At 64.1% G+C, this 226,090-nt stretch carries 208 protein-coding genes, 1 tRNA gene and 1 other RNA gene (2 of these 210 cut by a window edge); 97 read left to right on the top strand and 113 right to left on the bottom strand.

What is annotated here, in order from left to right; genetic code table 11:
• Window positions 1–1,728 carry the 3' portion of a polysaccharide biosynthesis tyrosine autokinase gene (locus LB564_RS08185; protein WP_224536477.1) on the top strand. 663 nt of this gene lie to the left of the window's left edge, so only the last 1,728 of its 2,391 coding nucleotides appear in the window; its start codon lies off the left edge, out of view; it ends in the stop codon at window positions 1,726–1,728.
• Window positions 1,729–1,783: 55 nt separating this feature from the next.
• On the opposite strand, the gene LB564_RS08180 is transcribed toward LB564_RS08185, so the two are convergent.
• Window positions 1,784–2,866: an acyltransferase family protein gene (locus LB564_RS08180; protein WP_224536475.1), complete on the bottom strand. Its 1,083-nt coding sequence runs from the start codon at window positions 2,864–2,866 to the stop codon at window positions 1,784–1,786.
• Window positions 2,867–3,000: 134 nt separating this feature from the next.
• Window positions 3,001–4,908 carry a propionyl-CoA synthetase gene (locus LB564_RS08175; RefSeq protein WP_224536473.1) on the bottom strand — a complete coding sequence of 636 codons (1,908 nt, stop codon included), beginning with the start codon at window positions 4,906–4,908 and terminating at the stop codon, window positions 3,001–3,003.
• A gap of 828 nt (window positions 4,909–5,736) precedes the next feature.
• Here LB564_RS08175 and LB564_RS08170 point away from each other — a divergent pair.
• Genes LB564_RS08170 through LB564_RS08160 form a run of 3 tightly spaced genes read left to right on the top strand, consistent with a single transcriptional unit; the run spans window position 5,737 to window position 7,455 of the window.
• Window positions 5,737–6,027, top strand: coding sequence for a PqqD family protein (locus tag LB564_RS08170; protein ID WP_224536472.1), 291 nt, complete (start codon window positions 5,737–5,739; stop codon window positions 6,025–6,027).
• Between the two features lie 13 nt (window positions 6,028–6,040).
• Window positions 6,041–6,475 carry a lasso peptide biosynthesis B2 protein gene (locus LB564_RS08165; protein ID WP_224536470.1) on the top strand — a complete coding sequence of 145 codons (435 nt, stop codon included), beginning with the start codon at window positions 6,041–6,043 and terminating at the stop codon, window positions 6,473–6,475.
• Window positions 6,472–7,455, top strand: coding sequence for a serine kinase (locus LB564_RS08160; protein ID WP_224536468.1), 984 nt, complete (start codon window positions 6,472–6,474; stop codon window positions 7,453–7,455). Before LB564_RS08165 ends, LB564_RS08160 begins: the two co-directional genes overlap by 4 nt.
• A gap of 8 nt (window positions 7,456–7,463) precedes the next feature.
• Here LB564_RS08160 and LB564_RS08155 read toward each other — a convergent pair whose 3' ends face one another.
• The 15 genes from LB564_RS08155 to LB564_RS08085 all read right to left on the bottom strand — a co-directional run bounded on the left by LB564_RS08155 (window position 7,464) and on the right by LB564_RS08085 (window position 21,540).
• Window positions 7,464–8,486 (bottom strand): nucleotidyltransferase family protein, encoded by a 1,023-nt coding sequence (locus LB564_RS08155; RefSeq protein ID WP_224536715.1) that lies wholly within the window; start codon window positions 8,484–8,486, stop codon window positions 7,464–7,466.
• Between the two features lie 70 nt (window positions 8,487–8,556).
• A complete protein-coding gene (dhaK, locus tag LB564_RS08150) occupies window positions 8,557–9,543 on the bottom strand; it encodes a dihydroxyacetone kinase subunit DhaK (RefSeq protein ID WP_140709514.1) in 987 nt (328 codons plus the stop codon).
• 39 nt (window positions 9,544–9,582) lie between these two features.
• Complete coding sequence (locus LB564_RS08145; protein WP_224536467.1) at window positions 9,583–10,005, bottom strand: hypothetical protein; 423 nt, start codon at window positions 10,003–10,005, stop codon at window positions 9,583–9,585.
• A 9-nt stretch (window positions 10,006–10,014) separates the two neighbouring features.
• Entirely contained in the window at window positions 10,015–11,589 is a 1,575-nt protein-coding gene (gene ptsP, locus LB564_RS08140; RefSeq protein ID WP_224536464.1) for a phosphoenolpyruvate--protein phosphotransferase, read from the bottom strand.
• Between the two features lie 41 nt (window positions 11,590–11,630).
• Window positions 11,631–11,933, bottom strand: a complete 303-nt coding sequence (locus tag LB564_RS08135; protein ID WP_224536462.1) for an HPr family phosphocarrier protein — start codon at window positions 11,931–11,933, stop codon at window positions 11,631–11,633.
• 21 nt (window positions 11,934–11,954) lie between these two features.
• Complete coding sequence (dhaM, locus tag LB564_RS08130; protein WP_140709522.1) at window positions 11,955–12,344, bottom strand: dihydroxyacetone kinase phosphoryl donor subunit DhaM; 390 nt, start codon at window positions 12,342–12,344, stop codon at window positions 11,955–11,957.
• A complete protein-coding gene (gene dhaL, locus LB564_RS08125) occupies window positions 12,341–12,943 on the bottom strand; it encodes a dihydroxyacetone kinase subunit DhaL (protein ID WP_224536459.1) in 603 nt (200 codons plus the stop codon). The genes dhaM and dhaL overlap by 4 nt, the downstream gene beginning before the upstream one ends.
• Window positions 12,944–13,015: 72 nt before the next feature.
• A complete protein-coding gene (locus tag LB564_RS08120; protein ID WP_224536457.1) occupies window positions 13,016–14,659 on the bottom strand; it encodes a dihydroxyacetone kinase subunit DhaK in 1,644 nt (547 codons plus the stop codon).
• A gap of 72 nt (window positions 14,660–14,731) precedes the next feature.
• Complete coding sequence (locus LB564_RS08115) at window positions 14,732–15,745, bottom strand: ABC transporter ATP-binding protein (RefSeq protein WP_224536456.1); 1,014 nt, start codon at window positions 15,743–15,745, stop codon at window positions 14,732–14,734.
• Entirely contained in the window at window positions 15,738–16,850 is a 1,113-nt protein-coding gene (locus tag LB564_RS08110; RefSeq protein ID WP_224536454.1) for an ABC transporter ATP-binding protein, read from the bottom strand. Before LB564_RS08110 ends, LB564_RS08115 begins: the two co-directional genes overlap by 8 nt.
• A 2-nt stretch (window positions 16,851–16,852) precedes the next feature.
• The gene (locus LB564_RS08105) at window positions 16,853–17,056 is read right to left on the bottom strand and encodes a hypothetical protein (protein ID WP_140709532.1); all 204 of its coding nucleotides are present in this window, start codon (window positions 17,054–17,056) and stop codon (window positions 16,853–16,855) included.
• Window positions 17,057–17,246: 190 nt separating this feature from the next.
• Window positions 17,247–18,197, bottom strand: a complete 951-nt coding sequence (locus tag LB564_RS08100) for a carbohydrate ABC transporter permease (protein WP_140709533.1) — start codon at window positions 18,195–18,197, stop codon at window positions 17,247–17,249.
• Window positions 18,194–19,141, bottom strand: a complete 948-nt coding sequence (locus LB564_RS08095) for a carbohydrate ABC transporter permease (RefSeq protein ID WP_095771946.1) — start codon at window positions 19,139–19,141, stop codon at window positions 18,194–18,196. The genes LB564_RS08100 and LB564_RS08095 overlap by 4 nt, the downstream gene beginning before the upstream one ends.
• A 123-nt stretch (window positions 19,142–19,264) precedes the next feature.
• On the bottom strand, window positions 19,265–20,596 hold the full coding sequence (locus LB564_RS08090; protein WP_224536452.1) for an ABC transporter substrate-binding protein: 1,332 nt from the start codon (window positions 20,594–20,596) through the stop codon (window positions 19,265–19,267).
• A gap of 254 nt (window positions 20,597–20,850) precedes the next feature.
• Window positions 20,851–21,540, bottom strand: a complete 690-nt coding sequence (locus LB564_RS08085) for a PIG-L deacetylase family protein (protein ID WP_224536450.1) — start codon at window positions 21,538–21,540, stop codon at window positions 20,851–20,853.
• 26 nt (window positions 21,541–21,566) lie between these two features.
• On the opposite strand from LB564_RS08085, the gene LB564_RS08080 reads away from it, so the two are divergent.
• The 5 genes from LB564_RS08080 (at window position 21,567) to nhaA (ending at window position 28,411) form a co-directional block, all read left to right on the top strand.
• A complete protein-coding gene (locus LB564_RS08080; RefSeq protein WP_224536448.1) occupies window positions 21,567–22,457 on the top strand; it encodes a DMT family transporter in 891 nt (296 codons plus the stop codon).
• A gap of 47 nt (window positions 22,458–22,504) precedes the next feature.
• Complete coding sequence (hrpB, locus tag LB564_RS08075) at window positions 22,505–24,967, top strand: ATP-dependent helicase HrpB (protein ID WP_224536446.1); 2,463 nt, start codon at window positions 22,505–22,507, stop codon at window positions 24,965–24,967.
• A gap of 26 nt (window positions 24,968–24,993) precedes the next feature.
• Entirely contained in the window at window positions 24,994–26,325 is a 1,332-nt protein-coding gene (locus LB564_RS08070; protein ID WP_140706564.1) for an ActS/PrrB/RegB family redox-sensitive histidine kinase, read from the top strand.
• 65 nt (window positions 26,326–26,390) lie between these two features.
• Window positions 26,391–26,954 carry an ActR/PrrA/RegA family redox response regulator transcription factor gene (locus LB564_RS08065; RefSeq protein WP_140706562.1) on the top strand — a complete coding sequence of 188 codons (564 nt, stop codon included), beginning with the start codon at window positions 26,391–26,393 and terminating at the stop codon, window positions 26,952–26,954.
• Between the two features lie 263 nt (window positions 26,955–27,217).
• Complete coding sequence (gene nhaA, locus LB564_RS08060; RefSeq protein ID WP_224536444.1) at window positions 27,218–28,411, top strand: Na+/H+ antiporter NhaA; 1,194 nt, start codon at window positions 27,218–27,220, stop codon at window positions 28,409–28,411.
• 241 nt (window positions 28,412–28,652) lie between these two features.
• On the opposite strand, the gene LB564_RS08055 is transcribed toward nhaA, so the two are convergent.
• The 3 genes from LB564_RS08055 to cueR form a co-directional block, all read right to left on the bottom strand.
• The gene (locus LB564_RS08055; RefSeq protein WP_224536442.1) at window positions 28,653–29,153 is read right to left on the bottom strand and encodes an MmcB family DNA repair protein; all 501 of its coding nucleotides are present in this window, start codon (window positions 29,151–29,153) and stop codon (window positions 28,653–28,655) included.
• Window positions 29,154–29,243: 90 nt separating this feature from the next.
• Entirely contained in the window at window positions 29,244–29,813 is a 570-nt protein-coding gene (locus LB564_RS08050) for an OsmC family protein (protein WP_411910163.1), read from the bottom strand.
• Between the two features lie 25 nt (window positions 29,814–29,838).
• Entirely contained in the window at window positions 29,839–30,249 is a 411-nt protein-coding gene (gene cueR / locus LB564_RS08045; protein ID WP_140706556.1) for a Cu(I)-responsive transcriptional regulator, read from the bottom strand.
• Between the two features lie 227 nt (window positions 30,250–30,476).
• Between cueR and LB564_RS08040 the strand changes: the two genes are divergently transcribed.
• Window positions 30,477–31,094: a L,D-transpeptidase gene (locus tag LB564_RS08040; protein WP_140706554.1), complete on the top strand. Its 618-nt coding sequence runs from the start codon at window positions 30,477–30,479 to the stop codon at window positions 31,092–31,094.
• 173 nt (window positions 31,095–31,267) lie between these two features.
• On the opposite strand, the gene LB564_RS08035 is transcribed toward LB564_RS08040, so the two are convergent.
• From LB564_RS08035 to LB564_RS08010, 6 genes are all read right to left on the bottom strand, one after another.
• Entirely contained in the window at window positions 31,268–31,837 is a 570-nt protein-coding gene (locus LB564_RS08035) for a NifU family protein (protein WP_027142904.1), read from the bottom strand.
• Window positions 31,838–31,983: 146 nt separating this feature from the next.
• Window positions 31,984–32,475 (bottom strand): universal stress protein, encoded by a 492-nt coding sequence (locus LB564_RS08030; RefSeq protein WP_140706552.1) that lies wholly within the window; start codon window positions 32,473–32,475, stop codon window positions 31,984–31,986.
• 115 nt (window positions 32,476–32,590) lie between these two features.
• Window positions 32,591–33,658 carry a tryptophan--tRNA ligase gene (trpS, locus tag LB564_RS08025; RefSeq protein ID WP_224536440.1) on the bottom strand — a complete coding sequence of 356 codons (1,068 nt, stop codon included), beginning with the start codon at window positions 33,656–33,658 and terminating at the stop codon, window positions 32,591–32,593.
• A gap of 118 nt (window positions 33,659–33,776) precedes the next feature.
• A complete protein-coding gene (gene murJ / locus LB564_RS08020) occupies window positions 33,777–35,384 on the bottom strand; it encodes a murein biosynthesis integral membrane protein MurJ (protein ID WP_224536438.1) in 1,608 nt (535 codons plus the stop codon).
• Window positions 35,385–35,430: 46 nt separating this feature from the next.
• Window positions 35,431–38,232 (bottom strand): [protein-PII] uridylyltransferase, encoded by a 2,802-nt coding sequence (locus LB564_RS08015; protein ID WP_224536436.1) that lies wholly within the window; start codon window positions 38,230–38,232, stop codon window positions 35,431–35,433.
• Between the two features lie 89 nt (window positions 38,233–38,321).
• Window positions 38,322–39,125 carry a glycosyltransferase family 25 protein gene (locus LB564_RS08010; RefSeq protein WP_224536435.1) on the bottom strand — a complete coding sequence of 268 codons (804 nt, stop codon included), beginning with the start codon at window positions 39,123–39,125 and terminating at the stop codon, window positions 38,322–38,324.
• Window positions 39,126–39,328: 203 nt separating this feature from the next.
• Between LB564_RS08010 and LB564_RS08005 the strand changes: the two genes are divergently transcribed.
• The 3 genes from LB564_RS08005 to LB564_RS07995 all read left to right on the top strand — a co-directional run bounded on the left by LB564_RS08005 (window position 39,329) and on the right by LB564_RS07995 (window position 43,213).
• A complete protein-coding gene (locus tag LB564_RS08005) occupies window positions 39,329–41,836 on the top strand; it encodes a heavy metal translocating P-type ATPase (RefSeq protein WP_224536433.1) in 2,508 nt (835 codons plus the stop codon).
• A 42-nt stretch (window positions 41,837–41,878) separates the two neighbouring features.
• Window positions 41,879–42,271, top strand: a complete 393-nt coding sequence (locus tag LB564_RS08000) for a DUF305 domain-containing protein (RefSeq protein WP_127277847.1) — start codon at window positions 41,879–41,881, stop codon at window positions 42,269–42,271.
• A gap of 96 nt (window positions 42,272–42,367) precedes the next feature.
• Window positions 42,368–43,213, top strand: a complete 846-nt coding sequence (locus LB564_RS07995) for an aldo/keto reductase (RefSeq protein ID WP_224536431.1) — start codon at window positions 42,368–42,370, stop codon at window positions 43,211–43,213.
• Between the two features lies 1 nt (window position 43,214).
• Here LB564_RS07995 and LB564_RS07990 read toward each other — a convergent pair whose 3' ends face one another.
• From LB564_RS07990 to mutS, 3 genes are all read right to left on the bottom strand, one after another.
• Window positions 43,215–43,769: a TetR/AcrR family transcriptional regulator gene (locus tag LB564_RS07990; RefSeq protein WP_224536429.1), complete on the bottom strand. Its 555-nt coding sequence runs from the start codon at window positions 43,767–43,769 to the stop codon at window positions 43,215–43,217.
• Between the two features lie 64 nt (window positions 43,770–43,833).
• The gene (locus LB564_RS07985; protein ID WP_140706535.1) at window positions 43,834–44,298 is read right to left on the bottom strand and encodes a DUF1348 family protein; all 465 of its coding nucleotides are present in this window, start codon (window positions 44,296–44,298) and stop codon (window positions 43,834–43,836) included.
• 81 nt (window positions 44,299–44,379) lie between these two features.
• Complete coding sequence (mutS, locus tag LB564_RS07980; protein WP_224536427.1) at window positions 44,380–47,112, bottom strand: DNA mismatch repair protein MutS; 2,733 nt, start codon at window positions 47,110–47,112, stop codon at window positions 44,380–44,382.
• 162 nt (window positions 47,113–47,274) lie between these two features.
• On the opposite strand from mutS, the gene LB564_RS07975 reads away from it, so the two are divergent.
• Both LB564_RS07975 and LB564_RS07970 read left to right on the top strand, forming a co-directional pair.
• Window positions 47,275–48,456 (top strand): glycosyltransferase, encoded by a 1,182-nt coding sequence (locus LB564_RS07975; RefSeq protein ID WP_224536426.1) that lies wholly within the window; start codon window positions 47,275–47,277, stop codon window positions 48,454–48,456.
• A 133-nt stretch (window positions 48,457–48,589) separates the two neighbouring features.
• Window positions 48,590–50,869, top strand: coding sequence for an NADP-dependent malic enzyme (locus LB564_RS07970; RefSeq protein WP_224536424.1), 2,280 nt, complete (start codon window positions 48,590–48,592; stop codon window positions 50,867–50,869).
• A 21-nt stretch (window positions 50,870–50,890) separates the two neighbouring features.
• Here LB564_RS07970 and LB564_RS07965 read toward each other — a convergent pair whose 3' ends face one another.
• Window positions 50,891–51,919, bottom strand: a complete 1,029-nt coding sequence (locus LB564_RS07965; protein WP_224536421.1) for a LysR substrate-binding domain-containing protein — start codon at window positions 51,917–51,919, stop codon at window positions 50,891–50,893.
• Between LB564_RS07965 and LB564_RS07960 the strand changes: the two genes are divergently transcribed.
• Together LB564_RS07960 and speB are read left to right on the top strand one after the other, a co-directional pair.
• Window positions 51,918–53,021 (top strand): polyamine ABC transporter substrate-binding protein, encoded by a 1,104-nt coding sequence (locus tag LB564_RS07960; protein WP_224536417.1) that lies wholly within the window; start codon window positions 51,918–51,920, stop codon window positions 53,019–53,021. The genes LB564_RS07965 and LB564_RS07960 overlap by 2 nt on opposite strands.
• Window positions 53,022–53,069: 48 nt before the next feature.
• Complete coding sequence (gene speB / locus LB564_RS07955; protein WP_140706528.1) at window positions 53,070–54,029, top strand: agmatinase; 960 nt, start codon at window positions 53,070–53,072, stop codon at window positions 54,027–54,029.
• Window positions 54,030–54,042: 13 nt separating this feature from the next.
• Here speB and LB564_RS07950 read toward each other — a convergent pair whose 3' ends face one another.
• Complete coding sequence (locus LB564_RS07950) at window positions 54,043–54,741, bottom strand: antitoxin Xre/MbcA/ParS toxin-binding domain-containing protein (protein ID WP_224536414.1); 699 nt, start codon at window positions 54,739–54,741, stop codon at window positions 54,043–54,045.
• Between the two features lie 270 nt (window positions 54,742–55,011).
• On the bottom strand, window positions 55,012–56,004 hold the full coding sequence (locus LB564_RS07945; RefSeq protein WP_140706524.1) for an adenosine kinase: 993 nt from the start codon (window positions 56,002–56,004) through the stop codon (window positions 55,012–55,014).
• A gap of 256 nt (window positions 56,005–56,260) precedes the next feature.
• Here LB564_RS07945 and LB564_RS07940 point away from each other — a divergent pair, with 256 nt between their 5' ends.
• Together LB564_RS07940 and LB564_RS07935 are read left to right on the top strand one after the other, a co-directional pair.
• On the top strand, window positions 56,261–57,163 hold the full coding sequence (locus tag LB564_RS07940) for an EamA family transporter (RefSeq protein WP_140706615.1): 903 nt from the start codon (window positions 56,261–56,263) through the stop codon (window positions 57,161–57,163).
• Between the two features lie 149 nt (window positions 57,164–57,312).
• Complete coding sequence (locus LB564_RS07935; RefSeq protein ID WP_224536411.1) at window positions 57,313–58,023, top strand: sulfate transporter family protein; 711 nt, start codon at window positions 57,313–57,315, stop codon at window positions 58,021–58,023.
• 6 nt (window positions 58,024–58,029) lie between these two features.
• Here LB564_RS07935 and LB564_RS07930 read toward each other — a convergent pair whose 3' ends face one another.
• The 5 genes from LB564_RS07930 to LB564_RS07910 form a co-directional block, all read right to left on the bottom strand.
• On the bottom strand, window positions 58,030–59,028 hold the full coding sequence (locus LB564_RS07930; protein ID WP_224536407.1) for a proline racemase family protein: 999 nt from the start codon (window positions 59,026–59,028) through the stop codon (window positions 58,030–58,032).
• 15 nt (window positions 59,029–59,043) lie between these two features.
• Complete coding sequence (locus LB564_RS07925) at window positions 59,044–59,847, bottom strand: isocitrate lyase/phosphoenolpyruvate mutase family protein (RefSeq protein WP_224536405.1); 804 nt, start codon at window positions 59,845–59,847, stop codon at window positions 59,044–59,046.
• A 170-nt stretch (window positions 59,848–60,017) separates the two neighbouring features.
• A complete protein-coding gene (locus LB564_RS07920; RefSeq protein WP_224536401.1) occupies window positions 60,018–60,677 on the bottom strand; it encodes an HAD family hydrolase in 660 nt (219 codons plus the stop codon).
• Complete coding sequence (gene dut, locus LB564_RS07915) at window positions 60,677–61,162, bottom strand: dUTP diphosphatase (RefSeq protein ID WP_224536398.1); 486 nt, start codon at window positions 61,160–61,162, stop codon at window positions 60,677–60,679. Before dut ends, LB564_RS07920 begins: the two co-directional genes overlap by 1 nt.
• Before the next feature lie 96 nt (window positions 61,163–61,258).
• Entirely contained in the window at window positions 61,259–61,726 is a 468-nt protein-coding gene (locus tag LB564_RS07910; RefSeq protein WP_224536395.1) for an Lrp/AsnC family transcriptional regulator, read from the bottom strand.
• Window positions 61,727–61,843: 117 nt separating this feature from the next.
• Between LB564_RS07910 and LB564_RS07905 the strand changes: the two genes are divergently transcribed.
• A complete protein-coding gene (locus LB564_RS07905) occupies window positions 61,844–62,092 on the top strand; it encodes a DUF6356 family protein (RefSeq protein ID WP_224536392.1) in 249 nt (82 codons plus the stop codon).
• Between the two features lie 15 nt (window positions 62,093–62,107).
• A complete protein-coding gene (locus LB564_RS07900; RefSeq protein ID WP_224536389.1) occupies window positions 62,108–62,908 on the top strand; it encodes a class II glutamine amidotransferase in 801 nt (266 codons plus the stop codon).
• A gap of 80 nt (window positions 62,909–62,988) precedes the next feature.
• Here LB564_RS07900 and LB564_RS07895 read toward each other — a convergent pair whose 3' ends face one another.
• Window positions 62,989–64,062 (bottom strand): NAD(P)/FAD-dependent oxidoreductase, encoded by a 1,074-nt coding sequence (locus tag LB564_RS07895; RefSeq protein WP_224536386.1) that lies wholly within the window; start codon window positions 64,060–64,062, stop codon window positions 62,989–62,991.
• Window positions 64,063–64,203: 141 nt separating this feature from the next.
• Here LB564_RS07895 and LB564_RS07890 point away from each other — a divergent pair, with 141 nt between their 5' ends.
• Window positions 64,204–65,796: a peptide chain release factor 3 gene (locus LB564_RS07890; protein ID WP_224536384.1), complete on the top strand. Its 1,593-nt coding sequence runs from the start codon at window positions 64,204–64,206 to the stop codon at window positions 65,794–65,796.
• 79 nt (window positions 65,797–65,875) lie between these two features.
• On the opposite strand, the gene LB564_RS07885 is transcribed toward LB564_RS07890, so the two are convergent.
• The gene (locus tag LB564_RS07885; protein ID WP_140706502.1) at window positions 65,876–66,346 is read right to left on the bottom strand and encodes a VOC family protein; all 471 of its coding nucleotides are present in this window, start codon (window positions 66,344–66,346) and stop codon (window positions 65,876–65,878) included.
• Window positions 66,347–66,612: 266 nt separating this feature from the next.
• Between LB564_RS07885 and ilvD the strand changes: the two genes are divergently transcribed.
• Complete coding sequence (gene ilvD, locus LB564_RS07880; protein ID WP_224536381.1) at window positions 66,613–68,457, top strand: dihydroxy-acid dehydratase; 1,845 nt, start codon at window positions 66,613–66,615, stop codon at window positions 68,455–68,457.
• Between the two features lie 163 nt (window positions 68,458–68,620).
• Here ilvD and LB564_RS07875 read toward each other — a convergent pair whose 3' ends face one another.
• Window positions 68,621–70,375, bottom strand: coding sequence for an ABC transporter ATP-binding protein (locus LB564_RS07875; protein WP_224536379.1), 1,755 nt, complete (start codon window positions 70,373–70,375; stop codon window positions 68,621–68,623).
• 151 nt (window positions 70,376–70,526) lie between these two features.
• Here LB564_RS07875 and LB564_RS07870 point away from each other — a divergent pair, with 151 nt between their 5' ends.
• Together LB564_RS07870 and LB564_RS07865 are read left to right on the top strand one after the other, a co-directional pair.
• Window positions 70,527–71,807 carry an amidohydrolase family protein gene (locus LB564_RS07870; protein ID WP_224536378.1) on the top strand — a complete coding sequence of 427 codons (1,281 nt, stop codon included), beginning with the start codon at window positions 70,527–70,529 and terminating at the stop codon, window positions 71,805–71,807.
• Between the two features lie 108 nt (window positions 71,808–71,915).
• Window positions 71,916–72,839: a DMT family transporter gene (locus LB564_RS07865; RefSeq protein WP_224536376.1), complete on the top strand. Its 924-nt coding sequence runs from the start codon at window positions 71,916–71,918 to the stop codon at window positions 72,837–72,839.
• A gap of 101 nt (window positions 72,840–72,940) precedes the next feature.
• Here the strand turns inward: LB564_RS07865 and LB564_RS07860 are convergent, their stop codons facing one another.
• Entirely contained in the window at window positions 72,941–73,843 is a 903-nt protein-coding gene (locus LB564_RS07860) for a phosphotransferase family protein (RefSeq protein WP_224536374.1), read from the bottom strand.
• A gap of 96 nt (window positions 73,844–73,939) precedes the next feature.
• Between LB564_RS07860 and LB564_RS07855 the strand changes: the two genes are divergently transcribed.
• Window positions 73,940–74,572 (top strand): class I SAM-dependent DNA methyltransferase, encoded by a 633-nt coding sequence (locus LB564_RS07855; RefSeq protein WP_140706490.1) that lies wholly within the window; start codon window positions 73,940–73,942, stop codon window positions 74,570–74,572.
• Window positions 74,573–74,609: 37 nt separating this feature from the next.
• Here the strand turns inward: LB564_RS07855 and LB564_RS07850 are convergent, their stop codons facing one another.
• The 3 genes from LB564_RS07850 to LB564_RS07840 form a co-directional block, all read right to left on the bottom strand.
• Complete coding sequence (locus tag LB564_RS07850; protein WP_140706488.1) at window positions 74,610–75,179, bottom strand: hypothetical protein; 570 nt, start codon at window positions 75,177–75,179, stop codon at window positions 74,610–74,612.
• A 95-nt stretch (window positions 75,180–75,274) separates the two neighbouring features.
• A complete protein-coding gene (locus LB564_RS07845; RefSeq protein ID WP_224536372.1) occupies window positions 75,275–77,716 on the bottom strand; it encodes an FAD-dependent oxidoreductase in 2,442 nt (813 codons plus the stop codon).
• Window positions 77,713–78,600, bottom strand: coding sequence for a phosphotransferase (locus LB564_RS07840; protein ID WP_224536369.1), 888 nt, complete (start codon window positions 78,598–78,600; stop codon window positions 77,713–77,715). The genes LB564_RS07845 and LB564_RS07840 overlap by 4 nt, the downstream gene beginning before the upstream one ends.
• Window positions 78,601–79,018: 418 nt before the next feature.
• On the opposite strand from LB564_RS07840, the gene LB564_RS07835 reads away from it, so the two are divergent.
• Window positions 79,019–79,795 carry a DeoR/GlpR family DNA-binding transcription regulator gene (locus LB564_RS07835; protein ID WP_140706482.1) on the top strand — a complete coding sequence of 259 codons (777 nt, stop codon included), beginning with the start codon at window positions 79,019–79,021 and terminating at the stop codon, window positions 79,793–79,795.
• Between the two features lie 12 nt (window positions 79,796–79,807).
• On the opposite strand, the gene LB564_RS07830 is transcribed toward LB564_RS07835, so the two are convergent.
• The 4 genes from LB564_RS07830 to LB564_RS07815 all read right to left on the bottom strand — a co-directional run bounded on the left by LB564_RS07830 (window position 79,808) and on the right by LB564_RS07815 (window position 83,258).
• Window positions 79,808–80,707: an NAD(P)/FAD-dependent oxidoreductase gene (locus LB564_RS07830; RefSeq protein WP_224536367.1), complete on the bottom strand. Its 900-nt coding sequence runs from the start codon at window positions 80,705–80,707 to the stop codon at window positions 79,808–79,810.
• Entirely contained in the window at window positions 80,697–81,146 is a 450-nt protein-coding gene (locus LB564_RS07825; protein WP_140706478.1) for an RrF2 family transcriptional regulator, read from the bottom strand. The genes LB564_RS07830 and LB564_RS07825 overlap by 11 nt, the downstream gene beginning before the upstream one ends.
• Before the next feature lie 65 nt (window positions 81,147–81,211).
• The gene (locus LB564_RS07820; RefSeq protein ID WP_224536365.1) at window positions 81,212–82,573 is read right to left on the bottom strand and encodes a sensor histidine kinase; all 1,362 of its coding nucleotides are present in this window, start codon (window positions 82,571–82,573) and stop codon (window positions 81,212–81,214) included.
• 10 nt (window positions 82,574–82,583) lie between these two features.
• Window positions 82,584–83,258, bottom strand: coding sequence for a response regulator transcription factor (locus LB564_RS07815; RefSeq protein WP_224536364.1), 675 nt, complete (start codon window positions 83,256–83,258; stop codon window positions 82,584–82,586).
• Window positions 83,259–83,452: 194 nt separating this feature from the next.
• On the opposite strand from LB564_RS07815, the gene LB564_RS07810 reads away from it, so the two are divergent.
• The 8 genes from LB564_RS07810 to LB564_RS07775 all read left to right on the top strand — a co-directional run bounded on the left by LB564_RS07810 (window position 83,453) and on the right by LB564_RS07775 (window position 91,873).
• A complete protein-coding gene (locus LB564_RS07810; protein WP_224536362.1) occupies window positions 83,453–84,142 on the top strand; it encodes a class I SAM-dependent methyltransferase in 690 nt (229 codons plus the stop codon).
• A complete protein-coding gene (locus LB564_RS07805; RefSeq protein WP_224536360.1) occupies window positions 84,139–84,756 on the top strand; it encodes a DedA family protein in 618 nt (205 codons plus the stop codon). The genes LB564_RS07810 and LB564_RS07805 overlap by 4 nt, the downstream gene beginning before the upstream one ends.
• Before the next feature lie 80 nt (window positions 84,757–84,836).
• On the top strand, window positions 84,837–85,748 hold the full coding sequence (locus LB564_RS07800) for a LysR substrate-binding domain-containing protein (protein WP_224536358.1): 912 nt from the start codon (window positions 84,837–84,839) through the stop codon (window positions 85,746–85,748).
• Between the two features lie 206 nt (window positions 85,749–85,954).
• A complete protein-coding gene (locus LB564_RS07795) occupies window positions 85,955–87,109 on the top strand; it encodes an ABC transporter substrate-binding protein (protein ID WP_224536713.1) in 1,155 nt (384 codons plus the stop codon).
• 235 nt (window positions 87,110–87,344) lie between these two features.
• Window positions 87,345–88,343 (top strand): ABC transporter ATP-binding protein, encoded by a 999-nt coding sequence (locus LB564_RS07790; RefSeq protein ID WP_224536355.1) that lies wholly within the window; start codon window positions 87,345–87,347, stop codon window positions 88,341–88,343.
• 283 nt (window positions 88,344–88,626) lie between these two features.
• On the top strand, window positions 88,627–89,532 hold the full coding sequence (locus LB564_RS07785) for an ABC transporter permease (protein WP_224536710.1): 906 nt from the start codon (window positions 88,627–88,629) through the stop codon (window positions 89,530–89,532).
• Window positions 89,522–90,337, top strand: coding sequence for an ABC transporter permease (locus tag LB564_RS07780; protein WP_224536352.1), 816 nt, complete (start codon window positions 89,522–89,524; stop codon window positions 90,335–90,337). Before LB564_RS07785 ends, LB564_RS07780 begins: the two co-directional genes overlap by 11 nt.
• Window positions 90,338–90,445: 108 nt before the next feature.
• Complete coding sequence (locus LB564_RS07775) at window positions 90,446–91,873, top strand: gamma-aminobutyraldehyde dehydrogenase (protein WP_224536350.1); 1,428 nt, start codon at window positions 90,446–90,448, stop codon at window positions 91,871–91,873.
• Window positions 91,874–92,063: 190 nt separating this feature from the next.
• Here the strand turns inward: LB564_RS07775 and LB564_RS07770 are convergent, their stop codons facing one another.
• From LB564_RS07770 to LB564_RS07715, 12 genes are all read right to left on the bottom strand, one after another.
• Complete coding sequence (locus LB564_RS07770) at window positions 92,064–92,378, bottom strand: hypothetical protein (protein WP_224536346.1); 315 nt, start codon at window positions 92,376–92,378, stop codon at window positions 92,064–92,066.
• 39 nt (window positions 92,379–92,417) lie between these two features.
• Entirely contained in the window at window positions 92,418–92,780 is a 363-nt protein-coding gene (locus LB564_RS07765; protein WP_224536344.1) for a nuclear transport factor 2 family protein, read from the bottom strand.
• A 91-nt stretch (window positions 92,781–92,871) separates the two neighbouring features.
• Window positions 92,872–93,351 carry a carboxymuconolactone decarboxylase family protein gene (locus tag LB564_RS07760; RefSeq protein WP_263491302.1) on the bottom strand — a complete coding sequence of 160 codons (480 nt, stop codon included), beginning with the start codon at window positions 93,349–93,351 and terminating at the stop codon, window positions 92,872–92,874.
• A gap of 108 nt (window positions 93,352–93,459) precedes the next feature.
• On the bottom strand, window positions 93,460–95,013 hold the full coding sequence (locus tag LB564_RS07755) for an alpha/beta fold hydrolase (protein WP_224536340.1): 1,554 nt from the start codon (window positions 95,011–95,013) through the stop codon (window positions 93,460–93,462).
• Between the two features lie 112 nt (window positions 95,014–95,125).
• Window positions 95,126–95,437 (bottom strand): formate dehydrogenase subunit delta, encoded by a 312-nt coding sequence (locus LB564_RS07750; RefSeq protein WP_140706452.1) that lies wholly within the window; start codon window positions 95,435–95,437, stop codon window positions 95,126–95,128.
• Window positions 95,427–96,257: a formate dehydrogenase accessory sulfurtransferase FdhD gene (fdhD, locus tag LB564_RS07745; protein WP_224536338.1), complete on the bottom strand. Its 831-nt coding sequence runs from the start codon at window positions 96,255–96,257 to the stop codon at window positions 95,427–95,429. The genes LB564_RS07750 and fdhD overlap by 11 nt, the downstream gene beginning before the upstream one ends.
• A gap of 2 nt (window positions 96,258–96,259) precedes the next feature.
• Window positions 96,260–99,172, bottom strand: a complete 2,913-nt coding sequence (gene fdhF, locus LB564_RS07740) for a formate dehydrogenase subunit alpha (protein ID WP_224536336.1) — start codon at window positions 99,170–99,172, stop codon at window positions 96,260–96,262.
• Between the two features lie 10 nt (window positions 99,173–99,182).
• Window positions 99,183–99,434: a hypothetical protein gene (locus LB564_RS07735; protein ID WP_224536334.1), complete on the bottom strand. Its 252-nt coding sequence runs from the start codon at window positions 99,432–99,434 to the stop codon at window positions 99,183–99,185.
• 4 nt (window positions 99,435–99,438) lie between these two features.
• Complete coding sequence (locus LB564_RS07730) at window positions 99,439–100,995, bottom strand: formate dehydrogenase beta subunit (protein WP_224536332.1); 1,557 nt, start codon at window positions 100,993–100,995, stop codon at window positions 99,439–99,441.
• Window positions 100,992–101,471: a formate dehydrogenase subunit gamma gene (locus tag LB564_RS07725; protein WP_224536331.1), complete on the bottom strand. Its 480-nt coding sequence runs from the start codon at window positions 101,469–101,471 to the stop codon at window positions 100,992–100,994. The genes LB564_RS07730 and LB564_RS07725 overlap by 4 nt, the downstream gene beginning before the upstream one ends.
• A gap of 135 nt (window positions 101,472–101,606) precedes the next feature.
• Window positions 101,607–102,506, bottom strand: a complete 900-nt coding sequence (locus LB564_RS07720; protein WP_140706442.1) for a LysR family transcriptional regulator — start codon at window positions 102,504–102,506, stop codon at window positions 101,607–101,609.
• Window positions 102,507–102,595: 89 nt separating this feature from the next.
• Window positions 102,596–102,973 carry a VOC family protein gene (locus LB564_RS07715; RefSeq protein ID WP_224536707.1) on the bottom strand — a complete coding sequence of 126 codons (378 nt, stop codon included), beginning with the start codon at window positions 102,971–102,973 and terminating at the stop codon, window positions 102,596–102,598.
• 144 nt (window positions 102,974–103,117) lie between these two features.
• Between LB564_RS07715 and LB564_RS07710 the strand changes: the two genes are divergently transcribed.
• Window positions 103,118–104,287, top strand: a complete 1,170-nt coding sequence (locus LB564_RS07710; RefSeq protein ID WP_224536329.1) for an Mrp/NBP35 family ATP-binding protein — start codon at window positions 103,118–103,120, stop codon at window positions 104,285–104,287.
• Between the two features lie 15 nt (window positions 104,288–104,302).
• Here LB564_RS07710 and LB564_RS07705 read toward each other — a convergent pair whose 3' ends face one another.
• Window positions 104,303–104,752 (bottom strand): SRPBCC family protein, encoded by a 450-nt coding sequence (locus LB564_RS07705; RefSeq protein ID WP_224536327.1) that lies wholly within the window; start codon window positions 104,750–104,752, stop codon window positions 104,303–104,305.
• A gap of 151 nt (window positions 104,753–104,903) precedes the next feature.
• Here LB564_RS07705 and LB564_RS07700 point away from each other — a divergent pair, with 151 nt between their 5' ends.
• The 5 genes from LB564_RS07700 to LB564_RS31625 all read left to right on the top strand — a co-directional run bounded on the left by LB564_RS07700 (window position 104,904) and on the right by LB564_RS31625 (window position 109,615).
• On the top strand, window positions 104,904–106,709 hold the full coding sequence (locus LB564_RS07700) for an IlvD/Edd family dehydratase (protein ID WP_224536325.1): 1,806 nt from the start codon (window positions 104,904–104,906) through the stop codon (window positions 106,707–106,709).
• A 233-nt stretch (window positions 106,710–106,942) separates the two neighbouring features.
• On the top strand, window positions 106,943–107,761 hold the full coding sequence (locus tag LB564_RS07695) for a chromate resistance protein ChrB domain-containing protein (RefSeq protein ID WP_224536322.1): 819 nt from the start codon (window positions 106,943–106,945) through the stop codon (window positions 107,759–107,761).
• Window positions 107,758–109,149, top strand: coding sequence for a chromate efflux transporter (gene chrA, locus LB564_RS07690; RefSeq protein ID WP_224536319.1), 1,392 nt, complete (start codon window positions 107,758–107,760; stop codon window positions 109,147–109,149). Before LB564_RS07695 ends, chrA begins: the two co-directional genes overlap by 4 nt.
• A 68-nt stretch (window positions 109,150–109,217) precedes the next feature.
• Window positions 109,218–109,340, top strand: coding sequence for a hypothetical protein (locus LB564_RS31630; RefSeq protein WP_318012780.1), 123 nt, complete (start codon window positions 109,218–109,220; stop codon window positions 109,338–109,340).
• Between the two features lie 20 nt (window positions 109,341–109,360).
• Window positions 109,361–109,615 (top strand): hypothetical protein, encoded by a 255-nt coding sequence (locus tag LB564_RS31625; protein ID WP_318012779.1) that lies wholly within the window; start codon window positions 109,361–109,363, stop codon window positions 109,613–109,615.
• 64 nt (window positions 109,616–109,679) lie between these two features.
• Here the strand turns inward: LB564_RS31625 and LB564_RS07680 are convergent, their stop codons facing one another.
• Window positions 109,680–111,266 (bottom strand): trimethylamine methyltransferase family protein, encoded by a 1,587-nt coding sequence (locus LB564_RS07680; RefSeq protein WP_140706427.1) that lies wholly within the window; start codon window positions 111,264–111,266, stop codon window positions 109,680–109,682.
• A 194-nt stretch (window positions 111,267–111,460) separates the two neighbouring features.
• Window positions 111,461–112,954, bottom strand: coding sequence for a PLP-dependent aminotransferase family protein (locus LB564_RS07675; RefSeq protein ID WP_224536316.1), 1,494 nt, complete (start codon window positions 112,952–112,954; stop codon window positions 111,461–111,463).
• Window positions 112,955–113,276: 322 nt separating this feature from the next.
• Here LB564_RS07675 and pgi point away from each other — a divergent pair, with 322 nt between their 5' ends.
• Both pgi and LB564_RS07665 read left to right on the top strand, forming a co-directional pair.
• Entirely contained in the window at window positions 113,277–114,920 is a 1,644-nt protein-coding gene (gene pgi, locus LB564_RS07670; protein ID WP_224536314.1) for a glucose-6-phosphate isomerase, read from the top strand.
• A 5-nt stretch (window positions 114,921–114,925) separates the two neighbouring features.
• The gene (locus tag LB564_RS07665) at window positions 114,926–115,648 is read left to right on the top strand and encodes an HAD family hydrolase (protein WP_224536311.1); all 723 of its coding nucleotides are present in this window, start codon (window positions 114,926–114,928) and stop codon (window positions 115,646–115,648) included.
• Window positions 115,649–115,864: 216 nt separating this feature from the next.
• Here the strand turns inward: LB564_RS07665 and LB564_RS07660 are convergent, their stop codons facing one another.
• The 3 genes from LB564_RS07660 to LB564_RS07650 form a co-directional block, all read right to left on the bottom strand.
• Window positions 115,865–117,163, bottom strand: coding sequence for an SEL1-like repeat protein (locus LB564_RS07660; protein WP_224536308.1), 1,299 nt, complete (start codon window positions 117,161–117,163; stop codon window positions 115,865–115,867).
• 205 nt (window positions 117,164–117,368) lie between these two features.
• Entirely contained in the window at window positions 117,369–118,055 is a 687-nt protein-coding gene (locus LB564_RS07655) for a class I SAM-dependent methyltransferase (protein WP_224536704.1), read from the bottom strand.
• Window positions 118,056–118,090: 35 nt separating this feature from the next.
• Window positions 118,091–120,076: a long-chain fatty acid--CoA ligase gene (locus LB564_RS07650; RefSeq protein WP_224536305.1), complete on the bottom strand. Its 1,986-nt coding sequence runs from the start codon at window positions 120,074–120,076 to the stop codon at window positions 118,091–118,093.
• Window positions 120,077–120,544: 468 nt separating this feature from the next.
• Here LB564_RS07650 and LB564_RS07645 point away from each other — a divergent pair, with 468 nt between their 5' ends.
• The 5 genes from LB564_RS07645 (at window position 120,545) to LB564_RS07625 (ending at window position 125,807) form a co-directional block, all read left to right on the top strand.
• Window positions 120,545–122,137 carry an ABC transporter substrate-binding protein gene (locus LB564_RS07645; protein WP_224536302.1) on the top strand — a complete coding sequence of 531 codons (1,593 nt, stop codon included), beginning with the start codon at window positions 120,545–120,547 and terminating at the stop codon, window positions 122,135–122,137.
• Window positions 122,138–122,187: 50 nt separating this feature from the next.
• Window positions 122,188–123,195: an ABC transporter permease subunit gene (locus LB564_RS07640; RefSeq protein ID WP_015314101.1), complete on the top strand. Its 1,008-nt coding sequence runs from the start codon at window positions 122,188–122,190 to the stop codon at window positions 123,193–123,195.
• A gap of 70 nt (window positions 123,196–123,265) precedes the next feature.
• Window positions 123,266–124,120, top strand: coding sequence for an ABC transporter permease subunit (locus LB564_RS07635; RefSeq protein ID WP_181173705.1), 855 nt, complete (start codon window positions 123,266–123,268; stop codon window positions 124,118–124,120).
• A 2-nt stretch (window positions 124,121–124,122) separates the two neighbouring features.
• A complete protein-coding gene (locus LB564_RS07630) occupies window positions 124,123–124,980 on the top strand; it encodes an ABC transporter ATP-binding protein (protein ID WP_224536701.1) in 858 nt (285 codons plus the stop codon).
• Window positions 124,977–125,807 carry a dipeptide ABC transporter ATP-binding protein gene (locus LB564_RS07625; protein ID WP_140706413.1) on the top strand — a complete coding sequence of 277 codons (831 nt, stop codon included), beginning with the start codon at window positions 124,977–124,979 and terminating at the stop codon, window positions 125,805–125,807. The genes LB564_RS07630 and LB564_RS07625 overlap by 4 nt, the downstream gene beginning before the upstream one ends.
• 27 nt (window positions 125,808–125,834) lie before the next feature.
• On the opposite strand, the gene LB564_RS07620 is transcribed toward LB564_RS07625, so the two are convergent.
• From LB564_RS07620 to LB564_RS07605, 4 genes are all read right to left on the bottom strand, one after another.
• Window positions 125,835–127,109, bottom strand: a complete 1,275-nt coding sequence (locus tag LB564_RS07620; RefSeq protein WP_224536299.1) for a cysteine desulfurase-like protein — start codon at window positions 127,107–127,109, stop codon at window positions 125,835–125,837.
• Between the two features lie 48 nt (window positions 127,110–127,157).
• Entirely contained in the window at window positions 127,158–127,832 is a 675-nt protein-coding gene (locus tag LB564_RS07615; protein WP_224536297.1) for an amino acid ABC transporter permease, read from the bottom strand.
• Window positions 127,833–127,995: 163 nt separating this feature from the next.
• Window positions 127,996–128,793: an ABC transporter substrate-binding protein gene (locus LB564_RS07610; RefSeq protein ID WP_224536295.1), complete on the bottom strand. Its 798-nt coding sequence runs from the start codon at window positions 128,791–128,793 to the stop codon at window positions 127,996–127,998.
• A 420-nt stretch (window positions 128,794–129,213) separates the two neighbouring features.
• A complete protein-coding gene (locus LB564_RS07605) occupies window positions 129,214–129,990 on the bottom strand; it encodes an HpcH/HpaI aldolase family protein (protein WP_224536292.1) in 777 nt (258 codons plus the stop codon).
• 120 nt (window positions 129,991–130,110) lie between these two features.
• Between LB564_RS07605 and LB564_RS07600 the strand changes: the two genes are divergently transcribed.
• Window positions 130,111–131,202 carry an LLM class flavin-dependent oxidoreductase gene (locus tag LB564_RS07600; RefSeq protein ID WP_224536290.1) on the top strand — a complete coding sequence of 364 codons (1,092 nt, stop codon included), beginning with the start codon at window positions 130,111–130,113 and terminating at the stop codon, window positions 131,200–131,202.
• A gap of 24 nt (window positions 131,203–131,226) precedes the next feature.
• Here LB564_RS07600 and LB564_RS07595 read toward each other — a convergent pair whose 3' ends face one another.
• The 13 genes from LB564_RS07595 to LB564_RS07535 form a co-directional block, all read right to left on the bottom strand.
• On the bottom strand, window positions 131,227–131,622 hold the full coding sequence (locus tag LB564_RS07595) for a RidA family protein (RefSeq protein ID WP_224536289.1): 396 nt from the start codon (window positions 131,620–131,622) through the stop codon (window positions 131,227–131,229).
• A gap of 70 nt (window positions 131,623–131,692) precedes the next feature.
• Window positions 131,693–132,841 carry an acyl-CoA dehydrogenase family protein gene (locus LB564_RS07590; RefSeq protein ID WP_224536286.1) on the bottom strand — a complete coding sequence of 383 codons (1,149 nt, stop codon included), beginning with the start codon at window positions 132,839–132,841 and terminating at the stop codon, window positions 131,693–131,695.
• Window positions 132,842–133,071: 230 nt separating this feature from the next.
• On the bottom strand, window positions 133,072–133,884 hold the full coding sequence (locus LB564_RS07585; protein WP_224536284.1) for an enoyl-CoA hydratase family protein: 813 nt from the start codon (window positions 133,882–133,884) through the stop codon (window positions 133,072–133,074).
• The gene (locus LB564_RS07580; protein ID WP_224536282.1) at window positions 133,881–134,351 is read right to left on the bottom strand and encodes a MarR family winged helix-turn-helix transcriptional regulator; all 471 of its coding nucleotides are present in this window, start codon (window positions 134,349–134,351) and stop codon (window positions 133,881–133,883) included. Before LB564_RS07580 ends, LB564_RS07585 begins: the two co-directional genes overlap by 4 nt.
• Entirely contained in the window at window positions 134,345–135,118 is a 774-nt protein-coding gene (locus LB564_RS07575; protein WP_224536279.1) for an SDR family NAD(P)-dependent oxidoreductase, read from the bottom strand. Before LB564_RS07575 ends, LB564_RS07580 begins: the two co-directional genes overlap by 7 nt.
• A complete protein-coding gene (locus tag LB564_RS07570) occupies window positions 135,115–137,409 on the bottom strand; it encodes a bifunctional salicylyl-CoA 5-hydroxylase/oxidoreductase (RefSeq protein ID WP_224536278.1) in 2,295 nt (764 codons plus the stop codon). Before LB564_RS07570 ends, LB564_RS07575 begins: the two co-directional genes overlap by 4 nt.
• A 143-nt stretch (window positions 137,410–137,552) precedes the next feature.
• Window positions 137,553–138,152: a VOC family protein gene (locus LB564_RS07565; RefSeq protein ID WP_224536276.1), complete on the bottom strand. Its 600-nt coding sequence runs from the start codon at window positions 138,150–138,152 to the stop codon at window positions 137,553–137,555.
• A gap of 77 nt (window positions 138,153–138,229) precedes the next feature.
• Window positions 138,230–139,060 (bottom strand): ATP-binding cassette domain-containing protein, encoded by an 831-nt coding sequence (locus LB564_RS07560; RefSeq protein WP_224536274.1) that lies wholly within the window; start codon window positions 139,058–139,060, stop codon window positions 138,230–138,232.
• Window positions 139,053–139,931, bottom strand: a complete 879-nt coding sequence (locus tag LB564_RS07555) for an ABC transporter ATP-binding protein (RefSeq protein WP_224536272.1) — start codon at window positions 139,929–139,931, stop codon at window positions 139,053–139,055. Before LB564_RS07555 ends, LB564_RS07560 begins: the two co-directional genes overlap by 8 nt.
• Window positions 139,928–140,776, bottom strand: coding sequence for an ABC transporter permease (locus LB564_RS07550; protein ID WP_140706386.1), 849 nt, complete (start codon window positions 140,774–140,776; stop codon window positions 139,928–139,930). Before LB564_RS07550 ends, LB564_RS07555 begins: the two co-directional genes overlap by 4 nt.
• Window positions 140,769–141,776: an ABC transporter permease gene (locus tag LB564_RS07545; RefSeq protein ID WP_224536270.1), complete on the bottom strand. Its 1,008-nt coding sequence runs from the start codon at window positions 141,774–141,776 to the stop codon at window positions 140,769–140,771. Before LB564_RS07545 ends, LB564_RS07550 begins: the two co-directional genes overlap by 8 nt.
• An 88-nt stretch (window positions 141,777–141,864) precedes the next feature.
• Window positions 141,865–143,394, bottom strand: a complete 1,530-nt coding sequence (locus LB564_RS07540; RefSeq protein ID WP_224536268.1) for an ABC transporter substrate-binding protein — start codon at window positions 143,392–143,394, stop codon at window positions 141,865–141,867.
• A 109-nt stretch (window positions 143,395–143,503) separates the two neighbouring features.
• Window positions 143,504–145,078: a phytoene desaturase family protein gene (locus tag LB564_RS07535; protein WP_224536267.1), complete on the bottom strand. Its 1,575-nt coding sequence runs from the start codon at window positions 145,076–145,078 to the stop codon at window positions 143,504–143,506.
• Window positions 145,079–145,197: 119 nt separating this feature from the next.
• On the opposite strand from LB564_RS07535, the gene LB564_RS07530 reads away from it, so the two are divergent.
• The 5 genes from LB564_RS07530 to LB564_RS07510 all read left to right on the top strand — a co-directional run bounded on the left by LB564_RS07530 (window position 145,198) and on the right by LB564_RS07510 (window position 152,135).
• Window positions 145,198–145,989 carry a cyclase family protein gene (locus LB564_RS07530; RefSeq protein WP_224536264.1) on the top strand — a complete coding sequence of 264 codons (792 nt, stop codon included), beginning with the start codon at window positions 145,198–145,200 and terminating at the stop codon, window positions 145,987–145,989.
• A 302-nt stretch (window positions 145,990–146,291) separates the two neighbouring features.
• A complete protein-coding gene (locus tag LB564_RS07525) occupies window positions 146,292–147,863 on the top strand; it encodes a phytoene desaturase family protein (protein WP_224536263.1) in 1,572 nt (523 codons plus the stop codon).
• Window positions 147,863–148,345 (top strand): MarR family winged helix-turn-helix transcriptional regulator, encoded by a 483-nt coding sequence (locus tag LB564_RS07520; protein WP_224536261.1) that lies wholly within the window; start codon window positions 147,863–147,865, stop codon window positions 148,343–148,345. Before LB564_RS07525 ends, LB564_RS07520 begins: the two co-directional genes overlap by 1 nt.
• A 60-nt stretch (window positions 148,346–148,405) precedes the next feature.
• On the top strand, window positions 148,406–150,559 hold the full coding sequence (locus LB564_RS07515; protein ID WP_224536259.1) for an indolepyruvate ferredoxin oxidoreductase subunit alpha: 2,154 nt from the start codon (window positions 148,406–148,408) through the stop codon (window positions 150,557–150,559).
• Window positions 150,552–152,135, top strand: coding sequence for an indolepyruvate oxidoreductase subunit beta family protein (locus LB564_RS07510; RefSeq protein ID WP_224536257.1), 1,584 nt, complete (start codon window positions 150,552–150,554; stop codon window positions 152,133–152,135). The genes LB564_RS07515 and LB564_RS07510 overlap by 8 nt, the downstream gene beginning before the upstream one ends.
• On the opposite strand, the gene LB564_RS07505 is transcribed toward LB564_RS07510, so the two are convergent.
• Window positions 152,118–153,881: a sulfatase-like hydrolase/transferase gene (locus tag LB564_RS07505; RefSeq protein WP_224536256.1), complete on the bottom strand. Its 1,764-nt coding sequence runs from the start codon at window positions 153,879–153,881 to the stop codon at window positions 152,118–152,120. The genes LB564_RS07510 and LB564_RS07505 overlap by 18 nt on opposite strands.
• Before the next feature lie 493 nt (window positions 153,882–154,374).
• On the opposite strand from LB564_RS07505, the gene LB564_RS07500 reads away from it, so the two are divergent.
• Window positions 154,375–157,785, top strand: a complete 3,411-nt coding sequence (locus tag LB564_RS07500; RefSeq protein WP_224536254.1) for an acyl-[ACP]--phospholipid O-acyltransferase — start codon at window positions 154,375–154,377, stop codon at window positions 157,783–157,785.
• Window positions 157,786–157,837: 52 nt separating this feature from the next.
• On the opposite strand, the gene LB564_RS07495 is transcribed toward LB564_RS07500, so the two are convergent.
• The 10 genes from LB564_RS07495 to LB564_RS07450 form a co-directional block, all read right to left on the bottom strand.
• Window positions 157,838–159,073 carry a DUF1501 domain-containing protein gene (locus tag LB564_RS07495; RefSeq protein ID WP_224536251.1) on the bottom strand — a complete coding sequence of 412 codons (1,236 nt, stop codon included), beginning with the start codon at window positions 159,071–159,073 and terminating at the stop codon, window positions 157,838–157,840.
• A 47-nt stretch (window positions 159,074–159,120) separates the two neighbouring features.
• Window positions 159,121–160,653, bottom strand: coding sequence for a DUF1800 family protein (locus LB564_RS07490; RefSeq protein WP_224536249.1), 1,533 nt, complete (start codon window positions 160,651–160,653; stop codon window positions 159,121–159,123).
• A 122-nt stretch (window positions 160,654–160,775) separates the two neighbouring features.
• Entirely contained in the window at window positions 160,776–161,057 is a 282-nt protein-coding gene (locus tag LB564_RS07485; RefSeq protein ID WP_224536247.1) for a GCG_CRPN prefix-to-repeats domain-containing protein, read from the bottom strand.
• A gap of 108 nt (window positions 161,058–161,165) precedes the next feature.
• Window positions 161,166–161,621 carry a periplasmic heavy metal sensor gene (locus LB564_RS07480; protein WP_224536245.1) on the bottom strand — a complete coding sequence of 152 codons (456 nt, stop codon included), beginning with the start codon at window positions 161,619–161,621 and terminating at the stop codon, window positions 161,166–161,168.
• On the bottom strand, window positions 161,618–162,070 hold the full coding sequence (locus LB564_RS07475; protein WP_224536243.1) for a hypothetical protein: 453 nt from the start codon (window positions 162,068–162,070) through the stop codon (window positions 161,618–161,620). Before LB564_RS07475 ends, LB564_RS07480 begins: the two co-directional genes overlap by 4 nt.
• A gap of 103 nt (window positions 162,071–162,173) precedes the next feature.
• A complete protein-coding gene (locus tag LB564_RS07470; protein WP_224536242.1) occupies window positions 162,174–162,710 on the bottom strand; it encodes an RNA polymerase sigma factor in 537 nt (178 codons plus the stop codon).
• A 45-nt stretch (window positions 162,711–162,755) separates the two neighbouring features.
• Window positions 162,756–163,202, bottom strand: a complete 447-nt coding sequence (locus LB564_RS07465; RefSeq protein WP_224536240.1) for an EF-hand domain-containing protein — start codon at window positions 163,200–163,202, stop codon at window positions 162,756–162,758.
• A 215-nt stretch (window positions 163,203–163,417) separates the two neighbouring features.
• Window positions 163,418–163,606, bottom strand: a complete 189-nt coding sequence (locus LB564_RS07460; RefSeq protein WP_224536239.1) for a YodC family protein — start codon at window positions 163,604–163,606, stop codon at window positions 163,418–163,420.
• Between the two features lie 138 nt (window positions 163,607–163,744).
• Complete coding sequence (locus LB564_RS07455; RefSeq protein WP_140706352.1) at window positions 163,745–163,957, bottom strand: hypothetical protein; 213 nt, start codon at window positions 163,955–163,957, stop codon at window positions 163,745–163,747.
• A 176-nt stretch (window positions 163,958–164,133) separates the two neighbouring features.
• A tRNA-Thr gene (locus LB564_RS07450) sits at window positions 164,134–164,209 on the bottom strand.
• Between the two features lie 288 nt (window positions 164,210–164,497).
• On the opposite strand from LB564_RS07450, the gene LB564_RS07445 reads away from it, so the two are divergent.
• On the top strand, window positions 164,498–165,661 hold the full coding sequence (locus LB564_RS07445; RefSeq protein WP_224536236.1) for a hypothetical protein: 1,164 nt from the start codon (window positions 164,498–164,500) through the stop codon (window positions 165,659–165,661).
• Between the two features lie 31 nt (window positions 165,662–165,692).
• On the opposite strand, the gene LB564_RS07440 is transcribed toward LB564_RS07445, so the two are convergent.
• Together LB564_RS07440 and LB564_RS07435 are read right to left on the bottom strand one after the other, a co-directional pair.
• Window positions 165,693–167,294 (bottom strand): cisplatin damage response ATP-dependent DNA ligase, encoded by a 1,602-nt coding sequence (locus LB564_RS07440; protein WP_224536234.1) that lies wholly within the window; start codon window positions 167,292–167,294, stop codon window positions 165,693–165,695.
• Between the two features lie 238 nt (window positions 167,295–167,532).
• The gene (locus tag LB564_RS07435; RefSeq protein ID WP_224536232.1) at window positions 167,533–168,543 is read right to left on the bottom strand and encodes a ligase-associated DNA damage response exonuclease; all 1,011 of its coding nucleotides are present in this window, start codon (window positions 168,541–168,543) and stop codon (window positions 167,533–167,535) included.
• Window positions 168,544–168,693: 150 nt separating this feature from the next.
• Between LB564_RS07435 and LB564_RS07430 the strand changes: the two genes are divergently transcribed.
• The 3 genes from LB564_RS07430 to LB564_RS07420 all read left to right on the top strand — a co-directional run bounded on the left by LB564_RS07430 (window position 168,694) and on the right by LB564_RS07420 (window position 170,640).
• Window positions 168,694–169,611: a class I SAM-dependent DNA methyltransferase gene (locus LB564_RS07430; RefSeq protein WP_224536230.1), complete on the top strand. Its 918-nt coding sequence runs from the start codon at window positions 168,694–168,696 to the stop codon at window positions 169,609–169,611.
• A gap of 107 nt (window positions 169,612–169,718) precedes the next feature.
• The gene (locus LB564_RS07425; RefSeq protein ID WP_224536228.1) at window positions 169,719–170,078 is read left to right on the top strand and encodes a hypothetical protein; all 360 of its coding nucleotides are present in this window, start codon (window positions 169,719–169,721) and stop codon (window positions 170,076–170,078) included.
• A gap of 34 nt (window positions 170,079–170,112) precedes the next feature.
• Complete coding sequence (locus LB564_RS07420; RefSeq protein WP_224536226.1) at window positions 170,113–170,640, top strand: AAA family ATPase; 528 nt, start codon at window positions 170,113–170,115, stop codon at window positions 170,638–170,640.
• 139 nt (window positions 170,641–170,779) lie between these two features.
• On the opposite strand, the gene LB564_RS07415 is transcribed toward LB564_RS07420, so the two are convergent.
• The 7 genes from LB564_RS07415 to LB564_RS07385 all read right to left on the bottom strand — a co-directional run bounded on the left by LB564_RS07415 (window position 170,780) and on the right by LB564_RS07385 (window position 180,521).
• A complete protein-coding gene (locus tag LB564_RS07415) occupies window positions 170,780–171,721 on the bottom strand; it encodes a 2-hydroxyacid dehydrogenase (RefSeq protein WP_224536224.1) in 942 nt (313 codons plus the stop codon).
• Window positions 171,722–171,751: 30 nt separating this feature from the next.
• Window positions 171,752–173,383 carry an ABC transporter ATP-binding protein gene (locus tag LB564_RS07410; protein WP_224536222.1) on the bottom strand — a complete coding sequence of 544 codons (1,632 nt, stop codon included), beginning with the start codon at window positions 173,381–173,383 and terminating at the stop codon, window positions 171,752–171,754.
• Complete coding sequence (locus LB564_RS07405) at window positions 173,380–174,525, bottom strand: ABC transporter permease (RefSeq protein ID WP_224536220.1); 1,146 nt, start codon at window positions 174,523–174,525, stop codon at window positions 173,380–173,382. Before LB564_RS07405 ends, LB564_RS07410 begins: the two co-directional genes overlap by 4 nt.
• Entirely contained in the window at window positions 174,525–175,619 is a 1,095-nt protein-coding gene (locus tag LB564_RS07400) for a microcin C ABC transporter permease YejB (RefSeq protein WP_224536218.1), read from the bottom strand. The genes LB564_RS07405 and LB564_RS07400 overlap by 1 nt, the downstream gene beginning before the upstream one ends.
• 279 nt (window positions 175,620–175,898) lie before the next feature.
• Entirely contained in the window at window positions 175,899–177,767 is a 1,869-nt protein-coding gene (locus tag LB564_RS07395; RefSeq protein ID WP_224536216.1) for an extracellular solute-binding protein, read from the bottom strand.
• A gap of 14 nt (window positions 177,768–177,781) precedes the next feature.
• Window positions 177,782–179,659, bottom strand: coding sequence for an extracellular solute-binding protein (locus LB564_RS07390; RefSeq protein ID WP_224536214.1), 1,878 nt, complete (start codon window positions 179,657–179,659; stop codon window positions 177,782–177,784).
• 169 nt (window positions 179,660–179,828) lie between these two features.
• On the bottom strand, window positions 179,829–180,521 hold the full coding sequence (locus tag LB564_RS07385; protein WP_224536213.1) for a c-type cytochrome: 693 nt from the start codon (window positions 180,519–180,521) through the stop codon (window positions 179,829–179,831).
• A gap of 194 nt (window positions 180,522–180,715) precedes the next feature.
• On the opposite strand from LB564_RS07385, the gene LB564_RS07380 reads away from it, so the two are divergent.
• Complete coding sequence (locus LB564_RS07380; protein ID WP_224536211.1) at window positions 180,716–181,444, top strand: 3-deoxy-manno-octulosonate cytidylyltransferase; 729 nt, start codon at window positions 180,716–180,718, stop codon at window positions 181,442–181,444.
• Window positions 181,445–181,453: 9 nt separating this feature from the next.
• Window positions 181,454–182,317: a prephenate dehydratase gene (locus LB564_RS07375; RefSeq protein WP_140706325.1), complete on the top strand. Its 864-nt coding sequence runs from the start codon at window positions 181,454–181,456 to the stop codon at window positions 182,315–182,317.
• Between the two features lies 1 nt (window position 182,318).
• Here the strand turns inward: LB564_RS07375 and LB564_RS07370 are convergent, their stop codons facing one another.
• From LB564_RS07370 to LB564_RS07360, 3 genes are all read right to left on the bottom strand, one after another.
• Window positions 182,319–182,618, bottom strand: a complete 300-nt coding sequence (locus LB564_RS07370; RefSeq protein WP_224536209.1) for a Dabb family protein — start codon at window positions 182,616–182,618, stop codon at window positions 182,319–182,321.
• Window positions 182,619–182,649: 31 nt separating this feature from the next.
• Complete coding sequence (gene nudC, locus LB564_RS07365) at window positions 182,650–183,591, bottom strand: NAD(+) diphosphatase (RefSeq protein WP_224536208.1); 942 nt, start codon at window positions 183,589–183,591, stop codon at window positions 182,650–182,652.
• Between the two features lie 67 nt (window positions 183,592–183,658).
• Window positions 183,659–184,078: an HIT domain-containing protein gene (locus tag LB564_RS07360; protein WP_027052531.1), complete on the bottom strand. Its 420-nt coding sequence runs from the start codon at window positions 184,076–184,078 to the stop codon at window positions 183,659–183,661.
• A gap of 144 nt (window positions 184,079–184,222) precedes the next feature.
• Here LB564_RS07360 and ffs point away from each other — a divergent pair.
• The 13 genes from ffs to LB564_RS07295 all read left to right on the top strand — a co-directional run bounded on the left by ffs (window position 184,223) and on the right by LB564_RS07295 (window position 196,260).
• Window positions 184,223–184,319, top strand: an RNA gene (ffs, locus tag LB564_RS07355) — signal recognition particle sRNA small type.
• A gap of 104 nt (window positions 184,320–184,423) precedes the next feature.
• Entirely contained in the window at window positions 184,424–186,268 is a 1,845-nt protein-coding gene (locus LB564_RS07350) for a DNA polymerase III subunit gamma/tau (RefSeq protein WP_224536205.1), read from the top strand.
• 31 nt (window positions 186,269–186,299) lie between these two features.
• On the top strand, window positions 186,300–186,623 hold the full coding sequence (locus tag LB564_RS07345; protein WP_224536203.1) for a YbaB/EbfC family nucleoid-associated protein: 324 nt from the start codon (window positions 186,300–186,302) through the stop codon (window positions 186,621–186,623).
• Between the two features lie 14 nt (window positions 186,624–186,637).
• Window positions 186,638–187,045, top strand: coding sequence for a hypothetical protein (locus tag LB564_RS07340; protein WP_140706316.1), 408 nt, complete (start codon window positions 186,638–186,640; stop codon window positions 187,043–187,045).
• A gap of 231 nt (window positions 187,046–187,276) precedes the next feature.
• Window positions 187,277–188,284, top strand: a complete 1,008-nt coding sequence (locus LB564_RS07335) for a cell wall hydrolase (protein ID WP_224536201.1) — start codon at window positions 187,277–187,279, stop codon at window positions 188,282–188,284.
• An 89-nt stretch (window positions 188,285–188,373) separates the two neighbouring features.
• Complete coding sequence (gene recR / locus LB564_RS07330) at window positions 188,374–188,979, top strand: recombination mediator RecR (RefSeq protein ID WP_224536200.1); 606 nt, start codon at window positions 188,374–188,376, stop codon at window positions 188,977–188,979.
• A 35-nt stretch (window positions 188,980–189,014) separates the two neighbouring features.
• Entirely contained in the window at window positions 189,015–190,289 is a 1,275-nt protein-coding gene (locus LB564_RS07325; RefSeq protein ID WP_224536697.1) for a lytic murein transglycosylase, read from the top strand.
• A gap of 385 nt (window positions 190,290–190,674) precedes the next feature.
• Window positions 190,675–192,318 (top strand): ABC transporter substrate-binding protein, encoded by a 1,644-nt coding sequence (locus LB564_RS07320; protein ID WP_140706311.1) that lies wholly within the window; start codon window positions 190,675–190,677, stop codon window positions 192,316–192,318.
• A gap of 18 nt (window positions 192,319–192,336) precedes the next feature.
• Complete coding sequence (locus LB564_RS07315; RefSeq protein ID WP_140706309.1) at window positions 192,337–193,398, top strand: ABC transporter permease; 1,062 nt, start codon at window positions 192,337–192,339, stop codon at window positions 193,396–193,398.
• Window positions 193,395–194,315: a nickel transporter permease gene (nikC, locus tag LB564_RS07310; protein ID WP_140706308.1), complete on the top strand. Its 921-nt coding sequence runs from the start codon at window positions 193,395–193,397 to the stop codon at window positions 194,313–194,315. The genes LB564_RS07315 and nikC overlap by 4 nt, the downstream gene beginning before the upstream one ends.
• Window positions 194,312–195,157, top strand: coding sequence for an ABC transporter ATP-binding protein (locus LB564_RS07305; protein ID WP_140706306.1), 846 nt, complete (start codon window positions 194,312–194,314; stop codon window positions 195,155–195,157). The genes nikC and LB564_RS07305 overlap by 4 nt, the downstream gene beginning before the upstream one ends.
• Window positions 195,154–195,903 (top strand): ABC transporter ATP-binding protein, encoded by a 750-nt coding sequence (locus LB564_RS07300; RefSeq protein ID WP_140706304.1) that lies wholly within the window; start codon window positions 195,154–195,156, stop codon window positions 195,901–195,903. The genes LB564_RS07305 and LB564_RS07300 overlap by 4 nt, the downstream gene beginning before the upstream one ends.
• 42 nt (window positions 195,904–195,945) lie before the next feature.
• Window positions 195,946–196,260 carry a hypothetical protein gene (locus tag LB564_RS07295; protein ID WP_140706302.1) on the top strand — a complete coding sequence of 105 codons (315 nt, stop codon included), beginning with the start codon at window positions 195,946–195,948 and terminating at the stop codon, window positions 196,258–196,260.
• A gap of 11 nt (window positions 196,261–196,271) precedes the next feature.
• Here LB564_RS07295 and LB564_RS07290 read toward each other — a convergent pair whose 3' ends face one another.
• From LB564_RS07290 to LB564_RS07280, 3 genes are read right to left on the bottom strand one after another with little or no spacing between them, the layout of a single operon-like run.
• Window positions 196,272–199,370 carry an efflux RND transporter permease subunit gene (locus tag LB564_RS07290; RefSeq protein WP_140706300.1) on the bottom strand — a complete coding sequence of 1,033 codons (3,099 nt, stop codon included), beginning with the start codon at window positions 199,368–199,370 and terminating at the stop codon, window positions 196,272–196,274.
• The gene (locus LB564_RS07285; RefSeq protein WP_224536198.1) at window positions 199,367–200,446 is read right to left on the bottom strand and encodes an efflux RND transporter periplasmic adaptor subunit; all 1,080 of its coding nucleotides are present in this window, start codon (window positions 200,444–200,446) and stop codon (window positions 199,367–199,369) included. Before LB564_RS07285 ends, LB564_RS07290 begins: the two co-directional genes overlap by 4 nt.
• Window positions 200,443–201,582 carry an efflux RND transporter periplasmic adaptor subunit gene (locus LB564_RS07280; protein WP_140706296.1) on the bottom strand — a complete coding sequence of 380 codons (1,140 nt, stop codon included), beginning with the start codon at window positions 201,580–201,582 and terminating at the stop codon, window positions 200,443–200,445. Before LB564_RS07280 ends, LB564_RS07285 begins: the two co-directional genes overlap by 4 nt.
• 242 nt (window positions 201,583–201,824) lie before the next feature.
• Here LB564_RS07280 and LB564_RS07275 point away from each other — a divergent pair, with 242 nt between their 5' ends.
• On the top strand, window positions 201,825–203,102 hold the full coding sequence (locus LB564_RS07275; RefSeq protein ID WP_140706599.1) for a 4-aminobutyrate--2-oxoglutarate transaminase: 1,278 nt from the start codon (window positions 201,825–201,827) through the stop codon (window positions 203,100–203,102).
• Between the two features lie 23 nt (window positions 203,103–203,125).
• Here LB564_RS07275 and LB564_RS07270 read toward each other — a convergent pair whose 3' ends face one another.
• From LB564_RS07270 to LB564_RS07260, 3 genes are all read right to left on the bottom strand, one after another.
• Window positions 203,126–203,437, bottom strand: coding sequence for a type II toxin-antitoxin system RelE/ParE family toxin (locus tag LB564_RS07270; protein ID WP_140706294.1), 312 nt, complete (start codon window positions 203,435–203,437; stop codon window positions 203,126–203,128).
• Complete coding sequence (locus tag LB564_RS07265; RefSeq protein WP_140706292.1) at window positions 203,437–203,694, bottom strand: type II toxin-antitoxin system ParD family antitoxin; 258 nt, start codon at window positions 203,692–203,694, stop codon at window positions 203,437–203,439. The genes LB564_RS07270 and LB564_RS07265 overlap by 1 nt, the downstream gene beginning before the upstream one ends.
• Window positions 203,695–203,775: 81 nt before the next feature.
• Complete coding sequence (locus LB564_RS07260) at window positions 203,776–205,029, bottom strand: NAD(P)/FAD-dependent oxidoreductase (protein ID WP_224536197.1); 1,254 nt, start codon at window positions 205,027–205,029, stop codon at window positions 203,776–203,778.
• A gap of 434 nt (window positions 205,030–205,463) precedes the next feature.
• Between LB564_RS07260 and LB564_RS07255 the strand changes: the two genes are divergently transcribed.
• The 18 genes from LB564_RS07255 (at window position 205,464) to trmB (ending at window position 222,572) form a co-directional block, all read left to right on the top strand.
• Complete coding sequence (locus LB564_RS07255) at window positions 205,464–206,753, top strand: imelysin family protein (RefSeq protein WP_224536695.1); 1,290 nt, start codon at window positions 205,464–205,466, stop codon at window positions 206,751–206,753.
• 54 nt (window positions 206,754–206,807) lie between these two features.
• Complete coding sequence (locus LB564_RS07250) at window positions 206,808–207,119, top strand: (2Fe-2S)-binding protein (protein WP_224536195.1); 312 nt, start codon at window positions 206,808–206,810, stop codon at window positions 207,117–207,119.
• Window positions 207,085–207,570: a bacterioferritin gene (gene bfr, locus LB564_RS07245; protein ID WP_140706286.1), complete on the top strand. Its 486-nt coding sequence runs from the start codon at window positions 207,085–207,087 to the stop codon at window positions 207,568–207,570. Before LB564_RS07250 ends, bfr begins: the two co-directional genes overlap by 35 nt.
• Window positions 207,571–207,582: 12 nt before the next feature.
• On the top strand, window positions 207,583–209,184 hold the full coding sequence (locus tag LB564_RS07240) for a di-heme oxidoredictase family protein (RefSeq protein WP_224536193.1): 1,602 nt from the start codon (window positions 207,583–207,585) through the stop codon (window positions 209,182–209,184).
• Window positions 209,184–210,263: an imelysin family protein gene (locus LB564_RS07235; RefSeq protein WP_224536191.1), complete on the top strand. Its 1,080-nt coding sequence runs from the start codon at window positions 209,184–209,186 to the stop codon at window positions 210,261–210,263. Before LB564_RS07240 ends, LB564_RS07235 begins: the two co-directional genes overlap by 1 nt.
• A 2-nt stretch (window positions 210,264–210,265) precedes the next feature.
• A complete protein-coding gene (locus LB564_RS07230) occupies window positions 210,266–211,372 on the top strand; it encodes a DUF1513 domain-containing protein (protein ID WP_224536190.1) in 1,107 nt (368 codons plus the stop codon).
• Window positions 211,373–211,477: 105 nt separating this feature from the next.
• Window positions 211,478–212,155: a tRNA (adenosine(37)-N6)-threonylcarbamoyltransferase complex dimerization subunit type 1 TsaB gene (gene tsaB, locus LB564_RS07225; protein WP_224536187.1), complete on the top strand. Its 678-nt coding sequence runs from the start codon at window positions 211,478–211,480 to the stop codon at window positions 212,153–212,155.
• On the top strand, window positions 212,155–212,649 hold the full coding sequence (gene rimI, locus LB564_RS07220) for a ribosomal protein S18-alanine N-acetyltransferase (protein WP_140706277.1): 495 nt from the start codon (window positions 212,155–212,157) through the stop codon (window positions 212,647–212,649). The genes tsaB and rimI overlap by 1 nt, the downstream gene beginning before the upstream one ends.
• A 26-nt stretch (window positions 212,650–212,675) precedes the next feature.
• Complete coding sequence (locus LB564_RS07215) at window positions 212,676–213,476, top strand: lysophospholipid acyltransferase family protein (protein ID WP_224536185.1); 801 nt, start codon at window positions 212,676–212,678, stop codon at window positions 213,474–213,476.
• A 75-nt stretch (window positions 213,477–213,551) separates the two neighbouring features.
• Window positions 213,552–214,961, top strand: coding sequence for a tRNA (N6-isopentenyl adenosine(37)-C2)-methylthiotransferase MiaB (gene miaB, locus LB564_RS07210; protein WP_224536183.1), 1,410 nt, complete (start codon window positions 213,552–213,554; stop codon window positions 214,959–214,961).
• 83 nt (window positions 214,962–215,044) lie between these two features.
• Window positions 215,045–216,037, top strand: a complete 993-nt coding sequence (locus LB564_RS07205) for a PhoH family protein (RefSeq protein ID WP_224536181.1) — start codon at window positions 215,045–215,047, stop codon at window positions 216,035–216,037.
• A gap of 18 nt (window positions 216,038–216,055) precedes the next feature.
• Window positions 216,056–216,562 carry an rRNA maturation RNase YbeY gene (ybeY, locus tag LB564_RS07200; protein WP_224536179.1) on the top strand — a complete coding sequence of 169 codons (507 nt, stop codon included), beginning with the start codon at window positions 216,056–216,058 and terminating at the stop codon, window positions 216,560–216,562.
• 28 nt (window positions 216,563–216,590) lie between these two features.
• Window positions 216,591–217,685, top strand: a complete 1,095-nt coding sequence (locus LB564_RS07195) for a hemolysin family protein (RefSeq protein WP_224536177.1) — start codon at window positions 216,591–216,593, stop codon at window positions 217,683–217,685.
• Between the two features lie 14 nt (window positions 217,686–217,699).
• The gene (locus LB564_RS07190; protein ID WP_224536174.1) at window positions 217,700–218,170 is read left to right on the top strand and encodes a VOC family protein; all 471 of its coding nucleotides are present in this window, start codon (window positions 217,700–217,702) and stop codon (window positions 218,168–218,170) included.
• A 91-nt stretch (window positions 218,171–218,261) separates the two neighbouring features.
• On the top strand, window positions 218,262–219,854 hold the full coding sequence (gene lnt / locus LB564_RS07185; RefSeq protein ID WP_224536171.1) for an apolipoprotein N-acyltransferase: 1,593 nt from the start codon (window positions 218,262–218,264) through the stop codon (window positions 219,852–219,854).
• A 137-nt stretch (window positions 219,855–219,991) separates the two neighbouring features.
• Window positions 219,992–220,411: a helix-turn-helix domain-containing protein gene (locus tag LB564_RS07180; protein ID WP_140706264.1), complete on the top strand. Its 420-nt coding sequence runs from the start codon at window positions 219,992–219,994 to the stop codon at window positions 220,409–220,411.
• Between the two features lie 167 nt (window positions 220,412–220,578).
• Window positions 220,579–221,844, top strand: a complete 1,266-nt coding sequence (metK, locus tag LB564_RS07175) for a methionine adenosyltransferase (RefSeq protein WP_140706262.1) — start codon at window positions 220,579–220,581, stop codon at window positions 221,842–221,844.
• 26 nt (window positions 221,845–221,870) lie between these two features.
• Window positions 221,871–222,572, top strand: coding sequence for a tRNA (guanine(46)-N(7))-methyltransferase TrmB (trmB, locus tag LB564_RS07170; RefSeq protein ID WP_224536168.1), 702 nt, complete (start codon window positions 221,871–221,873; stop codon window positions 222,570–222,572).
• 15 nt (window positions 222,573–222,587) lie between these two features.
• Here the strand turns inward: trmB and LB564_RS07165 are convergent, their stop codons facing one another.
• Window positions 222,588–222,752: a hypothetical protein gene (locus LB564_RS07165; protein WP_224536166.1), complete on the bottom strand. Its 165-nt coding sequence runs from the start codon at window positions 222,750–222,752 to the stop codon at window positions 222,588–222,590.
• 348 nt (window positions 222,753–223,100) lie between these two features.
• On the opposite strand from LB564_RS07165, the gene rimP reads away from it, so the two are divergent.
• The 4 genes in view from rimP to infB are tightly spaced (at most 50 nt apart) and all read left to right on the top strand, a layout consistent with a single transcriptional unit that may run on beyond the window.
• Entirely contained in the window at window positions 223,101–223,748 is a 648-nt protein-coding gene (gene rimP / locus LB564_RS07160; RefSeq protein WP_140706256.1) for a ribosome maturation factor RimP, read from the top strand.
• Window positions 223,749–223,798: 50 nt separating this feature from the next.
• A complete protein-coding gene (gene nusA, locus LB564_RS07155) occupies window positions 223,799–225,394 on the top strand; it encodes a transcription termination factor NusA (protein WP_140706254.1) in 1,596 nt (531 codons plus the stop codon).
• Window positions 225,395–225,432: 38 nt separating this feature from the next.
• Complete coding sequence (locus tag LB564_RS07150) at window positions 225,433–226,083, top strand: RNA-binding protein (protein ID WP_013891268.1); 651 nt, start codon at window positions 225,433–225,435, stop codon at window positions 226,081–226,083.
• Window positions 226,080–226,090, top strand: the beginning of a protein-coding gene (gene infB / locus LB564_RS07145) for a translation initiation factor IF-2 (protein ID WP_224536164.1). Its footprint extends 2,566 nt past the window's final position; the window shows 11 of its 2,577 coding nt (coding positions 1–11); its start codon is at window positions 226,080–226,082; its stop codon lies beyond the right edge, outside the window. The genes LB564_RS07150 and infB overlap by 4 nt, the downstream gene beginning before the upstream one ends.

The raw sequence follows: 226,090 nt of genomic DNA, 5'->3' as shown, positions 1-226,090 counted from the left end.
CTCGCCGACCAGCTCGATGCCAGCTTCGACGCCACCGAGCGCGCGGCGGTCTGGCTCCAGGGCCGGTTGACGGAGTTGCGTGAGAGCTCGCAGCAGGCATCGCTGGCGGTCGAAAAATTCAGGGCCGAACATGGCCTGTCCGCCAACAGCGACGGACAACTGATGAGCGACAAGCAGCTCGCCGACCTGAATGCCCAGCTCATCGTGGCGCAGGCCGATACCGCGCGGGCCAGCGCCCGCTACCAGCAATACAAATCGATCGTCGACAGCGGCTCGGAAAACGCGTTCAAGGATGCCGCCATATCGAGCGACCAGCCAAGCAGCTCGGTCATTGCGGCGCTCAAGACCCGCTACCTTGCGGTTTCCAAACGGCAGCAGGATGTCGAGGCGAATTTCGGCCCCCAGCATCCGCAGGCAGTGGCGCTCGCCAAGGAGAAGGCCGACATATCGGCGCAGATCTTCGGCGAACTGAAGCAGCTGACCGAAAGCTACCGCAACGAGTATGAGGTGGCGCTGGCGCGCGAAACCGCGCTCAGGGCCAATGTCGCCGCCGCGCAGGGCAAGAGCTCTATCGACAACCAGTCACAGGTCCAGTTGCGTGATCTCGATCAGAAGGCGACGGCACTCTCCACGCTCTACCAGACGTTCCTCGGACGTTATGAGGAAGCCGCCCAGCAGCAGTCCTTCCCGGTCGGCAAGATCCGCATCATCTCGGATGCGTCGACGCCGCTCGCCGCCTCGAGCCCGCGCACCATCATCGTGCTCGGTCTTTCGCTGGTGCTCGGCGTGCTGATGGGCGTCGGCTTCGGCGGCCTCAACGAGTTCAACGAGCGGTTCTTCAGGACCGGCGAGGAAGTGCGCGATCGCGTCGGCCTCAAATTCCTCGGCTACCTGCCGACCATCGGCAGCAAACCGACCAAGGACGACAAGCCGTCCGAAGGGCCGGCGGATGCCAAGGTCGCCAAAACGCCCGCCGCCATCGAAAGGCGCGCGCGAATGCGCGTCAGCATCGACGCTCCGGCATCGATGTTCTCCGAAACGTTGCGCAGCGCCAAGATCGCCTTCGACGTCGTGATGGAAGGGCAAGGCAGCCGTGTCATCGGTGTGATCTCGGTTCTTCCTGGCGAGGGCAAGTCGACGGTCGCGGCCAATCTCGCCGGGCTGCTCGCCGCCAATGGCGCCAGGACCCTGCTCATCGACGGCGACATGCGCAATCCGGGCCTCAGCCGCAGCCTTGGCATGGAAGCCGAGCAAGGGTTGATGGAAGCGGTGGTGGGCGGCCAGACCTGGCAGTCCGTCGGCAAGATCGACAGGCAGACCAAGCTCGCCATCATTCCGGCCGTGTCGCGCGGACATTTCTCGCATACCAGCGAGCTTCTCTCCTCGGCCGGCATGCGCCGCTTCATCGAGAACGCCAAGGAGACATTCGAATATATCGTCGTCGACCTGCCGCCGCTCGGGCCGGTGGTCGACGCCAAGGCCTTCGCGCCGCTCGTCGACGGCTTCGTGCTGGTCACCGAATGGGGCCGCACGCCGCGCGCCATGGTGCGCTCGATGCTGGAATCCGAACCCTATGTCGCCAACAAGATCGTCGGCGCGGTGTTGAACAAGGTCGATCTGAAGAAGCTGGCCAAATACGGATCGTTCGGCGCATCGGAGAAATTCTTCGACAAGTACTCGAGCTACTATCTCGACAAGTCGGAAGTGCGGGCGAAGACAGGGGCCTGATATCGGACGCTATATCAGGCCAGCCGCGTTTGATCGCGGCTGGAAATTGCGCTGCCTACGCAGTCCTGAGCCGATAACGGAACACCGTATGGTCGAGCAGCCGCCGGATACGTGGCTCGGCCTCGGTCGCCACCAGCCAGCTGGCCGCGATCATGGTCGCGGCGACCATTGCCATCGACAGGAGATACGGCAGCCCGGCGCGCACCATGGCGCCGAGCATCGCCGCGCCGATGACGTCGTGGATCAGATAGAGCGGATAGGTCATCAGGCCGATCCGGCGCCAGCCGCTCCAGCTGAGATCGAGTTTGAGCGACCACGCCATCAGCGCGATGGCCACGAGGAAGATCAGGATAGGCGGCGCGTAGGGCATCACGGCTCCGACCTTGATGCCGTGGACGTCGACGGAGCTGGCGATCTGCAGCACGCCGCCGCCGAGAAACAGCAGGCAGAAGCAAAGGCGAGGAGCGGTCACCGCCTTGAACCGCATCAGCCACATGAGCACGCCGACGGCGAAGAATGCGCCGTGATGCACCAGGATGAGTTGCAGCCAGCGCGTCTCGGCGAAATCGGACCAGCCGAGCGGATAATAGAGGCACCAGAACAGCGTGCTGATCAAGCCGATGACGATGGCGACCGTCTCCATCAGATGGAAACGGCCGAGCCGCAGCAGAACCCAGACAATGGCGTAGAAGGCAATCTCGATGCCGAGTGTCCAGTAGACGCTGTCCACCCACGGACCGTAGGGCGCGAACAGCGCCGTTCGGGCGAGCCTGACCACCGCATCGGTCGGCCAGCTCAGGCCGATCAGCAGCAACAGCGCCGCGGTGATCGGCGCGCAGATCCAGACCGCCGGCGCCAGCCTTTTGACCCTTGCCTCGAAGAAGCGCAGCGGCGTCGAATTCTCGGCGCTGAAGGCAATGACGAAACCGCTGATGACGAAGAAGATCTCGACGCCGACCCAGCCGGACCCGACCCAGGCGCCGATGCCGGGCTGCGCCGGAACGCCGCCCGTGGCCTGCGCCGAGATGCCGTCGGGATAGGCCCACACCCAGAAGCCGTAGTGGTAGATCATGACCAGCACGGCGGCGAGAAACCGCAGGATGTCGATGCCACCGAACGTCGTCTTTTGCTGAGCCATGCGATCCTGTCGAATGGCCCCCCGCGCGAACTGTAAGGCGGAATGCTGCATTGCACAATCAACGATTGTGCCGCGCGGCCATCACAAAGTTCGCCGCGCCGCAACATCCGGGACGGCACGCGTCGCCAGTCGGATCAAATCCCGATCCCGCGCGCTTTCATGGCGGCGGTGATCTCGTCGATGATGGCCGGGTCGTCGATGGTCGCCGGCATCGTCCATTCTTCCTTGTCGGCGATCTTCTGCATGGTGCCGCGCAGGATCTTGCCGGACCGTGTCTTCGGAAGCCGTTTGATCGTCACAACGGTCTTGAAGGCGGCGACCGGACCGATACGTTCCCGCACCAGCGCGACGACCTCCTGCTCGATGGCGCCGCCATCGCGCGCGACACCGGCGTTCAGCACCACGAAGCCGAGCGGTATCTGGCCCTTCATCGCATCGGCGATGCCGACGACGGCGCATTCGGCGACATCGGGATGGGCGGCCAGCACCTCTTCCATGGCGCCGGTCGACAGCCGATGCCCGGCGACGTTGATGATGTCGTCGGTACGGGCCATGACGTAGAGATAGCCGTCCTCGTCGATCATGCCGGCATCGGCCGTCTTGTAGAAGCCGGGGAACTCGTCGAGGTAGGCTTGGCGGAAGCGATCGTCGGCATTCCACAGCGTTGGCAGGCAGCCGGCCGGCAGCGGCAGCTTGACCACGACATTGCCCAGCGTGCCGCGCGGCACCTCGTGGCCGGCATCGTCGAGCACGCGGATGTCGTAGCCCGGCATCGGCACCCCGGGCGAGCCGTATTTCACCGGCAGCAGGCCGAGTCCGGCGGGGTTGATCGTCATCGGCGAGCCGGTCTCGGTCTGCCACCAGTGATCAACCACCGGTACGTCGAGCTTCTGCTCCGCCCATTTGATGGTTTCGGGATCGGCGCGCTCGCCGGCGAGGAACAGCGTGCGGAATTTCGACAAATCGTATTTCGGTACGAATTCGCCCTTGGGGTCCTGCCCTTTGATGGCGCGGAAGGCGGTGGGCGCGGTGAACAACGCGACCACGCCATGCTCCGCGATCACCCGCCAGTAGGTTCCGGCGTCGGGCGTGCCGATCGGCTTGCCTTCGAAGAGCACGCTGGTGCAGCCATGCAGCAGCGGGCCGTAGACAATGTAGGAATGGCCGACCACCCAGCCGACATCGGATGCTGCCCAGAAGACTTCTCCCGGCTTGACGCCGAACTCGTTGTCCATCGTCCATTTCAGCGCGACCATGTGGCCGCCATTGTCGCGCACGATGCCCTTGGGCTGGCCGGTCGTGCCCGAGGTGTAGATGATGTAGAGCGGGTCGGTGGCCAGCACCGGCACGCAGTCGACATTGGCGCCGGCCGCCCGTTCGCGGGCGACGGCGTCGGCGTAGTCGATGTCGAAATGGTCCTTCAAATCGCAGCGCAGCTGGTCGCGCTGCAGGATGAGGCAGGCCTCCGGTTTATGGCGGGACATCTCGATCGCTCTGTCGAGCAACGGCTTGTAATCGACGATCCGCCCTGGTTCCAGGCCGCACGAGGCGGAGATGATCAGCTTGGGCCTGGCGTCGTCGATGCGGGTGGCAAGCTCATGCGAGGCAAAGCCGCCGAACACGACCGAATGCACGGCGCCGAGGCGGGCGCAGGCAAGCATGGCGATGGCCGCTTCCGCCACCATCGGCATGTAGATGATGACGCGGTCGCCCTTGGCGATGCCACGGTTCTTCAGCACCGAGGTCAGCGCCACCACTTCGCGTTTCAGCTCGGCATAGGTGAATTTTTTCACGGTGCCGGTAATGGCGCTGTCGTGGATCAGGGCGATCTGGTCGGCCCGCCCGCCGGCGACATGCCGGTCGACGGCGTTGTAGCAGGTGTTGCAGGTCGCGCCGGTGAACCAGCGGCCATAGACGCCGGCGGCGGCATCGAACACTTTGTCCCAGGGCGAATACCAGTCGATGGCGTCGGCAGCGTCGGCCCAGAACTTCTCCGGGTCGCGTTTCCAGCCGTCATAGACCTCATGATAGCGTGAAGCCATCCATATCCTCCCCAGGAACCACCTGCCGTCCTCGCCATAGCCTATGTTGTTTCCTCCTGACATGTCTCCCTGCATTTTCGTCTCAGTCGGCCGCGTCTTGTCGCGGAAATGGCTTTCGCCGACCCATGACGGGGCATCTCGACCATCTGTTTCGATCAGGTCCCGGTGGGCCGGAAGCCGATTGTTCGGCAAAGCTTCGAAGACACCGGCAAGGCGTCCAAGCGCTTCAAGGTGACCAAGCGCTTCAAGGCAGGGCAGTTAAGGCTCTTGGCTTCCACCTGATGCTGCAGGGACAGGACTGCAAGCCTGCCGGAAAGCCGGCGTGCTGGTGCGGCGCTTCAGCCAGGGCTTTGAAGGGGCGCGATCGCCGTGTCATCGCGGACAATCACGGTGAGCGACCTGCCGATAGCCGACTAACGAACGGGATTCATTGGCCAAAAATCGATCGCGCTAGATCGGCAAGGCAACAAGCATGAGGCCGACGCCGCCGAAGATCAAAATGGCCGTAGCCAGAGCCTTTCGGTGACGTTCGAAAGTCGTCGGTGCCCGCTCCCAATTGTAACGCATACGCTATCTCCCCAAGACCCGGGGAGTTCTTACCTCACCTTAGGGAAGAAAAGCAACGGTCCTGTCCGTCGACGCGCTTGTCTGGAGCGTCGTTCCGACGACTATCTCTGGGATGATTTCGGCGGTGGGTGGGTTTCGCGGAGTGACAGGAGTCTGTCGCGGACATGGCGTTGCACCAGCCATCCCCCGGCCGGCCGATAGACAGCGCCCCACCGCCGCGCTATCTCATTTCGGGGTTTGCATGGCTTTTTGGGGTTCGTGATGGAAATTGCCTCTGGAACGGTTCTGCGGCTGGCCGACGACGCCTCGGTCCAGCACGTCGGCGACGGCGCGGTCGTGCTTTTGGCGCGCAGCGGCCAGCTCTACACCTGCAACGGCACGACCGAAGCCTTTCTCGACAAGGTGGATGGCGCGCGCAGCCTCGGCCAGATCGTCGGCCTGCTTTGCGAGGAGTTCGAGGTCGACAAGGGCACGCTTGACGAGGACATGGCGGCGCTGGCGGCCGAACTGGTCTCGGAAGGCATCCTGGCCGCGCCAGGGCTTGATAACTGATGGTGCGTGCTTGATGGCGGATAGTCCTCTCCTGCGTGCCTTGTTCCGCTGCCATCTCTGGGCAAGCGCGCGGCTGATGCCGGTCCTCATTGCCAACCGCAGCTTCGAGGAGGTGCTGAAATGGGCTCCGCTCGCCTCGTCGACACCCTATCGCGGTGTGCCCGCCGCCTACATTGTCGCTCGCGTCAAGCGCACTGTCCGCCATCCCTGGCTGATGCGTCACCGCAGATGCCTGCGCGAAGGGCTGCTCGGCCACCGTTTCCTGCGCCTCGCCGGCTTCGACCCGGAGTTGCGCTTCGGCGTCGATCCGAAGTCGCTGCAGGCGTCGCGGCTGTCGGCGCATTGCTGGGTTTGCCTCGACGGCAGACCGGTGGTCAGCGACAGCCTTCCCGGCATGGTCGAGATTTATCGCCACCATGACCGTGACACCAAGGTACGCGCCGCTTGACCAGAGCTTGCGCGTTCTACGATCTCAATGGCCAGGTGCTCGGCATATCGGCCGAACGCGCCGAACTGTGGCTGGACTTCGACAGGATGCTCGCCAGCCTGCGCATCGAAGGTTCGCCCGAAGCGGATTTTCATCTCGAAATCGCCGAAACTCAAGCGCTGGACGAGATGCCAGACGGATCGCTGGTCTTCGAGGGTGAAATACCGGACGACGGCTACTGCCGGATGATCGCCGACGGCGCCAGCGTCCATCTCGTCTTGCCGGGACGCCAGACCGTCGAGATCAACGAGAAGGGGTGGGCGAGGCTTCGCATCGTACCCGACAGCAAGTCCGCCTGGACGCCGTCGATGCTGATGCTGGACGCCGCGCTCGACGCCGGCGGCCAGCACATGCTGCACACGGCGGGCCTGACCTTGCCGGGCCGCGACGCCGTCGTGCTGGTCCATGCCCCGAGCGGCACCGGCAAGACCACGACCTCGCTGGCCCTGGCAACGCAAGGTTTCGGCCTGTGCTCCGATGACGCCATGATCCTGGATGTCGCTGGCATCGCGCCCGTTGCCTGGGGTTTGCCGCGCCACGTCAAGATCCACGAGAAGACCGCGGGAATGATACCGCAGGTGGCGCCATGCCTCGGGCCATCCTGGGACCGCAATGGCGAACAGGCGGTTTCGCTGGAAAAGCTGGGCGGGATCGTGAAAATCGAAACGCCGACCGCCCGTCCGGTGGCCGCGCTCCTGCATCTCGTGCGATCCGCCGACGAAGAGACCCGGCTCGTGCCGATGGCCAGGACCGACGCGATGGTGGCGCTGGCGATGGACAATGTCCGAACCGGCGCGACCGGCCTGCTGCCGCTGCAGAAACGCCGGCTGGCGACGATCGGGAAGCTGGTCTCGTCGGTGCCGACCTTTACGCTGGAAGTAGGCGCGCGCCCGGCCGATGCGGCGGCCCTGATCAGTGCTGCGTTGACATCACAGGATTGACGGCCACTTCAAGCGGCGTATGGCCTGGCCTTGGCCAGCCGCTGGATCCAGCGAAAGGCATCGCGGCGCAGGCGCGAGCCGATCTTCTCCCTGGAATTGACCCTGAGCAGCGTGTTCTTCGTGATCAGCTTCTTGGCCAGCCGTATCGACAGGTCGGGCTTGATCCGTCCAGCGAGTTCGAGCGCGTGCGGTTCGTCGAACAGCCGGCCGGTCACGTTGAGCACGATAGCCAGTTCGAGTTCGATGCCGGTCATACGGGCAGCGTCGAGCAGGCGTTCCTCCGCTTTCGGCGACTGTAGCGCCCGCACGCCTTGCAACACGTCGACGCAAAGCTGCAACCGGTGGAATTTATGCCCCCCGGCCGCATGCACGATGGCGATCGTCAAAAGGGCCGCCGGCGTGTCCGTCGCCTCGCCGTCAATGATGCCCAGTTCGCGAAATCCCAGCGACAGGCGCCGCCGCATGCCGGTGTCGTGCACGAGGTCGCCATGCAGTTCGACCATCAGGCTGGAATTCTCCTTTTCCAGCCATTTGAACTCCTGCAGCTGGTAGGATTCGGCCTCGTTGCTGCCAAGCTCGAAGCCTGACGCCGCGATCACCTGGTTCGCCGGCGCGAGGTTGGCCGGCTCGACGAGGATGTCGATGTCGGTGAACGGCCGGTCCGAGACGTTGCGGTAGAGTTTTCGCGCGAAGACCGGGCCCTTGACGATCCGCGCCGGAATGCCTTCCGCCGCCATGCCCTTCATGATGCGGTCGCCATGATACTGCAGCAGCATCGATTGGCCGGTGGCGATCGTCGCCTTCTGGCGCAGGTCTTCGAGTTTGTCCTGCAAGCCGGCGTCCGGCGGCAGGTGCGCGTCGCCGCGCTCCCTGAGCTTGCGCAGCATGATCGGCAGGATGCCGTGGAATTCGGCATTGTCGAGCAGCGCCGACAGTGCCTTCGCAGACAAATTGTCCTCGACCGCCGCAGCCTCCGGATCGGCGTAGCGCAGCAGAAGTCTTTCTTCGGCGGAGGTGAGGGACGGCAGCATCAATCCGGGCAAATCCATCGCTAAGTGGATTGCCCAGAATGGTTGCAGAAAAGGGCGACAGAAGCCAGTCTTACATGCCCCAGCGCAGCGCCGCCGTGTGGACAGGCGCATCCCACCAGCCCGTCAATTCCTCGTCGAGCAGGGTCAGTGTGATCGAGCAGCCGGCCATGTCGAGCGAGGTGACATAGGGACCGACCAGCGAGCGGGCAATCGTCACGCCATGCTGCTCGAAAATCCGGCGGGCGCTGTTGTACATCAGATAGAGCTCCATCAGCGGCGTGCCGCCGAAACCGTTGACGAACAGCAGCGCGGGCCCTTTCGCCCTGTCGCCGAGATCGCCCAGGATGGCGGCGCAGATTTCCTGCGCGATCGCATCGGCGCTTTTCAGCCTGTCGCGGCGGCGGCCGGGCTCGCCATGGATGCCGACGCCGAATTCCATCTCGCCATCGCCGATGTCGAAGGTCGGCTTGCCGGCCGCCGGCACGGTGCCGCTGGTCAGCGCCACGCCCATCGAGCGGGTCGCGGCATTGACGCGGTCGCCCAGCGCCTTGAGCGGCTTCAGCGCCATGCCATGTTCAGCCGCCGCGCCGACGATCTTTTCCACCACCAGCGTGCCGGCGACGCCGCGCCGTCCGGTCGTATAGGACGAATTCTCGACGGCGACGTCGTCATTGGTCACCACTTGGAGGACGCCTTCCGACATTTCCGCCGCCATGTCGAAGTTCATCACGTCGCCCTCATAGTTCTTGACGATGAAAAGGCAGCCGGCGCCGGTGTCGACGGCTTGCGCGGCCGCCAGCATCTGGTCCGGCGTCGGCGAGGTGAACACCTGGCCGGGGCAGGCGGCGTCCAGCATGCCATGGCCGACAAAGCCGCCATGCAGCGGCTCGTGGCCGGAGCCGCCGCCGGAGATCAGCGCCACCTTGCCCGGCTTGAGGGCCTTGCGGCGGAGGAATTTGTGCTCCTCGCCAAGAACCAGGATGTCGGCATGGGCGGCCACGAAACCGTCGAGGCTCTCGGTCAGCACCGTGTCCACCGAGTTCATGAATTTCTTCACGGCCGTCTCCTCCCAAAATAGCCTGGCATCAAGGGTCGATCAGCCATTCTTGCCGGTGATGCTGGTGACCTTCTGGATGAATTCGTTGATCGCGCGGTCGAGCGCCGCATTCTGCTTGTCATCGCCGAAATCCGGCACGATCAGCGAAACGTGCCTTGTCTTGCGCGCGCCCGCAGCGACCGAGATCTTTCCGGGATGTGCCTGGTGATAGGCGGCGAGAAACTGGTCGCGCTCGGCTGGGCTGAAATGGCAGACGGAAAAGATGGCGGGCAGATGCTTTGACGGGATCGGGATTGAATAGGCGGGGCTCGAAATCTGAGTGACGAAGCTGCGGTGCTTGCCGAGCGCGTCGGCCAGGCGCTGGCGCATGCCCGACGGGCGCTGGTGGATGACCTGCGACAGGATCGTCTTGTAGGCGCGGATCGCCTCGTCGGAGCTGGGCTCGGGTTTGATGTCGACCATGCCAGCCGCCTAGACCGGAACGTCCGCGATGGCCGCCTTGGCCATGGCGAGTTGCGCCGGCGCCACCGAGAGGTCGCGCAGGCCGGCCTCGAGCAGCAACGGGATCGAGGCAGGATCGCCGCCGGCGTCGCCGCACAGGCTGACGGGAATCCCGTTCTCCCGTCCGAAGGCCGCGACCGAGCCGATCAACCGCAGGACGGCTGGATGGCGCACGGAGTTGAGATGCGCGACCGCTGCATTGTCGCGGGCCGCCGCCATTACATATTGCGTGAGGTCGTTGGAGCCGATCGACAGGAAGGCGACGCCGGCGAACGCCTCCGGCGCGATGGCCACCGAAGGCACCTCGACCATGATGCCAAGCGGCGGCATTTTGTGCGCGACGCCGCGCGCGGCGAGCGCCGTCCGCTCCTCGGCGAACAGGGCGGCGGCGCGGTCATACTCTTCTGATGTGGCGATCATCGGAAACATGACTTTGAGATTGCCGTGTGGCGCGGCGCGCAGCAATGCTCGGATTTGAATACGGAATATGTCCAGCCTGGCCAGCGACAGCCTGATGCCGCGCAGGCCGAGGAACGGATTGCCTTCCTCGACGGTGAAGCCCGGCACCGGCTTGTCGCCGCCGGCATCGACGGTGCGGATCGTCACCGGTTTCTCGCCGGCCCACTCCAGCACCTTGCGATAGGCGCGATACTGCGTCTCCTCATCCGGCAGCGTCTTGCCGAACAGGAATTCGGTGCGCATCAGCCCGACACCGTCGCAGGTCGCGATGTCGATGGCGTCGACATCATGGGGGTCGGCGATGTTGACCTGCACGCGCACCGCGGTGCCGCGCTTCGTCGCCGCCGGCCGTGCCAGAAAGGTCCGCGCCTTGCCCTGTCGAGCCGCGAAGGAAGACGACGCCTGCCGGAACGAGCCGATCTCCACAGGCGAGGGCGCCAGAACGATGGTGCCGTGCTCCGCGTCGAGCAGCGCCATGCCGGCACCAGCGGTGAGCGGCTCCCGCAGACCCACGACCATCGGCACCCCACGCGAGCGCGCCAGCATGGCGACATGGCTGGCAGTGCTGCCCGCCTTGAGCGCAATGCCGCCGCCTTGGCTCCAGTCGGTTTCGAGAAAGCGCGTCGGCGCGATGTCCACGCCGTGAAGGATGGCGCCGGCCGGTGGCGTGCTGCCACCGTCCTCGGTCAGGGCACGCAGCACCTGGTCCCTGATATCGCGCAGGTCAGTGGCGCGGGCGCGGAAATAATCCTGGTCCGAGGCCTCGTAGCCGGCGATCTCAGCATCGAGTGCCTGCCGCCAGGCCGCGTCGGCGGGTCTTCCGGAAGCGATCGATGCGAAGGCCGGCCCGCTCAGCGCGTCGTCTTCCAGCATGGCGATGTGGAATTCGAGTATGCCGGCGGCATCGCTGTCGGCGGTCTCGACCATGGCCACGAGCCGGTTCACCGCTTTGCCGATCGCGGCCTCCAGCGACGTCTTCTCCTCGGCGGAGCTTGCCTTGCTCGCGTAAATGCCCTCGGGCCGGCCGAGGTCGAACAGAGGCCCTTCGGCATAGCCGGCCGAGGCCGGAACACCTTCAATGCGCATGGCCCGCATTCCTCGCGGGCCGACCAAGGCTTGCGTCGGCCTCAAGCCGAGCGGACATGGCCGGCGTCCTCGTCGAAATCGCGCTGCACCAGTTCGATCAGCGCGCGCACGGCATCGCTGGCGCCATCGCCATTGGCCCTGATGTGCAGCACCGTGCCCTTCGGCGCCTTGGCCGCCATCACCTTGACGATGCTTTTTGCATCGAACCATGGGCCGTTGGCGACAAGCGCAATCTCCACGTCGGCGGCAAAGCTCTTGGCCAGCTTGGTGAACTTCACCGAAGGACGCGCGTGCAGGCCCACATCGTGGGTGATCAGGACGGTCGCTTCGGCGGCTGCGGACATGTCTTCAAAAATCCCGTTCACTCACGATGGCGACAATTCGTGCGCCGTCGCCACCACTTCTTTCAGCGAGGCGCCGCCGGACGCCTCGGTCGCCGCCATCACCGCGCCCTCGACGATCGGGGCGTTGCAGACGATGATCTTCTGCGCGCGCGGCTCGCCGATCATTTCGACCGCCATTTCCGAATTGGTCTCGGCGCCGCCGAGATCGACCAGAATGGCGACGCCGGCATCCGACCAGGCTCTGTCGATGGCGCCCATGATCGCCTCGACATTGGTGCCGAGCCCGCCATGGCCGTTTCCGCCGCACCATGCAAGCGGCACTTCGTCGCCCACCATCTGGCGTACCATGTCGGCCGTGCCTTCCGCGACCAGCGGCGAATGCGACACGATCACGATCCCGACATTGCTCATGCCTTGTCTCCGATGGTTTGCGCCAGCGTGCGCACCAGCAGCGCGGTCGAGCGCGCGCCGGCGTCCATATGGCCGATGGAGCGGTCGCCGAGGAACGAGGCACGCCCACGCAGCGCCTTCATCGGCGCGGTCGCTTCGGCGGCGGCATCGGCGATGTCGGCCATTTCCGCCAAGCTGCTGCCCTTGGCCAACGCATCATGCACCGGCTGCAGCACATCGAGCATGGTTTTTTGGCCGACATGGGATTTGCCGCGCGCGGCCACCGCTTCGATCGCCTTGCCGAAGGCAGAAGTCAGATTGGCCCGATCCGGGTCCGCCGAAATCTCCTTGCCGAGCGCCAGGAACAACGTGCCGAAGAGCGGGCCGGAGGCGCCGCCCACCGTCATCACCAGCTTGGTGCCGATCGCCTTCAAGGCGTCTGGCAGCGGCTTTGCCGCGAACACATCCGCCTCGGCGCGCACGGCCTCGAAGCCGCGTTTCATGTTCAATCCATGGTCGCCGTCGCCGATGGCCTGGTCGAGCGCCGTCAATTCCTCGGCGTGTGCGGCAATCGTATCCGCCGCGGCCGTGATCAGCCTCGAAAGGTCCAGCGCCGTCATGTCGCCCGAATTCCCGGTTTGCCCCTTGCCGGCAGTAGCGAAAGAACGCTCATTCGACAACTGGAGCATGCTTCAGGCCGTGGCATGCTGGGCGGCGGCCGCCGCGAATACCTCGGCCACGGCATGAGCGCCGGGGTCGACCACACCTTGCAATTTAGCCCCGACATAGGCGGACCGCCCGGCCTTGGCCTTCTCCATTGCGGCCGTGGCTTCGGCGCCGCGCCGGGCCGCTCTCGCGGCTTCCTCCAGGCCCTTGGCGTCGAGCGCCTTCAAAGCCGGCTCCAGTGCGTCGACCATGGTGCGGTCGCCGGGTTTTGCGCCGCCGTAGAAGGTCATCCGCTCAAGCCCGGCAAGCAGCGCCTTGGTGATGGTTGCGCCGCTGCCAAGCGCTTGTGCCGCCGCCGTGAAGAAGATCGACAGCAGCACGCCGCTCGAGCCGCCCATGGAGGCGCTCAGAAGATCGCCGATTGCGCCAAGGGTCGCCGCCGGATCGGCAAGTGGCAGCGTATCGAGCCGTTCGAGGATGCTGCGTGCGCCGGTCGCCACCGTCGAGCCGGTGTCGCCGTCGCCCGCCCTGGCGTCGAGCCCGTTCAAAGCCGCTTCCAGTGAAATCAGTTTTTCGCAGACAGTGACGATCAAGCGCCTTGTGCTCGCGTCTTGGCTGGCCTTGCGTGCCGCGCCTTCGTGGGCTGGTTTCGCCATCGGCACGACTGAGGGCGCAACAACCGGCTTGGCCGGCATCCAGGCGTGCGGGCCGACCGGCGCCAGCAGGGCCGCTTCGCGCGCCGCATGGAGCTTGATCAGCGACAGCGAGAAGCCGTTCATGTTGAGCGCCGTCATCAGTGGGCCGGGGCCGATCACCAGCTTGACGGTCCTGGCGAGCGGCGAGGCAAGCACCGCATTGGCGACCAGGGACATTTCGAGCGGCGGCACAGAGCCGAGATTGTTGATCAGCAAGGCATGGCTGGCCTTCGGGTCGAGCCGGGCAGCGAGGCGTTCGGCCATGATCGCCACCAGCCGGTCGGCGCTTTGCACCGCGATCCGCTCGACGCCGGGCTCGCCATGGATGCCGAGACCAAGCTCTCCATCATCGGCACCAAACCTGTCTTCGTGCGGCTGGCCGGGGATCGAGCAGGAGGACAGCGCCATGCCGAGCGAGACGATATCCTTCGCCGCCGCTCGTGCGGCGGCCGCGATCTCGGCCAGGTCGCGGCCGGCTTCAGACAGATGGCCCGCGATCTTGTGCACGAACAGCGTGCCGGCGACACCGCGCGGCTGGGCGATGTCGGGCAGCGCGATGTCGTCGGCGACGATCACCATCTCGACGGCAAAACCCTCGGCGCGCGCCTTCTCGGCGGCGAGGCCAAAATTGAGCCGGTCGCCGGTGTAGTTCTTGACGATCAGCAGGCAGCCGGCTGGTCCGGTGACCGCGCGGATGCCCGCCAGCACCGCCTCGACGCTGGGCGAGGCAAAGATCTCGCCCGAGACCGCGGCAGTCAGCATGCCCTTGCCGACAAAGCCGGCATGCGACGGCTCGTGCCCGGCGCCGCCGCCGGAGACGACGCCGACCTTCGCCTTGTCCCAATCGGCGCGCAGCACGACCTTGATCTCGGGATAGCCGTCGAGGCGCGCGAGATCGCCCGAGCCAATGGTGCGCAACAGGCCGTCCAGCGCCTCGGTGACGATCGTTTCCCTGCGGTTGAAAAAGTGCTTCATCGAATTCGTCCCGTATTCGCAATCGTCAGTCACAAGCCGGCGTCACCCTTAGCAGCGACGCCGAAAAACCGGTCACATCAGGCGTTGTCCGTCGGCGCCGAAATAGAGCGGCGAGCGGTAGCGGATCACCACTTTGTCGCCTTGCGCCAGATCGGTGTCGGGATCGGTCAGCGTCACCAGTTTCTTCGGCCCCACCGTCACATGCAGGTGGTTCTGGTCGCCGAGATGCTCGACCCAGTCGACGACGCCGTCGGCATGGCCGTTGCTTGCCTTCTCGATCGCCAGATGCTCGGTGCGCGCGCCGATCGTCTTGGTGCCGGCCGGCGCGCCGCCATCGGGCAGCAGGCCGGAGGGCAAGAGATTGATCGCCGGCTGGCCGAGCCGTGCCGCCACATGCAGGTTCGCCGGCTCGGAGTAGATGGTTCGCGGTGAGCCGATCTGCACCAGAACCCCGTCAGCCAGGATGCCGATGCGGTCCGCCATGGTCATCGCCTCGATTTGGTCGTGGGTGACGTAGAGCATGGTGGCGCCGAGTTCGGACTGGATGCGTTTCAGCTCGAGCCGCAGATCCGCGCGCAGCTTGGCGTCGAGCGACGACAGGGGTTCGTCCATCAGATAGATCGCCGGCTTCCGCACCAGCGCCCGGCCGATGGCGACGCGCTGCATCTCACCACCCGACAGCTTGGTCGAGCGGTTGGCGAGCTTGTGGTCGATGCGCACCATCTTCGCCACCTCCTCGACCCGGCGGCGGATCTGGTCTTCCGGTATCTTTCGCGCCGGCGAGCGCAGCGGAAAGGCGAGGTTGTCGAACACCGACAGATGCGGATAAAGCGAATATTGCTGGAAGACGAAAGCGGTGTCGCGCTCGGCTGGCGACAGGTTGGTGGCATTGTGGCCGCCGATCTCGATCGTACCGGCATCCGGCCGCTCCAGCCCGGCGATCAGCCGCAGTGTCGTCGTCTTGCCGGCGCCGGTCGGCCCGAGCAGCACGACGAATTCGCCATCCGATATATGCAGGTCGAGACCGTCGATGGCGACATGCTCGCCGAAACTCTTGGTCACGCCTTTGATGTGCACATCAGCCATGCTGCACTCTCCCTTGAGAGGCGGTGTCGTGGATCGCCGTCCTCACCGCGCGCCCGGAGCCTTTTTCGAACAGCGACAGCCGTGCGCTGTTCAGCGTCAGGCCGACATGGTCGCCGGCGTTGAGCCGGATTTCGGCCGGCACACGCGCCTTGATGATACCGTCCGCCGTCTCCACCGCGACGATCTGCGTGGTGCCGAGATATTCGGTGCCGTAGATCGCGCCGCGCAGTTTCGAGGCGTCGTCGAAGCGGATGTGCTCCGGCCGGATGCCGAGCGCCATGTCGGCGGGTGCCACATCCTCGCGCACCTCCGGTACGCCCACCGTCGCCCCCTGGACGACCACCTCTTTCGCGCCTTTTGCGACTCCGCCGCCAAATTTCAAAAAATTCATCGGCGGCGAACCGATGAAGTCGGCGACGAACATGGTCGCCGGGCGGTCGTAGATTTCGCGTGGCGTCCCGAACTGCTCGATGACGCCGTGGTTCATGACAGCGATCTTGTCGGCCATCGACATCGCTTCCATCTGGTCATGCGTGACATAGACCGTGGTGGCGTGGATGCGGTTGTGCAGTTCGCGCAGCTCATGCACCATGAGGTCGCGGAATTCGGTGTCGAGCGTGCCGAGCGGCTCATCCATCAGGAAGCATTTTGGCCGCCGCACGATGGCGCGGCCGAGCGCCACGCGCTGGCGGTCGCCGCCGGCGAGGCCGGAGACCGATTTGTTGAGCAGATGGTCGATGCGCAGAAGCTTCGCCGTCTCCTCGACGCGTGTGCGGATTTCGGCGGAGGGCATGCCTTGCGCCAGCAGCGGGAAGCCGATGTTCTTGCGCACATTCATATGCGGGTAGAGCGCGAACAGCTGGAACACGAAAGCGATGTCGCGCTCGCGCGCCCTGAGCATGGTGACGTCGTCGCCGCCGAGCAGGATCTGGCCGCCCGTCGGCAGTTCGAGCCCGGCGATCATGCGCAAGGTGGTGGTCTTGCCGCAGCCTGACGGTCCGAGCATGACGAAGAACTCGCCATCCTCGACGACGAAGTTGGAATCCTGCACGGCGACGAAATCGCCGAAGGCCTTTCTCAGATGCTGGACGCGGATTTCGGCCATGATTATTCCGGGAATTTCGAGACGATGATGAACATCACCGTGCCGGCGAGCATGGTGATGAAGGAATAGGTGTAGAGCGACAGCGCGAAGGGCTGGAACAGCATCAGGAAGCCGATGGCGATCAGTGCGGTCGCGATGTTTTCCATCACCCCGCGCCTTGCCCAGCGTGGCCATGAGGATTTCCTTGAGATGGCGGGGCGCGTCATGCGTAGCTCCTTTCCTTCTCCCCGTTCACGGGGAGAAGGTGGCCCGAAGGGTCGGATGAGGGGCGGCGCCAACGCCTCGGTTCAAGGCGGATGTCGGCGCTGCCCCTCATCTGCCTGCCGGCATCTTCTCCCCGTGAACGGGGAGAAGGGACGCTGCCGCAGCGCCGGTTCCACACTTGCTGACGATCAGTCATTTGCGCACCGCGCCGAAGGTGATGCCGCGCAGCAATTGCTTGCGGAGCAGGATGGTGAAGACCAAGATCGGCACCAGGAAGATCGTCGTGCCGGCCGCCACCGCGGGCCAGTCCTGGCCGCCTTCGCCGATGATGGTCGGGATGAAGGGCGGCGCGGTCTGTGCCGTGCCCGAGGTCAGCAGCGCGGCGAAGGCATATTCGTTCCAGGCGAAGATCAGGCAGAAGATGGCGGTCGCCGCAATGCCGGTGGTCGCTTGCGGCAGCACGGTGCGCCAGAAGGCCTGCAGCCTGGTGTAGCCGTCGATCATCGCCGCTTCCTCATATTCGCGCGGGATCTCGTCGATGAAGCCCTTGAGCAGCCATACCGCCAGCGACACGTTGACCGCCGTGTAGAGCAGGATCATGCCGAGCGCGGTGTCGGACAGGCCGAGCTCCCGGTACATCAGGTAGATGGGGATGGCGACCGCGATCGGCGGCATGAAGCGTGTCGACAGGATGAAGAACAGGAGATCGTCGGCGAGCGGCACCTTGAAGCGCGAGAAGCCATAGGCCGAGAGCGTGCCGAGAAACACCGCGCAGAAGGTCGAGCCGAAGGCGATGATCAGCGAATTGATGAAGCGCGGCAGGAAGTTGGACGGGCCGGCGATCACCATGTTGCGCTTGCGCACCGTCTCGTCGCAGAAGCCGGTCGCTGGTCCGAGCGAATTGATGTATTCCGGCGTCTGTCTGGTGCGCGTGGTGAACAGGTTGCAGTAGCCCTCGATGCTCGGCTGGAAGACGATCTTGGGCGGATAGGCGATCGAGTCCGGCGGCGTCTTGAAGCTGGTGGCGAAGATCCACAGCAACGGCACGATCGAGATCAGCGCGTAGGCGATGATGATGGCGCCGGCGATGCGCTTCGAACCTGCCGAAGGGGCGACGACCGAATGGGCTGTGGTCAGGCTCATCTCTGCTTCACCTTGTTGAGCGCCTTGACGTAGATGTTGGCGAGACCGAACACCGCGACGAACAGGATGATGGCGAAGGCCGAGGAATAGCCGGTGCGCCAGCTTTCGAAGGCCTGACGCTTCAGCGTGATCGAGGCAACCTCGGTGGTCGAGCCCGGCCCGCCGCCGGTCAAGAGATTGACCATGTCGAACATCTTGAAGTTCTCGATGCCGCGAAACAACACCGCCAGCATGATGAAGGGCAGCGCCATCGGCAGCGTGATCGACCAGAACTGCCGCCAGTTGGAGGCGCGGTCGACCTCGGCCGCTTCATAGATGTATTCGGGGATGGAGCGCAGGCCCGCGAGGCAGATCAGCATCACGTAGGGCGTCCACATCCAGGTGTCGACGATGATGATCGACCACGGCGCCAGCGAGACGTTGGACAGCATCTGGATGCTTGTCGGCGGAATGCCCGACACGAACGAGATGACATAGGAGAACAGGCCGATCTGCGGCTCGTAGAGGAAGCGCCAGAAATTGCCGACCACCGCCGGCGACAGCATCATCGGCACCAGGATCAGCGTCGTCCAGAAGGCGTGGCCGCGGAACTTGCGGTCGATCAGCCAGGCCAGCGTGAAGCCGATCAGCGTCTGCAACAGGATGGTCCAGAACACGAAATGCGCCGTCGTCTGCATGGCGATCCAGATGTCCTGGTCGCCGAGAATGCGCTGGTAGTTGGCGAAGCCGAGGTTCTTCACCACCTCGTTCGGGCGGTTGGCGCGAAAATTGGTGAAAGACAGGTAGATCGCCCAGAACAGCGGGAAGATGTTGATGGCGAGCAGCAACAGGATCGTCGGCGAGATGAACAGCCAGGCGAGGCCCTTGTCGCTGATGCCCCGGACCTTGCGCGCCAACGGTTCCGGGGTCGCCCGGGCAACGTTCTCCGCAGTCCGATTGAGCATGGTTAGTCCTGCTTCGGTCACTGGTCAGTCTCGATGATGGAATTTATCTGAACTGCGTCCCGTGCCAAGGGCGGCACGGGACGCGTCGGTCGGGCTCGGGAGGAGCCTTACCTCTTGCCGAGGTTACATCTTGCCATCGTCCTGGAAGACCTGAGTCCAGTCCTTGACCAGGCCGTCGAGAGCATCCTTGGCCGAACCCTGGCCGGCGACGACATAGTCATGGAAGCGCTTCTGCGAGGCCTGCAGCAACGGTGCGTAGCTCGGCTCGGCCCAGAAGTCCTTCACGATGGCCATCGAGTCGAGGAAGGTCTGCGCATAGGGCTGGCTGGCCGGGAATTTCGGATCCTTGACCACCGCGTTCAGGCAGGAATAGCCGCCGAGCGACCACCACTTGGCCTGCACGTCCTTGTTGGCGAACCACTTGATGTATTTCAGCGCCGATTCCTGCTTGTCGGAATAGGACACCACCGAAATGCCCTGGCCGCCGAGCTGCGCGAACTGGTCGCCGTCAGGACCCTTCGGGTTGACGAAATAGCCGATCTTGTCGCCGCCGACATTCTCGTCCTTCTGCAGGCCCGGCCATGTGAAGGCGAAGTTCATGTGCATCGCCACCTGTCCCGATTTGAAGGCATCGACGCCTTCACCCATGTAGCTGTTCGAGGCGCCGGGCGGCGTGCAGCAATCATACAGCGCCTTGTAGAACTCCAGCCCCTTCACCGATTTCTCGGAATTGACGAAGCCTTCCATCTCGTAGGGCTTCTTGGGGTTTTCGTACTGGAAACCGTAGCTGTAGAGCACGTCCATGGCGCCCATGGTGATGCCTTCGGAACCGCGCTCGGTGTAGATCGAGGCGCCGTAGACCGTCTTGCCGTCGATCTGCCGCTTCTGGAAGAATTCGGCGATCTGCTTCAACTGGTCGAAGGTGGCAGGCGGGCCGAGATCCCAGCCATACTTTTCCTTGAACTCCTTCTGCAGCTCCGGCTTGGAGAACCAGTCCTTGCGGTAGGTCCAGCCGACGACATCGCCCATCGCCGGCAGCGCCCAGTAGTTTGGCGTGTTCTTCGGCCATTCCGAATAGCCGACCACGGTCGCCGGCACGAAGTCGTCCATGCTGATCTTCTCCTTGTCGAAGAAGTCGTTCAGCTTGACGTAGTGGCCGTTCTCGGCCGCGCCGCCGATCCACTGGCTGTCGCCGATGATCAGGTCGCACAGCTTGCCGTGCGAGTTCAGCTCATTGAGGAAGCGGTCGGCATAATTGGTCCACGGCACGAACTCGAATTTCATGCCGATGCCGGTTTCCTTGGTGAAGTCCTTGGACAGTTCGACGAGCGCGTTGGCCGGGTCCCAGGCGGCCCAGCACAGCGTCAGGTCTTCAGCGTGCGCGGCGTTCGAGACGGCTGTCGACGCTGCGATGGCCGAGGTCAGTCCCAGGGCCAGTTTAAAACTCGATTTCATGCCTTCCTCCCATTTGTGAAACACGTCCGGATGACGGTCTCAAGAGCCCTCAACCTCTCTCCTCAGAGGCCCAAACATGGCGGCATCGCCGTGCCGCGGATGTTTAGTAATTTGTTTAGTGATGCAATTTTTACTAAACAAGGCAAGCGAATTCGTTGCTGCGCCGCAGCATGTTTGCGCGGGTGTCTGAAAAAATTGGGAAAAGCGTCGGGCGCCGGTCGGATGATCGCGGAGTGTGGACGTGGCCCCGAGGGTCAGTCGACCCGCCTGGTGCTCACCATCACCGTCCTGATCGGCGGCGCTGGCGGCAGCAGCGCGCGGATGTCGCCGAAGGGAAACATCGGTTCGAAGCGAAAGGCTTCGGCCTGCGCCCCCGCTGCGCCATTGCATTGGCCCGCGCGAAAAAGGGTCTGCGTCAGCGCGATATCGACGAACCGATCCGGGTCCTGAGACTGGTGCATGCGGATCGCCCTGGCCTTGATCTCGGCATGGGGGGAAATATCGACATAGTGCGTCGGCGAGAATCCGGTGCCGCCCATCGTGTCTGCATGCAGCACGGGTACGCCGAACGACGCCGCGATGCGCACGCCGTCCGACAGCGCGCGGTGGTCGGCGTGATAGTCGTTGGGTGCGTGGGTGATCACGAGATCGGGCTCGATATCGCGGATCAGCGTTTTCAGCGCATCGATCAGTGCGGCGTCCGCCACCAGCCCGCCATCGGGAAAGTCGAGAAAGCGGGGTGCTGCCCCGAGCAGCGCGGCCGCGGCCGTCGCTTCCGCGCGGCGGACACGAGCCAGGATGGCGGGATCGCTCTTGCCGCCCCTGGCACCATCGGTGGCCACGGCAAAAGTGAGTTCTGCGCCTTGCGCGGCATAGGCGGCCATCGTACCGAACATGAAGATCTCGATGTCGTCCGGATGCGCACCGAGCGCCAGTATTTTCAAGCTTCTCTCCCCGGAAATGGAAAAACGTGCCGAACGGAATCCTGCTCGCCCTGATCGCCTATGCAAGCTATTCGTGCAGCGATGCCGTTATCAAGAGCCTGGGCGGCCAATTCACGGTGTTCGAGATCGGCTTCTTCTCGACATTGTTCGCCGGCTGCTTCCTGTTCTTCAGCCGGCCGGCCAGCGAGCGCTGGCGTGATTTCTGGCGCACCAAACGGCCCTGGGCGGTGCAGGCGCGGGCCTGGGCCGGCATCGCGTCGGGCGTGCTCAGCGTCTATGCTTTCACCACCATTCCGCTGGCCGAGACTTATGCGCTCATCTTTCTGGCGCCGCTCTGTGTCACCATTCTGTCCACCGTGATCCTCAAGGAGAAGGTCGGTCCCTGGCGCTGGCTGGCGGTGGTCGCCGGCTTTGCCGGCGTCATGCTGGTTGTCAGGCCGGGCTTTCGCGAGTTGCACCTCGGCCACCTTGCCGCTTTCATCATCGCTTTCCTCGCCGCCGCCAATGTCATCCTGATGCGTTCGCTGGCGCAGCAGGAAAAACGCACGACCATCCTCGGCGTGCTGATTGGTTATGGGCTGCTGTTCAACGGCATCGGCGCCGCCGCGACCTCCTTCACCGTCCCGGATGGAAAACAGCTGGTCTGGCTGGTGATGGCGGGCGCCTTCACCGCCTGCGGACAATTGCTGCAATTGTTGGCCGCCAAATACGCCCCCGCCAACCGGATCGCGCCGACGCATTATTCGCAGATCGGCTGGGCGGTCATCCTCGGCGCATTGTTCTTCCAGGAATACCCGGACTGGCTGTCGCTTGTCGGCCTCGCGATCGTCGGCGGATCCGGCCTGCTGACCATGGTGCGCGAGGAAGTGCGGCTGGGCACGGTGCGCTGGAATCCGTTTTCGCGAGCCCGGCTTTAAGCCGGTGCCGGTTGCAGGGTGGCCGTGACCGCTGATATGCGGGCGCGATGACGACAAAACCCTTGCCGGAGCTCCCCGTATCAGCCGTGCTGCCCGCACTGAGCGAAGCGCTCGGCTCCGGCAACAGCGCCGTGCTGGTGGCGCCGCCCGGTGCCGGCAAGACGACGCTGGTGCCGTTGGCGCTGCTCGATGCGCCTTGGCTGGGCACGGGCAAGATCGTGTTGCTCGAACCGCGCCGGCTGGCCGCCCGCGCCGCCGCGCGCCGCATGGCCGAACTGCTCGGCGAGGAACCGGGCGCAACGGTGGGCTATGCCATGCGCATGGAAAACCGCACCTCGGCACGGACGAAAATCCTGGTCGTCACCGAGGGCGTTCTGGCGCGCATGATTCTCGACGACCCTGAACTGCCCGGCGTTTCGGCGGTCATTTTCGACGAATTCCACGAGCGCTCGCTCGACGGCGATTTCGGTCTCGCTCTCGCCCTCGACGTGCAAGGCGCGCTGCGGCCGGATTTGCGGCTGCTGGTAATGTCGGCAACGCTCGACGGCGCGCGGGTCGCGAAACTCCTGTCGGGCGCGCAGGTGATCGAGAGCCAGGGCCGCGCCTTTCCGGTCGATGTCCGCTACGACGAGCGGCCGGCCGGGGTGCCGATCGAGGATGCCATGGCCAAGGCGATCCGCTCCGCCCTTTCCGACGAGAACGGCATCGTGCTCGCCTTCCTGCCCGGCCAGCGCGAGATCGAGCGTACCGCCGAGCGGCTGGCCGGCAAGGTCGGCGCGGACACCGATATCGTCCCGCTCTACGGCCAGCTCGACGGCAAGGCGCAGGACGCGGCGATCAAGCCTGCACCGATGGGTCGCCGCAAGGTGGTGCTGGCGACCTCCATTGCCGAGACCTCGATCACCATCGACGGTGTGCGCGTCGCCATCGATTCCGGCCTGTCGCGGCTGCCGCGCTATGAGCCGGCCAGCGGCCTGACACGGCTGGAGACAGTTCGCGTCAGCAAGGCTTCCGCCGACCAGCGCGCCGGCCGCGCCGGGCGCACGCAGGCCGGCGTCGCCATCCGGCTGTGGCGGGCCGAGCAGACGGCGGCACTTCCCGCCTTCACGCCGCCGGAAATCCTCGAGGCGGACCTGTCCAGCCTGCTGCTCGACTGCGCCGCCTTCGGCGTCGCCGATCCCGCGACGCTCGCTTTCCTCGATCCTCCGCCGGCCCCGGCGCTCAACGAGGCAAGGGGGCTGTTGCGGTCGCTCGATGCCCTCGACGAGGCCGGGCGCCTGACCGAAGCGGGTGCTTCGATGCGCAAGCTCGCTCTGCCGGTACGGCTGGCGCATATGGTGGCCGAGGCGGCCAGCAGCGGCCATGCCGGCGAGGCAGCCATGCTTGCGGTGTTGCTCACCGAGCGTGGCCTTGGCGGCGACGGCGCCGATCTCGAACGGCGGCTGATGCGGTTTCGCGCGGAAAAATCGCCGCGTGCCACCGCCGCGCGGCAGCTCGCCGACCGATTGGCGCGGCAGGTCGGCGGGGTGAAAGACAGCGGAGCTGGTCCAGCCGGAACCCTGCTCATCCATGCATGGCCGGACCGCGTCGCCAAGGCGCGCGGCGAGCGCGGCCGTTTCGTGCTGGCCAATGGCTCCGGCGCCATGCTCGATGCCGCCGATCCGCTGGCGGGCGAACCCTTTCTGGTCGTCGCCGACCTGCAGGGCAAGGCGCAGAATGCCCGCATCACGGCGGCGGCGGCAATCAGCGAGGACGACATCCGGACGGCCCTTGGCGGCAAGATCGAAACGCGCCGGCAGACGAGTTTCGACCGCGAGCGCCGCGCCGTGCGGGTGCGTGAAGCGGTGCGCCTTGGCGCCATCACACTCACCGAACGCATGCTGCCGGCGCCGGCCGGCGCCGATGCTGACCGTGCCATCCTCGAGGCGCTGCGCGAGCACGGGCTTTCCCTTTTGACCTGGAGCAAGGAGGCCCAGACGCTGCGCCAGCGGCTGTCCTGGCTGCACAAAGGCTTGGGCGCGCCCTGGCCCGACATGTCGGATGCTGCACTCATCGAACATCTGAACGACTGGCTGCTGCCATTCCTGGCCGGTGCTGCTTCCTTCGCGGCCATCGATCCCGGCTCCATTTCGGCCGGGCTGGCCTCGCTCGTGCCGCATGACCTGCAGCGCAAGGTCGAGACGCTGGCACCGACCCATTTCGACGTCCCGTCGGGCAGTCACGTGCCGATCCGCTATGACGGTGAATGGCCGGTTCTGGCGGTCCGCGTCCAGGAACTGTTCGGCCTCGACCGCCATCCCTCCATCGCCAACGGCACGGTGCCGCTGACACTCGAACTGTTGTCGCCGGCGCATCGGCCGATCCAGACCACGCGCGACCTGCCCGGCTTCTGGCGCGGCTCCTGGGCCGATGTGCGCGCCGACATGCGCGGCCGCTATCCCAAGCATGTCTGGCCGGAAAATCCCCTGCTAGCCGCTGCTACCGCCCGCGCCAAGCCGCGTGGGACCTAGCGCTGCCCATCCCGCGGCTGTAATCCATGGCCATGATCAACATCCTGAACACGCCAGATTTCCAGCTGAGCCAGCGGCTGCGCCTCAACACGCTGATCCGGTTGCGCTGGCTGGCCATTGTCGGCCAGAGCGTTACGGTGCTCGTCGTCGCCTATGGCCTGAAGTTCCCGCTGCCGGTCAGCCTGTGCTTCGCGCTGATCGCCTGCTCGGCCTGGATGAACCTGTTCCTCGCCTTCCGGTTTCCGGCCGCGCACCGGCTCACGCCGTTCGCCGCCTTCGGCATCCTGATCTTCGACAGCCTGCAGCTTGCCGGCCTGCTCTACATGACCGGCGGCTTGACCAATCCGTTCTCGCTGCTGATGACCGTGCCCGTCGTCATTTCGGCGACGTCGCTTCCCCTTCGCCTCACCGCCATCCTCGGCGGGCTGGTCATGGCGGCGGCGACCTTGCTGGTTTTCGTCCACCTGCCATTGCCCTGGCATGAAGGCGCGCCGCTGGTGATGCCCTTCATCTACGTCGCCGGCATGTGGATGGCGGTGCTGTCGTCCATCGCCTTCACTGCCATGTATGCCTTCCGGGTGGCCGCCGAAGCGCGGCTTCTGGCCAATGCGCTCGCCGCCACCGAACTGGTGCTGCAGCGCGAGCAGCACCTTTCGGCGCTCGACGGGCTGGCCGCCGCCGCCGCGCACGAACTCGGCACGCCGCTCGCCACCATCACGCTTGTCGCCAAGGAGATGGAAAAGGCGCTCGGCAAGGACCCGAAATATGGCGAGGACGTCACGCTGCTGCGCTCGCAAAGCGAACGCTGTCGCGAAATCCTGAAGCGCCTGACAAGCCTGTCGTCCGAGGGCGAGGCGCATCTATCCCGCCTGCCGCTGACCTCGCTGGTCGAGGAAGTTACCGCACCGCATCGCGACTTCGGCATTTCGATCAAGCTTCGCCCCGGCGACCGGACCGGACCCGAGCCGGTCGGACGCCGCAACCCCGGCGTCATCTACGGTCTCGGCAATCTGGTCGAGAATGCCGTCGATTTCGCCCGCAAGAGCGTCACCCTGCGCTGGAGCTGGGACGAGGCCACCGTCACCTTCTCCATCATCGATGACGGGCCTGGTTTCCCCGCCGAGATCATCGACCGCATCGGCGAGCCCTATATGTCGACGCGCCAGGGAACCGAGGCCGGCGGCGGCCTGGGGCTCGGCCTGTTCATCGCCAAGACGCTGCTCGAACGCTCGGGCGCCACACTCGATTTCCGCAATTCGAGTGGTCTGGGGGAAGGGGCCGTGGTGCAGATATCATGGCCGCGAAGCGTCTTCCTGAACCCGGAATCGGCTTCGGCAACCATGTTTGACACTGCGTAAATTGGACAATGGCCCCGCAAAACTATATCTGCGTAAAAATAAGGCAGCAGGAATTTTTCAAGACGATGACAGGCGACGAAAATAGTGGCGCAATGGTTGAGGGCGAGGACACCTCGCTTCTGATCGTCGACGACGACAAGCCGTTCCTGACCCGTCTGGCCCGTGCCATGGAAACCAGGGGTTTCCTGGTCGACACGGCGGAGAGCGTCGAGGAGGCGGTGGGCAAGGCGCGCGCCAATCCGCCCGCCTACGCGGTGGTCGACATGCGGCTCGGCGACGGCAACGGACTCGACGTCGTCGCCGCCATCCGCGAAAAGCGCCAGGATTCTCGCACCATCATCCTGACCGGCTACGGCAACATCGCCACCGCGGTGACCGCGGTGAAGCTCGGCGCCGTCGACTATCTGTCGAAGCCGGCCGATGCCGACGACATCTTCGCCGCGCTCACCCGCACCTCGGGCGAGCGCGCGGCCCCGCCGGAAAACCCGATGTCGGCCGACCGCGTGCGCTGGGAACACATCCAGCGCGTCTATGAAATGTGCGAGCGCAACGTCTCCGAGACCGCGCGCCGGCTCAACATGCATCGCCGCACGCTGCAGCGGATACTGGCCAAGCGCGCGCCGCGCTGAGGTGCGCCAACCACGCGGGGCATCAGACCAATACCAGTTTACAACGCGCGGCGGAGACCGCCTACTAGATAGGTCAGTGCCGCCCCTCATTGCCCTGCCGCAACGCGGCGCCATCTTGCGACGTTGGCGGTTGGCGAAATCGGCGATAACAGCGCCCCTCTCCCCGTCACTATACGGGGGGAGAGGATGCCGGCAGGCAGGTGAGGGGCAGCGCCGACGCTTGGATGATGAATCCGCCAAGCAGGCGGCATGACGGAGGCGATATGCAGGATCAGAAGCAGCGGCTGGTTTCCGTCTTCCGCGAATTCCTCGACAGTGAGGCCGCCGGCGGTATCATCCTGATGGCGGCGGCGGCCCTTGCGCTGATCGTCGCCAATTCGCCGCTTGCCGGGACCTATTTCGCCGTTCTCCACGCCTATCTCGGTCCGCTCAGCGTCTCGCACTGGGTCAATGACGGGCTGATGGCGGTGTTCTTCCTGCTCGTCGGGCTGGAGATCAAGCGCGAAATGCTCGACGGCCAGCTTTCGACCTGGCCCAGGCGGGTGCTGCCCGGCATCGCCGCCGCCGGCGGCATGGTGGTGCCGGCGCTGGTCTATGTCGCCATCAACAGCAACAATCCGGCCGCACTCTCCGGCTGGGCGATCCCGACCGCCACCGACATCGCCTTCGCGCTCGGCGTGCTGTCGCTGCTCGGCAGCCGCGTGCCGGCCTCTCTGAAAGTCTTCCTGACCGCGCTTGCCATTATCGACGACCTGGGCGCCGTCATCATCATCGCCATCTTTTACACCAGCGGCTTGTCGCTGGCCTATCTCGGCGCCGCCTTCGCCGTCATTGCCGTGCTCGTCGTGCTCAACCGCATGCGGGTGATGAGCCTGGTGCCCTATCTCGTGCTCGGTGCCATCCTGTGGGTGCTGGTGCTGAAGTCGGGCGTTCATGCCACGCTGGCTGGCGTCGCGTTGGCGCTCACCATTCCGCTCGAACGCTCCGCAGGGATCGGCCACGACCTCGACCATTCGCCGCTGCACCGGCTGGAGCACGGCCTGCACAAGCTCGTGGCGTTCATCGTCATCCCGATCTTCGGCTTTGCCAATGCCGGTGTTTCGCTCGCCGGCCTGAGTTTTGGCGCCCTGATCGAGCCGTTGACGCTGGGTGTCGCGACCGGCCTCGTCGTCGGCAAGCTGGTCGGCGTGTTTGGCTCCTCCGCCCTCGCCATCCGCTTCGGCCTTGCCGACCTGCCGGCCCATGCCGGCTGGTCGCACATGATCGGCATTTCGCTGCTGTGCGGCATCGGCTTCACCATGAGCCTGTTCATCGGCCTGCTCGCCTTCGCCGGCGACGTGGCGCTGCAGGACGCGGTCAAGGTCGGCATTCTGGCGGGTTCGCTGGTCGCGGCGCTGCTTGGTGCCGCCGTGCTGCTCATGGCGCCGGCGACTGGTGGCGCGGAAGAGACGGAGTAATAGCGGTTTCAGGGCTGGAGCATCCACCGGCAACGCCGCGCCGCCCCTCATCTGCCTGCCGGCATCTTCTCCCCGTAAACGGGGCGAAGGGCGCTTTCATCGCGGATTTCGCCAATCGCCAACGCTGCGGAAAGCGTCACGGCCAGCTTCTTTCTCCCCGTTTACGGGGAGAAATGCCCGGCAGGGCAATGAGGGGCGGCGCAAGCGTTGGAAAATGATCAGTTTTTGATCATGCCGAAACCTACTCGCTCTCCCCCTCCTGCGCCGGCACCGCCACGCCCGCAAGCTCCGCCGCCAGCAGCCGCGAAGCACCCGCCCTTGCGATGCGCAGCATCAGCGCCTTGCGCGTTGCCGCCGCCATGCGGTGTTCGGGCGCGTCGCGCAGAACCTCGGCGCCATAGCCGTCGGAGAGGATGAAGCCGCATTCCTCGGGAAAGATCTCGGCCGGCACGGCGGGATGGGTGGCAAAGAAAAAACGGTCGGAATGCAGCCGGTAGTCCGGCCATTTGCGGTCGACGCGAAAATCCTCGATCGAGGATTTGATCTCGATGATCCAGATGTCGCCCTGGCGAGTGAGTGCCACGAGATCGGCGCGGCGGCCGGTGGCGAGCGACAGTTCCGGCAGCACATGGGCGCCCATCTGCGTCAGCAGCCGCTGCACGCCACGCCGTACCAGCATGGCGCGCTCGGACTGGCGACCGTCGATGAGCGGGTTGAGGAGAATCGGGGAAATGATCGGCATGGCAGGCACCATGCCAGATTTTGTTCACGGTTTGAACCCGTTTAATGCGGGGCGATTATCCGCTAGGCGCTACAGGGCGGTGGAATGGCTTCACGCCTTCGAGTATTTGCCCGTCTTTATCAGCGGCCAGGCTTTAGCGTAGGGCATGAGACCCTCGTGCTTTGATTTCCAATGGGCATCGATGCCGTCCCAGCTATTTCCTTGGAACACATGCCGACACTCGGGACAGATTTTCGGCTCCCGATCGGCCATCCCACCCTCCGTCTGAATCGTGACCGGCACACCTTGGCGCAGCGAGTTGGTGACCGCTGAAATCTGGCCGGCGCGATCGATGACTTCCTGCGGATCGAAACCATCGAGCGTTTCACATGACACCGTCATTGCAGCCGATGTTGCCAGCAGCGGTGTGCCTTCGAGGGTGACCACCACGCTGACGGAGATCTTGCCAAGCTTCGTTCCCAATGCTTCGGCGACATAGCGAAGGTCGTTGCAAAAGCAGCCGCCGATCGCCAACGCGAGCAACTGGCCGCCATTGAAGCCAAGGCCCAGGCCGCCAGCCTTGCCCTCGGGTCGGTCGACGACGATCGTATGCCCACCGGCCCAGCCCATCGCGGCTTCAGTGCCTTCTACATTGCGCAGTTCCACAGTCATCGAGACCATGAAGTCTCCCTCCATTCATACAAGCCTACGGATGCAAGGCTTCAGCATCCACCGCACCCGCCATGTCATCCAGGATCGGGCAATCCGGCCGCTCGTCGCCGTGGCAGGCGTGGACCAGCTTCTGCAGCGTCGAGCGCATCGACTGCAGCTCGCGCACCTTCTCCTCGATGGCGCTGACATGGGCGGCGGCGATCGCGCGCACGTCGTGGCTGGCGCGGCTGCGATCCCTGTAGAGCGCCATCAACTGGCGGCAATCGTCTATGGAAAAGCCGAGATTGCGCGCGCGGCGCAGGAAGGCCAGCCGGTGGATGTCGTCGCCGGAATAATCGCGGTAGCCGTTGGCGGCGCGCGCGGGCGCGATCAGGCCGATCTCCTCATAGTAGCGGATGGTCTTGGCCGGCAGGCCCGAACGCGTGGCGGCGTCTCCGACATTCATGGCGAATTCCTCGATCTTGCGAACCTGCGGTCCGAGCCTCTTTGATTTTCCTTCACAATCCGGTGAGGGCTGTTGCCGAAATGTCATAGTGATACGCTTACCAGCACGTAAGTCCTGGCATATAGGCATCGTGCGCTTGGCAAGCAAAGCAAATGCCAGCATGAATGATGGCGAGAAAGCGGCCGACTCGTGCCGCTGACGTTTTGGGCGGGGCACCGGATCACCACATGCGCATGAAGTCGCTTGCAATAATTGCCGCCTTGGCGCTGTCCACCGCTATTGCCGGTTGCAGCACCATCGGCGGACAGATCTTCTCCAACGACTATGGCGCGGTGACAGATGCCGGTTACCAACTGCCGCGCATCCCGATCGAGAAGGTGCCGAGGCAGTATCACCGGCAGGAAGTGAACTACGACACCAAGGAAAAGCCGGGCACCATCATCGTCGATACGCAGAACAAGTTCCTCTACTTCGTCGAGGGCGACGGCCGGGCCATCCGCTACGGTATCGGCGTTGGCCGCGAGGGCTTCGAGTGGCACGGCACCGCCCATATCGCGCTGAAGCGCGAATGGCCGACCTGGACGCCGCCGCGCGAAATGATCAGGCGCCAGCCGGAGCTGACGAAGTTCGCCAATGGCATGGAGCCGGGCCTGAAGAACCCGCTCGGCGCGCGCGCCATGTACCTGTTCAACAAGGGCGGCGACATGGGCTACCGGCTGCATGGCAGCCCGGAATGGAATTCCATCGGCAAGGCGATGTCGTCGGGCTGCATCCGCCTGATGAACCAGGACATTATCGATCTCTATGACCGCGCCTCGGTCGGCGCCAAGGTCATCGTGATGTAAAGGCCCGTGCCCCGTGAGGGGCATGGCCGAACCAAGTTTCGTACGCGGACCGTCTAGGCAACAACGGACGTCCCAAACAGAAAACCGGGCAATTCGGCCCGGTTTTTTGTTGTTCGCGGATAGGATGTTTCAGCGCTTGCGCAGAGCGACAGGCGGCCAGCGGCGCGGAACGATCAGCTGACCTGCTCGACCTGCTGCACTTCCGGCACGAAATGGCGAAGCAGGTTCTGGATGCCGTGCTTCAGCGTCGCCGTCGACGACGGGCAACCGGCGCAGGCGCCCTTCATGTGCAGGAACACGGTGCCGTTCTCGAAGCCGCGGAAGGTGATGTCGCCGCCGTCCTGGGCCACCGCCGGGCGCACGCGCGTGTCGAGCAGTTCCTTGATGGTGATGACGAGCTCCTCGTCGGCCTTGTCGTAGAACTCGCCCGTCTGGCTGGTCTCGGCGGCCGGGCCGGCCTTGGCCATGACAGGCGCGCCGGACATGAAATGCTCCATGATGGCGCCGAGGATCGCCGGCTTCAGATGCTGCCAGTCCGGGCCGTCCTTCGACACGGTGATGAAATCATAGCCGAAGAAGACGCCGGTGACGCCGGGGATTTCGAACAGCCGCCCAGCCAGCGGCGAGGCCGTCGCCGCACTGTCGGCATCACGGAAATCGGCGGTGCCTTCGAGCAGCACTTCCTTGCCAGGCAGGAACTTCAACGTCGCCGGATTGGGCGTCGACTCGGTCTGGATGAACATGGCCGTCTCCATGCCCGTTTTGGGCAACTAGTTTGGAATAGTTCTAAATAGGCTCTATCGGCTGGACATTCAAGCGAAACGCATCGCCCAGATGGCTGGCTGGCGGAATGTTTTTGCTGGCTGGGGAACTGAATTCCGGGCGGGCCTCAGGCGAGGCTGTCGATTTCCTCATCCGACAGATTCTGCGGCACAACGGTGACCGGAATGGGGAAGGCGGCACCCTTGCCGGCCACGGCGCCAACCAGTGGCCCCGGCCCTTCCTTGCCGGCGCCGGCCGCCAGCACCAGAATGGCAATATCCTGGTCTTCCTCGATCAGCCTGTGGATCTCTTCAGTCGGCTTGCCCTCGCGCACGACCATCTCCGGTTCGATGCCGAGCTTCTGGCGCACCTTGTTGGCGTAGCCGTCCAACGCTGCGCGCGCCGTGGCGTTTGCCTCCTCGCGCATGATCTTCTCGACGCCCAGCCAGTGCTGGAAATCGTCCGGTACGATGACATAGAGCAGCACCAGCGTGCCGCTGGTGCTCTGCGCCCGCTTCGAGGCGTAGGCGACGGCGCGTTCGCATTCCGGCGTGTCATCGATGATCGTCAGGAATTTCCTGCGATGACCGGCTTCGCGGCTGAGACGTTTAGAGACCATGTCTATCTACTCGGTATCTTTTCGGCCGCAATCTGCCACCGCGGCGGACCGGCGGCAAGCCGCCGGTCTTGGGCCAGTACGTCCTTGCCCTATATGGTCCGATGCACCGATGGGCTCAGCCCTGCAGCAGGCCGATAATGTCGCGCACAGTCTTCATCGTTGTTTCGGCAAGCACGCCGGCACGTTCGCCACCGTCCCGGAGCACGGCGTCGACATAGGCGCGATCGCCCTGGATCCGGCGCATCTCGCTGGCGATCGGGGCCAGCCTCTCCACCGCGAGATCGGCGAGCGCCGGCTTGAACACGGAGAATTGCTGGCCGCCGAACTGCTGCAGCACATCGGCCTTCGACATTTCGGCGAGGCCTGCATAGATGCCGACGAGGTTCTCCGCCTCGGGACGGCTTTCCAGCCCGTCGGCCTCGCTCGGCAAGGCCTCCGGGTCGGTCTTGGCCTTGCGGATCTTCTTCGAGATGGTGTCGGCATCGTCGGTCAGGTTGATGCGCGACAGGTCCGATGGATCCGACTTCGACATTTTCTTCGACCCGTCGCGCAGGCTCATGATGCGCGCCGCCGGCCCGCCAATGACCGGCTCGGTGATCGGGAAGAAACCGTTCACCGTCTCCTCACCGACCTGCATCTCGACGCCGACGCCAAGGGTGGCGATGCGGTTGGAAAAGTCATTGTTGAATTTCTGGGCGATGTCGCGGGTCAGCTCCAGATGCTGCTTCTGGTCCTCGCCCACCGGCACGTGCGTCGCGCGGTAAAGTAGGATGTCGGCGGCCATGAGCGAGGGATAGGCGAGCAGGCCCAGCGAGGCATTCTCGCGGTCCTTGCCGGCCTTGTCCTTGAACTGCGTCATCTTGTTCATCCAGCCGATGCGCGCGACGCAATTGAAGATCCAGGCAAGCTCGGCGTGCTGCATCACCCGCGACTGGTTGAAGACGATGTGCTTCTTCGGGTCGATGCCGGAGGCCAGGAACGCCGCGGTGATCGAGCGCGTCTGGTCGGCGAGGTCGTCATGGACGAGCTGGGCTGTCAGCGAATGCAGGTCGACGACGCAGTAGATGCAGTCGGACGTATCCTGCAGGGCAACGAATTTCTTGATGGCGCCGAGATAGTTGCCGAGATGCAGATTGCCGGTCGGCTGGACACCGGAGAAGACGAGTGGCTTGAAGGCGGTCATGGGTTCCTCATGGCTTGTGGAGGGCCGTTTCGCGCGCGGCGAAAGTCTTTCGACGGCGCGCTTATGGACCAACGCAATTGACGGATCAAGAGGCGGCGAGGCCGGCTGGCCTGGCGTTTCATTCATCGAGTTCCGATTTCGCCACGGATGGGTCGGCCTTCGCTTCCTTGCGCGCTACGTTGCGCCGGATCATGCCGAAATCGGCGCCGCCGGTGGCGAACGCCGTGACAAAATAGAGTGTCGCCCCGCCGGCCACCAGCGCCAGCACGGTCGTTGCCTTGATCACCAGTGGCGAGCCCGGTCCAAGCCTGGCGGCGAAGTAATGCTCGGCGAAATAGAGGGCGACACCCATCACCACCGCCGACAGCACCAGGCGCGGAATACGCTTCAGGAGCGGCACGTCGCGGCCCCAATGGCCGCGCCGGATCAACACGGCAAGCAGCATCAGCGCGTTGACCCAGCCGGCGACGGCGGACGCCACCGCGATGCCAGGCGCGCCCATCCTCGGGAACAGCGTCAGCGCGGTGGCGACGTTCACCGCCACGGAGATTGCCGCGAAGATCATCGGCGTGCGCGTGTCCTCGCGGGCGAAATAGCCCGGGGTGAAGGCCTTGATCAGCACGAAGGCCGGCAGGCCGAGACCGAAGATCGCCAGGATCGCCGCCACGACAGGGGTCGAATGGTTGGCGGCGAAGGCGCCACGCTCATAGACCAGCCGCACGATCGGCTCCGACATCACCCACAGCGCTACCGCCGCGGGCAAGGTCATGAACAGCGTGAACTCGACCGAGCGGTTCTGCAGATTGGCCGCCTCGATCAGATTGCCTGACTTCAGCGCCCGCGACAGCTCGGGTAACAGCACGATCGCCACCGCGACGCCGACGACGCCGAGCGGCAATTGGTAGACGCGGTCGGCATAGGCGAGCGAGGAGACGGCACTGTCCTGCGCCGAGGCGATGGCCGTTCCGATCAGTTGGTTGATCTGGGTGATGCCGCCGGTGATTGCCGCCGGCAGCGCCAGGATGAGCAGCCGCTTCACGTTCGGCGTCATCTTGGGCCGGCGGAAGCCGATCGCGATGCCGGCATTGCGCACCGCCACCCAGACGATGGCGAGCTGCACGACGCCGGCCGCAAGCACGCCCCAGGACAGGGCGAAGCCGACGGCATGCGCATCCAGCCCATGGTACCAGGCGTAGCCAAGCACACTGATCAGGATGATGTTGAGGAAAGCCGGCGCGATCGCCGCCGCGAAATAGCGGCGCAGCGAGTTCAGCATGCCCGCCATCATGGCGGCGAGCGACATGCAGATCAGATAAGGGAACATGATCGTCGCGAGCGTCACGGTCGTCTCGAACTTGCCCGGCGTGTCGGCAAAGCCAGGCGCCACCAGGTAACGCACGATCAGCGGCATCGCCAGTTCCATGGCGATGGTCAGCACCAGCAGCGCCGAGAACAGCACGCCGAACACTTCTTCGGAAAAACGCTTGGCGCCGTCGGTGCCATGCGTCTCGATCTCCTTGGCGAACAGCGGCACGAAGGCGGCGTTGAAGGCGCCTTCGGCGAACAGCCGGCGAAAGGTGTTGGGGAACTGGAAGGCGGCGTTGAAGGCGTCGGCGACCGGCCCGGTGCCCAGCGCGGCCGCCATCAGCATCTCGCGGCCGAAACCGAGCGCACGGCTCATCAATGTGCCGGACGCGACGGTGGCGAATTTCTTGACGAGACTCATGCGTTCGCAAACTGCCTGTGGGATTGGGACAAAGGGATGTTGGCCGTCACTCGGCGGCTGCCTTGGCCCTGCCGCCGCGTTCGGCCGCCGCGCCTTCGAGCGCCGCCATCAGCCGGTTGCGGATTGTGGCGATGCGGGCCGGGCTGTCGATCTTCTGGCCGGTGAGGTCGGTGACATAGAAGGTGTCGATGACCTTCTCGCCGAAGGTGGTGATGTGCGCCGATGCGATGTCGAGCGAGAGATCGGACAGCGTCCCGGTTATCTCCGACAGCAGGCCTGGGCGATCGAGCCCCTCGACCTCGATGACCGAAACCCGGTTCGACAGCGCGTTGCGGATTTCGGCGCGCGGCGGGATCTTGAACACTTTGGCGCCGCGCCTTGGCTTGGTGCGTTTCTCGATCATCTCCGGCAGCCAGCTCTTGCCCGACAGCACGTCCTCGATCAGCCTGCCGACGCGCTCGGCGCGCCGGCGCTCGTCCTCGTCGCGGTCGAATTCCCTCGATATCAGGATCGTGTCCAGCGCGCGGCCGTCCGACGTGGTGAAGATCTGCGCGTCGACGATGTTGCCGCCGGCGCCGGCGCATGCCCCGGCAATGACCGAGAGAAGACGGGGGTGGTCCTGCGCCAGCACGGTTATTTCGGTCACCGCCTCGAACTGGTGGGTCTTGACCATGGTGGCGAGCTTGTTGCCCGCCGCGTCCGCCTCGCGGATGAATTCGGCGTGGCGAAGCTGGTCCGGCAGGTCCACGGTCAGGAGGTAATTTTCATAATGCAGACCGACATAGCGCTTGCGCGCCTTGTCGGGCCAGTCGGCGAGCGCCTCGGCCAGGCTTTCGCGCGCCGCCGCCGTGCGTTGGGCACGCGAGACTTCCGAAAAGCCGCCGGTCAGCAGCAGCTCGGTCTCGTAGTAGAGCGTGCGCAGCAACTGGCCCTTCCAGCCGTTCCAGACACCCGGCCCGACGCCCCTGATGTCGCAGACGGTCAGGATCAACAGCATCTTCAGCCGCTCGACCGACTGCACGATCGAGGCGAAATCCTCGATCGTCTTGCGGTCGTTGAGGTCGCGGGTCTGCGCCGTCATCGACATCACGAGGTGGTTCTCGACCAGCCAGGCGACGGTTTCCGTATCGGCCGGCGAAAGCCCCATATGCGGGCAGATCCGTCGTGCGATCCTGGCGCCGGCCTCGGAATGGTCTTCCGGCCGGCCCTTGGCGATGTCGTGCAGCAGCACCGCGACATAGAGCGCCTCGCGGCTCTTCTTCAGACCCGGCATCAGCGAATGCGACAGCGGATGCACCTTCTCGCCGTCGCCGCGTTCGATTTCGGCCAGCACGCCTATGCAGCGGATCAGGTGCTCGTCCACCGTATAGTGGTGGTACATCGAGAACTGCATCATGGCGACGATCTTGCCGAAGTCCGGGATCAGCCGGCCGAGCAGCCCCGCCTCGTTCATGCGCCGCAAATTGAGCTCGGCATTGCGGTCCGAGGTCAATATGTCGAGGAACAGCCGGTTGGCCTCCTCGTCGCGCCTGAGCGACTTGTTGACCAGGCCGAGCGAACGGGTGAGCAGTTTCAGCGCATCGGGGTGGAATTCCAGCCCGTGCTTGTCGGCGAACCAGAACAGCCTGAGAAGATTGACGGGGTCGCGCTCGAACACCTGGTCGTCGGCGATGTTGATGCGGTGGTTGTCGACGATGAAGTCCGACGTCCCGGCGAGCTTGCGCTTGCGGCGCTGGAAGGTGAGGAAGATGCGGTTGAAGCCAGGCACATGCTTGGCCTGCTCCTCCTCCAGCGCGGCGCAGAAGATGCGGGTCAGGTCGCCGACATCCTTGGCGACGAGGAAATAATGCTTCATGAAGCGTTCGACCGCCGACAGGCCGGGATGTGTCGTATAGCCGAGCCGTTCGGCGATCTCGCGCTGGATGTCGAAATGCAGCCGTTCCTCGGCCTTCCCCGTGAGGAAATGCATGTGGCAGCGCACCGCCCACAGGAAATCCTCGGCCTTCTGGAATTCGCGGTACTCGGCCTGCGTGAAGACGCCCTTCTCGACCAGTTCCTCGCCGGTGCGCACGCGATAAAAATATTTGCCGATCCAGAACAGCGTCTGCAGGTCGCGCAGGCCGCCCTTGCCGTCCTTGACATTTGGCTCGACCAGATAGCGGCTCTCGCCGGCCTTGGCATGGCGCTCGTCGCGTTCGGCGAGCTTGGCCTGCACATATTCCGGGCCGGTGGTGCGCACCACCTCATGGTCGAAGCGCAGCATCAGCTCGTCATAGAGCTTGCGTTCGCCCCACAGGAACCGCGCTTCCAGGATCGAGGTGCGGATGGTGATGTCGGTGCGCGACAGCCTGAGGCACTCTTCGATGTTGCGGGTGGCATGGCCGACCTTCAGCCCCAGGTCCCACAGCATGTAGAGCATGTATTCGACCGTCTGTTCGCCCCACGGCGTCTGCTTGTAGGGCAGCAGGAAAAGAAGGTCGATGTCGGATCCCGGCGCCAGCGTGCCGCGGCCATAGCCGCCGACGGCAACGACCGCCATGCGTTCGGCCGAGGACCGGTTCTTCACCCGGTAGACATGAGTCGCGGCAAAATCGTAGAGCGCCCGGATCAGCTCGTCCATCAGGTGCGACAGCCGTTCGGCGCAGGCGTTGCCGCCGCCATCCTGCATCAGCATGGCCTCGGCTGTCTTGCGGCCCTCGGCGAGACGCCCCTTGAGAAGCTGAAGAACGGCGGCACGGATGGGCTGGCTGGAACCGTCGCCGGCGCTGGCCGCGGTCAGCGCAGTCATCTCGCGACGCAAAGCGTTGCCGTCGATCAGTTCGTCGAGCTTCAGGGAGATTTTCGCCATGGATACCGGTTGGCCTTGCCTTTTGGGCGGCGTCTATAGCGTGTTTTCACGGCGGTGGGTATGGGCCTGCCGTCAATCCCGCAAATGCCCTAGTCGTTTGCCTCGACTGGAGCGAGCGGAACGACAATCCGCCGCCGCAGCCTGCAGAAATCCGCGATCTGCCGCGTTGCCCGCCGGGCCTCCCTGCGGATCCGTGCGATAGCAGGTATCCTGTGCCCATTGGCGAGCCCGCTTGCCACCCACTCGGCCTCCCGTCCCTGGTCGAGCAGGCTCGGCAAGCTGTTGCCCACGAACTGCTCCTGCGCACAGAGGGCCGGGACAAGCTGGTAGATCGTTTTGCCCGCCGACGTCGCGAGTGCAGGGTCGAAGATGAGATTGTCCACCGCCACGTCGACGTCGCAGGTCGCCTCGAGAAGGGCGCGTGCCGCTTGCCTGGAGAGCAGATAGCCCCCGGTTCCGATATGGTTCTTGCGGAGCCTGAACACCGAAAAACCGTGGCCCACGGGTATTCTCTCGCGCTGGATCACGGTCGTGTGGAAGAATGTCTCGAGCTTGACGATATCGGTGTCGGCCGGAATCCAGTCCGTATCGGCGAGCAGTGCGCCGGCCCTTGCGGAAAACACCATGTCGTCCTCAAAGATAGCGCCAAAGGGGGCGTCGTCTTGCGCGATGATCCTCCAGCAGGCGCGATGGCTATGCAGGCAAGCGATCTCGCTGCCGGCGAGGCGCCGCACCGCATGCGGTGAATTCTGACGCTGCGGCACTAGGTCTGGATGATCCCTCGCATCGATTGCGGCAATCCGCTCAAATCCGAGGCCGATGCGCGCAAACTCCGCCGTCATATGGGCAAGCCGGTCCGGGGATCGATCGAGATTTATGACCAGGCGCTTCATTGTCGATCGGGATCTGGCGGGATGAACGTGACGCGGTGAGCAACATTAGAAAGCGCGTTTTTAGCACGGCCGGTGCCTTTGTGCAGGGGCATTCGACCGATTTCACGGGCCCGAAATGCGGAAAATCAAAACTGCCCTTGACCTTCCAGTTACTGGAAGCACTACCTCGGGCTCGAAGCAGTGACATCAAGGCATTTTTCAGAATGACGCATCCAGATCACGATCATCACACGCATGGCTCGCATGGCGGCTGTTGCACGCCGAAAGGCGCCGCCGCGAATGCGGTTTTGCGCGATCCGGTCTGCGGCATGACCGTGGATCCAGCCGCCGCCAAGCCGACATCCGGGCATGGCGGCCGCCTCTATCATTTCTGCAGCGAGCGCTGCCGTTCGAAGTTCCAGGCCGAGCCGGAAACCTACCTGACGGCCACCGACCCTGTCTGCGGCATGAGCGTCGACCGTTCGACGGCGAAACATTTCGCCCGTCATGAAGGCAAAGGCTTCTATTTCTGTTCCGCCGGTTGCAAGGCGAAGTTCGAGGCTGCGCCGCAAACCTATCTCGGCGACAGGCCGGCTCCGGCGCCGGTGCCCAAGGGCACGCAATATACCTGCCCGATGCATCCGCAGGTCATCCGCGACAAGCCCGGCTCCTGCCCAATCTGCGGCATGGCCCTCGAGCCGATGGGCGTGCCGACAGGCGATGAAGGGCCAAATCCCGAACTGGTCGATTTCACCAGGCGGCTCTGGGTGAGCGCGGTGCTGTCGGTCCCGCTGCTGATCGTCGCCATGGCGCCTATGGTCGGCCTGTCGCTCGAAGGCCTGGTCGAGGATCGCGCGAAGGTCTGGATCGAACTGGTGCTGGCGAGCCCCGTGGTGCTCTGGGCCGCCTTCCCATTCTTCCATCGCGGCTGGGAGTCGATCCTCAACCGCAGCCCCAATATGTGGACGCTGATCTCGCTTGGCGTCGGCGCCGCCTATCTCTACAGCGTCGTCGCCACGCTCTTCCCGGACATCTTTCCGCATCAGTTCCGCGGCCATGGCGGCGCGATGCCGGTCTATTTCGAGGCCGCCGCCGTCATCGTCGCGCTGGTCTTCCTCGGCCAGGTGCTGGAATTGCGCGCCCGCGAAAAGACCGGATCGGCGATCCGCGCCTTGCTTGACCTCGCGCCGAAGACCGCGCGGCGGATCGCCGAGGACGGCTCCGAGAAGGATGTAGCGCTGGACGAGGTCAAGACCGGCGATCGCCTGCGCATCCGTCCCGGCGACGCTGTCCCGGTCGACGGCATGGTGCTCGAAGGCCGCTCCTCCATCGACGAATCGATGATCACCGGCGAACCCCTGCCGGTCGAGAAGGCCGAGGGCGATGCCTTGACCGGCGGCACGCTCAACAAGAACGGCTCGCTGATCATGCGCGCCGAGCGGATCGGCGCCGACACCACGCTGTCGCGCATCGTCGAACTCGTCGCCAAGGCACAGCGCTCGCGCGCGCCAATCCAGGGCCTGGCCGACCGCGTCTCGTTCTATTTTGTCCCCGCCGTCGTCCTGGTCGCGATCGCCGCGTTCATCGCCTGGGCGGTCTTCGGCCCCGAGCCCAGCCTGATCTTCGCCATCGTCTCGGCGGTTTCGGTGCTGATCATCGCCTGTCCCTGTGCGCTGGGACTCGCCACGCCGATGTCGATCATGACCGCCACCGGGCGCGGCGCGCATGCCGGCGTGCTGATCAAGGAGGCCGCCGCGCTCGAACGCTTCGCCTCCGTCGACACGCTGATCGTCGACAAGACCGGCACGCTGACCGAGGGCCGGCCGAAATTGACCGATGTCGTTGCCACGACGGGCTTTTCCGAGGACGAATTGCTGGGGCTGGCGGCGAGCCTGGAGAAGGGGTCCGAACACCCGCTGGCCGAGGCCATCGTCGAAGGCGCGGGCCAGCGCGGCGTGAAGATTGCGGAGGCCGGCAGCTTCGAGGCGGTTACCGGCAAGGGCGTTTCCGGCACGGTGTCGGGCAACAAGGTCGCGCTCGGCAACGCCGCGATGATGCACGACCTCAGCATCGACATTTCCGCGGTCCTGCCCAGCGTGGAAACGTTGCAGGGCAATGGCAAGACGGCGATGTTCGTTGCTGTCGACGGCAGACTGGCCGGCATCGTCGCCGTCGCCGACCCCGTCAAGACGACCACGGCCGAGGCGATCAAGGCGCTGCATGACAGCGGGCTGAGGATCATCATGGCGACCGGCGACAATGAGCGCACGGCCAGGGCGATCGCTGGAAGCCTCGGCATCGATGAGGTTCGGGCAGGTCTCTTGCCGGAACAGAAGGCAGCGCTCGTCGAGGAACTGCGCGGCAAGGGCGCTGGAGTCGCCATGGCCGGCGACGGCGTCAACGATGCGCCCGCGCTCGCCGCCGCCGATGTCGGCATCGCCATGGGAACCGGCGCCGACGTCGCGGTCGAAAGCGCCGGCATCACCTTGGTCAAGGGCGACCTGAACGGCATCGTCCGCGCCCGCACCCTGGCCCGGGCGACCATCGGCAACATCCGGCAGAACCTGTTCTTCGCCTTCCTCTACAACGTGCTTGGCGTGCCGGTCGCGGCCGGCGTGCTCTATCCGCTCACCGGCACGCTTTTGTCGCCGATGCTGGCGGCGGCGGCGATGAGCCTGTCCTCGGTCTCGGTCATCGCCAACGCATTGCGGCTGAGAACGTTGAAACTCTGAGTTTAACCCCCAGATACGAAATCCAACCCACAGGAGATCTGAATGACCTTGGCTAAAAAACTCGTGCTGCTGCTGATGGCGGCCGGAATGCTGCTTGCCGTCTTCCTCGAAAGCGTGCCGGCGCAGAGCGAGGAGATGAAGCACGACATGGGCGCCATGGCCATGGGAGCGGAAAGCCCTTCGACAGCGGGCTACAAGGCGGCGATGGACAAAATGCACACCGACATGATGGCCTCGCAATATACCGGCAACGCCGATGTCGATTTCGTCCGTGGCATGATCCCGCACCATCAGGGCGCCATCGACATGGCCAAGGTGGAGCTTGCCAATGGCAAGGATCCCGAGATTCGCAAACTGGCCGAAGGCGTCATCGCCGCGCAGGAAGCCGAAATCAAGCAGATGCAGGATTGGCTTGCCGCCCATCCGGTGAAGTAGGCATCTACGGCCGCAACAGGAGAATCCGGGCTCCATTCTGGATTTCTCCGTACGCTCGTGATGCCATGCGCCTCGACTGCCTACCCAGGAGCCCTCATGCCCACAACGATAAGAACCACCAAGCTGCCATCGGGAGAAGCCGTCCAGGTGCTCGGACAGGGCACCTGGAAAATGGGCGAGGATGCCCGCCGTCGAGCCGGGGAGGTCAATGCCTTGAAGCTTGGGCTGGACCTTGGCATGACGCTGATCGACACCGCCGAAATGTATGCCAGCGGCGGTGCCGAGGAGGTGGTGGCCGAAGCCATTGCCGGGCGCCGCGACGAACTCTTCCTCGTCTCCAAGGTGCTGCCGTCCAATGCCTCGCGAACCGGCGTGCCGGCGGCTTGCGAGAAAAGCCTGAAGCGCCTGCGCACCGATCGCATCGATCTTTATCTGCTGCACTGGCCGGGCAGCGTGCCGTTGGCCGAGACGGTCGAGGCCTTCGAGGGGTTGAAGAAAGCCGGCAAGATCCGCCACTGGGGCGTCAGCAATTTCGACACCGACGAGATGGAGGAGCTGGCAGGCCTCGTCGCTGGCGGCAACGTCCAGACCAATCAAGTGCTCTACAATCTGTCGCGGCGCGGCCCCGAATTCGACCTTGCGCCATGGAGCCGGGAGCATGGCATTCCGCTGATGGCCTATTCGCCGGTCGAGCAGGGGAGGCTGGCGCGCAATGCGAGGCTGGAAGCCGTTGCCCTCCGCCATGATGCCACGGCCGCGCAGATCGCGCTTGCCTGGGTGATGGCGCAGCCTGGCGTCATCGCCATTCCGAAAGCCAGCAGCCAGGAGCATGTCCGCCAGAACGTCGCCGCGCTCGACATCAGACTGACGGCTGAAGACGTCGCCGAACTCGACCGCGCTTTTCCACCACCGACCCGCAAGCACGGGCTTGAGATGATCTAGTCTAGACGAGCGCAGCCCGCGCGCGCCGCAGCGCGCGGGAAAAAACCGCCGTATCGTCGAAGGCACGCGCCAGCACCAGCGCCCCCTGGATGGCGCCGACCGTTTCCTCGGCGAGGTCTTGCGCCTGGGCAGGGCCGCGGCCGCCGCGGGTCAAGGCTTCGGCAAGATGCGCCACCCAGCGGCCGAAATAGCTTTTGATCGCCTTGGCGAAAAGGTCGCGGGATTCATCCAGGGCGAAAGCGCCGATGAGACACACCCGGCGCCCCGAACGGAAATAGGCGTCGGTTGCTTCGAACATGCGGTCGATGCCCGCGCGGGGGTCTTGATTGTCGCGCAGCGGCACGAAGACATTTTCCTCGAACCAGCCATCTATATGGGCAATGACCGCCGCCGCCATCTCTTCCTTGCCGCCGGGAAAGAAGTGATAGAGGCTGCCCTTGCCAAGCCCCGTCGCCGCACCGATCAGCGTCAGGCTGGCCCCCTCGTAGCCATGCTCGCGGAAAATCTCGCCGATGCTGGCGAGCAGGTCGGCGCGATCGGGCGCGATCCTGCGCATGTTACTCTTTCCGCTTGAGCATGATCTTTGCCGAAAACCGCGACACACTTTTCGGGATCATGCTCTACAGGCCGAGTTCCGTCAGGCCAGGATGATCGTCGGGCCGACGGCCGAGCGGCCAGTGATATTTGCGTTCGCTCTCGATGATAGGCACGTCGTTGATGCTTGCGACGCGACGGCGCATCAGTCCGGCCCCGTCGAACTCCCAGTTCTCATTGCCGTAGGAGCGGAACCAATGACCGCTGTCGTCGTGCCATTCATAGGCGAAGCGCACGGCGATGCGATTTTCGTTCCAGGTCCAAACCTCCTTGATCAGCCGGTAGTCGAGCTCGCGTGCCCATTTGCGCTGGAGAAAGCCGACGATCTCGCTTCTGCCGGTGACGAATTCGGCGCGATTGCGCCAAACGCTGTCCTCGGTATAGGCGAGTGACACCCTTTCCGGATCGCGGCTGTTCCAGGCGTCCTCGGCCAGCCGCGCCTTTTGCGCGGCTGTCTCGGCGGTGAACGGCGGCAATGGCGGACGGCTCATCCGAATCTCCCTGTCGGTCACAATCGACAGACATTGTACCGAACGGTACAATTAGTCAACAGCGAGTGGAAGCTTCAAAGCCTATGGCTTGGTCGCCAAACCCTTCAGCCGGTAGAGCGCTTCGAGCGCTTCCTTCGGCGTCATATCGTCGGGATTGAGGTCGCCGAGCGCGGCGCCCACCGCATCGCTCTTCACCGGCTTCGGCGCCTCCCGCTTCACCGCCACCGAAAACAGCGGCAGGTCGTCGACCAGCCGGTTGGTCTTGCCGGAAACTTCGCCTTCCTCGAGCTGGTGCAGCACCGCCTTGGCCCGGTCGACCACCGCTTCCGGCAGGCCGGCGAGCCGCGCCACCTGGACGCCGTAGGAGCGGTCGGCCGCCCCCTTGCCGACCTCGTGCAGGAAGACGACATCGCCTTCCCATTCCTTGACCCGCATTGTGACGTTATGAAGCCGCGCCAATTTGCCGGCGAGTGACGTCATTTCGTGGAAATGGGTGGCGAAGATCGCCCGGCAGCGGTTCTTCTCGTGCAGATACTCGACCGCCGCCCAGGCGATCGACAGGCCGTCGAACGTAGCGGTGCCGCGACCGATCTCGTCGAGGATCACCAACGCCCGTTCGCCGGCCTGGTTCAAGATCGCCGCCGTCTCGACCATCTCGACCATGAAGGTCGAACGGCCGCGCGCCAGATCGTCCGAGGCGCCGACGCGGGAGAACAGCCGGTCGACGACGCCGATATGGGCGCTCCGCGCCGGCACGAAGGAGCCGGTCTGGGCCAGGATCGCGATCAGCGCGTTCTGCCGCAGGAACGTCGACTTACCACCCATGTTCGGCCCGGTCAGCAGCCAGATCGCGCCGTTCTTGGCACTGCCTTCCGGCGACAGGTCGCAATCATTGGCGACGAACGGGCCTTCGCCCGAACGGCGCAGCGCCTGTTCGACCACCGGATGCCGGCCCCCTGATATCTCGAAGGCAAGGCTGGCATCCACGACGGGCCGGCACCAGGCCTCGCTTTCCGACAAAAGCGCAAGTGCGGCCGACACGTCGAACACGGCGAGCGCGTCGGCGCCGGCGCGGATCGCCTCGGCCGCGCCGACCGCTTCCGCCGTCAGCGCGTCGAAGGCGGCAAGCTCGATGCTCAATGCCCGGTCGGCGGCATTGGCGATCTTGGTCTCGAGTTCGGCGAGTTCCGTCGTGGTGAAGCGCATGGCGTTGGCCATGGTCTGGCGGTGAATGAAACGCGCCTTGGCGCCATCGCTGCCGGTCATGATGGCATGATGGTTGGCGGTCACCTCGATGTAGTATCCCAGCACATTGTTGTGCCGGATCTTCAGCGAGCGAATGCCGGTCTCCTCGATCAGCGAGCGCTCCAGCCCGGCGATCACCTTTCGCGACTCGTCGCGCAGTGCCCGCATCTCGTCGAGTTCGGCATGGTAGCCGCCGCGAATGAAGCCGCCGTCGCGTTTGAGCAGCGGCAGTTCCTCGCCGAGCGCCTGGGTGAGATGCTGGGCAAGTGCCTTGGGCAGCGCCTGAATTGCGGCCATCGCATCAGCCAATTCTTGGGGCAGGGTGGTGGCGGCAAAGATTTCGGCGATGGCACCGGCGGCCTCGAAGCCGGCGCGCAGCGCGCCGAGGTCGCGCGGACCGCCGCGGTTGAGCGCCAGCCGGGACAGGGCGCGCGGCATGTCGGCGACGCTCTTCAGGCTCATCCGCACTGACTGGCAAAGCCGCACCTCTGAGCGGAAGAACGACACCGAATCCAGCCGCGCGACAATCGCCGCCGGATCGGTCAGCGGCGCCATCAGCCGGTCGGCGAGCAGCCTTGCGCCGCCACCCGTCACCGTGCGGTCTATGGCCTTGAACAGGGAACCTTCCCTGCTGCCGGACAATGTCCGCAGCAGCTCCAGATTGCCGCGTGTCGCCGGATCGATGAACAGGGTCGAGCCCTGCTCCTCGCGCTCGGGTCGCGACAGCGGCGGCCGCTCGGCCTTTTGCGTCTTCTCGACATAGGCGATGGCGCCCGATATCGCCGACAGTTCGGCACGCGAAAACGTGCCGAAACTGTCCGGTGTCGCGACATCGAAGAAGCGTGCGATACGCCCCGTGGCCGAGGCCGAATCGAACAGCGACGGCGGCTGCGGGTTGGCGACGCGGCCGAGCACGTCGAACACCGGTTTCAGTTCGGGATCGTGGAACACGGGCTCAGCGACGATCAGTTCGCGCGGATCGACGCGGAAGATGTCGGCGAGCAGCCGGTCGGCGGTTGTCTCGGCGACGCGGAAGGCGCCGGTCGAAATGTCGATCCAGGCAATCGCGAAGCTGTTCTCACTGCCCCCCTTCACCCGCCCCAGCGCCATCAGGAAGCTCGATTCCGACGGCGCCAGCAATTTGTCCTCGGTGATGGTGCCGGGCGTCACCAGCCGCACCACGTCGCGGCGCACCACTGATTTGGAGCCGCGCTTCTTGGCCTCGGCCGGATCCTCGATCTGCTCGCAGACGGCGACGCGGAATCCCTGGCCGATCAGCTTCTGCAGATAGTCGTCGGCCGCGTGCACCGGCACGCCGCACATCGGAATGTCGTGGCCCTGATGCTTGCCGCGTTTGGTCAGCACGATGCCCAGCGCCCGGCTCGCCTTCTCGGCATCCTCGAAAAACAGCTCGTAGAAATCGCCCATGCGGTAGAACAGCAGCGAATCCGGGTTGGCCGCCTTGATCTCGATGAACTGCTCCATCATCGGGGTGACGGCGGCAGCGCCGGGCTGCGGCGGTGTCATCACCTCGGGGGCGTCGGTCTCGGCGGGCGTGTGCATGTTCATGCCGGCACGCTAGCAGATGTGGCCGGACGGTTTAATGCCGGCGGTTCGGAAAACGGGGGACGACGGGCGGTTGCGAGGGTTTTGCACGATCACGCCAGGCGCGCTTGCGGCAAGCGGATGCCAGGCTTTATGGTTGTCTCGGGACGAATGGGCGGGATTGCGGTGGATCAGGACAGGCAGGAGACTTTCGACGAGATGGTCGGTCCTGTCGGATCGACGATCGAGCGCCTCTTGCTTTTGGCGACGCGGCGCGCCCATCGGACCGCCAACAAGCTGAGGGTTTCGGCGCGAAAGCGCTTTCCCTTTATCCTTCCCACCCGCGGCCCCCTGGCCGATCTCGACGGCGGCATCGAGATGTCGGCCCACATATTCAGTCGCGATCCGTTGGTGCTCTATATGCCGGTTGGCGGGCCTCGTCCCCTCCATGCGCTGGCGGCCATAGGCCGGCGCCTGGCGGCGTGTCGCGCCACCTTCCTGCTGATGCCGATGTGGACCATGGAGAGGCCGGCGATCGTCGCCCAGATGGGCCGGGATCTCGCCTGGTACGCCGAGCGTTTCCCCCGGCATGAGACGATATTCCTGTGCAATACCGAGGAGGAGCGCCGTCTGATTGCCGCGGTCGGCGGCAACGCCATATTTTCCAATCACAATCTGATGATATCGGAAGATGTCTTTCGTCCGCTGCCGGATGTGCCGGTCGAATTCGATGCCGTCTACAATGGCCGCATCTCGCCGATGAAGCGCCATTACCTTGCTTTCGAAATCGAGCGCCTGGTCCACATCACCTATTCGATCGGCGAATTGACGCCTGCCGGCGCCCGCGCCTTCACCAGGCGTCTCCAGACACAATCGCCCCTCCACCGTATCGCCAATCCGCTCGTGGACGGTCTCGCCGGAAGATTGACGTCGGCTGAAGTCAACCGCGTCTACAACCAGGCCGCCGTCGGACTCTGCCTGTCGGCCGTCGAGGGGGCGATGTATTCCTCGATGGAATATCTGATGGCCGGCTTGCCGATCGTCAGCACGCCGAGCCTCGGCGGCCGCGACGTGTATTTCGATCCCGATTATTGCATCATCGCCGAACCGGAGCCGGCGGCCATTCGACGTGCCGTCGAGACATTGCGCGACCGGGCCATACCGCGCGCGGAAATCCGCCGCCGGACGCTGGCGAAGGTTGACGCCCAGCGCCAGGAACTGATGGTCTTCCTGTCGGCGCTTCTGCGGCGCAAGGGCAGCAGCGCGCCGCCCATCGAGACATGGCCGTTCTCTGGTACCGAAGGCCTGATGCGGTGGGGAACGGTGCGGGAAATTGCCGCCTCGGTCCGCCAGCCGACATCGGACTGATCCCTGGATATTTCGCCCGCCTGCGTCAAGATCGCTTGTCGGTTTACAGCGGCGGCGTGTAGCCTTAATCCGGAACGTCAAAAACACGGCACCCGCCTCAAGGGCGCCACACCGGCGAGGAAATCAATACATCATGGCCAGGAAAACCGAGAACAACGGTCCGTCCGTCAGCGCGCAGGAGGCGCTGGAATTCCACGCCATGGGCCGGCCCGGCAAGCTGGAGATCGTCGCCACCAAGCCGATGACGACGCAGCGCGATCTCAGCCTTGCCTATTCGCCTGGAGTGGCCGTGCCGGTGCGCGCCATCGCCGAGGACCCATCCAGGGCCTTCGACTATACGACCCGCGGCAACATGGTCGCCGTCATCTCGAATGGCACCGCGATCCTGGGGCTGGGCAATCTCGGCGCGCTGGCCTCGAAGCCGGTGATGGAAGGCAAGGCGGTGCTGTTCAAGCGCTTCGCCGATGTCGATTCTATCGACCTCGAGGTCGACACCGAGGATGCCGACGAGTTCATCAACTGCGTGCGCTTCCTCGGTCCCTCCTTCGGCGGCATCAATCTGGAGGACATCAAGGCGCCGGAATGCTTCATCATCGAGCAGCGCCTGCGCGAACTGATGGACATACCGGTTTTCCACGACGACCAGCACGGCACCGCCATCATCTCGGCCGCCGGCCTGATCAACGCGCTGGAGATCACCGGCCGCGACATGAAGACCACGAAGATGGTCTGCAATGGCGCGGGTGCGGCCGGCATCGCCTGCATCGAGCTGATGAAGGCGATGGGTTTTTCGCCCGAAAACATCACCTTGTGCGACACCAAGGGCGTGGTTTTCCAGGGCCGCACCGAGGGTATGAACCAGTGGAAGTCGGCGCATGCGGTCAAGACCGAGGCGCGTTCCCTGGCCGAAGCGCTCGACGGCGCCGATGTCTTCCTCGGCCTCTCCGCCAAGGGCGCGCTGACCACCGCCATGGTGCAGTCGATGGCAAAGAACCCGATCATCTTCGCCATGGCCAATCCGGATCCAGAGATCACCCCGGAGGAAGTGGCCGAGATCCGCACCGACGCCATCATGGCCACCGGGCGTTCGGACTATGCCAATCAGGTCAACAACGTGCTCGGCTTCCCCTACATCTTCCGCGGCGCGCTGGATGTCAGGGCCACCACCATCAATGACGACATGAAGATCGCCGCCGCCCGCGCGCTCGCCGAACTGGCGCGCCAGGACGTGCCCGACGACGTCGCCGCCGCCTATCAGGGCAACCGCCCGAAATTCGGTCCCAACTACATCATTCCGGTGCCGTTCGACCCACGCCTGATCTCGGCCATCCCGATTGCCGTGGCCAAGGCGGCCATGGATTCGGGCGTCGCCCGCAAGCCGATCCTCGACCTCGACCGCTACGCGCAGGAGCTTTCCGCCCGCCGCGACCCGATCGCCTCGACGCTTCAGCGCATCTACGACCGCGTGCGCCGCCAGCCCAAGCGCATCGTCTTCGCCGAGGGCGAGGAGGAGCAGGTGATGCGCGCCGCCGTCTCTTATGTGAACCAGCGGCTCGGCACCGCGATTCTGCTCGGCCGCGACGACGTCATCAAGGAGAACGCCAGGCACGCCGGCATCGACTTGAACAAGCAAGGCATCGAGATCATCAATGCGCGCCTGTCGCGCCGCAATTCGATCTACACCGACTATCTCTACGAACGCATGCAGCGCAAAGGCTTCCTGTTCCGCGACTGCCAGCGGCTGATCAACAACGACCGCAACCACTTTGCCGCCTGCATGGTGGCGCTGGGCGACGCCGACGGCATCGTCACCGGCGTCACCCGCAACTACTCAACCGCGCTCGACGATATCAGGCGCGTCATCGACGCCAAGCCCGGCCACCGCGTCATCGGCGTCTCGATCGTGCTGGCGCGCGGCAAGACGGTGCTCGTCGCCGACACGGCCGTGCACGACATGCCCAACGCCGAGCAGATCGCCGACATCGCCGAGGAAGCGGCCGGCTTCGCCCGCCGCATGGGCTATGAGCCGAGGCTCGCCATGCTCGCCTACTCCACCTTCGGCCATCCGCAGGGCGAACGTTCCGAGCGCGTCCAGGAAGCGGTACGCATTCTCGACAAGCGCCGCGTCGATTTCGAATATGACGGAGAAATGGCCGCCGACGTCGCGCTCAACGCCCGCGCCATGGCGCAATATCCGTTCATAAGGCTGACCGGCCCGGCCAACGTGCTGATCATGCCGGCTTTCCACTCCGCCTCGATTTCGACCAAGATGCTGCAGGAACTCGGCGGTTCCACCGTCATCGGCCCGCTGCTGGTCGGGTTGAACAAGCCGGTCCAGATCGTCTCGCTGAACGCCAAGGACAGCGATATCGTGAATATGGCGGCGATCGCCGCTTATACGGCGGGGGCCTGAGGGTTCCCCGTGGCGGACGCCTCACTCCAGCCCCATCACCTGCTTGTGGCTGGCGATTTCCGACAAAAGCCAATCCCGGAACAGCCTGACGCTGGCTGAATTGCGGTTGCCCGGTTTCTGCCGCAGGCAGTAGCTCTGTGGAATTGCGTGGCGGATCGTGAAGGGCGCGACCAGCTGGCCGCTGGCCAACAGGTCCTCGACCATGATGTTGTCGGCTAGGGCCACGCCGCCGCCATTGACGGCCTCACGCACGGCGAGTGTCGGGTCGTGGAAGATCGGGCCGGGCTTCGCGTCCAGTCCGGCGAGCCCCTCCTTCTCGAACCATTCCTCCCACCACACCGTGGTGTTTTCGTGCAGCAGCCGGCAGCTTGCGAGATCGGCGGGTTTTCTCGGCGCATTCTTTTTATCGAGGAAGGCAGGCGAGCAGACCGGAAAGATGACCAGCGAGACAAGCGCAATGACCGAAGGGTCGCCGGTATCGACGGCAAACAGCACCCGCAGGTCAGCGCTCGGATTGCCGCCGCGGTTCTCGTCGTCGTGGATCGAGATGTCGAGTTCGCAGTCGGGATGTCGGTCGCGAAAGCGCGGCAAACGATCGGCGAGCCAGAGATTCATGAAGGTGGCGTTGATCGACAGCGAGGCGCGCCTGGCCTTGCGGCTTGTCGCCTGCTCGCCGGTTTCCTCGGTCGCATTCTCGATCTCACGAAAAGCCGCCGACAGCCGACGGGCGTAATGTGTCGCCTTCGGCGTCAGCGCTACTTGCCGGAAGCCACGTTCGAACAGGTCTATGCCCAGCGCCTGTTCCAGCAAGCGGATGTGGCGGCTCACCGCCGAAGGGGTGAGCCGGAGTTCGTCCGCCGCTTCCTTGAAGCTGCGCAGCCGGGCCGCCGCTTCGAAAGCCCTGATGGCATTTAGTGAGGGGAGCTTCATGGCTGGATGAGACAGCATCAGGTGAATTTTTGTCAACTGACTCGGGCCGAAAAGCCGTTTGTCCGGAAATGCCGCGTCCGTCAGCTTGTGGCCGTCGCCCTCTGCTGGAAAGCCGCCCATGCGCCTCCTTGCCCTGCTTGCCGCTTCGATGCTTTGCCTCTCCGCCTCCTCGCTTTGCGGCATGGCCGCCGCCGAGGACAAGACCGTCAACATCTTCTTCTGGTACGACTACGTACCGGCCGACACGATCGCGGAATTCGAAAAACAGACCGGCATCAAGGTGGTCTACGACACCTTCGATTCCGTCGACATGCTGACGACCAAGGCACTGACCGGAGGCTCGGGCTACGACATCATCATGCCGGGCGCATCGCTGGTCGGGCAATATGCCAAAGCCGGCGCCATCCAGAAACTCGACAAGGCCAAAATTCCGAATGCCGGGGGCCTCAATCCTGACATCATGGCATTCCTCGCCCGGCAGGATCCAGGCAATGTCTACGCGATGCCCTATGCCTATGGCACCACGGGGGTCATGTATAACCCGGCCAAGATCGCTGAACGCATGAAGGATGCGCCGGTCGACAGCCTCGACATGATCTTCAAGCCGGAGATCGCGGCCAGGTTCCAGGATTGCGGCATCGCCATGGTCGATTCGCCGGAAGGCGTGATGTCGGTCGCGCTGAACTATCTCGGTTTCGATCCGTTCTCCACCGACGAGGCCGAGCTACGCAAGGCGGGTGCATTGCTGGCCGCCATCAAGCCCTACATCAGGCATTTCAAGTCGGGCTCGATCATGAGCGAACTGGCAGCCGGCGACCTCTGCCTGGCGCTCGGCTGGAGCGGCGACGCAATCGGCGCCAATGCCAGGGCGGCGGAGACCAGGAACGGTGTCGAAGTGCGTTATTCCGTGCCCAGGGAAGGCACCGAGATATTCTTCGACGTGGTGACGATCCCGGTCGATGCGCCGCATCCCGAAAATGCGCATGCCCTGATGAATTTCCTGATGTCGCCGCAAGCCGGCGCCCGTTTCACCAACGCCACGCTCTATCCCAATGCCGTGCAGGCGGCGACGCCCCTGGTCGATGAAACCGTCCGCGACAATCCGAACATCTATTTCTCGAAAGATATTCTGAAGCGGCTGTTCGCCGCCCAGCCGCGCGACCCGAAATCGCTGCGTCTGGTCACCCGCCTCTGGACGAGTTTCGTCACCGGCACGAACTGAGCCGTACCGGCCAAACCTCCTCATTCCCTGAAAATGGACCTCGACAAAATGCTGCAGCCTCTTCCACGCGCCCGCGAAACCGACGACGCCGTCTTCGGCAAGCATATCCATGGCGGCTCGCACGAGCCGGTCTACAGCGGTGTGCTCTCCTTCATGCGCCGCCGGCTGAGCCGCGATCTCTCAGGCGTCGACGTCGCCATCTGGGGCATCCCGTTTGACGCCGCCGTCTCCAACCGCCCGGGCGCCCGTTTCGGGCCGCAAGGCGTGCGGCGTGCCTCGGCCATCCTCGAGGGCGATCCGCAATATCCCTTCCGGACCGATCCGTTCGAAAGGCTGGCGGTCATCGACTATGGCGATTGCGGGCTCGACTTCGGCAGGCATGACGACACGCCGCGGCAGATCGAGGCGCAAGCGAGCGAGGTCGTCGATGCCGGCGTCACGCTGCTTTCCATCGGCGGCGACCATTATGTGACGTGGCCGCTGCTTCGGGCGCACGCGAAAAAATACGGTCCCATGGCGCTGGTCCAGTTCGATGCCCATCAGGACACCTGGTTCGACGAGGACAGGCGCATCGACCATGGTTCGTTTGTCGCCAGGGCTGTTCGCGAAGGCATCGTCAGGCCGGACCGCTCCATCCAGGTCGGCATTCGCACGCACGCGCCCGAAACCTGCGGTCTGGAGATCCTTTACGGGGAAGATGTCGCCGAGCTTGGCGTTGCTGGCGTCGTCGAGCGGATCAAGGCTCGCGTTGGCGACGCCAGGACCTATCTGACCTTCGACATCGACTGCCTCGATCCGGCCCATGCTCCCGGCACGGGCACTCCGGTCGCGGGCGGCCTGTCTTCCCGCGAGGCGCTGATGATCCTGCGCCGGCTCGGTTCGCTCGACATTGTCGGTGCCGACGTCGTCGAGGTGGCGCCGGCCTATGACCACGCCGACGTCACGTCGATTGCCGGAGCGGCGGTGCTGCAGCACTATCTCGGCCTGCTCGCCGAACGAAAGGGCTGACCGCGCGCCGGCTTCAGCCCGGCGCAAACCCCCGCGCGGCCTCGACCACTTCCTCCGCCCGGTCCTGCCGCAGCAGGTCGATCGGAGTGCGGCCGTCGAGCTGCGCGGCGGGACGCGTCAGCCACAGCCATGCGAGCCTCGGATTGCCGATGAGCTCCAGCACGTCGCTTATCCCCGCCACCGGCCTGCCGTCGACGAACTGCGCCAGCGGGAAGACGTGCTTGCGGCCGCCCTTGCGCAGCGCGATGACGTCGCCGCGCCTTTGCCAGCGGTGCAGGGTCGAACGGGCGATGCGCAGGTTTTCTTCCAGATAGGTCGAGCCGGCGACGCGGCCGGCCCAGTCCTCGATCAGCATCGATTCGAGGTCGTCGGACTGGGGAAGCACGGGCAGTGGTTCGGCCTCCGCCGACAGCGTCGTCGTGCCGGTAGCGCCGGCTTCGCTGCGCCGCGCGGCTTCCGCCGCGAGCGCACGCACGAACTTGGAGGCAAGGCCGGGAAGGTCGGCATGAATGGCGTCGATGGCGCGCTGGTGCTTTGGCGACAGCAAGGTGACGGCGGACGCTATGCCGCCGGCAATCTTGCCGACCGAGACCATGGTGGGACCGTTGATGGCCTCGTCATAGTGGGCAAGCGCGCGCTCGACCTTTTCCGCCACCATGTCGGCGAAATCGTCCTGCGTGATGCCGGTCGTCTTGGTCTGAAATCTGGTCATGCATCTGTCTTTTGGGCCGCGCGCTCTCCTCCCCCAGCCGCGGCCGGTTGTTGAACGGCTACGGCTGAAAGTGGAAAGCGCGGCGACGACAGATGCAGCGACCCGACAGGTTGCTGTCCTGCATTGCTACACACCCCGATAAGCGAGCCGAAATGTCAGTCACGGCACGCTCTCATTTTCGTGTAGGAGCGCTATGTGACAACTGCGCGACGGTGAGAAGCGGTCCGCGCTTGCCTTCTCCCACAACAAGGGGAGATCGGCAGCCTTACCCTACAACAACCCAGCCTGCTCGGCCTCCTTGCGCAGATTCTGCCGTGGCCTTGGACCGATCTGCTGGATCACCAATCCGGCCGCCAGCGAGCCAAGATCGCCGCAGGTCTGGAGGTCGCGTCCCTGCGTATAGCCATGCAGGAAGCCGGCTGCGTAGAGGTCGCCGGCGCCCGTCGTGTCGACCAGTTCCTTGATGGCGGTCGCCTTTATGACCACGGTTTCGTCGCCGCGCACGATGACCGAGCCCTTTTCGGAGCGGGTCACCGCCGCGATCTTGCAATCCTTGCGGATTTTCGCGAGCGCCTCGTCGAACGACGACGTCTGGTAGAGCGACTTGATCTCGTGGCTGTTGGCAAAGACGATGTCGACCGTGCCCGTGCGCATCAGCTCGAGGAACTCGTCGCGGTAGCGGTCGACGCAGAAGGAATCCGACAGCGTCATCGACACTTCTCGGCCGGCCGCGTGCGCCAACCTGGCCGTCTGCCGGATGGCTTCCTTGGCGCGCGGCGGGTCCCACAGATAGCCTTCGAAATAGGTGACCTTGGCGCCCGACGCCTTGTCGGCCTCGACATCCTCCGGCCCGAGTTCGACACAGGCGCCGAGATAGGTGTTCATCGAGCGTTCGCCATCGGGGGTGACGAAGATCATCGAGCGCGCCGTCGGCGGCTCGCCCTCGAGCGGCCTGGTGTCGAAGGCGACGCCTTGCGCATGGATATCGTGCGCGTAGATTTCGCCCAGCGCATCGTTGGAGACCTTGCCGAAGAAGGCGGCGCGTCCGCCGAAGGAGGCGACACCGGCCGCCGTGTTGCCGGCACTGCCGCCGGAGGCCTCGATTGCCGGGCCCATGCGGCTGTAGAGCAGTTCGGCGCGCTGCGTGTCGATGAGGTTCATCGCGCCCTTGATGATGCCGTTGGTCTCGAGGAATTCCTCCTCGCACTGGGCGATGATGTCGACAATCGCATTGCCGATGCAAAGCACATCATAATCCGGCATCAATGTCTCCACCAAAAACCCCGAGCAATTCCAGGAAAAGTGCTAGCGGTTTTCCCATAGGAATTGCGAATAAAGAGAGAGCCGGCTTCTTGCCATGCCCGCGCGGGTCTACAGCATGAGCCTGAAAACTGGCAACCGATTTTCTGTCCTTGCCGCGCCAGCCAGGCGCTACGACAATTCGACCGTGGCCGAAACATTTCGCCGCCATGTCGCCTACATCTGCGTCTGTTCGATCACGGTCCGAAGGCGCGAGCCCATGCCTGCCAGAAACGACACGACCACCGACCTGGCATTGCTCGGCGTGCTGGCCGTGCTTTGGGGCGCCTCCTATACTTTCATCAAGATCGGCGTCGAGACCATCCCGCCCATCACCTTCATCGCCGCCCGTACCCTGATGGCCGGCGCCATCCTGCTCGCCATCATCCGCTGGCGCGGGCTTGCCATGCCGCGCGATGCGGCCACGTGGCGTCGCTTTGCCTTCCAGGCCTGCCTCAACAGCGTGATACCGTTCACGCTGGTCGCGGCGGCCGAACGCTCGGTCGACGCTGGCCTTGCCACCATCCTCAATGCCACCTCGCCGATCTTCACCTTCCTGCTCACCGCGCTGATCACCCGCCACGAGCCGGTGACGGCGCGCAAACTGGTTGGCGTCGGCGCCGGCATCGCCGGCATCTGCCTGATCATCGGCACGCAGGCGCTGGGTGGTCTCGGTCACCAACTCTGGGCGCAGATCGCGATCGTTGTCGCAACGATCTGCTATGCATGTGCCGCGATCTTCGGCCGTGGCTTCAAGGGCCTCGACCCGATGCTGCCTGCCGCGGGTTCGATGCTGTGCGGCGCCATCATGCTGGTGCCGCTGAGCCTCGCGGTCGACCAGCCGTGGACGCTGGCGCCTTCCATGGCGTCGATCCTGGCCCTGCTCGGCCTGTCGGTGTTTTCGACCGCGCTGGCCTTCGTCATTTATTTCCGCCTGATCCACACGCTAGGCTCGGTCGGCACCACGTCGCAAGCCTATCTGCGGGTGCCGATCGGCGTCGGGATCGGCGCCGTCTTCCTCGGCGAAAGCCTGGGGCCGACGGCATGGCTGGGCATGGGCTTTGTCGTCGCCGGCGTCGCGGCCATGACCATACCGGTCCGCAAGCCGGCCTTTGCCCGATAGGCAGGTTTCGGGAAGAGTGCAAAAGCGGTTTTCCTGCCGCGATCGGGTGAAGGCCGGGAGCGCCCGCGCTTGTGCTGGCGGCCTGCACTGCCTATCTCGGAAGCTGCCCGCCTTCCGGCGGCATTTGCTGACCTGGGGGTTGAAGCACCGTGATTTTCGACGCTGCCCGCACCGCGGCCCTGGAGCTGCTCTCGCCTCCGTTCCGGGCCGTGTTCCTCAAGACGCTCGGCCTGACCCTGCTGGCACTGGTCGCACTGTGGCTCGGCCTGACCAGCCTTGTCGAATGGCTGGCCCTGCCATGGCTGCAGACATTGCTGCCCGGCATACCGTCCTGGGCCGGCTGGCTGGGCGGCATCATCGCGGCCACTGCGCTGGCCTTCGGCCTGGCGCTGCTCGTCGCTCCGGTCACAGCCATCATCGCCGGCCTGTTCCTCGACGATGTCGCTGAAGTGGTCGAGCGCACCGATTATCCCGGCGACCCGGCCGGACGCCCCATGCCGGCATTGCGCTCGATGGTGCTGGCGATAAAATTCTTCGGCGTCGTCATATCAGGCAACATCGTGGCGCTGATGCTTCTGCTGGTGCCGGGCATCAACATCGCCGCCTTCTTCATCGTCAACGGCTATTTGCTCGGGCGCGAATTCTTCGAATTCGCCGCCATGCGCTTTCGCCCCGAGGAAGAAGCCAGGGCCTTGCGCAGGCACCATGCCGGCACGGTGTTTCTCGCCGGGCTGGTCATCGCGGCCTTCCTCGCCGTGCCGCTGCTCAACCTTTTGACGCCGCTCTTCGCCGCCGCCATGATGGTGCATCTGCACAAGGCGGTCTCGGCGCGGGAACTCGCACGCGCCCCGCGGCGCTAAATCTCTTCAGCGCAGGAGAAATCCGCGTCCCAGCTCGTCGTCCGGTTCGACAATGAATTCGGCTCGTCCGCAATAATAGGCGCGGCCGCCGACGCGGGCGACGATCGCTTCATGCGGGCCAGCCTTCGCCGTCCGCACCACCGCCCCGGAAAAGCGCGAGCCCGCGATGCTCTCGAAAATGCGCGTCTGCCCAATGGCGATCTCGCCCTTGGCATGCATGGCCGCCAGCCGGGCAGTGACACCGGAACCGGTCGGCGAACGGTCGACCTCCGCCTCGGCGAAAACGCAGACATTCCTGGTGACTTCCCCGGAAAAGGCGTCCTTTCCGTCGGTCAGGATGGTGCCGTAGAGGAAGGCGAGGTCGTCATGATCGGGATGCGACAGCGGGAATTCGGCCTTGAGCTTGTCCGTCAGCGCGGTGGCCGCATCGACGAAGTCGCGCACCCGGTCGCGGCCGAATTCCAGCCCGAATTGACGGCAGTCTGCCAGCGCGTAGAAGGCGCCGCCATAGGCGATATCAAACCCGATCCTGCCGTAGCCGGACAGTTCGATCTGTCGGTCGCGGGCGAACAGGAAGGCCGGCACGCTTTCGAACGATACCGCACCCGCTCTGCCGTCCCTGACCTCGACCGAGGCGACCACCAGGCCGCACGGCGCCTCGATGTTGACGGTGGTGAACGGCTCCTGCTTGGCCACCAGCCCTTCGTCGACGGCATAGCGACCGAGCGCGACGATTGCGTGGCCGCACATGGTGGAATAGCCCTCATTGTGCATGAACAGCACGGCAAGGTCGGCGCCGGGCAAATCGGGCTCGACCAGCAGCGCGCCATACATGTCGTAATGGCCGCGCGGCTCGAAGATCAGCAGCTTGCGAAAATGGTCGAGATTGTCCCGCACATAGGCGCGCTTCTCCAGGATGGTACCCTTGGGGATCGCGGGATAACCGCCAGTGACGATCCGCAGCGGTTCGCCACCCGTATGCATGTCGACGACTGTAAGGGTCATGCGGCCGGACCCATCCTAGCTCTGGGATTTGCCGTAGAGCGCCTGCAGCTTGCCGAACGGCATGGCCGCACGGGTGAAGCCGAACGTGCCGTCCTGCTGGATCTCGCGCGCCGCCGTCTCCAGCATGCCGTAGGCGAAATTGGTCAGCCATGGCCCCAGCGAAATGCGCTTCACGCCGGCCATGGAGAGATCGGCGATGGTGAAGCCGGGCCTCGCCATGACATTGACCGGCTTGGTCACCGCCGAGCAGAGCGTGCGCACCATCTCGACGTCGCCGATCCCAGGCGCATAGAGCACGTCGGCGCCGGCCTTTTCGAAAGCCTGCAGCCGCTTGATGGTGTCGTCGAGGTCGGACTTCCCCCACAGGAAATTCTCGGCCCGCGCCGTGAAGACGAAATCCCGCTTCAGCGCCCGCGCGGCTTCGGCCGCTGCCGCGACACGCTCGACCGCGTGCGAAAACTCATAGATGGGCTTCTCCGGATCGCCGGTGTGATCCTCTATCGAGCAGCCGGCAAGCCCGGCGGCTTCCGCCGCGAAAATGGTCTCGGCGGCCTGCTCTGCGCTGTCGCCCTTGCCCTTCTCGAGATCGGCCGAAACCGGCAGTTCGGTCGCTGCCGTCACGTCCCGGCAATGATGGATCATCTGGTCGAAGGTGACCGCACCATCCGGCAGGCCGCGCGAAAAGGCAAAGCCGGCGCTGGTCGTGGCCAGTGCCTTGAAGCCGAACGAGCCAAGCAGCTTCGTCGTGCCCGGATCCCAGGGATTGGGCATGACGAAGGTCGAGGCATGCAGGTCGCGAAAGATCTTGCCCTTGTCCATGAATGCTCCCCATGACGAGTGTCTGGCGGATGCTAGCGCGCTGTTTCCAGCCGGGCAAACGAATGCGGTTGGTTCAGAAGCGTTTCTCGTTCTCTGCTGACAATTCTCGAAAGCGTCGGAATCGGGCGCACGAAGGAAGCACAGCGCCTTGCTGCGTCCAGTGCGGCGGGTCAGTGGATCGGCACCAGCCCGGCGAGCTCGCGCATGTCATCGAACAGGATGCCGCCGGCCTGAATCAGGCCGTCACGGTCTGAATAGGGGTCGCCATGATAGGAAAACACCCGCATACCGGCGGCGATGCCGGCCTGCGTGCCGGCGACGCTGTCCTCGACGACGATGCATTCGGCGGGCGCGAAGCCCATGGTCCTGGCCGCATGCAGGAACAGGTCGGGGAACGGCTTGCCGCGCGACACCATGGTGGCGGAAAACATCGCATGCTCGAACAGCGGCAACAGCCCGGTCTGGCCAAGCGTGATGTGCATCTTCGAGATCCTGGCCGAAGTGGCCACGCAATAAGCGATGCCGGCCGCACGGACTACCTCGATGAACTCCAGGACATAAGGGATCGCCTCGACGCCGTGGGCGAAGAGATCCGGCAGGCCGGCATTCCAGCGATCGACGAAATCGACGCCGAGCCTGACCTCGGTCTTCTCTTCGATCTCCTTCTGCACCGAAACCATGCTGCGGCCGGAGAAATTCTTGCGGCAATATTCGAAGGTCGCTGGATACCCGGCGTCGGTCAGCCATTCGGCGAGGCGCCGGTTGGCCAGATTCTCAGTGTCGACGAGAATGCCGTCGCAGTCGAAGATGACCAGCTTTGGAATTTGCATCAGGCGGTGCCGGTCGATCCGAACCCGCCAGCGCCGCGCGCCGTGCCGCCGGCCAGCGACCGCTCTTCCACCGCCACCTGCGTCACGGCGGCGAAAACGATCTGGGCAATGCGCATGCCGCGCGTCACGGCAAAATCCTCGTCACCGAGATTGATCAGCAGCACTTTCACCTCGCCGCGATAGTCGCTGTCGACCGTACCGGGTGAATTGAGGACGGTAAGGCCATGTTTGAAGGCAAGACCCGAGCGTGGCCGCACCTGGCCTTCCATGCCTTCGGGGATTTCCAGGATCAGCCCCGTCGGCACCAGGGCGCGTTTGCCCGGCAGGATCAGAAGCGGCCGGTCGTCGGGCACCGCCGCGCGCAAATCCATGCCGGCGGCGCCGGCGCTCTCATAAGCGGGAAGCGGAAGATCCTCACCGTGCGGCAACCTGACGAAGCCGACGGTCGGACCGATGACGGAGGGAGTTTGGAGGGCTGCGCGCATAAAATCGATCCTATCGGCGCGATTGGCGATTCGGTCAATTCGCCCGCAAGGCTATCAACGGCTTTCTTTCGGGCATCACTATGGCCCGAGGACGGCTCAACGCACTTCCATCGGAACCACCGTCGTCTCCTTGATCTCCTCCATGACGAAGGAGGCGGAAACATCGGACAGCGCCACCTTGGCGATGAGGCGCTGATAGAGGCGGTCATAGGCCTTCACGTCGGCGACGCGCGCGCGCAAGACATAATCGAGATCGCCTGACATGCGGTAGACGCCGGTGATCTCGGGCAAGGCGGCAACAGCAGCGCGGAATTTCTGCAGCCAGTCCGGATCGTGGTTGGAGGTACGGATCAGGATGAACACCGAAAGGCCAAGCCCGAGCTTTTCGGCATCGACCAGCGCCACCCGTCCCGTGATGACGCCATCTTCCTCGAGCCGCTTGACCCGGCGCCAGCAGGCATTGCGGGACAACGAGACCCGTTCCGACAGCTGGTCGACGGACAATGTGCCGTCGCGTTGCAGCTCGGCCAGCAATCTTCGGTCGATTTCATCGATTTCGGCCATCTTGTGGGATATTTGTCCCAAAATTTAGCAGAATACAAGGACAGATTGAGACAAGTGAACCAACAGACCATGTCAGGATACTCATATCAGGAAGCTCCAGCGCTGAAGGGGACCAGCATGTCGCTCGCAAGCATCTTCACCTCGCATCCGGCCAAGGTCGGCGAGACCTATTTCGGCCATATGGCCTTCGCCGCCTGGTTCTCGTCGCGCCTATCGATGGCGGCGGGGGCGGCACTCGTTCACGCTTTCTTGCCATTTCTCTTCGAGACTACCGCCAGCCGAATCATCCGCGAGCTTTACGAGCGGACGCACAACAGAGGCACACACGCGACCAAGGAGCCCGCGGCTCTTCCGGATCGCGCCTAGGGGACGACGGAAGCGATGTGCCGGTGGGCAGCCTATCTCGGTGAAGCGGTCTTTCTCGAAGACATTCTCACGGCGCCCTGCCACTCGCTGATCGCCCAGAGTCACTGTGCCCAGGAAGCCAAGTCGCCGACCAATGGCGACGGTTTCGGCCTTGCCTGGTACGGCGAGAGGCTCGAGCCCGGCCTCTACCGCGACATCCTGCCGGCCTGGTCCGACCCTAATCTGAAGAGCCTGTGCCGGCAGATCAAATCCGGCCTATTCCTTGCCCATGTCAGGGCTTCGACCGGTGGCGCCACCAGCCGCATGAACTGCCATCCGTTCATTTCCGGCCGCTGGTCGTTCATGCACAACGGCCAGATCGGCGGTTTCGAGAAGATCCGCCGCACGCTCGAAAATTCGCTGTCCGACGCCGTCTTCGACCAGCGCGAGGGCACCACCGATTCCGAACTCTTTTTTCTCCTGATGATCGACGCGGGCCTTTCGTCCGACCCGCAAGGCGCCGTCTCGCGTGCCACCAGCCGCGTGCTGGCAGCCTCGCGTCGTGCAGGTATCGAGCCGGCGCTGAAACTGACCGCCGCTTTCTCGGACGGGCAGTCCCTTCATGCCGTGCGCTATGCCAGCGACGCGCAGGCGCCGACGCTCTACACCTCCCTATTCCGCAAGGGGGCTGGCCGCTGCATCGTCTCCGAGCCCTTCGACCGCGAGGGCGGCGACTGGCAGGCGATCCCGCCGTCGAGCTTCGTCACGATGACCAGGGAAGGGATCGCCATCCGGCCATTTGCGCCGACGGCTGAGAAGCTCGCATTGGCCGGCTAGCCCTTCGGTCGGAAAATTGCGGCTACGTCGCGGGACGGATGGGGGCGCCGTAGGGTGCCGCCCCTCCAAAGCAGCCCCCGCTATTGCGCAAGCCGACTCAGCCCGTAAGGCGCCAGCAGTGCATCGCGCTCACCACCAAGGATTTCCCGCGTGGCGAACAGGCCGACGGCCGGCGCCAGGGTGATGCCGGAATGCATCACCGCGACATAGACGCCGTCCATGCCTTCCGCGCGGCCGATGATCGGAAAGCCGTCGATCGGCGTCGGCCGGTAGCCGACCGTGTGGAAATCGAGTTCCAGCCCCTCGCAGTCGCGCAACATGGCTTTTGTGGCCGCGAACAGGTCGCGGGCCGTGGCTTCGGCGTTCATCCCCGGATCGGCGCCGCCGAAATCCGAGCCGGCGATGATGCGGCCCTGCGCCGTCTGGCGCATGTGCAGCCGCTCGGCCAGCACCAGCCCGTTGAGCAACTTCTTGTATGGCCGCGAATGGACGATCAGGCCGGGCGGCGTCTCGATCGGCAGGTTGATGCCGGCGGTCGCCGCGATCTCGGGCGAGCCGACGCCTGCCGCGATCACCACCTCGTCGGCGGCGATCAGCCCGTGCGATGTGTCCACGCCGGTTATTCTGCCGTCGGTTTGGGCGAGTGCCGTCACCGTGCTGGAGATGATGCGCGCCTCGTGCTGTTCGGCATCCGCCAACATGGCCTCGGCGGCCGCGACTGGCTCGGCAACACCCTCCTCGGCCACATACAAGGCGACATCCGGCAGCGCGGCGAGATTAGGCTCGATGCGCGCCGCGCCGGCACGGTCGACGCGCTCGATGCCATAACCCCAGGCAGAATGCTCCGCTGCATAGGTTTCCATATCGGCCGCCGGCAGATCCCAGCACAGGCCGCCGCACCAATTGAGCGGCAGGCTGGGCAGATCCCGCGCCAGGCGCGCCCACTCAGCCATGGCGCGAGTGCGCAGCCGGAAATACGGCTCCGGGTTACCCCAGCTGGCATTGATCCAGCCAAAGGAATTCGGCGTCGCGACGCCGCCGGGCTCGCTGTCGGCAATCACCGTCACCCGCGCCCCGGCTCTGGTCAGATGCCAGGCAATGGAGGCGCCGATAATGCCGGCGCCGATGACGATGACTTGCTTGGCGCTGCTCATGCGGGTCTCCATAAAAACAGGTCTTCTGATGCCATCGCGTCGATCCTATCTCAAGAGCCGGCGGGCCAATCCGGGCAAATCTGTTCGACAGGCAGGGAAAGCGCTGCTAGAAGCCCGCGCCACAGACAGGATTCCGAAAAATTGGCTGAAGACATCGAACAGGCGGTATCGCGCCGCCGCACCTTCGCGATCATTGCCCACCCGGACGCCGGCAAGACGACGCTGACCGAAAAGCTGCTTCTGTTCGGCGGCGCGATCCAGCTTGCCGGGGAGGTCAAGGCCAAGAAGGACCGTATCCAGACGCGGTCCGACTGGATGAAGATCGAGCGCGAGCGCGGCATTTCGGTCGTCACCTCGGTGATGACGTTCGAGTACGAGGACAATGTCTTCAACCTGCTCGATACGCCCGGCCACGAGGATTTCGCCGACGACACCTATCGCACGCTGTCGGCGGTCGACTCGGCCGTCATGGTCATCGACGCCGCCAAGGGCATCGAGCCGCGCACGCTGAAGCTGTTCGAGGTCTGCCGGCTGCGCGACATCCCGATCATCACCTTCGTCAACAAGATGGATCGCGAGAGCCGCGATCCGTTCGAGATTCTGGACGAGATCGAGCAGAAGCTGGCGCTCGACACCGCTCCCATCACCTGGCCGATCGGCCGTGGCAAGACCTTCTCCGGCACCTATCACCTGGCGCTGAACGCTGTGCGCAGGGGCGACGACGAAAAGGAACGCACGCCGGTCAACGGCCCCGATTCCAACCGCGTTGCCGGCCTTCTGCCGGAAAACGAGCGCGAGGCCTTCATCGAGGAACTCGAACTGGCGCGCGAAGCTTGCCGGCCGCTCGACATCGACGCTTTTCGCGAAGGCCATCTGACGCCGGTCTATTTCGGCTCGGCGCTGCGCAATTATGGCGTGCGCGACCTGATCGAGGCGCTTGGCGCCTTTGGCCCGCCGCCGCGCGCGCAGGAGGCCGACACCCGCACGATCGAGGCCACGGAGGAGAAGATGACCTCCTTCGTTTTCAAAATCCAGGCCAACATGGACCCCAACCACCGCGACCGCATCGCTTTCGTGCGCGTCTGCTCGGGCAAGCTCGAGCGCGGCATGAAGGCCAAGCTGGTGCGCACGGGAAAGCCGATGAGCCTGTCGGCGCCGCAGTTCTTCTTCGCCCGCACCCGCGTCACCGCCGACGAGGCCTTTGCCGGCGATGTCGTCGGCATCCCCAACCATGGCACGCTGCGCATCGGCGACACGCTGACCGAGGGCGAGGAGATCCTGTTCCGCGGCGTGCCGAATTTCGCCCCGGAAATCCTGCGCCGCGTCCGCCTTGGCGACGCCATGAAGGCCAAGAAGTTGAAGGAAGCGCTGCACCAGATGGCCGAGGAAGGCGTCGTGCAGCTGTTTTCGCCCGAAGATGGCTCACCGGCCATCGTCGGTGTCGTCGGCGCCCTGCAGCTCGATGTTTTGAAAGAGCGGCTGAATTTCGAATACACGCTTCCCGTCGAGTTCGAGATGTCGCGTTTTTCGGTCTGCCGCTGGATTTCGGCCGACGATAAGGCCGAAGTGCTGCGCTTCATCGAGGCGCATCGCGGCGATATCGCCCGCGACCTCGACAACGACCCGGTATTCCTCGCCCAGCATGCCTTCTCGCTGAATTACGAAGCCGAACGCTGGAAAGCGATCCGCTTCGCCACGATCAAGGACTATCAGGTGAGAGACAAAGCGGCGTGACCTCTTCCTTCTCCCCGTTCTGCGGGGAGAAGGTGCCCGGAGGGCGGATGACGGGCAGCGCGAAGGTTGAAAACTTCGCTCAGCCCTTCGCCGCTTCCTCGATCTTGGCGATGTCGATCTTGCTCATCTGCATCATCGCCGACATCACGCGGCCGGCCTTGGCCCTGTCCGGATCCTGAAGCAGTCGCGGCAACTGCTCCGGCACCACCTGCCAGGAGACGCCGAACTTGTCTTTCAGCCAGCTGCATTGCGACGGTTCGCCGCCACCTTCGATGAGCTTGTCCCAGAAATAGTCGACCTCTTCCTGCGTCTTGCAGTCGATCGACTGTGACATCGCCTCGTTGAACTTGAATTGCGGTCCGCCGTTGAGCGCTTGAAACTGCACGCCGTCGAGTTCGAACGTGGTCACCAGCGCTTTGCCCGCATTGGCGTGACCCTCAGGCCAGCGCATCACGCTCAGCACCTTCGAATTCTTGAAGATGGAGACGTAGAAATTCATCGCTTCTTCGGCCTGGTCGTCGAACCACAGGCAGGTGGTGATCTTTTGCATGTCGTGCTCCTCGGTGCCTTTTGCTGCTACAGTGGAACGGCTGATTGAGAAATGGTCCCATTCCTTGCCGTTGATCCAAGGACGGGCGTCCGGCCGGCGATCCGACAGGGGCCGCGATCTTTTTTTCGCAAACCCTGATTTTCCGGGAGAATCTGGCGCATTGCAAAAATGTGGCCAGACCATACTTGCCGGTCTATAAACCCTGCGATCAAAGTTCAGTGCCGCCGCGCCACTCGTCGGCTGCGACCAGCCACCAAGGAAAAAATATGCCTGCCTATCGCTCCCGCACCACCACCCATGGCCGCAATATGGCCGGCGCCCGCGGCCTGTGGCGTGCCACGGGCATGAAAGACAGTGATTTCGGCAAGCCGATCATCGCCGTGGTCAACTCCTTCACCCAGTTCGTGCCCGGCCATGTCCATCTGAAGGATCTCGGCCAGCTCGTCGCGCGCGAGATCGAGAAGGCCGGCGGCGTCGCCAAGGAATTCAACACCATCGCTGTCGATGACGGCATCGCCATGGGCCATGACGGCATGCTCTATTCGCTGCCGTCGCGCGAGCTGATCGCCGATTCCGTCGAATACATGGTCAATGCGCACTGCGCCGACGCCATGGTCTGCATCTCCAACTGCGACAAGATCACGCCCGGCATGCTGATGGCGTCGCTGCGTCTCAACATCCCGACAGTCTTCGTCTCCGGCGGGCCAATGGAGGCCGGCAAGGTGGTGCTGGCCGGCAAGACGCAGGCGCTCGACCTTGTCGACGCCATGGTCGCGGCCGCCGACGACAAGATCTCCGACGAGGACGTCAAGGTCATCGAGCGCTCGGCCTGCCCGACCTGCGGTTCGTGCTCCGGCATGTTCACCGCCAATTCAATGAATTGTTTGACCGAGGCGCTCGGCCTGTCGCTGCCGGGCAACGGCTCGACATTGGCAACCCATGCCGACCGCAAGCGGCTGTTCGTCGAGGCCGGCCATCTCGTCGTCGATCTCGCCCAGCGCTATTACGAACAGGATGACGAAAGCGCGTTGCCGCGCAGCATCGCCTCCAAGGGCGCCTTCGAGAACGCCATGACGCTCGACATCGCCATGGGCGGCTCGACCAATACGGTGCTGCACATCCTGGCCGCCGCGCATGAAGGCGAGGTCGACTTCACCATGGAGGACATCGACCGGCTGTCGCGGCGGGTGCCAGTGCTGTGCAAGGTGGCGCCAGCCAAGTCCGACGTGCACATGGAGGATGTCCACCGCGCCGGCGGCATCATGGCCATTCTCGGCCAGCTCGACAATGCTGGCCTGCTCAACCGCGATTTGCCGACGGTGCATACTGCCAGCCTCGGTGAAGCGCTCGACCATTGGGATATTTCGCGCACGACCAGCCAGAATGTGCGCGACTTCTTCCTCGCCGCTCCCGGCGGCGTGCCAACGCAGGTCGCCTTCAGCCAGGACCGCCGCTGGGAGGAGCTCGACGTGGATCGCGAAAAGGGCGTCATCCGCTCGGCGAAGACGCCGTTCTCGAAAGACGGCGGTCTCGCCGTGCTGAAGGGCAATCTGGCGCTCGACGGCTGCATCGTGAAGACGGCCGGTGTCGACGAGTCGATCCTGAAATTCACCGGCCCTGCCCGTGTCTTCGAGAGCCAGGACGCCTCGGTCAAGGCGATCCTGGCCAATGAGATCAAGGCCGGCGATGTCGTCGTCATCCGCTACGAAGGCCCGCGCGGCGGCCCCGGCATGCAGGAAATGCTCTATCCGACCAGCTATCTAAAGTCGAAGGGCCTCGGCAAGGCCTGCGCGCTGGTCACCGACGGCCGCTTCTCCGGCGGCACATCAGGCCTGTCGATCGGCCATGCGTCGCCGGAAGCGGCGGAAGGCGGCACGATCGGGCTGGTGCAGGAGGGCGACACGATCGAGATCGACATCCCGAATCGCACCATCCGCTTGGCCGTCAGCGACGCCGAACTCGACGCGCGCCGCGCGGCCATGGAAGCCAAGGGCGCTTTGGCCTGGAAGCCGCAGGAAAAGCGCAAGCGCAAGGTGACGACCGCATTGCGCGCCTACGCCGCCTTCGCCACCAGCGCCGATAAGGGCGCGGTGAGGCACGTGCCGGAGTGAGGTTCGCGCCAAGCCCCCTCATCCGGCCGCTTCGCGGCCACCTTCTCCCCGGTGGGGAGAAGAGAGGCTGGTGCCGGCGTTGATGATCTCTTCTCCCCTCGGGGAGAAGGTGGCCCGAAGGGCCGGATGAGGGGGCTTGGCTCCGACATCCGGAAAACACCGCTCACGGCATTAACTGATATTCATAAAGCTTCTGGTAAAGCCCGCCCTGCCTGAGCAGGGCCTTGTGCGGGCCGCTTTCCACCACCTTGCCGGCTTCCAGCACCACGATCGTGTCTGCCTGGTGGACGGTCGACAGCCGGTGCGCGATGACGATGGTGGTGCGCCCTTCCGTCAGCTGTTGCAGCGCGTCGCGGAACAGCGCCTCCGACTCGGCGTCGAGCGCGCTGGTCGCTTCGTCCAGCAGCAGGATTTCGGCATTGCGCAGCATGGCGCGCGCGATCGAGATGCGCTGGCGCTGGCCGCCCGACAAAAGGCCGCCATTCTCGCCGACATCGGTCTCGTAGCCTCCAGCCTGTGCCATGATGAAGTCATGCGCGTTGGCGGCCTTGGCGGCGGCGATCACCTCGTCGTCGGTCGCGCCCTCGCGCCCAAGCCGGATGTTGTGCATGATGGTGCCGGCAAACAGGAACGTGTCCTGGCTGACATAGGCGATCTTTTCCCTGAGCGACGCCAGCGTCGCATGGGAAATGTCCTGGCCGTCGAGCAGCACCTTGCCGCTCCTGGGGTCATACATGCGCATGATCAGGTTGAGGATCGTCGACTTGCCGCCGCCCGAAGGCCCGACCAGCGCCGTCATCTTGCCGGGCGCCAGGGTCAGGTCGAAGCCGTCCAGCACCGGCGGGCCGTTCTGATAGGCGAAGCTGACGGCATCGAACCTTATCTCGCCCGGCCCGGCTAGAAGCGGCCTTGCATCCGGTTTCTCGGCCAGCGTCAACGGCTCGTCGGCGAGCTGGAACATCATGCGCACGCCGACAATGCCGCTCTCCAGGGAGATACGGACGCGCGCGAGGCGCTTGGCCGGCTCATAGGCAAGCAGCAGCGCGGCGATGAAGGCCATGATGTTGCCAGGCATCTGGCCGCCCTGCAGGACCAGCAAGCCGCTGACCATGACGGCGCCGGCGATCGCCAGCCCGGCCAGCGTCTCCATCACCGGGCTGGTCACCGCCTCCAGCGCGGCGATGTTGTTGGCCCGGTCCTCGACGTCCGCCACCGCCCTGTACATGCGTTTGCGCATCAGGCCTTCGAGGTTGAAGGATTTGACCACGCGCACGCCGATCGCGGTTTCCTGCATCACCTGCACGATCTGCCCGACCGAGCGGAACTCCATGGCCGCGAATTTGCGCACGCGCTTCAGGATGCGGTTGACGCCGTAGATGGCTATGGGTCCGACGACAAAGCAGATCAGCGACAGCGCCGGCTGCTGCCAGACCATGATCCCGATCAGGGCAGCCAGGGTCACCAGATCGCGCACATAGGAGGTGACGACGAGGTCCAGCACGTTGCGTGCCGCCTGGGCATTGTTGGTCATGCGGGTGATCAGGTCGGACGACGACGTCGAATGGTAGAACTCGATGCCTTGCGCCAGGATGCGGTCATAGATCTTGCGCTGCCGTTCGGCAATGATGGCATTGCCTACCCGGCTCATGAAATAGGCTTGGACGAAGTTGGCGATGCCCTTGACGATGAAGATCCCGGCGACCGCCACGGCGATCATGTTGACGCGGTCGAGCCTTTTGTCGATCACGAATTCATTGGTGATTTCGCGCAGGATCCAGGCGCTGGCGGCCGTCATGCCGGCCACCACCAGCATCGACAGAATGGCGGCGCCGTAGCCAAACTTGTGCTGGTGAAAGGATTCCCTGAGCAGCCTTGCGACGAGGCGCTGGTTCTCCGTCGAGCGGAAGAAACGAAACAACGGCTGATCCTTGATGCCGGGATGACGAAGGCGGCTTATAGAGGGAGTTGCCGCCGGAGGGAACCTTTCCCCGCCATGGAAAGAAACCGCTGCGGCAAGCCGTCTTTTGAGACACGATGGAACAGTGATTCTTCAAGCGGGATGATGACAGATGGATTTCGACCTTATCGTGCGTAGCGGTACGCTGCCCGATGGCGGTATCGCCGACATCGGCATCAGCGGTGAGACGATCGCGGCGATCGAGCCGAAGCTCGAGGGATTCGCGCGGAGCGAGGTCGACGCCCGCGGCAACCTCGTGTCGCCGCCCTTCGTCGATCCGCATTTCCATATGGACGCCACGCTGTCCTACGGCATACCGCGCATCAACGCGTCGGGCACGCTGCTCGAAGGCATTGCGCTGTGGGGCGAATTGAAGCCGCTCTTGACGCACGAGGCGGTGCGCGACCGGGCGCTCGCCTATTGCGACTGGGCGGTGTCGATGGGGCTGCTCGCCATCCGCACCCATGTCGATGTCTGCGATGACCGGCTGCTGGCGGTTGCGGCGCTGCTCGAGGTCAAGAAGACCGTCGCTCCCTATATCGATCTTCAACTCGTGGCCTTCCCGCAGGACGGCTTCTATCGCTCGCCGACGGCGCGCCAGAACACCATCCGCGCGCTGGATATGGGAGTCGACATCGTCGGCGGCATTCCGCATTTCGAGCGCACCATGGCCGATGGCACGCGCTCGGTGACTGAACTGTGCGAAATCGCGGCAAAACGCGGCCTGATGGTCGACCTGCATTGCGACGAGACCGACGATCCCCTGTCGCGCCACATCGAGCAACTGGCTTATGAAACGCAGCGCCTCGGCCTGCAGGGCAGGGTGGCAGGTTCGCACCTCACTTCGATGCATTCGATGGACAATTACTATGTCTCGAAGCTTCTGCCGCTGATCACCGAGGCCGGCGTTTCCGCGATCCCCAATCCTCTGATCAACATCATGCTGCAGGGCCGCCATGACACCTTCCCGAAGCGCCGCGGTCTGACCCGGGTCAAGGAGATGCTGGCGCTCGGCATCCGCGTCGGCTGGGGCCAGGATTGTGTGCTCGATCCCTGGTATTCGCTCGGCACCGCCGACATGCTCGACGTCGCCTTCATGGGCCTGCATGTCGCCCAGATGTCGAGCCCGGCCGACATGGCGCGATGCTTCGACATGGTCACCAACGTCAACGCCGCGATCATGGGCCTCGATCATCTGGGTCTGGCGGTCGGCAAGCGCGCCAGCCTGGTGATCCTCGATGCCGGCAATCCGATCGAGGCCCTGCGCCTGCGCGCCGAGCGAATCTGCGTCATCGCCAGGGGCAAGGTGGTGGCGGAAAGGACAAGGCAGGATACCAGGCTGTCCGTTCCCGGCAGGCCGGGTCATGTGAACCGCAGACATATATCGACCTAGATACAGCCGATTCCCGACGCTGGTCTTACCCATTTCCTGATTTGTCCTCGTCAAAGCCACCGCTTCCGTCTACGACGCGGCCCAGGCGAGGGAGGAATCGGGGTCGGCATGACGCAACCCGTGGCGCACAATTCCCCAATCAGGAATGTTCTTCTGGCCGGCATCCTGCTGATGCTGGCCGGCGACTTCCTGTTTGCGCTGAACGACGCCATGGGCAAATGGCTGGTCGCCAGCTTTTCCGTCGGCCAGGTGGTGCTGATCCGCTCCATCGGCGCCTTTATCGTGCTCGGCCCGATGATCGCCAATCAGGGCGCTGGCAGACTGTTCCAGATGGAGCGGCCCGGGCTGCAGATCCTGCGCGTCGTGGCGACGACGCTGGACACCGCCTTGTTCTACGCCGCCGTCGTCTATCTGCCGCTTGCCGATGTGATGAGCTTCTACATGGCAGGGCCGATCTATGTAGCGGCGCTATCGCATTTCCTGCTCGGGGAAAAGGTCGGCTGGCGCCGCTGGGTGGCGATCCTGCTCGGCTTCTGCGGCGTGGTGATCATGCTGAAGCCGTCCTCCGCCGCGTTCTCGCTGTCGTCGAGTTTCGCCCTTGTCGGCAGCCTCGCCTTCGCCTTCGCCATCATCCTCAACCGGCGCCTGCGCGGCACCAGCGACACCAATCTGGTGACGTGGCAGACGATCGGCACGCTGGCGGTTGGCGGTGTGCTGACCATCGGCGCCTGGAAGACGCCGTCGGCGCTCGATCTCGGCGCCATGCTGCTGCTCGGCATCGTTTCCTGCGGCGCTCATCTGATGATCACGCGGGCGCTGAAGCTGGCGCCGGCCTCGACGCTGGCGCCGCTGCACTACACGCTGCTCCTGTGGGCCGTGGTGTTCGGGCTGGTGTTCTTCGGCGACGTCCCCAGCCCGCGCATCCTGATCGGCTCGGGCATCATCGTTCTCGCCGGCCTGTTCATTTTCCACCGCCAGAAGGTGGTAGACACCACGGTGCCCCCGGAGAACGTACCGAAGGGTGTGAATTAAAGGCCGGCGGATGGCAGCCTGGTTGCTTCACGTGGCATCGCGCTGATGGTGTTTGATCGCGTCGACCGCCGCCTGGATATCGCCGGCTAGAGTCCCGGGGCCTAGCCTTCTCTCACCGCAGCAAGGTGCCTGGAAAACTCCGGTGTCTCCATCAGCGCCTTGCAGCGCGCGAAGCGGCCGTCGGCATAGGCGCGGAAATCGTCGGCCGGATTGTCGTTGGCGAGCTGGATCAGTCCCCACAGCGTCCACAACAGGTCGCACATAGCCTTGTAGATGACGACGCGTCCCCGTTCCGCCGGCCTCGCCTCCCCGCCGAAATAGGCGCGCATCAACTCCTCGTCCTGGGCGGCGTCGAACTTGCCTTCCACGCTGAGATCGCCGAGGTCCCAGAGCGGGTCGTTCATCCCGGAATATTCCCAGTCGACGATCCACATCCGGTCGCCCGTATCGAGGAAGTTCTCGCACAGCGGATCGCAATGGCAGGCGACGAGAGGCAAGGGGCGGACGGCCAAGGCCGAGCGCACGCTTTCTGCCTCGCGCACCACGTCGTGATAGCCGGCGGGCAGGGTGACATCCCTGGTCGACAGCACCTTGAGATAGTCGTCGATCATCGAAAACAGCTCGAAGCGGAAGGGAAACACCGCGCCGGACGCGTGCAGCTTGCGGAAGGCCTTGGCCGCCCGCGCCGGACTGCCCTGCCGGTCCCTGAATTTCTCCGGCGACATCGTCTCGGCACCGGCGATATAGCGCGTCACCATCACCCCGGTGGCAGCGTCGGCATGCAGCACCTCCGGACTGACGCCGGCTCTTGCCGCCTCGCGCGCGGCAATCGCCTCGTTGGCGCGGTTGATGTATTCCTCGGTGCCTTTGCCTGGAATGCGCAGGCAGTAATCGCCGGCCCTGAAGACGAGGTTGGTCAGGCCGCCGAGCCGGTCCAGTGGCCCGGTGTAGCCGGCCAGCACCGGAATGGCGGCAAGTTTTGCCCGCGGCTCGTCTGTCTCCATGCCTGCGTCCCCACGCCGTTATTTCTTCGCTGCAACGGTTCCACAATTTTCGCCGTTTGGCTATCATCCCGGCAAGACGAAGGAGTTGGCGGGCACGTGGCGGACAGCAAGCATCATGGCGCACTCGGCGAGGTCTACGCGGCCAAGCGCCCGGAAGAAGTGGCGGCACTCTACGACCGCTGGTCGCAGACCTACGACGCCGACATGTCGGCCGCCGGTTACCGCCACCCGACGATCTGCCTTGCACTGCTCGCCCGCCATCTGCCGCGCGGCTCAAGCCCGCTACTCGACGCTGGAGCGGGTACGGGGCTGATCGGCGAATGGCTCGATATAACAGGCTATCCCGAGGTCGAGGCGCTGGATATCTCGCAAGGTATGCTGGATCAGGCCGCGCGCAAGGGCGTCTATTCGGCGCTGCATTGCCTGGCGCTCGGCGGCGCCCTGCCTTTTGCCAGCGACGCCTATGCCGGCATCGTCTCGGCCGGCGTCTTCACCTCGGGCCATGTCGGCGCCGACGGGCTGGACGAACTGATCCGCATCTGCCGGCCGGGCGGGGTGATCGTCCTGACGGTCAAGAACACGCTGTGGGATCAGGGCTTTGCCGCGCGCATCGCCGAACTCGAAGCGCAAGGTCTGGTCGTCCGCGTCGAGGAAACGCGCCCCTACGTCTCTATGCCTGGCGAGGCCGACACCGTGCCCAGCCGTGGTCTCGCCCTGCGCGTGTGCTGATTCTCAATGCAGTTCGGTAAGGAGTAACCCGCGGCGATCACCAAGGGCACATTGATCGGATTGCCTCCTTTGCTTTATCAAAGTTGGTCATCTTGTATTTCGATACCCGCACCCATTTCTTATCGGTATCTTCATATCGGATTGAAAGGTCTCCCACTTCGGAAAGTGAATCCAGGAAGATTCCAGCTTCTTTGGTATCCCAAATACCGGGAAGCAGCTTGCTGACCACCCACCGCTCTTTCTTTTCGGGCTCGTCGTTTCGTCGGATGAAAATGTCGTGGTGCTGCCCATCGACGCCAATGTCGGATATGAGGGCGACCGACAAGCTTCCTTCGGTGCAACTAGCCAAAAGCATGGCGGAGACTGGGTGCGTGACAGTGCTGGGATCGTCAACCCAAGGGTTTAACATCGCGGTTATTCTGGAGGCCCCAGACTCGTCCTTGCCTCGTGCAACCGTCCAGACGCTCAATTTGCTGGGGTCATCTTTGGCGATTGCTGTGGAGACGCTTAGGTCAAGGACTGCATAGATAAACAAGCACAACGCCTTAGCCGGTCGAATAGTCTCTGTGCGTAGCGTCATCGAGGGCAGTTTGAGAGATTTTGTCATGGCAGTTACCCGCTACGGACCTTGAAATGACTTCCCTGTAATCGCAGATGGGGGCTCAACCGGTCAATACGTCGCGCCTTCCTGCCTAGAATGCCTTAAGCCCTGACTTTCTCGCCATCCGGGTCATACATCGGCTCGAGGTGGAGTTTAGCCGGCGTCCGCTGCATCGCGACCACCAGTTCATAATTGCCCGAGGCGAGGAAATCATCGCTCACCCCCTCGGCGTCGCGCACATAGCCGTAGCCAATATTCTTGCGCACCGTGTAGCCGTAGCCGCCGCTGGCCAGATAGCCGACCGGCGCGCCATTGCGCAGGATGGTTTCGCGGCCGACGAGCACGATCTCCGGATCGTCGACCGTGAAACCGGCAAAGCGCTTCTTCAAAGCCGCCCCGCCAACTTTCTCGAGCGCGCGCCGTCCGACGAAGTCGGTGTTCTTCCTGAGCTTGACCGCCCAGCCGAGCCCAGCCTCCAGCGGTGTGTCGTTGGGGGTGATGTCGGAGCCCCAGGCGCGATAGCCCTTTTCCAGCCGCAGCGATTCGAGCGCGCGGTAGCCGACCGGCCGGATGTCATGCCTCTTGCCGGCCGCCATCAGCGCGTCGAAGACTTCCCCGGTGGCCGCGATCGGCACATGCAGCTCCCAGCCCAGTTCGCCGACATAGGTGACGCGCAGCGCCCGCACCGTGTGACCGGCGATGACGATCTCCCTGACATGGCCGAACGGGAAGCTGGCATTCGACACATCGCTCCCGGTCACATCAGAAAGCACGTCGCGGGCACGCGGTCCCATCAGCGACAGCGTGCCGAAATCCTCGGTGGCGTCGGTCAGCCTGGCATCGAGGCCCTCGCCAATATGGTCGCTGATCCACGAGGCGTCGTGAGTGCGGAAACCGGTGCCGGTGACGATGTAGAACTTCTCTTCGGCAAGCCGCGACACCGTCAGGTCGGCCTCGATGCCGCCGCGCGTGTTGAGGAGTTGCGTGTAGGTCAGCCGGCCGACCGGCTTGCTGACATCGTTGGCGCAGATCCAGTCGAGCGCCTTGGCCGCGTCAGGCCCGGTCAATTCGTATTTGGCGAACGACGACTGGTCGAAGATGCCGACATGCTCGCGTACATGCCGGTGCTCGTCGCCGACGGCGGCAAACCAGTTCTGCCGGCCCATCGAATAGATGTCGCGCGGCTCGACGCCCTCTGGCGCGAACCAGTTCGGCCGTTCCCAGCCGAGCTTGGATCCAAAGACGGCGCGATGGTTTTTCAGCCTGTCATAGAGCGGCGAGACGATGCGCGGCCGGCCGCTGGTGTATTCCTCATGCGGGAAGCCGATCGTATAATGCTTGCCATAGGCCTCCAGCGTGCGCTCGCACACCCATTGCCGGTCGCGGTGCAGGTTGGAAAAGCGCCTGATGTCGACCACCCACAGGTCGAGCGGCGCCTCGCCATCGACCACCCATTGCGCAAGCACCCAGCCGGCCCCGCCGCCGGAGGCGATGCCGAAGGCGTTGAAGCCGGCGCCGACAAACATGTTGGCGCATTCGGGCGCCACGCCGAGGATGAAATTGCCATCCGGCGTGAAGCTTTCCGGCCCGTTGATCATCTGCTTGACGCCAACGGTTTCCAGCGCCGGCACCCGCGCGATCGCCTGTGCCATGTGCTGCTCGAAATGATCGTAATCGTCGTCGAACAGCCGGAACTCCCAGTCATTGGGCACGTCCCCTGTTGTCCAGGCCTGCGGGTTCGGCTCGTAGCCGCCCATCACCAGGCCGCCGACCTCCTCCTTGAAATAGGTGCGCCGGTCGGGGTCGCGCAACGTCGGCGCGTCGGTCGCCAGCCCATCGATCTTTTCGGTGATGATGTACTGGTGCTTGACCGGCTGCAGCGGCACGTTGATGCCGGCCATGGCGCCGAGCTGCCGTGCCCATTGGCCGGCGCAATTCACCACCTTTTCGCAGGCAATGTCGCCTTGATTGGTCTTCACCGCCGTGATGCGGTCGCCCTTCATTTCGAAGCCGGTGACGCGCACGTCCTCATAGAGCCTGGCGCCATGCATGCGCGCGCCCTTGGCCAGCGACTGGGTGATGTCGGACGGGCTCGCCTGGCCGTCGGTCGGCAGCCAGGAGGCACCGACCAGATCGCCGGTTTCCATCAGCGGCCACATCGCCTTGACCTCCGCCGGAGACAGCAGATGCATGTCCATGCCGAAGCTCTTCGCCGTCGTCGCCAGCCTCTTGTACTCGGTCCAGCGGTCGGCATTGGTGGCGAGCCTGAGACACCCGGTCATCTTCCAGCCGGTGGCGAGCCCGGTCTCGGCCTCCAGCCCCTTGTAGAGGTCGACGGAATATTTCAGCACCCGCGTGATCGAGGCCGAAGAGCGCAATTGCCCGACAAGGCCGGCAGCGTGCCAGGTCGAGCCCGAAGTCAGCTTGCCCTGTTCGAGCAGCACCACGTCGGCTTTGTGGTCGCGCGCCAGATGATAGGCCGTCGAACAGCCGATAATGCCGCCGCCGATGACGACGACCGCAGCCTGGCTAGGCAAGGTCATGATTTCAGGATCCCGTATTTTGTCCGGTAATTGTCCAGCGCCGCGTCGAGACGCACCAGGTTTTCCTCGGTGTAGGCGACGTAGTCGATGCCGGGCGCGTCGAGATAGAGCTCCGATACCATGCTCCACATCGCCTCGCGCAGCAGCGAGGCGCATTGCATGGCGGCGTGCGAGCGGCGGATCGCCTCGTCCGGTTCCTTCATGAAATAAGCGGTCAGGAAGGCGAAGGATTCCTCGTCGCTCATGCCGGCGTTCGAAGCGACGCCGGCTAGGTCGAACATGGCTGTGTTGAAGCCGGCATATTCGAAATCGATCAGCCACAACCTGCTGCCGTCATCCAGAATATTGGCCGGCAAAAGATCATTGTGGCCAAAGACGATCGGCAACAATTTCTGCGCGCGCTCGAGTTCGTCGGCCAGTGCCAGGAAGTGCTGCAGGTCACCGCGCTTGCGGCTGCCGCCCTCGTCGAGCGTGCGCGCATAGTCGCGAATGACGTGGAACACCCAGAACATGAAGCCGGCGCCGGAAATATGGTTGGGCATCTCCCGGTGAAAGCCGCGCATCAGCGCGGCGACGCGGCCGAGATTGGCGCGCACGTCCTCGGCCAGATAGGTCTTGGCGCCGAGAAACGCCGTCACCAGGATTCCCGGTTCGGCATAGTGGACCGCCGGCGCGAAGCCGGCCGCGTGCGCCGCCCGCGCGGTCATCACCTCCCGTTCGCGGAAGACATGGTGGAACGGATAGTCCTGGCCGAAGCGCACGACATGTTTGCCGGCCGCGTCGGTCACAACATAATTGGCGTTGCTCAAGCCGCCGGGCAGCGGCGCGATCTCGATGGCCCCCGTCCAGCAGGGCAGGGCGCGGATGCGGTCTTCGGCAATCACGAAATCATCCCTGGCTTGCTGGTCTGGTTCGTGGGGCTTCGACAAGGCGCCACGGGCAACGCAACGACGGCGGAGGGAAGTGCAAACAATCTCGTCGGTGCGGGACGCCAGGATCGGTATCCCGCACCGCACCGACGAGCCCCTTGGCCAGGTTTTTGAACCCGGCATCCGCCCCCGCGGATCTGAAAATCTCTCGCGCCAGGCACGTTGCAGCCTGCCTGGTCAGTGAGTTGCGGCCTTGCCAATTACCCTCCCGCTGCAGCTCCGAACCCCTGTTGGGGTTGGATTTCACGTCAGGGTTGCCCTTCTGTCAATAAAAAGATGTGACTTTTTTTGGGTATTTTGCCCGAAAGCATGGGCAATTCCTTTAAAAGCGTTAGGAATGCCCTAGAATCGGGCAATTCCGGGACGCGTACAGATGATCCACTCGAAACGGCATGGCGAGATCCTGCGGCTGCTGCAGGAAGAGGGAACCGTCACCATCGCCAGCCTGGCCGACCGGTTGGGCGTGTCGCTCGAAACCGTGCGCCGTGACGTCAAGCCGCTCACCAGCGACGGCTCGATCCTGAAGATGCATGGCGCCATCGGCTTGCCGTCTATGATCGGCGAAGCGCCGTTCGAACGGCGCATGCGCGAGCATGCCGACGCCAAGCGCAGCATTGCCCGCACGGTCGCGGCCACCATCCGCGACGGCGAATCGATCATGCTCGACACCGGGACGACGACCTCGTTCCTGGCCCGCGAACTGCTCGGCCACCGGCGCCTGACGGTCGTCACCAATTCGTCCGACATCGCCCGCACGCTGGCCACCATCAACGGCAACAAGGTCTATATGGCCGGCGGCGAGTTGCGCAGCGATTCAGGCGCCGCGTTCGGGACATCGGCCATCGAGTTCGTCAGCCGCTTCTCGGTCAGCCACGCCGTCATTTCCACCGGCGCCGTCGATGCGGTGACGGGCGTCATGGACTACGATCTGGAAGAGGCGGAATTCGCCCGCATGGTGCTGTCGCGCGGCCAGCGTTCCCTCGTCATCACCGATCACACGAAGTTCGGCCGCCAGGGACTGGTTCAGGTCTGCGGCTTCGGTGGCTTTTCCGAACTCGCCACCGACCGCGCGCCGCCGCACGATATAGCCGCCGCATTGGCGCAGGCCGGCGCACGGCTCAGCATCGCCGGCGGGGGTTCCGGGATTTAGCAGAACACAATTTTAGCCGAACACCAGGGATTGATGAGCGCACACGCCCGCGAAGGTGCCGCCCGACACCGCGAAGGCGATGTTGTGCATCGCCCGTGCCGCATCGCCGGCGGCGTAGACACCGGGAACCGTCGTCTGCTGCCTGTCATCGACCGAGATCACCGGGCCGAGCAGGCCGTCCTTGAAGTCGCAACCGAGCTGTTCCGCCAGCGGGCTCGCCATCGTGTTGCGCGGCGCGGTGAAGATCGCCTTGACGCCGGCATTCCGGCCGCCATCGAGGTGGACAACCAATCCGCCGGAACCGTCTTCCTCGAGCGCTTGGACGGTCGCGGGCTCAAAGCGGATATTCTTGCCATCAAGGGCGGCGATCTCCTCGGCGTCGGGCTCGAGCAGGCCATTGCCGAACAACGTGACGTTGCCCCAGTCGGAAATCAGCTGCGCCTGATGCACGGACATCGGGCCGGTGGCGAGCACGCCAAGCGGCCCGCCGGAAACCTCGTAGCCATGGCAATAGGGGCAGTGCAGCACGGTCCTGCCCCATTGCCCGGCAAGCCCGGGAACCTCCGGCAGGATGTCGCGCACGCCAGTGGCCAGCACCAGACGTGCCGCGCCGAATGTCTCGCCGCCATCGGTTGCGATTTCGAAATCGCTGCCGCTGTTGGCAACCGCCCTGTCGGCGCGCGCGGTGACAAGCCTGGCTGTCGGATAGGCAAGCAATTGCCGCCTTGCATCGTCGAGGATCGCTCGGGGTGTACGGCCGTCCTGACCGAGAAAGCCGTGCGAATACGCGGCGAAGCGGTTGCGCGGCTGGCCGGCATCGATCACCAGCACCTTGCGCCGCGCCCGCGCCGCCTGGATTGCGGCGGACAGGCCGGCAAAGCTGCCGCCAAGGACGGCAAGATCATACTGCATGGCTGGAAACTCCAATGAGGTCATAACGGCGGCGGAAATCGGCTGTGAGGTCGGCCAGGGTGATGTGGCTGAGTTTCTCCTGCAGCAATCTTTCGGCCGCGATGCGAAAATCGTCGAGCACGGCGATCACAGCTTGCTCGACGAGGCAGCCGGGGCTTTCCGGCTCGGTGCTGAACGGCAACAGCGTCTCGCCAAGGGCGGCGCTGATTTCGGCCAGAGAGATGTCTTCGGGCGCGCGCCCGAGCAGCCAGCCGCCGCCATGGCCGCGTGAGGAGGTGACGATGCCGGCATCGCGCAGGCCCGCGATGGTCCGGCGCACCACCACCGGATTGGTGTGGATGAAGGTGGCAAGCTGCTCGGAGGTCAGCGCCTGCGCTGGCTTCTCGGCCATGTGGACGAGAATGTGCAAGGTAGAGGACAGTCGACTGTTGCGTTTCATGTAACTTAACTAGTTACGATAAATCGCGATGTCAAATACCGCGTGGTCGATTTGCAATGCCGGTGTTATGCCGGCAAGGTGCGAAAACTCATCCTGAAGCAGGCGCCGCTCGGTTTGCCGTCGAGAATCTCGATGCGGCCGCCATGGAGATGCATGATTTCCTGCACGAGGTTGAGGCCGAGGCCGGCGCCGTGATCCTGCGGACGCAGCCGGTAGAAGGGCTCGAAAATGCGCTCCCGCTCGCCCGGCGGCACGCCGTCGCCCTCGTCTCGGACCTCTATGGTGGCGGGCGCCGTGACGCTGACGGTGATCTTGCCGGCGCGGCCGCCATGCTCGATGGCGTTCTGCACGATGTTAGTCACCGCGCGTTCGATCGCGGTGCGGTCGCCGGTGGCGAGAACCGCGTCCCGCTCCGGCTCGAACGACATCTGGTAGCCGGCCGAGAACGCCATCGGTGCGAGGTCGACGATGACGCCGCGCGCGATCGCCACGAGGTCTACCCTTTCGAAGGCCGTTGTCTGCCGGTCGAGGCGCTGCAGGTCGAGCAACTGGTCGGTCAGCGTCGAAAGCCGCGCCGCATCCTGCAGCAGCCGTGCCCGCTCCGGTGTCGCCGGCAGCGAGGCAAGCCGCGTGTTGAGGATGGCGACCGGCGTCCTGAGTTCATGGGCGGCGTCGGTCAGGAAACGCTTGTGACGTTCATAGCCCTTGTCGAGCCGCGCAAGAGCTGCGTTCACCGCCTTGACCAGCGGCGCCACTTCCTTTGGCACATCCTTCAGCGGCAACTGCACGCCGCGCTGGTCGATGTCGATGCGCTCGGCCTCGGCCGCCGCATGGCCAAGGCCCGACAGCGCGCCGCGCACCACCCATGGCGTCGCGAACAGCGTGGCCAGCGCCATCAGCCCGGCGAGCGGCAATATGCCTTGCAGGAAGAATTGCGGCGCCTGGCCGAGCAGGCGCGGCAGCGAAAGCCCGCCCTTGGTGCCGGTGAAGATCTGGACGTTGCCGGCGGCCGTATCGGTCCAGCGGATCTTTCCCTCCGGTGGCGCGGCCTGTCCGATTGCGTGGTCGATACGGGCGTCGCTGATGGTGTCCAGCAGTCCGACAAAGGGCTGGAAAATGGCCGGCACCGTACCTTCCTGCAGTCGCTGCCCTTGCTTGTCGCGGATGATGAACCAGAGGTCCGGAACGTTCGAGCGCAGCTTTGCCATATCCGGCGTCTCGCTGATAACGAGCTTGCCGCCGGCATCGCGCGTCACCGCATCCGCCAGCACGTCCATTGTGCCGTCCTCATAGTCGTGCGGTATCAAGCCGGTGGCCAGCATGGCGCCGAGAATGCCGACGATGATGAGGGTCAGCATCGCGCATTGCAGCAAGGCGATGCGCAGCACCAGGCTCCATTTCAGCGAACGCGGGCGCTTGAGGCTCATCGCTCGGCGCTCATGTCGTTTCGCGCAGGAGATAGCCGACGCCGCGAATGCCGTTGATCGTCACCCCGGCATCGGCGTCGGCGAGCTTGCGGCGCAGGCGCGAGACATGAGTGTCGAGTGCGTTGGACTGGATCTCGTCGTCGAGGCCGAACACCGCCTCCATCAGCGCCTCGCGCTGCACCATGCGGCCGGTGCGCCGCATCAGCGCCTCCAGCACCAGGAGTTCGCGCCGTGGCAGGCTGAGCGGTTCGGCACGGATCGATGCTTCGCGATGCCCGACATCGAGCACCAGATCGCCGGCGCGGATGAACTGCGATTGCATCGGTGCCGGGCGCCTGAGCAGCGCGCGCAGGCGGGCAAGCAACTCCTCGAAGGCGAATGGTTTTGCCAGATAGTCGTCCGCGCCCATGTCCAGCCCGTCGACCTTGTCCGCTGTGTCGCCTTTCGCCGTCAGCACCAGAACGGGCGTGGTGTTCCTGGCCGAACGCAGTCTCGGCACCAGCGACAGCCCGTCGCCATCCGGCAACTGACGGTCGAGCAGGATGGCGTCATAGCTGTCGACGGCAACGAAGCCTTCGGCTTCGGTGAGCGAGCCGGCATGATCGACCACCATGTCGTACCGCTTCAGCGCGGCACGCAAGGCAGAGACCATTTCGGGCTCGTCCTCGACCAGTAATATACGCATCCTCGTTCCCTTTGGCGGCCATCTATCCGGCGGCGCTACACCGCCAACATTGCGCAAGCATGGCAAACCCGATGGCCTGAACAGCGAACCTTTCTTTCACGTCGCCACATTGCGCAATGTCTATGCAATCCAGTCGCGGCAAACAGCGCCGGCCGGCACACCCCCTGTGCCGGCATCAGGCGTCGGGCCCGATTATGCAACAGGGTCAGGCCCGGCGCCCACGTGAAATCAAATGGCCACGCAAACGGGCTGGCGTGATGTTGTCCGGGATTGAGGTTACAATGTCTGCAAATGATGCTCTGTCTTTTCTCATGGCGTGGACGGTGGCGCCGTTCAGGATCGGCTCCGTCACGCCGTCCAGTTCCAGCCTGGCGGCGTTGATGACGCGCGACATCGGTCCGGAGACAGGCCCTGTGCTGGAGCTTGGCCCGGGAACCGGCCCCTTCACCCGCGCGCTGTTGTCGCGCGGCGTGAGGGAGGAGGATTTGACACTGATTGAATCCGATCCGGATTTCGCCGCGTTGCTGAAGCGGCGATTTCCGTTGGCGCGGATATTCGAGATGGATGCGGTCGGCCTGCGCCATCTGTCGTCGCTGTTCCCCGGCCTGCTGGCTGGCGCGGCGGTCAGCGGTTTGCCCTTCCGGCTGATCTCGCCGCGCAAGACACTTGCCATTCTTGAAGGCGTTTTCGCGAACCTTCGCCCGGGTGGGGTGCTCTATCAGTTCACGCTCGGCCGGCGCTGCCCGTTCGACCAGTCGTTGCTCGATAGGCTCGACCTGGAGGTCACGCGGGTCGGCCATACCTTTCGCAATTTTCCGCCGGCGACGGTCTATCGCGTATCGAGGATCAAGACCGTCAGTACCTACGATTGGCGCTTCGCATGAGCGGTCCGCTGTCGGCCATTCTTGGCCTCGGCCTGCTTGGCGTCTTCTGCATCGCCTTCACCGAGAAGATTCTGCCGGTCCCGCCGTCGCATGTGTTCTTGTTGTTCCTTGGCATGACGGCTGCGCCGGATGGCGCGTCGCTGGCAATTCTGCTCGGCGTGACCACGCTGGCCTCCGCCAGCGGCTGCCTTGTCTGGTACACTGTCGGCCGCCGCATCGGAATTGATCGCGCCGACAGGCTGGTCGAGCGGTTCGGCCGATATGTCTTCCTGCGTCCGGCGACCTACCACAGGCTCGGCCAGGCCTATCGCCGTTATCATGTCAGGGTTTCCCTGCTGGCGCAGTTCATCCCGACGGTGCGCAATTACTTGCCTATCGCGGCCGGCGCGCTCTGCCTGCCAGCTTTGCCCTTTGTGGTCGCGACGCTGATTGGAGCCACGCTCTGGAATGCCGGTTTTCTGCTTACAGGCTATGCGCTGCATGGCAGCAGCCAGAGCCCGCTCACAGTAGGCTTCCGCATCATCGTCATCGTGCTGGCGCTGGAAATGGCATTCATGCTTGCCTTGCGCTATGGCCCGGCATGCTGGCGGCGCATCCGGCCGATGCTGGGCTGAGCCGCGGCCAGGCATCCAGCCATGGGATAAGCTTTGGCCATCGGCTTTCCTTCGCTTGCCTGCCGGTGTTTAGTCCGGCCATGGCCTTCACCATCCGCCAGTTGCAATTCTTCGTCGCGGTCGCCGAGCAAGGCACGGTGTCGCGCGCCGCGCAAAACCTCTCCATCTCGCAATCGTCGGTCACCGAAGCGATCAAGGAGCTTGAAAGCGATCTTGGCGTCGAACTGTTCGAGTGCCATTCGCGCGGCCTGAACATCACCCACAAGGGCCACCAGTTCCTGCGTCACGCGACAAAGATTCTCGCCGACGTGTCCGACGCCCGCCGCTCTTTTTCTGGTGAACAGGCGGTGGTGGGCGGCCGGCTGCAGCTCGGCGTCACCTCGCTTGTCGCCGGCTATGTGCTGTCGGATCTGCTTTCCCGCTACCGCCGCGCCTATCCCGGCGTCGATGTCTCGGCCATAGAGGACAATGGCGACTACCTCGAACACTTACTGATCGGCGGCAAGCTCGACATTGCCGTCATGGTCACCTCCAATCTGCGCGACCGCACTGCCCTGCAATCGGAAATCCTCGAAGTCTCGGCCTATCGGCTGTGGCTGCCGCTCGGCCACCCCTTGGCTGGCGCCGACATCATCGGCATCGGCGATATCGCCTCCGAACCGCTGATCATGCTGACCGTCGACGAGATCGAGGAGAACACCGGCAAGCTGCTGACGGCGATCGGCGCCAGGCCGCACGTCGCCTTCCGCACCCGTTCGGTGGAAGCCGTGCGCAGCCTCGTCGCCACCGGCGCCGGCGTGGCGCTGCTGCCGGATCTCGTCTACCGGCCCTGGTCGCTGGAAGGTGACCGCATCGAATCGCGCGACATTTCGGGCTCCTTGCCGGTGGTGCAGGTCGGCATGGTCTGGCGGCGTGGCTCCGGCCTGCCGCCGGCGGCGCGCGACTTCATCGGCCTCGCCCAGTCGCAGCGAACGGTTCGCCAGCGTTTGTGATAGAGATATCGGAAAAACCGATATCGGCCTTCTGATAAATGAATTTGCGAAACCGGAATTTTCAAAGCACCTTCCGGTACAGGGACCAAAGCTGCCATCAGAGTAGCGTCAAGTCCAACGGACGAGCTGACACGTTTTTCAGTCCGCGCGTGATCTGGCGAAACCGGAGCGGTTTCAGGATCCCGCGCCAAAATGGGAGATCGATGATGAATTCATTCCTGAGGTCATGCACTGCGCTGACGGTCGCGCTGACCTTCTCCGGTCAGGCCATCGCCCAGGTCAAGGAACTGGGCAAGGGCGAAGGCGAGGTCAACATCGTTGCCTGGCCGGGCTATATCGAGCGCGGCGAGACCGACAAGGGCTATGACTGGGTCACCGCCTTCGAGAAGGAGAGCGGCTGCAAGGTCAACGTCAAGACCGCCAACACGTCGGACGAGATGGTCTCGCTGATGAACGAGGGCGGCTTCGACCTCGTCACGGCTTCGGGCGATGCCTCGCTGCGCCTTGTCGCCGGCAAGCGTGTGCAGCCGATCAACACCGATCTCATCCCGAGCTGGAAGGCGGTGGACGATCGGCTGAAGGACGCGCCTTGGTTCACCGTCGACAAGGTGCACTATGGCGTTCCCTATCAGTGGGGCCCAAACATCCTGATGTACAACACCGAGGTGTTCAAGGAAGCGCCGAAGAGCTGGAACGTCGTCTTCGAGGAAATGAAGCTGCCGGACGGCAAGTCCAACAAGGGCCGCGTCCAGGCCTATGATGGACCGATCCACATCGCCGACGCCGCCAACTACCTGATGTTCCACAAGCCGGAACTCGGCATCAAGGATCCCTACGAACTGAACGAGGACCAGTACAAGGCCGCGCTCGAATTGCTGCGCGTCCAGCGCACGCTGGTCGGCCGCTACTGGCATGACGCCGCCATCCAGGTCGACGATTTCCAGAACGAAGGCGTCGTCGCCTCCGGTTCGTGGCCGTATCAGGTCAACACGCTGGTTGCCGCCAAGAAGCCGGTCGCCTCGACCGTGCCGGAAGAAGGCGTCACCGGCTGGGCCGATACAACCATGATGGAGGCCGACGCGGCGCACCCGAACTGCGCCTATATGTGGCTGGAGCATTCACTCTCGCCCAAGGTGCAGGGCGATGTCTCGGCCTGGTTCGGCTCGCTGCCGGTCGTGCCCGCCGCCTGCAAGGGCAACGAGTTGCTCGGCGAGGAAGGCTGCAAGACCAACGGCTACGACAATTTCGACAAGATCAAGTTCTGGAAGACGCCGGTCTCGAAATGCGCCACCCAGAACAACCAGTGCGTTCCCTACTATCGCTGGGTGTCGGATTATATCGGCGTCATCGGCGGACGATGATTTTCGCCACGCATTACTTGATAAGTTGACGCTGCCCCTCACCCTTACCCTCTCCCCGTGAAGAACGGGGAGAGGGGGTCGCCAGCGTTGGAGCGCTTCCCTTCTCCCCGTCACTATACGGGGAGAAGGCGCCGGTTCACCCTCCGTAGCTGCATCGCAGCGAAGGATGGGCAGGCGGATGAGGGGCAGCGCTGACGCCCGAGATTTTGAAGAGCCTGACAGATCAGGACACCCAATGACATCAGCCGTTTCCTTTCAAAAAGTATCGCGCCATTTCGGCAGCGTCCGCGCCGTCGACGCGGTCGATCTCGACATCGCGCCGGGCGAATTCTTCGCCATGCTCGGTCCTTCGGGTTCGGGCAAGACGACGTGCCTGCGGCTGATCGCCGGCTTCGAGCAGCCGACATCAGGGTCGATCTCGATCTTCGGCGAACGCGCCGAGGGCGTGCCGCCCTATCGCCGCAACGTCAACACCGTGTTCCAGGACTATGCGCTGTTCCCGCACCTCAACGTGCTCGACAATGTCGCCTACGGGCTGATGGTCAAGCGCGTCGGCAAGGCCGAGCGGCACAAGGCGGCGGAAGAAGCGCTGTCGCTGGTGCGGCTGCCCGGCTATGGCGCGCGCCGGCCGGGCCAGCTTTCCGGCGGCCAGCGCCAGCGTGTCGCGCTCGCCCGTGCGCTGGTCAACCAGCCCAAGGTGCTGTTGCTCGACGAACCGCTCGGCGCGCTCGACCTCAAGCTGCGCGAAAACATGCAGGAAGAACTGAAGTCGCTGCAGAAGGCGCTCGGCATAACCTTTGTCTTCGTCACCCATGACCAGGGCGAGGCGCTGTCGATGGCCGACCGTGTCGCCGTTTTCAATGACGGCAGGATCATGCAGATCGGCACGCCGGAGGACATCTACCAGCGGCCGCAGACGCGCTTCGTCGCCGATTTCGTCGGTTCCTCCAACGTGCTGCCGCCGGACTTCGTCCAGCGTTATTCCGGCCAACGCCGCTGGGGCAGCCTGCGGCCTGAATCCATTCGCGTCGGCCGCGCCGCAAGCGGCGAGGGTGTGGCCGCGCGTCTCGTCTCGACCAACTATCTCGGCGCCACGACAAGGCTGGCGCTCGACGCCGACGGGTTGAAGCTGCATGCCGTGGTGCCGGCGGGCACGGCCCTGCCGGCCGATGGCGAGGCGGTGGTGCTGACGTTTAATGCCGAGAGCTTGCATCTGATGGATGAGGCGGTTTGATGGAGGTTTGCGCGAAGCACCCCCCTCTGTCCTGCCGGACATCTCCCCCGCAAGGGGGGAGATTGGTTGCCCCCGCGGGCATCGCCAATCTCCAAAGTTGTATAGCTGGCGGGACAGACAAACAGCCAATCTCCCCCCTTGCGGGGGAGATGTCCGGCAGGACAGAGGGGGGTGTGAAGGATCTCTGCTTTGCCGCAATTGATCCAATCGCCACGGTCGCGCCATGACATCAGCCGCCCTCAACGCCAATCCTGCCCCCGCCATACTCCCCGGCAGCGGCGGCATGCGTGGTGCGCTGTCCGACCTCTTCTGGCGCTGGCCGCAACTGCTTCTGCTCCTCATGCTGCTGCCGCCGGTCCTGTGGCTCGGCATCGTCTATATCGGCTCGCTCTTCGCGCTCTTGGCGCAGAGCTTTTTCTCCATCGACGAGTTCTCCGGCCTCATCAACCGCCAGTTCACGCTGAAGACCTATGGCGACCTGTTGCAGGCCGCCAATCTCGACATCATCCTGCGCACGGTGACGATGGCGGCACTGGTCACGCTGGCTTCGGCCGTCGTCGCCTTCCCCATCGCCTACTACGCGGCGCGTTATGCCCGGGGGCGCTGGAAGGCGCTGTTCTATCTCGGCGTTATGCTGCCGCTATGGTCGAGCTACCTGGTCAAGATCTACGCCTGGAAGCTGATCCTGGCCAAGGAAGGCATTTTGACCTGGCTGCTCGCCAAGCTGCATTTGTTGTGGCTGCTCGACGCTTGGCTGTCGCTGCCGGTCGTCGGCGGCAACTCGCTGTCGGTGTCCTTTACCGGCACCTTCATCGTCTTCGTCTATGTCTGGCTGCCCTTCATGATTCTGCCGGTGCAGGCGGCGCTGGAGCGCGTGCCCGGAAATCTGGTCGAGGCCTCGTCCGATCTCGGCGCCTCGCCCGGTCAGACTTTCCGCAACGTGCTGTTTCCGCTGGCGCTGCCCGGCATCGTCGCCGGCTCGATCTTCACCTTCTCGCTGACGCTGGGCGACTACATCATCCCGCAGATCATCGGTACCTCGCGCCTGTTCATCGGCCAGGCCGTCTACTCGCAGCAAGGCACCGCCGGCAACATCCCGCTCGCCGCCGCCTTCACCGTGGTGCCGATCGTCATCATGGGCTTCTACCTCTGGGGCGCCAAGCGCATGGGGGCCTTCGATGCGCTCTGATCGTGGTCAATGCGCCCCGCTCGGCCTGAAGATCGCGGCCGCCTGCGGCCTGCTGTTCCTGCATCTGCCGATCCTGCTGATCTTCGTCTATGCCTTTACCACCGAGGAGAAGAGCTTCGTGTGGCCGCCGCCCGGGCTGACCACGCAATGGTTCGCCGTCACCTGGAACCGGCCCGACGTCTGGGAAGCGCTGTCGCTGTCGGTGCGCGTCGCCGCCATCTCGACGGCGATCGCGCTGGTGCTGGGAACGCTCTGCGCCGCCGCCGTGTCGCGGACCAAATTGTTCGGCCGCGAGGCGATCTCGCTGCTGGTCATCCTGCCGATCGCGCTGCCCGGGATCATCACCGGCATCGCGCTGCGTTCGGCCTTTTCGCTGGCCGACATTCCGTTCTCGTTCTGGACTATCGTGCTCGGCCACGCCACCTTCTGCGTGGTCGTCGTCTACAACAACGCTGTCGCCCGCTTCCGCCGCACCTCGGGTTCGATGATAGAGGCCTCGATGGACCTCGGCGCCGACGGTTTCCAGACCTTTAGGCATGTCGTGCTGCCCAATATTGCCACGGCTCTGCTTGCCGGCGGCATGCTTGCCTTCGCGCTGTCCTTCGACGAGGTCATCGTCACCACCTTCACCGCCGGCCAGCAGCAGACCGTGCCGATCTGGATGCTGGAGGAACTGATCCGTCCGCGCCAGCGCCCGGTGACCAATGTCGTGGCCATGGTCGTCGTGCTGGTGACGCTGCTGCCGATCCTGTTTGCCTATTACCTGACCCGCGACGGCGACCAGATCGCCGGTTCGGGCAAATGAGAACAGTGAGTAGTGAGTAGGGATTGGCGAATAGGGAAACCCACAGACGAAGCCTGATCATCACTTACTACCAACTACTCACTATTCACTCTGTTCAAGGAGGACCCAATGGACACCCAGATGCTGATCGGCTCGAAATTCGAGAAGGGCACGGAGACCGAGGAGCCGATCCTCAATCCCAAAACCGGGGCGACCATTCTCAACCTGCCCGAGGCCAGCCAGGCGCAAATCGAGGCGGCTGTCGTTGCCGCCGAAAAAGCCTTCGTCTCGTGGTCGCGCACCACGCCGGCGCAACGCTCGGGCTATCTGCTGAAGATCGCCGACCGCATCGAGGCGGAGGCCCGCGAGTTCGCGACGCTCGAGGCGCTGAACTGCGGCAAGCCGATTAATGCCGTGCTCAACGACGAAATCCCGGCCATCGTCGACTGCTATCGTTTCTTCGCCGGCGCGGTACGCTCCATGCCCGGCGTCGTCGCCGGCGAATACCTGCCCGGCCACACCTCGATGGTGCGGCGCGACGCGATCGGCATCGTCGCTTCGATCGCGCCTTGGAACTATCCGCTGATGATGATGGCCTGGAAGCTGGCGCCGGCGATTGCCGGCGGCAACACCGTCGTCTTCAAGCCGTCGGAGCAGACGCCGCTGACGGCGCTGAAGCTGGCGAAAATTCTTGCCGAAATCCTGCCGGAAGGCGTGGTCAATGTCGTGCTTGGCCGCGGCGACAGTGTCGGCAACACGCTGATCAACCATCCCAAGGTCAACATGATCTCGATCACCGGCGACGTCGCCACCGGCAAGAAAGTGCTGCAGGCCGCCGCCAAATCGGTCAAGCGCACGCATCTGGAACTCGGCGGCAAGGCGCCGGTTATCGTCTTCGACGACGCTGACCTCGGCGCCGTCGTCAACGGCCTGCGCGCCTTCGGCTATTACAATGCCGGCCAGGACTGCACCGCCGCCTGCCGCATCTATGCCGGCAAGAAGATTTACGACAAACTCGTCGCCGACCTTTCCTCCGCCGTCTCGATGATCAAATACAACCAGCCGGACGACACCGAGAACGAGATCGGGCCGCTGATCTCGCGCCGTCAGCGCGACCGTGTGTCGAGCTTCGTCGAGCGTGCTTCGGAACTGAAGCACATCGAGATCACCACCGGCGGCAAGCCGGGCGAGGGCACCGGCTTCTACTACCAGCCGACGGTCGTCGCCGGCGCGCTGCAGGAGGACGAGATCGTACGCCGCGAAGTCTTCGGCCCGGTCGTCTCGGTCACCCGCTTCACGGAAGTCGACGAGGCGGTCAACTGGGCCAATGACAGCGACTACGGCCTGGCGTCATCGGTATGGACCAAGGATGTTTCGCGCGCCATGGCCACCGCCGCCCGCCTGCAATATGGCTGCACCTGGATCAACACGCACTTCATGCTGACCAACGAGATGCCGCATGGCGGATTGAAGCAATCCGGCTATGGCAAGGACATGTCGCTCTACGCGCTGGAGGACTATACCGCCGTGCGCCATGTGATGGTGGCGCATGGATAGAAAATCCCTTCTCCCCGTTTACGGGGAGAAGGTGCCCGAAGGGCGGACGAGGGGCGGCGCAAACCTCGGACGTTCAGGGTGGGTTACCCGTGCGAAATCACGTCAGAACAAATAGATAGCAGAGGTCAGCGCCGCCCTCATCTGCCTGCCGGCATCTTCTCCCCGTAAACGGGGAGAAGAACGAAAGCCACTACTCCACAACCCTGAAAATCTGCCACAGGCTGGTGCCCGATACGACATAGGGTTCGATCTCCTTGCCCCATTTGGCATGCGCGTCGATCTTGCCGATCTTGGCGAAGAACTCTTCCAGCTGGGCCAGGCTCTCGACCTGGTGGTGGGTTTCGATCGTCGCTTCCCGCGCACCGATCGATCCGGTCATGATCTGGAAGTTGAGATCGGCGATACCGACCTGCGAGCCGATCTCGCGTTCCCATTTTCGCGTCAGTTCGAGCACGGTCTGCTTGTGCCCGAACTTGGCGTCGATCTGCCATCTGGCGCTGAACATAATGATTTCCTCCCTCTTTTGCCTGCTGCCGTTGTTGATCTATTCGTCCCAGGCCTGCACGACGGTCTGCCGTGCGATCCGCCCGTTCTTCAGTTCCAGCATCGCGGCGCAGAACACCTTGGTGCCGTCCGGGTAGGCGCAGGCTTGCGTGAAGGCGAGGTTGTCGCCGTCGGCGATGGTGGTGTCGACCTTGTGGGTCATCGCCCGGCTGCAGATATCGTCCCAGAAGGTGCCGATGGCCGCGCGGCCGCGGATTTCGCGCGGCTTGCTCGGCGGATTGTTGCGGTCGATCACCCGCACCAGCGCATCGTCGGCATAGAAGCTTGACAGCATCTTGCCGTCACGGCCCTCGATCGCCTTCTTGATCGCCGCGCCGTCCACATTTTGTGTCTTGGTCAGCATTTCATCCTCCATTGGCCCGTTCGATGCCGGGCGTTCGACTGATCATGCGCTGCCCGACACCAGCGTCGGACAGCGATTGGTCACCGTGCATTCACTGCGACTTGGCCTTGACGGCCGCGAACACGTCGTCGGTCTGCTTCTTGAAAGTGGCGAAATCGACCTGGCTGCCATTGAGGATCGTCGACCAGTGGCGCACGATTCCGGCCATCGCGATGGTCTCCTTGATTTCCTCGTCCGATGCGCCGTTGAGCCTGGCCGCCTCGGTGTGGAAATAGATGCAGTACTGGCAGGGGATCTGCGCGGCGACCGCAAGCCCCATCAACTCCTTGGTCTTGCCGTCGAGCGCGGTCTTGGGGTTGAGCTGCACCCCTTTGATTTCCGCCCAGGCGCCGGCGATGGCCACGTCAGGCAATGCCTTGAACATGTCCGGCACCGAGCCGAGCGTCGCCTCGATGTCCTTGTAGGCGGCGGTGGCCGAGGCATCCTCTGCCTTGGCCGGAACGATGGCGAACAGTGCGCCGATGCCTGCGGCTATCAGCAGTGACTTCAGGATCCGGTTCGACTTCTCCATCTCATCCTCCATTCGCAGTGCCGTCACGGCGATATCGCCTGGCCTGCATAGGAAGAATTGGTAGCGCTTCTGGCGCTGGGGCCGCTTCGCTCGAAAGCGCCATGGCTCTCATGGCCCGTCCGGGCCAGCATGTCTGGCCGAAAAGGCCGCCGCCGCCGCCCGCGACGGCAAATCGAGCTTGAGCAGTATGTTGGCGACGTGGCGCTTGACCGTATGCTCGCTGAGCCTGAGCTCCGCCGCGATCGCCGCATTGCTCTTGCCGTCCGCGATCAGGCTCACCACCTCGCTTTCCCGCGCCGTCAAGGACGCCGGCTCCGACGGCTTGGATTTGGGGCGGCAGGCAGGCTCCAAATGCTGTTCCGACGTTGCCTGGACCACCGGCAGCGGTTCCCCCAGTTCGTCGAGGCTGATGCGGCCGGCATCGACGAAGTGCAGGCCGGAGCCCGCCGCAAGGTCGGCGACCAGCCGCGAAGCAAGGATGTCGCCGCGCCCGGCATGGGTTGCGAGCTGCATCGTTACCCGCGCCGTCAGACCGACCGGGGCGCCGCGCAATTCGATCTCGCCGACATGCACGCCCTGCGCGCTCGCTATGCCGATCTGCTGCGCCGCGTCGCGCAGCGCCGCCGCGCAGCGGATCGCGCGCGCCGGCCCGTCGAAGCGCGAGATCATTAGCTCGCCATGCGTGCCGGCAATGCGGCCGCCATGGCGGCCCACCAGCAGCCGCCATGTCTCCTGGAAGCGCTGGCTGCGCTCGCTCCACATGCGGTCGCCGAGCTTGGCGGTGTCGGAAGTGCGCGTCACCAACAGCGCGGCAAGCACGCGCTCCGGATCGGCAACCGCTGGCTGGCCAGTCAGAAACTCTTCGATCAGGTCGGCAACCCTGTCTACGTCCCCGGTCCAGATCGGATGATCGCGCCCGGGGATCTCAACCAGCCGGGCGCCATGGATCTTCCTGGCAAGAAAGCGGCTGGCCTCGGGGTCGACGCGCACATCGTTGCGGCGGTGGACGAGCAGCGTCGGCGCGCTGATCGCCGGCAATATGCCGCGCACATCGATCCCGGCATTCATCCGGGCAAGGACAGCCGCGGCGGTCGGGCTGGCCGACAGCCGCTCGAACCGCCCCCACCACTGGGCAAAATGCGCGTCATCGACCCTGCCCGGCGCGAAACTGGGCAAGGTGGCACCGGTGCCCCAGGCTGTCTCGGCGGTTGTGATGAAGGCTTCCAGACGCTCCGGCGGCATCACCCATTTGTGGAAATGCGCGTAGCCGCCATAGAGCGCCAGGGCCCGCGTCCGCTCCGGATAGGTGGCGGCGAACAGCATCGCCAGCGGCGCCCCTTCCGAGGCGCCGAGAATCGCCGCGCGGCCGCTGCCGGCCGCATCCATCACCGCGCGCACATCGTCCATGCGGGTCTCCAGGCTGGGCAGGTGACGGACATCGACGCGGTCGGAAAGACCGGTGCCGCGCTTGTCGAACAGGATCAGCCGCGAGAAGGCGCAGAGCCGCCGCAAGAGCCTGGTATAGCCCTCGTCTTCCCAATGCAGGTCGAGATTGGAAATGAAGCCGGGCACGAAGACGAGGTCGAACGAGCCCTGGCCGACCACCTGATAGGCGATCCGCACCTCGCCGCTAAGGGCGTATCGGGTCTCGATCGGCCTCACGAGGGTGCCCGCCCGGACTGACGACTTCTGGTCGCCAACCATAGCAGAGCTGCCTTGGTTACGGCAGCTTAAACTTTAGCAAACTGAAATATAAGCCGGCGCGGCTGCTGGCCTATCCCTGCGACGCGGCGACGTCACCGGGCGAAGCCTCGAGGCCGAGCTTGCGATCGGCCTCTGCCGGCGTGATCGGACGCTTGATCCTTGCCGAAGCGACCACGACCAGTTCGTCGAAGCCCTCGCCGCCGCTGTCCAGCATCTCGAAGAACTGGCGCCGCATCCTTGGCTCCCAGAACTTGTTGATGTGCTCGGCGACGCCGGCAACGCCTTCCTCGCGTGGCCTGGAGTGGAAGAAGGCCGCGATCTGGTTGGCCATGCGCACCAGCTTTTCCTTGGTGCTCATGATGTGCTCTTCGTCATGCGACATGCTGGGCAACTCCGGATGCCACCCGGTCAGGGTGGGTGAAAATGTCGAAATCATCGCCGCGCACCAGCGCCACCAGCGTCATGCCGGCCTCTTGAGCGGTGCGGATGGCAAGCGCGGTGGGAGCGGAAACGGCGATGATGAAGGGGGAACCGATCGCCGCCGTCTTCTGCACCATCTCCACCGAAACACGGCTGGTCACCACGACCGCGCCCGATGCGCCATCGATATTGGCCTTGGCCAGCGCGCCCGCCAGCTTGTCGAGCGCGTTGTGGCGGCCGACATCCTCGCGCGCCATGACGACACCCTTGCCGGGCACGTAGAAACCGGCGGCGTGCACGGCCCCCGTCTCGGTATGCAGCGGCTGCACCTTCGACAACAGCTTGACCGAACGAGTGATGTCGTCGGCGTCAAGCGTAAGCTTTGACGCACTGACCGCATCGACCGAGCGCATCGCTTCCTCGATGGATTCGATGCCGCAGAGCCCGCAGCCGACCGGTCCGGCAAGCCGTCGCCGCCGCGCCTCGAAGCGCGTATTGGCCTGGTCCTTCAGCATGATCTGGATGTCGATGCCGGCACCATGATCTTCCACTTCGATGGCTTCGATCTCGTCAGGCTCGGCGATGATGCCCTCGGTCAGCGAAAAGCCGAGCGCGAAATCCTCGAAATCGGCCGGGCTCGCCATCATCACCGCATGCGTGGTGCCGGCAAAGGAGAACGCCACCGGCGTCTCCTCGGGCACCATGCGGTTGGCCGCGGCCGTGCCGCTGGCGCGATGCGCCAGCCGCGATATCTGCGTCGTCGCTTTGCGGCGCGCGGCCAAGACTACTCCGCCGCCTGCAGCGGAGAGATGCGGCGGCTCTGCTTGGCCTGTTCGTCATAGTCGCGCTGCCATTCCGACGGGCCGTTAGACGCGCCAACCTGCACCGCCGTCACCTTGTACTCCGGGCAGTTGGTCGCCCAGTCGGAGAAGTCGGTGGTGATGACGTTGGCCTGCGTGTCGGGATGGTGGAAGGTGGTGTAGACCACACCCGGCGACACCCGGTCGGTGATCAGCGCGCGCAGCGTCGTCTCGCCCGAACGGCTGGTCAGCCGCACCCAGTCGCCGTCGCGCAGGCCGCGATTCTCCGCGTCGTGCGGGTGGATTTCGAGCCGATCCTCGGAGTGCCACATGACGTTTTCGGTACGCCGTGTCTGCGCGCCGACATTGTACTGGCTGAGGATACGGCCGGTGGTCAGGAGCAGCGGGAAGCGCGGTCCGGTTCTTTCGTCCGTCGCCACATATTCGGTACGGATGAACTTGCCCTTGCCGCGCACGAAGCCGTCGACATGCATGATCGGCGTGCCGAGCGGGGCCTTGTCGTTGCAGGGCCATTGCACGGAACCGACGCGGTCGAGCAGGTCGAAGGAGACATTGGCGAAGCTTGGCGTCGTCTTGGCGATCTCGTCCATGATCTCGGACGGATGCGTATAGTTCCAGTCGAGGCCGATGGCGCGGGCGAGCTCCTGCGTCGCCTCCCAGTCGGCATAGCGCGCCTTCGGCGCCAGCACCTTGCGCACCATGTTGATGCGGCGCTCGGCATTGGTGAAGGTGCCGTCCTTCTCGAGGAAGGTCGAGCCGGGCAGGAAGACATGCGCGTAGTTCGCCGTCTCGTTGAGGAAGAGGTCGTGCACAACCACGCATTCCATCGCGGCAAGGCCGGCGGCGACATGCTTGGTGTCGGGATCGGACTGCAGGATGTCCTCGCCCTGGATGTAGATGCCCTTGAACGAGCCGTCGACGGCGGCATCCAGCATGTTGGGGATGCGCAGGCCGGGTTCGTCGTCCAGCTTCACGCCCCACAGGCTCTCATAGATGTCGCGCACCGCGTCGCCCGAAATGTGCCGATAGCCCGGCAGTTCATGCGGGAAAGAGCCCATGTCGCACGAGCCCTGCACATTGTTCTGGCCGCGCAGCGGGTTCACGCCGACGCCCGGCCGGCCGATATTGCCGGTGGCCATTGCGAGGTTGGCAATGGCCATCACCGTGGTCGAGCCCTGGCTGTGCTCGGTCACGCCGAGGCCGTAGTAGATCGCGCCATTGCCGCCCTTGGCGTACATGCGCGCGGCACCACGGATCAGTTCGGGATCGACGCCGGACAGCTTGCCGACGGTTTCGGGGCTGTTTTCAGGCAGGGCGACGAAGGACGCCCAGTCCTGGAACTCGGCCCAGTCGCAGCGCTCGCGGATGAAGGCTTCGTCGAACAGGCCCTCGGTGACGATGACATGGGCCAGCGACGTCAGCACGGCGACATTGGTGCCTGGCTTCAGCGGCAGGTGGTAGTCGGCCTCGACATGCGCCGACTTGACCATCTCGGTGCGACGCGGATCGAGCACGATCAGCTTGGCGCCCTGGCGCAGCCGCTTCTTCAGCCGCGAGGCGAACACCGGGTGCGCTGACGCCGGATTGGCGCCGATGATGACGGCGACGTCGGTGAATTCGACCGAGTCGAAATCCTGCGTGCCGGCCGAGGTGCCGTAGGTCTGGCCGAGGCCGTAACCGGTCGGCGAATGGCAGACGCGGGCGCAGGTGTCGACATTGTTGTTGCGGAAGCCCTGGCGCACCAGCTTCTGGACGAGATAGGTCTCCTCATTCGTGCAGCGCGAGGAGGTGATGCCGCCGATGGCGGTGCGGCCGTACTGGTACTGGATGCGGCGGAATTCCCTGGCCGTATGGGCGATCGCCTCTTCCCAGCTCACTTCGCGCCAGGGATCGCTGACCTTTTCGCGGATCATCGGCGACAGGATGCGGTCCTTGTGGGTGGCGTAGCCATAGGCGAAGCGGCCCTTCACGCAGGAATGGCCGTGGTTGGCCATGCCCTCCTTGTAGGGCATCATGCGGATGACCTCGTCGCCCTTCACTTCAGCCTTGAACGAGCAGCCGACGCCGCAATAGGCGCAGGTGGTGACGGCGGAGCGCTCCGGCAAGCCCTTTTCGAGCACGGTCTTCTCGCGCAGCGCGTCGGTCGGGCAGGCCTGCACGCAGGCGCCGCAGGACACGCATTCGGAAGCGATGAAGTCCTCGTGCATGCCGGCGACCATGCGCGATTCGAAGCCGCGGCCCTCGATGGTCAGCGCGAAAGTGCCTTGCACCTCTTCGCAGGCGCGCACGCAGCGCGAGCAGACGATGCATTGCGCCGGATCATAGGTGAAATAAGGATTGGATTCGTCGCGGGCGATGTAATCGACCGCCAGCGAGCCATGGCCCGGCGCGACGCCATTTTCTTCCTTGACGTGGTTGCGGCCCTCGACGCCGTAGCGGTTTTCGGTCAGGCCGACGGACTTCGCCACCACATCGAACTCGCTGGCGCCGGTTCCGGCCTTCTCATTCCAGCCGGTCGGATGGTCGGAGACGTAGAGTTCCATGACGCCGCGGCGGATGGCGTCGAGCCTGTCCGATTGCGTGCGCACCACCATGCCTTCGCCGACGGGCGTCGTGCAGGAAGCCGGCGTGCCGCCGCGGCCTTCGATCTCGACGAGGCAGATGCGGCAGGAACCGAAGGAATCCAGCATGTCGGTAGCGCAGAGTTTCGGGATTTCGACCCCGCCCTCCATCGCCGCGCGCATGATCGACGTGCCTTCCGGCACGCTGATCGAGCGGCCATCGACGGTCAGCGTGACCTGCTTCTCGGCCTTCGATTGCGGCGTTCCGTAATCGAGTTCTTCGATGAGCGTCGGGAAGTCGGCCTTGATGTTCATCTGCCAGTTCCTATTCTACTGTTTCGGCGACGGGCGTCAGTGACTCTCTCGCTGACAGGCCAAAATGCTCGATTAGTTCAAAAGGTAAATCTTTTTCGAAAGCCGTGAAAGTGATTGACCCGTCACTTTCAAAATATCGGATTTCGAGAACGATCCTTGGCTCTTGTTCGACAATTTCCGTCACCTCCAGATACATGCTGTCTGGCTCGTTATCGCTACACAGCATGACCTCAAATTGACGGGTCTGATATTCAAGGGCCATCGGCCTACTCCGCTGCCTCGGCAACTGGCGCGGGCTTGAAATCCTCGGGGAAATGCGTGATCGAGCTCATCACCGGGTAGGGCGTGAAGCCGCCCAGCGCGCAGAGCGAACCGAACTTCATCGTGTTGCAGAGGTCGGTGACCAGAGCGAGGTTCTTCTCCGGCTCGATGCCGGCGGCGAGCCTGTCGATGGTTTCCACGCCTCGCGTCGAGCCGATGCGGCAAGGCGTGCACTTGCCGCAGCTTTCGATGGCGCAGAACTCCATGGCGAAGCGTGCCTGTTTCAGCATGTCGGCAGTATCGTCGAAAACTGTGACGCCGGCGTGGCCAATCAGCCCATCACGCTTGGCGAATTCTTCGTAGTCGAACGGCGTGTCGAAGAGCGCGCGTGGGAAGTAGGCGCCGAGCGGTCCGCCGACCTGCACCGCCTTGACCGGACGTCCGGTGGACGTGCCGCCGCCGATATCGTCGACGATTTCGCCCAGCGTCAGGCCGAAGGCGGTTTCGAACAGGCCGCCTTGCTTGACGTTGCCGGCGATCTGGATCGGGATCGTGCCGCGCGAGCGGCCCATGCCGAAATCCTTGTAGAAGGCGGCGCCCTTGTCCATGATGATCGGCACCGAGGCCAGCGAGATGACGTTGTTGATCACCGTCGGCTTGCCGAACAGCCCTTGGATGGCCGGCAGCGGCGGCTTGGCGCGCACCACGCCGCGCTTGCCCTCCAGGCTGTTCAAGAGCGAGGTTTCCTCGCCGCAGACATAGGCGCCGGCGCCGACACGGATTTCCATGTCGAAGGCATTGGGCGAACCCAGCACATTGACGCCGAGCACGCCGTGCTTGCGGGCAATCTCGACGGCCTTGTTCATAACAGCCACTGCATGCGGATATTCCGAGCGGATGTAGACAAAACCCTTGGTGGCGCCGGTGGCGATGCCGGCGATCGCCATGCCCTCGATCAGCACGAAGGGGTCGCCTTCCATGATCATGCGGTCGGCGAAGGTGGCGCTGTCGCCCTCATCGGCGTTGCAGACGATGTATTTGCGTTCCGATGTCGTATCGAGCACCGTCTTCCATTTGATGCCGGTCGGGAAGCCGGCGCCGCCACGGCCGCGCAGACCGGACTCCGTCACCTGTTTGACGATGTCGGCGGGTGCCATGGCCACCGCGTTCTGCAGGCCATTCAATCCGCCGAGCGATTTGTAGGCATCGAGCGACAGCGGGTCGTTGATGCCGCAGCGCGCGAAGGTCAGCCTGGTCTGCTTGGCGAGGAACGGGATCTTGTCGGGGGCGCCGAGCCAGCGCTTGTGATGCCCGCCCTTGAGGAAGCCGCTGTCGAACAGGCTCTTCACGTCCGACGGCTTCACCGGCCCGTAGGCGACACGGCCGGTGGCTGTCGCTACTTCGACCATCGGTTCCAGGAAATAGGCGCCGCGCGAGCCGTTGCGCACGATCTTGGCTTCGATGCCGCGCTCGGCAAGCTCGTTTGCGATCGCCTTGGCGACCTTTTCCGCGCCCAGCGCCAGCGCGCCGGAATCGCCGGGAATGTAGATGCGGGGGGTCATGCGCGCACCTCGGCGACGATCTCGTCGATCTTCTCGTTATCGAGCCGTCCGATCACCTCGCCGTCCAGCATCGCCGACGGCGAACAGGCGCACAGCCCGAGGCAATAGACCGGCTCGAGCGTCACCGATCCGTCACGCGTGGTCTCGTGGAAATCGATACCGAGCAACTGCTTGATCCTGGCGGCGACGGCGTCCGAACCCATCGACTGGCAGGCTTCCGCCTGGCAGAGCTTCAGCACGTGCCGGCCGGCCGGCCGGGCACGGAAATCGTGATAGAAGGTGACGACGCCGTGCACTTCGGCCCTGGAGAGGTTCAGTCCATCGGCGATGACGGGAACTGCCGCCTGCGGCACATGGCCGAACTCCTCCTGGATGCCATGGAGGATCGGGAGCAGCGGACCTTCGAGGTCCTTCAGGTCTTGAACAATCGCCGCCGTGCGCGATGCGATCTCGGTACTTGCAGGCTGCATCGTCATGCAGCGCCCTCCCTGGTCGATAGCGTTCTAGCGCTAAGTCGTTACAAAAACAGAGGAAACCGGTGAAATCAATAAAGCTGATCCGTCGGTTGATAGAAATCTTCTATCAATCCCGCCCAGCCGCCATTATCTAGCCTAGCGGTGCGCGCGGAAATCGTCTGCCAGCGCCATCGCCTCGTCCAGCAGCGCCTGCACCAGCGGCGTGTGCGGTTCCCGTGGCGCGGCCACCAGGCCGACCGTGTGGCTGGCATCGGGCTCGACGATCGGGATGGCTCGGATCGGTTCGGAAAAACCGAATGTTTCCGCAAGGTTGAGCGGCATGATCGACGACCATTTGCCGGTCCGGATGTGCGAGAACAGCACGATCATCGAATTGGATTCGAGCGTCGGCCGCACCTGCACGCCGGCTTCCGCCAGATGCTGGTCGATGATGCGGCGGTTCTGCATGTCCGGCGTCAACAGGCAGAGCGGCAACTGGCTGATCTCCGCCCATGTCACTTTGTCGCGGTCGGAATAGGGGTTTCCGATGGCGGTGATCAATTGATAGCGCTCGTCATAGAGCGGCACGCTGGTCACCCGTCCGAGCGGCTCGTTGTCGAGATAGGTGATGCCGGCATCGACGTCGAAATTGCCGAGCAGCGACAGCACTTCGATCGAGGTGCGCGACAGGATCGAGAAGGTGACGCCCGGGTGCTTGTCGCGGAATGGCGTCGTCAGCCGCGCCACCATGGCGAGCGCGGTAGGAATGGCGGCAATGCGGATTCGGCCTGAAAGGCCGTGGCGGGCGGCGCGCATCTCCTCGCGCATGGTCCTGGAGTCGCCGACAATGCGGCGTGCCCAGACCAGCACCTGCTTGCCCTCCGGCGTCAGCCCCTGGAATCGTGACCCGCGATTGACCAGCATGACGCCAAGCTGGCCTTCGAGCTGCTTGATGCCGGCCGACAGCGTCGGCTGGGTGACGCCGCACACTTCCGCCGCCCGGCCGAAATGCTCTTCCCTGGCCAGCGCGATGAAGAATTCGAGTTTGTCGATCATTGGCCGAAGCTATCCGGCGCGCCGGCGCCGCGCCAGATGGTGCCGTGCTCGATCTTGCGGCACCAGACACGCTGCCCGATGGGCGAGATTTACCGGTCCACGAGATTGAGGATATTGCCGTCCGGGTCCCTGAACCATGCGACTTTCATGCCGCCGCCGACATGGAGGTCCCCCTCCATCGTCAGGCCGGGCATCTCGTAATGCTCGAAGGCGACGCCCTTCGACTTGAGGCCATTGACGACATCGGCGATTTTGTCGCCGACCATCCAGGTCACCGCAGTCGCCTTGTTGGTCCCGGCGAATTGGGAACGATAGACATTGATGGTGGTGTCGCCGCTTTTATACACGATCAGTTCGCCGCCCTCGTCGTGCACCTGTTCCAGGCCGAGTGTTCCCTCATAGAAGGCCTTGGCCTTCGCCAGGTCCTTCACGGCGAGGTTTGCTGTGGCATTGCTGTTGGCAAGCATGATCGTCCTTCCCTGGTTGTCATTCCTTCTGGTCATGGAAATAGGTCACCCAGGCCGCTTGACGACCGCCACCTTGCCTGGCGCTTGGAGCCGCCCGCGTTCTGCACTATGTGAGCTGCAGCCGAAAGCCAGGGAACAGCAACCATGTCCGTCACCAAGGAAATCGTCACCGAGCGTCTGAAGACGGTCAATGGACCTGACTTCACCGGCAACATCGTCGATCTCGGCATGGTCTCGGAGATTTTCATCGCCGATTCGAAAGTGTTCTTCTCGATCACCGTTCCCGCCGCGCGCGCCCAGGAGATGGAACCGCTGCGCGCCGCCGCCGAACGCGTCGTCAAGGCCATTCCCGGTGTCGCCGGCGCCGTGGTGGCGCTGACGGCCGAAAAGAAGGGCGGCGGCATGGAGGCGCCGGTTCCCGCACGTCCGGCACCGAGGCCCGTACCTCCGGCGCCGCCGCAGCGCCCCGCGCCGCAGGCTCCCGCCTCGCACGGTTCAGGCAAGCGCGGCGTGCCAGGCATCGAGGCGATCATCGCGGTTGCCTCCGGCAAGGGCGGCGTCGGCAAGTCGACCACCGCCGTCAACATCGCCCTCGGCCTGGCAGCCAATGGCCTGCGGGTCGGCGTGCTCGATGCCGACATCTACGGCCCGTCCATGCCGAGGCTCCTCAACATCCACGGCCGGCCGCAGACGGTCGACGGCAAGATTCTGAAGCCGATGGAGAATTACGGCCTCGAGGTGATGTCGATGGGCTTCCTCGTTGATGAGGAGACGCCGATGATCTGGCGCGGGCCGATGGTGATGTCGGCGCTGACGCAGATGCTTCGCGAGGTCGAATGGGGGCGGCTCGACGTGCTCGTCGTCGACATGCCGCCCGGCACCGGCGACGCCCAGCTCACCATGGCCCAGCAGGTGCCGCTGGCCGGCGCCGTCATCGTCTCGACGCCACAGGATTTGGCGCTGATCGATGCCCGCAAGGGCCTCAACATGTTCAAGAAAGTCGACGTACCGCTGCTCGGCATCGTCGAGAACATGAGCTATTTCCTCGCCCCCGATACCGGCAAGCGCTACGACATTTTCGGCCATGGCGGCGCGCGCCGGGAGGCCGAACGGCTGGGCGTCACCTTCCTCGGCGAGGTACCGCTCGAAATGGGCATTCGCGAAAGCTCGGACGCCGGCACGCCGGTCGTCGTCTCCAAGCCCGACGGCGCCGAGGCGAAAATCTATCGCGATATCGCTTCCAAGGTCTGGGACAGGGTCAATGAGGAACGCGGCGCGGCGGAAGCGGCGGTGCCGAACATCGTGTTTGAGTGACCCCTAAAGGAGGGATCAGCCGCCGACCTTCTCTCCGAATGCCGAAAAGAACTGTCCGGCCAGTTTCTTCGAGGTCGATTCGATCAGCCGGCTGCCGAGCTGCGCGATCTTGCCGCCGACTTCCGCCTTGGCCGCATATTTGAGGACCGTCGCGTCCGGCCCGTCGGCGGTCAGCGTGACGTCGGCCCCGCCCTTGGCGAAGCCGGCAATGCCGCCCTTGCCTTCGCCCTGGATGGTGTAGGCATGCGGCGGCTTGAGGTTCTTCAACGTCACTTCGCCGTTGAACGTCGCCTTGATCGGCCCGATCTTCAGCACCACCGTCGCCGCCATCTCGGTCGGCGATTTCATTTCCAGGCTCTGGCAGCCCGGAATGGCGTCCTTCAGGACGGCCGGGTCATTAAGCGCTTCCCACACTTTCTGCACGGGTGCGGCGATACGTTCCTCGCCTTCGATCACCAAAGCCATCAAAACCTCCCCGATCGCCGATGTCGGATTGGTCGTAGCGCGGGGCTCGAGAGCTGTCTATCGCACCAAAGTCCGGATTCAGATCACGCGTGCCCCTTGCCTGCATCGGCGCGTTGTCATATCGATTTGTCATACAAATACGGAGACCATGATGGCCGGCGCCCCCACGAAAAAGAAAAAATTCCGCTCGCAGGAGTGGTTCGACAATCCCGACAATCCGGGGATGACGGCGCTCTATCTCGAGCGCTACCTGAATTACGGGCTGACGCGCGCCGAGCTGATGTCGGGCAAGCCGCTGATCGGCATCGCCCAGACGGGCTCCGATCTTTCGCCTTGCAACCGGCACCACATCGAGCTCGCCAAGCGCGTGCGCGAAGGCATCGTCTCGATGGGCGGCATTCCTTTCGAATTCCCCTGTCACCCGATCCAGGAGACCGGCAAGCGCCCGACCGCCGCGCTCGACCGCAACCTCGCCTATCTCAGCCTGGTCGAAGTGCTCTACGGCTATCCCCTCGACGGCGTCGTGCTGACCATCGGCTGCGACAAGACCACGCCTGCCTTGCTGATGGCGGCGGCCACCGTCAACATCCCGGCCATCGCGCTGTCGGTCGGCCCGATGCTCAATGGCTGGCACAAGGGCAAGCGCACCGGCTCGGGCACCATCGTCTGGGAATCGCGCCAGCGCCTGTCGGCCGGCGAGATCGACTATGACGAGTTCATGGACATCGTCGCGTCCTCGGCGCCGTCCACGGGCTACTGCAACACGATGGGCACCGCCACCACGATGAATTCGCTGGCCGAGGCGCTCGGCATGCAGTTGCCCGGTTCTGCCGCCATCCCCGCGCCGTACCGCGAGCGCGGCCAGATCGCCTACGAGACCGGCAAACGCATCGTCGACATGGTGCATGAGGACCTCAAACCCTCCGACATCATGACCCGCGCGGCCTTCGAAAACGCCATCGTCGTCAATTCCGCGATCGGCGGCTCCACCAACGCGCCGATCCATCTCAACGCTATCGCCCGCCATCTCGGCGTGCCGCTCGACAATGACGACTGGCAGAAGGTCGGCCTCAAGGTGCCGCTCATCGTCAATTTGCAGCCGTCGGGTGAATATCTCGGCGAAGACTATCATCACGCCGGTGGCGTGCCGGCGGTGGTGGCCGAACTGATGAAGGCTGGAATGCTCCCGCATCCCGATGCCCTGACCGTCAACGGCAAGTCGATCGGCGCCAACTGCAAGGGGGTCGCCAACGAGAACACCGACGTCATCCGCACCGTGGCCGAGCCGCTGAAGGCCAATGCCGGCTTCATCAACTTCAAGGGCAATCTGTTCGATTCGGCGATCATGAAGATGAGCGGCATCTCGCCAGAATTCCGCGAGCGCTATCTGTCCAACCCGAACGACCCGGAAGCCTTCGAAGGCAACGCCATGGTCTTTGATGGGCCGGAGGATTACCACGCCCGCATCGACGACCCGGCGCAAGGCATCGACGAGCACACCATCCTGTTCATGCGGGGCGCCGGCCCGGTCGGCTATCCCGGCGGCGCCGAGGTCGTCAACATGCAACCGCCGGCCTACCTCATCAAGAAGGGCATCCATGCGCTGGCCTGCATCGGCGACGGCCGCCAGTCCGGCACGTCGGGCTCGCCGTCGATCCTGAATGCCTCGCCGGAAGCCGCGGTCGGCGGCGGACTGGCGTTGCTCAAATCCGGCGATCGCGTCCGCATCGACCTGAGGAAAGGCACCGCGAACATCCTCGTCAGCGATGACGAGATCGCGCGGCGACGCGCCGAGCTGCAGAAGGATGGCGGCTACCACTACCCCAAGCACCAGACGCCGTGGCAGGAAATCCAGCGCGGCATGGTCGACCAGTTCTCGGCCGGCATGGTGCTGAAGCCGGCGGTGAAATACCAGGATGTCGCCCACACCATGGGCGTGCCTCGCGACAATCACTGATTATTCCACGGAATAGTCATCGATTGTTCCTGGCTGGTCACGGATGATGGATGGACGAGGAGCGGCGGCCTGATCGATCAGGCCGCCATTCTGGCGGCGCAGCCGCGAATGCTCCGTCCTTGACAAGACCGCCCGACGAATCCACCATCATGGCAAGGGGTGCATCGCGACGACCCCGTGAGGCGTCAGCCCAATGTTCGCGTCCAGGCTTCTCTTTTCAGGAGGTGGACGCTATGCCGTCAACAACCGAAATTACCGTACAGCAGCTATCCCGTCTGGTCGGTCTGCCGGGCGCGCCTGTGATCGTCGATGTCCGCATCGATGAGGATTGCGACGCCGATCCGCGCCTGCTGCCGGCCTCGCATCGTCGCGACTTCAAAACCGTCTCGGCCTGGGCAAACGACTTCGCCGGCGGCCAGGTGGCCGTGGTCTGCCAGAAGGGGCAAAAGCTTTCGCAAGGCGTGGCCGCCTGGCTGCGGCACCAGGGCGTTGCCGCCGAATCCCTCGAAGGCGGTTTCGAGGCCTGGCGCGATGCCAAGGGCCTCCTGGTCCATGCCGCCAAGATCCCGTCCCGCGATGAAAAGGGCCGCACCGTCTGGGTGACGCGGGCTCGTCCCAAGGTCGATCGCATCGCTTGCCCCTGGCTGATCCGGCGCTTCGTCGATCCGCATGCGGTCTTCCTCTTTGTCGAGGCGGCCGAAGTGCTGGCTGTCGCCGACCGCTTCCAGGCCGTGCCCTTCGACATCGACAATGTGTTCTGGAGCCATTGCGGCGAACGCTGCACCTTCGACACGATGATCGAGGAGTTCGGGCTGGAATCCCAGGCACTCGATCGCCTTGCCACGATCGTGCGCGCCGCCGACACCGCCAGGCTCGATCTCGTTCCCCAAGCCGCCGGATTCCTTGCCGCCTCGCTTGGCCTGTCGCGCATGTTCCGCGACGATCTGGAGCAGCTGGACGCCGGCATGCTTCTCTATGACGCGTTCTTCCGCTGGTGCCGAGACGCCACCGACGAGACGCACAACTGGCCGGGCGGGGCGAAGCCATCATGAGCAGCCTCATTTCGGGGAAAAATGCCGACATCGTCGACGCGCCGGCGGTTCCGAGCTTCGGTGAAGCCACGAAACTCTGGGCGAAGATCGGCTTGCTGAGCTTCGGTGGGCCGGCTGGCCAGATCGCGCTCATGCACAAGGAACTGGTCGAGCACCGGCGCTGGATCGGCGAGCAGCGTTTCCTGTATGCCTTGAACTACTGCATGCTGCTGCCCGGTCCCGAGGCCCAGCAACTCGCCATCTATATCGGCTGGCTGCTGCACAGGACGATCGGCGGCCTTGTCGCCGGTATCCTGTTCGTGGTGCCCGGTGCGCTTGTCATGCTCACCTTGAGCATCCTCTATGCGCTCTACGGCGATGTGCCGCTGGTCGAGTCGCTGTTCTTCGGGGTGAAGGCCGCCGTGCTCGCGGTGGTGGTCGAGGCGGTGATCCGCATCGGCCGCCGCGCCTTGAAGAACCGAGCCATGGTGGCGATCGCGCTTTGCGCCTTTCTCGGCATCTATGTGCTCAGTGTCCCGTTCCCGCTCATCGTCCTGGTTGCGGGTCTGGTGGGATGGGTGGGAAACCGTGTCGCGCCGGCCCTGTTTTCCGGCGCGGCGCATGGCAAGAACGATGCTCCCGACATCACAGGCGCGGTCGACCTGATGTTCGAGCGTGGCGAACTGGCCCACACTAAGCCAACACGATGGCATGCACCGCGCACCATCGCGATCTGGCTGCCGATCTGGCTCGGGCCGGTCCTGCTGATCTCCGCACTCACCGGGACAAGCAGCGTATGGACGCAGATCGGCGGGTTCTTCAGCCTCATGGCGGTCGTCACCTTCGGTGGCGCCTACGCGGTTCTTGCCTATGTCGCACAGGCCGCCGTCGAGTCCTTCGGCTGGCTGGCGCCCGGCGAGATGGTCGATGGCCTCGGGCTTGCCGAAACCACGCCGGGGCCGCTCATTCTGGTGTTGCAGTTTGTCGGCTTCCTCGCCGCGTTTCGCCACGCCGGCTCGCTGGATTCGTTGCTCGGCGGATCACTTGGAGCGCTGCTGACCTTGTGGGTGACGTTCACCCCGTGCTTCTTCTGGATATTCCTCGGTGCGCCCTACATCGAGGCCCTGCGCGGCAACAAGGCGCTGTCGGCCGCGCTCGGCGCTATCACCGCCGCCGTCGTCGGCGTCATTCTGAACCTCGCTCTATGGTTTGCCCTGCACGTCGTCTTCCACGAAGTGCGCAGACTGGGCCTCGGCATGAATGTGCCGGTGCTCTCATCGATCGACTGGCGCGCCGCGCTGCTGTCCTGCGCCGCCATGATCGCCATCCTGAAGTTAAAGATCGGCATGCTGCCGACGCTTGCAGGGTGCGCCCTTGCCGGTGTGCTGCTGCTGGCGGTGGGTGGATAGAAGCCGGTCACCGCCTTTGTATTCCGCCGGCCAATCACCTAATTGGTTGTAAACGGATTGGATCATCAATGGCGGGACGACGCTCTTCCCTTGGCTTTCTCGGCATGTTCGGCCGCTCGGGTGATCTGCGGCAGCTCGATGCCGCCTTGCGAGGCGCCGACCTGCACCCGGCCCTGGTCCGGAGGGCGTAAAACTCACCATCGTCAATCTGATGAAGGACCACTGGCCGGATGAACCGCCGCCGCAGGCCTATCCTCGGGTGGCGACCCTGTTCGGCTACTGCATCGCCGGACCCGAAACCTTCGAGCGGGCGCAAGGTCCGCAACAGCGGCTGGACGCCGAGCGCCGGATCGAGGCGGCTCTCGAAACCGGGGACGGCCTCGATGCCCAAATCGTGCTGATGGCGCTGCACGCCAAGCTGATCAACGCCGAAGTCGTCGAACGCTATGGGCTGGCTGCGGAATAGAGCAATTCCAGGAAAAGTTTGAAGCTTCCGCCCGGAATTGCGTAAAAAATCTAGAAGCTGACGCTCAGCCGCCCATATTGGCGCGCGGCAGCTTGATCATCTCGCCAAAGCGGGCGCGTAATTTGTCGTCGAGCAGCTTTGGCACATGGCGCGGAAAGCGCTCGGCGAGGATGCGTTTCTTTTCGATGATCGCGCGCTGCAATATGTCGGGCCGGCCCTTCTCGTTCCATTCCTTCGGCGAAAAACGGTCGCCCACGGCCGGGTAGAAATATTCCGTCTGCATCAGCCGCAGCGTCTGCTCGTTGCCGAGATAGTGCCCCGGGCCGTTCAGGCAGACCTCGGCGATGGTGTCGATCGACAGGGCTTCATCGGTTACCTCTATGCCGCGCACGCAGCGCAGGCAGTGTCCCAACATGTCGTTGTCGATGATCAGGCTTTCCAGGCAGAAGCCGAGCAGCGAGGCGTGCATTCCGGCCGATTCATAGACGAGGTTGAGCCCGGCAAGGCCGGCCATCACGTCGGTGATGCCCTTTTCATAGCCGGACTGGATGTCGGGCAGTTTCGAATCCGTCATGCCTGCGGCCGAGCCGCCCGGCAAGTCGTAATATTGTGCCATCTGGGCGCAGGCCGCCGTAAGTACGGCTTGCTCGGCCGAGCCACCGGACATGGCGCCTGTGCGCAGGTCGGACACGAACGGCCATGTGCCGAAGATCGCCGGATGCCCCGGCTTGATGGCGTTGACATAGACGAGACCAGCCAGCACTTCGGCCACCGCTTGCACCACCGCGCCGGCGATCGCCGCGGGCGCCGTGGCGCCGGCCTGTCCGGCCGACAAGAGCAGGATCGGAATGCCGCCCTCGACGCAGGCTTCGAGCACGCCGCAGGCGTCCTCGGCGAATTTCATCGGCGGCACGACGAAGCAGTTCGAGTTCGACACGAATGGCCTGGCGCGGAAATTCTCCTCGCCGCCGGCAATCGCATAGAGCATTTCCAGCGCCGGCTGCACGTTCTCGCGCACCGTGAACGAGGTGCCGACATGCTTGGACGTGCCCATAACGCAGGCATAGAGCGTGTTGAAGTCCATTTCGAGGGGATCGGGAATGTCGCGCGGCACCATCGGCCGCTGGAAGAAATGAATGTTGTCGAGCCCTTCGACGATGCGGGCCGCGTCATAGATGTCCTGCAGGAGCGACTCACGGTATTCGCGCTTCTCGACATCGACCAAATGCACGGCGGCGCCGGCCGTGCCGTAATGCACGCGCTTGCCCTGGATCACCATGTCGTGCCTGGGATCCTGGCCATGCAAGGTGAAATTCCGTGCCGCTCGTCTGATCGTGTCGAGCACCAGCGCGCGCGGGAAACGGATGCGTCCGTCGTCGCCATAGGTGGCGCCGGCCTTGGTCAGCGCCTCGATGCAGGAGGGGATGGCATTGGCGAAGCCGACGGTCTCCAGCAGCGTCAGCACCGCCTCATGGATGCGCTCCTGATCATTGCCCTTGAGCGGTCCGTAGCTGCCGCCCTCGAGGCCGGCGCGCACCGGCTTGATATCGTCGGCGAGCGGCGCCGCCCGCATGGCGCGGCGCGCTTCGCGTCCGCCGGAGCGGCGTGAACGTTGGTCCGCCGCGTCCTGCTTTTCAAGAACCACTGACATGGAAAACACTCCACCTTTTCGAGAGGCAGAGCGCGGCGGTTGGTCCACCATCGGCCTGCTTCTTCCCCTTTGTGCCACGACTATGCCGCCGGCATTGGCACAGCCTATGAGCCAGCGGTTCTAGTCGAGTATGCCAGGGAAAGAGGAACGGGAGCCGCTTAAGGGCGACTCCCACCAGAAAATCGGAGAATGGATCAAGCGGCCGCGGGCCGGCGGCCGGCGGCCGTGGCGAGTTCGCGGATACCCGGTTCGATATGCTGCAGCGCGATCGAGGAAATGCCCAACCGCATGAAACGCGAAGGCTTTTCGGTGCGGTCGAAGAAGCGGTCGCCAGGCTCGATGATGACGCTGCGCGAGGCGGCAGCCTCGGCCAAACCGCGGGAATCGGTACCGCGTGGCCCTTCCAGCCAAAGCGATGTGCCGCCGGCCGAATCGGTCGAACGCCATTCGGGCAGGAAAGCCGAAATCGCATGGACCAGACGCTTGCGCCGCTCGTCGAAGGCGCTCGACAGCCGCCGCACCAGCGCTTCGTGATGGCCGAGTGACAGGAAGAGCGCCACGGCGCGCTGGTTGTTGGCCGGCGGATGGCGCAGCATGAAGCGGCGCAGTGCCCTGAGCTCGGCGATTAGTCCAGCTGAAGCCACGATGTAGCCAAGCCGCAGGCCGGGAGCCAGCGTCTTCGACATCGAGCCGACATAGACGACGCGGCCGGAGCGGTCGAGGCTCTTCAGCGCCTGCTGCGGCGCCTCGTCGAGAAGCTGGCTGTCATAGCCGTCCTCGATGATGATCTGGTTGTGCCGGTTGGCGCGCGCCAGGAGATCCTGCCGCCGCTCCGCGGACAGTGGCACCATGGTTGGGCAATGATGGCTGGGCGTGACGAATACGAAGCCGGAATCATTGGGAATTGAGGACGTTACGATGCCGGACTGGTCGACCGGCACCGGCTGGATGTCGGCGCCAGCGAGCCGGAAGATCGAACGTGCGTCTGGGTAGCCCGGATCCTCCATCGCCACTTTCGAGCCCTTGGTCATCAAGAGCGAGGCGAGCATATAGAGCGCGTTCTGGGCGCCCAGCGTGACGATGATTTCATCGGGATTGGCGAAAATACCGCGCCGGGGCAGCAGCCGCGCCTGGATCTGCTCGATCAGCAGCGGATCGTCGCGGTCGACCATGTCGGAAGCCCAGTTGCGGATCTCCAGCACGGCCAGCGCCATGCGGTTGCACTCGCGCCATTCGGCGGTCGGGAACAGGGCTGGGTCGAACTGGCCGTAGACGAAGGGGTAGGACGACTTGATCCAGTTGTCGTGCTTGGCCGGCGGCGGCATGTCGCTTGCGGCGATCTGCCGGCGCGCCTTCCAGTCGATCTCGTTGGCCTGGTCGGGCGCCTTCTGGTGCGGCTTGGCGGGTGTCGCCAGCACGTCGGGATTGACGAAATGACCGCGCCGCTCGCGCGCCACCAGGAACCCCTGGTCGACCAGCTGCTGGAAGGCCAGCACCACGGTTCCGCGCGCCACGCCGAGTTTTTCGGCCAGGATCCGGCAGGAGGGAAGCGGCATCGAAGCGGCGATCTGGCGGTCGAGAATGGCGGCCACGATGGCTTGGCGGATCTGCGCCTGCAGGGTCTGGCCGGATTCGGCCGAAATCCGGAACAGGCCGGACCATATCGCCGTGTCGTTTCTCTGTGGCATGGAAGATGTTCCTCGATGGCCAGCTTTTTTTGCTTGGCTGGACCAGCCGAACGTAACCGTGGCACAAGGGGTTGCGCCAATCAATTTTTCTGATCTTTGGGATTTATGCCAGTGATCCTTCAAGCTCGAAAGTGATTCTTCAAGCTCGAAACAAGGCGCGGCCACCTCGGCGCCCGACACATTGTGTCATCGCATCGTGATGCGCTGCGTCATCGCCGCGTATTGACCGGATGGAATTCGGCTCAATAGTTGTGGCGCGACGACACGCGCCGGAAACATCCGGTCTGATATGGTGCGTCCAAAACGCCAGGAGTCCCCGCCAGTGGATCAGTCAGCCTTCCAGAAACAGCTTGCCGCCCTGCGCGATCATCGCGCCGCGGCCCCTGGCGACATGCGCCAGGCCTTCGCCGCCGATCCACAGCGGTTCAAGACCTTTTCCGTCACCGACGACGACCTGCTGCTCGACTGGTCGAAATGCGCCGTCGATGCGGTGACCATGGATCTGCTGGAGAAGCTCGCCGCCGCCGCCGATCTCGAAGGCCGCCGCGCCGCCATGTTCGCCGGCAAGAAGATCAACATCACAGAGGACCGTGCCGTTCTGCACACGGCGCTGCGCAACCTCAGCGGCAAGGGTGTCACGATCGACGGCCAGGACGTCAAGGCGGATGTCATTGCCGTGCTCGACGCCATGGGCGCCTTCGCCGATGCCATCCGCTCGGGCAAGGCGACCGGCGCCACCGGCAAGAAGATCACCGACATCGTCAACATCGGCATTGGCGGTTCGGACCTTGGTCCGGCCATGGCGACGCTCGCGCTCGCTCCCTATCATGACGGTCCGCGCGCGCACTACGTCTCCAACATCGACGGCGCCCATATCCACGACACGCTGAAGGGGCTGTCGGCCGAGACCACGCTGTTCATCATCGCGTCCAAGACCTTCACCACGGTCGAGACGATGACCAATGCCCAGACGGCGCGCGACTGGGTGCAGAAGGCGCTCGGTGGGGAAGCCGTGGGCAAGCATTTCGCCGCCGTCTCGACCGCGCTCGACCTGGTGGCGAAATTCGGCATCGAGCAGGACCGCGTCTTCGGCTTCTGGGACTGGGTCGGCGGCCGCTATTCGCTGTGGGGCGCGATCGGCCTGCCCGTCATGATCGCCATCGGCCCGCGCGCCTTCCGCGCCTTCCTCGACGGCGCACACGAGATGGACGAGCATTTCCGCACCGCGCCGCTCCGCAAGAACCTGCCGGCGCTTCTGGGCCTGGTTGGCTGGTGGCACCGGGTGGTCCGCGGCTATCCGGCCCGGGCCGTCATCCCTTACGACCAGCGCCTGTCCAGGCTGCCGGCCTATCTGCAGCAGCTCGACATGGAATCGAACGGCAAGGGCGTCACCCTCGACGGCACGCCGGTGACGACGCCGACCGGGCCGCTGGTCTGGGGCGAGCCGGGCACCAACGGCCAGCACGCCTTCTTCCAGTTGCTGCATCAGGGCACCGATCTGATCCCGGTCGAGTTCCTTGTCGCCGCTGTCGGCCACGAGCCTGATCTCAAGCACCAGCATGACCTGCTGCTCGCCAACTGCCTGGCGCAGTCGGAAGCCTTGATGAAGGGCCGCACGCTGGACGAAGCGCGCGCGCAGATGCTGGCCAAGGGCATGAAGCCGGCCGATGTCGACCGCATCGCGCCGCATCGTGTCTTCTCCGGCAATCGCCCGTCGATAACGATCCTCTATCGCAAGCTCGACCCGCGCACCTTCGGCCGGCTGATCGCGCTTTACGAGCACCGCGTCTTCGTCGAGGGCACGCTGTTCAACATCAATTCCTTCGACCAATGGGGCGTCGAACTCGGCAAGGAACTGGCTACCGGCCTGCTGCCTGTCGTGGAAGGCAAGGAAAGTGCCGCCAAGCGGGATGCATCGACCGCTGGCCTGGTGGGATACATCCACCAATTGCGTGGTTCGGAGTGAAGCGCTTGGGAGACATCAAGGGAATATTGTTCGACAAGGACGGAACACTTGTCGACTTCAACGCGACCTGGCTCGGCGTCGCCGACTTCATGGCCATGGACGCGGCCGATGGCGACCGCTGGAAGGCCGACAGGTTGCTTGCGGCCGCTGGCTTCGATTTCGCCAACCGGCGCTTCAAGCCCGACTCCATCTTTGCCTCCGGCACCAATCTCGACGTCGTCGAACTGTGGTTCCCGCGCCTCTCCAACGAGGATCAGATGCTGGCCGTCGCCCGCTTCAACGAGATCACCTCGGTGCAGGGCTCGGCGATGGCGGTGGCGCTGCCCGATATCGTCGACACGCTGGCCCTGCTGCACAAGCGATCCTACCGGCTTGGCGTCGCCACCAACGATTCGACCAGCGGCGCGGAGAAGACCTTGGCCACGCTCGGCGTCGCGCAACTGTTCGACGCCGCTTACGGATATGACGCGGTCGCCAATCCCAAGCCGGCCCCTGACACCATCCAGGCCTTTTGCGACCTCACCGGCCTGAAGCCAAGCGAGATCGCCATGGTCGGCGACAACCGCCACGATCTCGAAATGGCACGCGCCGGCGGCTGCGGCCTGGCGGTGGGGGTGCTGTCGGGTACGGGCACCCGTGAATCGCTGGCCGAAATCGCGGATGTGGTGCTGGATTCGGTCGCTGATCTGCCGGATTTTTTGGCTGCGAGGGTCAAGGAGACGGCTTGATTTCGGAGAGGGTGGGAAGGTGGTTTGACGTCAATGGCGGAGATAGGGCCGGATGCAGATGTCTGCTTTCGGGACTGCTGAACTAGGAAGCGGACAAAGCGGTTCCGTCGGTCAGTCCGGCCGACCGCGTCCTCTCGTGTCTATCCCTGAGAAACAACGTCTACGAGGAGGTTATATTCTTCGTGCAGATACTGCCGAATATAAAATACAAATTCATCATAAAAGGCGTTTTAGAGCCTCTTTTGCTTTCATATTTCCGGATGTCGCGGCTTGCTTGTAGTACATAATGGCCGTTGATCGATCTATTTTTACGCCAATACCAAACTCAAATATGGTACCAAGCGCGCTTTGGGCGTCTGCGTCGCCATTTTTAGCGCTTTCTTCGAGCAATGTTATTGATTTTTCAGTATTCTTTTCAACGCCCACGCCATTGATATATATCATAGCCAGGTCATATTGCGCCCTGGAATTGTTTTGATCTGATGATTTTTCGAGCCAGTGACGCGCAAGGGCATAATCTTGCCCAACGCCTTTGCCGGTTAAATACGCCACACCGATATTATACTCCCCCTTAGCATCCCCGCTTTGAGCCGCGCTCGAAAACAATTCCGCAGCGCGTCGATAATCTTGCGGCACTCCTTTGCCTGCTGCGTAGAGGGCACCAAGGTTGGCACTGGCCGCGGAAAATCCCTGCGCCGCGGCCTTTGCGTACCAAATGGCCGCCTGTGCGGGGTCGGGTGCGACGCCTTTACCGCTGTCATAAAGTCCGCCTAGATTGTTCTCCCCGATAGGGCTGCCTACCGCGGCAGCAGCCCGATACCAGCGCATGGCTGCGGCGAAGTCCTGTGGGACACCCCGGGCATATTCATACAAATAGGCAATTGCCGCCAGCGCCGTGGGATCGTTCTGGGCTGCCGCTTTCTGATACCACATCATTGCTTGCGCATAATCTCGCCCAACGCCTTCGCCGCTTTCATAGGCTGCGCCGAGCTGAAATTGAGCAGGAGCAAGCCCTTGGCCCGCCGCCTGGCGGAGGAGTTCGGCGGCCCGGACCGGGTCCTTTGGTGCTCCTTGGCCGATTTGATACATTGTGGCCAGGCTCAATTCTGATTGAGCAAATCCCTTGGCTGCCGCCTCGGTATACCAGGCAAAGGCGAGCGCGCTGTTTTGAGCCACGCCGATACCGCCCTTATCATAGAGGTATCCCAGATTGTGGTCTGCTTGCGCGTCGCCCTTGTCGGCAGCCTGCTCAAAATACCCCTTTGCGCGCTGGGCGTCGGGCTTCACGCCGCAACCCAATACGTATAGAAAGCCGAGATTGTTTAGCGCCGCTGTCTTGCCTAAGGCAGCGTCATTTTCCCATTCCTGTCGCTCTGCATCCCCGAGCGTTCCGCATGTCAATTGCTGAGTGACAACAAGCTCACCTGCGATCGAGCGTGACGAGGAAATCAAAATCGATATTCCGGCGCAGGCCACAGTCAGTATTGTTGCTTTATAACCAGTCCGTTCGATCATTGTGACGATCTACGTGAGATTAAGATTTCTGAAGTCGCGGTAACGGTGCACTGGCCATCCCCATCTAGTAGCTACCGGTCAGGGATTAGCAGGCCGAATGGATCGTGCCCGGAAGTTAACAAAGGGCCCCGTTCAAGGCGATACTTACAACCAATGTGACGCACAAATATCCGTGAACGGACCGGACGACAGCTACCAACATGTTTCATACGGAGCTACCGCCGTTCCGCTTCAAAGAAAACACCCCACTCGGCTTGCCCGCAGCCCCCTTCGCCTCACCGAAATCTGGCACCTGATATTCGGCGAGCAACCGCAGTCGCGACAGCGGCAGGTCGCTGCGCCGGGGGTCGCCGACCAGCACTTCGAGGCCTGATGCCAAGCAGCGATCGAGGAACGGGATAACCCGCAGGGCGACTTCGCTGGAGTAGAACACGTCGCCCGCGAGCACGAGGTCGACGGGCGGTGGCGGGCCTGTGGTGATATCCTTTTCTACGACGGTGATCCCGACGCCATTGGCCGCGGCATTGAGGCGGATCGCGGCAACGCCGTTGCGGTCGATCTCAGCGGCGATCACTTCTGCGGCGCCGGCCTTGGCGGCGGCGATGCCGACAATGCCTGAACCCGCCCCGAGGTCCAGCACGCGCCGGCCCGCCACCGTCTTCGGACGGTCGAGGATGTAGCGTGCCAGCACGGTGCCGCCGGCCCACGCATAGGCCCAGTAGGGCGGCTGCGGTTCTGGGGTGTCGTCGACCGCGTCAGCATCGTCTTCAGGGTCGACGAGGCGCCTCAACCCGCTCCCCGGGTGCGCGGTGTAGAGCTGGATTTCGGGAAGCGCCGGCACCGGGACGAGGCGCATGTTGGCCTTGATGAATCCCACAGGGTCTGGACGCATGCGCCGGTCCGGCACATCGTCGTTGCCGAGATCCACTATTCCCGCAGCGCCCGCCGCAGGATCTTGCCGACCGGCGTCTTGGGCAATTCGGTCCTGAACTCTATGTATTTCGGCCGCTTGTAGCCAGTCAGGTTCTCCCGGCAAAAAGCGGTGATGGCCTCGGCGGTCAGGGCCGGGTCCTTCTTGACGATGAACAGTTTCGGCACTTCGCCCGAATGCTCGTCCGGCACGCCGATCGCCGCCACTTCGAGCACGCCTGGATGCGCCGCCACGACCTCCTCGAGTTCGGTCGGATAGACGTTGAAGCCGGAGACGAGGATCATGTCCTTCTTGCGGTCGACAATCTTGGTGTAGCCGCGATCGTCCATGAAGCCCATGTCGCCCGACTTGAAGAAGCCGTCCTTGGTCATCACCTTGGCGGTCTCGTCAGGCCGGTTCCAGTAGCCGGTCATCACCTGCGGTCCCCTGATGCAGATCTCGCCGACCTCGCCGAGTGGCACGTTGTTGCCGTCGTCGTCCCTGATGACGATCTCGGTCGAGGGCAACGGCAAGCCAATCGTGCCGGTGAACTCGCCGGAGCTGAACTTGTTGGCCGTCGCCACCGGCGAGGTCTCCGAAAGGCCATAGCCTTCGCTGACCGGGCAGCCGGTCAGCGCCTTCCAGCGCTCGGCGACGCCCTTTTGCACCGCCATGCCGCCGCCCAGCGTCAGGAGCAGCGGCTTGAAGTCGAGCTTGCGAAAATCCTCATTGTTGAGCAGCGCGTTGAACAGCGTGTTGAGGCCCGGGAAGATATGGATCGGATATTTGCCCATTTCCTTGACGAAGCCGGGAATGTCGCGCGGATTGGGGATCAGTATGTTCTGGCCGCCCATCTGCATGCCCATCAGCGCGTTCACCGTCAGCGCGAAGATATGGTAGAGCGGCAGGGCGCAGATCAGGTTGAGATGCGCCGGCTTCGGCTTGACGGTGTAGGCATCCTGCAGCCACAGCGAATTCTGCGCGACATTGGCCAGCACATTGCTGTGCAACAGCGTCGCGCCTTTCGAGATGCCCGTGGTGCCGCCGGTATATTGCAGGAAGGCAACATCGTTGGCTGTCACCGTGGCCGGCTTGAAAGTCATGCCGCGGCCGGCCTTCAGGGCGGCGTTGAACTTGACATGGCCGGGCAAAGACCAGGCCGGGACCATTTTCTTGACGCGCCGCACGACCAGATTGACGATCGTGCCCTTGAGGCCGCCGAGCATGTCGCCCATCGCCGCGATGACGACATGCTTGACCGAGGTCCTGGCGACCACGGCCTGCAAGGTGTTGGCGAAGTTTTCCAGGATGACGATGGCCTGCGCCCCCGAATCCTTGAGCTGATGCTCCAGTTCGCGCGGCGTGTAGAGCGGATTGATGTTGACCACGACGTAGCCGGCGCGCGCCACCGCCATCATCGCCACCGGGTACTGCAGCACATTCGGCATCATCAGGGCGACGCGCGCGCCTTTCTGCAATCCGGTGGACTGCAGGTAGGCACCGAAGTCAGCCGAAAGCTGTTCGAGTTCAGCGTAGGTGATGGATTTGCCCATGCAAGTGAAAGCCGGCTGGCCGGCGAACTGCTTGCAGGCGCCAACCAGGAAGTCGCCGATGGAACTGTAGGGAAGGGCGCCGATCTCGGCCGGCATGTTCTTGGGATAGCTGTTGAGCCATGGCTTTTGCGGCAGGCCGGCGGCGAGTTCGGTCAGTGCCTTCGGCAGCCGCCGATGGGCGGCCGGTGCCTTCGCTGGCGATACAGCCTTCGGCGCCCCGGCTTTTGCTGGGGAAGTCTTTGCCGCAGACGGCCTTGCCGGCGCGGCCTTCGCCGCCGGCTTAGCGATGGGCTTGGCTTTCGCCGGCGCTTTCGCCGCCGGCGCCTTCTTGGCGGCTTTTGCTTCCGTCCTGGCGGGCGTGGCTTTGGTGGCGGCTTTGCCCTGGCCTTCGGCCGGTTTCGAGACTGCCCTTGCCGACGCTTTCACCGGCACCTTCGATGCTTTTGCCACCCGTTCCTCCCTAGCAATTCTTGTTCGCCGTCTCTTGTCGGCCTGCGCCGCGCTCATCTCCGAATTGACAGAGACGTCCTCCGCTGCCGCCAGGATCCATCTATGTATTGCCTCTATCGGCGGCGGTGCAAGTCTTGCCCTAGCGGCAGGAGGCCGAAAGATTTGCCGCCGAAAATCTTTCCCGCCGGCGACAGCTGGAACCGGCATCTTTGCGCATCGATGGCCCGGGGAAGAGGAGGGGCGGCCCCCTTGCCGGCGGATGCAAGATCAATAAAAAAATGCGGTCGTTAATAATATTGTGAATAGAAAAAACTGCTAATTTTTTCTGCCATTTAGCAAAATCGCGGATTTTTTTCCTGCTTCCCGCCGGGTAAGCAAACGGGGTGTTCCAAACCCGGAAAAACGGTGCTTATATGCGCGCTTCGCGAGCCTGATAGAGGGGCTTGGAAGAACATCAGGGAGTGCTCAATGAAGAAGAAATTGACTTTTGCAGCCGCGTTCCTGGCTGCAAGCGTCCTGGGAGGCGTGGCAAACGCGAAAACTCTGGTCTATTGCGCGGAAGCGTCGCCTGAAGGTTTCGACCCGGCGCCATACACCGCGGGCCAGACATTCGACGCGTCCTCGCGTACCGTCTTCAACCGCCTTGTCGAATTCGATCACGGCAAGACGTCCGTCTCGCCCGGCCTGGCGGATAGCTGGACCATTTCCGACGACGGCAAGGAATATTTTTTCAAGCTGCGCAAGGGCGTCAAGTTCGCGCCCACCGACTACTTCACCCCGACGCGCGATCTGAACGCCGACGACGTGGTGTTCTCCTTCGAGCGCCAGGTCGACAAGAACGGCCCCTGGTTCCAGTACATACCGGGCATCGCCTACCAGTATTACAATGACCAGTTCGGCGACAACATCACCAAGGTCGAGAAGGTCGACGATCTGACCGTGAAGTTCACGCTGAAGGAGCCGGCGATCACCTTCATCCCGACGCTGGGCATGGATTTCGCCTCGATCGTCTCCAAGGAATATGCCGACAAGCTGCAGGCCGACAAGACGCCTGAACTGTTCAACCAGAAGCCGGTCGGCACCGGCCCGTTCATCTTCGTGGACTACCAGACCGACGCCGCCATCCGCTACAAGGCCAACCCGGACTATTGGGGCGGCAAGCAGAAGATCGACGATCTGGTCTTCGCCATCACCACCGATCCGGCGGTGCGCGCGCAGAAGCTGAAGGCTGGCGAATGCAATATCATGTCCTACCCGGCACCGGCCGACATCGCCGGCCTGCAGGCTGATGCGAACCTGACGGTCGCGGAGCAGGAAGGCCTCAACGTCGGCGCGCTGATGTACAACACCCAGCAGAAGCCGTTCGACGATGTGCGCGTGCGCAAGGCGCTCAACATGGCCATCAACAAGAAGGCCATCATCGACGCCGTGTTCCAGGGCGCCGGCCAGGTGGCGATCAATCCGATCCCGCCGACCATGTGGTCCTACAACAAGGAAGTGAAGGACGATCCGTACGATCCGGACGCGGCCAAGAAGATGCTTGAAGAGGCCGGCGTCAAGGACCTCAAGATGAACGTCTGGGCCATGCCCGTCTCGCGCCCGTACATGCCGAACGCGCGCCGCACCGCCGAGCTGATCCAGGCCGACTTCGCCAAGGTCGGCGTCACCGTCAACATCGTCAGCTATGATTGGGGTGAATATCTCAAGCGCGCTTCGGCGGTCGATCACGACGGCGCCGTCATCGTCGGCTGGACCGGCGACAATGGCGATCCGGACAACTTCCTCGGCGTGCTCCTGAGCTGCGCTTCCGTCGGTTCGAACAACCGCGCGGAATGGTGCAACAAGGACTTCGATGCGCTCATCAACAAGGCCAAGACGGTTTCCGACCAGGCCGAGCGCACCAAGCTCTACGAACAGGCACAGGTCATCTTCAAGGAGCAGGCACCGTGGGCGACGCTCGCCCATTCCAAGGTGTTCATGCCGATGCAGAAGACCGTCACCGGCTTTGCGATGGATCCGCTCGGGATTCACCGCTTTGACGGCGTCGATATCGCCGAATAAGGTTCGCGAAACGGGGCGGCGACACAAGGTGCCGCCCCACCTCGCCCGCCATGCTGCGTTATATCCTCGGCAAGCTCGCCCTCATCATCCCGACCTTTATCGGGATAACCATCCTCGCCTTTGGCTTCGTGCGCATCCTGCCCGGTGATCCGGTGCTGGTGCTTGCGGGTGAACGTGGCCTGTCGCCCGAACGTCACACGGCGCTGATGCATCAGTTCGGTTTCGACCTGCCGATCTGGCAACAGTATCTTACCTATCTGACCAACATCCTCGGTGGCGATTTCGGCACTTCGTTTTCCACCAAGACGCCGGTGCTCAAGGATTTCCTGGTGCGGTTCCCGGCAACGGTCGAACTCGCCATCTTCGCCATGATCTTCGCCGTCATCTTCGGTGTCGCCTTCGGCATCTTCGCCGCCATCCGCCGTGGCTCCTGGTTCGACCAGCTGACCATGGGCACCGCGCTCGCCGGCTATTCCATGCCCATCTTCTGGTGGGGGCTGCTGCTGATCATCGTCTTCTCCGGCACGCTGCACTGGACGCCGGTTTCCGGCCGCATCGACCTTCTCTATTTCTTCAAGCCGGTGACCGGCTTCATGACCATCGATTCCCTCATCTCGGGCCAGAAGGGCGCCTTCCGCTCGGCGGTGTCGCACCTCATTCTGCCCACCATCGTGCTCGGCACCATTCCGCTGGCGGTCATCGCCAGGCAGACGCGGTCGGCCATGCTCGAAGTGCTGGGCGAGGATTATGTGCGCACCGCGCGCGCCAAGGGCCTGGCGCCACGCCGCGTCATCGGCCTGCATGCCTTCCGCAACGCGCTGATCCCTGTCGTCACCACCATCGGCCTGCAGGTTGGCACGCTGCTCACCGGCGCCATCCTGACCGAGAGCATCTTCTCGTGGCCCGGCATCGGAAAATGGATGATCGACGCCATTTCCAAGCGCGACTATTTCACCGTGCAGGGCGGGTTGCTTTTGATCGCGCTGATCGTCATGTCGGTGAACCTGATCGTCGACGTGCTCTACGCCGTCATCAACCCGCGCATACGGGCGAATTGACATGACCAATGAAGGCCCAGCCACCATCGAAGCCGCAACCGTCGTCAAGCCGCAGGACGCGCGGCTGCAGATGTTCGCCGAGTTCTGGCATTATTTCTCGATCAACAAGGGCGCGGTGATCGGGCTCTTCGTCTTCGCCCTGCTGATCCTGGTCGCCATCTTCGCGCCGCTGCTCGCCCCGCATTCGCCTGACGATCAGTTCCGTGACTTCTTCCTGACGCCGCCGGCCTGGCAGGAAGGCGGTAACGCGCAATTCCTGCTCGGCACCGACGCCGTAGGCCGCGATATGCTGTCGCGCCTGATCTACGGCTCGCGCTTCTCGCTCGCCATCGGCTTCGTCGTCGTCACCACGGCGCTGATCTCGGGCGTCATCCTCGGCCTGCTCGCCGGCTACTGCCGCGGCTGGGTCGACACGCTGATCATGCGCATCATGGACATCATCCTGGCCTTCCCGTCGCTGCTCTTGGCGCTGGTGCTGGTCGCGGTGCTCGGCCCCGGCCTCGTCAACGCCATGATCGCCATCGCCTTCGTGCTGCAGCCGCATTTTGCCCGGCTCACCCGCGCCGCGGTGATGGCGGAGAAGACCCGCGAATATGTCGTCTCGGCCAAGGTCGCCGGCGCCAGTCATCTCCGGCTGATGCTTGTCACCATCCTGCCCAACTGCATCGCCCCGCTGATCGTGCAGGCGACGCTGTCCTTCTCCAACGCCATCCTCGAGGCCGCCGCCCTCGGCTTCCTCGGCATGGGCGCGCAGCCGCCGACGCCCGAATGGGGCACCATGCTTGCCGAAGCGCGCGAGTTCATCCTGCGCGCCTGGTGGGTGGTGACCTTCCCAGGCCTCGCCATCCTGATCACCGTCTTTGCCATCAACCTGATCGGCGACGGCCTGCGCGATGCGCTCGACCCCAAGCTGAAGAGGTCGTGAGCATGCCGCTGCTCGAGATCAAGAACCTCACCGTTTCCTTCGACACCGCCGCCGGCCCGTTCATGGCCGTGCAAGGCATCGACCTTTCGATCGAGCCGCGCGAGGTGCTGGCGATCGTCGGCGAATCCGGTTCCGGCAAGTCGGTGTCGATGCTGGCGGTGATGGGGCTGTTGCCCAACACCGCCACCGTCAAGGCCGACCGCATGGCCTTCGACGGCGTCGATCTGTTGAAGCTCAGCCCGTCCGAGCGCCGCAAGATCGTCGGCAAGGACATTTCGATGATCTTCCAGGAGCCGATCGCCAGCCTCAACCCGTGCTTCACCGTCGGCTTCCAGATCGAGGAGGTGCTGCGCTTCCATATGGGCATGGACCGTGCCCAGCGCCGCGCGCGCGCCATCGAACTGATGAAGCTGGTCGGCATCGCCGATCCCGAGGATCGGCTGAGCTCGTTTCCGCATCAGATGTCGGGCGGCCAGTGCCAGCGCGTCATGATCGCCATCGCCATTGCCTGCAATCCGAAGCTCTTGATCGCCGACGAGCCGACGACGGCGCTCGACGTCACCATCCAGAAGCAGATCCTCGATCTGCTCGTCTCGCTGCAGGCCAAATACGGCATGGGCCTGATCATGATCACCCACAATATGGGCGTGGTGGCCGAGACCGCCGACCGCGTCATCGTCCAGTACAAGGGCCGCAAGATGGAAGAGGCCGACGTGCTGTCGCTGTTTGAATCGCCGAAGAGCAATTACACGCGCGCGCTGCTCTCGGCCTTGCCGGAAAACGCCGTCGGCGACCGGCTGCCGACCGTTTCCGACATGCTGTTCGAGCCGGCCCCCTCGGCAGCGGGAGCCTCGGCATGAGCACCACGGTCCTCGAAGGCAAGAACATCGTTCGCGATTACCACATCGGCGGCGGCCTGTTCACCGGGCCGCGCACGGTGCATGCGGTCAAGGGCGTCTCCTTCACCGTGGACAAGGGCAAGACGCTCGCCATCGTCGGCGAAAGCGGTTGCGGCAAGTCCACGCTCGCCCGCATCATCACCTTGATCGATCCCGCGACGTCGGGCGAGCTGTTCATCGACGGCAACAAGGTCGACATCGCCAAAGGCGGATTGACCAGGGAGATGCGCCGCAAGGTGCAGATCGTCTTCCAGAACCCCTACGGCTCGCTCAATCCGCGCCAGAAGATCGGCGACGTGCTGGGCGAGCCGCTGCTCATCAACACCGACAAGCCGGCGGCCGAGCGGCGTGACCTCGCCATGAAGATGCTGAAGAAGGTCGGCCTCGGCCATGAGCACTACAACCGCTATCCGCACATGTTCTCGGGCGGCCAGCGCCAGCGCATCGCCATCGCCCGCGCGCTGATGCTGAACCCGAGCCTGCTGGTGCTCGACGAGCCGGTTTCCGCACTCGATCTGTCGGTGCAGGCGCAGGTGCTCAACCTGCTCGCCGACCTGCAGGACGAGTTCCAGCTGACCTATGTCTTCATCAGCCACGATTTGTCGGTCGTGCGCTACATTGCCGACGATGTGATGGTGATGTATTTCGGCGAGGCCGTCGAATACGGCTCGCGCGACGAGGTCTTCTCGGACCCCAAGCACAGCTACACCAGGACGCTGTTCGCCGCCACACCGCGCGCCGACGTCGCCTCGATCAAGGCGAGGCTGGCGAAGAAGAAGGCGGCCTGACCCGAAGGTCAGGCACGGCCCATCCGGTTACGACAGCTTGGCGATGATAGCGCGCAGCGCCTCGCCGAATTTGTGGATCTCCTTGACCGTGTTGTAATGCACCAGCGAGGCGCGGATGGCGCCGCTGTCCATGCTGAGGTTGAGGCGTTTCATCAGGCGGGGCGCATACATATGGCCGTCGCGGATGCCGATCTGCAGCTCGGCCATTTCCTCGACGATCCGCTGCGGCGACAGCTTGCCGATGTTGAAGCAGAAGGTCGGCACGCGCTCGGTGATGCGGGCCTCGTCGGCGACGCCGTAGATGGTCGCGCCGCAGCCCTTCAGCACGCCCATCATCTCGCGCGCCAGCAGCAACTCATATTCGCGGATGGCGCCCATGCCGGCGACGATGTTCTCGCGCCGCGAGCGGTTGTTGGAGGGTGCCAGATTGCGGCCGATCAGTTCCAGATACTGCACGGCGGCATCCATGCCCGATACGTTCTCGTAGATGAATGTGCCGGCCTCGACCTTGTAGGGCGGCTCGTCCGGAATGAAATCCTCCCGGAAGGTCGGCAGCCGCTTCAGCGTCTCGAAGCGGCCCCAGAGGAAGCCCATATGCGGCGAGAAGTTCTTGTAGCCGGAGCAGACGAGATAGTCGCAATCCCAAGCCTGCACGTCGATCAGCCCGTGCGGTCCGTAATGCACGCAGTCGAGAAAGACTTCGGCGCCTGCTGCATGCGCGATGTCAGCGACGGACGCGACATCGACGATCGAGCCGATCGAATGCGCCGTCACCGTGCAGGCGACGAGGCGGGTGCGGTCCGAAACCAGCGGCCTGAGATCGTCGACATGCAGATTGCCATCCTCGCGCATGCGCCACCACTTGAACTTGGCGCCGGCCGATTCCAGCGCCAGCCAGGTGGCGATGTTGGCGTCATGGTCCATGTCGGTGACGACGATCTCATCGCGTTCAGAGAGCATCTGGCCGATTCCGAGGCTGACCAGGCGGATGAAGGAGGTGGCGTTCATGCCGAAGCAGATTTCGGACGGGTTGTATGCGTTGATCAGCAAGGCGACGCTGGTCCGGGCGTCGGCGACCGACTGGTCGACGGTGACGCTGCGGCCATAGCGGCCGCCGCGCTGTACATTGTGCGAAACCAAATGGTTGGTCACCGCGTCGAGCACGCTCTGCGGGATCTGCGCCCCGGCGGCGTTGTCCATGAAGATGAAATCGCCCGCCCGCTGCAGAGCGGGAAACATGGCGCGAATGGTGCCGACGGGGAACGCTGAGGCGTTCGCTGTGTCGGTTTGATGCTTGTTCATGGGGTAGGCTCCTACAAAGGACTTGGCGGTTCGGATTGGTTTGCGAGGTCAGCGTGTCTTCTCGGTCTTGAAGCGGGCTTCAAGCAGGCTGACGAGGCGGACCATCGGCCAAAGGAAAATGAGATAGACCAGTGCGGCGCCGATCAGCGGCGAGGGGTTGGCGTAGAGCGACTGGGCGTTGGTCGCTTCCTTCAAGAGTTCCGGCAGCGCCACGGTGGAGGCCAGCGACGTGTCCTTGAACATCGAGACGCAGTTGCTGGTCATCGGCGGGATGACCACGCGCACCGCCTGCGGCAGCACCACCTTGCGCAAGGTCAAAAGGAACGGCAGGCCAAGCGCCTGCGCCGCTTCGAACTGGCCGCGCGGAATGCTCTCTATGCCGGAACGGAAGACTTCGGCGGAATAGGCCGACATGATGATGGCGAACGCGGTCACCGCCGACGCCCAGGACGACAGCCGTATGGCGAGGAAAGGCAGCGCGTAATAGATCAGGATCAGCACCACCAGCACCGGCAGCGCGCGAAAAATGTCGGTGTAGCCGACCACCAGCCAGCGCACCGGCTTCGGCGCGTAGAGCCGCAACAGGCTGATCCCCAGGCCGATGGGAATGCCAATGCCTATGCTGAGCAGGCCAAGCAGCAGCGTGTTCAGGAAGCCGCGCAGCAGTGCCGGCAGGCTCGACGCGATGACGTCGGCGTTAAAGAAAGTGTCGATCAGCGACATCAGGGCATTCCCGAATGGTGTTGCGTCATCCGACGCCAGAGCCCGACCCGGAATATCAAGATCGGCTTTGCCGAACGGATGCCGGTCCCGGGAAGGTTATGCGTGAAAAACGGGACGTGCCGACCCCTTGGGGCCGGCACGCCTTCCGTCCGTTGGCCGCCGCTCAGGCCTTGGGCAGTGGCATTTCCTTGACGGTCGAGGAATCTGCTGGGGCGTCACTGCCGAACCACTTTTTATGGATCGCGGCCAACGTGCCGTCCTTCTTCATCGCCGTCAGCGCGTCGTTGAGTTTGCCGAGCAGCGGATGATCCTTGGTCATCATCAGGCCGTACTGCTCGCCGGTCTTGATGCGCTGCTTGACCTTCAGGTCCTTCATCTTGGTGAAGGAATATTCCATGCCGGGAATGTCGCTGACAGCGGCATCGATACGGCCGGCGCTAAGGTCGAGCAAAAGGTTCTGCTGCGTGTCATAGCCCTTCACGTCGCTGAAGCCGTCGGCTTCCTGATGCGCCTTGACCCAGGTCTCGCCGGTCGAGCCGGAGAGCACGCCGACGATCTTGCCCTTGAGGTCGGCTTCGGCATTGATCGCGCTGTCGGACTTGGTGGCGATGCCCATGTCGGAATCATAATAGGGCTGGGTGAAGGATTGCGACTTCAACCGCTCCGGCGTGATGGTGATCGAGGAGATGGCGACGTCGATGCGCTTCGAGGTGGTCGCGGCGAACAGCGCCTGGAAGCCGAGATCGGCGATGTCGGTGGTCATGCCGATGCGCTTGGCCGCTTCGTTGACGATGTCGACCTCAAAACCCTCGAACGTGCCGCTCTCGTTCTTGTATTCGAAGGGTGGGTTGGTCGGGTAGGCGCCGACATTGAGCACATCGGCGGCAAAGGCGGTTGCCGGTCCGGCGGCGATGCCGATTGCCGCGGCGAAAAGGATGAGATTGCGACGGTTGAGCTTCATTGGTGGTCCCTCTGGGGTGTTCCCTCTGGTTGTTGATCGGGCGGGCTGCCCCGCACGGTTTGTTGCCGTCCCGCCTCCCAGCGGGGCGTCAATTCATAGTAGCGACCATGCGCACGGGCGCGGCCGCGATCTGGTCTTGGTCGCATGCGCATTCACGCTGAAATTGGCGATGATATCGATATGCAGGTCGCGGATCTGGGCGCATATGCCATCGAAAGCATAGCGCGCTGGACGATGACTGGGGCAGCACAAACGACAAAGGACTGAAACCCCTCCCACCCGGAGCACCGCGACGAACTGCCGGGAAACCCTCCAGCCCGACAGTCGGCATCGACTTTGAATGCTATCCAAAGCGCCGCGCTTTTCAAGGTAAAAGTTTTAAGCTTAAAAAAGTTTCTCGGCTGCCCGCTCGACCGGGCGCTAGCGGGGGCCTTCCTGCTCCAGTTCGGCGCGGGCGGCGCTATAATTGGCCGCGGCGCCCGCGCCGAGAAACATCGTGTCGCTGGCCAGGACGAAAAAGCTGGCGCCGATGGCTGCCCATTGGCCGACGGTCTGCGGGCTGGCGCAGAATATGCCGGAGGTCTTGCCGTGCGCGATCGTCACGCCAATGATCCTGCTGATCGCATCCGTGAGCTTGTCTGCGCCCTTCGGTCCGATCGCATCGATCGATACGGAGAGATCGCCGGGCCCGACGAAGATCACGTCGACGCCGTCGACATCGGCGATCGCCTCGATGTTGGCCAACCCCTCGGCGGTCTCGACCTGGACAGCGACGACGATCCTGTCATTGGCGCCGGCCAGATATTGCGGAATGCGATAGCCATAGCCGGCCGCGCGGCCGGGTCCGACGCCGCGCTCGCCCAACGGCGGATACCGCGAAGCCGTCACCGCCATCTCAGCTTGGGCCGCGGTCGAGACGCGTGGCACCAGCACGCCCTGCGCGCCGCTGTCCAGCGCCGCCTGGATGGCTTCCGGCGCATGGCCGGGAACGCGCACCATCGCCGGCACGCGGTGGACATCGGCGGCGCGCACCATACTCTCGATCATGTCGCGCGAGATCTGGGCATGCTCCCAGTCGATGCAGAGGAAGTCGAGACCGGACAGCGCCATCACCTCGACCGCGACGGGATGCGGGATGGCGGCGAAGGAGCCGACGAGGTTGGCCTTGCCGATACACTTCTGGCGAAACTCGCTCATGCCAATCCCTTTCTCATCCCGCCAAATTCATATCGGCAAACCAGCGCGAGGCGAAGCTGTTTCATGCTTGAAATATTTTCGCGGAGCCGTAGCGTGCGATCTTCGCCGGGAGGTCGCGACATGAACAAAGCACATCCGTTGCAAGGCACCAACAAACTCAAGCTTGGCGTCTTCTCGACCAACGCCGATGGCGGCCTTGCCATATCGGATGTGCCTGAACGCTGGACGGCGAGCTGGCAGGACAATCTGACGGCCGCCCAGATCGCCGACCGCGCCGGGCTGGAGTTCATGTTGCCGATCGCACGCTGGCGTGGCTTTGGCGGCCGCAACAAGGTCAGGGAAATGTCTTTCGAGACCTTCACCTGGGCGGCGGCGCTCAGCGTGGCCACCGACCGCATCGGCCTGTTCATGACAGTGCACGTGCCGCTTGTGCATCCGCTCTATGCCGCCAAGGCGCTGGCGACCGTCGACCACATCAGCCAGGGCCGTGCCGGGTTGAACATCGTCTGCGGCTGGAACCCGAAGGAATTCGGCATGTTCGGCACGCCGCTGGTCGAGAAGGGTTACGACCAGGCGGCCGAATGGCTCGAAATTCTGGAGAAGCTCTACGCGTCGGCGGAGCCGCTCGACTATCAAGGCACCTATTATCACCTCAAGGAAGCGGTCAGCCGGCCGGCCAGCCTGCAGCTTCCGCGCCCGGTCACCATGAACGCCGCTTTCGGCGGCCCGGGCCGCGATTTCGCCGCCGCCAGATGCGATTATCTGTTCACGACTTTTTCCGAGATGAGCGATGCCGGCAAGCATGTCGCCGATATCAGCGAGCGGGCCGACAAGGTTGGCCGGGAGGTCGGCGTCTACACCGTGGCGCATGTCGTCTGCCGCCCGACCATGGAAGAGGCGCAGGCCTATTATAAAAGATATGCCGTCGATCTTGCCGATCACGAGGCGGTCGATGCGCATATGGCGGGAAAAAAGGAATTCTCGCAGTCGCACGACCCGCATGCCTATGACGCCTACCGCCAGCGTTTCGCCGGCGGCGCCGGCACCTATCCGCTGATTGGGACGCCGCAAACGATTGCCGCCGACATGGCCGCCATATCAAAGCACGGCTATCAGGGCATCGCCCTGTCCTTCGTCAACTACACGCAGGAATTGCCCTATTTCTGCGACCACGTGCTGCCGCTGCTGAGGCAGGCCGGGCTTCGCGAATAAGATATTCCGGGGAAAGCGAATTCTTTATTCCGGAATAACGGCGGTCGCCTGGATCTCCACCTTGGCGCGGTCCTCGACCAACGCCACCACCTGCATGGCGGCCATCGCCGGGAAATGCCGGCCGATCACGTCGCGATAGGCCTCGCCGATGCCCTTCAGGTTGCCGAGATATTCGGCCTTGTCGGTAAAATACCAGGTCATCGAGGTGATGTGCCTTGGCTCCGCGCCGGCCTCGGCCAGCACCGCGACAATGTTCTGGAGCGTCTGCCGCACCTGGCCGGCGAAATCGTCGGTCTCGAACTGGCATTGCCCGTTCCAGCCGACCTGTCCGCCGACGAAGACGAGCCTGCCGCGCGCCGCTACGCCATTGGCGTAGCCGACCGGTTTTGCCCAGCCTTCCGGCTGCAGGATCTCGTGCATGTCGTCTCTCCGCCTGTCCAATATCGGGTCCGCAATATCCGTGTCGAAAAATTCCGTGGTCGCGACCTGTTCAGGCCGCGCCCATCACTTGCCGCGCGATCACCACCTTCTGCACGTCCGAAGCGCCCTCATAAATGCGCAGCGCGCGGATCTCGCGATACAGGCTCTCGATGATGTGGCCCTTGCGGACGCCGTCGCCGCCATGCAGTTGCACCGCTTTGTCGATCACCTCCTGCGCCTTGTCGGTGGCGAACAGCTTGGCCATCGCCGCTTCGCGCGTCACCCGCGCGGCGCCCATATCCTTGGTCCAGGCGGCGCGGTAGACGAGAAGGGCAGTGGCATCGACGTCGAGCGCCATGTCGGCGATATGGCCCTGCACCATCTGCAATTCCGCCATCGGCGCGCCGAACAGCTTGCGCCCGGCGACTCTGTTGATGCTTTCATCGAGCGCCCGGCGGGCAAAGCCGAGTGCCGCCGCGCCGACCGTCGAGCGGAACACGTCCAGCACCGACATGGCGATGCGAAAGCCGTCGCCCGGCCTGCCGATCAGCGCCGAGACCGGCAGCCGGACCTGGTCGAAGGAAAGCCGCGCCAGCGGGTGCGGCGCGATCACTTCCAGCCGCTCGGCGATGCCAAGTCCCTTGGCGTCGCCCGGCACGATGAATGCCGAAAGCCCTTTGGCGCCCGGCGCTTCGCCGGTGCGGGCAAAGACGACGTAGAGATCGGCGATGCCGCCATTGGAAATCCAGGTTTTTTCACCGGACAAAACATAGCTGTCGCCCTCGCGGGTCGCCGTCATCTCGGTGTTGGCAACGTCAGACCCGGAGCGCGGCTCCGACAGGGCAAAGGCGGAGATCGCCTTGCCGGCGCGGGTCTTTGCCAGCCATTGCTGCTGGTCAGCCGTTCCGAAAAGGCTGAGCGCACCGGTGCCGAGCCCCTGCATGGCAAAAGCGAAGTCGGCGAGCCCGTCATGGCGCGCCAGCGTCTCGCGGGTGATGCAGAGCGCGCGTACATCGAGTGGTCCCGGATTGCCGGTGTCGAGCGCCGTCGGCTTCAGCCAGCCGTCCCGGCCAAGCATGGCCACCAACTCGCGGCAGGCGGCATCGACGTCGTGATGATCGACGGGCAGGTTTTTCGCGCACCAGGCGTCGAGTTGTTCGGCCAATTGGCGATGGCGGTTTTCGAAGAACGGCCAGTTCAGGAAAGAGCGGTCAGGCATGGATACCTCCGCAATTCTGCGAGGTCTGCACTCTACGGCGCCCCCCTCTGTCCTGCCGGACATCTCCCCCTCTGGGGGGGAGATTGGCAGCTTGCGCGCCGGGTCCCATCCTGCGGTGCTGGCGATTGGCGAAAGCGGCGATGACAGCCGATCTCCCCCCTAGAGGGGGAGATGTCCGGCAGGACAGAGGGGGGCGCTGTCCCGCCAGCGTCTCCAAAGAAGCGCTCATCTCAATTCCCCTCGAACACCGGCTTTTCCTTGGCCACGAATGCCCGATACGCCCGTTCGAAATCCCGCGTCTGCATGCAGATCGCCTGCGCCTGTGCTTCCGCCTCGATAGCCTGGTCGAGGCCCATCGACCATTCCTGGTTGAGCTGCGTTTTGGTGATGCCGTGGGCGAAGGTCGGGCCCGAGACGATGCGGGCCGCCATCTCCAGTGCATCGGCCTCGAGCGCCGCCGCATCGACCAGCCTGTTGTAGAAGCCCCAGCGCTCGCCTTCCGTCGCCGTCATGGTTCGGCCGGTGTAGAGCAGTTCGGCGGCGCGGCCCTGGCCGATGATGCGCGGCAGGATCGCGCAGGCGCCCATGTCGCAGCCGGCAAGACCGACGCGGGTGAACAGGAAGGCGGTCTTGGCCTCCGGCGTGGCGATGCGGATGTCGGAACTCATGGCGATGATGGCGCCAGCGCCGACCGCCACCCCATCGACCGCGGCGATGATCGGCTTGCCGCAATTCAGCATCGCCTTGACGAAATCGCCGGTCATGCGGGTGAAGGCCAGGAGCTGCTTCATGTCCATCTTGACCAGCGGGCCGATGATGTCGTGGACGTCGCCGCCCGAGCAGAAATTGCCGCCATTGGACAGGAACACCACGGCGTCGACGTCGTCGGCATAGACGAGATCGCGAAACGTGTCGCGCAGCTCGGCATAGCTGTCGAAGGTCAGCGGGTTCTTGCGCTCCGGCCGGTCGAGCCGGACCTTGGCGATCCTGCCCTCGACCTCCCACAGGAAATGCTTCGGCTTGAGGCCGGCCATTGCGGTCATTCGCGTCCCTCCCAGTTGCTGCGGAACGAGGTCAGCATGCCGGTCAGCCGGCGCGCATCCTCCTCGCTGACCTTGCCCAGCAATTCACCGATCCAGCCCTCATGCGCGGCGGCGATGATGGCGAAGGACTTCGTGCCCTCCTCGGTCAACCGCACCATCGAGGTGCGGCGGTCGCCATTGCGGCGCGCACGCGCCACCAGCCCTTCGGAAACCAGCCGGTCGACGATGCCGGTGACATTGCCGTTGGAGACCAGCAGGAAGCGCGACAGGTCGCTCATCAGCATGCCTTCCGGCGCCCGGTAAAGTGCCGCCATCACGTCGAAGCGCGGCAGCGTCGTATCGAATTCTTTCTTCAGGCGCTCGCGCAGTTCGGCCTCGATTGTGCGTGAGGCGCGCAGCAGCCTGATCCAAAGACGCAGCCGGTCCTTGCCGGGTCCCGATGGCACGGGCAGGGGGCCGGCTACCATGTTTCACCTCCCGAGATCGAAATCGCTTGTCCGGTGATCGATTGCGCCGCGTCGCCACACAGCCAAAGCACGGCTTCGGCAATTTCCAGCGGCTGGATGAAACGGCCCTGCGGGTTGGTCGAGGCAAGGCTCGCTCTTGCCTGTTCTGCGGAGCGTCCGGTCTTTTCGACGATGCGCTGGATGGATTCCTCCAACATGTCGGTCTCGACGAAGCCCGGACACACCGCATTGACGGTGACCCCGGATTTCGCCGTCTCGGCGGCAAGCGCCCGCATCAACCCGATGACGCCATGCTTGGCCGCCACATAGGGCGCGACGTAGGCGTAGCCTTTCAGCCCGGCGGTCGAGGCTATGAAAACGATGCGGCCTGCCTTGCGCGCGGCCATGCCGGCCAGCGCCGGCTTCACCGTCAGGAAGGCTCCGGTCAAATTGACGTCGAGCGTCCGCTGCCAGTCGGCAAGCGTAGTCTTGTGCGCAGGCGTGCTGCCGGCCATGCCGGCATTGGCGACGACGATGTCGAACGGTCCGCGCGCGGCCTCCGCCTGGGTGTAGAGCCCGGCCATCGCCGCCTCATTGGTGACGTCGGCGGCAATGCCATGGATGCGAGCGTTCTCGCCAGCCACCTTGGCGAGTTCAGCTTCGCGACGCCCACATATGGTCACATCGACACCAGCCTCGGCCAGTGTCAGCGCGATGGCCCGGCCGACGCCGGATCCACCGCCGGTGACCAGCGCGTGCTTGCCGGGGATCGTCGCTGCCACCGTCATACTTTCAGCCCCGCCGCCGCATCGCGCTCGGCCAGCCGGTAGATTTGGTCGCGTCCGGGCAAATAGGGATCCGGCCATTTGACGCCTCGGTCGCCGAGCGTCACCGCCGCATGCAGCGTCCAGTAGGGATCGGCGAGATGCGGCCGCGCCAGCGCGACCAGATCGGCGCGGCCGGCCATCAGGATCGAATTGACATGGTCGGGCTCGTAGATGTTGCCGACAGCCATCGTCGCCATGCCGACCTCGTTGCGGATGCGGTCGGAAAACGGCGTCTGGAACATGCGGCCGTAGACCGGCTTGGCGGCAACCGACGTTTGGCCGGCCGAGACGTCGCAGATATCGACGCCGGCCTCATGCAGCAGCTTTGCGATCTCGACGGCATCGGCGGGCGTGACGCCTTCGATGCCGACCCAGTCATTTGCCGAAATGCGCACCGAGATCGGCTTTCCCTCCGGCCAGGCCGCTCGCACCGCGTGGAAGATTTCGAGGGGGTAGCGCATGCGGTTTTCCAGCGAACCGCCATATTCATCCGTGCGCCGGTTGGTGACCGGGGTGATGAAGGACGACAGGAGATAGCCATGCGCGGCATGGATCTCCAGCATGTCGAAGCCGCAGCGATCGGCCATTTCGGCCGAGGCCACGAACTGGTCGCGCACCAAATCCATGTCGGCGCGGTCCATCGCCTTCGGCACCTGATTCTGCGGCGACCACGCGACGGCCGATGCCGCCATGACAGGCCAGTTGCCCGAGGCGAGCGGCACGTCGGTGCCTTCCCAGCCGACACGGGTCGAACCCTTGGCGCCGGAATGGCCGATCTGGGCGCAGATCCTGGCGTCGGTTTCGGTATGGACGAAATCGACCAGCCGCTTCCACGCCACCTCATGTTCGGGCGCGTAGAAGCCGGGGCAGCCCGGCGTGATCCGCCCTTCCGGGCTGACGCAGGTCATCTCGATATAGACGAGGCCTGCGCCGCCCTTGGCGCGTTCGGCATAGTGGGTGAAATGCCAGTCGGTCGGGCAGCCGTCGACGGCCTTGTACTGCGCCATCGGCGAGACGACGACGCGGTTGTTGAGCCTGAGGTCGCGCAGCTTGAAAGGCGCGAACATCGGCGCCCGGCGCAGCCTGTTGCCGCCGGCACCGGCCTGGCGCTGAAACCACTCTTCCGCGCTTTCAAGCCATTCGGCATCGCGCAGCCGCAAATTCTCGTGGCTGATGCGTTGCGATCGGGTCAAGAGCGAATAGTTGAACTGCACCGGATCGAGGCCGAGATAGCGCTCGACCTCCTCGAACCATTCCAGCGAATTGCGTGCCGCCGATTGCAGCTTCAGCACCTCGGTGCGGCGCGCATCCTCATATTTGCGGAACGCGGCCTCGAGGTCCGGTTCGGTCTCGACATACTCGGCCAGCGCCACCGCGCTCTCCAGCGCGAGCTTGGTGCCGGAGCCGATCGAGAAATGCGCCGAGGCCGCCGCGTCGCCCATCAGCGCCAGATTCTTGTAGGACCAGCGCTCGCACAGCACGCGCGGGAAATTGATCCAGGCCGAGCCCCTGATGTGGTTGGCATTGGTCATCAGCGCATGGCCGCCAAGATGTTTGGCGAAGATACGCTCGCACACCGCGATGGACTCCTGCTGCGACATCGCGCCGAAGCCGAAGGCGGCCCAGGTCTGCTCGCTGCATTCGACGATGAAGGTCGCGGTCTCGCTGTCGAACTGGTAGGCGTGCGCCCACACCCAGCCATGCTCGGTCTTCTCGAATATGAAGGTGAAGGCGTCGTCGAATTTCTGGTTGGTGCCGAGCCAGACGAACTTGCATTTGCGCGTGTCGATGTCGGGCTTGAATATATCGACGAAGCTGTTGCGCGCCCTGGAGTTCAGCCCGTCGGCGGCGACGACGAGGTCATGCGTCTCCATATAGGGTTTTGGGGCGGCGATGTCGGTTTCGAACATTAGCTTGACGCCAAGTTCGCGCGCGCGCCGCTGCAAGAGGACCAGCAGCCGCTTGCGGCCGATGCCGCAGAAACCGTGGCCCGATGAGACCGTCCGCACGCCGTCATGGATGACGGCGATGTCGTCCCAATAGGCGAAATGCTTTTTGATCCAGACGGCGCTGACCGGATCATTCTCAGCGAGATTGTCGAGCGTCTCGGCCGACAGCACCACGCCCCAGCCGAACGTGTCGTCGGCGCGATTGCGCTCGAACACCGTCACGTCGTGCGCGGCGTCCCTCAGTTTCATCGAAATGGCAAAGTAGAGGCCGGCTGGTCCGCCGCCGAGAACCGCAACCTTCATCCGTGCGATCTCCTCTTCGCTTGCTATGCCTCAGTATCGCGCCGGAGGTAAGATATTTCAAGCTTAAAGTTTTATGTCGAAATGATTAGGCGGGGATTGCCTGGCGCGCTCGCGTGACGTCCCTGCAAGCGCGCCCCGGCAGATCATTTCTCCGGGTTCTTCGGGCTCCACAGCACGGTCTCGGCGCCCTTCTCGTAGGCCATGCCGTCGGGATAGCTGATCGCTTCCAGCTGCAATCCCCACGGCGCCTGGAAATAGAGGATGGTCTGGCCGGCGGCGGGCCCTTCCTTGACCGGCAGCGGCCCCAATCTCGTCTTGACGCCCTTGCCATCGAGATAGGCTTTGGCGGCGGCGACGTCATCGACGTAAAGGGCGATATGGAAGCCGCCAATGTCGCTGTTCTTCGGCGTCAGATCCTTCTGGTCGGGCGCGGTGTATTTGAACAGCTCGATGTTGGATCCATAGCCGCAGCGCACCATGGTGACCTCTTCGATGACAGCCTTCGGATCGACGCCGAGCAGGTCCTGCATGAAAGTGCCCTTGTCGTCGGCGAACGGGCCGAACGACATCGCCTTCTTGCAGCCGACCACTTCGGTGAAGAAATCGACCGCCTGCTTCATGTCGGGAACCGTGATGCCGGTATGGTCGTGGCCGCGCATGCCAGGGATCGAATCCGCCGAGGCCGCTCCCATCGAGCCGAACAGGATCGCGGCAAGCATCGTGCCGCGGGTTGCGTAGTTCATGTTACCCTCCGTTCGCGGGCTGATTTCGCCCCCATGCACGTCCGAGGCCCGCTCTTCGGCGTGCGGGATGAACAGTCTTATGCCGGCGCCTTCGCGGGCGGCCGCAGCCAGTCCGCATCGATCTCGGGAAGCGGAATGGCGGCAAGCAGGTCTCGCGTGTAAGTCTCCCTGGGATTGTCGAACAGCGCATCGGTAGCGCTCGCCTCGACGATGCTGCCCTCGCGCATGACGATCACCTGTTGGCAAAGCCGCCGGATGACCGACAGATCGTGGCTGATGAAGGCGATCGTCAGGCCCATCTCCGCCGCGAGCTTCTCCAGCAAGGTGAGGATCTGCGCCTGCGTCGAGACGTCGAGCCCGGAGACGATCTCGTCGGCCAGCACGAATTTCGGGGATAGCGCCAGGGCGCGTGCAATGCCGACGCGCTGGCGCTGGCCGCCCGACAGTTGGTGGCGGTAGCGGCTGGCGAAGCTCTGCGGCAGGCCGACGCGTTGCAGTGCCTCGGCGACGCGCGCTTTCAGATTGTCGCCAAGTCCATTCTGCTTCAGCGGCGCGGCGATGATGCTGGCGATGGTGCGGCGCGGGTTGAGCGACGACATCGGATCCTGAAAAATCATCTGCAGGTCGCGGCGCAGCGGCCGCAACCCGGCCTCCGGCAGGTGGGTGATGTCGCGGCCTTCGAAACGAATCTCGCCGGCGCTCGGCTCCAGCAGCCGCACCAGCGCACGGCCAAGCGTCGATTTGCCGGATCCGGATTCGCCGACGATTCCGGTCACCGAGCCCTTGGGCAGGTCGAAGTCCAGGCCTTTCAGGATTTCGGCCAGCGGCGCGCGCCCGATCAGCGGCTTGCGCGTCATGTCGGGCAGCGCGACCTTCAGCCCGCGCACGGAAAACAGCGGCTCAGCCATGCGGGCGCCTCCATGCCTGGTCGGCCGCCGCGATCTCGGCCGCAAGCCCGGCCAGCACCGTTTCGTCCACGGGTTTCAGCGACGCGAAGGGGGCGGTGTAGCGCGGCGTCGCGGCCATCAGCGAGCGCGTGTAGGGATGCCGAGGTGCGGCAAAGAGGTCAGCGGTCTCGGCCTCTTCCACCACCTTGCCGGCATAGAGCACCGACACTTTCTGGCTGATCTTGGCGACGACGCCGAGATCATGGGTGACGAACAGGATCGCGGTGCCGTGCTCGCGCTGCAACGCGGCGATCAGCCGAAGGATCTGCTTTTGCACGGTGACGTCGAGCGCCGTGGTTGGCTCGTCGGCAACGATCAGCCGTGGCTCGGCGGCGAAGGCTGCGGCAATCAGCACGCGCTGGCGCATGCCGCCGGACAGTTCGTGCGGATAGCTCTTCAGCACGCGGTCGGGATCGCGGATCTGCACTTCGTCCAGCAATTGCCGGACGCGCTTGTCCGCCTTGTCGCCACTCCAGCCCAGGATGCGCACCAGCCGGTCGGTCATCTGCGGGCCGATGCGGCGCGACGGGTTGAGCGCTGTCAGCGGGTCCTGCGGGATCAGCGCGGTGCGCGCGCCGATCAGCGTGCGCCGCGCTTTTGGCGGGAGTTTGCCGAGGTCTTCGCCCTCGAGCCTCATATCGCCTTCGACGATCCGTACGCTCGACGGCAAAACGCCAAGCACCGCCTTGCCGATCATCGTCTTGCCGGCGCCGCTCTCGCCGACCAGCGCGCGCACTTCGCCGGGTTGCACAGTGAGCGAGACAGAGCGCAGCACGCGCTGGCCGTTGGCCAGCACGGCGCTCAGATTGGCGATGTCGAGACAGGCGCTCATCGCAGCACCGGATCGAAACGCGTCTTCAGCGCCTCGCCGAACTGGCTGAACGACAGCACGGTCAGGATCAGCGTGATCAGCGGGAACACCAGCACCCACCAGGCCTGATGGATCGACAGCCGGCCCTCGGCGATGATGCCGCCCCAGGTCGGATCGTCGGTCGAGATCGACAGATTGACGAAGGATAGGATCGCCTCGACGATGACGGCGATGCCCATTTCCAGCGACAGCAGCGCCACGATCGACGGCACCACGTTGGGCAGCACTTCGCGCAGCATGATGCCGATGCGGCCGTAGCCGGCGATGCGCGCATTCTCGACATAGTCCATGCGTGACTGCCCCATCGCCTCGGCGCGGATCACGCGGCAGAAGCGCGTCCAGTCGATGATCGCGATGGCGAGGATGACCGAGCTCAGGCCCGTTCCGAGCACGGCGACCAGGAGGATGGCGAACAGCACCGGCGGAAACGCCATCCAGATGTCGACGATGCGCGAGATGATGCGATCGGCCCAGCCGCCGAAATAGCCCGCGATCAGTCCCAGTGTCGAACCGACGACGCACGCCGCGATGGCTGCTGCAAAGGCGACGATGAAGGCGATGCGGCCGCCGAAGATCAGCCGGGACAAGAGATCGCGGCCGAGACTGTCGGTGCCAAGCCAATAGCCCGGCTCGGCGCCATCGAGCCAGAACGGCGGCAGGCGCTCCAGCATCAGATCCTGCGCCAGCGGATCCTGCGGCGCGACCAGCGGCGCGAAGATCGCGGCCAGCAGTGCCAGCAGCAGCCAGCCGCCGGCCAGCCACAGTCTCGGGCTCAATCGGCGCCTGATGATGCGTGCCTCATCCATGGCGCAGCCTCGGATTGAGCAGCGCATACATCATGTCGACGACGAGGTTGATCAGCACGAACAGCAGCGCGAAGACCAGCACGATGCCCTGGATCAACGGCAGGTCGCGGTTGATGACGGCGTCGATCGCCATGTTGCCGAGCCCCTCATAGGAGAACAGCCGCTCGACGATGACGGTGCCGCCGATGAGGAAAGTGAACTGCACGCCGATCAGGGCCAGTGTCGGCAGCGCGGCGTTCTTCAGCGCCTCGCGCAGGATGACCTGCGTTTCCGAAAACCCCTTGACCCGCGCCAGCACGACATAGTCGAGGTCGAGCACTTCCTTCAGCGACTGTTTGAGAAGCTGCGCGATGATCGCCGCCAGCGGCAGCGCCAATGCGACGGCCGGCATGAGCATGTGTTTCAGGAGGTCCCAGGTCAGGTCGAAGCGCAGCCGCAGCAAGCTCTCGAAGAAATAGAACTGGGTGACGAAGGGCAGGTCGAGTTGCGGCGACACCCGGCCCGAAATGTCGAAGATCGGCACCAGCACGCCGAACAGCAGGATCAGCACCAGGCCCCAGAGGAAGTCGGGGATGGAAAGGGCGGCGCCGCTGGCGATATCGATGCCGGCTTCGACCGCCGTACCGCGCTCTCGGGCGCCAAGTATCGCCGTCGTGCCGCCGATCGCCACCGCCATGAGGAGCGCTACGATGGCGAGCTCCAGCGTTGCCGGCAGCCGGTTGAAGACCAGGCCAAGCACGTCTTGCCGCAGCGAAATCGAGGTGCCGAAATCGCCCCTGACGACGCCGGACAGCCATATGAAGAACTGCTCGACGATGGTCTTGTCGAGCCCGTAGAGCGCGCGCAGCCGGGCGATATCGGCATCCGTCGCGCCCGGCGGCAGCATCATGGCGATCGGATCGCCGGGCGCGATGCGGATCACGACAAAAACGACGACGGCCACGCCGAACAGCGTGATCAGCATCGTCAGCAGACGAATCAGGAATCGTTGCAGGAGCATGTAAATCTTTGCAGGAGCCCGTGGGCTCGTATGCCGATGGAAATGCGCGCCGTCATTGGCGACGGCGCGCGGCAATTCCAGGCCTATATCAGGCCGGCGTCATCAAGGCCGGCAGCAGTGCACCGGAAATATGCTGGACGACTTTAACGCCCTTGGCATGCACGATCGGCTGCGCGAACTGCACCACCGGCAGCACATAGGCCTGCTCGGCGATGTATTTGTCGACCGCCTTCCAGCCGGCGATGCGCTTGGCCTCGTCCTTTTCGCCCCACAGCGGACCGATCTTGGCATCGAGGTCGTCGGTCTTCCACGACGAGTGCGGCGACGGGCCGAACATGGCGAAACCGGTCGACGTCGTCGGGTCGCCGATGGCGTTGCCCCAGTTGTAGAAGGCCGCCGGCGCCAGCTTGTGCGCGGCGCGCAGCTCATAGTGTTTGGCGATCTCATAGACTTCGATGGTTGCCTCGATGCCGACCTTGCGCCACATGCCGACGATCGCCTGCACCATCTCATAGTCCTTGGGCTTGAAGCCCTTGGTCGTCTGGATGGTGATCTTGGCCGGTTTTTCAGGCGAATAACCGGAGGCCTTGAGCAATTCCTTGGCCTTTTCCGGATTGTGCTCGACCTTGATCGACGGGTCGTAGGCGGCATATTCCGGCGTTTCCAGCGTATCGATCGGCTGGCCGTAGCCGCGCAGCAGCCGCTTGACCAGCAGCTCCTTGTCGACGGACATCACGGCCGCCTGGCGGACATTCTTGTCCAGCATGGCGTCCTTGTTGTTGAAGAAGATCATGCCGATGTCGGACACGTTCTTGATCGAGCCGGCAAGTCCGTCCTTGGCGATCAGTCGATCGTATTCCTCATAGGGGATTTCGAGCGTCACCTGCGAGGAGCCGGATTCGATCTCGGCGACGCGGCTTGCGGCGTCGGTGACGAACTTGATCGTCACATTATCGAAGGCCGGCTTGCCGCCCCAATAGTCCGGGTTGGCCTTCAGCCGCAGGAAGGCGTTGCGCTCGAATTTCTCCACCATGTAGGGACCGGTGCCGATCGGCGCCTTCTCGAAGCCCTCCGCGCCGACCTTCTCGTAATAGGCCTTGGGCAGGATGTAGCCGGTCAGGAACGACATCCACTTGAAATAGACCGGGTCGAACTGCACCACGTCGCCAGTGATCTTGTTGCCGTCGATCTTGAAATTGTTGACGTTCTTCCAGACGAACTGGATCGGGTTGCCGGTCTTTTCGTCGCCCGCGCGCTGCAGCGACCAGACGACGTCTTCCGGTGTGAAGGGCGAGCCGTCATGCCACTTCACACCCTCGCGCACCGTCATCATCACCTTGGTGCGGTCGTCGTTCCAGCCCCATTCGGTGAGCAGGCCCGGCGCGAAGGACAGGTCCGGCTTCTGCGGTATGAACTGGTCGAACACCGACTGGTAGAGACCCTGGATGGTCGGGTTGACCGCCGAGGGTCCGGTGGTCGGATCCCAGGACGGCAGGTTGACGTTGTAGGCGATGGTCAGCTCGCCGGCTGCGGCGTTGGCGATCTTTGGCAGGCCGACGGCCGCCACGCCAAGTGCCGCGGCACTGTATCCCAGCAATTCGCGTCTGTTGATTGTCATGGTCGTTCCCCTTGTTGTTTGTTGTCTTTGCGCAGCAATGTCAGGTCATTGATTCAGGCTTCGTGGGCAGCAGCGCTTGCCTCTCGTCGCCTCTGTGAAGTCGTCGGGCCTACCTCCCGCCAAGCTGTTGCGCGAGCATGAAGCCGGAGGCCGCACCCGTGCCGGCGCCGGGCCATGTCGCGGCGCCCGTCAGATGCAGATTGCCGACCGGAGTGTTCCAGCCGGCATAGCCGCGCGCCGGGCGGAACAGGAAATTCTGTGCCAGATGATGGCTGCCGCAGACCTGGTCGCCGCCCACGAGGTTCGGGTTCTCGCGTTCGAGATCGATCGGCGAAAACACCGCCCGGCCGAGGATTTTCGCACGCAGGCCGGGTGCGTAGGTTTCGATGATGTCGAGCACGCGTTCGGCGTAGGCCTCCTTGACCTGGTCCCAGTGCGCCGGCGCGATCTTGCCCGCGGCGTCGCCCAGGATTTCGGCCGGCAGCATGCGCACCTGTATCCACAGTACATGCTTGCCCTCGGGCGCCCGCGACGGATCGACCGCGGTCGGCTGGCCGACGACCAGAACCGACTCGTCCGGCAGCAGGCCTGCCATCGCCTGCTGATAGGTGCGCGACATCTGGTCGAGCGATGGCGCTAGATGGACATAGGCGAACTGACGCAGCTCTGCCCCGGCGCGCCAGTCGGGCAAAGTGTCGAGCGCCAGATGGATCATCATCGTGCCCGGTGCATACCGGAATTTCCGCATCGCCGTGTCGAAGCCGGCGTCACCGGAACCGTTTGGCAGCAGCTTGCCGGTCAGCGCCTTGGGCGCGACGCCGGCGATGACCGCCCTGGTGGCGCTATGCGTTTCGCCGGATGCGAGCCGCACGCCCGTCGCCTTGCCGCTGGAGACCGTGATCTCGGCGACGTCGGCGCCGGTGACGATCTTGCCGCCGGCCGATGTCACCATGCCGGCCAGCGCCTTGATGATCGCGTCGGCGCCACCCTTGCCCAGCACCATGCCAAAGCTCTGATTGGCCATCGATTCCAGATAGGGGAACACCGCGCCGCCGGCGATGTCGGGCGCAAAGTCGAGATGCATGCCCCAGGTGGCGAGCGTTGCCCGAACATGCGGCGACTCGAAGTTCTCCTCAAGCCATGCGCGCGGCGACGACAAAAGCAGGCGCCCGGTATCGAGTGCGCCGGCGATGCCCTTCTTGCGCCACAAGTTCCAGGCTGTGCTTGCAAGCGCGCGGGCGCTCATCGGCGATCCCAGCAGTCGGAACAGGTGCTCGGCCTCCCCGGGAAAGGCGGCAACCAGCCTGCGCCATGTCGCGGCGTCGGCGGCTGAAAAGGCGGCCATGCGACCGGCGGTCTTTTCCAGATCGTTGCTGACGCCGAACCAGCGCCCATCCGGAAAGGCGCTGGCGAAACAATCGGCGACCGGTGCGAACTCCAGTCCCTGCGCTTTCAATTCATTTGCATATTTCCGGTGAAAGGCGGAGCCGGCAAACAGGCTCAGATTCATCGCGCCGAAGTCGTGACGGAAGCCGGGAAGGGTGAATTCGCGGGTTTGCACCGCGCCGCCAATTGTTGCGTTGCGCTCGAAAATGCCGGTTTTCCAGCCTTTGAGCGCCAAATGCGCGGCGCATGCCAGACTGTTGTGGCCCGCCCCGACAAAGATGGCGTCGAACTCGCTCACGCCCCGTTCCCATTTCCTTTATGCTTAAAGATAATTGCAGATGCATATGTTTTCGTCTAGTAGGTATATTAAGGGCCGAGACGAGCCTTGATCATGTCAGACAAGAGGGAACAGAGACCATGGACACGCAAAAACTCCTCGGCGAAGTCGCCGGCCAGCTGCTTTCTGGCGCCATCAAGGTGGTCGACCTGTCGGCGCCGCTCGGGCCCGATACGCCGCTGATCAAGCTGCCGCCGGAACTCGCCGTAGACACGCCGAAGGTCGAAATCCACAACATCTCCCGCTACGACAAGAACGGTCCATGGTGGGCCTGGAACTGGCTTAAGCTCGGCGAGCATTCGGGCACCCATTTCGATGCGCCGCAACATTGGATCAGCGGCAAGGATTATCCGGACGGCGCCACCGACACCATTCCGGCGCAGAATTTTGTCGGCCCGGTCAATGTCATCGACTGCTCCAAGGAAGCTGCCACCGATCACGATTTCCTACTCACCGTCGACCACATCAAGGCATGGGAAGCCAAGCATGGCGCGATCAACGCCGGCGAGTGGGTGGTGATGCGCACCGACTGGTACAAGCGCAATGGCTCGGAAGCCGAGTTCCTCAACGCCAACGAGACGGGCCCGCACACGCCCGGCCCGACGGCCGAAGCCATCCAGTTCCTGATCAGCAAGGACATCAAGGGCTGGGGCTCGGAGACGATCGGCACCGATGCCGGCAAGGCCGGCGGCATGGAGCCGCCGTTCCCGGCGCACACGCTGATGCACAAGGCCAACCGCTACGGCCTGGCCAGTCTCTGCAATCTCGACCAGTTGCCGCCGAAAGGCGCGATCCTGATCGCGGCGCCGCTCAAGATCGAACACGGCACCGGCAGCCCGATCCGCGCGCTGGCACTTGTGGCGGGGAAATAAGGGAGCGGTCTTCGGGAGAAGATCATGGTCGCAGTCGATGTCAGATTGATGGGTGGGGAGCGGCAGCCTTGCAGCGCCGGCGCTTACCCCCCTCTGTCCTGCCGGACATCTCCCCCTCAAGGGGGGAGATTGGCAGCTTCGTCACCCCGCTCAATCCTGCGTCGTGTACAAGTGGCGAAAGTCGCGATGACAGCTGATCTCCCCCCAAGAGGGGGAGATGTCCGGCAGGACAGAGGGGGGCGCCATAGAGCGCCAGCCCACGCAATCGAACGCCATCTCCCAGAGACGGCGAGCACCCGCCAATGACCGCCCCCGACCACATCATCGTCGGCAGCGGCATAAACGCGCTGGTTTGCGCCGCGATGCTTGGTGGCAAAGGCGCCAGGGTGCTCGTCCTCGAACGCAACGACCGCATCGGCGGCTGCATGCGCACCGAGGAGATCACCGCGCCGGGCTTCGTCCATGACGTGATGGCGACGACCTTCGTGCTGTTCATCACCTCGCCGGCCTTCGCGGCACTGGGCGCCGACCTCGCGCGCCACGGGCTGGAATTCTGCCACACCGGCACCCCGACCGGCGTGCTCATGCCTGACGGCAGCCACGCGGTGCTCACCACCGACCGCGCCGCCAACATCGCCGCGCTCAACGCGATCGCGGCCGGCGACGGTGACCGCCACGCGGAAGATGTCGGCGGCATCGAACGCGATGCCGGCCTGCTGTTCGGCCTGCTCGGCGGCAGTCTGTGGTCCTATCCCACCGCGAAGCTCCTGGCCGGCGACGCCTGGCGGCGTGGTCCGCGCGGGCTTGCCGCCTTTCTCGGCGACGCGCTGGTGCCGGCGCGGGGTTGGCTCGAAAGCAGCTACCGATCGGAGACCGTCCGCGCGCTCTGGGCGCCCTGGGTGCTGCATGCCGGGCTTGGCCCGGAAGACGCCTTTTCCGGCCAGATCGCCAAGGTGATCGCCTTCGCGCTGGAGGCGGCCGGCGCGCCGATCGTCAAGGGCGGCGCGAGGAACCTTCTTGCCGCCTTCGAGGCCCTGATCCGGGAACGCGGCGGCGACATCCAGACCAGCGCCGATGTCGCCGCGGTCGTCCAGAGCGGTGGCCGCGCCACCGGCGTGCGGCTGACGTCTGGCGAAACCATCACGGCGAACAAGAGCGTCATCTGCTCGGTCACGCCGACGCAGCTTTACGGTCGCCTGCTCGGCAAGGATGCTCCGAAGGACGATGTCGAGGCGACGCGGAAATACCGCTACGGCAAAGGCAATTTCCAGATCCATTACGCTCTCGACAAGCCGCCGTCCTGGCGCGGCGAAGGCCTGGACAAGGTGGCGCTGCTGCATCTGACGCCGGGGCTCGATGGCGTCTCGAAAGCCTGCAACGAGGCGGCGCGCGGCATGCTGCCGGAAGTGCCGACCATCTGTGTCGGGCAGCCGCATGCGCTCGACCCGTCGCGCTGCCCGGAAGGCAAGGCGATCCTGTGGCTGCAACTGCCCGAGGCGCCTCGCCACATCAAGGGCGACGCCGCCGGCAAGCTGCAGGCACCGGCTGATGGGCAATGGACCGACACGTTGCGCGAGGCCTATGCAGATCGCGCCGAAGCGATCCTCGCCAGCCATATCGACGGCTTCAAGGACAGCGTGATCGCGCGCCGCGCCTATTCGCCGGCCGATCTCGAGGCGATGAACATCAACCTGGTCGGCGGCGATCCCTATGGCGGCTCCTCGACCATCGACCAGGCCTTCCTGTGGCGGCCGTTCAAGACCAGCCGCAACCACCAGACCGGCATCAAGGGCCTCTATCATATCGGCGCCTCGACCCATCCGGGCGCCGGTCTCGGCGGCGGCTCCGGCTTTCTCTTGGCGGGGAAACTGTGATGGAACAGAAGGTCGCCGAAAAACGCCAGCGCATCTCGACCCTCGGTCAGATCGGCCTGCAGCAGTTCGCGCCCTATCTGATGAACCGCATCATGGGCCGCTACAACGCCACCTTGCGTGATGATTTCCGCAAGCAGGGCCTGACCATTTCGCAGGTCCGCACGCTGGCCGTGCTGTCGGTCACCGACGGCGTCACCGTCAACGACCTCTCGGTCTACACCGTGATCGAACAGTCGACCCTGAGCCGCACGCTGGACACGCTGGAGGGGCAAGGCTTCGTGCGGCGCGAGCAGGGCGTGAGCGACAGCCGCATCCGCCATGTGTTCCTGACCGACGAGGGCCGCGCAGAGTTCACCCGCGCCTGGCCGGCCATGCATGACGCCTTCGAGGCGATGTTCGACGATATCGACGATGCGGAATATGCGGCACTGATCGCCACACTTTTGAAGATGCTCAAGAACATTCGCAAGCACGACATCTAGATGTACGCGCCGCCAATCCCGGGCGAATAAGGGGCCGGGCGGCAACGGAAGGAGGCCAAAATGGCCGAACGGTCTTTTGCCAAGGAAGTCGAGAAGCTCAGGCTCGGCGCCGGCGAGGAATTTGCCGGCGAGGGCATCCTCGCCATCACCAAGGCGCTGCTGCAATGCGGCGTCGGCTATGTCGGCGGCTACCAGGGCGCGCCGATCAGCCATCTGATGGACGTGCTGGCCGACGCGCAGGACATTCTGGGTGAACTCGGCGTGCATTTCGAGGCGAGCGCCTCGGAAGCCACCGCCACCGCCATGCTGGCTGCCTCGGTGCACTATCCGATCCGCGGTGCCGCGACCTTCAAGTCCACCGTCGGCACCAATGTCGCCTCCGACGCGCTCGCCAACCTCGCGTCTGGTGGCGTCACCGGTGGTGCGCTGATCATCGTCGGCGAGGATTATGGCGAGGGCTCCTCGATCATGCAGGAGCGCAGCCATGCCTTCGCCATGAAGAGCCAGGTCTGGCTGCTCGACCCGCGCCCCAATCTGCCATCCATCGTCAAGGCGGTGGAGGATGGTTTCGAGCTGTCGGAAATCTCCAACACGCCGGTCATGCTGCAGGTGCGCATCCGCTGCTGCCACGTGCACGGCCATTTCATCGCCAAGGATAACAAGCGCCCACCAATGACGGTCGCCGATGCACTGGACGCACCACGTCGCGACACCGGCCGCATCGTGCTGCCGCCCGCCTCCTTCCTGCACGAGAAGGAGAAGGTGCAAAAACGCTGGCCGGCGGCGGTGGATTTCATCGCCAAGCACAAGATCAATGAGTTCTTCGGCTCGGATCACGGTTCGGTCGGCATCGTCATGCAGGGCGGCATGTACAATTCCGTTATCCGCGCGCTGCAGCGTCTTGGCCTTGCCGACACCTATGGCGAGACCGATGTGCCGCTCTACGTGCTCAACGCCGTTTATCCGCTGATCGATGACGAATTCCTCGCCTTCTGCGAGGGCAAGCAGTCCGTGCTGGTCGTCGAGGAGGGGCAGCCCAACTATATAGAGCAGGCTTTTGCCGCCATGCTGCACAAGGCCGGGCGCGGCACCCGTCTGGTCGGCAAGGAGCATCTGCCGATGGCCGGCGAATATACCGGCCAGGTCATGCTCGACGGCATCGGCGCCTTCCTGCGCGCGGAGGCACCGCATCTCTTGCCCGGTGAAGTGCGCGCGCCGAACAAGGTCGGCGACGGCGTCGACACGGCCGATCTGATCAATGTCGTTCCAGGACGACCGCCCGGTTTCTGCATCGGCTGTCCGGAGCGGCCGATCTTCGCCGCGACCAAGCTGGTCGAACAGGAACTCGGCAAGCACCACATCGCCTCCGACATCGGCTGCCATCTGTTCTCGATCATGCCGCCTTTCGAACTTGGCGCCACGACGATGGGCTACGGGCTCGGGCCGGCCTCGGCCTCGGCGTTCAATTCGCCCGACGCCAAGCGCCGCTCGATCTCCTTCGTCGGTGACGGCGGCTTCTGGCACAACGGCCTGACCTCCTCGATCGGCAACGCGGTGTTCAACAAGAATGACGGCGTCATCGTCATCGTCGATAATTTCTACTCGGCCGCCACGGGTGGGCAGGACATCCTGTCATCGCGCGCGGGCAACAAGACCAAGTCGACCAAGCACCCCATCACCGAAGCGGTGAAGGGCATGGGCGTCAAATGGCTGCGCCATGTCGACCGCACCTACGACGTCGGCAAGATGCAGGACACGTTGCGCGAGGCACTGACCACCGAAGAGAAGGGGCCGAAGGTCATCGTCGCTTCGTCGGAGTGCATGCTCAATCGCCAGCGCCGCGAAAAGCCGCTGGTCGACAAGGCGATCAAGGGCGGGACCCGTGTCGTCAAACCGAAGTTCGGCGTCGACGAGGACATCTGCACCGGCGACCATGCCTGCATGCGGCTCTCCGGCTGCCCGTCGCTGTCGGTGAAATCGCTCGACGATCCCTTGCGCGACGATCCGGTGGCGTCGATCGACCAGAACTGCGTCGGCTGCGGCAATTGCGGCGAGGTGGCGGACGCCGCGGTGCTTTGCCCCTCCTTCTACCGCGCCGATGTCGTGCACAATCCCGGCCGTTGGGATCGTTTCCTGCAAAGCGCGCGCCGCACTGTAATCAGCCTGATGCAGCGCCGCCGCGAGAGCCGCCGTCTGACGTTCGCCGATGCTTGACCAGAACTCGCCCCTGCGCCCGAAATCCGGTGCCGCTGACAATGAGTCGGTGATCAAGCTCGCCGTGCTGGCCGTCGGCGGCCAGGGCGGCGGCGTGTTGGCCGACTGGATCACCGATGTCGCCGAACGCAACGGCTATGTCGCGCAGTCGACCTCCGTCGCCGGCGTCGCCCAGCGCACCGGCGCCACCATTTATTATATCGAGATGGCCCGCGACACCGGCCGCCTGCCGATCTTCGCACTGTCACCCTCGCAGGGCGACGTTGATATCCTGATCGCGGCGGAACTGATGGAGGCCGGCCGCGCCATCATCCGTGGCTTTGTCACGCCCGATCGCACCACGCTGATCACCTCCTCGCACCGCATCGCCGCAGTGTCGGAAAAGATCGAACCGGGCGACGGCAGGGCGTCGTCATCGAACGTGCATGCGACGGCCGAGGCCGCCTCCAAGCGCTTCATTGCCTTCGACATGGAAAAGATCGCCGCCGACAATGGCTCGATGATCTCGGCCAGCCTGCTTGGCGCGCTGGCTGGATCGGACGCGCTGCCGTTCACACGCGAAAGCTACGAACAGGCGGTCAGTGCCGGCGGCCGTGGCGTGAAGGCCAGCCTTGCCGCCTTCGGCGCAGCCTTCGACCGCGCACGCGGCGCGGCGGCAGCACCTTCGCCAAAGCCGGCCGAGCCGGCGATTGTCGAATCCGCGTTGGGTGCCGGGCGTGTGAGCGGCCCGCAAAATCTGCTGCAGGGATGGCAGGCTCTCGCCGCCCGCATCGATCTGATGCCGATCGCGGTGCGCGACATGGCGCTTCGCGGCCTGAGAAAGGTCGTCGATTATCAGGACATCGCCTATGGGCGCGATTATCTCGACCGGCTGGACAAGGCCGTGGCCATGGACAGCGCCGGCCACGGCCACGCCCTGTCCATCGCCGCCGCCAAGCATCTGGCCAACGCCATGTGCTACGACGACATGATCCGCGTCGCCGATCTCAAGACGCGCTCGACGCGCGACAGGCGGGTGCGCAAGGAGGTTGGCGTCAAGGACGGCTCGGTCCTGCAGGTGACCGAGTACTTCCATCCGCGCATCGAGGAGTTCTGCGGCACGCTGCCGGCGGGGCTCGGCAGCTATATCGAGAACCGGCCCAAGCTCGCCGGCTTCCTCGACCGCCGCATCAACCGTGGCCGCCGCATCCGCACCGACAGTTTTGTCGGCTTTGCCGCTCTGTGGTTCATCGGCGGCCTGCGCCGCTGGCGCCGCCGCCTGCTGCGCCACGAGGTCGAAATGGCGCATATGGAACGCTGGTATTCCTTGGCGCTCAGCCACGTGCCGCAGGACTATGCGCTTGCCGTCGAGATCCTCAACTGCCGCCGGCTGATCAAGGGCTACAGCGACACGCATGCGCGCGCCCAGTCGAAATTCGACCGTGTGCTGTCGGCGCTGGATCTGCTCAAGGGCAGGCCCGACGCCGCCGACTGGATCCGGCGCCTGCGCGAGGCGGCGCTGAAGGACGAGAAGGGCGACATGCTCGACGGTGCGCTGAAGACCGTGGCGACGCTGGGATCATCTCCCGTCACCTGAGATTCCCGCCTTGGTTCTAGACAATTGGAGCCGTTGAAGCGGCGCCGCCTGCGGGAACAGGTGCAGCAATCCCGAATCGACGCGCTTGCGCAGATGCGCATCCACCGCGGCCCGGTCCCGGCAGCCATGGAATCGGCCGCTGCAATGATCGCGCAGCCGCACGAGATCAGCCATCATGGGCGACATCGGCAGGCCCGCCGCATCGAGCAGGCTCGCGCTGAGGAAAGCGACATCGAGCGGCGCCGTGTCGGGCATTGGATGGCGAAGCGGATGATTGAAGGTCGAGAGCGTGTAGAAGGTGCGGTAGGCAAGTGAATCCGGTCTTGCCAGCGCGTCCTCGCCCGCAATGGCATCGACGAGCGGCTTTGTCGCCGAAGACTGATGATCGCCAAATTCGAGCACCACGGCGCCGCGTTCGCCGGCTTCCGCTTCCCGGCGTTCCAGGAACGCTTGTAAATCTCCGCGTGCGATCGCCATGCGGCGCAGATATTCGCCGGCCTGGAAATCGTCGGAGAAGGGTTCACCTTCCACCTTCAACTCCGCTTCCATCCGCCCCTCATAGGGGGAATGCGGGAACATGGTCTCGATTTCGAGGAACAATGGCCGTGCGTCTTCCTGCCGGTGCTTTGCGATGAATGCCTCGGCCGCGTGATAGTAGAAGTCGTCGCGCAGATGGTAGAACGGCGCGGCGATATCCTTGATGTCCAGGATGGTCTCGAAGCCGATCGATCTCAGGAACGGCCCTTCATTGACGAAGGTAAAATCCATCGGCGTCATCACAGCGGTACGGTAGCCGCATCGCGCCAGAATCTCCGGCAACGCGCCGGCGACCTTGTCCTGTAGCGTGATTGTCAGATAAGGGCTTCGCCAGCCGAAATCCGTGGCCGAAAGGCCGGTCATCAGCGACAAATTGGTGATCCAGGTGCCGCCGCCAAAGGTTTCGACCTGCATCGGGTGCGCTTCGCCGGCTTTGGGGGCGAAGTGCTGTAGAAATCCCGCACCCCTGGCGATCTGGGGGAAGTTGGCGGGATCGGACTGGCTTTCGCTGAGCACGAAGAAGATGTCGGGAAGCGTGGCCCGGTCACCGCAGTCCACCGTATCGGCGAAGGGCGGCTGCGGCACGACGGCCTGCAGTCGCTGCTCGAAAGCCGGCTCGACGACCAGATTGCGCAGATCCATTAGCGAGACAAAGAAGGCCGACATGTGCCGGCCTTGCATATAGTAGAAATAACGGTCCTTCGACGCCTCGGCTGGAAAGGTCAGGGGCACCAGGGTGACCAGCACAGCCAGAACCACGGCGCGCACCGATACGGGCCAGCCAAGCTTCCGGTCGGCGCGAAAGATCAGGATCGCAGCGGCGATGCCAAGCGCCAGTGCCATGACAACCGGCAGGATGAGATGGAGATAGGAGCCGACGATGAAGCGATACACTTCCGGATCCCTGGAGACGAAGACGGTGTCGTAGAAGTGCAGCGAAAAGCCCTTCATGCGGAACTTGATCGCTGAAATCAGCGTCAGCACGCCGACGATCATCCAGGCGAGGTAGGCGGAAAAGGCGAGTCGCGATGTGGCCAGGAACAGGGTGCCCGCGACGACCGCCACCAGCGCCAGCGAGAACGGCACCGACAGCCATTCATGCTCGACCCTGCCGGCGGCGAGAATGCCGGCAAGGCTGACCACAACCAGCATCAACGGATGGCATAGCAGCCGCAAAAGCTTCTGAAGCTGAGCTAAAGGTTTTCTCATGGATAGGACTCAGCATAATTTTGGGAAACTCTTCGATTAATTGCACCGCCAGAACAAACACATAGTGAATTTAACGTTAATTCCGCGATACTGGGCCGCCCTTGGGCTTGCATCCGCAAGCTTGTCGAACGACGGAAGCGTCATCAGTCGGCCCCAATGGTGCTGCTTGGTCGGCGCGTCTTTCCAAACGGCCGCAAAGGGGTGGCAAGGGCGTATTCCCGGTTCGGAGGATCCCCTGAAAAAGTCATGAACATCGTTCATTTTTGCCTTGAACATTGTTCATGAAATGATATGCTGCAGAAATGAACACCGTTCATGGTGCGGTCATCCATGTCATGGGACGACTGGAGGATCCGCCGCCGCCATCATTGAAGACGACAAGACGCAGCAAGGAAGTTTAACCAGCTCACTGTTATCACCGGGATTGAAACAGTGCGCGCAACCGCGAGGCCAAAGGCATATTGCCGAATGGGTCTCGCCAATGGAAATCGCCATGACCACGCATCTGATGCTGTCGCGACGTTTTGCACCCCTTTTCTGGACGCAGTTCCTGTCTGCTTTCAACGACAATTTCCTCAAGAACACGCTGGTGTTCCTGATCCTTTTCACGCTCGCCGCCGGTCAGGCGGCCTCGCTGGTCACCTTGGCCGGAGCCGTGTTCATGGCTCCTTTCCTGTTGCTGTCGGCGCTCGGCGGTGAAATCGCCGATCGCTTCGACAAGGCGCTCATCGCCCGCCGGCTGAAATTCGCCGAGATCGGCGCCGCTGCCGTCGCGGTCGTCGGCATCGCGCTGTCCTCCATTCCCGTGCTGATGACCGCGCTGTTGATGTTCGGCGTCATCTCGGCACTGTTCGGGCCGATCAAATACGGCATCCTGCCCGATCATCTCGAGGGCAAGGAATTGCCCCGCGCCAACGCCTGGATCGAATCGGCGACCTTCGCCGCCATCCTTGGCGGCACGATCGTGGGCGGTGTCGTCTCCGCTGACGGCATTGGTGTCGCCGTCTTCGGCCCGATGATGATGATCCTGGCGGTCGGCTGCTGGTTCGTCAGCCGCTATATCCCCTCGACCGGTTCGGCCGCGCCGAACCTTGTCATCGACTGGAATATCTTCCGCTCGACATGGCGCCAGGTCAGTGAATTGCGCACCGACACGCGCATCTGGCGCGCCGGATTGATGACCTCGTGGTTCTGGCTGATCGGCGCCATCGTTCTTTCGATCCTGCCCACGCTCATCAAGGATCAGCTTGGCGGCAACGAGATCGCGGTCACCGCCTATCTCGCGGTGTTCGCCGTTTCCATCGCCATCGGCTCGGGGATCGCCGCCTGGATGTCCCAGGGCCGCATGGTGCTCCTTCCCGCGCCGGTCGGCACGGCACTGCTGGCGCTGTTCGGCCTGCACCTTGCATGGACGATCTGGAGCATGCAGCCCTCGCCCAAGGCCGAAACACTTGGCCTCTTCTTCGCCGGGCCAAACACGATCCGTGTTGCGATCGACCTTGCCGGCATGGCCATTTCCAGCGCCTTCCTGGTGGTGCCGACCTTCGCCGCCGTGCAGGCCTGGTCGCCCGAGGCGCGCCGCGCGCGCGTCGTCGCCGCGGTCAGCATCGTCAATGCCGGCTTCATGACGTTGGGCGGCATCCTTGTCGCAGCCATCCAGGCGGCGGGCGTCTCCATCGCCACCGTGCTGTTCGGGCTTGCCGCCTTCAATGCCGTGGCCGCCTGGCTGATGCTGAAATATCTGCCGACCAACGCCTTCCGCGACTTCGTCTCCATCCTCTTCCGCGCCTTCCATCGGCTGGAAGTGGAAGGCCTGGACAACCTCAAGGCGGCTGGTCCGGCGCCCATCCTGGCGCTCAACCATGTCAGCTTTCTCGACGGACCGCTGGCGTTGACGCTGACCGATGAGGAGCCGGTCTTCGCCATCGACTACACGATCGCCCAGGCGTGGTGGATGAAGCCGTTCCTGAAACTGACCCGCGCCCTGCCGCTCAATCCGGCCAAGCCGATGTCGACGCGCACGCTGATCAAGATCGTGCAGAACGGCGATCCGCTGGTCATCTTTCCCGAGGGCCGCATCACCGTCACCGGCGGGCTGATGAAGGTCTATGACGGCGCCGCCATGGTGGCCGACAAGACCGGCTCGATGGTGGTGCCGATCCGTATCGAGGGGCTGGAGAAAAGCCCCTTCTCGCGGCTGACGGCGCAGCACGTGCGCCGCCGCCTGTTCCCGAAGGTCAAGGTGACCATCCTGCCGCCCGTCAAGCTCAAGGTCGCCGAGGAACTGAAGGGCCGCAAGCGCAGGGCCGCCGCCGGTGCCGCGCTCTACCAGGTGATGTCCGATCTCGTCTTCCAGACCCAGCACATCGACAAGACCGTGCTCGAAAGGGTCATCGAGACGGCGAACGAGCGCGGCATGAAGCAGCTCGCCGTGCAGGATCCGGTCGCGGGTTCGCTGAGCTACGGCAAGCTGCTCACGGGTGCCGCGGTGCTTGGCGAGAAATTCGAGACGCTCTATGCCGGACAGGACACGCTCGGCATCATGCTGCCCAACGCCAATGGCGCCTGTGCCGCTCTGCTCGGCGTCATGTCCGCCGGTAAGGTCCCGGCGATGATCAATTTCACCGCCGGTGCCGCCAACATTCTGTCCGCCTGCAAGGCGGCGCGGGTAAGCACCATTTTGACCTCGCGAGCCTTTGTCGAGCAGGCCAAGCTCGGCGCAATCATCGAGGAGGTTGGCCGGTCGGTCAACATCGTCTGGCTCGACGATCTGCGCGCAACCATCGGCCTCAAGGACAAGCTGCTTGGCCTGTTGCGCAAGGCCACGCCCAGGGTTGCCCGCAAGGCCACGGACCCGGCGGTGATCCTGTTCACCTCGGGTTCCGAAGGCACGCCGAAGGGGGTCGTGCTCACCCACCGCAACATCCTGGCCAATGCGGCACAGGCCGCCTCGCGCATCGATTTCCATTCGGGCGACAAGGTGTTCAACGTGCTGCCGATCTTCCATTCGTTCGGCCTGACGGCGGGCACGGTGCTGCCGCTGGTTTCAGGCGTTCCCGTCTATTTCTACCCGTCGCCGTTGCATTACCGCATCGTGCCGGAACTGGTTTATGCCTCGAACGCGACCATCATCTTCGGCACCGACACCTTCCTCAGCGGCTACGCGCGCACCGCGCATCCCTATGATTTCCGCTCGGTGCGCTACTGCTTTTCCGGCGCCGAGCCGGTCAAGGCCTCGACCCGCGAAACCTATATGGAGAAGTTCGGCCTGCGCATTCTCGAAGGCTACGGCGTTACCGAGACGGCGCCGGTCATCTCCATCAACACGCCGATGTACAACAAGTCGGGCACGGTCGGAAAAATCATGCCCGGCATGGAATACCGCCTGGAACCGGTGATCGGCGTCGAGGGCGGCGGGCGGCTGTTCGTGCGCGGCCCCAACGTCATGGCCGGCTATCTCAGGGCCGAAAAGCCTGGTGTGCTCGAACCGCTGCGGGACGGTTGGCACGACACCGGCGACATCGTCAGCATCGACGATGCCGGCTTCGTCAGCATTCGCGGCCGCGCCAAGCGCTTTGCCAAGATCGGCGGCGAGATGATTTCGCTGGCTGCCGTGGAAGCGTTGGCGGGCGAATTGTGGAAAGGGTCGCTGTCGGCGGTCGCGACCGTGCCGGATCCGCGCAAGGGCGAAAAACTGGTGCTCATCACCGAGGCCGAAAAAGCGACGCGCGCCGAGTTTCTGGCCTTTGCCAAGGCAAACGGGGCGATGGACCTGATGGTGCCTGCCGAAGTGCGCGTCGTGGCGCATGTGCCGGTGCTCGGCTCGGGCAAGATCGACTTCGTCGGCGTGACCAGGCTGGTACGCGGCGAAGCCCTGGAAACCGCCAAGGTCGAGGCCGCCTGATCTCCGGGGAGAGCGAGACGACGGCGCGATTTTTCGCGGCGTCGTGCGTGGTTCAGGCTATCAGGTTCATCATCGGCTTCACCACTCCCGAGTCCGGAAACACCTTGTCGCCGAGCACCGCGGCCGAAAGTCCGAACTGGTCGGCGAGCAGGCCTTTCAGCACCGCCCTGACATCGCTGGTCGGCGCAAGGTCGCGCTGCTGGTAGAGTTGCGCCGGCTTCAATCCCGGCCAGTCGGCGATGACGCGGCCGCCCTTGATTGCACCGCCGGCGAGCAGCACGACCGTGCCGGTGCCGTGATCGGTGCCGACCGTGCCGTTGATCCGCGCCGTTCGGCCGAATTCGGTGATGGCGACGATCGCCGTATCCTTCCAGCGCTCGCCGAGACCTTTTTCGAATTCCTCGAACGCGCCGTCGAGGCCGCCGAGCAAGGTGGCGAGCCGGCCGGTCGCGCCGCCTTCGTTGACATGTGTGTCCCAGCCGTCGAAGGCCAGTGCCGCGACGCGTGGCCCGTCATCGGCGGCGATCAGCCTGGCCGCGCCCTGCGCGGCCTGCCGCATGCCAGCGGCGCTGTCGAGGCCGCCCCTCGGTTTCATTGCCTTGGCGCCCATCTCGTCGAGCGCCATCCTGTCGGCGTCGAGGCCCTTTTGCAGCGCCACCGCCAGCACGGGGTCGCGATGCTGGTAAAGATCGAGAACGCGCGCCGCGAGGTCGCCGGCCGGCGCCGGCAGCGATTGCGGCGCCCAGCCGAGCACAGGGGCCGCGCCACGGATCACCAGTGGCGTCGACGGGCCGACGGCGAGGCCGCCGAGCGTTGCCACGCGGTCGCCCGCCGGCAGGCTTTCGAGCGCCCGGTTGAGCCAGCCGGTGGCGACATGGCCGGGGCCGGCAAAGCCGCTTTCCAGAACATCCTGCCCGTCGAAATGCGAGCGCTCGCGATAGCCCGTCGCGGCAGCGTGCACGACCGCCGCCTGGTTGGCCTTGAACAGCCGGGCGAACACCGGCATCGCCGGATTGACGGCAAAGAAACCATCGAGCCGCAGCGCTGCGTGCGGGCCGGAGAGCGAGAGCGCAATGTCGCCATGCAGGCCGGCATAGTCTGGATCGCCGACCGGGCCGACCGCCGACAGGCCGTCGAGCGCGCCGCGCAGCACGATGACGATCAGGCGCGGGTCGCGATTGTCGGCGGCCCGGGCGAAGCGCGGCAGATAGGCCCAGGCAAACAGCGCGCCGCCGGTCATCAGCACGGCACGGCGGGAAGGGTGAGGGGTTTCACACAGCAAGGTCATGACTTCGTCTCCATGGGAGTTATGGGCGCCGGACCTGTCCGCTCGAACTATCGTCGCTGGAATTCGGGCGCCATCAGCAGCAGCGCCAGGCCTTGCTGCTTGGACTCGGCGCGGCCGACCGCCTGACGCGTCTCCGGCGAGGCGGAAGGCCCGATGACCGCGTCGAGCATGTCGTTGGGGTTGCCGATATCCTTCACTTGCCGGGCAGCCTGCCAGGCGATGTCGAGGCGGGTTTTCATGCCTTCCGCCGACGCCCAACTGTCCCCCTGGTCGGAAAAGCCGTTCGGTCCCGGCGGCTGCCAGAGCGGCTCGCCCAGCGCGTTCAGCCAGTTGAGCGACTGGCCGGGATCGTTCGGTCCCGGGCCGCCCGCCCGCTTGATGGCGGCGACATAATCGAAGGGCGAGCGCATCTTGGCCAGGGGCGTCGACCATGCCTCCGGCATGTCGATGAGCGCCGCCGCCAGCGCCCTCAGATTGCCGTCGTTCTTGAGGAACACCTTGGCGAGACGCGCGACCGCCGCCGCCGGCGGATCGTCCGAAATAAAATGGCGGGCGAGTTGCGTGGCGATGTGTTGCGCGGTCGCCGGATGAATGGCGATGTCGTTGAGCGCGGCCTCCGCCTGGCCCACGCCGCCGGCCGGATAGGTCTTGCCGAGCAGCACCGCGTCGCCCGGTTCATGGGCGTTGGCGTTGAAGACGGAACTGCCCGGTTCGCCCAGCCGTCCTTCCCGCCCGGCCATCGTCCAACCGGTCAGGATACGCGCGAAGCTGGTGACGTCGGCCTGGGTGTAGCCGCTGCCGACGCCGAGCGTATGCAGTTCTAGGATTTCGCGGGCGAGGTTCTCGTTGAGGCCGCGCTGCCGGTTCTTGCCGGCGCGGGAGTCCGGCCCGATCGATTGCTGGTTGTCGAGATAGAACAGCATGGCCGGATGCCGCTCCACCGCTATCAGCATGTCGGCGAAGCGCCCGAGCACGAAGGGCCGGATGGCTTCGCGTTCGAAGGCGCCGGCGCTGGCGCGCACGATGTTGTCCTTGGCCACGGAGACGCAGAAATGGTTCGACCAGAAATAGACGAGCCGCTCGACGAAGCCGACCTCCGCCCGCAAGGCCTTGTCGAAACGGGCCTGGGCTTCGGCCCGGTACAGGGTGGCTTCAACAGGTGGTGTCGCCGGGGTTGGCTTGGCGGGTACCGCCTGCGGCGAGCCGGCCGGCGCGCTCGCCTTCATGGCCGCGCTCGGCATGGCCGGAGCAGTCGATATGGGCGCGGCGGCACCCGTCGCTGCCGGGGCCTTCGCCTTCGCTGGCTGCGCGGCTGCCTTCGCCAGGCCTCTGTCGAGCTTGCGCTGGAAACCGGCCGCCATGCTGGCCTGGATCGCCGGCGTGCTGCCCAGGAGATCGGCATAGGCCGGATCGTCATAGGCGATCATGGCGATGTCGGGCTGCCGAAGTTCCGCCTTGAGATAGCCGCGCGGATCGCCGGCCATTCTGTCGCGGTCGCCCGGGCGGGCTCCAAGCCCGAAACGGTTGAAAATGACGAGGACGGGATCTGGCGGCACGGAGCCTTTAGCCGGGATGGCCATGTCGGCTCTCCATGGTTGGATCACACGCGCGATGCGCGACGCCCGATCGGGCTGTTTCCTGAACGCTCATACCGGCGACGGGAACCGGGCAGGCGGGGTGCCCGCCCGGCTGTTCCGCACGCTTACCAGTGGTGCCAGCGGTGCCAGTGACGGTGCGGATGCCCGACATAGAATGCCGGGCCATGCCAGTAGTGGTAGCGCGGATACACCAGGACACGGTTGGGAACGCAGCGTCCCCACGGGTTGGGGTGCCAGCCGGGTCCGCAACCCCAGGCCACATGCTCGATCAGCGCCGAGGCGGCCGGTTGCGCCACCATCGGCATGGCGGTGGAGGTCGCGATGGTTGCCGCGGTTCCGGTCAAGGCGAGGACGGCTGCTGCCGCATACTGTGTCAGACGGTTCATGACGATACTCCGAATGTTCTGCGAGAATGAAAACCTGTCCGTGCCGATTGGTCCGGCAGGCTGCCCTTCTCCTGGTTAAACGGCCCCACCGGCGTTTTCCGTCGCTCGTCACGGCGATTTTTTTGGCTCTGCCGCCGGCACAGGCCCGGCGCGCCTGGCCAGCCCGTCCGCCAGCACGGCGCGATCCCCTGCGGAACCCGCCGCCGCGTACTCGACGATGCGCTGCTCAAGCCGCGTGCGCAGGGTGATGTCGGCATTGCGGGCCCGCTCCAGGGCCGCCGCCAGCGCCGCCTTGTCGAGGACGGGTTGCCGCAACAGATCCGCCGCCTCGCGCCTGGCCTTCTGGCCGTCGAGAATAATGTCGCGCGACTCGCGGCGCACCTCGCGCAGCGCCTTGCGGAACAGCATGCGCTGCTTGTCGGGAAGACGGCCGCCGGCCGCTTCCAGCGAATAGCCCTGGGCCGGCTTGCCGCTTCTTATCCAGACGGCGCCGCCGGCAAGCGCGCCGGCCAGGAAGACATTCAGCACCACCGACGCGACGGTGAGGTTGCGGCCTGTACTCATAAGTCCTCCTCGATCGTCTCGCCATCGGGCCCGGCGTCGCCGAACGCCGTCGCGTTGGCATCGAGTACATAATGGTCGGACGGAACCTCTGGGGTAACGATGCTCACCATGGCCAATCCGGTCACCGCGCCGGCCAGGCCAATGCCGGCCAGCCCCAGACCCAGCCACCAGACGCGCCGGCGCCGGCGCTGGACGAGATGCCGGTCGGCGATCCGCAGGATGCTGCCGTGAAGCGCCGCGCCGGGCGCCGTGACCTCGTAGCTGTCGAGCAAGGCGTCGAGTTTCCCGGCGTGTCCCAATATGGCCGCGCCTGTCTCGCTCGCGGCGAACATCGCCCCGGCCGCGCGGTCGGCCTGCGGCCACCGCCACAAATCGCCGCCATAGGCCGCCGCCAGAGCCGCGAAGCGCTCGGCATCCATTGCCGGCTCGTTCCTGGACCCATCAGACATCACTTTGTCCTTTGCCGGTTGGCACGTATCCGGACGGATTTCCGGGACCTCGCCGGGCGCTCGCGAAATACGGTGAACGCTTCGCATTCATGGCCGCCCTTTCTCACTCATGGACACCCTCCCTGGCCAGGATCATCTGCAAGGCCCGCCGGCCGCGCGAAAGCAGGCTTTCCAGGGCATCGACACTGATCTCCATGGTCGCGGCCGCCTCTATGTTGGACATCTCCTGATAGTAGACCAGGATGATCGCCTCGCGCTGGCGCGGCGCGATTGCCTGCAAGGCCTGCTCGACCCGGTGCGGCTCTTCGCGGGCATCGGGAAGCGGGGCGGGATCGACAATGTCGGGAACCTCGTCGGTCACCCATTCGCGGCGCCGACGTAGCCGGTCGTAGCACAGATTGAGCGTGACGCGGTGGATCCAGCTGTCGAAGCGTGCATTGCCGCGCCGCCAGCCGGATGCATGACGCCAGATGCGCACAAAGGTTTCCTGGGCGACATCCTCGGCCTCCGCCGCGTCGCCCAGCATGCGCGCGGCCAGTGCCAGGATGCGCGGCAGCTTGCGCGCGACGAGCATCCGCACCGCCTCCGGCTCGCCGGCACCGACCCGGCGAACCAACTCCTCGTCCGGGTCGGCGCTCATCGGCTGGCGCACTCCCGATGTCCATCACACGTCATAGCCTCTCGGTCATTGCTCCGGCTTGGGAGCGGATTTGTGGCCCGGCATCTCGTCGGCCGTCAGAATGCCGTCGCCGTTCTTGTCCAGCCTGGCGAAGCGCTTGGCGAAGAACGCGTCGAGCTCGGCCCGGTCGATGAAGCCGTCATGATTGGAATCGATGCGCGCGAAGGATTTGGCGGGATCGCCCTTGATGTTGCGCTTGGCCTGGAAGGCCTCCCACTCCACGAGGCTGATCTTGCCGTCGCCGTCCGTGTCGGCGGCCATGATCGCCTTCTCGCGCCGCTTCTGGAACTTGGCCAGGCTGATGTCGGACTTGCCAGTCGGCGATTTGGCAGTAGGGGCGGCGGGCGACGTAGAGGCAGGTGGCGTCGCGGCCGGTGGCTGTGTCGCCGTCTGGGCGAGGGCCGCCGTGGTCAGCAGGCCCAAGGCAGCGGCAAGGATCGAACGGCGTATCATGCTTCACGTCTCCGGTTGGCGCGTCCCGGACCCAATGCCGAGGTCACGCTTCAACCGTTAAACGTCGCGACCCGAGAAATCCGTCGGTCGCCCTGCCGATCCCGCCGATTGCCCGGATGCCGCGCCTTGGCGCCCCCGGGAGAGGGCGGCACGGCATCTCATCCGGCGGGCCTGAAATTCACGCCGGCCGGCAAACCCCGTCGCGAAGGTAAGCCTTACGTCGATTGGTCGGCTTCCACCAACTGATCCGATTTGAAGCCCGCGTGCTGCGGGGTCCACACATCGCCCTCTTTGTTGAACCAGTGGCACAGATACATGCCGGAAGCGGCGCCGTCGCTGACCGTCATCCTCGGGCCTCCCGACTTCAGCTTGACGACGTCTCCGGTCTTGAAAGTGTGGGGCATTTTCGGACCTCCCATGCTGACGCCGGTATTTCATACCAAAACCGGGGTCCCGACAATGGCGGATGGGCCTTCCGGTCCATTGTCTTATGTGGCAATCCGAGGGCGTCGCAAACGAGGCGTCCGTAGCTGCTCCAGCGATTAATCCACCTCGATCACGCGCCGCGCCGGTCTGCCGGCCGGCTCTCGCCGTCGCGCCGGCTCGGGCTTGTCTTGTGCCAATGCCTCCTGCTGCAGTCTCTGCTCCCTCAGGCGGGTTGTCTTGGCAATTCTGGCGTGGCGCTCGGCATCCAGCACCAGCCTCGCCTCACGGTCCGCTCTTGCCAGTTTTTCCTTGTCGACACGCCTTTGCAATTCGAAACCTCCTGTCCGTGAAACCACGGCAGGAAATGTGCGACCCCAACTATCTGTTCCGAAAAAATTAAAACGCCATTTCCATCATTTGTTGTTGAGGTTCGAAAAATCCCGGACTGTCACGTGATTTGCGCGGCACGTTGCAAGCCGCACGATGACCTGACTTGTGGGAAAACTGGTGCCGCTTAGGTGACTCGAACACCTGACCCCATCATTACGAATGATGTGCTCTACCAACTGAGCTAAAGCGGCCCGGGAGGCCGAGGCCTCCAAGATGGGCTGGGTGATAGACTCAACCGGCGGCGAATTCAAGATGCGACTTAGCAATTCTGCAGGGGCGTTCGTCAGGACCTGAAGCAGGCTTCCTCGGTCCTTGCGCACGATAATCGCTCGCAAAGCCCCGATTTTCCTTGCCGGAACATCGCGAAGATGGACTTTGGACGGCCCGTGGAGGCAGAATGCGCTGCCCGCCCGTTGATTGATTGGTCGCCTGCGGCTAACCATCATGAAAGCTTGGGGCAATTTGCAGAGGGATCTCGCTTGGACGCGATCGAAAAAGCGATCCGGAACGCCTTGGAAAAGGGCAATGCCGAGGACCGGGCGTTCCGCGAGAGGGTCTATCGTTCGGCCTTCGCCGCGCTTGACCGTGCGCTCCAGGCCAATCCCGGCGTGACCGTGGAAGTCGCCATCAAGCGCCGCAAGGCCATTCAGGAAAAAATCACCGAAATCGAATCCGAGTTCCTGCCGGCCGTGCCTGGTGTCGCCCCTCGGATTGACGCGGTTGACGCCCCGGCGGTCGAGACCGCGGCTGGCGCGGCACCCGCGGTCGAGGCCGGCCCCAAGGCCCCGTCGGTGCCATCGCCTGCTGTCACCGTCGATGGTCCCGTGCAGGCCGCCTCCGACGCGCCGCGCTCGCGCGTGCTGCCGGTCGTTCCCGACATCATGCCGGACGCCACGCTTCCGGGCGCACCAGCCATCGACATGTCGGCTGCCGCCGCGCCGGGAGCCGCGACGGAAGTGGCGCCAGACCGCGATGAGCGCCGCATTCGCGGCCGGCGCCTTCCGCTGACCGCCATTTTCCTCACGGTCACGCTGCTCGCGGCGGTTGGCATCGGCCTGTTTTTTGCCGTGCAGACCGGTGTGTTCAAGTCGGCGGCCGAGCTTAATACCGCGCCGCCGGAAGCGCCGCCGACCGTCGAGGACGACGATTTCACCCCGGCAGACGGCGCCAACGCGCCCGCCAAGCCCGGCGCCGCGGACCAGTCGCGCGACTGGATCAACGTGTTCTCGCCGGCCGACCCGACCCATGTCGCCGCCCCGTCGGACGCCAAGGCCGAAGTGATGAAGGACGACGCCGGATCGTTCCTGCGCATCCAGTCCGGCGCCTCCGGCTCGGCGATCGCCTTTGACGTTGGCCAGGGCGTGCTGGAAAAGCTCGCCGGCAAGCACGCCGTGTTCGACATCATCGCGCGCGCCGAGGACGGCAAGGACACGCAGATATCCGTCGACTGCAATTTTGGTGAACTCGGCGACTGCGGCCGCAAGCGCTACGCGGTCGGCCAGCAGAAAAACGAATATCTGTTCGACGTGAAGTTTCCCGACAAGCGTCCGGGCTCGGCCGGCACCATCGCCATCAATTCCGACTTCGACAAGCAGGGCAAGGCGGTCAACGTCTACGAGATCCGCGTTTCGATCGAGCCGTGAGCAATTCCAGGAAAACCGTTACACGCTTGCTCTAACGATCGAGCAGCGCCTGCAGCGTCTCGATGCGGTCGGCCTCGTTGGCTGGTTTGTCCCAGCGCAGCCGTGAAATCCTGGGGAAACGCATGGCCACGCCCGATTTGTGCCGGGTCGAGCGGTTCAGCCCCTCGAAAGCGACTTCCAGCACCAGGCCATTGTCGCGATCGGCGCGCACCGAGCGCACCGGTCCGAAGCGCTCGACGGTGTTGTCCCTGACATATTTGTCGATCTGCTTCAGTTCCTCGTCGGTGAAGCCGAAATAGGCCTTGCCGACCGGCACCAGTTCCTCCGCGCCCTCCGGCCCGGACCAGACGCCGAACGTATAGTCGGAATAGAAGCTCGAACGCTTGCCATGGCCGCGCTGGGCGTACATCAGCACGGCGTCCACCGTGTGCGGATCGCGCTTCCATTTGAACCACGGACCCTTCGGCCGGCCGGCGACATAGGGCGAATCCCAGCGCTTCAGCATCACCCCTTCGATGATCGGATGCGGCGGCGCGCGGCGCAAATCCTCGAGCGCCTGCCAGTTGGCGAAGTCGACGAAGGGGGAGAGATCGAAGCGGCTGGGGTCAAGCGTTCCGATGAAGGTTTCGAGGCGGCCACGCCGCTCGCGAAAGGGCAACCCGCGCAGATCCTCTTCGCCGATCTGCAGCAGGTCGTAACAGCGCATGAAGGCGGGGTATTGCTGCTGCATCTTCGGCGTCACCGCCTTGCGGTTCAGCCGCTGCTGCAGGTCCGAAAAGGTTCCCGTCGCCTCGCGCGGATCGCCGACAAGCAATTCGCCGTCGAGTGCGGCGGAAAAGTGCATGGCGTCGGCGAGATCCGGAAAGGCGCCGGAGACATCGTCGCCGGTGCGCGAATAGAGCCTGCGAATGCCGCCTTCGGCCACCGCCTGGACGCGGATGCCGTCCCATTTCCATTCGGCGGCGTAATCCGCCGGATCGAGTTTTTCGAGGTCGCCGTCGCCAACCGGGTTCGACAGCATGACCGGACGAAACAGCGCCAGCGCCGTTTTGCGCGGTTTTTCGGCCTTGCCTTCCAGCCAGGCGAACAGGGCCGTGTAGGGCGGCGACAGCCCATGCCAGAGTTCTTCAATCTCGGCGACGTCGACCTTGCCGAAATCCGCCAGCGCCTGTTTGGCCAGCCGCGCCGAGACGCCGATGCGCAGGCCGCCGGTGACCAGCTTGATGATGGCAAAGCGCGCCGAGATGCCGGCGCTGTCGAGCAGCCCCGTCAGCACTTTCGGCCCGTCGGAGCGGCTTGCGGCCTGCAGCTTGGCCACCACCTCGCCGAGCGTCGGCTCGCGGTTGGCGATCCTGCCCGGCGTTTGCGGCCAGACCAGCGACACCGTCTCGGCGAGGTCGCCGACATAGTCGTAGGAATAGCCGAACAGCACCGGGTCCATGCGCTCGGTGACCAGCGTGCGCAGCATGGCCGGTTTGACGGCGGCGATTTTGAGATCGCCGGTGATCGCGGCCAGCGCCAGGCCTCGGTCCGGGTCTTCCACAGTGCGAAAATAGTCGACCAGCAGCGTCAGCTTGCCGTTGCGCGACGGCGTCAGCACCAGGCGGTCGAGAAGCTCGGCGAAGCGGTTCATGGCTGTATGCACCACGCCAGCAGCGAAAGCCGGCGCGCGGCGCCCCCCTCTGCCCTGCCGGGCATCTCCCCCACGAGGGGGGAGATTGGATGTCGCGTCGGCTTTCGCCAATCTCCGGCGTTGAAAGAGATTCGCCGACGCCTAAATTGCCAATCTCCCCCCAAGTGGGGGAGATGCCCGGTAGGGCAAAGGGGGACGCCGTAGAACTCGGCGGCGGCGATTGGCGGACCTCGATGCATCAATCGCCCTCGTCCTCATACCCGACAAGATGCAGTGGCCTGGCCGCTATCCCTTCCAGTTCGCACCAGCGCACCAGGGCTTCCTCGCGGCCGTGCGTGACCCAGATCTCCTCGGCGCCGGTCTCCTTGATGGTGGCGGTGAGTTCATCCCAGTCGGCATGGTCCGAGATGATCAGCGGCAGCTCGACGCCGCCTTGCTTGGCGCGCTGGCGGATGCGCATCCAGCCCGACGCGAAGCACGAGATCGGATCGGGAAAGCGCCGTGCCCAGCGGTCGGCGAAGGCCGATGGCGGACCGACCACTATGGCGCCGGCGAAATCCTGCTTGCCGCCGCTCTCCACCGTCGCCGGCTCGAGTTCGCCGAGATCGATGCCCTGGCTCTGGTAATATTCGCTGAGCTTGGCCAGCGCGCCATGGATGTAGAGCGGCTTGTCGTAGCCGGCGTCGCGCAACAGCCGCATCACCCGCTGCGCCTTGCCGAGCGCATAGGCGCCGACCAGATGCGAGCGCTCGGGAAATTGCACCGCCGATTTCAGCAGACGGGCGATCTCTTCCGTGTCGGGCGGATGGCGAAACACCGGCAGGCCGAACGTCGCCTCGGTGATGAAGACGTCGCAGCGGATCGGCTCAAACGGCAGGCAGGTCGCGTCCTTCTGCCGTTTGTAGTCGCCGGAGGCGACGATGCGCCTGCCTTGATGCTCGACCGCTATCTGCGCCGACCCCAGCACATGGCCGGCCGGGTGGAAGCTGACGCTGATGCCGTCGAGCGAAATCGTCTCGCCGAGCATGGCTGCCTGCGTCGTCCCGGCAAAATCCTCGCCATAGCGCAGTGCCATGATGTCGAGCGTCTGCCGTGTCGCAAGCACCGAGCCGTGGCCGGAACGCGCATGGTCGGAATGGCCGTGCGTGATCAGCGCCCGGTTCACCGGCCGCACAGGGTCGATGAAGAAATCGCCCGGCGGGCAGTAGAGCCCCTCGGGCCGGGGATGAAGCAGGTCGCTGGCGCGCATGCCCTCAAGATAGGATATAATTCCGTCGCGGGAAGCCTGCTGCTCTAGACTGCTGACTCCCCGGGCAAAGCCTGCTCAATTCGGTTCAGCTTCGGCATGCTTTGCTCTACAGAGATTGCGGCCGGCTACCCTGCCGGTGGAACCATCCTCATGAAACCGCTTCAGACCTCGTCGGGCGACCCGAACGCCGATCGCCGTGCGGACTATGCCGAAATGCTCTTCGCCTCCGGCGATCACACCGCCGCGGCCGAGTTGCTGCTCGGCGCGCTGGAACTGGCGCCGCAATGGGCAATGGGCTGGTTTCGGCTCGGCGAGATGCAGGAGGCATCGGGCAGGCTCGACCTGGCGGCGCAGGCCTGGACGACGTCGCTGAAACTCGATCCGGCCGATCGCCAAGGCGCGGCCCTCAAACTGCAGCTGATTGGCAAAGGTCCGGTCTCCACGGCGCCGCCCAGCGCCTTTGTCGAAATGCTGTTCGACCACTATGCCGAGACATTCGAGGAGATGCTGGTCGGCAAGCTCGACTATAGGCTGCCCGAGGTGCTCGACGCCGCTATCCGCAAGGCAAGGCCAGGCCGCTTCCGCCTGGCGCTCGACCTGGGTTGCGGCACTGGACTGATGGGCGAGAGGCTGAGGCCGATCGTCGACCGGCTGGAGGGTTTCGATATCTCGGCAAGGATGCTGAGGAAGGCGCGGGCGAAAGGCATCTACGACGTGCTGACAAAAGCGGATTTGCAGGATTTTTCCCATTCAGGCGAAAACCCCGATCTGGTCACCTCGGCCGACGTGCTGATCTATATTGGCAAGCTCGAAGGTTTGGCGGCAACGGTTGCCGGCCTGCTCGCCGAGGGCGGCCTGTTTGCCTTTTCCGTCGAGAGCCTGGCGGAGGGCGGCGACTTCGCGCTGCAGCCGTCGCGGCGCTATGCCCATTCGGATGGCTATGTCATACGGACCCTCGAGGCCAACGGTCTCTCGATCGTCGCGCTGGAACCGACGACCATCCGCTGGGATCGCCGCGAGCCTGTCAAAGGCCTGGCCGTCGTGGCGCGGAAAGCTCATGTCGTGTGAGTTGCGAGGGCGCTTCTTTGCCCTGCTGCGAAAAAGTCCGATTTGCGTGCGCGACTGATATTTGCGATCTGGTCGCATCAGGGCGGGATACCAGGAGGAGCAGTTCGATGCGCTGGAACATGATGATCTTGGCGTCTTGCCTGGCAACCGCCGGCTGCGTCGGCAATTCATCGTCCGAGCGCCAGGATGCCAACATCGAGTCCTCGCTGCAGTATGACAGCGTGCCATGCGACCAGTTGCTGGCGCAGCGCAACGGATTGGCGCAGCAATACAATCTCCCGACGACCGCCAAGCCGACCTTCTCCAATCCCGCCATGGGCTTCGGTCCGTTCACGCCTGACATGCGCTCCAAGGCCCAGCGCGACAGCGACAAGGCGTCAGGCGAAATCGATGCCATGAACCGGTCCATCGACCGCCGCGACTGCGGCAAGCCGGACAAGCAGAAGAAGTTCGCTCTGCCTGGCTGATGATCCAATCGTCCATTTAGCAAGGCTCCATCCGGTGAACCTCTCGGACCTCGGCGACCGCATCTGTATCCTGGGGCCGTCCAACAGCGGCAAGTCGACGCTCGCCGACGCGATCGCGCGCAAGCGTGGCCTGACGCCCATCCATCTCGACCTGCTCTTTCATCTGCCCAACACGGATTGGGTGCAGCGTCCGAGGAGCGAATTCATCGCCTTGCATGACGCCGCGATCGCCGGCGAGCGCTGGGTGATGGATGGAAACTACTCGGTTTGCATGCCGCAACGCTTCCAGCGCGCGACGGGACTGATCCTGCTCGACATCTCCACCTCCGCAAGTCTGCTGCGCTATTTCAGGCGGACCCTGATCGAGAGGGAAAGGCGTGGTGGCTTGGAAGGCGGGCGCGACAGCGTCAAATGGGATATGATCCACCACATCGCCGTGGCGACGCCGAAAAACCGCGAGAGATACCGGACAATGTTCGAGCGGATCGATCTGCCGAAAGTGCAACTGTCGTCGGTCCGGGCAATCAAGGAATGCTTCCGGGAATGGGAGTTGGCCAGATGAGCGTGATGCCCGGCTTGAGCAATTCCAGGAAAAGTGCGTAGCGGTTTTCCCGGCAGAAGCGCGTAGCGCTTCCCTTGGGAATTACGTAAAAACCAAAAAGTTAGAGCGGGTCAGAGATTCTATCAAACTCTGAACCGCTCTAGTACCCCGCCTTGCGGTCCACCAGATTGTCGAGTTTCTCACCGCGCTCGAAAGCGTCCATCTGGCGCAGCATGGTCGGCGCCAGATGCACCGGATCGGAGGTCGCCGCGGCATGCGGCGTCACGAATACTTTCGCATGCCCCCACAGCGGGCTGGTCTTCGGCAGCGGCTCGACCTCGAACACGTCGAGGCTCGCCTCCTTCAGTGTCCCGTCGTCCAATGCGCGCAAAATGTCGGCGTCCTTCTGGAGGCGCCCACGCCCGGCATTGATCAGCACCGAGCCGCCAAGGCCGTTGCGCTTGCGCAACTCCTTCAGCACGCCGTAGTTGATGATGCCTTGCGTGTCGGGTGTCAGCGGCAAGAGCACGACCAGAATGTCGGTGGCATTGAGAAACGGGATCAGGCCCGCTTCGCCCGAATAGGTCGCCACGCCCTTCATCGGCCGCTCGCCGCGCGACCAGCCATTGACGGCGAAGCCGAGCGACAGAAGCACGGAGGCCGCGGCCCGGCCGAGACTGCCGAGACCCATGATGCCGACGGAAATGTCGCCGGCTGGCCGCTGCAGCGGCTCGTGCCAGGTCTTCTTCAACTGCTGCGACCGGTAAAGCAGGCCCTGGCGATGATGGTCGAGCACCCGCCAGACGACATACTCCGTCATGTACTGGGTGAGGTTGTCGGCGACGACCTTGACGATCGGCACGTCGGGCAGGCCGGGGTCGGCGAAGATATGGTCGACGCCGGCGCCGATCGAGAAGATGGCGCGCAGATTGGGCAGCGACGACATCAAATTGGGCTTGTGCTTCCACACCACCGCGTAGGTGATCGAGGGATCCTTGGCGCCGTCCGGCTCCAGCACCACCTCGCGCTCGGCCGACAAGAGGTCGCGCCAGCGTTGCGGATGAAAGCCGGTGACGGCAAGCAGGATACGGCCTTTTTCCATCGCGGTTCGTTCAGTCCTTCCTTGTGCGGATCACTCGCTGACCACGCCTGTCGGTGCCGACTCGATCTTGAAGGCGGCCGAGATCAGGGCCCGAGTATAGTCGGTTTGCGGATTTTCAAAAATCTGCTGGGAAGGGCCGGCTTCGACGATCTGGCCGTTGCGCATGACGATGACGTCGTTGGCCAGCGCCCGGATGACCTTGAGGTCATGACTGATGAAGAGATAGGCGAGGTCGTGCTTGGCCTGCAAATTGCGCAGGAGATCGACGACCTGCGCCTGCACACTCATGTCGAGCGCCGATGTCGGCTCGTCCAGCATGACGAAGCGTGGGTTGAGCACCATGGCGCGTGCGATGGCGACACGCTGGCGCTGGCCGCCGGAAAACTCGTGCGGATAGCGGTTGCGGGTCGCCGGGTCGAGGCCGACTTCCTTCAGCACGGCGACGACCTTGTCGTCGCGCTCGTCCGGCGACAGCCTTGGCTCGTGAATCCTGAGGCCTTCCTCGATGATCTCGGCGATCGACATGCGCGGGCTGAGCGAACCGAACGGATCCTGGAAGACGATCTGCAATTCGCGTCTGAGCGGCCGCATGGCGTTGAAGGAAAGCTGGTTGATGTCGCGACCATTGAACTGGATGGCCCCGGTCGACGAGATCATGCGCGCCAACGCCAGGCCGAGCGTCGTCTTGCCGGAGCCGGATTCGCCGACCACGCCGAGCGTCTGGCCGGCGCGCACCGTGACATCGATGCCGTCGACCGCTTTCACATGATCGACCGTGCGCCGGAAGAAGCCCTGCTTGATCGGGAACCAGACCTTGATGTCGTTGCCGGTCATGACCGGCCTGGCATCGGCATTGGCGGCCGGCGGCTTGCCTTTCGGCTCGGCGGCGAGAAGATGGCGCGTATAGGGGTGCTGCGGGTTGGCGAAAATGTCCTTGGTCGGCCCGGTCTCGACGATCTTGCCCTTGGTCATGACGCAGACCCGGTCGGCGATCTTGCGCACGATGCCGAGGTCATGGGTGATGAACAGCATCGACATGCCCTTGCGGCTTTTCAGGCCCGCGAGCAGTTCGAGGATCTGCGCCTGGACGGTGACGTCGAGCGCCGTCGTCGGCTCGTCGGCGATCAGCAGCTCCGGCTCGTTGGCGAGCGCCATGGCGATCATGACACGCTGGCGCTGGCCGCCCGAGAGCTGATGCGGATAGGCGTCGAGCCGCTTTTGCGGATCGCGAATGCCGACTTCGTTGAGCAGAGCCAGCGTGCGCGCCTTGGCCGGACGGTCGCCCATACCCTGATGCAGCTTCAGGATTTCGACGATCTGATGCTCGATCGTGTGCAACGGATTGAGCGAGGTCATCGGCTCCTGGAAGATCATGGTGATCTTGTTGCCGCGCACCTGGCGCAATTGCTTCTCGCTCATGGCGAGCAGGTCGGCGCCCTGGAACAGGATCTTGCCCGACGGATGGCTGGCGCTGGGGTAGGGCAGCAGCTTCAGCACCGACAGCGCCGAGACCGATTTGCCGGAACCGGATTCACCGACCAGCGCCACCGTCTCGCCCTTGGCGATGTCGAACGAGATGTGGTCGACGGCAACGGACTGGCCGGCGCCCTGGTTGAAGGCGACGCTGAGGTCCTGCACGCTGAGCAAGGGGACTTCGCTCATTTGAACGTCTTGCGCGGATCGAAGGCGTCGCGCGTCGCCTCGCCGACGAAGACCAGCAGCGACAGCATCAGCGAGATGACGACGAAGCCCGATATGCCGAGCCATGGCGCGTTGAGGTTGCGCTGCGCCTGCTTGAGCAATTCGCCGAGCGAGGCCGAACCCGGCGGTAGGCCGAAGCCGAGATAATCGAGCGAGGTCAGGGTCGAGATCGAGCCCGAGAGCAGGAAGGGCAGGAAGGTCAATGTTGCCACCATGGCATTGGGCAACAGGTGCCGGAACATGATGGTGCGGTTGGGCACGCCGAGTGCGCGGGCCGCGTTGACATATTCGAAGTTGCGGGCGCGCAGGAACTCGGCCCGCACCACGCCGACCAGCGCCACCCAGGAAAACAACAGCATCAGGCCAAGCAGGATGAAAAAGCCAGGCGGCAGGATGGCGGCGACGATAAGCAGCAGATAGAGCACGGGAATGGCCGACCAGATCTCGATGAAACGCTGGAACAGCAGGTCTGTCCAACCGCCGAAATAGCCCTGCAAGGCACCAGCGGCGACGCCGATCAGCGCCGAGCCGATGGTCAGGATCAGGCCGAACAGCACCGAAATGCGGAAACCGTAGATGACGCGCGCCAGCACGTCGCGCGCCTGGTCGTCGGTGCCGAGCCAGTTCCAATTGCCGACATTGCAGGCCGGGTCATCGGCTCCCTGCGGATACTGGTTGCAGCGCGTCTTGGCGTCATATTCCCACGACGGCTTGGCCGGTGCCGCTTCGGGAATGGCATTGTTGACGGTCTGGTAGGAGTAGCGGATCGGCGGCCAGATCATCCAGCCATGGGCGTTGATCTCGTCCTGGATCACCGGGTCCCGGTAATCGGTGACGGCATAGAAGCCGCCGAATTTTTCCTCGGGGTAGGCGACCAGCACGGGGAAAAGGATCTCACCCTTGTAGGAAGCTATGATCGGCTTATCGTTGGCGATGAATTCGGCAAACAGCGACAGCACGAACAGGACGAGGAAAATCCACAGCGACCAGTAGCCGCGCCGGTTGGCCTTGAAGTTCTGCAGGCGGCGCTTGTTGAGCGGCGACAGGAACGGCCGCGGGATCCGCACCGGCACCGCCCCGGCGGTAACGCTTGCCTCCGACATCAGATGTCTCTCCGCTCGAAATCGATGCGCGGATCGACCCAGGTGTAGATGAGGTCGGACAACAGCCCGACGAACAGGCCGAGAAGCGAGAAGATGTAGAGGTTGGCGAACACCACCGGGTAATCGCGCTCGACCACCGACCGGAAGCCGAGCAGGCCGAGGCCATCGAGCGAAAAGATGTTCTCGATCAGCAGCGATCCGGTGAAGAAGGCCGAGATGAAGGCGCCCGGGAAGCCGGCGATGACGATCAGCATGGCATTGCGGAAGACATGGCCATAGAGCACCTGCCGTTCCGACAGGCCCTTGGCGCGCGCCGTCACCACATACTGCTTGCGGATTTCCTCCAGGAAGGAGTTCTTGGTCAAAAGCGTGGTCGTGGCGAAGGCCGACAGCACCAGCGCCGTCAGCGGCAACGTCATATGCCAGAAATAATCGGCGATCTTGGCCGGCCACGACAACTGGTCCCAATTGTCCGAGACGATGCCGCGCAACGGGAACCAATCCCAGAAAGAGCCGCCGGCGAACAGCACCATCAGCATGATGCCGAAGAGGAAGCCCGGAATGGCATAGCCGACGATGACGACGCCGCTGGTCCAGATGTCGAAGGGGGTCCCGTCCTTCACCGCCTTGCGGATGCCGAGCGGGATCGAGATCAGATAGGACAACAGCGTGATCCAGAGTCCGATCGAAATCGAAACGGGCATTTTCTCGAGGATCAGGTCGAGCACCGAGATGTCGCGGAAATAGCTGTTGCCGAAATCGAAGCGGGCATAGTTCCACAGCATCATGCCGAAGCGCTCGAGCGGCGGCTTGTCGAAACCGAACTGCTTCTCCAGCTTCTTGATGAATTCCGGATCGAGCCCCTGGGCGCCGCGATATTTAGAACCGACGTCGCCGGCGGCATCGAAATTGGAACCACCCGCATCGCCGCCGCCACCCCCGAGGCGGTCGCTGCCGCCCTGGTTGGTCAGCTTGGCGATGACCTGCTCGACCGGACCGCCGGGCGCGAACTGGATGACGGCGAAGGATATCGCCATGATGCCGAACAGGGTCGGGATCATCAAAAGGATACGGCGCAGTATATAGGCGCCCATCAGATGGTATCCTCCTTAGGGAGAGCCACCGTGTCTGGTGGCACCCCCAAGGCAGTCGCTTCAGGCCAATTGTCGACGCCGCCGCCGCCCCTCATTGTCCTGCCGGACATTTCTCCCCGTATAGGGACGGGGAGAAAGGGGCTGGCCATAGTCTCGGCGCTCTTATCCCGACGCTTGTAGTTGGCGAAATCACTGATTAGAGCACCCCTCTCCCCGTCCCTATACGGGGAGAGGATGCCGGCAGGCAGGTGAGGGGCAGCGCCAACGCCCGCAAGAAATTCAGCCTTTGCCAATTTTTGCCGCCTTGCCCTTATCGAACCACCATAGCGCCTCGACCGGAAAGCCGAAATCGGGCTTTTGCTCAGGAAAGCCGAACATGTCCCAATAGGCGCTTCGGTGATTCGCCAGGAACCAACTTGGAATCCAATCGCACCGCGCGCGCAAGACCCGGTCGAGTGCCCGCATGGCGACAGTCAGGTTTTCACGGTCCTTTGCCGCGCCCACGGCGTTGATCAGCGCGTCGATGGCGGGATCGGAGATACCCGGCAAGTTACGGGAACCGGAGACGCCGGCGGTGCTCGAATGGAAGAAGACTTCCAGGTCGTCGCGCGTCGGCGTCGCGCTGAACGAGAAAGCGGCCGACAGCAGATCGAAATCGAACGTCGCCTGTCTTGCCTGGTATTGCGCCGAATCGACCAGCCGGATCGTGGCGTCGAGACCGATAGCCTTCATGTTGGCGACCCATGGCGAATAGACCTGAACGAAGGTATCGTCGTCGACCATGAACTCGGCCGAAAGCCTGCCGCCCTTGTCATTGACAACGAAGTCACCCGACCGTTTCCAGCCTGCTGCGGCCAGAAGCTTTGCCGCCTGGCCAAGCAGCTTGCGGTCGCGGCCGGAGCCATCGGACGCGGGCAGAGTGACAGCCGTGCCGAAGACTTCAGCCGGGAGCTGAGCGCGCAGCGGCTCCAACAAAGCCAGTTCTTGCGGCGAAGGCAGCCCGTCTGCGCGAAAATCCGATTTCTCGAAGCAGGATTGCGAGCGCTCGTAGGAACCGTAGAAGAAGTTGCGTCGCGTCCATTCGAAATCGAAGCACAGCGCAATCGCCTGCCGCACCCTGGGATCGCGAAACTGCTCGCGCCGCTGGTTGACGGCCGTGGCCTGCATGGACGGCCGCTTCTCGGCGGGGAATTCGTGCTTGATCACCTTGCCGGCGGCCAAGGCCGGAAAGTCATAGGCTGTCGCCCAGACTCGTGAGGTAAATTCCTCGCGGTAGGTGATCTCGCCTTTCTTGAAAGCCTCGAAGGCGGCCGTACGGTTTTGGTAGAACTCGATGCGAATAATATCGAAATTGTTCTGGCCGCGATTGACCGGGAGGTCGCGGCCCCAATAGTCGGCGACGCGGTCGTACTCGATCGATGTCCCGGCCGAGAAGCGCCCAACCCTGTACGCGCCGGACCCGAGAGGCGGGTTCAATTGCGAACTGTCGAAGGGATTGGCTGTGTAGAAGGCCTTCGACAGGATCGGGAACTGGACGACATTCAGCACGGTGCGGTCGGATTGTTTGCCGGAGAAAATGAGCCGCAAGGTGTGCACGTCGACGACGACCGCGTCGACAAGGAACTTCAGTGCCACCGAGAGTTTCGGATGGCCCTGGTCCCTGAACAGCTTGAAGGTGAAGGCCGCATCCTCGGCCGTCAGCGGTGTGCTATCATGGAAGCGGGCTTCGGGCCGAAGTGCAAACTCGAAACTGTTGCGGTCGTCCGAAATGGTCACGCTTTCGGCAAGCTGGCCGTAGACGGCGTCCGGCTCATCCAGCGCCGCCACCATCAACGCGTCGAAACACATCTCCATGCGAGGTGGCGCATCGCCCTTCAAGGTGAAGGCATTCAGCGTGTTGAAGGTCTCCGTGCTCTGGTTGTAATCCCAATTCGGCGGAGCGAAGTTGAAGATGCCTCCGGTCGGTGCATTGACGTCGACGTAGTCGAAATGCATGAAGTCCGGCCTGTATTTGAGGTCGCCAAAGGCCGAGAGACCGTGCAGTTTGGTGCCGGCCGGGTTGGCGGCGAAAGCCCTGCCTGGCAGCAAGGCGGCGGCAGCGGCAGCTGCGCCAAGAGCGAGAAAGTCGCGGCGGGGCAGGGCCGTCATCGATTGCCGCCCCATCAATTACCGCCCTTGTACTTGGCCGCCAGGGCCTTTTCCTTGTCGAGATCGATCCACCAGGAATCGATGTCGGCGCCGACATAGGCAGGCTGCTTGTCGGGGAACTTGAACTTGTTCCAATAGGCCAACCAGACGGCCGAGCGGTAATATTGCGGCACGACGTAGAAGTTCCACAGCAGGATGCGGTCGAGTGCGTGTGTGGCCGCGACCAGATCATCGCGATCGGTGGCGAAAATGATGCGATCGACCAGTGCGTCGACGATTGGATCCTTGATGCCCATCAGGTTGCGCGAACCGGGCACGTCGGCGGCCTTCGAACTCCAGAAATCGCGCTGCTCATTGCCAGGCGACTCCGACTGGCCGAACAGACCCGTCACGACATCGAAATCGAAATTGTTGACGCGGTTGGTGTACTGCGTCTGATCGATGATGCGCAGGGTGGCGTCGACGCCGATCTTGCGCAGGTTGGCAACATAGGGACTGGCGATCACCTGGTCGGTCTCGTTCCAGCCGAGGATCTCGAACTTGAACGGCGCGCCTGTCTTGGCGTTGACCATCTTGCCGCCTTTGATGACCCATCCGGCCTTGGCGAACAGGTCGACGGCCTGCTTCAGATATTTTCGCTCCGCTTGCGGCGAGTCGTAGACGGGTAGCTTGAATTCCTGTGTGAACAGTTCCGGCGGCAGCTTGTCGCGGTATTTTTCTAGGATTTCCAGTTCCTTGCCTTGCGGCAATCCGCTGGACGCCAGTTCGGTACCCTGGAAATAGCTCGATGTGCGGGTGTTGAAGCCGAAGAACAGGGTGCGATTCATGCTTTCGAAATCGAACGGGATGGTCAGTGCCTGGCGGACCAGCCGGTCCTGGAACAGCGGCCGCCTCTGGTTGAGCACAAAGCCCTGCATCGGCTGTGGCGATTTGGTCTGGAAGTCCTTCTTGATGACGTCGCCGGCCTGGACGGCCGGGAAATTATAGGCTGTCGCCCATTTGCGAGAGCTGTATTCGCGGTTGACGTCTTCCAGTCCGCCCTTGGTGAAGGCAAGCCAAGCGGCATTGTCGTCGAGAATGTAGGTGTATCGGCGCGTGTCGAAATTCTCGCGACCGATCTTCACCGGCAGCTTGGCCGCCCAATAATCGGGCACGCGCTGCCATACGATTTCCGATCCCGGTTTGAAGCTGGCAATCTTGTAGGCGGCCGAGCCGAGCGGAATTTCCAGCGTCGGCCTGGTGACGTCGCGCTTCTTGCCGTTGGCGTCCGTGCCTTCCCACCAATGTTTCGGCAGCACGGCAAGATCGCCAAGGATCTTCGGCAGTTCCCGGTTGCCCTTCTGGTTGAAATGGAATTCGACCTCGCGGTCGGAGATCGCCACCGCATCGGTGACGTTCTCGAAATAGCGGCTGTATTGCGGGCTGTTCGCCTTCAGCACCTGGAACGACCAGATCACGTCGTCCACGGTGATCGGCTGGCCGTCATGCCATTTGGCGCGCGGGTCGAGCCGGTAAGTCGCCGAGGAATAATCGGCCGGGTATTTGTAGGCGTCGGCGATCAGAGGATGGCTGACGCTGCCCTCATCGGTCGCTTGCTCCATCAGCGTGTCGTAGAGCAGGCCGCCGCCGAAGCCGACCAGGCCCGCCGCTGGTGATCCCTGGACGACATAGGGATTGAAGCTGTCATAGGTGCCGAGCAGCACCGAATTGAAGGTGCCACCTTTGGGCGCATTCGGATTGACGTAGTCGTAATGTTGGAAATTGTCGCCGTATTTGGATTCGCCGATCAGCGATGAGGTGGTTCGCCATTCGTCGGCTTGGCTCGCCTGCAATCCCGCCGCCAGCAGGGCCGCCGCCAGCAACGATTTAAGAAGCGCTCGGCCAACCGTCATGCACTATCCTCTTCGCGATGCGCGCCAGAACATCCTGAAGGGCGATCCTAGATGATTTGGCGCTCATGAAAACCGCAATGCGCCGGCTTTGTCGCCGCATCAGGCATTTTCCCAACAAAAAAGCCGGACTGAACCCGGCTTTTTCAAGATCGTCGAGATAACAGTCTGGTTATTGGGCAGGGGCCGGTGCGGGAGCTGGCGCTGCCGGGGCGGCTGGCGCCGCGGGCTTGGCAGGTGCTGCGCCGTCGGCCGGTTTCGCGGGAGCCGCCCCATCCGCCGGCTTGGCGGGCGCGGAGGCATCCGCGGCGGCACCCGGTGCCGGCAGCGGCTTCGGATTGTCCGATAGCGTGCGCAGATAGGCGATGACGTTGGCGCGGTCCTCGTCCTTGGGCAGGCCGGCAAAGCCCATGGCCGTGCCCTTCACGAATTTCTTGGGCGAAGTGATGAAGTGGTTGATGTTGTCGTAGGTCCACTTCTCGGTGCCGCCCTTGGAGAATTCCTTCATGCCGGCCGAGTAGGCGAAGCCTTCATGTTCGGCGACGGGGCGATCGACGAGATCCCACAGATCCGGGCCGACCTTGTTGGGGCCGCCCTTTTCGCCGGAATGGCAGGCCTGGCACTTCTTGAAGACAGCAGCACCGGCCTCGACATTGGCGGTCGCCAAGAGCTCGGCGATCGGCTTGGCTGCGGCGGCCGGCGCGGCAGCGTCGCCTTCGGCGGGCTCCGCGGCCTCGATGGCGAAGCCGGGCTTTTCCGGCGCCGGCGAGGCAAACAGCGCGTCCGACACAATGCCGACCGAGAAGACGACGAAAACGGTTCCGAGCAATCCGGCGAGCAGTTTGTTGACTTCGTTGGAATCCATACGCCCCTTGCTCCCTTTTCCGGCGGACCGAACCGTCCACTCCGTCCGTCGGTATCGAGACCCGCCCTCCAGAGCCGGTCAAATCGGGCGGAAACTAGGTCTTTTGCTCCAGCGTTGCAACACCTATAAGGGCGCTTCCAGTGAGACCTTTTGCCACTTTTCCTTGTCCTCTTTTCGAACGCCTCGGCAGACCGATGTCCACCTTGATCCTGATACCGGCCCGCATGGCCTCGACCCGCCTGCCGGGCAAGCCGCTGGCCGATATCGCCGGCGCGCCGATGATCGTCCATGTGGCGCGCCGCGCCGCCGAAGCCGGGTTGGGCCGGGTGGTGGTGGCGACCGACACGCAAAGCGTTGCAGAAGCAGTGCGCGTGCACGGTTTCGACGCCATCATGACGCGTATCGACCATGAATCCGGTTCCGACCGCATCCACGAGGCGCTGTTGACACTCGACCCCCGGGGCGAGGTCGAAATGATCGTCAATGTGCAGGGCGACCTGCCGACCATCGATCCAGCCATCATCGCCGCCTCGCTCAGGCCGTTCGAGGACATCTCGGTGGATATCGCCACGCTCGGCGTCGAGATCGTGCGCGAGGCGGAAAAGACCAATCCTAACGTCGTCAAGATCGTCGGCTCGCCGCTGTCGGCCACGAGGCTGCGGGCACTGTATTTCAGCCGCGCCACCGCTCCTTGGGGCGAGGGGCCGCTCTACCATCATGTCGGCCTCTACGCCTATCGGCGCGCGGCGCTCGAGCGTTTCGTGGCGCTCAAGCCGTCGCCGCTGGAGCGCCGCGAACGGCTGGAGCAGTTGCGGGCGCTGGAAGCCGGCATGCGCATCGACGCCGAGATCGTCCAGTCGCTGCCGCTCGGCGTCGACACGCCTGAAGACCTGGACCGGGCCAGGCAAATCCTTTCAAACTGAGATATCAGCATGCCTGAAAAGACCAACAGAATATCCTTCCAGGGCGAGCCCGGCGCCAATTCCGACACAGCCAGCCGCAACGTTTACCCGTCGATGGAGCCGTTGCCGTGCCCGACCTTCGAAGACGCGTTCAATGCCGTCGAGACCGGCAAGGCCGATCTTGCCATGATCCCGATCGAGAACACCATCGCCGGGCGCGTCGCCGACATTCACCATCTCCTGCCCGAATCGAAACTGCACATCGTCGGCGAATATTTCCTGCCGATCCATTTCCAGCTGATGGTGCTGCCGGGCGTCAAGCGCGACGAGATCAAGACCGTGCACACCCACATCCACGCGCTTGGCCAGTGCCGCAAATACATCCGCAAGAACGGCTGGAAGGGAGTAGTCGCGGGGGACACGGCGGGCGCCGCCAAAATGGTCTCCGAGGTTAAGGACCGCACCATGGCGGCATTGTCGCCGGCGTTGGCAGCAGCGCTCTACGGGCTCGACATCATCGAGGAGAATGTCGAGGACACCGACAGCAACGTCACCCGCTTCGTCGTCCTGACCAAGAGCAAGCAATGGGCCGAGCGGCCGTCACCCGACGTCAAGATGATGACGACTTTCATCTTTCGCGTCCGCAACGTGCCGGCCGCGCTCTACAAGGCGATGGGCGGCTTCGCCACCAACGGCATCAACATGACCAAGCTCGAGAGCTACCAGCTCGGCGCCTTCACGGCGACGCTGTTTTACGCCGATATCGAGGGCCATCCCGACGATCCGCTGGTCAAGCTGGCGCTGGACGAACTGCGGTTCTTCTCGCGCGAGGTACGGATTCTCGGCGTCTATCCGGCCAGCGAGTCGCGCGAGCAGTGGAAGGTTGCGGACTGAGCTACCAGCCCAGCGGCACGTAATCGATCTCGAGAAATTTCGCGACCTCCGGCACCCAGCGGTCGCGCACGAAGGCGACATGATCGGGATGGTCGTTGTACCTGGTGTAGGCGGCCTGGTCGGCGAACTCCATCGAGAAGCCGAACTGATAGTCGTTCTTGGGGCTGATCTGCCGCAATTGCTCGAAATGCGTGACGCCCCGGATCGCGGTGAGAATCTTCCTGGCATCGACGAGGAACCGCTTTTCCTCAAGCGAGTGCGGCGGATGCTTCAGCGTGAAGACGACGGTGTGACGGATCATTTGCCTCTCCTGCAATATCTTTCGGTGTTCGCTATTCGCTGTCGACCCAGGCGCGGATGAGATGGTGCGCGATGGCGCCTTTCGGCGGCGTGACCAGGGTGTCGGGGTGCGTCCGGTCCAGCATCAGGCGCACCTCGTCGCGCAAGAACCAGCGGCAATCCTCCAATTCGGTGAGATCGGCCTGGATGTCCTCGTTGAGCGGTTCGCCGAAGCATCCGATCATCAGCGAATAGGGGAAGGGCCAGGGCTGGCTCGCATGGTAGACGACCCGGCCGAGCCGGATGCCGGCCTCTTCCAGCGTTTCGCGGCGCACCGCCGCCTCGATCGTCTCGCCCGGCTCGATGAAGCCGGCAAGTGCCGAATACATGCCGGGAGCGAAGTGCCGGCCACGCCCCAGCAGGCATTTCTCCCGCGTCGCCGTCAGCATGATCGCCACCGGGTCGGTGCGTGGAAAATGCTCGGTGCCGCAATTCGGGCAATGGCGTTTGTAGCCGCCGGCCCGCATCTGTGACTCGCTGCCGCATTTGCTGCAGAAGCGGTGGCTGGCGTGCCAGGCGAGCAGGGCCGCGCCCTGCGCCATCGCGCCGGCAGCGGCCTCGTCGATCAGCCCTTGCATGTAGACCGAGCGGTAGTCGATCGCCTTGACGGTTTCGGGCAGCCGTTCGGCATCGATGCCGGCCAGCACCGCCAGCACCGGCCTCTGTTCGGAAAAGCCGAGCAGCACGCCCTGGTCGAAGGAAGGCTCGAAAGGCTGGCTCTCGGCGACGCGGTACCAGGGGTCGAAACCGCCATCCGCGAGCTTCAGGTAGAGCCGCCCGCCATTCATCAAAAGCAGTCGCGTCGTCGGATCGGCCAGCGCCTTGTCGACCGAATCGTCGGCGCGGTTCTCGGATTGCCGGTCGATCGTGTTGCCGGCAAAGCCGACGAACTGGCTCGGCTCGCGCAGGGGCGCGTCAAACAGGCGGAAGCTCATATGGACTCTGGTGCTTTGGGATGGACATGCTTGGGATGGACGTGTTTTTGAATGAACACAGGGAGGCTTATAGCGCTGCCCTTATCGTTTCGGCAAACCGGCGCAGGTCGGAACGCTGATAGGGCTCGCGCAGGCCATGCCCCCATACCGGGCCGGGCCAGCCGGGATCGCCCTCGGACCGCGCGATGATATGGATATGCAGCTGGCGCACGATGTTGCCGAGCGCGCCGGTGTTGATCTTGGTGCAGCCGCTCACTTTCTTCAGCGCCTGCGCCACCATATTGGTCTCGAAGGTGAGCATCGCCTGGTCGAGCGGCGTCATGTCGTGAATTTCCTCCGCGCCCGGCCGCTGCGGCACCAGGAGCAGCCATGGCCAGCGGCGGTCGTTCATCACCCGCAATTCGCAGAGCCCCAGCCACATCAACTGCTCGCTGTCAGCCTCCAGCCGGGCATCCAGCGTGAATCCGGCCTTCAGGCCCGGCAGCATCGGCGTTTCCCCTGCTTTTCTTGGTTTCCTCAAACCATGGACGCTAGAGCGGCTGCACCGGGGCTGCAAGCGAATCTCTTGGGTTTCGCTGCCGATTTGCCTGCGCACTTGCATTTCGTCGCGCAATTGCCGATATGGACAGCGGGAGGTTGGTGGTGGACGATCCACTCGCCAACCGGGTCAGGTCCGGAAGGAAGCAGCCCTAACGAGCCCGGAACGGGTCATTGTTCCAGCCTCCCACCTCATCGGCCCTCCTCGCGACATTGACGACGCATTGCAGCGCGGGCGAGACTATGCGCAGGAATCGGCGCCTTTGGGCGCGGCCTTTTGGAGCTTAACGGGCGAATGAGCGAAGCCGGAAATTCGGGACCGAAAAGCCTGGAGCATGGCAAGGCCGGCGCCTATCGGGTGCTGGCGCGCAAATACCGTCCGTCGAATTTCTCCGAGTTGGTCGGCCAGGAGCCGATGGTGCGCACCCTCACCAACGCCTTCGCCACCGGCCGTATTGCCCAGGCCTGGATGCTGACCGGCGTGCGCGGTGTCGGCAAGACCACAACCGCGCGCATCCTGGCGCGGGCCCTGAACTACAAGACCGCCGATACCGATCAGCCATCGGTCGATCTCGCCGTGCTCGGCGAGCATTGCCAGGCGATCATGGAAGGCCGCCATGTCGACGTCATCGAGATGGACGCCGCCTCGCACACCGGCATCGACGACATAAGGGACATTATCGAGCGCGTTCGCTATGCGCCGGTCTCTGCCCGCTACAAGGTCTACATCATCGACGAAGTGCACATGCTGTCGACGCAGGCCTTCAACGGCCTGCTGAAGACGCTGGAAGAGCCGCCGCCGCACGTCAAGTTCATCTTCGCCACCACCGAAATCCGCAAGGTTCCGATCACCGTCCTGTCGCGCTGCCAGCGTTTCGACCTGAGGCGCATCGACGCCGGCGCGCTGGTCGCGCATCTCACCTCGATCGCCGGCAAGGAAGGTATTTCGGTCGACGACGACGCGCTGGCGATGATCGCGCGCGCGGCTGAAGGCTCCGCCCGCGATTCGCTCTCCATCCTCGACCAGGCGATCGCCCACGGCGCCGGCTCCGTCAGCGCCGAGGCCGTGCGCGCCATGCTGGGCCTTGCCGACCGCGCCCGCATCGTCGACCTGTTCGAATATGTCATGAAGGGCGATGTGGCGGCGGCACTCGCCGAATTCCGCGCCCAATACGACACCGGCGCCGATCCGGCCGCCGTGCTCACCGATCTGGCCGAGTTCAACCATCTCGTCACCCGGCTGCGTTTCGTGCCGACCGCCATGGACGATGCCTCGCTGTCGCAGGACGAGCGCCAGCGTGGCGCCGATTTCGCCAGCGCGCTGTCGGTCCGCGTGCTGTCGCGGACCTGGCAGATGCTGCTCAAGGGCATTCCCGAGGTACAGTCCTCCAACCGGCCGGTCAGTGCCGCCGAAATGGTGCTGATCCGGCTGGCCCACGCCGCCGACCTGCCGACATTGGACGAGGCGCTGAGATCGCTGGAGAGTGGGGCCGCGGCAACCGGCGCCACGCCGCGCCCGAATGGTGCGCCCGTGAATCCCGGCCCCGTGAGCCCCGGCAATGGCGGTGCTGGCGGCAATGGCGCCAGCGCCGTGGCGCAGGCGCGCATGCCTAGCGGCTCGGGCGGCGCGCAGACCATGCGGCTGGTCGAGGCCACGCCCGCGCCTGTCGCCTTCGTCGCGCCTCCGCAGCCGGCGCCGGAGACGCAAGCCGTACCGCTGAAATCGCTGGCCGACATCGTTGCCCTTGCCGACGCCAAGCGCGACATCGCCTTCAAGGTCCTGATCAAGAGCTGTATCCGTCTGGTGCGCATCGAGCCCGGCCGCATCGACGTCGGCCTGACCGATGACGCGCCCAAGATGCTGCTCAACGACCTGACGACCAAACTGCGCGCCTGGACCGGCCGCAGCTGGCTGGTGTCGCTGTCTAAGGAAGAGGGCGGCCAGACGCTGGCCGAAATGGAATCGACGAAGCGTGAAAACGCCTTTCTCGATGCCAGGAACGACCCGACGGTCGCCGCCATCCTGGCGCGCTTTCCCGGCGCCAAGATCATCGATGTGCGCATACCCGAGACACCGGATGCCGACACGACCGAGGCCGAAATGCCGGTCGAGCCGCCGTCCGATGACGACGAACCCTGATATCCAGCACTAATCCGCAAAGGATCGGACCATGAAAGATCTTCTCGGCCTGATGGGCAAGGCGAAGGAAATGCAGGCCAAGTTCCAGGCCATGCAGGACGAGATCGCCACGGTCGAAGCCTCAGGCCAGGCCGGCGGCGGTCTGGTCAATGTCACGCTGAGCGGAAAGTTCGACATGAAGTCGCTGAAGATCGACCCGTCCCTGTTCAAGGAAGACGAGGTCGAAATCCTCGAGGATTTGATCCTTGCCGCCCACAATGACGCCAAGGCCAAGGTCGAGCAGATCATGCAGGAAAAGACCAAGGCGCTGACATCGGGCCTGCCCATACCGCCGGGAATGAAACTGCCGTTCTAGCGTTCGGTGCGCTTATGGCCGACGAGCCCTCCGAAAGACTGATCGAGCAGCGCATACGCAACAGGATCTACGAGATTCTGGAGATCCTGGCCGATTGCGATGCGGGTGTCGATCTCGTCGGCATCAAGGGCTACTTCAACCTGTTCGAGGATTTCGTGCACCGCCCGTCGATCGAGGCCGGCACGTCGGCGCTTTCGAAGGACGAGCGCGCGATCGTGCTGGAAATCGCCGAATTCCTGGAGGCGGCCTCCGAAACCAATCCTGACTTCACCAAGGCCGAGTTCATCGACAGCGACTGGCCAGGCAAGATCGCGCCGATGGCAAGGGAGGCGCGCGCATTGTTCCTTAGACGTGGCCTGTTTTCGGAAAAGGTTGAAGAGCTCGACCCTGGTCAGCCGGCACCAATCGCGGCTGGGCGGTAGGCCTGTTCCAAAAAAGGCGTCGTGCGGATTTCCGTAGGGGAATTGCGGCGAAACAAAGAGAGAGCGGTCATCAACTGTGTGAAACGGCCGGCCGAACTATCTGGAAAGCCTCAATTTTGTGGCAATTTGGCAACAGTACGTGGTTAATAACGTTTTGGCCATCATTTTGCCCGAAAGTGTCTCATTCTTGCCGCAGCCTGGGGGCGGGCATCGAAGTGAGAGGGTTACCTGTTGATTGCCATGCGATGGAAGACGCCGCTGTTGCTCGGCGTCGTCACGTCTCCCCTTTTCTTGGCCGCTTGCAGCCAGACCACCTCGCACGGCATGTCCGTCGCCAGCCTGACCGACGCCATCACGCCGAGTTTCCTGAGTTCGCGCGCCTATAGCCACACGCCGAAGGACAGGGAATGTCTGGAACGGGCGATGTTCTTCGAATCCAACCGGTCGAGCCGCGACGGCATGATCGCCGTCGGCACGGTGGTGATGAACCGGCTGCGCTCCGGCAATCATGGCAGCACCATCTGCGAAGTCGTGGGTGAGCCCGGGCAGTTCGCGCCAGGCGTCATGACCAGATCGATGAATTCGCGCGCGATGCCCGATGTCGAGGAGGCCGCCGACGCGGTGCTCAAGGGCGAGCGCAAGGCCAAGCTCAAGAACACGATGTATTTCCACACCGCGGGCCTCCGCTTTCCCTACAAGAACATGCACTACACAATGGTTGCCGGCGGCAACGCCTTCTACGAGAAGCGCGGCCGCAACTGGCAGCCGCTTCCCGATGAGCCGATGGTTGCCTCGGCCGAGCAGCCGGCTGCGTTGCCGGGAGTATCCGCGACGCGTGTCGCTTCCGCCGAGCCCGTATCCGTAGCCAAGACTTCCGGTCGCACCGCTCCAGCCCAGCAGGTCTACATGACCGCCGCGGCGGAGCCGGTACGTCCCGGCAAGGCCGCCCGCACCGCTCCGGCCGAGCAGACCTATGTGACGGCAGCCGCGGCGCCGACGGCAAAGTCGGCGCGGGTTTCGGCGAAGCCGGTGGAAGTTGCCATGCAGGAGCCGATGGAAGAACCGGATGCCGCCCGTTTCGGCGGAACCCTGAACAGCGGAACCTCGAACAAAAGGGTCATCTCCTCGGTTGAGGGCGCGCCGCAGGAAGCGGCGATGGGCTTCCAGTCGACGCCCGAGAACACCGACGCCATCGGCGCGATGATCGTCAGCCAGGGTCGTCCGCTCGAAACCAATTGATCCGCACATCGATAGCGGCGTGTCAGTATGGCTTATCCGCACCGATGCGGGATGTTTCAAAGCGCTCTGAAAAATCCTAGATCAGAGCGATGTCCAAGCGAATCGCCGGTCCCGAGATCGAACGCCTGATCCAACTCCTGGCCAAGGTGCCGGGACTTGGCCCCCGTTCGGCGCGGCGCGCGGCACTGCATCTGATCAAGAAGAAGGAACAGTTGCTGTCGCCGCTGGCCGCCGCCATGGGCGAGGCCGCCGACAAGGTGCGCATCTGTTCCACCTGCGGCAATGTCGACACCTCAGACCCGTGCATGATCTGCACCGACCCACGTCGCGATCCCGCCACCCTGATCATCGTCGAGGACGTCTCGGATCTCTGGGCACTGGAGCGCGCGGCGGCAATGAATGTGCGCTACCACGTGCTTGGCGGCACGCTGTCGCCGCTCGATGGCATTGGCCCCGACCAGCTCAACATCCGCTCGCTGATCGACCGCATCGCCGGCGGTGAGGTGAAGGAGGTCATCCTTGCCGTCAACGCAACCGTCGAGGGCCAGACCACCGCGCACTACCTGACGGACCAGATCTCCGGCTTCGAGGTCAAGATAACGCGGCTGGCGCATGGCGTGCCGGTTGGCGGCGAACTCGACTATCTGGACGAAGGCACGCTGGCCGCGGCACTGCGCTCGCGGACGGCGTTTTGACACGATTGGTGGGGAGGATGCGCCCAATGATCGAAATGCATCCTTCGAAGCGGGTGGGGCACGCCACGCGCGGCTTTCGCAAGTTCAGCCTTGCATTCTTCCTTGCCGCGCTCTTTGCCCTGATCGCCTTGCCCGCCTCCGCCGCCAAGATCGACGACCAATTCCGCGCCTGGCTGCAAACCGACCTTTGGCCCGAAGCCAAGGCGAAGGGCATCTCCAAGGCGACCTTCGACGCCGCGTTCAACGGCGTGAAGCCGAACCTCAAACTCCCCGACCTTGTCATGCCCGGCGAGAAGCCGAAGACACCGCGGAAGCAGCACCAGGCCGAGTTCGGTTCGCCCGGCGCCTATTTCGCCGAGAAGACGGTTCGCGCGGTGACATCGGGCGGACGCACCCGCGAAGCCGCCAATGCCAAGACGCTTGCCGCGATCGAAAAGCGCTATGGCGTGCCGGGCGAGATCCTTCTGGCGATCTGGGGCCGCGAGACCGGCTTCGGCGCGGCGAAGATGCCCTACGATGCCTTCGAAGTGCTGGGCACCAAGGCTTTCATGTCGACGAAAAAGGATTTCTTCCGCACCGAACTCCTGGCGGCGCTGGAAATCGTGCAGCGCGGGCTGGCCCCGGTCGGTGCGATGAAGTCGTCCTGGGCCGGTGCGCTCGGCCAGCCGCAATTCATGCCGACCTCCTTCCTCAAGAATGCCGTCGATTTCGACGGCGACGGCCGCGCCGACATCTGGACCTCGACGCCTGACGTGCTCGCCTCGATCGCCAACTACCTCGTCCACTATGGTTGGGTCAGGGGACGCGGCTGGGGTTTCGAGGTAACTGTGCCCGAGAGTGTGACCTGTTCGCTGGAGGGTCCGGACCAGGGCAAAAAGATTTCGCAATGGGCCGCCATGGGCATCGAACGCGTCGGCGGCAAGCCGTTCCCGGCCAGCGAGCTGAAGGCGGAAGGGTTCCTGCTGATGCCTGCCGGGCGCAGTGGGCCGGCTTTCATCGCCACCCCCAATTTCTACGTGCTGAAGGAATACAACACCAGCGACCTCTATGCGCTGTTCATCGGCCATGGTGCCGACCGCATCGCCCATGGCGATCAGACTTTTTCCGGCGGTTGGGGGCCTGTCGGGGATCTCCACCGCTCCGACATCGCCGCCCTGCAGCGGGCCCTGGAGGCCAAGGGCTACGATGTCGGCAGCGCCGACGGCCTGCCCGGCTTCAAGACCCGCCGCTCGATCGGCAAATGGCAGGAAAAGAATGGTCAGGCTGCAACCTGCTTCCCCGACGCCGGCCTCGTTGCGGCGCTGAAATAACTCCGAAATTTAGAGAAATTCCAGGTAAAGTGTGTAACGGTTTTCCCGGGAGAAGCGCGTAGCGCTTCCCCTTGGGAATTGCGTGGAAACAAACATCTAGAGCGGGTCGGAGATTCCATCAAACGCTGAACCGCTCTAGCGGATTTTCTCGATCGATGCCCTCGATTGCCCGGCATATGCGTCGACACGCCGCCCGCCATTCTGGTCCAATGCACCGTCGCCTAAATGCTCGTTGCCCACCAACAGGCCGCCGGATATGCTGTTGACCAATTGGACAAAAACCACGACGGTAAGGGGTCGAGGGCTGCCATAGGCTCCGAAAAGAACACCGCAATCCTGAGCCGGGAACTCAGGTCAACAAACAACAAAACAGGGAACAATCATCATGATGATGGAAAAGCTCGCTCTACGATCCCGCATCTTGCTTGCTGGCGCCGCCATGTCGGCGCTGCTTCTGGCCGGCGCCCCGGCTGGCGCGGTCACCCCCGCCGACACGCTGGTCGAAGGTTTTGCCATCGACGACATCATCTCGATGGATCCGGGCGAGGCGTTCGAGCTGTCGACCGCCGAGGTCACCGGCAACACCTACGACCTTCTTGTCCGCCTCGACCTCAGCGACACCTCCAAGGTCAAGGGCGATCTCGCCGACAGCTGGACTGTCTCGGACGACGGCCTGACCTATACGTTCAAGCTCAAGCCGGGCCTGAAATTCGCTTCCGGCAATCCGATCACGGCGGCCGACGTCGCCTGGTCCTTCGAGCGCGCGGTCAAGCTGGACAAGAGCCCGGCCTTCATCATCAGCCAGTTCGGCATCAGCGGCGACAACGTCACCGAGAAGGCCAAGGCGGTTGACGACACCACCTTCCAGTTCATCGTCGACAAGGCCTATGCGCCGAGCTTCGTGCTGAACTGCCTGTCGGCGACTGTCGCCTCGGTGGTCGACGCCAAGCTGGTCAAGGAACATGTCGCGGCGGTCACGCCGAGCGCCGACTACAAATGGGACAACGACTTCGGCAACGCCTGGCTGAAAACGGGCTATGCCGGCTCGGGCGCCTACAAGCTGCGCGAATGGCGGGCCAACGAAGCCGTCGTCATGGAGCGCAACGACAATTACTACGGCGAGAAGGCCAAGCTCGCCCGCGTCATCTACCGCAACATGAAGGAAAGCTCGGCGCAGCGCCTGGCACTCGAAGCCGGCGACATCGACGTTGCCCGCAACCTCGAACCGAACGACCTCGACGCCATCGCCAAGAACGCCGACCTCACCACCACCAGCGCGCCGAAAGGCACCGTCTACTATATCAGCCTCAACCAGAAGAACCCGAACCTCGCCAAACCCGAGGTCCGTCAGGCCTTCAAATACCTAGTCGACTATGATGCCTTGAGCACGACCATCCTCAAGGGCATCGGCGAAATCCACCAGACCTTCCTGCCCAAAGGCGTGCTGGGTGAACTGGACGAAAACCCGTTCAAGCTCGACGTCGCCAAGGCCAAGGAATTGCTGGCCAAGGCCGGCCTGCCCGACGGCTTCAGCGTCACCATGGACGTGCGCACCGGCCAGCCGACCACCGGCATGGCGGAATCGATCCAGCAGACGCTCGGCCAGGCCGGCATCAAGCTGGAAATCATCCCTGGTGACGGCAAGCAGACGCTGACCAAATACCGCGCCCGCAACCACGACATCTATATCGGCCAGTGGGGCCAGGATTATTTCGATCCGAACTCCAATGCCCAGACCTTTGCCTCCAACCCGGACAATTCGGATGCGGGCAAGACCAAGACCTTGGCATGGCGCAATGCCTGGGACATTCCGGACCTGACCAAGCAGACGGAAGCGGCGCTGCTGGAGAAGGATTCGGGCAAGCGCGCGGATATGTACAAGGATCTCGAGAAGAAGATTCTCGACACCAGCCCCTTCGTCGTCATCCACCAGCAGCTGGAAGTCGCCGGCCTGCGCAAGAACCTCAAGGGTTTCGCGCTTGGCCCGAGCTTCGACACCAACTTCGTCGGGCCGGTCTCGAAAGAGTAGCGTCCGCGGACGCGCCGCATGAGCGCTGTTGAAAACGAAGGCGGGCGCGGCAGCGCCCGCGCCGTCGCCATTGCGTCGGCGATTGGCCGCTTCCTGGTCATCGCGGTGACGACCTATCTCGGTCTTCTCGCCGTCACCTTTTTCATTGGCCGCGTCATCCCGATCGACCCGGTGCTGGCGGTGCTGGGCGACCGGGCGCCGGCCAATGTCGTCGAGCGCACGCGCCGCGAGATGGGTCTCGACCTGCCGTTGATCGAGCAGTTCTATATCTATGTGAAACATGCGCTGAGCGGCGATTTCGGCACTTCGGTGCTGACCACCAATCCGGTCATGACCGATATCAGGCGCGCCCTTCCGGCAACCACGGAACTGGCGACATTGGGGACGCTGATCGGCGCGCTGTTTGGCGTACCGCTCGGCGTTCTGGCCGCCGTCCGGCGCGGCAGCCTGATTGACCAGATCGTGCGCATCATCGGCCTGATCGGCTATTCCGTGCCGATCTTCTGGCTGGGTCTGCTGGCCCTGGTGCTGTTCTACGCCAAACTGCAATGGGTGGCTTTCCCGGCACGGCTCGACGTCGTCTACGAATACACCTTCACGCCGATCACCGGTTTTTATCTGCTGGACTCCGCGATGCAGGGGCAGTGGGACGTCTTTTACGACGCCTTCCGGCACATCATCCTGCCGGCCTCGCTGCTCGGCTATTTCTCGCTCGCCTATATCAGCCGCATGACGCGCTCGTTCATGCTCAACGAATTGGCGCAGGAATACATCGTCGCCGCGCGCGCCAAGGGCCTGTCGGAAACCCGCATCATCTGGGGCCACGCGCTGCGCAATGCCGCCGTGCCGATGGTGACGGTGATCGCGCTCTCCTATGCCGGCTTGCTCGAAGGCTCGGTGCTGACCGAGACCGTGTTTTCGTGGCCGGGCATCGGCCTCTACATCACCAACTCGCTGCAGAATGCCGACATGAACGCGGTTCTCGGCGGCACCATCGTCATCGGCTCGGTGTTCATCGCCATCAACCTTCTGTCCGACCTGCTCTACCGTGTGCTCGATCCGAGGACGAAGACAGGATGAGCGCCGACGCCGTCCAGAGCCGTCGTGACTGGCTCCTCAGCGAGCGGCCGGCCTCGCGCATGCAGGCGAGGCTCGGTCGCGCTTATGTCGCGTGGCGGCGTTTTTCCGCCAATCGTCTGGCCTTTGTCGGCCTGCTGATCATCATCGCGCTGCTGCTCGTCGCCGCCCTTGCCCATGTGCTGGCGCCGTATTCGCCGACCTTTGGCGACCTGAAGAATGCGCGGCTGCTGGCGCCGAGCGCGCAGCACTGGTTCGGCACCGACGATCTCGGCCGGGACATCTATTCGCGCATCCTCTACGGCTCGCGCTGGACGCTTTATGTGGTTATCCTGGTCGCTGTCATCGCCGCCCCCATCGGCCTGCTGGTCGGCACTGTCGCCGGTTATGCCGGCGGCTGGACCGATGCCATCCTGATGCGCATCACGGACATCTTCCTTGCCTTCCCAAAGCTGGTGCTGGCGCTGGCCTTCGTCGCCGCCCTTGGCCCCGGCATCGAGAACGCGGTGCTCGCCATCGCCATCACCTCCTGGCCACCCTATGCGCGCATCGCTCGCGCCGAGACGCTCACGGTGCGCAACTCCGACTACATCAAGGCCGTACAGCTGATGGGCGCCTCGCCCTTCCGCATCGTGCTGCGCCACATCATGCCGCTCTGCATCTCCTCGCTGATCATCCGCGTGACGCTCGACATGGCCGGCATCATCCTCACCGCCGCCGGTCTCGGGTTCCTCGGCCTCGGCGCGCAGCCGCCGCTGCCCGAATGGGGCACCATGATCGCGTCGGGCCGCCGCTTCATCCTCGACCAGTGGTGGGTGGCCGGTGCGCCTGGCTTTGCCATCCTCATCGTCAGCCTCGGCTTCAACCTGCTCGGCGACGGCCTGCGCGACGCGCTCGATCCCCGGAGCGGCGACCAATGAGCGGCCAGGCGGGGACACTGCTTGAGGTGGACGATCTGCGCGTCACCTTCCCGACCCGCACCGGCATGATCGAGGCGGTGCGCGGCGTCTCCTTTTCGCTCGGCCGCGAGCGGCTGGGGATCGTCGGCGAGTCCGGCTCGGGCAAGTCGCAGACCGGCCGCGCCATCATGGGCCTGACGCCGCCGCAGGCCAGGATATCGGCACAAAAATTGGCCTTCGACGGCATCGACCTGCTCGGCATTTCGCCGCGTCAACGTCGGGCGTTGCGGGGCAACCGCATCGCCATGATCCTGCAGGATCCGAAATACTCGCTCGACCCGGTGATGAGCATCGGCCGTCAGATCGTCGAGACGCTGCGCACGCACGAAAAGGTCGGCAAGGCCGAGGCGCGAGAACGCGCGCTGGCCATGCTGGAGGCGGTGCAGATCCGCGATCCCGAACGCGTCTTCGACCTGCATCCGCACGAAGTGTCCGGCGGCATGGGCCAGCGCGCCATGATCGCCATGATGCTGATCGCCGGGCCGGAAATGATGATCGCCGACGAGCCGACCTCGGCGCTCGACGTCACCGTACAGCTCGACGTGCTCGGCATCCTCGACCGGCTGGTCAGTGAGCGCGGCATGGGACTGATCTTCATCTCGCACGACCTGCGCCTGGTTTCCTCCTTCTGCGACCGCGTCATCGTCATGTATGCCGGCAAGGTGGTCGAGCAGCTCAAGGCCTCGGAATTGGGTCAGGCCCAGCATCCCTACACGCGCGGCCTGCTCAACTGCATGCCCAAGATCGGCGCCGACCGTCACCCGCTGCCGGTGCTCGACCGCAAGCCGGAGTGGGCGGCATGACATCAGCGATCACCGTCGACAGGCTGGAGGTCATCTTCGACCGTTTTCGCGCGCTGAAGGGCGTCAGCCTCGATGTGCAGCCGGGCGAATCCTTTGGCCTGGTCGGTGAATCCGGTTCCGGCAAATCGACATTGCTGCGGGCCATCGCCGGCCTCGCGCCGGTCGCCTCCGGCAGCATCGCCGTCAACGGCAAGACGCTCGGCGCGCGCCGCGACAAGGCCTTTTACCGCGAAGTGCAGATGGTCTTCCAGGATCCTTACGGCTCGCTGCATCCGCGCCAGACCGTCGACCGCCTGCTGCAGGAGCCGCTTGCTATTCACGGTTTTGCCGATGGCGAGAGGCGGATCGAACGCGCGCTCGACGAGGTCGGCCTCGGCAACGGTTTTCGCTTCCGTTACGCGCACCAATTGTCGGGCGGTCAGCGCCAGCGCGTGGCGATCGCGCGCGCGCTGATCCTCGAACCCTCGATCCTGCTGCTCGACGAGCCGACCTCGGCGCTCGATGCCTCGGTGCAGGCGGAAGTGCTCAACCTGCTGGAAGAGATTCGCCGACGGCGCAAGCTGACCTTCCTGATGGTCAGCCACGACCTCGCCATCATCACCCATATGTGCGAGCGGCTGATGGTGATGCAAGGCGGCGAGGCAGTTGAAAATCTGGTGGCCAACGATCTGGTCGAGCGCCGTGTGACAAAGGATTATACGCGCAACCTGCTGCGGGCCAGCGATGGGTTTGTCAGAACCGCTTGAATTTTCCTGTACGCGAAACCAGCCGTTTATTGAGGAGCTCCCGTGGAGAAATGGACGTTTCCGGACCCTCCCAACGTCGCGGTGTTTCTAGATAGGGGCATAGTTACCCGCGGCGACTGGATCGCATATGTCTCGCATGACGATGATGATGGCGCTTGGCAATTCCACACCAGCGAAACTGGGCCTGTTGACGAAGGCGACGCAATGATCGTCAGCTTGCAAAGCGTTTTGCGGCGGGATGAAAGTCTTCTGGCCTTGGCGGATTTGCCGGAAGGCTGGCACGCCTGGCGCACCTCGAAATCATCGCCATGGCAGCGCGCCAAGTCGCGCCCGGCATCCTCCAACGACAATGAATGATCCGGCACGCCTCAGGTCTGAACTTGCACCGGTTCGCCGGTCTCCAGGACGGGTGGCTCGGCTTGGTCCTTCGGCTCCTTGATGCGGAACCAAGTCACATATAGCGCCGGCAGGAACAGCAGCGTGATCGCCGTGCCGGCGATGATGCCGCCCATCATGGCGTAGGCCATCGGCCCCCAGAACACTTCGCGCGCGATAGGGATCAGCGCGAGACTCGCGGCGGCCGCCGTCAGCGCGATCGGCCGCATGCGATGTTCGGTCGCTTCGATGACGGCAGCCCAGCGATCCCTGCCTTCGGCGGCAAGATCCTCGATCTGCACGATCAGGATGACCGAGTTGCGGATCAATATGCCGATCAGCGCCAGCACGCCGAGAATGGCGACGAAGCCGAGCGGCGCGCCGCTTGGCACCAGCGCCGCCACCACGCCGATCAGCCCGAGCGGCGCCACCGCCACCACGAGGAACAGGCGCTGGAAACTCTGCAACTGCACCATCAGGATGGTGGCCATGACGAACAGCATCAGCGGCACCACGGCGGCGATCGGCCCCTGGCTCTTGGCGCTTTCCTCGACCGAGCCGGCGGTCTCGACCGAATAGCCGGGCGGCAGCTTGGCGACGAAGGTGTCGACCGATGGTTTCAGCTCGTTGACGACGGTCGCCGGCAGCACGTCGCCAACCAGGCCGGCGCGCACGGTGATGGTCGGGATGCGGTCGCGCCGCCACACCGTCGGCTGTTCCAGATCGTAGCGGAAGTTGGCGACCGCCGCGAGCGGGATCGCCTCGCCGGTGCTGGTCGGCAGCTGCATGTTCTGCAATGTCTCGATCGAGCCGCGTTCGGCCTCGCGCGAGCGGGCCACCACATTGATCAGGTATGTCGCGTCGCGCACCTGTGTGATGGTCGCGCCGCCGACCGTGCTGTTCAGCGCGCTGGCGATGTCGGAGGAGGTGATGCCGAGCTGCCGCGCCTTGTCCTGCAGCACGTCGACCCTCAGCACGCGCTGCGGTTCGTTCCAGTCGAAGGTGGGGGCGGCAAGCTTGGGATTGGACGAGATGAGGCCAGCGAATTGCTGCGCCAGTTCCCGCACGGTCTGGATATCGGGGCCGCTGACGCGGTATTGCACCGGACGCCCGACCGGTGGCCCAAGCTCGAGCGGCTTGACGAAGGCGTCGGTGCCGACGAACTCCGCGCGCAGCAGCTTCTCCAGCGCCGGTTTCACCCGGTTGCGCGCCTCGATGCTCTTGGTGACGATCACCGTCTGGCCGAAATAGGGATTGGCCGGCTGCACGTCATAGGCCAGCACGAAGCGCACCGCGCCCTGGCCGATATAGGAGGAAAAGTGGTCGATGTCGGGATTGCCGACCAGCGCGCGTTGTTCGAAGCGCTCCATCTGGTCGCGCGTCTCGGTGATCGACGAGTTCTGCGGCAGGTTCCAGTCGATGATCAGCTCCGGCCGGTCGGAAGGCGGGAAGAATTGCTGCTGCACCAGGCCGAAGCCGGCGATCGAGCCAGCGAACAGGAGCACGGTCACGATGATCGTCAGCCAGTGATGGCGCACCGAGCCGACAAGCACGCGCCGAAACAGCGACGTGAAGCGGCCCGGCTGGTCGTGATGCTTGGTCTTCATCGTCGCCGGCAGGATGGTCACGCCAAGCAGCGGCGCGAACAGCACCGCCACGATCCATGACACCAGCAGCGACACCGCGATGACGACGAACAGGGTGAATGTGTATTCGCCGGCAGCGCTCGAGTTTAGCCCGATCGGGATGAAGCCCGCGACCGTCACCAGCGTTCCGGTCAGCATCGGAAAGGCGGTCGAGGTGTAGACATAGGTCGCCGCCTTGCGCAGGCTGTCGCCAACCTCCAGACGCGCCACCATCATCTCGACGGCGATCATCGCGTCATCGACCAACAGCCCGAGCGCGATGATCAGCGCGCCGAGCGAGATGCGCTGCAGCGATATGCCGAGATATTCCATGACCGTGAAGGTGATGGCCAGCACCAGCGGGATCGACAGGGCGACGACGAAGCCGGCGCGCATGCCGAGGCTGATGAAGGAGACGGCAAGCACGATCGTAACCGCCTCGAACAGCGCGCGCGTAAAGCCTGAGACGGCCTCCTCGACGATGACAGGCTGGTCGGCGACCAGATGCACGCCGACGCCGACCGGCAGATCGGCCAGCACCTTGTTCATCTCCTCATGCAGCGCTTCGCCGAATTTGAGCAGATTGGCGTTGGGCTTCATGCCGATGGCAAGCCCGATCGCGTCTTGGCCGTTGAAGCGGAACAGCGCCGTCGGCGGGTCGGCATAACCGCGCGTGATCGTCGCCACGTCGCTCAAGCGGAAGAACCGATCGTTGACGCGCAGATTGATGGCCCGCAGGCTCTCCTCGGAGGTGAACTGGCCGCCGACGCGCACGCTGATGCGCTCCGGCCCCGACTGGATGACGCCGGACGGCGTGATCGCGTTTTGCGCCTGCAGGCTGGCCACGATCGCCTGCTGGTTCAGGCCAAGCGCCGCGATCTGGCGGGTCGAGAATTCGAGATAGATCGCCTCGTCCTGCGCGCCGACCAGATCGACCTTGCCGGCATTGGGCACGGTCAGGATCTTGGTTCTGACATCCTCGACATAGTCGCGCAATTGGCGTGGCGTCAGCCCATCCGATGTGAAGGCATAGATGTTGCCGTAGACATCGCCGAAGCGGTCGTTGAAGAACGGTCCCTGCACGCCTTGCGGAAACTGCGCCTTGATGTCGTTGACCATGTTGCGCACCTGAAGCCAGTTCGGCACGACATCGCGCGCCTTGGTGGTGTCCTTCAGGTTGACGAAAATGACCGTCTGGCCGGCGGTTGTAACCGACTTGGTGTAGTCGAGGCTGTCGAGTTCCTCGAGCTTCTTCTCGATGCGGTCGGTGACCTGCTGCACCGTCTCCTTGACCGAGGCGCCCGGCCAGTTGGCCTGGATGATCATCGTCTTGATGGTGAAGTTGGGGTCTTCCTCGCGGCCGAGATTGAGATAGGAGAAGATGCCAGCCACCACGAAGACCAGCATGAAATACCAGACCAGCGAACGGTGGTTGAGCGCCCAGTCCGAGAGGTTGAAGCCCTTCATGAGGCCCCTCCTTCGGGCACTTTGACCTTCTGGCCTTCGACGAGGCTGTGGACGCCGGCGGTGACGACGCGCGTGCCGGCCTCGAGCCCTTCAGCCACGGTGAAGGTGCCGCCGTTTTTCGACGCGACCTTGATCTCTTTCGCGCTCACGCTCGATGTCCGCGGGTCGACGATCCACACCTTGTCGGCGCCGTCCTTTTCGAGCAGCGCCGACATCGGCAGTTCGATCGTCGGCGTCACCTTGGTCATCCGGGTCGCCGTCACCGTCGAGCCGAGCCTGAACGCCTGCGGCGGGTCGGTGAGCGTCAGCTTGACGCGCCGCGTGCGGGTCGAACCCTCGGACTGGGGCGCGATCTCGCGCAGCTTGGCCTCGGTCTGGATCGTCGGCAGCGACTGCAGGATGACCTGGAACGGCGTGCCGGCCGAGAGATCGCCGGTCAACTGGTCGGGAATGTCGACCACCGCCTCGCGCAAGTCCGAGCGCGCCACGGTCACGACCGTCTGCCCGGGCGAGACCGTCTGGCCGACCTCGGCGCCGACGGCGGTAACGACGCCGTCGAAATCGGAGAATAGTCTGGCATAGCCGAGCTGTTCCTGCGATTTGGCCAGCGAGGCCTTGGCCCGCTCGACACTGGCTTCGGCGGCTTTGCGTGCCTGCTGCGCGGCGTCGAAGACCGACTGCGACGTATTGGCCGAGGCCAGCAACTGGCGCTGACGCTCCTCGCTTGCGGCGGCATTGGCGAATTGCGCCTGCGCATTGGAGAGTTCCGCCTTGGCCGCCTGGACGGCCAGCTCCAGAGCGGTCGGATCGAGTGCCGCGATGGTCGTGCCCTTGCTGACGATGTCGCCGACCTTGACGTCGCGCGAGACGACGCGGCCGAGCAGGCGGAAGGCAAGATCGGCACTGACCTGCGGCTCGACCGAGCCGGCAAAGCCGAAAGTCTGCGTGGTGCGCGGCTCGATCACCACCGACAGCACCGGCCGGATGATCTCCGGCGGCTTCTCGTCCGGTTTCGAACAGGCTGCGAGCAGGCCAAGCGCGGCAAGGCCAAGCAGGATGGCTGGCAATCGCTTCATTGCGCCGCCCCCGATATCTCGATGGTCTGTCCGGGGCTGAGCAACTGTCCGCCCGATGTAACGACGCTCTGGCCCTCGTCCAATCCCTTGGCGATCGCCACCGTGCCCGAATCGAACGCCAGCACCTCGACCGGGGCCATCGTCACCGCCTTGGTCGATGGGTCGACGATCCACACCGCGGGTTTGCCGGCGCTGGAGGTCAGTGCCTGCCATGGCAACAGGATCGCCTTCGCCGGCTTGGCGCTGACCGAGCCGATGACGGCCGCTCCCAGAGGCATGCCAGCGGGCGTGTCGGGAATGGCGACCTTCACCCTGATCGAGCCCGAAGCCGGGTCGACCGCCGGCGAGATCTCGCGCACCTTGCCCGTTGCCTTGACCTGCGGGTCGGACAACAGCGTGATCGTCACCGCGGGAGAAGCCGGCGTTTTGGCAACCAGCGTCTCCTGCACATTGAACACCGCGTCGCGGTCGCCGTCCTCGGCGACGGTGAAGACGGTCTGCGCCGCCTGCACCACCTGGCCGGCTTCGACCTGGCGGGCGGTGATGACCCCCGCGGCGCCGGCCTTGAGCTCGGTGAAGGACAGGTTCTGCTGGGCATTGGCGAGCGCGCTCCGCGCGGCATCGACGCTGCCTTGCGCGACCTTCAGCGCCTGGTCGGCGGTGTCATAATCGCGCCTGGTGGTGAAGCCCTGGGCAAGCAGCGTCTTTTGTCGCTCGAAAGTGGCCGCGGCCTGGGTCAATTGCGCCTGCGCGGCATCGAGATCGGCCTGTGCGGAGCGCAAATCGGACTCCTGCTCCTGCGGATCGATGCGGGCAAGTACCGTCCCTTGATCGATATGCTGGCCGACATCGACAAGCCGCTCCGCGACGCGGCCACCGACCCGGAACGACAGATTGTTCAGCGTACGCGCCGCGATCACTCCGGTCAGCGAGGTTCTCGGCGCATAATCCGACATCGTCGCCGTCTCGGTGCGCACCATGATCGGCAGCTTTTTCTCTTCCGCCTGTTGTTGTTTCTGGCAACCGGACAGCAGCATCAGGACTGTACAGGCGACGACGGAAACGGCTGGAAAAGACAAAAGACCGACGGTTTCGACGGATGGCGGCGAGACGGACGATGTCGCGTTCCTGCTCATGGTTCCCCTCGGCCGCGTGAAGGTCGCTGAGCGCGATCCCTCGCGGATATCAGAAGGATAGTCGATCCCGAAAAAAAGGAAACCGGTCTCGTACGCGTATCGCCAGGCTGGTTAAGTCAGGCCCAATCGACCCGGTGATGGTGCCGGCTTGAGGAAAATCTGAAATAAGGCCAGAAGGGAACTCAACGGCATCAAACAGAACGGGCCCCATCTCGATGAGGGATGGCCCGGTGAGGGACATGATGAAGAACTCCGCCATTTCCGAACGCAAGAACCAGTCGATCTCGCGCGGCGTCGGCATGACCACGCAGATATATGCCGATCGGGCCGAGAATTCGGAGATCTGGGACGTCGAGGGCCGCCGCTACATCGATTTCTCCTCCGGCATCGCCGTCGTCAACACCGGCCACCGCCATCCCCGGGTGATCGAGGCAGTCAAGGCGCAGCTCGACCGTTTCACCCATACCTGCCACCAGGTCGTGCCCTATGAAAGCTATGTCAGGTTGGCCGAACGGCTGAACGCCATGCTGCCCGGCAAGTTCGAGAAGAAGACCATCTTCGTCACCACCGGCGCTGAAGCCGTCGAGAACGCCATCAAGATCGCCCGCAACGCCACCGGCCGTCCGGCTGTCATCGCCTTTGCCGGCGGCTTCCATGGCCGCACCTTCATGGGCATGGCGCTGACCGGCAAGGTCGTGCCCTACAAGGTCGGCTTCGGCGCCATGCCGGGCGACGTCTACCACGCGCCGTTCCCGGTGCCGCTGCATGGCGTGTCGGTGGCCGATTCACTGGCCGCGCTCGACCGGCTGTTCAAGGCCGATGTCGATCCGGCCCGCGTCGCCGCCATCATCGTCGAGCCGGTGCAGGGCGAGGGCGGTTTCTACGAGGCGCCGCGCGAATTCCTGACCGCGCTACGCAAGCTCTGCGACCAGCATGGCATGCTGCTGATCGCCGATGAGGTGCAGACCGGCTTTGCCCGCACCGGCAAGATGTTCGCCATGGACCACCACGAGGTGGCTGCCGACATCACCACCATGGCCAAGAGCCTGGCCGGCGGCTTCCCGTTGTCGGCGGTCACCGGCCGCGCCGAGATCATGGATGCGCCTGGCCCTGGTGGCCTCGGCGGCACCTATGGCGGCAGCCCGATCGGCGTGGCCGCGGCGCACGCCGTGCTCGACGTCATCGAGGACGAGAAGCTCTGTGATCGCGCCAACACACTGGGCGCGCGGCTGAAGCAGCGCCTGCAGTCGATCCGCGACGACGTGCCCGAGATCGTCGACATCAGGGGCCTCGGCTTCATGAACGCGGTCGAGTTCAACGACGTCAAGAAGGGGCTGCCCTCGGCCGAGATCGCCAACGCCATCCGGCTGAAGGCGCTCGACAAGGGCCTGATCCTGCTGACCTGCGGCGTCCACGGCAACGTCATCCGTTTCCTGGCCCCGATCACCATTCAGGACGAAGTGATGAACGAAGCGCTCGACATACTGGAAAGCTCGATCCGAGAGGTGTGCGCGGCCTGAGCCACGAGGACGGGCGTTCCGCGTCACATGTCTTTGGGCATCTTGCCTTCGTCGAAAATGCCCGCGATATCGCGGGCACCGTGCAAGATGCGCTCGACACGCACGTCGTTGCCTTGAGCGATGTAGAAGATCACATATTTCTGGAACGCGACGGAGCGCAGACCAGGCCAAAGCGCGGAACGAGGTGCGCCCCCACGTGGCGCATTCGCTATGCGGCCACATCGTTCCCGAAGCGCGGATATTAGACGGTAAGCGGCGGCCGGATTTTCAGCATGGATGTAATCGCCGATCTCCTCAATGTCTTGCACTGCGGCAGGGGCAAAACTGAGAGCCATTATTTGCGGGTTCCACCGCTGTATTTTTTCTCCAAGCGATCAAAGACGCTGTCGGCCGGAATGCTTGGTCCGCTTTCGACGCCTATGCGGATGTCCTCACGCAGCGCGGCAAGTTTCGCTTGGCGCTGCTCCTCGCGTTCCTCCAATAAGCGCAGGCTATCGCGCACGACTTCGCTGGCGCTGGCATAGCGGCCGCTTTCGACCAGTTCGCGCACGAATGTTTCGTAGCGGGGGCCGATGCTATAGCTCGCAGGCATGAGAGCAACCTTTCATCTTATCAAATATTATCAATTTATGATAAGATCGCCAAGGCGTTTTGCCAAGGTTCCCGGCTTCTTTTAGCTCGCGGCGCGGGCAGGATCGTCCTGCTGAAACGCAGCCAATGCTGCTTTTAGCTCTTCCGGGCCCCCGGCCACCATCCGCGGCGTTGGCGAGAAGCCGGCGCCGAGCATCTTGCGGCCAAGCATGTGGTCGCCGGGGCGGTTGACGGATTCGATGCCGAGCAGCCGGTCGCCGGCATAGTGGTAGATCGAGAATTTGTTGTCGGGCAGGTCGCCGAGTACGACATGGCTGTCGCCTCCTGATGTCAGGCCGACCATCTGCAGCTTCATGTCGCCAATGTCGGACCAGAACCACGGCACCGCTGAATAGGCGTCGGCATGGCCTGATATGGTGCGCGCGGCAAGCCGCGCCTGGTCGGTGGCGTTCTGCACCGATTCAAGCCTGACATCACCGCCGGTGAACCAGTGCCGATAGGAGGCGACGTCGCCGATGGCCAGGATTTGCGGCACAGAACTGCGCATCTGCTGATCGACGCGAATGCCATTGGCGATCGTGAGCCCAGCTTCCTGCGCCAGTTCGACATTCGGCACGGCGCCGATGCCGACAATGACCATGCGCGCCGGCAGAATTTCGCCTGACGAGATGACGACGGCGCTGACGTGGCCGTTTTCACCTTCGAGGCTTGCAACGGTGGTGCCGGTCAGGATGCGCACGCCGGTCGCTTCCAGCCGCTGCCGGACATGGCTCGCCACGACAGGCGCCACGGCGCGGCCAAGCAGCCGGTCGACCGCCTCGACAACCGTTACGGTGCGGCCTGCCGCCCGCAGCGTCGCGGCGATTTCCAGCCCGATGAAGCCGCCGCCGAGGATGACGACATCTTCGCTGTGCGCGCTCAACTCCCGGATCAGCCGCGCGTCGGCCAGCGAGCGCAGCGACAAAACGCCGGACAGATCGGCCCCCGGCAGCGGCAGGAGGCGCGGCCTCGACCCGGTCGCCAGGATGAGGTGGTCGAACGCAAGCTCGCCACCGTTCGATATGTCAAGGCTGCGGCGGCCGGTGTGTATACGGTCGATCCTGATGCCGGGCCGGTAGTCGATTGCGTTGCCGGTGTAGAAGGCCTCGCCGCGCAAGGGTTGCGGTTTGGCCTCGACATCCTTGATGAAGGTCTTCGACAGCGGCGGCTTGTGGTAGGGCAGCTCGCTCTCGTCGCCGACGAGGATCACCGGCCCTTCATAGCCGTCCTCGCGCAGGCTTGCCGCCGCTTGCACGCCCGCATGACCCGCACCGACAATGACAACGCCGTTCTTCATCGCAACCCGAATTCCTGTTTCAAATCTAGGACGTGACGCCACCTGGCGATTGTCCACCGCCGCCGCGAGAGCCCTTGTCCGGGTCGCATCCGGAACGGCCCCTGTCAATCTCGTCCTCCTCAGCGATAGCTGCGGGCGATGTGATTTAAAGTTGATAATCCTAGTTTAGAATAATTCTAAAGTATTGTTTCAATTGATTTTTTTGCGGTTGGCCAGTTGACTTCCGGCGCCACCGTCGCTTTATGGAGGCTCGCGCGTCAGCGCATCCCTTTGATGTTTGGGCCTTGAACCCGTTCGATTGGAGGCATTTGGTGTCTTTCTTCCGTGAGCCGCGCAATGGCGCGGCATCCCTAGTGCCGCATGGCGTGCCTGTGTCCCGGCACCGTTTGGCGCGCGCGCCTTTTACCGAATTCCCTTTGACCTGGAGAGTGATGATGACAGCACGATATGGCGGCAGGCTGGCTGCGATCAGTGCCACGGCAATGTTGACGGCGGCGGTTTTCGTGCTGCCGGCCAAGGCGGAGACCGATACGAAGGCCGTGATCAAGACCTATGCCGACATCGGGCTCGCCAAATACGAGGATTCGCTGACCACGGCGCAGGCGTTCGACAAGGCGGTCGACGCACTGCTTGCCAGCCCGTCGGCGGAAGCGCTCAATGCCGCCCGCGACGCCTGGAAGGCGGCGCGCGTTCCCTATCAGCAGACCGAGGTCTATCGCTTCGGCAACAAGATCGTCGACGACTGGGAAGGCAAGGTGAATTCCTGGCCGCTGGACGAAGGCCTGATCGACTATGTCGCCAAGAGCTACGGCACCGAATCGGACGCGAATTCGCTCTACACGGCCAATGTGATCGCCAACAAGGAGATCGAGATCAACGGCAAGAAGGTCGACGCCTCGAAGCTGTCGCCGGAATTCCTCTCCGGCACGCTGCAGGAGGCCGGCGGCGTCGAGGCCAATGTCGCCACCGGCTATCACGCCATCGAATTTCTGCTCTGGGGCCAGGACCTGCATGGCACCGGCCCGGGCGCCGGCGAGCGCCCCTACACCGATTACGACCTCAAGAATTGCACCGGCGGCAATTGCGACCGCCGCGCCGAATATCTGAAATCCGCCAGCACCCTTCTGGTTTCCGACCTGCAGGAGATGGTCGGCAACTGGAAGGAAGACGGCGCCGCGCGCAAGAACCTGGTCGATGGCGAGCCGAACACGGCCATTTCGGTGATCTTCACCGGCATGGGTTCGCTCTCCTACGGCGAACTGGCCGGCGAGCGGATGAAGCTCGGCCTCTTGCTGCATGATCCCGAAGAGGAGCATGACTGCTTCTCCGACAACACCTACAATTCTCATCTCTATGATGCCGTCGGTATCCGCGCCGCCTATCTCGCCAGCTACACCAGGCTGGACGGCACCGTCGTTTCGGGTCCCTCGGTGCATGACATGGTCAAGGCTGCCGATCCGGCGATCGACCAGGAACTGACCGGCAAGCTCGACGTCTCGGTCGCCAAGATGGACGCGATCAAGGCGCGGGCGCTGGCCGGCGAGGCCTACGACCAGCAGATCGCCGAAGGCAATACCGCAGGCAACGCCACCGTGCAGGCGGCGATCGACGCATTGATCGACCAGACCAAGTCGATCGAACGTGCCGTCGGCGCCTTGAAGCTGAACAACATCGCCTTCGAGGGGTCCGACAGCCTCGACGCACCCGACAAGGTGTTCAAGTAAGCCCTGCCACCCAGCCAAACGGCGCATAGGAGCGCCGTCAGCCAGAGCGACGAAATGCTGATCTGCCATTGCAACATCATCACCGAGAAGGAGATCGAGCAGACGATCATCGGCCTGCTGGATCAGGATTCCTGGCAGCTCATCGTGCCGGCAAAGGTCTATCACGCCATGCACAAGCGAGGTCGCTGTTGCGGCTGCTTCCCAAATGTGGTGGAAACGATCATTCGGGTCACCGAGAACTACCACGCCCGCTCGCAGGCGAGCGGCGTGGACATCGTTTCACACCTGGATCGCGTGAGAGGCCTGCGCGTCCAATACGGGAGCAGAACCCATGAAAGGCGAACCGCAGATCATCGAGCGGCTTAACGAGGCTCTGTTCCTTGAGCTTGGAGCCGTCAATCAATATTGGGTGCATTTCCGTCTGCTCGAAGACTGGGGATACGCCAAGCTGGCCAAGAAGGAGCGCGCCGAATCGATCGAGGAGATGCACCACGCCGACAAGCTCGTCGCTCGCATCATCTTCCTTGAAGGCCATCCCAACCTGCAGTCCGTGGCGCCGCTGCGCATCGGCCAGAACGTCAAGGAAGTGCTGGAATCCGACCTTGCCGGTGAATATGACGCGCGCACCGCCTACAAGCGGTCGCGCGAAATCTGCGAGGAAGCGGGCGACTACGTGACGATGAAACTGTTCGAGGAACTGCTCACCGACGAGGAAAGCCATATCGACTTCCTCGAGACGCAACTCGACCTGCTTGCCTCGATAGGCGAGGAGAAATACGGCCTCCTCAACGCCGCATCGGCGGACGAGGCGGAGTAAGGACATGCGGGAATGCGGCGCCCTTTAGACGTCCTGCGCCGCTTGCGGCGGGCCCAGGGCCCGCTGCCCCCCCGGAAAACGCCAGCCAGATTGGCTGGTCGGCGCGGCGTTATTTTCCTGTTGGCGCTGACATCCTCCGCGATCCCCGGCGATCTTCAACCCGCCGGCCTCGCGACCAGCCGCACCGATCTCAATGCCAAGGATCAGGCGCGCGTCGCCGCCGTCACTAGGCCGACCACGGATTTCTCCAAGCCCGAGCCCTTCGAGTTGATGCAAGGTGGCGCCGGCACCTCGCGGAAGGAGGTCAGCCGTGATTCCTTCTCGCAATCCTCGGCCAACATCACCTTCGAGGAAGAAGGCACCTTCAAGCTCGGCAACGCGCTGTTTCGCAAGAACTGGGTCTCGTCGCCATCCTCGACGCAGGCGTCGGACGGGCTCGGGCCCCTGTTCAACGAACGTGCCTGCCAGAACTGCCATCTCAAGGATGGCCGTGGCCGGCCGCCGCAGGGCGATATCGGTACCACCTCGATGTTCCTGCGGCTGGCGCGCGATGCCAGCAGCGCGGAAGAGAAGGCGGCGCTCGCCGACCACAGGCTGCTCAATCTCCCTGACCCGGTCTACGGCACGCAGCTGCAGGAGCTGGCCGTCCCTGGCCTCGAGCGTGAAGGCAGGATGCGCGTCCAATATCAGGAACGTAAGGTGGAGCTGACGGATGGCGCGGTGGTTTTCCTGCGCAAACCCAGCTATTCCGTCACCGACCTTGCCTACGGGCCGCTCGATCCGCGCACCACGCTGTCGCCGCGCCTGACGCCGCCAATGATCGGCCTTGGCCTGATCGAGCAGATTGCGCCGGCGGACATTCTGGCTCATGCCGACCCGGACGACAGGGATGGCGATGGCGTGTCCGGCAAGCCGAACATCGTGCGCGATGGCCCGGGCGGCGAGCTGACGATTGGCCGTTTCGGCTGGAAGGCGCAGACGGCATCGATCCGCCAGCAGGCGGCGGATGCCTTTGCCGGCGATATCGGCATCTCGACGCCGGAAGAGCCGAAACACTGGGGTGACTGCACCGCCGCGCAGATAAAATGCCTCGCCATGCCTAATGGCGTGCAGGCGCGCCTTGGTCCCGTCGAGGCACCGGCGCCGGTGATGGACCTCGTCACCTTCTATTCGCGAAACCTGGCAGTGCCGGCGCGGCGCGACCTCGCTTCGCCCGATGTGCTCGCCGGCAAGAAGGTGTTTTACGAAATCGGCTGCGTTGCCTGCCACACGCCAAAATTCGTTACCCGCCGCGACGCGCCAGACAAGGCGCAGGCGTTCCAGTTGATCTGGCCCTATTCCGATTTCCTGCTGCACGACATGGGGCCCGACCTTGCCGATGGCCAAGCCGTGGGCGAGGCGACCGGCAATGAATGGCGCACCCCGCCGCTATGGGGCATAGGCCTTACCGAAACGGTCAACGGCAATTCCTTCTATCTGCACGATGGCCGTGCGCGCTCTTTGGTCGAGGCTATCCTGTGGCATGGTGGCGAGGCGCGGAAGGCGCGCGACCGCTTTGCCGCCGCCAGCGCCACCGAGCGCGATGCATTGGTCAAATTCCTGGAGTCACTTTGATGCCGAAGCGTTTCGCGCTGGTTCTCGTTCTTCCGCTGGCCCTGCTGGGCGCCTTGCCTGCATCGGCCGCGGTAAAAGCCTCTGACGTCATCCAGCGCGCGATCGACGGCTTTGTCCGCCCGGCCTATGCAGATCTGCACCAGCATGCGGAAGTCCTCGCCAAGGCAATGCACAAGCTCTGCGAGGCACCCTCGCAAGGGGAGCTTGATGCGGTGCGGGCAGAATTCTCGGCCACCGTCTACGCCTGGTCGTCGGCCGAGATCATCGGTTTCGGACCGATCAAGGAGAACAACCGGCTGGAGCGCATGCTGTTCTGGCCGGACCGCAAGAGCATCGGTCTGAAACAGGTACAGGCGGCGCTGTCGGACAAGGATCCAGCGGCCACCGATCCGGTGCAGCTCGCCGGCAAGAGCGTCGCCATGCAGGGGCTCGGCGCGCTGGAATTCGTGCTTTACGGCGACGGTGCCGATGCCTTGACGGGCAAGGACGAACCCTATCGCTGCGGCTATGGCGCGGCCGTTGCCGGCAACATCGAAACCATCGCCGCCGACGTCAGCGCGGCCTGGGACAAACCAGACGGCTTCGCGGCGCTCTGGGCCAATCCGGGGCCGCAAAATGCGCTCTATCGCGATGGCAACGAGGCAGTGACCGAACTCGTCGGCGTCTTCATCAACGAGCTGGAAATGGTCAGGGATGTTCGCCTCAAGGGCTTCCTGGGCGCCAGGCCCGACGCCGACAAGCCAAAACAGGCGATCTACTGGCGTTCGCAAAACACCGCCAATGCGCTGGCTGGAAATCTGGCCGGCATCGATGCGCTGTTCCAGGTGTCGAAGCTTGGCGACGCGTTGCCCGAGGACGCGCGTTGGATGGCGGAATCGATCCATATCCAGCTGCTCAACGGCGTCGCCACCGCCAAGGCCGTCCAGGGTCCGGTCGACAAGGCGCTCGCCGATCCGGCGCTGCGCGAAAAATTCGAGCACTTCGCCCTGATCACCTCGAGCCTGTCGACCCTGATCGGCACCAGGCTGACCGCCGAATTCGGCCTGACCGCCGGCTTCTCGTCGCTGGATGGGGACTGAGCATGAAGAGATTGCTCATCGATCGCCGCGATTTCCTCAGGGCCGCCGGCATTGGCTTTGCCGCCGCGGTGACGCCCTCGGCCTGGGCGAACACGCTTGCGGCGGATGCAGTCTTCGCCACCGCCTTCGTCAAGCGCGACGGCAGTTTTGGCGCCGCCGTCCTGTCCGAGGCCGGCAAGCTCCTGCATGCGATCGACCTGCCCGATCGCGGCCATGACGTCACCTTCGATCCCATATCGAAGCATTCGGTGGTTTTCGCCCGCCAGCCCGGCACCTTCGCCGTCGTTTTCGATCACACCGGGCGCGACGCCCCGCTGACCATAGCCAGCATCGCCGGCCGGCATTTCTTCGGCCATGGCGTGTTCTCGCCCGACGGCGCGTTGCTCTACGCCACCGAGAACGATTTCGACAACGCCGCCGGCGTCGTCGGCGTCTATGACACCAGGGCGAAATTCAAACGCATTGGCGAATTCCCGACTTATGGCATGGGGCCGCACGAACTTCTGCTCCTGGGCGACGGCAGGACGATCGCGGTCGCCAATGGCGGCATCGAGACCCATCCTGACTATGGCCGCGCCGAGCTCAACATCGCCACCATGAAACCTTCCTATGCGCTGGTCGACCGGATCACCGGGGATCTCATCGAAAAGCATGAACTGCCGGCCGCACTGCACCAGCTGTCGATCCGCCACATGGACACGGACCGATCCGGCACCGTCTGGTTCGGTTGCCAGTACCGGGGGCCGGGCACCGATCGTCCGCCGCTGGTCGGCCGTGCCGCGCGTGGCAAGGATCTGGCCTTGCTCGACATGCCCCGGGACGTGCTGTCAGGCTTCCGCAACTATATCGGCTCGGTCGCCGCCAACCCCGTTGCCGGCACCGTTGCCGTATCCTCGCCGGAGGGCAATTCGCTGGTCGTCATCGATGCGGGGAGCGGCCGGGTCGTGTCCTCCAATACGCTGGTCGACGTCTGCGGCGTGGCTCCCGACGGGGCCGGGTTCATGGCCACAACGGGCTCGGGCGAGATCATCGAAGGCGGTGGCGCCACGCGGTCGGAACCGGACTATGTCTGGGACAACCACATGCTGCGCATAGATGAGGCAGCATAAGCGTTCCTGCCGGCCAAACCGAAGCCGCTTAACAAATTGTGCACTATACCCTTGCGGTTGCGCGCCGTGGCGGGCACAGGAATGGTTTTTAGAACCGGTCGTTTCATGAAAGTTCTCGCCATCGACTGTGCCGCCAGCCTCTGCGCCGCCTGCGTCTACGACGCGGTGTCCGGGCGGGAGCTTGGCCGCTCGGTGCTTGATCTCGGCAAAGGCCATGCCGAGCACCTGATGGCCGTGATCGCCGATGCGATGAAGGCAGGTGGGTTGGCTTATCCCGATCTTGGCGCCATCGCCGTCTCCGTCGGCCCCGGCTCCTTCACTGGCCTGCGCGTCGGTGTCTCGACCGCGCGCGGCCTGGCATTGGCGCTCAAGGTCCCGGCAATCGGGGTAACGACGCTCGAAGCGCTGGCCGCCGAGGCGGCCGCCGCGTTTCCGGCACGCGCCGTGCTGGCGGCGCTCGACGCCGGGCGCGAGGAAATCCATGTCGCGCTTTATGATGAAATGTCAGTTTTGACTTACGGACCGGCCGTGGCCGCGCTTGCCAACGCGGCGGCCATGGCGTCGGAACATTCCGCGGTGCTCGCTGGTACGGCGGCGGCGCTGATCGCTCAATCGGCCGGCCGACCTTTCGACATTGGACCTCGGACGGCCACCGCCGACATTCTCACCTACGCCCGGCTTGCTGCCGCAAAGGGGCAGGGCGAAAGGCCGAAACCGCTCTATTTGCGCGGCGCGGACGCCAAGCCACAGGCTGGATTTATACTTTCGAGGCAAAAAAATTAATGCGCATACCTTTTCTCCAATCGCGCCGCCGGGACTACGCGCTCGAGCCGCTCAGGATCACCGATAGCCCTGCGGTCTCGGTGCTGCACCGCGAGGATTTTGTCCGCCCGTGGACCGACGGTGAGTTCGCCGCCTTGCTCGAACAGGACACGGTGTTCGGTTATGCCGCGCGTGAAACGGGGCAGGGCGCCAAGCCGCCTGTTGGCTTCGTCCTCGCCCGCCTGGCCGCGGGCGAGGGTGAAATCCTGACCGTCGCGGTGGCGCGGTCGCATCGCCGCCAGGGACTGGGCTGGCAGTTGATGGACGCGGTGCTGCGCGAACTGCATTCGCAGCGCGCCGAAGCCTTGTTCCTCGAGGTCGACGAGACCAATGCCGCGGCGATCGCCCTCTATCGTCGGCTTGGTTTTCGGGAAGTCGGCAAGCGCCCGGATTACTACAAGTCGCCCGATCGCGGGCCGACCGGCGCGCTTGTCATGCGCCGCGATCTTCGCTAGCGAGGGTTCGGGTAGGGCCAGGACATATGATCGGAAAAATCAGGATTTTCCTGGCGCTGGGCTTCGTCGTCGCCGGGTCGCTGGTTCTCGTACCGCTGCAGATACTGTCAATGAAAACCGGCTGGTGGCCGGAAACCGTTATCCTCAAGATCTGGCATCGGCTGATCATCCGGGCGATCGGCATGCGCATTCATGTCAGGGGCGCACTCTCCGACAAACGCCCCTTGCTGGTGGCATCGAACCACATCTCCTGGACCGACATCATGGTGCTGGGCTCTTTTGCGGATGTGAAATTCATCGCCCGGGCCGACATGGAAGGCTGGCCGCTGATCGGCATGCTGTCGAAATTGCAACGTACCGTCTTCATCGAGCGCGAGCGCAAGCGCTCCTCGGGCGACCAGGCGAGCGAGATCGCCAATCGCATGGCCAAGGGCGACGCCATGGTGCTGTTCGCCGAGGGGTCGACCGGTGACGGCAATGTCGTCCTGCCGTTCAAGAGCACGCTGTTCGGCGCCGCCTCGATGGCGATTTCGGAAGGTGCCGCGCAGGAAGTGTTCATCCAGCCCGTCGCGATCGCCTATACGCGCCTGCACGGCGTGCCGCTTGGCCGCCGCCACCGCCCGATCGCGGCCTGGATCGGCGACGAGGACCTGATGCCGCATCTCAAGGTGCTGATGGCCGAGGGTGCGCTCGACGTCGAGGTGCATTTCGGCGAACCGATCGCGTTTGCCAAGGGCTCCAACCGCAAGGAAACCTCCAGGCTGATGGAAGCCCGGGTGCGCGAGATGATGCAGGCGGCGCTCGCCGATCCGCTCCCAAGCCGCTAGCTCCAGGCATGCGCCGGCCGACATATGCCGAGAATCGTCTGTTTTTTGTCACGGAAAGGCGTTAGAAGCCGCCGGATGGACTTGAACACGATTGAAAGCGACGACATCGGCACGGTCGCCGGACAGCCGGCGGTGCGCGCCCCGGCGGCGAAGAAGGTCTTCATCAAGACCTATGGCTGCCAGATGAACGTCTATGATTCACAGCGCATGGCCGACGCGCTGGCCGCCGACGGCTATGCCGCGACCGATGCCATCGGCGAGGCCGATCTGGTGCTGCTCAACACCTGCCATATCAGGGAAAAAGCGGCCGAAAAGGTCTATTCCGAACTTGGCCGCATCCGCGACATGAAGGCCGAACGCGCCGAGGCAGGCCGCCAGATGCTGATCGGCGTCGCCGGCTGCGTGGCGCAGGCCGAGGGCGCCGAGATCATCCGGCGTTCGCCGGCCGTCGATCTGGTCATCGGCCCGCAGACCTATCACCGTCTGCCCGACGTGCTGGCCAGGGTTCGCGGCGGCGAGAAGATCGTCGAGACCGAATACGCCATCGAGGACAAGTTCGAACATCTGCCGCAGCCCAAGCGCGCCGAGGTGATCAAGCGCGGTGTCACCGCCTTCCTCACCGTCCAGGAAGGCTGCGACAAGTTCTGCACCTTCTGCGTCGTGCCCTATACGAGGGGCTCGGAAGTGTCGCGGCCGGTGGCGCAGATCGTCGCCGAGGCCGAACGCCTTGCTGAGGCCGGGGTGCGCGAGGTGACGCTGCTTGGCCAGAACGTCAACGCCTGGCATGGCCAGGGCGATAATGGCGAGGAATGGGGCCTTGGCCGGCTGCTGTTCAGGCTCGCCGAAATCCCCGGCCTGGCGCGGCTGCGTTACACGACCAGCCATCCGCGCGACATGGACGACGAGCTGATCGCGGCGCATCGCGACCTGGCGGCCCTGATGCCTTATCTGCATCTTCCGGTGCAATCCGGGTCGGATCGCATCCTGAAGGCCATGAACCGCAGGCATACGGCCAAGGACTATCTGGCGCTGCTCGACCGCATCCGCGCTGCCCGCCCCGATATCGCGCTGTCGGGCGACTTCATCGTCGGTTTCCCCGGCGAGACGGAGGCCGATTTCGAGGCGACCATGGATCTGGTGCGCCAGGTGAACTACGCGTCGGCCTTCTCGTTCAAATATTCGCCGCGTCCCGGCACGCCGGGCGCCGACATGCCCGATCACGTGCCGGAAGCGGTCAAGGATGAGCGCTTGCAGCGCTTGCAGGCCCTGCTGTTGAAACAACAGCAGGATTTCGGCTCGAGCCTGGTCGGTAGCACCATCGACACGCTGATCGAGAAGCCCGGCCGTCAGGCCGGCCAGAAGGTCGGCCGCTCGCCTTGGCTGCAGCCCGTTATTGTTGATGAAAACGCCGGTGAAATCGGTGACATTATCAAGGTGCGAATCACGAAGACGGGCTACAATAGCCTGTTCGCCGAATTGGCCTGATGGTCTCGGCAGATGAGGAGAGACGGTTGAGCGCAGCGGAGCTGAAGAATCTGCCCCCGGTACCGGCATCCGGGGCTTCTGACATGGCGCACATCGTTCTGACTTTCGACAACAACAAGCTTGCCAGCGCCCTTTACGGCCAGTTCGATGAAAACCTCGCCCGGCTCGAGCAGAAGCTGGGCGTCGATATCCGCTCGCGCGGCAACCAGCTGACCATCAAGGGATCGGCTTCCGCCGCCGAACAGGCGCGCCGTGCCTTGGACAATCTCTACGGCATCCTGCAGAAGGGCGTCGATATCGGCCAGTCCGATGTCGACGGCGCCGTGCGCATGGCGATCGCCGCCGACGATCAGCTCACGCTGCCGACGCTGGAGCGCAAGGGCAAGGTCTCCGCCGCCCAGATCGCCACCCGCAAGAAGACCATCTATGCCCGTTCGCTGAACCAGGACGCCTATATGCGGGCGCTGGAGCGGTCTGAACTGGTGTTCGGCATCGGTCCGGCCGGCACCGGCAAGACCTATCTGGCGGTGGCGCATGCGGCGATGCTGCTCGAGCGTGGCATGGTCGAGCGCATCATCCTGTCGCGGCCGGCCGTCGAGGCTGGCGAACGGCTGGGCTTCCTGCCGGGCGACATGAAGGAGAAGGTCGATCCCTATCTGCGCCCGCTTTATGACGCACTCTATGACATGATGCCGGCCGACAAGGTCGAGCGCGCCATTGCCGCCGAGGTGATAGAGATCGCACCGCTCGCCTTCATGCGCGGCCGCACCCTGGCGCATGCCGCGGTCATCCTCGACGAGGCGCAGAACACCACGCCGATGCAGATGAAGATGTTTCTCACCCGTCTCGGCGAGAACTCGCGCATGATCGTCACCGGCGATCCCACCCAGATCGATCTTCCGCCAAGCACCAAATCGGGCCTGGTCGAAGCCTTGCGTGTCCTCGACGGGGTAGCGGGCGCGGTCACCGTGCGCTTCAACGATGTCGACGTCGTTCGCCATCCGCTGGTGGCCGAAATCGTCAGGGCCTATGACCGGGACGCCAAGCTGGCGCGTGGCCTCGGTGCCGAGAATTGATCTTGACGATGCGGCTTGATGCCTGAGAACAACACATCCGGCGGCGGGAGCCATCCGGTTCCCGTCGAGATCGATATATCGGTCGAAGCGGGCGACTGGCCCGACGAGGCAAGCCTGACGCGGTTGGTCGATCGCGCGGTTGATGCCGCCTTTGCCGAGAGCGGCGTGACGGGTCGTTCCGAACTCAGCATCGTTTTTTCCGACGACGCCCATATTCGCACGCTGAATGCCGCCTGGCGAGGCAAGGACAAACCCACCAACGTCCTGTCTTTCCCGGCTTTTCCGCCTGCAAAAGGCGGTCCGCTGCCGCCGATGCTGGGCGACATCGTGCTCGCCGCCGAGACGGTGGCGCGCGAGGCGGTACTGGAAGACAAGCCGATCGCGAACCATATCTCCCATCTCGTCATCCATGGCCTGTTGCATCTCATGGGCCATGATCACGAGACCGACGTCGAGGCCGAGGAGATGGAAGCCATCGAGCGCGCCGCGCTTGCAAGGCTTGCCATTCCCGATCCCTACGCGTAACTAAAAAAGACCAATTGACCGGACGACGATGAACGACAAACCAGAGACTGCCGCCCGCCCCGATGCCGGCAGTGCGATCAAGGCTTCCGACACGTCGGAAGAGGGATCAAGTCCGAGTACTATTACCTCTGGTGGTGCCAACGCCGGCAGCGCCGCCATCGAGCCGTCGCCTGCCGGTCCCTCCCTGTTCAACCGTGTGCTGGGCCTGTTCCGGCAACGCAACGGCACCAGCCTGCGCGAGGAGATCGCCGGCGCGCTCGCCGAGACGACGAGCGACGTCGAATCCTTTTCGCCCGGCGAGCGTGCCATGCTCAACAACATCCTGCGGCTGCGCGAGGTGCGCGTCGAGGACGTCATGGTGCCGCGTGCGGATATCGAGGCGGCCGAGATCACCACGACGCTCGGCGATCTGCTTGGCATGTTCGAGCAATCCGGCCATTCCCGCATGCCGGTCTATTCCGAGACGCTCGACGACCCGCGCGGCATGGTCCATATCCGCGACGTGCTGGCCCACATCACCAAGCTGGCGCGCGTCAGGAAGGGCCGCACGACCCGCAAGACACCCATCGCCACGCAGCTGGATCTTGCCCAGGTCGATCTCGCGCGTACCATCGGCGAGCTCAACCTGATCCGCCAGGTCCTGTTCGTGCCGCCATCGATGCTTGCCTCCGACCTGATGGCCCGCATGCAGACGACGCGCACGCAAATGGCCCTGGTCATCGATGAGTATGGCGGCACGGACGGCCTCGTCTCGCTCGAGGACATTGTCGAGATGGTGGTCGGCGACATCGAGGACGAGCACGACGAAGACGAGCCCATGATCACCCAGACCGGCGACGGCGTGTTCATCGTCGACGGCAAGGCCGAGATCGACGAGGTCGCCAAGATGATCGGTGAGGATTTCGCCGCCGGCGAGCATGGCGAATATGTCGACACCATTGGCGGCATGATCTTCAACACGCTCGGCCGCGTGCCGGCGCGCGGCGAGGTGGTTCAGGCCATTCCCGGCTTCGAATTCCATGTGCTGGACGCCGACCCGCGCCGCGTCAAGCGCGTGCGCATCGTGCAGAGCCAGAAGGGCGAGCGCCGCCGGCGCGCCACGGCGCGCACCGAACAGGCCTGAAAAGCCGCGGCGCCATGAGGGTCGAGGATCCGTTCAAGCATCCGGTCCTCGGCTCTGGCGTGTTCTACCGGAACCCGCGTGCGGCGCTGGACTGGCTCGAGGCAGCCTTCGGCTTCGAGCGCAGCATGGTGGTCAGCGATACCGATGGGAAACTGGTCCATACCGAGATGCGGTTCGGGGACGGCTACATCATCGTCGATTCCGAATGGGCCGATCATGTCGCAAGCCCGGCATCGGTCGGCGGCAAGAACACGCAGTCGGTCTATATCAGGCTGAAAGACGGCCTGGACGCCCATTGCGAGCGGGCGCGGGCGGCCGGCGCCTCCATAACCCAGGAGCCGACGGACCAGTTCTATGGCGAGCGCCAGTATCGGGCGCGCGATCCCGAAGGCCATGTCTGGACTTTTTCCCAGACCTTGCGTTCAGTGTCCCGCGAAGAAGCCGAAAAAATGGCTGGCCTGCGCATAGAGGGCTGGCATCGGTAGAGCGGCGGAAAGCCGCGTTCATCGCGCGTTTGGAGCACGCGGCGCGGCCTGCTAAATCTTGGCTCCTGATTCGCGCGACTCGGAAATACGCATGGAGCGCCTTGCCGGCCGGATAATTCTGCTTTGGGGTTGGCGGCGTGCGCTGGTGGCGTTTCTCGCCGGGGCGCTGGCGGTGCTGGGCCAGGCGCCCTACGACTTCTTCGCCGCCTGTTTCATTTCGTTTCCGCTGCTGGTCTGGCTGCTCGACGGTGCGACCGGCGAAGCCTCCGGCAGCCTGTTGCGGCGCCTGCGGCCGGCTTTTGCCGTCGGCTGGTGGTTCGGCTTCGGCTATTTTCTCGCCGGGCTCTGGTGGATCGGCTCGGCGCTGCTGGTCGAGGCCGACGACTTTGCCTGGGCGCTTCCCTTCGCGGTGGTCGGCATTCCCTTCGCGCTCGCTTTTTTCTATGGCTTCGCAACCATGGTCGCTAGGCTGCTGTGGAGCAGCGATATCGGCCGTATCGCGGCCCTTGCCTTCGCTTTTGCGCTGGCGGAGTGGCTGCGCGGCTTCCTGTTCACCGGTTTTCCCTGGAATGCCATCGGCTACGCGGCGATGCCGATACCGCTTTTGATGCAGAGCGTCTCGGTGACCGGCATGATCGGCATGAACGCGCTCGCGGTTTTCGTTTTCGCCCTGCCGGCGCTGCTGGCGGCGCGCCGGCATCTTCGGCTCGGCGCCGCACTGTTTGTCGTGCTCGCGGCCGCCCATGCCGGCTTTGGCTATGTCAGGCTCACCGCCCCTGAAAAGCCGGCGGCGCGCACTCTCGATGTCCGCATCGTCCAACCGGCCGTCGACCTGTCGGAAAAATGGGATGCCTCGGTGCGCGACCGCATCTTCGCCACCTTGCTGGGCCTGTCCGCCAAGGCGCCGGATCCGGGTCACGGGAAGCCGCAACTGATTCTCTGGCCTGAAACCTCGGTGCCGTTCCTCTTTACCGAGCGCCCCGACGCCCTGACGGCGCTGGGCGACATGCTGGGCGACGGCCAGATGCTGATCGCCGGCGTCGTGCGCGAGGAGGGCGGCTCGGCGGCCAGTGCCGACAGCCGCTATTACAATTCCGTGGTGGCGATCAACGACAAGGGCGAAATCGCCGATGCCGTGGACAAGGTCCATCTGGTGCCGTTCGGCGAATATCTGCCTTTTGCCGATCTGCTCGGCCGTTTCGGCATCGAACAGCTCGTCGCCGGGCCGATGAACTTCACGGCCGGCAACGAGCGTCACGCCATCACGCTGCCAGGCGGCATCCGTGCGCTGCCATTTATCTGTTATGAGGTGATCTTTCCCGATCTTGTGGCAGTTGACGCTACGTCATCGCAGCTTATTGTGAACGTTACCAATGATGCGTGGTTCGGCGACACGCCGGGACCGTATCAGCATTTCAGGCAGGCCCAGATTCGCGCGGTGGAGAACGGATTGCCTTTGTTGCGTGCCGCTAACAACGGCATCTCGGCCGTTGTCGACCCACATGGCCGCGTCGTCGATGCGCTGGCGATCGACGCGCGCGGAGCCATCGATGTGAAGGTGCCTGTTTCCGAACAGACGGTCGTTTCGTCCCGCCAGCGGCGCATTAACGGAATGCTGATCATGTTGCTGTTTGCGCTGGTAGGGGTCTTGTTGAACGTAAGGCAAAGGCTACGGGTGAATTGACAGTCGGCACATTAGAAACTCATACTGTACCGCCTGAAAATTTCTCGAAGCCGGTGGATCGTTCTGTTGGGGCAGTCGCCTCCGGCTTTGTTTGGGCGGAAAAAATCACAAAGCCGAAAAAATTCGGCGAGGAAAAAATGACAGAAGAAAACAAGAAGAAACCGAATCCCATCGATATCCACGTTGGAAGCCGGGTCCGGCTTCGCCGCAATATGCTCGGAATGAGCCAGGAAAAGCTGGGCGAGAATCTCGGCATCACCTTTCAGCAGATCCAGAAATATGAAAAGGGCACCAATCGCGTCGGCGCCAGCCGCCTGCAGGCGATAGCCTCCATACTCGGCGTGCCCGTCGCCTTCTTTTTCGAGGATGCGCCGGGCCAGGAGCCGGTTGCCGGCCGCGGCTTTGCCGAAGACAGTTCCATGGCTTTCGCCGTCGAATTCTGCGGCAGCCCCGAAGGGCTTCAGCTCAATCGGGCTTTTGTCAAGATCGCCGACGTCAAGGTGCGTCGCAGGATCATCGACCTTGTGAAATCGCTGGCCGAGGACGATCTCGACTGATCCGCGATGCGCTTCGCACCGGCGGCGTGCGCCGCCGGTGGCACAAAATATCGCCTCCGACATTCAGGCCAGACCCGCGGCAACGCTTGACGAGCAGCGCTTTGCCCCGCTAACACGTGGCGCGCCAAATCGGCAGCCTGCCGATCGTTTTTCAAGAGGGGACACCCGTGACGCGGCAGAACTACTTCTTCACCTCGGAATCCGTTGCCGAGGGCCATCCCGACAAAGTCTGCGACCGGATCTCCGACGAAATCGTCGATCTGGTCTATCGTGAAGCCAAGAAGACCGGCATGGACCCGTGGAAAGTCCGTGTCGCCTGCGAGACGCTGGCGACCACCAACCGCGTCGTCATCGCCGGTGAAGTGCGCGTTCCCGAGACGCTCCTGAAGAAGGACAAGGCTGGCAACATCCTCAAGGATGCCGCCGGTCACCCGATCGTCAACCCGGCCAAGTTCAAATCCGTTGCCCGCAAGGCGATCCGCGAGATCGGCTACGAGCAGGCTGGCTTCCACTGGAAGACGGCCAAGATCGAGGTGCTGCTGCATGGCCAGTCGCCCGACATCGGCCAGGGCGTCGACAACGCCGCCGACCGCCAGGGCGAGGAAGGTGCCGGCGACCAGGGCATCATGTTCGGCTATGCCTGCCGCGAGACACCGGACCTGATGCCGGCGCCGATCTACTACAGCCACAAAATCCTCGAACTGCTGGCCGCCGCCCGTCACGAAAACAATGGCGAGGCCGGCAAGCTCGGGCCGGATGCCAAGAGCCAGGTCACCGTCCGCTACATCGACGGCAAGGCCGCCGAAGCGACGCAGATCGTGCTGTCGACCCAGCATCTCGATTCGAGCTGGGATTCCAAGAAGGTCCGCAAGGTCGTGGAACCCTATATCCGCGAGGCATTGGGCGACCTCAAGATCGCTGACGACTGCATGTGGTACATCAACCCGACCGGCAAGTTCGTCATCGGCGGTCCGGACGGCGACGCAGGCCTGACCGGCCGCAAGATCATCGTCGACACATATGGCGGTGCCGCACCGCATGGAGGCGGCGCCTTCTCCGGCAAGGACACCACCAAGGTCGACCGCTCGGCCGCCTACGCGGCGCGCTATCTGGCCAAGAATGTCGTGGCGGCGAAGCTTGCCGATCGCTGCACCATCCAGCTGTCCTACGCCATCGGCGTCGCCCAGCCGCTGTCGGTCTATGTCGACCTGCACGGCACCGGCAAGGTCGACGAGGCAAAGCTCGAGGACGCGTTGCGCACCGTGATGGACCTGTCGCCGTCAGGCATTCGCCGTCACCTTGATCTCAACAAGCCGATCTACGCCAAGACGTCGTCCTACGGCCATTTCGGCCGCAAGGCCGGCCGTGACGGATCTTTCTCCTGGGAAAAGACCGATCTGGCCAAGGCGCTCAAGGATGCTGTCGCGGCCTGAGGGCGGCGGCAGGACTTGCGCCGCCGATGAGCGACGAGGACAGGCCAAGCCGTGCGACCGAAGCCTTCTTCGGTCGTCGGCGCGGCAAGCCCGTTCGCCCGCAGCAGGCGGCGGCGCTGGAAAGCGGGCTTGGCAAATATCGGCTCGATCTGACGGCCGAGGCGCCGCAAGACCTGCGCATCCTGTTTGAAGCCGAGGTTTCGGCGGTTCGGCTCGAGATCGGCTTTGGCGGCGGCGAACATCTTCTGCATCGCGCGACCGAGGCGCCGACGATAGGCTTCATCGGCGTCGAGCCCTTCGTCAACGGCATGGCCAAGATGATGATGGCCGTGCGAACAACGCCGCTGGCCAATCTCAGGGTCTACGACGACGATGCCACCCAGTTGCTCGACTGGCTGGCGCCAGCGTCGCTCGACGGCATCGATCTTCTCTATCCAGACCCCTGGCCGAAGAAGAAGCACTGGAAGCGGCGTTTCGTCAGCCCGGGCAATCTCGACCGTTTCGCGCGGGTCCTGCGGCCGGGCTCGAAATTCCGCTTCGCGTCCGATATCGACACTTATGTGAACTGGACCTTGCTGCATTGCCGGGCGCATGGCGCTTTTGCATGGCAGGCGGCGGAGGCGGCTGACTGGCATCGTCCCTATGAGGGCTGGCCAGGCACGCGTTACGAGGCGAAGGCCATTCGCGAAGGCCGGCCGCCGGCCTATCTTACCTTCGTCAGGACGTAAGCCGTCACGGCAGGTTCAGAAACGGCCGATCCTGTTGAACACGGCGGGATCCATTCCGAGCTTGCGCAGGTCGGCCGCGCGCGGCTTGCGCCCGGCTTCCACGGCGCGCGATGCGGCAACGGCGCTGCCAAAAGTGGTAAAGAGATCGCCCAAGGCGGATAAAATCTTGCGGTTGGTCATGGTTTCATCCTTTCGCGCGCCAGCGCGCGCCAATTCAATTCATTTGATGGCTATGAAATAAGGGCGCGCCGCGGGCTCTCACAGGGGGATTGCCGCATGGCGGCCATGCACCTCGAACAACGCTGGCGCCGCCGGGCTTGGCCCGGCCGGCACTGCGGGCTTGAAACACGAGCGGTGTTCGTCTATATCAGCCTCAAATTCTTGGTCGGTATGACGAAGAGTGGGTCCACCCGGTCCCGCTCTTTTTTATTACCTGCCGGGTGCATCGGACCGAAAAGTGCGAAGCGGTTTTCGGATGGCTCCGATGCGCAAACCAAAGAACATTGCGAAGCGAACGACAGGCAATCGATGACTGCAACGGCAAGCGAAGGTGACGACCGCATCATCCGCGAAAGCGGCATCGATGCGCGCATTGCGCTGATCGTCCAGCCGGTGCTGCGCGGAATCGGTTTTCGCCTCGTGCGCGTGCATCTGTCCGGCCAGAACGGGCTGACGCTGCAGATCATGGCCGAGCGTGAGGACGGCACCATGACCGTCGAGGATTGCGAAGAGGTCAGCCGCGCGGTGTCGCCGGCGCTCGACGTCGATGATCCGATCGAGAAGGCCTATCATCTCGAGGTTTCTTCGCCCGGTATCGACCGGCCGCTGGTCCGCAAGTCGGATTTCGTGACCTGGACCGGTCATCTGGTGAAGATGGAAACGTCGGTCATCGTCGCGGATCGCAAGCGGTTCAAGGGCAAGATCGCCGAGGCCGGTGACAACGACGTGCTGATCGAGCGCGACAAGGCGGCCTATGGCGAGGAGCCGACGGTGCGCGTGCCCTACGATGCCATTGCCGATGTCAGGCTGATCCTGACCGACGACCTCATTCGCGAAGCGTTGTCCAAGGACAACAGGGAGCGCAAGGAAGCCAAGAGACGCCGCGGTGAACCGGACGACGATGTGTCCGAGGGTGCCGAACCGGACGCCGCGGAAGAACACGAACAGGAAATTTGATTGAGCTGCCGGGCCCGAAGGTCCGGCGAACAGGCTCGGGAGAAAGAACCATGGTTGTAAGCGCCAACAGACTTGAACTGCTGCAGATTGCCGACGCGGTCGCGCGTGAAAAGTCGATCGACAAGTCGATCGTCATCGCCGCCATGGCCGATGCGATCCAGAAGGCGGCGCGTTCGCGTTATGGCCAGGAGACCAACATCCGCGCCGACATCAACCCGAACACCGGTGAGATGAAGCTGCAGCGGCTGATGGAAGTGGTCGAAAAGGTCGACGATTACGCCACCCAGATCGCCATTTCCTCGGCACGCGAGCGCAATCCCGACGCCCAGCTCGGCGATTTCATTGCCGAACAGCTGCCGCCGATGGATTTCGGCCGTATCGCCGCCCAGTCGGCCAAGCAGGTCATCGTGCAGAAGGTGCGCGAGGCCGAGCGTGACCGCCAGTACGACGAATACAAGGACCGCATCGGCGAGATCGTCAACGGCACCGTCAAGCGCGTCGAATATGGCAACGTCATCGTCGATCTCGGTCGTGGTGAGGCGATCATCCGCCGCGACGAGCTGATTCCGCGCGAAAACTACAAATATGGCGATCGCGTCCGCGCCTATGTATACGATGTGCGCCGTGAACAGCGCGGCCCGCAGATCTTCCTGTCGCGTACCCATCCGCAGTTCATGGCCAAGCTCTTCACCATGGAAGTGCCGGAGATCTATGACGGCATCATCGAGATCAAGTCGGTCGCCCGCGACCCGGGCTCGCGCGCCAAGATCGCCGTCATCTCGCGTGACAGCTCGATCGATCCGGTCGGCGCCTGCGTTGGTATGCGCGGCAGCCGCGTCCAGGCCGTCGTCGGCGAATTGCAGGGCGAAAAGATCGACATCATTCCGTGGTCGCCTTCGGCCGCCTCCTTCATCGTCAATGCGCTGCAGCCGGCGGAAGTCGCCAAGGTCGTGCTCGACGAGGACGCCGAGCGCATCGAAGTGGTGGTTCCCGACGATCAGCTGTCGCTGGCCATCGGCCGCCGCGGCCAGAACGTGCGCCTTGCCTCGCAGCTCACCGGCTGGGACATCGACATCCTGACCGAGGCCGAGGAATCCGAGCGCCGTCAGAAGGAATTCGTCGAGCGCTCGGCGCTGTTCATGGAAGCGCTCGATGTCGACGAGATGGTCGGTCAGGTGCTGGCCTCCGAAGGCTTCACCAGCGTCGAGGAAGTCGCCTATGTCGATGCCGGCGAAATCGCCTCGATCGACGGCTTCGATGAGGATACCGCCTCAGAAATCCAGACCCGCGCCCGTGAATATCTGGAGAAGATCGAAGCCGAGCATGACGAGAAGCGCAAGGCGCTCGGCGTTTCGGACGAACTGCGCGAAATCCCCGGCGTCACCACCGCCATGATGGTGACGCTCGGCGAGGATGGCGTAAAGACGATCGAGGATTTCGCCGGCTATGCCGCCGACGACCTCACCGGCTGGAAGGAACGCAAGGACGGCGAGACCAAGGTCTATCCGGGTGTGCTGGCCAACCACGGCGTTTCGCGCGCCGATGCCGAGCAGATGGTTCTGGCCGCTCGCCTCAAGGCCGGCTGGATCACCGAGGACGAGCTTGCGGCCGAAGAAGAACCGGCTGACGAAGCCGTTGGTGCGTGAGGTGAACCCGCATCGCACACAACCCGCCCTTGGACGAGATGAACGATCGCACCTGCATCGTCACCCGCAAACAGGCCGAACCGGATGAATTGATCCGGTTCGTCGTCGGTCCGGATTCGGCCGTCGTTCCCGATCTCAAGAGAAATCTGCCCGGCCGCGGTTGCTGGGTGAGTGCTGACCGCCTACATATTGAGAAGGCGGCGGCCAAGAACCTTTTTGCCCGCGCCTTCAAGGCACAGGTGGTTGTGCCGCCCGATCTTGGCGGCATGGTCGACGGGCTGCTTTCCAGGTCCGCTCTGGGTATGCTGGGTCTTGCCCGCAAGGCAGGCGCGATTTCCCTTGGCGCTACCAAGGTCGAGAGCGCGGTGCGCGGCGGACTGGCGCTTTTCGTGCTCCACGCGACCGAGGCGTCCGATGACGGCGTGCGCAAGATCAGCCAGGCGCGGCGGGCGACGGTCCATATCGGCGGCCCTTCCATACTTGCCTACAAACTTTTCTCCGAGGCCGAGTTGAGCTTGGCATTGGGGGGTACAAATGTGATACATGCTGCCGTCCTCGCGGGAGACGCGGGTAAGGCGGTCCAGAAGCGCATGGTTGCGCTCGACCGATATCGGGGCGGTACCCCGGACGATCTTGCAATGCTTGCGGCCGTTGCTGACGAAGATGATGCCGCAGAGGATATGGAATGAGCGATAC

It is taken from the genome of Mesorhizobium sp. ES1-6, assembly GCF_020164775.1.
Lineage (GTDB): Bacteria > Pseudomonadota > Alphaproteobacteria > Rhizobiales > Rhizobiaceae > Mesorhizobium.
Note: the sequence above shows the minus strand (reverse complement) of the source record. Positions and strands in the feature narration are given on the sequence as shown.

What these genes read in the sequence shown, in the direction of transcription:
- LB564_RS08180 (WP_224536475.1), bottom strand. Translation starts at nt 2,866, where the DNA reads ATGGCTCAGCAAAAGACGACGTTCGGTGGCATCGACATCCTGCGGTTT.
- LB564_RS08175 (WP_224536473.1), bottom strand. Translation starts at nt 4,908, where the DNA reads ATGGCTTCACGCTATCATGAGGTCTATGACGGCTGGAAACGCGACCCG.
- LB564_RS08170 (WP_224536472.1), top strand. Translation starts at nt 5,737, where the DNA reads ATGGAAATTGCCTCTGGAACGGTTCTGCGGCTGGCCGACGACGCCTCG.
- LB564_RS08165 (WP_224536470.1), top strand. Translation starts at nt 6,041, where the DNA reads ATGGCGGATAGTCCTCTCCTGCGTGCCTTGTTCCGCTGCCATCTCTGG.
- LB564_RS08155 (WP_224536715.1), bottom strand. Translation starts at nt 8,486, where the DNA reads ATGCTGCCGTCCCTCACCTCCGCCGAAGAAAGACTTCTGCTGCGCTAC.
- LB564_RS08145 (WP_224536467.1), bottom strand. Translation starts at nt 10,005, where the DNA reads ATGGTCGACATCAAACCCGAGCCCAGCTCCGACGAGGCGATCCGCGCC.
- ptsP (WP_224536464.1), bottom strand. Translation starts at nt 11,589, where the DNA reads ATGCGCATTGAAGGTGTTCCGGCCTCGGCCGGCTATGCCGAAGGGCCT.
- LB564_RS08135 (WP_224536462.1), bottom strand. Translation starts at nt 11,933, where the DNA reads ATGTCCGCAGCCGCCGAAGCGACCGTCCTGATCACCCACGATGTGGGC.
- dhaM (WP_140709522.1), bottom strand. Translation starts at nt 12,344, where the DNA reads ATGAGCAATGTCGGGATCGTGATCGTGTCGCATTCGCCGCTGGTCGCG.
- dhaL (WP_224536459.1), bottom strand. Translation starts at nt 12,943, where the DNA reads ATGACGGCGCTGGACCTTTCGAGGCTGATCACGGCCGCGGCGGATACG.
- LB564_RS08120 (WP_224536457.1), bottom strand. Translation starts at nt 14,659, where the DNA reads ATGAAGCACTTTTTCAACCGCAGGGAAACGATCGTCACCGAGGCGCTG.
- LB564_RS08115 (WP_224536456.1), bottom strand. Translation starts at nt 15,745, where the DNA reads ATGGCTGATGTGCACATCAAAGGCGTGACCAAGAGTTTCGGCGAGCAT.
- LB564_RS08110 (WP_224536454.1), bottom strand. Translation starts at nt 16,850, where the DNA reads ATGGCCGAAATCCGCGTCCAGCATCTGAGAAAGGCCTTCGGCGATTTC.
- LB564_RS08105 (WP_140709532.1), bottom strand. Translation starts at nt 17,056, where the DNA reads ATGACGCGCCCCGCCATCTCAAGGAAATCCTCATGGCCACGCTGGGCA.
- LB564_RS08100 (WP_140709533.1), bottom strand. Translation starts at nt 18,197, where the DNA reads ATGAGCCTGACCACAGCCCATTCGGTCGTCGCCCCTTCGGCAGGTTCG.
- LB564_RS08095 (WP_095771946.1), bottom strand. Translation starts at nt 19,141, where the DNA reads ATGCTCAATCGGACTGCGGAGAACGTTGCCCGGGCGACCCCGGAACCG.
- LB564_RS08090 (WP_224536452.1), bottom strand. Translation starts at nt 20,596, where the DNA reads ATGAAATCGAGTTTTAAACTGGCCCTGGGACTGACCTCGGCCATCGCA.
- hrpB (WP_224536446.1), top strand. Translation starts at nt 22,505, where the DNA reads ATGACGACAAAACCCTTGCCGGAGCTCCCCGTATCAGCCGTGCTGCCC.
- LB564_RS08070 (WP_140706564.1), top strand. Translation starts at nt 24,994, where the DNA reads ATGGCCATGATCAACATCCTGAACACGCCAGATTTCCAGCTGAGCCAG.
- LB564_RS08065 (WP_140706562.1), top strand. Translation starts at nt 26,391, where the DNA reads ATGACAGGCGACGAAAATAGTGGCGCAATGGTTGAGGGCGAGGACACC.
- nhaA (WP_224536444.1), top strand. Translation starts at nt 27,218, where the DNA reads ATGCAGGATCAGAAGCAGCGGCTGGTTTCCGTCTTCCGCGAATTCCTC.
- LB564_RS08055 (WP_224536442.1), bottom strand. Translation starts at nt 29,153, where the DNA reads ATGCCGATCATTTCCCCGATTCTCCTCAACCCGCTCATCGACGGTCGC.
- LB564_RS08050 (WP_411910163.1), bottom strand. Translation starts at nt 29,813, where the DNA reads ATGGTCTCGATGACTGTGGAACTGCGCAATGTAGAAGGCACTGAAGCC.
- cueR (WP_140706556.1), bottom strand. Translation starts at nt 30,249, where the DNA reads ATGAATGTCGGAGACGCCGCCACGCGTTCGGGCCTGCCGGCCAAGACC.
- LB564_RS08040 (WP_140706554.1), top strand. Translation starts at nt 30,477, where the DNA reads ATGCGCATGAAGTCGCTTGCAATAATTGCCGCCTTGGCGCTGTCCACC.
- LB564_RS08035 (WP_027142904.1), bottom strand. Translation starts at nt 31,837, where the DNA reads ATGTTCATCCAGACCGAGTCGACGCCCAATCCGGCGACGTTGAAGTTC.
- LB564_RS08030 (WP_140706552.1), bottom strand. Translation starts at nt 32,475, where the DNA reads ATGGTCTCTAAACGTCTCAGCCGCGAAGCCGGTCATCGCAGGAAATTC.
- trpS (WP_224536440.1), bottom strand. Translation starts at nt 33,658, where the DNA reads ATGACCGCCTTCAAGCCACTCGTCTTCTCCGGTGTCCAGCCGACCGGC.
- murJ (WP_224536438.1), bottom strand. Translation starts at nt 35,384, where the DNA reads ATGAGTCTCGTCAAGAAATTCGCCACCGTCGCGTCCGGCACATTGATG.
- LB564_RS08015 (WP_224536436.1), bottom strand. Translation starts at nt 38,232, where the DNA reads ATGGCGAAAATCTCCCTGAAGCTCGACGAACTGATCGACGGCAACGCT.
- LB564_RS08010 (WP_224536435.1), bottom strand. Translation starts at nt 39,125, where the DNA reads ATGAAGCGCCTGGTCATAAATCTCGATCGATCCCCGGACCGGCTTGCC.
- LB564_RS08005 (WP_224536433.1), top strand. Translation starts at nt 39,329, where the DNA reads ATGACGCATCCAGATCACGATCATCACACGCATGGCTCGCATGGCGGC.
- LB564_RS08000 (WP_127277847.1), top strand. Translation starts at nt 41,879, where the DNA reads ATGACCTTGGCTAAAAAACTCGTGCTGCTGCTGATGGCGGCCGGAATG.
- LB564_RS07995 (WP_224536431.1), top strand. Translation starts at nt 42,368, where the DNA reads ATGCCCACAACGATAAGAACCACCAAGCTGCCATCGGGAGAAGCCGTC.
- LB564_RS07990 (WP_224536429.1), bottom strand. Translation starts at nt 43,769, where the DNA reads ATGCGCAGGATCGCGCCCGATCGCGCCGACCTGCTCGCCAGCATCGGC.
- LB564_RS07985 (WP_140706535.1), bottom strand. Translation starts at nt 44,298, where the DNA reads ATGAGCCGTCCGCCATTGCCGCCGTTCACCGCCGAGACAGCCGCGCAA.
- mutS (WP_224536427.1), bottom strand. Translation starts at nt 47,112, where the DNA reads ATGAACATGCACACGCCCGCCGAGACCGACGCCCCCGAGGTGATGACA.
- LB564_RS07970 (WP_224536424.1), top strand. Translation starts at nt 48,590, where the DNA reads ATGGCCAGGAAAACCGAGAACAACGGTCCGTCCGTCAGCGCGCAGGAG.
- LB564_RS07960 (WP_224536417.1), top strand. Translation starts at nt 51,918, where the DNA reads ATGCGCCTCCTTGCCCTGCTTGCCGCTTCGATGCTTTGCCTCTCCGCC.
- LB564_RS07965 (WP_224536421.1), bottom strand. Translation starts at nt 51,919, where the DNA reads ATGGGCGGCTTTCCAGCAGAGGGCGACGGCCACAAGCTGACGGACGCG.
- speB (WP_140706528.1), top strand. Translation starts at nt 53,070, where the DNA reads ATGCTGCAGCCTCTTCCACGCGCCCGCGAAACCGACGACGCCGTCTTC.
- LB564_RS07950 (WP_224536414.1), bottom strand. Translation starts at nt 54,741, where the DNA reads ATGACCAGATTTCAGACCAAGACGACCGGCATCACGCAGGACGATTTC.
- LB564_RS07945 (WP_140706524.1), bottom strand. Translation starts at nt 56,004, where the DNA reads ATGCCGGATTATGATGTGCTTTGCATCGGCAATGCGATTGTCGACATC.
- LB564_RS07940 (WP_140706615.1), top strand. Translation starts at nt 56,261, where the DNA reads ATGCCTGCCAGAAACGACACGACCACCGACCTGGCATTGCTCGGCGTG.
- LB564_RS07930 (WP_224536407.1), bottom strand. Translation starts at nt 59,028, where the DNA reads ATGACCCTTACAGTCGTCGACATGCATACGGGTGGCGAACCGCTGCGG.
- LB564_RS07925 (WP_224536405.1), bottom strand. Translation starts at nt 59,847, where the DNA reads ATGGACAAGGGCAAGATCTTTCGCGACCTGCATGCCTCGACCTTCGTC.
- LB564_RS07920 (WP_224536401.1), bottom strand. Translation starts at nt 60,677, where the DNA reads ATGCAAATTCCAAAGCTGGTCATCTTCGACTGCGACGGCATTCTCGTC.
- dut (WP_224536398.1), bottom strand. Translation starts at nt 61,162, where the DNA reads ATGCGCGCAGCCCTCCAAACTCCCTCCGTCATCGGTCCGACCGTCGGC.
- LB564_RS07910 (WP_224536395.1), bottom strand. Translation starts at nt 61,726, where the DNA reads ATGGCCGAAATCGATGAAATCGACCGAAGATTGCTGGCCGAGCTGCAA.
- LB564_RS07905 (WP_224536392.1), top strand. Translation starts at nt 61,844, where the DNA reads ATGTCGCTCGCAAGCATCTTCACCTCGCATCCGGCCAAGGTCGGCGAG.
- LB564_RS07900 (WP_224536389.1), top strand. Translation starts at nt 62,108, where the DNA reads ATGTGCCGGTGGGCAGCCTATCTCGGTGAAGCGGTCTTTCTCGAAGAC.
- LB564_RS07895 (WP_224536386.1), bottom strand. Translation starts at nt 64,062, where the DNA reads ATGAGCAGCGCCAAGCAAGTCATCGTCATCGGCGCCGGCATTATCGGC.
- LB564_RS07885 (WP_140706502.1), bottom strand. Translation starts at nt 66,346, where the DNA reads ATGCAAAAGATCACCACCTGCCTGTGGTTCGACGACCAGGCCGAAGAA.
- ilvD (WP_224536381.1), top strand. Translation starts at nt 66,613, where the DNA reads ATGCCTGCCTATCGCTCCCGCACCACCACCCATGGCCGCAATATGGCC.
- LB564_RS07870 (WP_224536378.1), top strand. Translation starts at nt 70,527, where the DNA reads ATGGATTTCGACCTTATCGTGCGTAGCGGTACGCTGCCCGATGGCGGT.
- LB564_RS07865 (WP_224536376.1), top strand. Translation starts at nt 71,916, where the DNA reads ATGACGCAACCCGTGGCGCACAATTCCCCAATCAGGAATGTTCTTCTG.
- LB564_RS07860 (WP_224536374.1), bottom strand. Translation starts at nt 73,843, where the DNA reads ATGGAGACAGACGAGCCGCGGGCAAAACTTGCCGCCATTCCGGTGCTG.
- LB564_RS07850 (WP_140706488.1), bottom strand. Translation starts at nt 75,179, where the DNA reads ATGACAAAATCTCTCAAACTGCCCTCGATGACGCTACGCACAGAGACT.
- LB564_RS07845 (WP_224536372.1), bottom strand. Translation starts at nt 77,716, where the DNA reads ATGACCTTGCCTAGCCAGGCTGCGGTCGTCGTCATCGGCGGCGGCATT.
- LB564_RS07835 (WP_140706482.1), top strand. Translation starts at nt 79,019, where the DNA reads ATGATCCACTCGAAACGGCATGGCGAGATCCTGCGGCTGCTGCAGGAA.
- LB564_RS07830 (WP_224536367.1), bottom strand. Translation starts at nt 80,707, where the DNA reads ATGCAGTATGATCTTGCCGTCCTTGGCGGCAGCTTTGCCGGCCTGTCC.
- LB564_RS07825 (WP_140706478.1), bottom strand. Translation starts at nt 81,146, where the DNA reads ATGAAACGCAACAGTCGACTGTCCTCTACCTTGCACATTCTCGTCCAC.
- LB564_RS07820 (WP_224536365.1), bottom strand. Translation starts at nt 82,573, where the DNA reads ATGAGCCTCAAGCGCCCGCGTTCGCTGAAATGGAGCCTGGTGCTGCGC.
- LB564_RS07815 (WP_224536364.1), bottom strand. Translation starts at nt 83,258, where the DNA reads ATGCGTATATTACTGGTCGAGGACGAGCCCGAAATGGTCTCTGCCTTG.
- LB564_RS07810 (WP_224536362.1), top strand. Translation starts at nt 83,453, where the DNA reads ATGCAACAGGGTCAGGCCCGGCGCCCACGTGAAATCAAATGGCCACGC.
- LB564_RS07805 (WP_224536360.1), top strand. Translation starts at nt 84,139, where the DNA reads ATGAGCGGTCCGCTGTCGGCCATTCTTGGCCTCGGCCTGCTTGGCGTC.
- LB564_RS07800 (WP_224536358.1), top strand. Translation starts at nt 84,837, where the DNA reads ATGGCCTTCACCATCCGCCAGTTGCAATTCTTCGTCGCGGTCGCCGAG.
- LB564_RS07795 (WP_224536713.1), top strand. Translation starts at nt 85,955, where the DNA reads ATGAATTCATTCCTGAGGTCATGCACTGCGCTGACGGTCGCGCTGACC.
- LB564_RS07790 (WP_224536355.1), top strand. Translation starts at nt 87,345, where the DNA reads ATGACATCAGCCGTTTCCTTTCAAAAAGTATCGCGCCATTTCGGCAGC.
- LB564_RS07785 (WP_224536710.1), top strand. Translation starts at nt 88,627, where the DNA reads ATGCGTGGTGCGCTGTCCGACCTCTTCTGGCGCTGGCCGCAACTGCTT.
- LB564_RS07780 (WP_224536352.1), top strand. Translation starts at nt 89,522, where the DNA reads ATGCGCTCTGATCGTGGTCAATGCGCCCCGCTCGGCCTGAAGATCGCG.
- LB564_RS07775 (WP_224536350.1), top strand. Translation starts at nt 90,446, where the DNA reads ATGGACACCCAGATGCTGATCGGCTCGAAATTCGAGAAGGGCACGGAG.
- LB564_RS07770 (WP_224536346.1), bottom strand. Translation starts at nt 92,378, where the DNA reads ATGTTCAGCGCCAGATGGCAGATCGACGCCAAGTTCGGGCACAAGCAG.
- LB564_RS07765 (WP_224536344.1), bottom strand. Translation starts at nt 92,780, where the DNA reads ATGCTGACCAAGACACAAAATGTGGACGGCGCGGCGATCAAGAAGGCG.
- LB564_RS07760 (WP_263491302.1), bottom strand. Translation starts at nt 93,351, where the DNA reads ATGGAGAAGTCGAACCGGATCCTGAAGTCACTGCTGATAGCCGCAGGC.
- LB564_RS07750 (WP_140706452.1), bottom strand. Translation starts at nt 95,437, where the DNA reads ATGTCGCATGACGAAGAGCACATCATGAGCACCAAGGAAAAGCTGGTG.
- fdhF (WP_224536336.1), bottom strand. Translation starts at nt 99,172, where the DNA reads ATGAACATCAAGGCCGACTTCCCGACGCTCATCGAAGAACTCGATTAC.
- LB564_RS07735 (WP_224536334.1), bottom strand. Translation starts at nt 99,434, where the DNA reads ATGGCCCTTGAATATCAGACCCGTCAATTTGAGGTCATGCTGTGTAGC.
- LB564_RS07730 (WP_224536332.1), bottom strand. Translation starts at nt 100,995, where the DNA reads ATGACCCCCCGCATCTACATTCCCGGCGATTCCGGCGCGCTGGCGCTG.
- LB564_RS07725 (WP_224536331.1), bottom strand. Translation starts at nt 101,471, where the DNA reads ATGACGATGCAGCCTGCAAGTACCGAGATCGCATCGCGCACGGCGGCG.
- LB564_RS07720 (WP_140706442.1), bottom strand. Translation starts at nt 102,506, where the DNA reads ATGATCGACAAACTCGAATTCTTCATCGCGCTGGCCAGGGAAGAGCAT.
- LB564_RS07715 (WP_224536707.1), bottom strand. Translation starts at nt 102,973, where the DNA reads ATGCTTGCCAACAGCAATGCCACAGCAAACCTCGCCGTGAAGGACCTG.
- LB564_RS07710 (WP_224536329.1), top strand. Translation starts at nt 103,118, where the DNA reads ATGTCCGTCACCAAGGAAATCGTCACCGAGCGTCTGAAGACGGTCAAT.
- LB564_RS07705 (WP_224536327.1), bottom strand. Translation starts at nt 104,752, where the DNA reads ATGGCTTTGGTGATCGAAGGCGAGGAACGTATCGCCGCACCCGTGCAG.
- LB564_RS07700 (WP_224536325.1), top strand. Translation starts at nt 104,904, where the DNA reads ATGGCCGGCGCCCCCACGAAAAAGAAAAAATTCCGCTCGCAGGAGTGG.
- LB564_RS07695 (WP_224536322.1), top strand. Translation starts at nt 106,943, where the DNA reads ATGCCGTCAACAACCGAAATTACCGTACAGCAGCTATCCCGTCTGGTC.
- chrA (WP_224536319.1), top strand. Translation starts at nt 107,758, where the DNA reads ATGAGCAGCCTCATTTCGGGGAAAAATGCCGACATCGTCGACGCGCCG.
- LB564_RS31630 (WP_318012780.1), top strand. Translation starts at nt 109,218, where the DNA reads ATGGCGGGACGACGCTCTTCCCTTGGCTTTCTCGGCATGTTCGGCCGC.
- LB564_RS31625 (WP_318012779.1), top strand. Translation starts at nt 109,361, where the DNA reads ATGAAGGACCACTGGCCGGATGAACCGCCGCCGCAGGCCTATCCTCGG.
- LB564_RS07680 (WP_140706427.1), bottom strand. Translation starts at nt 111,266, where the DNA reads ATGTCAGTGGTTCTTGAAAAGCAGGACGCGGCGGACCAACGTTCACGC.
- LB564_RS07675 (WP_224536316.1), bottom strand. Translation starts at nt 112,954, where the DNA reads ATGCCACAGAGAAACGACACGGCGATATGGTCCGGCCTGTTCCGGATT.
- LB564_RS07660 (WP_224536308.1), bottom strand. Translation starts at nt 117,163, where the DNA reads ATGATCGAACGGACTGGTTATAAAGCAACAATACTGACTGTGGCCTGC.
- LB564_RS07655 (WP_224536704.1), bottom strand. Translation starts at nt 118,055, where the DNA reads ATGCGTCCAGACCCTGTGGGATTCATCAAGGCCAACATGCGCCTCGTC.
- LB564_RS07645 (WP_224536302.1), top strand. Translation starts at nt 120,545, where the DNA reads ATGAAGAAGAAATTGACTTTTGCAGCCGCGTTCCTGGCTGCAAGCGTC.
- LB564_RS07640 (WP_015314101.1), top strand. Translation starts at nt 122,188, where the DNA reads ATGCTGCGTTATATCCTCGGCAAGCTCGCCCTCATCATCCCGACCTTT.
- LB564_RS07635 (WP_181173705.1), top strand. Translation starts at nt 123,266, where the DNA reads ATGTTCGCCGAGTTCTGGCATTATTTCTCGATCAACAAGGGCGCGGTG.
- LB564_RS07630 (WP_224536701.1), top strand. Translation starts at nt 124,123, where the DNA reads ATGCCGCTGCTCGAGATCAAGAACCTCACCGTTTCCTTCGACACCGCC.
- LB564_RS07625 (WP_140706413.1), top strand. Translation starts at nt 124,977, where the DNA reads ATGAGCACCACGGTCCTCGAAGGCAAGAACATCGTTCGCGATTACCAC.
- LB564_RS07620 (WP_224536299.1), bottom strand. Translation starts at nt 127,109, where the DNA reads ATGAACAAGCATCAAACCGACACAGCGAACGCCTCAGCGTTCCCCGTC.
- LB564_RS07615 (WP_224536297.1), bottom strand. Translation starts at nt 127,832, where the DNA reads ATGTCGCTGATCGACACTTTCTTTAACGCCGACGTCATCGCGTCGAGC.
- LB564_RS07610 (WP_224536295.1), bottom strand. Translation starts at nt 128,793, where the DNA reads ATGAAGCTCAACCGTCGCAATCTCATCCTTTTCGCCGCGGCAATCGGC.
- LB564_RS07605 (WP_224536292.1), bottom strand. Translation starts at nt 129,990, where the DNA reads ATGAGCGAGTTTCGCCAGAAGTGTATCGGCAAGGCCAACCTCGTCGGC.
- LB564_RS07600 (WP_224536290.1), top strand. Translation starts at nt 130,111, where the DNA reads ATGAACAAAGCACATCCGTTGCAAGGCACCAACAAACTCAAGCTTGGC.
- LB564_RS07595 (WP_224536289.1), bottom strand. Translation starts at nt 131,622, where the DNA reads ATGCACGAGATCCTGCAGCCGGAAGGCTGGGCAAAACCGGTCGGCTAC.
- LB564_RS07590 (WP_224536286.1), bottom strand. Translation starts at nt 132,841, where the DNA reads ATGCCTGACCGCTCTTTCCTGAACTGGCCGTTCTTCGAAAACCGCCAT.
- LB564_RS07585 (WP_224536284.1), bottom strand. Translation starts at nt 133,884, where the DNA reads ATGACCGCAATGGCCGGCCTCAAGCCGAAGCATTTCCTGTGGGAGGTC.
- LB564_RS07580 (WP_224536282.1), bottom strand. Translation starts at nt 134,351, where the DNA reads ATGGTAGCCGGCCCCCTGCCCGTGCCATCGGGACCCGGCAAGGACCGG.
- LB564_RS07575 (WP_224536279.1), bottom strand. Translation starts at nt 135,118, where the DNA reads ATGACGGTGGCAGCGACGATCCCCGGCAAGCACGCGCTGGTCACCGGC.
- LB564_RS07570 (WP_224536278.1), bottom strand. Translation starts at nt 137,409, where the DNA reads ATGAAGGTTGCGGTTCTCGGCGGCGGACCAGCCGGCCTCTACTTTGCC.
- LB564_RS07565 (WP_224536276.1), bottom strand. Translation starts at nt 138,152, where the DNA reads ATGAACTACGCAACCCGCGGCACGATGCTTGCCGCGATCCTGTTCGGC.
- LB564_RS07560 (WP_224536274.1), bottom strand. Translation starts at nt 139,060, where the DNA reads ATGGCTGAGCCGCTGTTTTCCGTGCGCGGGCTGAAGGTCGCGCTGCCC.
- LB564_RS07555 (WP_224536272.1), bottom strand. Translation starts at nt 139,931, where the DNA reads ATGAGCGCCTGTCTCGACATCGCCAATCTGAGCGCCGTGCTGGCCAAC.
- LB564_RS07550 (WP_140706386.1), bottom strand. Translation starts at nt 140,776, where the DNA reads ATGGATGAGGCACGCATCATCAGGCGCCGATTGAGCCCGAGACTGTGG.
- LB564_RS07545 (WP_224536270.1), bottom strand. Translation starts at nt 141,776, where the DNA reads ATGCTCCTGCAACGATTCCTGATTCGTCTGCTGACGATGCTGATCACG.
- LB564_RS07540 (WP_224536268.1), bottom strand. Translation starts at nt 143,394, where the DNA reads ATGACAATCAACAGACGCGAATTGCTGGGATACAGTGCCGCGGCACTT.
- LB564_RS07530 (WP_224536264.1), top strand. Translation starts at nt 145,198, where the DNA reads ATGGACACGCAAAAACTCCTCGGCGAAGTCGCCGGCCAGCTGCTTTCT.
- LB564_RS07525 (WP_224536263.1), top strand. Translation starts at nt 146,292, where the DNA reads ATGACCGCCCCCGACCACATCATCGTCGGCAGCGGCATAAACGCGCTG.
- LB564_RS07520 (WP_224536261.1), top strand. Translation starts at nt 147,863, where the DNA reads ATGGAACAGAAGGTCGCCGAAAAACGCCAGCGCATCTCGACCCTCGGT.
- LB564_RS07515 (WP_224536259.1), top strand. Translation starts at nt 148,406, where the DNA reads ATGGCCGAACGGTCTTTTGCCAAGGAAGTCGAGAAGCTCAGGCTCGGC.
- LB564_RS07510 (WP_224536257.1), top strand. Translation starts at nt 150,552, where the DNA reads ATGCTTGACCAGAACTCGCCCCTGCGCCCGAAATCCGGTGCCGCTGAC.
- LB564_RS07505 (WP_224536256.1), bottom strand. Translation starts at nt 153,881, where the DNA reads ATGAGAAAACCTTTAGCTCAGCTTCAGAAGCTTTTGCGGCTGCTATGC.
- LB564_RS07500 (WP_224536254.1), top strand. Translation starts at nt 154,375, where the DNA reads ATGACCACGCATCTGATGCTGTCGCGACGTTTTGCACCCCTTTTCTGG.
- LB564_RS07495 (WP_224536251.1), bottom strand. Translation starts at nt 159,073, where the DNA reads ATGACCTTGCTGTGTGAAACCCCTCACCCTTCCCGCCGTGCCGTGCTG.
- LB564_RS07490 (WP_224536249.1), bottom strand. Translation starts at nt 160,653, where the DNA reads ATGGCCATCCCGGCTAAAGGCTCCGTGCCGCCAGATCCCGTCCTCGTC.
- LB564_RS07485 (WP_224536247.1), bottom strand. Translation starts at nt 161,057, where the DNA reads ATGAACCGTCTGACACAGTATGCGGCAGCAGCCGTCCTCGCCTTGACC.
- LB564_RS07480 (WP_224536245.1), bottom strand. Translation starts at nt 161,621, where the DNA reads ATGAGTACAGGCCGCAACCTCACCGTCGCGTCGGTGGTGCTGAATGTC.
- LB564_RS07475 (WP_224536243.1), bottom strand. Translation starts at nt 162,070, where the DNA reads ATGTCTGATGGGTCCAGGAACGAGCCGGCAATGGATGCCGAGCGCTTC.
- LB564_RS07470 (WP_224536242.1), bottom strand. Translation starts at nt 162,710, where the DNA reads ATGAGCGCCGACCCGGACGAGGAGTTGGTTCGCCGGGTCGGTGCCGGC.
- LB564_RS07465 (WP_224536240.1), bottom strand. Translation starts at nt 163,202, where the DNA reads ATGATACGCCGTTCGATCCTTGCCGCTGCCTTGGGCCTGCTGACCACG.
- LB564_RS07460 (WP_224536239.1), bottom strand. Translation starts at nt 163,606, where the DNA reads ATGCCCCACACTTTCAAGACCGGAGACGTCGTCAAGCTGAAGTCGGGA.
- LB564_RS07440 (WP_224536234.1), bottom strand. Translation starts at nt 167,294, where the DNA reads ATGAACCGCTTCGCCGAGCTTCTCGACCGCCTGGTGCTGACGCCGTCG.
- LB564_RS07435 (WP_224536232.1), bottom strand. Translation starts at nt 168,543, where the DNA reads ATGCGCGCCAGCGACCTGCTTCATCCCCGGCCCGAGGGGCTCTACTGC.
- LB564_RS07430 (WP_224536230.1), top strand. Translation starts at nt 168,694, where the DNA reads ATGAAACCGCTTCAGACCTCGTCGGGCGACCCGAACGCCGATCGCCGT.
- LB564_RS07425 (WP_224536228.1), top strand. Translation starts at nt 169,719, where the DNA reads ATGCGCTGGAACATGATGATCTTGGCGTCTTGCCTGGCAACCGCCGGC.
- LB564_RS07415 (WP_224536224.1), bottom strand. Translation starts at nt 171,721, where the DNA reads ATGGAAAAAGGCCGTATCCTGCTTGCCGTCACCGGCTTTCATCCGCAA.
- LB564_RS07410 (WP_224536222.1), bottom strand. Translation starts at nt 173,383, where the DNA reads ATGAGCGAAGTCCCCTTGCTCAGCGTGCAGGACCTCAGCGTCGCCTTC.
- LB564_RS07405 (WP_224536220.1), bottom strand. Translation starts at nt 174,525, where the DNA reads ATGTCGGAGGCAAGCGTTACCGCCGGGGCGGTGCCGGTGCGGATCCCG.
- LB564_RS07400 (WP_224536218.1), bottom strand. Translation starts at nt 175,619, where the DNA reads ATGGGCGCCTATATACTGCGCCGTATCCTTTTGATGATCCCGACCCTG.
- LB564_RS07395 (WP_224536216.1), bottom strand. Translation starts at nt 177,767, where the DNA reads ATGACGGCCCTGCCCCGCCGCGACTTTCTCGCTCTTGGCGCAGCTGCC.
- LB564_RS07390 (WP_224536214.1), bottom strand. Translation starts at nt 179,659, where the DNA reads ATGACGGTTGGCCGAGCGCTTCTTAAATCGTTGCTGGCGGCGGCCCTG.
- LB564_RS07385 (WP_224536213.1), bottom strand. Translation starts at nt 180,521, where the DNA reads ATGGATTCCAACGAAGTCAACAAACTGCTCGCCGGATTGCTCGGAACC.
- LB564_RS07380 (WP_224536211.1), top strand. Translation starts at nt 180,716, where the DNA reads ATGTCCACCTTGATCCTGATACCGGCCCGCATGGCCTCGACCCGCCTG.
- LB564_RS07375 (WP_140706325.1), top strand. Translation starts at nt 181,454, where the DNA reads ATGCCTGAAAAGACCAACAGAATATCCTTCCAGGGCGAGCCCGGCGCC.
- LB564_RS07370 (WP_224536209.1), bottom strand. Translation starts at nt 182,618, where the DNA reads ATGATCCGTCACACCGTCGTCTTCACGCTGAAGCATCCGCCGCACTCG.
- nudC (WP_224536208.1), bottom strand. Translation starts at nt 183,591, where the DNA reads ATGAGCTTCCGCCTGTTTGACGCGCCCCTGCGCGAGCCGAGCCAGTTC.
- LB564_RS07360 (WP_027052531.1), bottom strand. Translation starts at nt 184,078, where the DNA reads ATGCTGCCGGGCCTGAAGGCCGGATTCACGCTGGATGCCCGGCTGGAG.
- LB564_RS07350 (WP_224536205.1), top strand. Translation starts at nt 184,424, where the DNA reads ATGAGCGAAGCCGGAAATTCGGGACCGAAAAGCCTGGAGCATGGCAAG.
- LB564_RS07345 (WP_224536203.1), top strand. Translation starts at nt 186,300, where the DNA reads ATGAAAGATCTTCTCGGCCTGATGGGCAAGGCGAAGGAAATGCAGGCC.
- LB564_RS07340 (WP_140706316.1), top strand. Translation starts at nt 186,638, where the DNA reads ATGGCCGACGAGCCCTCCGAAAGACTGATCGAGCAGCGCATACGCAAC.
- recR (WP_224536200.1), top strand. Translation starts at nt 188,374, where the DNA reads ATGTCCAAGCGAATCGCCGGTCCCGAGATCGAACGCCTGATCCAACTC.
- LB564_RS07325 (WP_224536697.1), top strand. Translation starts at nt 189,015, where the DNA reads ATGCATCCTTCGAAGCGGGTGGGGCACGCCACGCGCGGCTTTCGCAAG.
- LB564_RS07320 (WP_140706311.1), top strand. Translation starts at nt 190,675, where the DNA reads ATGATGATGGAAAAGCTCGCTCTACGATCCCGCATCTTGCTTGCTGGC.
- LB564_RS07315 (WP_140706309.1), top strand. Translation starts at nt 192,337, where the DNA reads ATGAGCGCTGTTGAAAACGAAGGCGGGCGCGGCAGCGCCCGCGCCGTC.
- nikC (WP_140706308.1), top strand. Translation starts at nt 193,395, where the DNA reads ATGAGCGCCGACGCCGTCCAGAGCCGTCGTGACTGGCTCCTCAGCGAG.
- LB564_RS07305 (WP_140706306.1), top strand. Translation starts at nt 194,312, where the DNA reads ATGAGCGGCCAGGCGGGGACACTGCTTGAGGTGGACGATCTGCGCGTC.
- LB564_RS07300 (WP_140706304.1), top strand. Translation starts at nt 195,154, where the DNA reads ATGACATCAGCGATCACCGTCGACAGGCTGGAGGTCATCTTCGACCGT.
- LB564_RS07290 (WP_140706300.1), bottom strand. Translation starts at nt 199,370, where the DNA reads ATGAAGGGCTTCAACCTCTCGGACTGGGCGCTCAACCACCGTTCGCTG.
- LB564_RS07285 (WP_224536198.1), bottom strand. Translation starts at nt 200,446, where the DNA reads ATGAAGCGATTGCCAGCCATCCTGCTTGGCCTTGCCGCGCTTGGCCTG.
- LB564_RS07280 (WP_140706296.1), bottom strand. Translation starts at nt 201,582, where the DNA reads ATGAGCAGGAACGCGACATCGTCCGTCTCGCCGCCATCCGTCGAAACC.
- LB564_RS07275 (WP_140706599.1), top strand. Translation starts at nt 201,825, where the DNA reads ATGAAGAACTCCGCCATTTCCGAACGCAAGAACCAGTCGATCTCGCGC.
- LB564_RS07270 (WP_140706294.1), bottom strand. Translation starts at nt 203,437, where the DNA reads ATGGCTCTCAGTTTTGCCCCTGCCGCAGTGCAAGACATTGAGGAGATC.
- LB564_RS07265 (WP_140706292.1), bottom strand. Translation starts at nt 203,694, where the DNA reads ATGCCTGCGAGCTATAGCATCGGCCCCCGCTACGAAACATTCGTGCGC.
- LB564_RS07260 (WP_224536197.1), bottom strand. Translation starts at nt 205,029, where the DNA reads ATGAAGAACGGCGTTGTCATTGTCGGTGCGGGTCATGCGGGCGTGCAA.
- LB564_RS07255 (WP_224536695.1), top strand. Translation starts at nt 205,464, where the DNA reads ATGACAGCACGATATGGCGGCAGGCTGGCTGCGATCAGTGCCACGGCA.
- LB564_RS07250 (WP_224536195.1), top strand. Translation starts at nt 206,808, where the DNA reads ATGCTGATCTGCCATTGCAACATCATCACCGAGAAGGAGATCGAGCAG.
- bfr (WP_140706286.1), top strand. Translation starts at nt 207,085, where the DNA reads ATGAAAGGCGAACCGCAGATCATCGAGCGGCTTAACGAGGCTCTGTTC.
- LB564_RS07240 (WP_224536193.1), top strand. Translation starts at nt 207,583, where the DNA reads ATGCGGCGCCCTTTAGACGTCCTGCGCCGCTTGCGGCGGGCCCAGGGC.
- LB564_RS07235 (WP_224536191.1), top strand. Translation starts at nt 209,184, where the DNA reads ATGCCGAAGCGTTTCGCGCTGGTTCTCGTTCTTCCGCTGGCCCTGCTG.
- LB564_RS07230 (WP_224536190.1), top strand. Translation starts at nt 210,266, where the DNA reads ATGAAGAGATTGCTCATCGATCGCCGCGATTTCCTCAGGGCCGCCGGC.
- tsaB (WP_224536187.1), top strand. Translation starts at nt 211,478, where the DNA reads ATGAAAGTTCTCGCCATCGACTGTGCCGCCAGCCTCTGCGCCGCCTGC.
- rimI (WP_140706277.1), top strand. Translation starts at nt 212,155, where the DNA reads ATGCGCATACCTTTTCTCCAATCGCGCCGCCGGGACTACGCGCTCGAG.
- LB564_RS07215 (WP_224536185.1), top strand. Translation starts at nt 212,676, where the DNA reads ATGATCGGAAAAATCAGGATTTTCCTGGCGCTGGGCTTCGTCGTCGCC.
- miaB (WP_224536183.1), top strand. Translation starts at nt 213,552, where the DNA reads ATGGACTTGAACACGATTGAAAGCGACGACATCGGCACGGTCGCCGGA.
- LB564_RS07205 (WP_224536181.1), top strand. Translation starts at nt 215,045, where the DNA reads ATGGCGCACATCGTTCTGACTTTCGACAACAACAAGCTTGCCAGCGCC.
- ybeY (WP_224536179.1), top strand. Translation starts at nt 216,056, where the DNA reads ATGCCTGAGAACAACACATCCGGCGGCGGGAGCCATCCGGTTCCCGTC.
- LB564_RS07195 (WP_224536177.1), top strand. Translation starts at nt 216,591, where the DNA reads ATGAACGACAAACCAGAGACTGCCGCCCGCCCCGATGCCGGCAGTGCG.
- LB564_RS07190 (WP_224536174.1), top strand. Translation starts at nt 217,700, where the DNA reads ATGAGGGTCGAGGATCCGTTCAAGCATCCGGTCCTCGGCTCTGGCGTG.
- lnt (WP_224536171.1), top strand. Translation starts at nt 218,262, where the DNA reads ATGGAGCGCCTTGCCGGCCGGATAATTCTGCTTTGGGGTTGGCGGCGT.
- LB564_RS07180 (WP_140706264.1), top strand. Translation starts at nt 219,992, where the DNA reads ATGACAGAAGAAAACAAGAAGAAACCGAATCCCATCGATATCCACGTT.
- trmB (WP_224536168.1), top strand. Translation starts at nt 221,871, where the DNA reads ATGAGCGACGAGGACAGGCCAAGCCGTGCGACCGAAGCCTTCTTCGGT.
- LB564_RS07165 (WP_224536166.1), bottom strand. Translation starts at nt 222,752, where the DNA reads ATGACCAACCGCAAGATTTTATCCGCCTTGGGCGATCTCTTTACCACT.
- rimP (WP_140706256.1), top strand. Translation starts at nt 223,101, where the DNA reads ATGACTGCAACGGCAAGCGAAGGTGACGACCGCATCATCCGCGAAAGC.
- nusA (WP_140706254.1), top strand. Translation starts at nt 223,799, where the DNA reads ATGGTTGTAAGCGCCAACAGACTTGAACTGCTGCAGATTGCCGACGCG.
- LB564_RS07150 (WP_013891268.1), top strand. Translation starts at nt 225,433, where the DNA reads ATGAACGATCGCACCTGCATCGTCACCCGCAAACAGGCCGAACCGGAT.